Here is a 230,686-nt window from a genome sequence, read left to right as displayed (position 1 = left end):
TCCTTCACCATTCGGGTATACCTGGGCTCGAAAATACGAAGCGCCATTCTACCTTCTGGAAGCAGATGTGCTGTTAATGGGAATAATGGAAATCGCTGCATGTTCATAAAGTCTACCTGTTGTACACATTAGAATACGCCTGTTTTCTATTATTGGATCGAACTGTAAATAATTTAATAGTTCATGATCCTCATTCTTTTTATTGGTGTATGTTAGATAGGTAAGCGCCTAATATGAAAAGGTTATTTTATTAACAAGCGAGTATAATCGTGGACGCTATCCAAAATTTCAAAACACTCTACAGTGAACTGTGCGACATAACACCAGACGATCTACCCAAGGTATATTCTGACGATGTCACATTTATCGACCCAGTATGCTCCCATGAAGGCATAAAGGCGGTACAAAAATACTTTGATGGATTACTCACCAATGCGAGCTCCTGCAAGTTTGAAATTCATGAAGTCATAAATTGCAGTGACGCCTCCATCACGCACGTCGTAAACTGGACAATGCACCTAAAACTCAAGAAGTCATCAAAACTTATTTTGCTCAACGGTACGTCGCAACTCAAAGTTGCAGGCGACAAAATAAGCTACCACAAAGACTACTACGATCTTGGCGAGATGGTGTACGAACATATTCCGGTACTCGGCTTTATCGTCAAAAAAATTAAAGCGAAATTAGCCAAATGAAAACACTACTAGTTACTGGTGCTACGTCTGGCATTGGAAAAGCGCTGGCAATACATGCCGCGGCTGAAGGCTTTGACGTTATCGCCTGCGGAAGAAACCAAGTTGCTCTAGAAGAGCTCGCCTCTTATGAAGGTATTCGCACGCTACAGTTTGACGTCACCCAGTCTGCTTCGACGCAAGCAGCATTGAACAAAGTCAAAGCCGATGTGTTCGTACTCAACGCGGGAACCTGCGAATACGTGGATGTTGATAAATTTGAACCAGAAATGTTCCGCCGAGTTTTCGAACCTAACTTTTTTGGCGTTGTGAACTGTGTTGACGCAATTTTACCCAACTTAGTACGTGACAATAAGCTAGTAATTGTCGATAGTATGGCAAGGTTATTACCGTTTACTCGCGCTCAAGCTTACGGTGCTAGTAAAGCCGCGTTGTATTACTTTTCAAAAAGCTTGGAAGTTGACCTACACGACAAAGGAATCAAAGTGCAGACCGTTTCTCCAGGATTTGTTGAAACACCACTCACCGACAAGAATGACTTCGACATGCCAATGAAGATTTCTGTCGAGGAAGCTGCCAATACTATCCTAGCCAATATTCAAAAAGATAAGTCGACCGTATATTTCCCCCGCGTTTTCGGTTGGATTTTGCGCGTGATGAACCAATTCCCCGCAGGAATACAGAAGCGTCTGTCCCTGTTGATGAGAGAAACAGAGAAGGCATAATTCACTAATGACCCAACGTATTGCCATTGTTGGCACAGGAATTTCAGGTTTAACGAGCGCCTACCTGTTGAACAGAAAACACGACATTACTGTTTACGAGGCCAACGATTACATTGGTGGACACACTGCCACCAAAAAATTGATGATGACGGAGAATCTCACAATATCGATACAGGTTTTATTGTGTTCAATGACTGGACCTACCCCAACTTCATAAAATTGATGACTGAGTTAGGTGTGGATTATCAACCCACCGAAATGAGCTTCTCGGTGACCAGTAAGGCCGCAAACATTGAATACAATGGCAACTCACTCAATACACTCTTTGCACAGCGAAGAAATATTTTTCGTCCGAGGTTTTGGCGAATCATTTCAGACATACTCAAATTTAACAAGGCCTGCAAACAGTATGTTGCTGACGGTAGAGATACTGAAGGGCTTACCCTTCAGGACGTAATTACTGAACTCAATCTAAGCGAAGATTTTGCGCGCTATTACATTCTTCCCATGTGTGCTGCAATTTGGTCGTCCAGTTTAGAGCAAACTCGTCTGTTTCCATTGACGTTCTTCCTTCAGTTCTTCAACAACCACGGCCTGCTAAACATTAGCGATAGACCCCAGTGGTATACTATTAAAGGTGGGTCGTTCCAGTATATCCCACCACTAACTAGGTCATTTGAAGACAAAATCAAGTTATCGTGTGGTGTTGCCAAGGTGACCAAAGAAGGCGAACAGTGGTTGATAGAGGACGTACACGGCGGTCAATCAAGGTTCGACCACGTGGTATTTGCCTGTCATAGTGATCAGGCACTAGCTATGCTTGCCGAACCCAGTGACAAACATAAGCAAGTGCTGGGTGACATTCCGTATGCAGCCAATGATGTTGTCATGCACAAGGACAACAACCAACTACCCAAACGCAAACTCGCGTGGGCTAGCTGGAATTATCGTTTAAAAGACGATGCAACGGAAGAGAGTCGTCCTGCGTCCGTCACCTATAATATGAATATACTTCAACGCTTGGAGGCTAAAAATACCTACAGTGTGACGTTGAATAATACCGATGAAATTGAACCAGCCTCAATACTTCGTCAATATGAATATGCTCATCCGCAATACAGCGAAAAAATGGTACATGCACAACAGCGCAGAAAAGAGATCTGCGGCGTGGACAACCTCCATTTCTGTGGCGCATATTGGTACAACGGATTTCACGAAGATGGCGTAAAAAGTGCACTTGATGTGTGCGAGCGTTTTGGCGAAACACTCTAATGGAAAGCGCGCTATACAAAGGCCTTGTTTATCACGAGCGTTTTGCACCAACCAAGCATAAGTTTAGCTACGAGATACATTTGTTTTGGTTAAAACTGAATGAGGTTGAGGAGCTATCAACGTCGCTGAAGTGCTTCTCTTCCTCCGGTAGAGCCTGGTTTCGATTAAAACGTGCAGACTATTTAAGTGACTCAGACAAACCCTTAGAACAGGCTGTCATTGACAAAATGAGCGAGCTCAATGGTAAGCCGGTGTCAGGTGATGTTTTTATGCTAGGCCAATTAAGGGTTTGGGGCATTTATTTTAGCCCAGTTAATTTCTACTACTTGCGCCAAACCGATGGCAGCTTCAGTCACGTGCTTGCAGAAGTTAGTAATACGCCGTGGAATGAACGACATTATTACCTAGTAGACTTAGCGGTTCAAAGTGACACAGAAAAAGCGTTTCATGTATCGCCATTCAACCCCATCGACATGACCTATAAATGGCGTATTGCACAGCCGTCAGAACACTTGGCACTCGCTATGGATTGCTGTCGAGACGACAAAGAATTTACCGCTGGGCTAAATTTGCGAAGATATTCGCTATCAAATGAAAATCTTTCTCGGGCGATGCTTCGTATACCCAATATGACGATAAAAACAGTCGTGGGAATATATTGGCAAGCGCTCAAGCTATTCTTAAAGCGTACCCCACTATATACACATCCAGAAAAAAGTCAGGAACAATAAACAATGTCTAACGGCGAATCGGTACTTATTAACACCTCTGAGGTTTCATTTTTTGATAAAACCTGCCGAAGAATTTTTTTACGGTGTTTAGCATCTCTCCCATTAGGTAGTTTGAGCATATCAGAACAAGGGAGCCATGTAGCGACCTTCGGAGAGCAATCTTCAGACATTCACGCACACGTGAATATTCTTGATATGAAAGCTTACAAGCAATTGCTATTTGGCGGCAGCGTTGGCGCAGGCGAATCTTACATGGACGGTTTGTGGGAAAGCGATGATTTAACTCAGGTTATACGCGTGTTTGCTCGCAACTTACCTACGTTAGACGAGTGGGAAGGTAAGTTTAAATGGCTAACCCTTCCTCTGAACAAAATACAACATTTCGGTCGTCGCAATACTCAGTCGCAAGCAAAGAGAAATATCGAGGCGCATTACGACCTTGGGAATAAGCTTTATACCCAATTTCTTGACGGGACTATGATGTATTCGTCAGCGATATATCCAGACCCAAATGCCTCTTTATCTGAAGCTCAGCATCACAAGCTCCGCACTATCTGTGAAAAGCTGAAGTTATCACCTAAAGACCACTTACTTGAAATTGGCACTGGCTGGGGTGGTTTAGCGGTATTCGCAGCCAAGTATTACGGCTGTAAAGTCACCACTACAACGATTTCTGAAGAGCAGTACGCTTGGGCCGAGGATTGGATAAAACGAGAGAATCTCGAAAATAAGATTACTCTGTTGAAGAAAGACTACCGTCTACTTGAAGGTAAATATGACAAGTTAGTTTCGATTGAAATGATTGAAGCGGTAGGTAAACGCTTCTTGGGTAACTTTGTGACTAAGTGCTCATCATTACTCAAAGAAGACGGGGTCATGTTGCTACAATCTATTACGATTGACGACAGACGCTACGACAGCTACGCAAACAGCGTCGACTTTATACAAAAATATATTTTCCCCGGTGGATTCCTACCTTCTCAACATCAGTTGAACGCGCATTTGAAGCGCTACACCAACATGATGATTCGAGACCTTCATGATATTGGTTTAGATTATGCGAAAACATTGGATGATTGGTACATCGCCTTCAATGACGCAAAAGACAACCTATTAAAAGCGGGCTACGACGAACGCTTCATGCGTATGTGGAATTACTATCTAAAATATTGCGAAGGTGGCTTTTTAGAACGCACCATCAGCACAGTTCAGTTGGTGTTGACTAAACCTCACTATCGAGAAGAAATGGCGAGATAGCCAAACTTTTCTTACTTCTGAGGCATGGATGCTGGAGCAGAGCGCTCATAGATGAGTTTAGAGCGTGAAGGAGAATGTCTTACAGAGACTCTGATATGAGGTGTTGTGGGCATTTTACTTCCTTCTGAGGCATGGATGCCGAAGCAGAGCGCTCAGGGATGAGTTCACAGCGTGAAGGAAAATGCCCACAACACCTCATATAAAAACTCATTACTCTTCGTCGATGACCGAGATTGGATTGGACAACATGGGTTTGCCCTGATTGATATTAATCTCTACTCGGCGATTGCTTGCTCTATCTGCTGCAGACGTGGCATTTTCAACCACCGGATCAGTGTCTGCCCTGCCCACAACAGACATACGGCTTTCATCGAATCCTGGGGCTAAACGCATAGATTCAGCAACAGCAACCGCACGCTGGGCAGAAAGGTCCCAATTTGAACGGTAAAGTTCATTGGCTATGTGTTGACCATCACTATGGCCTGAAATTTCAATTTCACCGGGTACATCTGCCAACAATATACCTATCTCGCGGACTATGGGTTGGAACTGTGGCTGTAAAAACGCTGACCCCGCAGAGAAAGAACCATTTTCTCTAATCCGAATAGTAATTTGCTGACCGAGAGATTCGAGTTCTATCGACCCGTCTAAAATCTGTTTTTCTAATTGCTGAGCTATTTTCTTCATTAGCTCATTATCTTGAACTTGGTCTGAACTTTGGGATGACGAAGAAGACTGATCTGTTGCAGTTTGTTGAGACTGGCCACCTCGTTGCTCACCACGCTGTTTTTGGCGCCCACCCGCAGAGTCTTCATCACCCGCTTGAAACTCCAGCATTTGCTGGGTCATTTCTATGGTTTGCTGTTGAATGGTCTCGATTGGTGTGGGATCCGGACGGCCTGGCCTAAACTCCATAGCAATAACACTTGTACCTTTGGGAATGTCCTTCACTTCAATTTTGTTTTGGACACCAAAAGCAAATTTCATAGAGCCAGCTATTTGCTTGAACTTAAGTACATCCATTTCTGAGAATGCCAGTAGCAGTACAAAAAAGCACATTAACAATGACATTAAGTCAGCGAAGGTCCCCATCCATGCGGGGAGACCTTCGGGGGGGCATTTGGGACATTCTTCAGCCATTATTCGTCCTCGGCACCAGTGCCGCGCTTACTCTCGGCTAAGTAGTTTTTCAAAATTCCCTCGATAACACGGGGATTTTGGCCGTCGGCAATACCAACAATGCCGTCGAGTACTAAACTTTGATTCTGTTTTTCTTCTACCGCTCGGTTACCCAGCTTTACCGCAATAGGCAGACAAATAACGTTTGCCATGAACGCGCCATAAAGGGTTGTAAGGAGTGCTACCGCCATCGCAGGACCGATAGCCTTTGGGTCATCCATGTTTGACAGCATAGCAACCAGACCGATAAGCGTACCGATCATTCCCATAGCGGGGGCAACGTCACCCATCCCTTTAAATATAGTCGCTCCAAATTCGTGGCGCTCGGTGGTCATGGTAATATCTTTCGCTAGCGTTTCGCGAACCACTTCAATGTCATGGCCATCAACTAACATATCAACGCCTTTTTGCATAAAAGCATTATCGATTTCAGCTTCTTCGAGAGCAAGAAAACCACCTTTACGCGCTGCATCTGCCATTTCTACGATTTTCTCAATCAGATCTTCAGGTGTATCAATCTTGAACATGAAAGCCTTTCCGGCGATTTTACCGGCACCGAAAAACTGACCAAGTGTGTACTGAGAGAGAATAACGAATAGGGTTCCGCCGAATACGATTAAGATAGAGGGCACGTTGATGAACATGCTCATGCTGCCGCCCATAACCATGGCCATTACAACGAAGCCAATGGCGCCCAACATACCTATGACAGTTGCTAAATCCACTCAATCTTCCTCATTATTTCTGAAATTGTAAGCAAAAACGTTATGTTACTTACCTAGCCTAAAACTTCGATTACTTTATCACTATCGGCCAAGGTATTTATTTCTACACATAAATTATGGTCAATTTATCGTATGTTTTACAGAGATAATAGCGCTATACCCTGTATCAGGACAAACCATTTGACCCTGTTGCCCCCCTCAGTTAATGTGCGCGTAATTAATCGTTCACAAAAGACGAGGTTTATAGTGGCTGAAAATACATCGTCACCGTCCTTTGAAGAAACCCTAGCCGAGCTAGACGCTATCGTTAATGAAATGGAAGGTGGTGATCTTCCATTGCACAAAGCGCTAGAGAAGTTTGAACGCGGTGTTGCGTTGTCTCGTTTAGGTCAAAAAACACTCGAAGATGCTGAGCAAAAAGTCAAAATTCTGCTTGCGGACAAGAATGAACTTAGCGATTTTAACGATGGCGAATCAGCCTAAAGCACCGTTGATTTATTGAGAACTTCTATGAATTTTAGTGCTTTGCATGAGCAAATAAAAAAGCGCACCGATGAGGGTTTAGCAGCACAAGTCAGTGCGCTACCTGATGACGCCCCGCGATTGAAAGCGGCGATGAATCACGCGCTACTTGTTGGTGGCAAGCGTATGCGGCCCTTACTGTCTCAGCTTGTTGGAAATATGCTCGACGTACCTTCACAGGACCAACTCGCCATAAGTATGGCTATTGAGTGTATTCACGCTTACTCGCTGACCCATGACGATTTACCCGCTATGGATGATGATGAGTTACGCCGTGGCCACCCCACCTGCCACATTGCTTTTGATGAAGCGACCGCTATTCTCGCAGGCGACGCGCTACAAACGCTAGGTTTTAGTATTCTTGCAGACGCACCGTTGAGTGATTATGCCGATTCACAAAGAGGCCAATTATTATCTGTGCTTGCACGATGTGCTGGTTACCGAGGGATGTGTGGTGGTCAAGCGATTGATTTGGCCAGCACTGGCCAAGATATTTCACTCGAAACATTAAAAAAATTACACAACTTAAAAACCGGTGCCCTGCTTCGTGCCTGTGTTGAAATGATAATTGTCGCATCTCCAGAAATATCCGAGAACGCAGCAACAGATTTGCTGATCTTCGCTGATGAAATTGGTCTTGCATTTCAAGTACAAGACGACATTTTGGATATTGAAGGCAGTAGTGAACAACTGGGCAAACCCTCAGGTAGTGATATCGCTCTTGGGAAAAATACATTTCCAGCATTGCTAGGATTACAGGGAGCAAAGGAAGAACTGAACAAGTTGCATGACAATGCACTTCAAGCCTTAGCCCGTTTACCTTACAATACTGACACTTTAGTGTTGTTTAGCGACCTAATGGTAAAAAGAGACCACTAGCCAAGCTATCCATTTGATACACCCGCAGTACACCGCACTGGCACCGATTGCCCTGTAGGTTTGACATGCGCAGAACTTAGGTTGACCTAAAAAGATAACAAGTAATGAGTCTAGATCTTCAACATTACCCTACCCTTGCTTTGGCACAGGTACCGGAAAAACTTCGTCAGTTACCGCAAGAAAAATTGCGTGTACTCGCCGATGAGCTTCGTGAATACTTGTTAAACAGTGTGAGTCAAACCAGCGGTCATTTCGCTTCTGGATTGGGCACTGTAGAGCTCACTGTTGCGCTACATTATGTCTATAACACTCCCTTTGATCGGTTACTTTGGGATGTAGGCCACCAAGCTTACCCTCATAAAATACTCACCGAACGTGCTGAGCGTATGTCTACCATCCGTAAAAAAGATGGTCTTCATCCCTTCCCGTGGCCTCCTGAGAGCGAATTCGACACTTTCGCCGTGGGTCACTCATCTACGTCTATCAGTGCTGCATTGGGAATGGCAGTTGCCGCAGATAAAGAGAACCTCGGCCGTAAAGTGGTTGCCGTTATTGGCGACGGTGCTATGACAGCAGGTATGGCCTTTGAAGCCATGAACCATGCTGGAGATATCAAGAAAGACATGGTTGTCGTGCTCAATGACAATGAGATGTCTATTTCTGAAAACGTTGGCGCTCTAAATAGCCATTTGGCACGATTACTCACTGGTAATTTCTTTAACTCTATCCGCGACGGTAGTAAAAAACTACTGAGTAACGTACCGCCCATCAAAGAATTTGCCAGTCGCGCAGAGGAACATATCAAGGGTATGGTTGTTCCTGGGACTATTTTTGAAGAGCTGGGCTTTAATTACATAGGGCCAATCGATGGTCATGACGTGAACGGTGTGGTTGATACGTTGCGTAATATGCGTAACTTTGACGGCCCACAAATTCTTCATGTAGTCACTAAAAAAGGGAAAGGCTACGCCGTTGCAGAAGAAGATCCGATTAAGTTTCACGCCGTCCCTAAATTCAACCCTGCTGACAATGCACTTCCAGCCTCAAAGCCGTCTGCGCCAACCTATTCAGCAATATTTGGTCAATGGCTTTGTGATATGGCGCCGCAAGATCCCAAGTTAGTGGCTGTAACGCCAGCCATGCGTGAAGGCTCGGGAATGGTCGCTTTTTCACAGCAATTCCCCGATCAATATTTTGACGTAGCCATTGCTGAACAGCATGCAGTAACTTTTGCAGCAGGTCTTGCAAAGGAAGGAAATAATGCGGTCGTGGCGATTTATTCAACCTTTTTGCAGCGTGCTTACGACCAATTGATTCACGATGTGGCCTTGCAAGACTTGCCTATTTTGTTCGCAATAGATCGGGCCGGTGTTGTGGGTGCGGATGGCCCTACCCATCAAGGAGCGTTTGATATCGCTTACCTGCGCTGTATACCAAACATGATAGTGATGACGCCCTCAGACGAAAACGAATGCCGTCAGATGCTTTACACGGGCCATATTGCGGCAAAACCTGCTGCTGTTCGCTATCCTCGTGGCGCAGGTATGCATGTTGTCCCAGATTCTGAGATGACAGCCATTCCTTTAGGTCAATCAAGAACACTTAAAGAATCGACTGCGAAAAAAGTCGCCATTCTTAACTTCGGTACTTTACTTCCTTATGCTATTGAAGCTGCAGAAACTCTTGATGCTACCTTGATTGACATGCGCTTTGTTAAGCCGTTGGACAGCAACACCCTAGAGACTGTTGCTAAATCTCATGACCTATTAGTGACCCTTGAAGATGGTTGTATTATGGGCGGAGCTGGTAGTGCCGTTGCAGAACACTTACAACAGGCGAATATTCTAAAGCCCGTTAAAATGCTTGGATTACCAGACAGCTTTATATTACAAGGTACTCAGCAAGAAATGTATAAAGAGCATGGATTGGACACTGACGGCATTATCAAGGCTGTTACTCCTCACCTCTAATTTGCTCACCATCAGAAACAAGCGATGTCAATCTAGACTGGATAAACACCGAAAACAGTTTTGACATCGCTTAGCTAACGCGCCGCCACATCAGTTCAAAAAAGACCAAGCAAATTTCACTTGCGCACATCAATTACAAATGTAATATTTGACATTATAGATTACAACTGTAATTAGAATTTTATGGATATCACAAAAACTGAACTCCAAGTGCTACAAGTTATCTGGAAAAGTAAGGAGTGCTCTTCCAATCATATTGTTGAGACACTACAGAAATCCGGTGATTGGCACGAAAAAACTGTGAAAACCTTACTTGGTCGTCTGGTAAAAAAGGGGCCGTAGGATTTGTTAAGTCTGGTAGAAGTTATCAATACCATGCGCTAATTCCAGAAGGGGATTACCAGCAAAAGGAGAGTGACTCTTTTATTAAGCGGGTTTTCGGTGGAAGAATATCTCCCTTTGTAGCAGCCTTTGCCAAGCAAGATAAACTGTCTCAATCCGACATTGATGAGCTAAAAGCAATCATTAATCAGTGGGAGAGTGATCGTGATTAACTGGCTTATCGACCAATCAGTTTTGCTTTCACTTCTCATAGTATCGTTAATACTCTTTACCAGACTAAGTAACAAAGCACTAGGCGCGACAAACACCTATGCCTTTTGGTCTTTAATACCGCTATCATCGCTCATTGGTGGGATAGCTCATTTTGTCCAGCCCCAAGTTTCTGCAGATGTTTACGAAGTCATTCAAAAATTACCTCTTGTATCACTCCAAAACCAAACATCACCAGTTTATGACTACGCCAACATCCTTGTTTATGGGTGGCTAGTTGGTGTTTTTATGATTTCGTCAATACTTACCATCAACTACCGCCAGTTCATGAAAGGTATTGAAAAACTCGAGGGAAACACTCACAGAGGATACAAAAACGCCATCACGCATGAGGGGAAAACACCTTTCGTGATAGGTTTAATCTCGCCTATGCTTGTAGTACCCAAGCAATTCGAGAAGCTCTACTCACCCATTCAGCAACAACTACTTATTCGGCATGAGCAAATTCATATATTCCGCGGTGATTTGTGGTGGAATTTCACGGCCATTGTACTGTGTTCAGTGTTTTGGTTTAACCCCATCATGTGGATTGGATACCGTTATTTTCGACAACAACAAGAGATGGCATGTGACCAAAGCGTGTTGCATAACCACACTATGATGACGAGAAAGCAGTATGCCGATGCCATGATTACTGCTTCTGCATCCTGCAGGAGCAGTATATTTTCACCACTCCACTACAGTGAGGTAAACACAATGAAACAACGCATTCATGCGCTAAAGACGCACAGGAAAAATAAGCTATTCCCAGTCGCATTAATAATGATGCTTTCAACCACATCTCTTGCATTGGCACACACAGCCATTGCGGGTCAAAAAGTTGGATACACCCCTAGCATTATTGAACGTGTGGCACCTGTATATCCTACAGAAGCAGCGAAAAACAATTTAGAGGGCTATGTAACAGTGAGCTTTGATGTATCTGAGCAAGGGACAGTGAGCAACGTTCGCGTATTGGCATCTGAACCGGCAGATGTGTTTAACAGCAGTGCCATAGATGCAGTCAAACAGTGGCGCTATACACCTTCTGATCAGCCAATCTACGATGCACTGGTTCAACTCGACTATAAACTGAGTCCAGATTCAACAGTGGTGACTCCAGAGTATACCGGTACTGAAATCGTTTCTGTTGACAGTAAAAATAAAAAAGCGCTAAACGATGTTAGCGCTATAGGCGTTCGATAAAAAATTCCACCTTCCTATCCAACGCTTCCAATATAACAGAGATGGCTTCGGTCATCTCTTTTTATTTGACTACGCTAAGAACCATTGAGGAAAGTAATAGAGCACTATGTGGAGAACACCACACGCCATAAATCCTGCAATAATATCGTCGAGCATAATGCCCAATCCGCCATGCAGCTTTTTATCGATAGGCCCAATAGGCCAGGGTTTTAGAATATCGAACAAACGAAACAACGCAAAACCAAGGGCGAGTGTGGAGATATTAATCGGCACGAGTATAAACGTAATCAACATACCTGCGATCTCATCCCATACGATGCTTCCATGATCGTGTACTTGCATGTCGTTGGCCGTTTTATCACACAAGTAAACACCAAGAACACAAGCGAATACTGTTAGTGTAAGAAAGGCTATCAAAGGGATATCTGCCATCAACAATAGTAAAGGGATTGCCGCTAAAGATCCGAATGTACCTGGCATTTTAGGGGCTAAACCACTACCAAATCCCAATGCTAAAAAGTGGGTTGGGTTTGTTAGGCTAATTCGCTTTCTGATATCAGGATGCATCGAAACTATGCTCGTAGCCTGCCAATCCATCCTTAGAATATGGCTCATCGTTGCATCTGAGTACTAAGCTTCCCGATTGTCCATTCAATTGACCAATGCACGAAGCTCGAACATTTGTACTCGCTAAAGAGGTTTCCAGACTGCCACGTTGTTCTTCACTTACCGTAAAAATTAACTCATAGTCATCGCCAGCAGTAAGTGCATAGCGACGGGCTTGTTCAACTTCTACTGCACTGGTAAGTGCACGTGATAATGGAAGTTTATCCACGTGAACGGTTGCCCCACACCCTGACGCATCAAGAATATGCTGTAAGTCAGAGATGAGACCATCTGATACGTCGATGCAGGCCGTAGCTAAACGTCGCAGTGCGGTGCCAACAGCAACCCGCGGCGTGGGGAAATAATGGCGATTAATCAGAACGTCTCTCGCCTCCCCCTGTACGTTGAGCTTCTCTTGAAGAATATCTAATCCAGCGCCAGCATCACCAAGAGAACCTGTAACGTAAACAAAATCTCCTGGCTTAGCGCCATTCCTAGTGAGCTGAGACTCAGGAGGTATAAATCCCTGTGCCGTGATGGTGATGGCCATTGGCCCTTTCACCGTATCTCCACCGATGAGTTGAACTGAATAATATTGAGTCAGTTCGTACAGTCCACTTACAAAATCGTCTAGCCATTGGGTTTGTATATCAGGAAGAGACAACGATAAACTGATCCAAGCTGGCTCTGCACCCATTGCTGCAAGGTCGCTCAAGTTTACTGCTACGGTCTTGTGCGCCACTGATTTTGCAGGTGCGTCAGGAAGGAAGTGAACACCAGCAACTAAGGTATCGGTAGTAATCGCCAGTTGTTGATTTTCAGGCACGGTAGTGACAGCGCAATCGTCACCGATGCCAACTACTACGTCTTTGCGCTGATAGCCACTACCTTTAAAATAGTGGCCAATAAGGTCGAATTCTTTCACGTACTCATCAATCCGTTGGTGACTGTCCTTGAGGGTAATCGCTACCGCCTACTATGGCTCAGTCACGCTCGTCTTTACGTAGTGTGCGAACTGCTTTGTCCAACGCACCGTTAATGAATTTATGACTATCTTCGGCACCAAAAGACTTGGCGAGTTCAATAGCTTCATTAATGATAACGCGATAAGGCACGTCCATTCGCTCGGTAAGTTCCAGCGTTGCGATGCGCAAAATAGCCTTCTCGATGGCATCAAGCTCTTCTGGCAAGCGCCCAAGGTAAGGTTTAATTGTTGCGTCTAAATGACTTGCATTTTGAGCGACCCCTCTCAGCAGTAACTGAAAATAGGGCATATCAACTTTCTGCATGTCGTTGCTTGTCGCAAGCGCCAATTCAACTTGTGCAATATCATTTTGACTTAACTGCCAAGAATAAACCCCTTGAAGGGCAAGTTCACGAGCTTTGCGACGTGCTGAAACTTTCACTTAATAAGTACCTTAAAGCTTTTCTACGGCATCAATAACGTTAACCATTTCTAAAGCGCCTAGTGCAGCTTCCGCACCTTTATTGCCCGCTTTAGTTCCAGAACGCTCAATAGCCTGTTCGATAGAATCTGTTGTAATTACGCCAAATGACACTGGCACGCCGTACTCTAATGATACTTGCGCCAAGCCTTTGTTACATTCACCAGCAACAAAATCGAAGTGAGGCGTTCCACCGCGAATGACTGCGCCTAATGCAATGATAGCGTCGTACTGTTTTTTCTCTGCTAATTTTTTAGCTACAATCGGAAGTTCGTATGCGCCAGGTACGCGAACTAGGGTGATATCGTCATCGCTTACTTCACCGTGACGTTCCAATGTATCCAATGCACCTTCCAACAAGCTTTCAACCACAAAGCTGTTAAATCGAGCGACAACAACAGCGAATTTTTTACCTGTTGCTCTGATATTACCTTCAATTACCTGCATGGTTTCGTTCCTCGAGAAAAAACGGCGCGCAGTATATCACAACTACGCGCAAACAAAATCTATAGTTTTCACGCCTTGGATGAACTAATCGTGTACGTACTCTACAACTTCAAGCCCGTATCCAGAAAGCGCATGATACTTTATGGGTTTACTTAACAAGCGCATTTTATGAACGCCCATCGACGCTAAAATCTGGCTTCCTACCCCTACGGTGCGAGAAGAGCCCTGCCAATCGGCACCTGTTGGACGTTCACCACGGTCTTCAGCAGCAAATCGACGAACTTGTTCTTCGATTTGCTCGTCTTTACCGAGTAGGACTAATACCCCACCTTCATCAGCAATCTTTTGCATGCCTTGAGACAAAGTCACCGAGCGATGAATGCCTCGGGTAGACCCAAGTAAATCACTGAATGTGTTGTGTAAGTGAACCCTAACGAGGGTAGGTTCTTCGTCTGAGATCTCACCTTTCTTAAGTGCAAAGTGAAGCTGGTTATCAATACTGTCTTTAAACGTATGCAACTCGAACTCACCAAACTCAGTGGGTAACTTACACTGCGCGACTTTTTCAATAGTTGTCTCGTTCAGATTTCTATATTCGATAAGATCAGCAATGGTGCCGATTTTCATATCGTGCTTCTGGGCAAATTCCTCTAACTCTGGACGACGGGCCATCGTACCGTCTTCATTGAGAATTTCTACAATAACTGCCGCTGGCTCGCAATCCGCTAGACGTGCCAAATCCACGCCGGCTTCCGTATGACCAGCGCGGTTCAATACCCCACCCTCTTTAGCAATGAGTGGAAAGATATGACCCGGCTGAACAATATCTTTATAGGTCGCGTTTTTATCTACCGCAGCCAATATAGTCGTGGCCCGGTCGGCCGCTGAAATACCGGTTGTAACACCAGTTGCAGCTTCAATTGATACCGTAAAATTAGTAGAAAACTGCGCTTCGTTATTATGTACCATCAAGGGTAGGTTTAACCGTTCACAGCGCTCTCTCGTCATTGGTAAACACACGAGTCCGCGAGCGTGAGTCACCATGAAATTTATCGCTTCGGGCGTGACGTGCTCCGCCGCCATAATGAGATCACCCTCATTCTCGCGATCTTCATCGTCCATCAGGATGACCATTTTCCCCTGACGAATATCGTCGATAATTTCTTGTGAGGTGTTTAACGCCATAGTTTTACTTCTCGTAGGGTTATTTTTTAAGAAAGCCGTTCTCTGCTAAGAAGGCTAAATCAATATCTTTTTTTGTCGGTTCTGCTGCTTTATCGCCCAGCATTAAACGTTCTAAGTAACGCGCAATAACGTCAACTTCCAAGTTGACCTGGGTGCCTACTTTATAGGTACCAATAACCGTTTCTTTCAACGTGTGTGGAATAATCCACAACATAAACTCACTACCGTTGACTTCATTGACCGTCAAGCTAACACCGTCAACAGTTATACTGCCTTTGTGAGCAATGTACTTTGCTAACGATGTTGGTGCTTTTACCCAAATTTCAATGTAATCCGTGTGGTTTTTAATTTGGCTAACACTACCAACACCGTCCACATGACCAGAGACAATGTGTCCTCCCAAGCGATCTGAAGGACGCATTGCCTTTTCTAGGTTAACTTTAGAACCCGCTTTGTAATGAGCAAAACCTGTATATTTTATGGTCTCTTGCGATACATCGGCACAGTAATAATCATCACCCATCTCTGTTACCGTTAAGCACACGCCATTGGTGGCAATACTATCGCCCAATGCCACGTCTGACATATCGAGTGTAGGCGAAGAAACCGTTAAGCGAATGTCTTTTCCATTATTATCTAGTCGACTGATAGTCCCTAGTGCTTCAATAATTCCAGTAAACATAAGTGTTTTCCTCTACTGTGTTGTGCCAGTTTTAACACTGTAGGTTAGTTTTAGATCACTACCTATTTTGCTGTAGGCATCGAGTGAAAGATGAATAGCTTGTGATAACGACGTGAAATTTGGCAAATTAACCATACTCATCCCTTTGTCACCCAATATTACCGGCGCTTGATAGCAGACCAATTCGTCGACTTCTCCGGCTGAAAGCAACGCCCCCACCAATGCAGGGCCGGCTTCAACGAGTACTTCATTATATTGCATATCCCCCAATGCTTTTATCAATTCATTTAGATCAACATGGGAGCTCTCACTGGATACCCGAATTGTATTCTCACGTGCGGTGGTATTTATGGCGCTTTTAACCATTGCTACAAAGGTAGGGTAGCCATCATTAAACAAGGTAAAGTCATCGGGTAAGTTATTCGTGCCATTCACCACCACGCGTACAGGCTGCCGCAGGGCATCTAAAAGATAGTCAGAATCATCAAATTCAGAAGCTCTTACTAGTAAGCTTGGATTGTCCGCTTGAACCGTACCAGAACCCGTGAGTACAACGCAGCTTTGTGCGCGGTATTTTTGCACATCGCGTCTAGCTTCTGGGCCAGTTATCCATTGGCTGACCCCATTTTCAAGGGCAATTTTACCATCTAGGCTAATACCCAATTTAACTCGCACAAAGGGCTTTCCTGTCATCATCCGCTTGATGAATCCGGGGTTTAGCGACTTAGCCTCATCAGCCATAACGTCAGTTGTGACTTCAATGCCTGCTTCTTGCAAGATACGTATCCCCTTGCCACTCACTTGAGGGTTAGGGTCTGTCATACCAATGACCACTCTAGCGACCTTAGCTTCGATTAGGGCTAGCGCACATGGTGGAGTGCGACCAAAATGACTACAGGGCTCGAGGGTAACATAGGCAGTGGCGCCTTCCGCTTTCGCACCTGCTTGATTAAGTGCGTGGATTTCTGCATGGGGTGTACCCGCTTGAATATGAAACCCTTCGCCAATACATTGATTGTTATTGTCGACGATAACACAACCCACGCGTGGGTTTGGTGACGTGGTATAACGCCCTTTTCTGGCTAGCTGAACGGCTTTTGCCATCCAGTAATAATCTGTTTGATTTTGCAATGACACCACGCTGATCCTGTGGTTAGTCTCCCAGCTTGGCTATCTCTTCGCCAAACTCCTTGATATCCTCGAAAGACCGATAGACAGAGGCAAAGCGCACATAAGCCACTTTATCGAGCTCTTTTAAGGCGCTCATTATTAGGTTACCGAGCAATTCGCTTCCTACTTCTCGCTCACCGGTTGCGCGAAGTGTAGACTTCAACTGCAGAATACATTGTTCTATTTTTTCGGTACTGACGGGACGTTTTTCTAGGGCTCGTTGCAGACCAGCGCGTAGCTTATCTTCGTTGAACGGCTCTCTAGAACCGTCTCGCTTGATGACTCGCGGCATCACCAATTCAGCACTTTCAAATGTGGTAAAGCGTTCGTGACACACCATGCATTCACGACGACGCCTTACCTGATGCCCCTGGGAAACAAGACGCGAGTCTATGACTTTGGTTTCTTGTTCGCTACAAAAGGGGCAAAACATAATATTTCCTTAACTGGCGCTTCTCTGTAAAAAAGCGCCTTATCCTTGATCGTTACGGGTAAACAGGGAACTGTTCACAAAGAGCAACAACTTCTTGCTTCACGCGAGCAATAACTGATTCATCACCCATGTTATCAAGAATGTCGCAAATCCAAGTAGCCACTTGCCCTGCTTGCTCTTCTTTAAAGCCTCGACGGGTAATTGCTGGGCTACCAATGCGAAGACCACTAGTGACAAATGGTGAACGAGGGTCGTTTGGAACACTGTTTTTGTTCACAGTGATATTTGCACTGCCAAGTGCCGCATCTGCGTCTTTACCCGTGATATCCTTGTCGATAAGGTCTAACAAGAACAAGTGGTTTTCGGTGCCGTTAGACACAATGTTATAACCGCGTTCTTGCATTACAGCAACCATCGCTTTTGCGTTAGCAACAACTTGCTGTTGGTACGCTTTAAATTCTGGCTGTAGAGCCTCTTTGAACGCTACCGCTTTCGCTGCAATAACGTGGCAAAGTGGACCACCTTGCATACCTGGGAAAACCGCGCTGTTCAAGCGCTTATAAATAGTTTCATCACCACAGGCAGAAACAATCAAACCGCTACGAGGGCCGCCTAACGTTTTGTGCGTTGTAGTAGTTACTACGTGTGCGTGAGGCACTGGGTTTGGATAAACGCCAGCAGCAACAAGACCAGCAACGTGTGCCATATCAACCAGTAAGAAAGCACCAACGCTATCAGCAATCTCTCTAAAACGCTTCCAGTCAACAATACCAGAATACGCAGAGAATCCACCGATAATCATCTTAGGCTTGTGTTCGTTCGCCAACGCTTGTACCTGTTCGTAGTCGATTTCGCCAGTTTCTTGGTTAAGACCGTATTGAACAGCGTTGTAGGTTTTGCCTGAGAAGTTTACGTGTGAACCGTGAGTAAGGTGACCACCTTCTGATAGGCTCATACCTAAAACTGTATCACCAGCGTCTAGTAGCGCCATGAAAACCGCAGCATTAGCCTGAGAGCCTGCATGTGGTTGTACGTTCGCGTAATCTGCACCGAAAAGCTCTTTAGCGCGCTCAATTGCCAACTCTTCAACAACGTCTACGTGTTCACAACCACCGTAGTAACGCTTGCCTGGGTAACCTTCTGCGTATTTGTTAGTTAGTTGAGATCCCTGCGCTTCCATTACTCGTGGACTACAGTAGTTCTCAGAAGCAATAAGTTCGATATGTTGCTCTTGGCGAACAACTTCTTTTGCCATCGCATCGGCTAATTCTGGATCAAAATCAGCGATATTCATCTCGCGTGGTAACATGGAGGCTCCTTAACTGCGGTTAAAACTGAACTGGCTAGAAAGAACGCATATTCTAGTCATTTTCATGAGCTTGTATACCGCTTTATCACCAATTTAATCTAATTGATGTAGCAATGGGTTTACTGACCGTAAACTAAAGCTGGCTGAACAAAAACGTACCGTGAAGTTCAACGCTCTCTAACGGTTTTCGAGGCTCTTCACTCGCTTGTACAGATCGTCTATTTGACGCAAACGAACGGCATTTTTGCGCCATTCTCTGTTAGTCATCGCTGGCTGTCCTGAAGAGTATACGCCGGGTTCGACAATATCTTGAACCACCATGGTGTGGCCGGTGATTTGCACATTGTCGCAAATACTGATGTGACCATTAATGGCACATGTACCTGCAATTACAACGTGCTTTCCAATATGAGTACTCCCAGCAATACCTGTTGAACCGCAAATACAGCTGTGGTCACCAATGTGGATGTTGTGTGCAATTTGTACCTGATTGTCGATAATAACGTTCTTGCCGATAACAGTGTTTTCTAGCGCACCGCGATCAATAGACGTATTCGAACCGATTTGACTGTCATCACCGATCACTACTGAGCCGGTTTGTGGAATCGGTATCCACGTACCTTTGTCGTTAGCATAACCAAAACCATCTGAACCAATGGTAGTTTGACTATGAATAGTGACTCGTTTTCCAATGGTTACGTCGTGATAAACGGTAACGTTGGGGTGTATGACAGAACCTTCACCGATGCGTGTACCACGACGAATAACCGTGTTAGGCCCAATTTGGACGCGATCACCAATCACTACATTGTCTTCGATAATAACCTTGTGACCTATTGCCACGTCACTACCTATATTTGCAGAGCTTGCAACCACTGCTGAATCAGCTATCCCAGTTTGCGCTACCGCTGGCGTGGTGTCGAAAAGCTGCGCGATAAGCGCAAAGGCGACATGGGGATCGGAGACAATGAGTGCTGCACCTTGGACCAGGTCCACAAGTTTGCTGTTTACAATGACAGCACCCGCTTTTGTCGTCGATAACTGGCTCTTGTATTTCGCATTCGTCAAAAAGGATATTTGATGTGCTCCTGCACCAGAAAGGGTGGCTACAGAGGTAATCACGATATTACCGTCTCCCTTTACTTCGCCGCCTACGTGGTTGGCAAGCTCGGCCAAGCTGTATGCCCTTTTGCTCATACCAGTCATAAAAAACTCTACCTGTCGTGTGTTTCACTTTTGCCGTGAAGTTTACCTTAAATCTGTCGTTCTACCGACGATATATTTAAACAAAATACGTCAGTCGAACAAAAATAGAGCATCTATCATAGCAGATGGCGTTACACGCTGGCGCGAGCTATCCTCTTGAGAGTACAATATTCTTTTTTCTGGCAAGGACTACAAATGTCTCAATACGTTTACAGTATGCATCGCGTGGGCAAGATCGTTCCGCCGAATCGTCATATTTTGAAGAACATCTCGTTGAGTTTTTTCCCCGGCGCTAAAATTGGTGTTTTGGGCCTAAATGGTGCAGGTAAATCTACCCTTCTTAGAATCATGGCAGGTGTTGATACGGATATCGAGGGGGAGGCTCGTCCTCAACCTGGATTGAAGATAGGCTACCTTCCCCAAGAACCACAACTTGATGAAACAAAAGACGTGCGCGGAAATATCGAGCTAGCGGTTGCGGATGTAAAGCACGCACTGACTCGTCTTGACGAAGTATATGCCGAATATGCGGCGCCAGATGCAGATTTTGACGCGCTCGCCAAAGAGCAAGGCGAATTGGAAGCGATTATCCAATCGAAAGACGGGCATAACCTAGAAAATGCTCTTGAGCGCGCCGCCGATGCCCTGCGCCTTCCACCTTGGGACGCTGACGTGACCAAGCTGTCTGGTGGTGAGCGACGTCGCGTAGCATTGTGTCGCCTCCTACTAGAAAAGCCAGAAATGCTGTTATTGGACGAACCGACTAACCACTTAGATGCAGAATCTGTGGCTTGGTTAGAGCGCTTCTTACACGATTATGAAGGCACTGTTGTGGCGATTACCCACGATAGATACTTCCTTGATAACGTTGCTGGCTGGATATTAGAACTTGACCGTGGTGAAGGTATTCCATGGGAAGGCAACTATTCTTCGTGGCTTGAGCAAAAAGAGAAGCGACTTGAACAAGAAGAACGCATCGAGTCTGCTCGTCAAAAAAGCATCAAACAAGAGCTTGAATGGGTACGTTCAAATCCCAAAGGTCGACACGCCAAAAGTAAAGCACGTATGGCACGTTTTGAGGAGATGGCAACGGGCGATTATCAAAAACGCAACGAAACCAACGAACTATTCATTCCGCCAGGTGAACGTCTGGGCGATAAAGTCATTGAAGTGTCGAACCTTAAAAAGTCTTACGGTGAACGAGTATTGATTGATGACTTGTCATTCACGGTACCCAAGGGCGCTATCGTAGGTATCATCGGCCCTAACGGTGCAGGTAAATCAACACTATTCAGAATGCTTACTAATGCTGAAGACGCTGATTCGGGCACGGTAGACATTGGTGATACCGTACAAATCGCCAGCGTTGAACAGTTCCGTGATCACATGAACGAGAACAATACGGTGTGGAAAGAAGTGTCGGATGAATCTGACATTATTCGCATTGGCAATTTCGAAATTAACAGTCGTGCTTATTGCAGCCGATTCAATTTCAAGGGCACCGACCAACAAAAGTTCATCAAAGACCTATCAGGTGGTGAGCGCAACCGCGTGCATTTAGCCAAGCTATTAAAAGCGGGCGGTAACGTACTGCTACTCGATGAACCAACCAACGACCTCGATGTCGAAACCCTGCGAGCACTAGAAAACGCGCTTCTCGAGTTCCCTGGCTGCGCCATGGTTATTTCCCACGATAGATGGTTCTTAGACCGTGTGGCGACACACATTCTAGACTATCGAGACGAAGGAAAAATTAACTTCTTTGAAGGTAACTATTCTGACTACGAGACTTGGTTAAAAGCTGAATTCGGACAAGATATCGTTGAGCCGCACCGCTTGAAATACAAGCGTATGTCAAAATAACGCGCTAACTTTCTCATTGAGGCGGGTATCCTCATCCGCCTCTATTGCCAACACAGACAATCTGACTAATACTAGATGTAACTAAAATGTTACATGTAAAAGGTTTACGCTTAATGTCAGATAAACGCCAATTTCAGCGTATCTCATTGTCAGTTGTGGGCACACTAGCCCATCATGATGTAGAAATTCCTGTTAGTATCACAGATATATCATTACAGGGCGTTAGGCTCTCAGCCTGTGAAAATGATTTGGAAAAGCTGCCTTTTGATAGCCATGATCCCTATATCGCTCGGTTTCAAGTTAACGAAGACAGCCCGTCAATTTGCATGGAAATCGAACAACTCTACCGCCAAGATAACGATAGGTCTGACCGAGTAACCCTAGGATGTAAGGTTGCACAAATGGATGTTGCGAGTATTAGCGCCCTTCGACGATTGATTTTACTCAATGGGAAAAACGACGCTATAAACGACAGTGACCTCAACGCTTTAATAGATGCGGTTTACTCTAAGGCGTCTAGTGCGTCACTCAATTGAGACACGGGCACCACGGTCATGCCTTGAATCGGCTGCTTGGGCGCGTTAGCTTTAGGTACAATTGCCCGCTTGAACCCATGTTTAGCCGCTTCAATAATACGTTCGGTACCATTGGGGACAGGGCGAATTTCTCCCGCTAACCCAACTTCTCCAAACATAATAAGGTCTTTAGGTAACGGACGATTTCGAAAACTAGATACCATAGCGAGTAATAACGCCAAGTCAGCACCTGTTTCACTTACTTTCACCCCACCTACCACATTCACAAATACATCTTGGTCGTTCATTTGAACGTTGCCGTGCCTATGTAACACTGCCAGTAACATGGCAAGCCTATTTTGCTCAAGACCGACGGCGATACGACGAGGATTCGCCATTTGCGAATAATCTACTAGCGCTTGAATTTCAACAAGCAATGGACGGGTCCCCTCCCAAATTACCATCACACTTGAGCCTGGCGTTTCATTATCGCCCCGACTTAAAAATATAGCAGACGGGTTACTTACTTCTTTGAGCCCTTTTTCGGTCATGGCAAATACACCCAATTCATTCACCGCACCAAATCGGTTTTTTTGACTTCGAAGTGTGCGATAACGACTATCGCTCTCTCCCTCGAGCATCATAGAGCTATCAATGCAGTGTTCTAATACCTTTGGCCCAGCCAAGTTACCATCTTTAGTAACGTGTCCGACAATGAACATAGCAATGTGCTCTTGTTTGGCAAAACGAGTGAGGTACGCCGCACTTTCACGAACTTGAGATACACTGCCTGGTGCAGACTGAACCTCTGCAACATGCATCACCTGTATGGAGTCGATAACCATTATTTTGGGCTTTTGCGTAAGTGCCAGATTACAGATAGTTTCGACGTTGGTTTCTGCCAACATCATGAGCTTATCATCCGGTAAATTGAGACGCTTCGCGCGCATAGCCACTTGTTGTAGTGACTCCTCGCCCGTGACATAGAGAGTTGATGCTGACTTGGCAAGTTCACACATAACTTGAAGCAACAATGTGCTTTTGCCAGCTCCCGGTGAGCCACCGATAAGCATGGCAGCTCCCGGCACAATCCCGCCGCCGAGAACTCGGTCTAGCTCTTTAAATCCAGAGGAAAACCTTGGAAGCTCGTTTAAATCAATCGCATTTAAAGGCTCGATTTTGGCGTTAGTTTGACCTGCGTACCCTGAATGTCCTGTTTTAGCTACAGATTTAGCTGTTTGCACTACAAATTCGCTGATGGTATTCCAAGCTTTACATTCTGAGCATTGCCCTTGCCAACGCGGAAATTCTGCTCCGCAATCAGAGCACACATATGCAGTTTTTCGTTTTGCCATTATTTTTATGAAATTAGCTAAAAGTCGTAGTTTATCAGCTAATATTAGTAGTGTTGACCTTGTATCTAAGATTAGTTTTTTAATTAGCGTGCAGAGTACGCTGTGATTGTCTTTTTGCTGGGTAAAAGGTCAACAGTCAATGTTGTGAAACAGAAGCGCCGCGTACCTTCTCCCAATGTAGCATTGACACCACCATCGCTTAGGTGAAAAATACGTGCATAATTCATGGGTTTATCATCCATGCCGATAAGAGTTTATATGTTAACTACGCTGTTAGAAGTCGCAATTACATGAGCCAAGATTTACAGCAATACGCTGATATCATTGAACGGTTAAAACCGACGGTTAATACCCCAGATTTTAATAAAGTATTACTGCAAGTTGCCGGCGGTTTGCCAAAGGAAAAGCGCTTTCTGATTAAAATGGAAGTTAAGCGCTTGGCTAAGCCGTGCGTACGCTCTATTGATTTGCGTGGGCTAGTAGAGGGTGACTGTAAACTTTATGAGAGCGGTGGGATCAGCCACTACATGGATGATATAGCGGTTGAAACCTTTGAACAGCAAATGAAAATTTTTGGTGCGTATACTTTTGGTGTTTATGAGGCCGTTCAGAACACCGAAAACAACTTTCGCGTCATGCGCGATAAGGCCCTCGCAAGAGAGAAGTATGAAGAAGAGCATGCCGAAGAAATCAAAGCATCTCAAGTGTTAGAACAGTTCAAAGTTCCCATTGTTAACTTATTAGATTACCGAAGACGAAAAGCGGAGCGAATGAATTTTGCTGTCGCTGTTGAGCTGTTTAATGACAAAAACAAGTCCATGCGGGGACTCAGCGTCGATATTTCGATGGAAGGTCTTCAAGTAAAACTGTCCAAAGAATCGCCTTTCAACAATGGTGATATTCTCCATTGCTACTTTCGTGGTTTAGAAGAAGAATTTGCCATGGATAAAAGCAATGGTATTGCTTATCGCGTGGTAAAGATTACAGAAAAGAAAGATATTGTTTATCTTGCTTTAGAGCGAGCAGAAGAGTTTCCTAACCCTGCATTTGATAAGTTTTTAGAGAGCTTTATTCACGGTAACAAACGACGTTACAAAGTGAATATGACTAACACTATTGACGCCATTGTCAGTAAAATGTGCGAACAATTCTTCTCCCCGAGAAGCCCGACTTTACCTGTCTACATCGACGAAATCGACGGCCAGTTAATTCCCCGTTATGCGATGGTGAATGAAGTCAATCGCGAAACTATGAACTATTGGCAGGACGAGGAAGACGAATGTCGCTTGGGCTACTTACTCAATAGCAAAAGACTCACACAGTTATTGTCTAAGCCAGAGTCACGCCGCGAGACATTTTTGTTCAGCTTTACCCATTTTCAACAAGAGAGAGTCTATTTTTATTCAGCGTCGGTTGAAGACTTACAAAAGAAAGATGTTCTTAAACACATATTTCTTGGTTTTGGCTCTCGAAAGGCTAGCTGGCGCGCATACAAGTTAACCATTACTGATGCCAGTTCAGATCAAGCATACACGCCACTTTCGCTACCTGATTCAGCAGGCGAGAAAATAAAGCGGCAAAATAGTCCACCACCTGCGCGACTATTGGCGAAGCTTAAACATTTAAAGTATCTGGCCCATTTAACTGATGTTACTTCTATATTCGGTCAGCACACGTATAGCCAGATGCCATTTAGCAGAGACAAACTTTCGTACTTGCGAGTGTTTGGGCATCCTCGCAATCATCCGCCTCAAGAAATAAAGCAATTCAGATTTAAACATGAGGAACAACGCCTAGAATCGCGCTACCGACTTCGCTCAAAAATCGAACTTAAAGTCGCCGGAAACGATGCTGTGTTTCAGGGTATCAGCGAGGATATATCAGTGCATGGTCTAGGCTTGCGTGTCGAACTTGCTAAAGGGTTTGAAGGTGAGCTTAACGGACACGTAGAGATCGCGTTTCCGAAACTACAACAGATTACAAAGTCCTTCGACGTAATGCACATGCACTACACCGTCATCTATCACAACGTGGAAAAGAATATTCTCCACCTCAAAGCTGCTCAAGGAGATTTAGGGAAGAGTGCTAGACATTTCTTCGAAGAGTTGATCAAGAAAAACAAAATTCTTTAGAGGCGCAGCCCGAGGACGAAGAAATTCCGGGTATGGGACATGCCTTGCGTTGCATTAATGCTCGGAACGCCACCTCGCTATCTTTCCTCATGAGTAAGGAAGGTGTTCGCTATTCTCCTCAAGCCTGTATTACAGGCAAACAAGACCAACGAATTACTCGACTTGCCGAGCAAGATGTAGACGGTAGAAAAGTGAATCTAGAATTTATGTTCAGAGACAGAAAGCTCGACACGCCGTTTATGCAAAGTGGTCTTAAACAGATCAAAATTGAGAAAATGCCATTGAGACAAGAACTCTTTGTCTCATTCGATCCCAAGGTAAGAGATCCAAGACGTGCTATCTTACCTCGCTTTTCACACCGATTTGAAACTGATGAGCAACGCAAGCGATTTATAGATGAGGCAATCAATAGAGGCCAATTTGTTGCCATTCACGTCATGCTAGTTACCACAGGCAAACCGGATTTAGACATGATTCAAACCGAGTTTAACTACGTAAGCATGTACGCAATACATAAGGCAAAAGAGCTGGAAGAAAAATTGTGGAGTCTCGCAGCATGCTCTCACTTGATTGATGTAACCGATGAAGTGTTGCTACGTTACGGTTATGACAATGATGTAGTACTAGAAAACCACGATATTGACGCCAAAATAAAAGCGGTAAAATCCGGAATTCAAGCCTTGTTGCAGGCATAGAGAATAAAGAACAATGCAGTTCCCTTCTAAGCTAATGAGCTTATAGAGTTATCGAAATATCTGAGGGGAGGTAATGAACTTTTTACAGCCGTCTGAGGCATGGATGCCGAAGCCGAGCCCACACGGACGTGTTTACGGCGTGCAGTAAAAAGTTTGTTACCTCCCCTCCGCTAATTTTTTAATAATTACTTCATGAAATACAGCATGTTATGTAGTCCACCAAAACGTATGGCTACATCTGCTTTTTGATTGACGACGGGTTTACCATGGCAAGCCACACCTAGAGCTGCTTCTTCCATCATAACCAAATCGTTTGCACCATCACCTAAGGCGACAGTTTGAGTATTTGGAATACTCCACTGTTCGGAGAGTGCTCGAACTGTGTCTGCTTTTACTTGTGCATTAATAATGTCACCGATCACTTCGCCGGTTAACGTACCATCTTCCTCACCCAAGGTATTTGACACTGAAACATCTAGGCCTAGTCTATCTCTGAGGTAATCAGCAAAGTAGGTAAAACCCGCCAGATGCAATAGCCATTTTCCAACCATTTTGTGCCAAGGTTTGCGTAAGGTTTTTGCACGCCAGGCATGAGCGGGATGCCGTTTCTAATTTGAAGTAGTTTGTCTACGCTAACGCCCTTTAAGCATGCCACACGATGTATTAAGCTATCGTTAAACGCTATCTCGCCGCGCATGGCACGAGCAGTGACATTAGCAACCTCTTCACCTACACCAGCCAACTTGGCTATCTCGTCAATGCACTCTATTGAAATAAGGGTGCTATCCATATCCATAACCAGCAAACCGGGCTCGGATAGGCTTGGTTGGTCTATTTGAAGACCAACATTGATATGAAGTGAAAGTGCTACATCTTCCAGACGCAATGCCAACTCGTCGGGGGCTATAGTTACAGGGTCGCACTGAACCACGACCACACTATCTCCGAAACGTCCATCCAACGCGTGTAACCCTATTGAACGCACTGATACAATATCTTTCAGAGCGTTGAGCGCTAACTCAACACTGTGGAAAGTCATTGCTTGACCAACAAGGGTTAGAGTTGACAACCCCTCTTGATATTCAACTGGTGTTAGGGTGGTTTTTAAATAGGCAGCGCTGTGCTTGGCGCTTTCGGTGAGATCACTAAATAAAGAAGTAAGCATTAAGAAAAATCAAAGAGTTCGCATAAGCGTATGCTATCGAATGTCGAAGATAGATAAAATACGTACTTGGAAAATATCTAAAATTAACCTACTGTGAGGGCAAGAAAACTGCTATTTACCGACAACAGTGCATGCTATCAACTGAAAAAAACTCAAAACTCTCTGATGTATTTTGCAAACCCGCACTCGAGCTATACTGCTTTTAAGCGGATTGTACATATGCTTATGTTCAGTATTTGTATTGGTTTGATTATCACCTTGTTTCTTTTGTTTCATCATTATCAAGGGCAATGGCTAAGCGCACAAACATCACAGCCGGGTAAGGCACTAGCCAAACAGTATGCATCTCTCGTTGCCGTTCCTCTACAAAACAGTGACCAACAAACACTCGTTTCTATGGTGTCGACGTTCATCGACGACCCGTACGTTGAATCAGTAGATGTTTACAATGACAAAGGCGTACATTTAGCCCCCCTAGCCCAGCACGACAGTGTTATTACTTTACTTAAAGAAAATGAACTCGCCCCCACGATTTACTTAGAAAATGTAGCCTCTTCTGAAGGGGGCGTGGTGGGTTACTTGAGGGTGGTGCTAGATTCTGAAAAATTACTTGTTGAGCCCATGGCAATGCGTGCTCAACAAGAGCAGTTAGTCATAGTGCTAGCGCTGCTGTGTTTTATTCTTGGTGTTTACGCTACAAGAGTATTCTACAAAACAAGAACATTTCTTGTGGAACGAGATCAATCGTGAGGATGAAAAAGGGACTGATAGTTTTTTGTAGTAAGATTCACAACTTCTGAACTGTCTATTTCCAATAGGTTACTCAAACAACTCACCACTTCACCAAGATATGCAGGCTCGTTAACCATGCCTTGTCTACCACACATGGGCATATCTGGGGCATCAGTTTCTAACAACAAGCGATCAGAAAACTCAGGAAAAATAGCTTTCAACGTCTTACGTGTTTTACTTCCTCTGGGATAGGTTATCGTACCTCCCACGCCCAAATAGAAACCCCGTTCCAAATACTGCATGGCCACCTCAACACTACCTGAGAAAGCATGAATAACTCCGCCTCTTTTGAACTGATGTTGCTTTAATGCACCTAGCAACAAATGATGACTTTTTCTATGGTGCATTATCACGGGCAATTCAAACTGCTCCGACAAGGCTAGTTGAGAAGCGAAAGCTCTCTGCTGAGTATCTACAGGGCATTCGATAGCAGTGTCTAGCCCAATCTCCCCTATGGCAATGACGTGAGGACTTTTACTTAACGATGTATGTAGTTCACTGAGAGCGCGTTCTAAATCACATGTTTGCAGAAAATAAGGGTGAATACCTAAAGCAATATCTAGTGCTACCTCAGACGCATTTTGCTTTACCAGCGCTTGCTGACGGCACCACCCTTGTGGTGTCGTGCCCGGAATGAGGATGCGTTTAATGCCATTTTTACTCGCGCGATCCAAAACCGAATCTGCGCGAGTAAATAGTTTGGGAAGGTCGAGGTGGCAGTGGCTATCAATCACGTTTGACTGGCCTTTTTAGCACTTTAGGGCATCAATCTTTGTGTGGTCCATGAACCGTCGGTCTGTTTGTTGTATTCAAACCTGTCATGCAGTCTATCTTCTCCCCCTTGCCAAAATTCGATCTGGTGAGGGACAATTCGAAAGCCTCCCCAGAAATCTGGTACAGGTAAGTCTTTATTGGCGAACTTTTCTTTTAGCTGCGAAAACTGGGTCATAAGTAATTCGCGGCTGCTAATAGGCTTGCTTTGCTTTGAGACAAACGCCGCTAATTGGCTCTCTTTGGGGCGAGAGAAAAAGTAATTGGCATTTTCTTTTAGCGACAGCTTTTCAACCACGCCACAAACCCGAATTTGGCGCTCCATGAAAAACCACGGGAAATGACAAGATACTTTAGGATTGTTCGCCAATTCAGACGCCTTACGACTGCCTAAATTTGTAAAGAACACAAATCCTGCATCGGTAACATCTTTGAGTAGTACAATCCTTTGGGAAGGCTGACCATCATCAGACACGGTAGCGAGTGTCATGGCAGTGGGATCTGGAATTTTTGCGTCAATGGTGTCTTGCAACCATTGATTAAACAAGGTAATCGGATTAGGCGTTAATTCGCTCTCTGACAATGTCCCTTTTGAATACTGCCTACGCAGGTCACTTAACGCCATGGTTACCCCTTTTTACTAATTTCTGTCTTCACCGTAGCCTAGGGAACGAAGTGCTCGTTCATCATCAGCCCATCCCTGTTTGACTTTAACCCAAAGCTCTAGGAAAACTTTATTGTCGAACAGGTTTTCCATATCTATACGTGCTTGCTCGCCAATAGTTTTAAGATGTTTACCACCTTTTCCTATTACCATGCGTTTTTGAGTTTCTCGCTCTACGAGTATTAGCCCGTTGATACGATAAACACCGTTGTCTGCTAGTTTGAACTGTTCAATTTCAACCGTAGTAGAATAAGGAAGCTCATCCCCAGTGAAACGCATCAATTTTTCGCGAATGATCTCTGCCGCCATAAATCGACTGGAGCGATCAGTGATGTAGTCTTCGGGAAAGAAGAATTCGCTGGGCGGTAAACTGTCAGCGACTAATTGGCGAATATCATCCACCATTTTGCCCTGCTTCGCGCTAATAGGAATGATGTGCGCAAAGTTATGCTTCTCTGCGAGGCCCTGTAAATGCACCATAAAGGCTTCTTTGTCGTCAACTTTATCCATTTTATTGACGATGAGATAACAGGGTAAACCAGAATCTTTGACTTTCGACAACACTAAATCATCTTCAGGGTTCCAACGAGAACCCTCGACCACCATGAGCACTAAGCCGACCTCTGCGAGAGAACTTTGCGCAGCACGATTCATGTACCTGTTAATGGCGCGTTTCTCGTCATGATGGAGGCCTGGAGTATCCACGTAGATGGCTTGATAATCTCCTTCTGTATCGATACCCAATATACGGTGCCGAGTAGTTTGAGGCTTTCGGGACGTTATACTAACTTTTTGCCCAAGTAGTCTGTTCAATAGTGTTGATTTACCCACATTTGGCCGACCAACAATTGCCACTAAACCACAACGCGTTTCACCGCCATGCATGCCATTATTTGGCTGCGTCATCTAATTTCTCCAGAGTTAAGCGTGCGGCTTCCTGCTCAGCTTTTCTACGGCTGTTTCCAGTTGCAATGACTTCTCGAGATAGCTCGGTGATTTTGCAACTAACCGTAAAGGTTTGATCGTGATCTTTACCAGCAACACTGACTACAGTGTAGTCTGGCAATGGGCTTTTGCGAGATTGTAGGTATTCTTGCAGTCGGGTTTTACTGTCTTTGGGATGCGCATTGGGGTCAAGAGCGGCTATACGAGACTTCCACAACGTGAGGATGACTTTGCGCACTTCCTCGATACCCGAGTCTAGGTATATGGCGCCGAGTACTGCCTCTACAGCATCTGCCAGAATAGAGCTTCGGCGATGTCCACCGCTCTTAAGTTCACCAGGCCCTAATTTCAGCAACTCTCCCATGCTAGTCTCACGAGCGAGTTCTGCTAGGGTGTCTCCTTTAACTAACGTTGAGCGCATGCGTGTCAGTTTACCCTCGGGCACCAAAGGGAATTGGGCGTAAAGGGTGTCGGCAATGACCATCCCAAGGATGGCGTCACCCAAAAACTCTAGACGCTCATTGTGTTGCTTAGCTGCACTTCTATGTGTCAGCGCCTGTTCCAATAAAGTCTCGTTAGAGAAGGTATATCCAATGGCTTTATAAAGCCTACGATACTTATCAATACCCAGCATTAATGAATGCCACCCACTCGATCAAAGCGCACACCAGTGGGGATCCAAGTAGGTAAGAAGTCAGACTTTTTGCGCTCAAACTCAAAGGAAATCCAAATCGCCACCGCTTCACCCACTAGGTGTTCATCTGAAACAAAGCCCCAGAAGCGACTGTCTCGGCTGTTGTCTCGGTTATCACCAAGTACAAAATACTTACCTTCAGGTACTAGCCACTCATTCCTACGCGTCCCCGGTTGTGTATAGAAATGCGCAGGAGAAACTTCTCTTGATGGATGGCGAAGGATATCGTGCTCTCTGTCGCCCAGAGACTCGGTGTATCGCATCAGCTGAGACATCTCTTGAACGAACTCTCCACGAGATACAAATTCTAGTGGTACAGCCTCAAGTGGTGCACAAGAATCGGCAGCCCCCTCGCACTTGGGTTTGATAAACACTTGCTTATTGTCGTAAACCACAGTGTCTCCAGGAAGACCTACAACGCGCTTGATGTAGTCTACACGGGTATCTTCGGGATATTTAAATACGACAACATCTCCGCGCTCTGGTGCTCCAGTATCTAAAAACTTGTGACGAAATACCGGGTCTTTCACACCGTAAGCGTACTTTTCTACCAATATAAAGTCGCCTACCAATAGGGTTGGCATCATTGAGCCAGAAGGTATTTGGAACGGCTCATATAAAAAAGATCTCAATACCAGTACAAAAGCGATAATCGGGAAAATCTGTTGTGCTGTGTCTACGATGTATGGAAGTTGTGGATCCTCCCCATACTCAGCGCCCTCGGCATCCGCAGCCGCTTGCAATTGAGCCTTGCGCTTTGGAGCGAACACTAGACTGTCAACGAGCCATATCAATCCTGACGCTAGGGTTAGCGCTACGAGGATTAACGAAAAATAATTGGCCATTATTTACCTACCTTGAGCACCGCAAGGAACGCATCCTGCGGTAGCTCTACGTTGCCTACCTGCTTCATTCTTTTCTTCCCTTCTTTTTGCTTCTGCAACAGCTTTTTCTTACGACTTACGTCACCGCCATAACACTTGGCAATAACGTTTTTACGCATTTGTTTTACCGTACTTCTGGCAATCACGTGATTACCGATAGCGGCTTGAATCGCAATATCAAACATTTGACGAGGGATCAGCTCCCGAAGCTTCTCAACTAATTCACGACCGCGGCCTTGTGAGTTTTCTCGGTGCGTAATCACGGCAAGTGCGTCTACACGTTCGCCGTTAATTAAGATATCTACACGGACCATGTCTGAGGTTTGGAAGCGCTTGAAGTTATAGTCTAATGATGCAAATCCACGACTAGTTGATTTCAAACGGTCGAAGAAATCGAGAACAACCTCAGCCATTGGAAGTTCGTAGGTCACCGCGACTTGTTTACCGTGATACGCCATATTCGTTTGCGTCCCGCGCTTTTCAACACACAGCGTAATAACGTTGCCTAAGAACTCTTGCGGTACCAGAATATTCGCCTCTACGAGCGGCTCTCTGATTTCAGCAATATCATTAACTGGAGGCAACTTTGACGGGTTATCAACGGTGACTATTTCGCCTTTGGTGGTTTCTACTTCGTAAATTACCGTTGGCGCTGTGGTGATAAGCCCTAAGTCATATTCTCGCTCTAGACGCTCTTGAATAATTTCCATATGAAGCATTCCTAGGAAGCCAATACGGAATCCAAAACCAAGCGCCGCAGAGCTTTCTGGCTCATAGAAGAGCGATGCATCGTTAAGACTCAACTTGCCTAGTGCATCGCGAAAATCTTCATAATCGTCTGAGCTAATTGGGAAGATACCAGCGTACACCTGAGGTTTAACTTTCTTAAACCCGGGAAGCGCACCTTCTGCGGGGTCTTTCGCAAGGGTAATCGTGTCGCCCACTGGCGCACCTTGAATGTCTTTGATACCCGCGATAATGAAGCCTACTTCTCCAGCTTTTAATACGCCGGTGTCCAACGCTTTTGGGGTAAACACACCGATTTTGTCGACCTGATGGGTCTGACCATTCGACATAATCTGAATTTTGTCTTTCTTGGATAGTTCGCCTTCTACAATACGAACAAGTGACACTACGCCTTGATAGTTATCAAACCAAGAATCAATGATAAGCGCCTTAAGCGGTGCATCTCTATCACCTTCTGGCGGAGGAATATCATTAACGATAACTTCCAGCACATCCTCAATACCTACACCCGTTTTGGCGGAACAGCGGACGGCGTCAATAGCATCGATACCAACAATATCTTCAATTTCTTCTGCAACGCGCTCGGGCTCTGCCTGAGGCAAATCAATTTTGTTGAGTACGGGAACAACTTCCATATCCATTTCAATGGCGGTATAGCAGTTCGCAAGCGTCTGAGCTTCTACACCCTGCCCAGCGTCCACCACTAACAGCGCACCTTCACAAGCGGCAAGAGAACGAGAAACCTCATAGGTAAAGTCCACGTGCCCTGGAGTATCGATGAAGTTTAGCTGGTAAGTTTCACCGTCTTTGGCTTTATAGTTCAATGTTACACTTTGTGCTTTGATGGTAATACCACGCTCGCGCTCTAGATCCATTGAATCTAACACTTGCTCCGCCATTTCACGGTCAGAGAGTCCGCCGCAGTGTTGAATAAGTCTATCTGATAACGTGGACTTACCGTGGTCGATATGAGCGATGATACTGAAATTACGAATGTGCGATTGTTGCATAATGCTGGAGATTACCTGCAGAAAGTGTCATTAAACCAAATTCTCCGTCTCTCGATACGATGAATACACGGAGCGTGCGGATTTTACCCATTTATTTAATGAAAAGCGAATTAAACCCTAGACTAGCTTGCCAAGGGTTTCCATTGTTGTAACGCAGATACGTTACACTTTGAGTTTTGAGGGGATTATTACCGGTTGGAAGCGACCAGATTCAAGCCGCTTTAACCGAGAAGACACCCCAACATATGACAAGAAAGTAGCAAATACCGCTGGCGGAATAGACCAAAGTTCGTGAGTCAAGCCTACGGCATCAAAGAATACGCTGAACAGTCCAATACTCATCAAAAAAGTCACTAGAGGCACAACATAAAGCATCAGTGAAGCGCTAATGACCCCTGCTTCTGGTATCCCGATAGTCACCGACTGACCAACATTAACAGGCACGGGGGTTCGTAATGTTAGCAGTTGCTTTTTAGGGGCCAATGCCCTCGATATCGCACCAGTACCGCAATCAGACTGTGCTTGACAACTGTTGCAAGTAGACTTTATTGCTGCTTCAACGGTTACTTGGTCTCCTGACACTGCGACAACTACTGCGGTTTCTGTGATCATGGATTTACCGACGTAAGTGTTAGCGATGTTGCTATAGCATTCGCAGTTTGGAGTGGAACCTCACCGACTACGGTGACTTGTGCATTACCATCAGTCAGCGTTAGAAACGTATTGAGTTCGTGGCGAAGTGCTGCATCGCTGCCAACGGCTTCAGAAACGGGTTGTACGTATACAGATACATCAACCAACCCGTCACTAAACATTTTATATTCGACTACCTGGCCAGTTAATGCCAGACGTCTTATATCCCGGCGAACCTCTCTCATGCCTACTGGTAGGTACTCTACTTCCCAACCGTGTTCTCGCAGTGGCTGAGAAGCAATTTCCATAGGATGGGGCAATAATTCTTGATTTATACGAGAAAAGTATGGGTGAGGTACTTCGGCAATCACTAACGATGTTACCTGGATTTGCTGCAACAACGCACCTTGTAAATCCAACATGTTCAGTTTGAGCGGCATGCCGGACGCTTCATCAAGCCATAGTTGATAACTAAAGCGACTGTTGTCTCTGCTCACAATTCGAATTTGTTGTGCTGGCCGTCCAGCAACCCTTGCTCTGCCTACACTGACAAATTCATAACTTGGCTTCAGACGTTCAGGATAATACAGCAGTTCACTGGGTAGTGGGCCGTCAATAATATTCGAACGCAAACTATATGGCGTTACATCAGGTTCAAATACACTAACAATATCGTTAACTCTGATGTGTTCTTGACCTGGTCCATTTTGCAAATTCAACTGTTCCATGTGGGTGCCATCATCAAGAACAGCATGACGCCACAAATAAGGAACAGTCTCGTTTCCAGCTCGACTTTGCACTAGAGCGACTTGAAAATTACTGTTGGTGAGAACGTGGGTCATTCTCCTCAACCAATCCCAAGTGGTGAGTGGTTGTGGCACTGCTGCTGTTGTTGAGGGCTCAACTGGCTCTTCCGCACTCTCTTGTGCGTGAGAAAAATTGGGAATTGCTAGACACACCAGTATGGTTGAACATTTTAGCTGGTTCAAAAACACACGTACCAGCCGAGGTGGGGCTGGTACGTTAAAAGCACTAAATTTACTCATTAAATTCCGCTATTAATACATCGCCTATGGACGGTCGTCCTGTTCTTCTGCCTCATCAGCACTGTTGTTATCTTGCGCTTGCTGTAAACGAACCTGTTGTTCGTGGTCAGCAATTAGCGCATTGATTTTGCGATTTCTTTCCAACACTTCGCCCATATCATTACGAGGTACTTCACGCGTTTGCTCTAAGCTCACTGGCGAGAGACCACCTTGAATTGTGGGGGTTGGAGCCGTAGTGAAAGGCTCTGTTGGTGCCGGCTGGTTCATAAACTGAACGCCGAGAACCATTGCCAATGCCACTGAAGCTGCCACGGCAAATTGACCAGACTGTTTCGCAAATGGAACCACATTACTGAGTATCGGAATAGACTTCCAACGCGCTGTTTTAGGAGCAAGGATCGCTGGCTCACTTTCTAGCGCTGCTGCTACACTCGCTGTAATATCTAGCTGTGGAGCAACACTCGCTTCCTTACGCATTGCACTTCTTATTACATGGTAGCGCTGCCATTTAGCCTGCATTTCATCGTCGGTTTTTATTGCGTCGATGATCTCGTTGCCATCGATTTCACCGTCCATGAATGCAGACAATTTTTCTTGCTGTTGCGTCATTATGTTCACTTCCAGATCATTCTTGATCATTTACTACCCTATCACAGCTGTTAGTCAGCGTCATATTAAGAAAGTTCACTTTCTTTATTAATTTTCTAGTAATGGTTGAATTACTTTGTCTATCGCTTCACGTGCTCGGAATATTCGAGAACGTACAGTCCCTACTGGACAAGCCATAACGCTAGCAATTTCTTCGTAACTCAAACCCTCTATTTCTCTGAGGGTTATAGCCATACGAAGGTCTTCTGGTAACTTTTCGACGACTTTAAACAAGGTTTCTTGAATCTCGTCGGACAGTAAGCTTCTTTCAGGAGTAGATTGTTCACGTAGCGCATCACTTCCTTCGTAGTAATCTGCTTCGTCAGCGTCCACATCACTTGCTGGCGGCTTTCGACCTTGTGCTACTAAATAGTTCTTTGCACTGTTTACCGCAATTCGATAAAGCCAAGTGTAGAACGCACTGTCGCCGCGAAAGTTGGGTAACGCTCGATACGCTTTAATGAAAGCATCCTGCGTTACATCAGCCACATCCCCAGTGTTCCTCACGTATCTAGAAACCAAATGCATTACTTTGTGCTGGTAACGAGTTACCAGTAAGTTAAACGCATTTTTGTCACCTTTTTGCACTCTTTCGACCAACTGCTGGTCGGTAATCTGCTCGCTCATTCGAGCCATCACTCCTTACTTCATACCACTCAATAGCTCTAACAAGCTTTAAGTAGACGCATCACCCTGTCAAAAGTTCTAAAAAAAATTTTTTTAAAAAGCCTAACGAATCAACCAAGAATCGTTGTTTTTTAACCCCTATCCATTAGACTTGCCGAACCTAGCTTCTTCATATGCTTGTAAAATACATGAAATCAGTGTCCTCTTCATTAACTTCCAGTTCAAATGCCATAGAACATCGTTGCGACGTACTTATTATCGGTAGTGGCGCAGCTGGTTTAAGTCTTGCACTAAAGCTTGCAGACCATTGCCAAGTCATCGTTTTGAGTAAAAGCGATCGTAATGAGGGCTCTACTCGGTATGCACAAGGTGGTATTGCCGCAGTATTTGACGAGCAAGATTCGATAGAAGCGCACGTTAGAGATACATTGAAAGCTGGTGGTGATCTATGCGAGGAAAAAGCAGTGCGGTTTACCGCAGAAAAAGCCAAAGAAGCACTAAGCTGGCTAATTGAATACGGTGTCCCTTTTGACACTGAAACTACAGAATCAGGCGAAGAGCGGTTCCACCTTACCCGAGAGGGTGGCCACAGCCACAGACGTATACTCCATGCTGCGGATGCAACGGGTGAAGCACTTCAAATTACTCTGAATGATGCCGTTTCGGTGCATCCTAATATTCATATATTTGAACGCTACAATGCAATTGATCTGATTCCATCCAAAACACAAAAAGGGCACTGTACCGGTGCGTATGTATGGAACCGTCAACAAGAACACGTAGAAGTTATTCGTGCTCCATTTATTGCGCTGGCAACAGGCGGTGGTAGTAAAGTTTATCAATACACCTCTAATCCAGATGTGTCGAGCGGTGATGGTATTGCGATGGCTTGGCGCGCAGGATGCCGTGTTGCCAACATGGAGTTCAATCAGTTTCATCCGACCTGCCTATACCATCCACAAGCGAGAAACTTTTTAATTACCGAAGCGCTTCGAGGTGAAGGTGCTAACTTGTGTCACGCCGATGGTACACGGTTCATGAAAAAGTTTGATGAGCGCGGTGATTTAGCGCCCCGAGACGTTGTAGCCCGAGCCATTGACTACGAGATGAAACGGCTTGGTCAAGACTGTATGTACTTGGATATTAGTCATAAACCAGCAGACTTTATCGTTAAGCACTTCCCTAATATATACCGCAAGTGTCGCTCACTAGGTATCGACATTACCCGAGAGCCAATACCCGTGGTGCCTGCAGCGCATTACAGTTGTGGTGGAGTGATGACCGACTTTAATGCTAAAACCGACCTTGAAAATGTATATGCCATTGGCGAAGTCGCCTACACGGGCTTACACGGCGCGAATCGGATGGCATCAAACTCGCTGCTAGAGTGTATTGTATTTGCTCGCTCAGCCGCTGAGCACATTTTGCAACGACTCAATACGGTTACCTACGAAGAACCTATTCCACCTTGGGATGAAAGCCAAGTATCTGATTCTGACGAAGAAGTAATCATCCAACACAACTGGCATGAGCTTCGTTTATTTATGTGGGATTACGTAGGTATTGTTCGCACAGACAAGCGACTAGAGCGAGCTATGCGTCGTATCAAACTTCTTGAACAAGAAATCCACGAGTACTACGCCCACTTCAAAGTGAGTAACAACCTATTAGAACTGCGTAATTTGGTTACCGTGGCGGAACTAATTGTGCGTTGCGCCATGCAACGAAAAGAAAGCCGAGGGCTTCATTTTAATCTGGATCACCCCAACCAAATAGAGGACGCGAAACCTACTGTTCTCAAACCCAAAGGTTCCAAAAACGAATGCACCGTAGGCTCACTAACTACTTGAGCACGATGTAAAGCATTAGCTATCGACCACTTACTTCAAACAAAGCTTGGCAGAGAGATGGGTTTCTGTATGAGACGAGTCTGCAACGCTAATGTCGATAATATGGTCAGTCTTTGAGTGCTGGAGAACCTCTATACTGCTCGGTAAGGGAATAGGACGCTTGAAACTGCATTGAATTTCTGTAATTTCACCCGTTACCGCAGTAGCCGCAGAGGAGATACTTTGAGCGAGCGTCCACATACCATGAGCTATTGGTTGCTTAAAGCCAAAAAGCTTGGCAGTAGCACCGAATAAATGAATAGGATTATAGTCACCGGAAATCTTAGCGTAACTTCTTCCAATGTCGCCTGGTACAGACAAAGCAGTTAGCACGCTGGTAGGCGCAGTGGCTAGCGTTGGCTCGTTGTTCGCTGTCTTGGGTTTTGGCGAAACATGCACTGCTTTAACTTTCACAAGGTAACTACTTACCGCGTTATACACCATCATTCCGTTTTGAAGTGCATCGAGAGAGATATCAACCACCCACCCCTTGCTGTGCGGACTGACTTTTGTATATTTTACGCGACATTCAAAAGGGGCCGACATAGAGAGCGTGCCACATACGTTAACTTGATTTTCAACGTGGACTAGCCCCAATAAAGGAAATGGACTTTTTTTGTCGAGTAGACATTGCATCTGAAGCTCTAGTGACATCATTTGCAAATACAAAGGGTGCACATACATCGATGTTTGCCACCCCACCAGCTCACAAAATTTTTGATAGTGGGTTTGTGATAAATGTAGCGTCTCAGAATATATCCTCGCCGGTAAAACAGGCGGTTTAAATTGCATGAGCTGTCTTTTATCAACACGTTTAAACAGTGCTCGAGAATACTCACGAAACATGACTAGGTAGCTCCATTGTTAGTCTTACGTTGTGTAGCAAGCACAATTCGCGCAAGTCGACGATAATTTGCTTCACTGCACTCACTCTTCAATACCCATAAATCTCTATTTGACTGTCCATTTTCAGGTAACACTTTCACCTTCAAATACAGTCCCCAGTATGTCAGCTTGGAAGATGGTGACAATTCACCCTCGATTGGAGTACAGCTTCTTTGGTCGTTGTGATTTTCTGACTGACTCAGGGATATTCGTCCATTGTCCTGCAACAAGATGACAGTGTTTTGAATCATAGGTTGCAGACAACAGTGGCTGTATACAGCCAACGTCAGCATAAACAACACTACTAGGGTCAATGCTGGGTCAATCCATGTCCAAAACGTCCAAGGCATTGCCACAAAGGCAATCCAGGTATTAAGTACAGGTAACATAGGGGTCAAGCGTCTTAAAGATGCTTTACTTACGTCTATCCTATACTTTGACACGGTTCAAGATGCGACTGACCATATCGGCCAACTCAGGGTCATCACACTTTTGGTGCCCCATAAACCAGGCAAAAAGGTCTGGATCATCACAAGTTAGAAGTCGCTCAAAAATCTCTTGTTGTTCGAAGGTTAAACTATCAAACGCCGCCTCAACGAACGGGAGTAGCAAAACATCTAATTCCAACATTCCACGGCGGCACGCCCACTTCAATCTAGCCAATCGTTTCGGTTCAAACATACTTATCTTCATCAGATTACTTTCTCCTTATAATACCACGGGGCTAGTTATTCGATCACTGCCCTTTTGAGCGTTAGATGTGATAGTCCCCATTTTTTTACCGAATAGATGACAAAATTCGCTTTAACCCGTCCTTCCCCCTTGATAAACGAATGAATTCCCCTACTTTGTCATGTAGTCAATATATTTATTTTTAGAGTTAACAATGCAAAAGCTCAATCACCTAAGCGACTTACCTACCAGCTACGCCATATCACTTACAGAGCATTCAGTTATTACGCTAGTTGGAGAACAAGCGTCTCAGTATCTTCACAGTCAAGTCACCGTGAACATTGAGGCCCTGAGCGAAAATCAAGTGCGTTGGTCGGCCCATTGTGACAACAAAGGTAAAGCATGGTCGGTGTCGCAGATATGCCGATTTAATGACACGTTACTCATGTTAATCAATACGAGTGCTTGTAAAGCATCACTGACCGAACTTAAAAAATACGGCGTGTTTTCTAAGGTGGACATTACTGATAGCAGTACCAACTTCAAACAGTACTTTGTGAGTGCAGATATCGCAAAATTGCTGCTGTCTAATGAATTTGAAAGCTTGCCTCAAGAACCAATGCAAAGCGTGGTTGGTAGTAATGGATTGCTGTTTAAATCCGACATCAACGAAAATGGCTATTATGTTGTGTTAACCCAAGATGCAGGTATTAATTTTGAGGCGCAACTCAACGAGCAAGATATTCCCCAATTTGGGCCTGAAGTTTACGCTGCGATGTCAATAACTAGCGCTCGCGCCGATATAGAGGAAGTAAACGGCGCAGAGTTTGTCCCTCAAATGTTAAACGTACAAGCCATTAATGGTATCGACTTCGATAAAGGCTGTTACATGGGACAAGAGGTGGTGGCTCGAACACGATTCTTGGGTAAAAACAAACGCGCAGCATTTTCTTTCAAAGTTCCCCAATCGCTCTCAATAAACGTGGGAGACACTATCGAAAAACAACTCGGTGAAAACTGGCGCCGAGGTGGCACTGTGGTTAAAGTCGCGCGTTTAGGCGCTGAGACCCACTTTATGGCCGTATTGCCTAACGACACCACAACACAAGACAATTTCAGATTGCACGACACTAGCGACACAAGTTTTGGTGCACTTCCACTGCCCTATAGTATCGAGCAAGCTGCCAGTAATATTAAACGCAAGCGCTAAACCAAGTTGATCAAGTAAACCATTTAGATCAATAAACGTGTACAATTAACCTATACTAGAGCCACACGGCACAACCATCAGGAATAACTATGACTATAAAAGCCGACAGCGTCGTCACACTTCATTACACCGTTTCTACAGAAGACGGTACGACGCTAGACTCTTCGGTAGATAAAGCACCTTTGGTCGTTTTACTGGGTAATAACTTTCTCATTGAAGGGCTAGAAGACGCACTTGTTGGTAAAGCAAAGGGCGATGAATTTTCTGTCACTGCTCCGCCAGAGAAGGCTTATGGCGAGCGCATTGACACGCTAGTTCAACAAGTTCCTCGTTCAATGTTTGAAGGTATGGACGTTGAAGTAGGTATGTCGTTTAGAGCGACGACTGAAGAAGGCGAACAGTCAGTGATTATTATTGACGTTACCGACGAAGAAGTGGTAGTTGACGGAAACCATCCATTAGCCGGTATCCCATTAACCTTTGACGTTAACGTCATTGATGTTCGTGAGCCAACCATGGAAGAGCTTGAGAAAGGTCAGGCTATCACCGAAAAATCGTGCTGCGACGATGAAGGTTGCAGTAACAAAAAACACTAACAACAAAAAAGCCCGATAACCTCACTCAGTTATCGGGCTTTTCCTATATTCAGCACATTGGCACTAAATGGCTTCTTCGCCAGTCTCTCCTGTACGGATACGTAGCGCACTCTCTACCGAGTACACGAAAATCTTACCGTCACCAATTTTTCCTGTTTTCGCTGATGCCTCAATCGCTTCGATAGCTTTTTCAACGATATCGTCTGCTAGTACAAGTTCAAGCTTCATTTTCGGTAGAAAATCCACTTGGTATTCAGCACCGCGGTATAACTCAGTGTGGCCTTTTTGACGTCCAAAGCCTTTAACTTCGGTCACTGTCATACCTGTAATACCAGCCTCAGATAACGCCTCTCGAACATCGTCGAGTTTAAATGGTTTGATTATCGCTTCAATTTTTTTCATGTCGACTACTCATCATATACCGTAGGGATTGGAATGCGCTTGTGTTGCGTACGCTCGTAAATGTATAGCAATTTCTCTTCGACTTGAGCAGGCACATCACGACCTTCTAAAAAGTCATCGATTTGATCGTATGTCATACCTAACGCTTGCTCATCCGCTTTTTGTGGCGTTAAAGATTCTAAGTCTGCGGTGGGCGCTTTGGTAATAATAGTTTGAGGCGCACCCAAGTGCTCTGCAATTTGTCGAACCTGCCGCTTACTCAACCCAAACAGCGGTGCTAAATCACACGCGCCATCACCATATTTAGTATAGAAACCAGTGATATTTTCTGCAGAATGATCTGTGCCAAGAACCAAACCATCAACCATACCAGCAATTTCGTACTGAATGACCATACGAGTTCTTGCTTTCACATTACCCTTAACAAAGTCTCGCTTTGCTGCACTTTCAGGTAATAAACCTGCCGCACTGAGTGCGTCGCTGGTACTTTGATGAATAGCGTCTGCACCTGGTTGAACATTTACCGCGATAGACTGAGAAGGAGAGATAAACGCTACAGCTTGCTGCGCATCGTCTTCATCTGCTTGGGTTTGGTAAGGCAGTCGCACAGCAATGAACTGGTAAGACTCATGATTTTCTTGGTTTAACTCATCAACGGCTAGCTGAGCCAACTTACCTAAGGTACAAGAATCTATACCACCGCTGATTCCTAATACCAAAGCATTTAACCCTGAATGAAGGAGCTGTTTCTTAATGAAAGACACGCGACGAGTAACTTCATAGTTCACGTCGATCTCAGGCAGCACTCTCATCTCATCAATAACTGCTTGTTTTTGCATCATAATGTCCACGTAATTGTAAGGCGTCCTGATTATTGAGTTTACGACAAACAAAAAAGAATGTCAGTAGAAATAGCGCTTATGACGGCTTTTTTAGAAACCAAAGGCAAAGGAGCGCTGTAGAGCTTTGTATATTTCTTAATGCTAGGTTTTTACGTGCCATACCCAAAAATCGCTCAAGTAGTTTAGGCTATTAATGTGGGCACTGAAATACCGCAGCGTACCCGTTCATTTTTACAGTGTTAGATTAACCAATAGTTGAGCAACATCAAACCCATGTGCATCAAATGTAATTTCACGAATACACACCCAAAGCAACACGGCGCGACAGTGCTTGAGATGCTGGTATCTGTGACGATTATATCGATACTATTGTCGTTGGTAACGCCTACCACTCAGCACATACTAACCACTAATCGTATTGTGGCTGATATTAATAGTTTAAGCACCATCACCCAGCGAGGGCAGTTTTCAGCGGTGAACGAACAGATGACGGTAACCTTGTGTCCTACGCAGAATTACTCTACCTGCACGACATCTTGGTCAAATGCAAAGATGTTGTTTTCTGACGCCAATGAAAATGGACAAAGAGATTCTAATGAAGCCCTTATCGCTACTTCTGATCCACTAAACAGCAGCAATATTATTTCAGGTATATCCAGTCCCGTTATTTTTTCTGCTTCAGGAACTATTAATCAAAATACCATCATCGTAGTGTGCCCATCTGATAAAAACAGGTCATATGCCTCAGGGCTCATACTGTCATTTTTTGGTCGAATAGCCACTGCAATAGATAGCAATGGTGATGGATTCAAAGAAGATACGTCCGGCGAAGCACTGAGTTGTATCTAAATACAAGGGGAAACGCTACCAACACTGTGATGGGCCTCTATCGTGGGGAGTGACCCAAATCCGCTTGCATTCATGCCCAGGAGGTAAAAACACAAATTCACCCTGTATTGGTAGGTATGCTGTTCAGTCACTTGAATATGAATATCTGCAGCGTCGCTGCTGATAAAAGCGTTTCCATCATCATGGGAGTAGTGCCCATGATGCAAGTAATAACGTTGTTCTGACAACTGCAAACTCACGAGTGCTGCTTTAACTTCATAGAACAGCGTTTTTGTTGGTAGACATCATAGTATAACATCGATAGGCTGGCTAAAATCCCCCCCAATGTGCATGTCACCAGCAATTCAACTAAGCTAAAACCTTTGCTTTGCCCATATCTATTCTTTGAGAAATTCACCGCCATAGTACAGCTCCATTGTTAGCCCAAGCAATTTAATATGAGTTCAGACTATGTGGATTGAACAGTAAAGATAAGTGAACTAAGTATGGGGAATACGGGGAATGTTACACGACTCAATGGATACTCATTAATGGAGTGTTTGATCGCGACGTCGTTGGTGTTGATATCCTCGGCCCTTGCAGCTCCTTCGTTATCGAGCTGGTTTGAAAAGCAAGATCTCAAGAATGCTCTGATACATACTGCTCTTTTTATTAAACAGGCGAGAAATGAAGCGATAGCTCAAAGTATGAGTGTGAACATTGTAGTTGACCCCTCCCGTGAAGGGTGTATTGGAGCCACCTTGAACACCACGTGTGATTGCTTTGCTCCATCGTCCTGTGAAGTAAAATCTATACCTCGTTCTATCCAGTTTGAAAAATACAACACTTCGGTGCGCTTAAGCGTTCCGCAAAAGATTCATATGCAGTGGGATAAACTCCACGGATTCGTTGATGGGCCAGGATTTACTGTTGGACTGAATAATAATGAACATAGTGGAAAGGTGATTATCAGCACCTTGGGACGAGTTCGCTTTTGCAGTGAACAGGTGATGCTTGGCATCGCTCCATGCTAAGTATACCGAGAGGACTCTCATTGACAGAGAGCGTGATTGCACTGTTCATCGGTGTGAGTGTAGTAATTGCGAGTACCTCTGCTTCACTGCACCTGCATCACAAAATAACCACGCTAACGCACAGTATGCAAATACAAGAAGAGTGGCTGACTCTCACCCAATTTATCACCTCTCAACTTCAAAGGGCCGGGTATCGTGCAATGAATATCTCTGACGTAATTGCAGTTACTCACTCCCCTGCGCTACCGGTCGTCATATCCAAACATCCATTAAGTGCACAAAACTCATGTGTTCTGTTTTCTAATGATAAAGATCGCGATGGCCAATGGTCGACAAAGTCGCCGTCTGAACACTTGGGCTTCCGACTTTACAATCAAGCCCTTGAATACCGAGTTTCAAACAAGGCATGCCACGCAGCTGGTTGGTTTGATATGACAGATCCGAACACTACCTCGGTAAGTAAATTCGATATAAAAGTAGCACATCAAGAACGAGACTTTGTACTGCTGGGTATCACCTTGCACTTGAACCACAAAGACTGTGATGCCAAGGCACATCATCAGTTTTTTGTGAAGGTGCAACATGCTTGGTAAGCAAACTTTTGATCAGCCCTCTGTGGCCAAAGGCGCAGTTGCCACAACAACAGTATTACTACTCACCGCTCTGCTAACAGGTGCACTCATTTACGCCTTAACCACTATCACGTCGCTCACCTATCAAGTACATCATCACAGAAAGTACTTTGCTGCTATGAGTGAAATAGAATTCCAGATCAACAGGATTGCTGAACAATTAAGGCAAAACAGTCCAGAGGCACTTGAGTTGCCAACAACAACCATAGTGACCGAAACTCCGTTACTTGGTCGTAATGACGCACCATTGACCCACTTTACGATAGAGGTGGCGTCTCTCGAATTACCCCTGTCGGTGTCACAAGAATACCTGCGTTATCCAGCCCTGCTTTCACTGCCATCCGCCCACTCTACCAATTTATCTGATCAGTATTTGTCTTCTATGCTAAGCACCATGTTTAATAGAAAACTTGAGGACTTTTCGCCAAGTTACTTTCCGCAGGTAGTCATTTCCTCGCAGTGCGACTTAACGATAACAGAGGCCGTAATATGGCATCACGGTAACTGCGATGTAACCTTGAGTGGTGATATTGGAACTTTTAATGCCCCCTTATTGATTGTTATCGAGGGTGGCGATTTAAATATTGATGGCTTGGGGGTTCTGTGGGGTTTAATTCTACTACTCGACAGACGCGATTTACGCGAGCCAAGCGCAACATTTAGTCATGGAACAGCGCTTAGGGGCGCAGTGGTCAGTAACGTTAATTATCAGATAGCAGGACAAACAACCTTTAATCACAATGTGCTGAAGCAACTCCAACAGTCTTCTTATTTGGCTAAAATCATCCCCGTTCCCGGAAGTTGGCATGATGATATTCAATAAAAGAGGCGCTGCATTAGTTGATGTAATGGTCGCTAGTTCACTTTTTATTGCTTCGTTTCTTGGTGCAACAAAACTTTTCTATTCCACACTTCATGGGTGGCGAACCATGGACCACTTCGTAGTACTCACACTTCACGGGCAAAAAGTCGGAGCCACAGACTATGAAAGTCACACCGCTTCACTGAGCAGTATTGATTCAATAATAATATCTTCAACTAGTAAATCATCAGTAGAGAGTGCTAATACAGTGTACCTACAGCACGAAATCAATACCTCACCAATTAACGCTATGCTCAATATAGCGCCTATGACGACAAAAAGTTATTCATCACAAGCCTATGACGCATGCTGGGAAGATGTTGTGATGCTCTCGCCTTCAGAGGTGCAGAATGAGATTTCTACTACTTACTAACATACCCAGCAAAACTCTGCTGTATCTAAAACGCCATTATTGTTCTCGTCCCAGCCTTTTCGACCATCGCTAAAAAAATATAGTGCTCCATCGTCTGACTGCAATGAAGTGCTCACTGGCGTTGCTTTTATCTCAAACCCCGTGGCATCGGCAGACACAATAGTTAAATCATAACGCTTGTTTGCAACGTTTTCCGATGATGGTGAATAACTCGAAAATATGGACGGTGTACCTGTGTCTGCCCCGTTCTGTGCCGCTCCCTCGTAGCTGAATTCACCGGTGTAGTGACGCTCCATGGCAGCCGCTAGTGCGAGTAAATCTGCTTGTCCTCTACTGCGGTATCCGTCGGACAAAAAACCTTGGTAGGTGGGATAAGCGACACTAGTTACAATACCAATAATCACTACCACTATCATAAGTTCAATAAGTGAAAAACCACGTTGGAGGTGTATAAACTGCTTCATTGTGACGTTGCCCTTTCAGTTTCTGAAGTCCAGCTACCTCGCTGTACTCGTTCAAATTTACCGTATATGTTTTCTACTAAGCACGCGAAGGACGAAGTACAGGCCAACGCATTGCCGTCTTGATCAAATTTAGCCACAGCAGATGCACACTCGGTTCCCAAGCACACCACAGGATTTATCATTTCTTCTATCAGAATTTTGGTTTCTGGCGCTATACCGGTTTGCTTTAAGTCAGCCGCTCTATCCTGCTCATCGAGCACGCCATTGTTGTTTAGGTCGTCAACCGCATTTCCGTTAAACATGTTGACCAAGTAGGCTCTACTACTTCCTGTGGGCGGTGCACATGCACTTGTGCTGCTTACAGCAGGCACATAGGTAGTGAAGAACACCTTGTAATCGAGAATGAGTGGGGATGCCAACACCTTTTCGCCGCCGGTAGTTAAGCGAATAAACCAGCCTTGTTTGTTCGCGAATTCACTGGACGCTAAACCTTGTGCGGTACTATCTGTGCTAGTTAGCGCGTGATTTGTGGCATCATACAAACTGGTTGGCGTTATACTGGTTGGGTAGGTGTAGTAACCGTCGTTGTCGCGACGAAATACACCATCGTCTTTAATAAAGTAGAAAGCATCTTCAACGGTAACATCAAGAGGAGATGCCCTCCATCCACTACCAATCGCCACGCCGTAATAGAGCTCTTCTCCTAGGGCGACTTCGGTAACATCTGGTCCGTAGAAGAATCGACGGTTTTCGACAGCAGTCTCACCGCCAAAGTCTGCGAGTCGTTGCCCTTTGACAAAATTAGTCCCGGATTGACCATTGTATATGTCCATCCTGAAAACTTGTCCGCCCATATCCGCAGCGTACATATGGTCTGCGTATCCATCGTTATCTCGGTCTATCACCGAGATACGCCCCGGAATACTGTAGTTCATTTCACTGATGGTGAGGTCAGCGTTGGCATTACTCGCTTGCCAAATAAGATCCCCTGTATCTGCATCAAACATAAATACAGCGTTACCTACCGAATCTGGACTGCGAATAGCTTTATCATCTTGTGACTCGTCATAGCCACCACCAATAATCATCACATTTTTGTCTTGATTGCCGTAACGTACTTTGGTGATGGTGGGACGAGACCAGCTTTGTCCAAGTTTCTCAAGTCCCTCAGAGCCACCTTGAATTTGAAACACTAGACGAGGTGAGGTTTTATTGGTGACGTCAAAGACGAAGTAGTCTCGCCCGCCTCTCCTCATACCAAGGTAAAGGTAAGTATCAGAGCCAATGGTACGCAATACCATGTCGCCATCTAATCCGTAAATATGGTCGAAGGTAGATACATTCTCGTAGAAGTGCTGCAGATTAGGCAGTAGCGATTTGGGCATAATGGCAAAGTTTTCCTCACCCGAACTCGCATCAATGGAATGAAGCATGCCATGGTTTGTCGCAACAAATATCGCTGAATCCGTATTGCTATAATTTACGATAACGGGTTGAGAGTGGATAGGATCGCCCATTTGAAGACGTACATCTGATGTATCTCCGTCACCGTCGCTATCTCGCACATCGACACCTCTAGCCCATTTCAGCAACGTATTGCGCAGACTTTCCGGATCGTATTCTTCTTCTATGCCTAAATCCGCGCTGGTAATACTGTTATTGGATTCATGCAACGCATTCGACGATTGCACTATGTTGCCCTCACCGTCAAATACATAAAGGTTTCTTGAACTATTGAGTAAACTTGCGGCTCCACCTTCTCTCACATCATTTCCATCGGTGAGTACCGACCAAAAACTGTGTGAATTTTCGGAGAAGAATCCAGTAACACTGTCTACCGCATCTAAACCGTTTTTATCGAGTACGGTGTCGGCTCTCAGTTGATAACGTTTGAGGTTACCAGGCCAAATGGCGCCCTCAGCAGGTTTAAATAGAGCGAAGTAAAGCTCATCTCTGTGGGTCAATCGGTTAAGTTGGTTTACCGCCACCCCGGGAGAAACGAACGTAGCATTAATGTCTTTTACCGACCGTAAAATAGTATTAAACGCATCAAGCAGTTCAGTGCTGTTTTCGGCGCGATAGAAGCCACCGCCGCTTTGTATAGCAAGCTGATTAAGAAAATTGTTTGCTGTGTTGTTAGCAGCAAAGCCAATGGTGTGGGTAATGATTCTTCGGTCAATAACCGATGTATCTCTATCACTCACGTTCCTGACTAAGTCCAAACCACATTTTTCACCACCACTCCCCGTACAGCTCGTTCCTAGCAGGGTTTGAATTTCTCCCACGCTGTGGTTGTTGTTTGCCTCGCCATCGGACAATAGAACAATATGATTATTGGTTTGACACTGTAGGTCTGTGACCGGAGAGATATAGGTGGCACCACTCGGGATATACTCTCCCATACAATCACTGTCAGACAAGTCACTCTCAGAGCACCCTGAAGGCCTTACTGCATCAGCACCAATGTAACTGTTTCGATGACTCACTCGAGTGTTTCGTCGAACCGAAGAAGACACATAGCTATTACCTCGCGTAAGACCATAATCCACGTCTAGGCCACCGTAATAACTCACGGCTTCGTATAAGGTATCGACAATAGGCGTATAGCCACTGGCACTGAGTTCATCAACTTTACTAATCAGATGGTCTCTAACCGTTGAGGATGCGCCAGGGGTGGCATTACCGCGGTATTTGACGACTAAACGAGGTGCATAAGATGGACGGTCTCGCGCACTATAGGCCCCCCGATAACTCGTAAAGTCACTTAAAACAAAGCCAAGGGCATTGCCGGGCTGCCAACTTCCTCGACTGGTAATATGTGACACAATAGAAGAAACATCTGGAGATTGAATATCATTTCTTCGCCTAAAATTAGGCATTGTCCAAGTGACACCAGAGGTCTTTGGCGTGTCCCTCAAACGATAACGGCGAGATGATGAAAAGTCATCGACGTCATCTTCATCAATACCTCGAATCAACATGCTGGCATTACTATCTGAGTAGCTGTCGTAGGCGGTAAATTCTAGGTAGGCTTCGGTGATGGTTGCACCTTGAGGAATATTGACGTTTTCAAACCGAATACCAATGTAACTGTTGTAGTAAGAGTAAAACGTTAGCTCAGCCCCCGTACTGTCATACCCGCGTGTCGTCTCTTCAAGGTTGTCATCATTAGACGATATTTGATAGATGCCTTCACCAGCGACACAACCTGTAGCTGTGCTATCGTCATAAGTAAGTACTAACTGAGGAGAACTTCCCTGCCCTTGATCATACGAACGAGCTAGTCGACTGCTCGAAGGGTCAAGCCCTTCCCCCTCAATGAGTAGGGTTAGTGCGTCTCCACCACACCATCCCGACAAATCAACAACCTCTTGAACAACATCGGAAAAGTCAGGCGTTGTGGCAATATCATTAGATACGGGAAATTCATTGTCACTGTTCCATTCCAAATAGGCCGCCGTGGTAACACGATTCGAAAGATCGCTATTGTTTGACGAAAACTCTGCACTGTCTGCATTGGCCTCAGCGCGAATGGTAAGCTCTGCAGGAGATACGCTAAACTGTGCTGAGGTAAATCGCAGATATGCACTGGTAATGGTTGCGCCTTGGGGCACGTTGATGTCCTCAAATCTAAGCCCAGTAGTCACTGTACTTGTCCCAAGACTCAAAATAAGACTACTTGAACCAAGGTTAACACTACCATTTATCTCATAGGCATCATGAGCACTCTGATCTGTCGAATTCACCAATTCGGCGCTCAACACATCATCAACGCCACGAATAGGAAACAGTACGGGCCCACCATAATCAGAAAACCTCATTAACCCCGCATTAATGTTGGTAGACGATCCTAGCGCTGTTTTCAGGGCATTCTGCACTCTCAGCATTCTAGATTCACCAGTGCCATCGGTGTTTGTCATACTTCCTGAGGTATCCATAATGAACAACACGTTGGGGTTGTATGTTACCGCTGATGAAGAGGTGCCGAGATAAATATCTAAATCATCGCCCCATGCCGCAAAACCAATACAGAAAAACAGCGCCGAAAAACAACCTGTGCGAATAATATTAAACATGTGTCTACCTCACTGAGACGCCGGCGCGAAGACCGATGCTGCTAGGGTGTTTGCCACCACAGTATTTTTGCCATCAACATGTCCACAGCCGCGGATAATAAAAACATGGCATGTAATATTGCTGCCGCCAATGACATTGCTCGATCCTCGACACGCTTGTTCGGTGACAAACGCAGTTTTAGACCAACTCGTGGTGCGCGGACTGGACTGATAAACACCCACCGCAGTGTGCTGCTGTCCGGTAGTCAAACCATTCTCTGTCACTTGGCGATTCGTCCAACTTTCATTGTCATAGCAACTCAACGCATTATTGTCAGGGTCAAACACATTGCCTTGTCTCGCTTGAGAGAGGGGGTCGATAACGTCGTCATCAGAGAGGAGAATTTCATCTTCAGATTCGAAAAACACACCGGCAATGGCTGCCTCTGCCGCATCAAATGCCAGTCCCTGCTGCTGCATCGACACTGCCATTTTTGATTGAGAGAAACTGCTGGAAACCGCACCAACGCCTAAAATAGTAAGTGACAAGAGTACAAGTAATGCGAGTACCAACACTAAGCCTTGTTGTTTCATTGGGCGCTCCTCACAAAGTTCTTCATATTCCGCAAAGAGAGGGTTTTGGAAAATGCTTGATAATAATGGTCAGTCGAGAGTTCTAGGGCGCCTTCATTGAGCACAGAAATAATTGGAGAAGCGTCGAGCTGAACCTCGTTTTGATAGCTTTGAATCACAAAGCCCCAGCGTAAAGCTACGACCTGTTTGTTTTCAGCTCTCAACCCTTCAACCTGATCAGCGGTAACATACGAGACGGCTTGGCCTGAGGCGTTAGCTCCGTTGTCGCTTACGCCATATTGCATCTGAAATGAAATCAAGTTATCCAGTAGTGTAATGGTTACAGGTGTCACAGTTTGCTGTTTCAAGCCCCGTAAAACTCGACCGTCGTAGCCGGTACACATGAAGGTATCATTGGAGACAAAATAGTGATTTACCACGTGGAATTCACTGTTATACCCATGATTATTACCAGTGCAATCTTGGCGCGCGAGAAGATTGATCACCAGATTATCATTGCTACCGTTAGCCCCCTGACTACTACCGAGTTCATCATCTGACACATAGTCGCCAGGTATGACTATGGGTTTATTTTGTAGAAAAGCAGCCTCAGCAACTAGATCTACCGTTGCATCGATATCTGACACAATAAAATCATAACGACCAATTTCATTGAGCTCACTAGTGAGCCTATTAGAAAGAAACCTCCCAGCGCTTTGTACTTGTGCCACCGCTTCGTTGAGTTTGCTCGTGACACTGGCACTCACTAGCACTTGAATGACAGCACCAGAAATCACGAGTCCAAGCGCCAACGCGACCATTGTTTCTACTAGGGAAAATCCGCTTTGTCGCTTCATAATGTCACATCCTTGATAACACAGTTGTAGCTATCGCCGGAATTTGGATTACATCGAGCGTTTAAATTATAGGTATTGTTTCCACCAGAATTGACTGGCCAGCGCAATTGAATTGTGAGTCTAGAGCCAGCACTGCAGGTGTAAATATCCGTATTGTCGTTGTCCGTACAACTCAGCGACACTTGCGTTTGAGGATTAGTTTGAATAGCAGCACACGACACCGCCCAGCCATCATACTGAGCCATTTGTGCTTCATTGCACTCTCCCGACTCGCAATTTGGTACATTGGCTGGAGTGGCTTGGCAATAACACACCGAAGCTTTGGCCCCTGATGTACAACTCAGCCCGGCAAAGTTGTAATTTGACGATGAAAAGTATTGGTTGTTCACAACAACGCCATCACCAACCGTGGCTGGTCTTGCTGCAACTCTCAATCGTTCAACAATTTGAGAAGCCACAATATCGGCTTGCGTGCGGCTGATGGCATCCTTGTTAGCAAATGAGCCAGTGAATTGCAGAGCCGCCACACCTAACAAACCAACAGACAGAATAACCAAGGTAACCAGTACCTCAATTAAACCTACGCCGTATTGCAGGTGTTTTTGGTTGTTTTTAAAAGCTTGCCCACGCATAGAAAACCCACTTCGCTCACATACCTCGATTGATTAAGGCACTTTATTAGTCTAGAGCAAAAAAGTAGACCGCTGGGTATTACAAGAGATTAGTAGGTATGCAAAGGAATAGTTTGAGGGCGTTGCATTGGATAACAACGAAGGTAATAACGCCATAGCGTGCCTTATGCAAAGCACGCTATGTCTAAGGAATGACTAGCTAACTTGCTTAACTCTCAGCTCTTTTGGCACCGCGAATTCAACGTTTTCTTCACGACCAGAGCGCTCAGTAGCCTTTTCAGCTCCCCACTCCATAAGTCGATTCACAACACCTTGAACAAGTACTTCAGGCGCTGATGCACCTGCAGTAATGCCAATATGTTGTACGTTTTCAAGCCATTGCTTTTGAACACAATTGGCATCGGCAATAAGGTATGCGGTTGCGCCCACCTTCTCAGCTAGTTCGCGCAAGCGATTAGAGTTAGAACTGTTTTGTGCGCCAACCACAAGCAATACATCACAATCTTGTGCTAATTCACGTACTGAATCCTGACGGTTTTGCGTAGCATAGCAAATATCATCTTTACGAGGGCCCTGTATCTCAGGGAAGCGAGCGCGCAAGGCATCGATAACATCAGCAGTGTCATCCACAGAGAGAGTAGTCTGGCTACAATAGTAAAGGTTAGAGGGGTCTTTTACTTCAAGGGTAGCAACATCAGCCTCTGATTCTACGAGGTAAATACCACCGTCATCGTTACTGTATTGTCCCATGGTACCTTCCACCTCTGGGTGTCCAGCATGTCCAATCAAAATACATTCAGTACCCGTTTTGCTGGCACGAGTCACTTCCATATGTACTTTAGTGACAAGAGGACAAGTAGCGTCAAAAACTTTTAGTCCACGACGGGTTGCTTCCTTTCTTACTGCTTGAGATACACCGTGAGCTGAGAAAATAACAATATTATCATCGGGCACTTCGTGTAGTTCATCAACGAAAACAGCGCCGCGTTCCCTTAACCCCTCTACCACAAACTTGTTGTGTACCACTTCATGACGAACGTAAATAGGCGGTTGAAACATCTCCAGCGCACGTTCAACAATCGTGATTGCACGGTCAACACCGGCACAAAATCCTCTGGGGTTAGCAAGGTGTATTTGCATAACAGCTATCTACTCTACTGAAGGTTAGTGGGTTTAACGTCGATAATCTCAACATCGAAAATTACCGTTTGGCCAGCCAATGGGTGATTAAAATCTACAGTAACAGAATCACCAGCCACACTGCGAATGATACCTGGTATCTCTGAACCATCAGGCTGAGAGAATGCTAAAATCATTCCCTCTTCCACTTCCAAATCTGCGCCGAAGCGACTCTTTTCCATGTAGTGAATATTGTTGGGATTTGGCTCACCGAAGGCGTCGTTAGCCGATAACGTAAATGACTTTTTATCTCCAGCTTTAAGCCCCAACAAACAATCTTCAAAGTTGGCGGTAAGACTTCCGTCACCCATCACTAGTTTTGCGGGCTTGTTATTCACTCGTGTACTATCTGCGGCAGATCCATCTTCCAACTTTAAATCGAAGTGTAAGATCACTTCACTCGATGCATCAATTACCATTGAATCTGTCATTATCAATCTCGCTACTACTCGCTATGTTCTTCTGTTGCCGATTTTTTACTGGAATCACCATTGAGGAACATGTCTAAAATCAAAAGGGCTGCGCCAATAAAAATAGCGCTGTCAGCTATATTAAACGCTGGAAAATGCCAATTGTTCACATAGAAATCTAAAAAATCGATCACATAGCCATACACGAGGCGATCATATACATTGCCGAGTGCGCCTCCTAATATAAAGGCGAAGGCTATCGGCAACATTTTTTGCGACTTAGGCGACTGTTTTAGCCACCATAAAATGACCACACTCACCACAACGGCAATGCCGGTAAAAAACCAACGCTGCCACCCGCCGGCATCATTCAAGAAACTAAACGCTGCGCCATAGTTATGCACATGAGTAAAGTTAAAGAAAGGAAGAATTTGAATCGACTGAAACAAATTCATATTCTCAATAACTGTCTGTTTACTCCATTGGTCCAGCACAAAAGCTACGAGGCTTATCCACAGAAATCGAAGTCCAGTGTCGGTAAACAGTTTACGCATATTGACGGGTTTCCCCTTCGCCTTCTACGTTAGTCACACAGCGGCCACAAAGTTCTGGATGGTCAGAATTACTACCAACATCTTCTCTGTGGTGCCAACAGCGAACACACTTGTCGCCCGATGCCTTAGAAACGCTCAGCCACAAACCTTCAACGTCAGTTTCGCTCGCACTTTCAGGCGCAGCATCAGTCTTTTGCAAGTCAACGGCAGAAGTAATCAACACGAAACGAAGTTCGTCTTCCAGTTTAGCCAAGGTATTGAATAGGTCTTCTTTCGCGAACAAAGTAATTTTCGCTTCAAGTGAACCACCCAATTCGCCCTCTTTACGAGCCTGCTCCATCGCTTGGTTTGCAGCATCCTTAACGCTCAAAACAGTGTGCCAAAAGTCATCGTTAAAGCTTTCTGATTGTGTGAAGCTTTCAAGACCGTCGTACCATGCTTCGGTAAACACAAACTCGCTGCGTTCACCCGGTAACGCTTCCCAGATTTCCTGGGCAGTAAAGCTGGTGATAGGCGCCATCCAACGAACAAGGGCCTCAACAATATGATAAAGCGCAGTTTGGCAAGAGCGACGGGCAACACTGTCAGCTTTTGCGGTGTACTGTCTATCTTTAATAACATCCAGATAGAAAGCACCCAACTCAATTGAACAGAAGTGAGTCAGCTTTTGAGTAACAACCAGCAAATCGTATTTTTCATAAGCTTCTACAAGTTCGGACTGAAGCGCTTTAGCGCGAGATACAATCCAACGGTCAAGCGCAACCATTTCGCTTTCATCTAATGCGTCTTGCGGCTCAAAACCATTCAGATTAGCCAGTAAGAATCGTGCTGTATTACGCAATCGACGATATGAATCTGCTGCGCGTTTCAAAATTTCATCAGACACCGCAATTTCACCGCGGTAGTCAGTAGATGCTACCCATAAACGCAGAATGTCGGCACCTAGCTTGTTGGTCACCTCTTGCGGTGCAACCACATTACCCACCGACTTGGACATCTTTCTACCGTGCTGGTCAACAGTAAAGCCGTGTGTTAACACTTCTTTATATGGTGCATGGCCGTGCATAGCGGTTGAAGACATAAGAGAAGACATAAACCAACCGCGATGCTGGTCTGAACCTTCTAAATACAAATCAGCACTTGCTGGAATATCATCACGACGATCAACCACAAAGTAGTGGGTTACGCCAGAATCAAACCAAACGTCTAGCGTGTCTGTCACTTTGTCATAGTGTGCCGCTTCATCACCCAGCAACACACTGTCCTCGATATCCCACCATGCTTGAATACCTACTTTTTCAACTTCTAGAGCAACTTGCTCCATAAGCTCAGCAGACTTTGGATGAATCTCACCGGTGAGCTTATGTACGTATAGTGGAATAGGTACACCCCACGTACGTTGACGAGAGATACACCAATCAGGGCGCCCTTCAACCATTTTTTCAATGCGGTTCTGCCCCCAATCAGGGATCCATTTGGTTTGCTCAATTTGCTTTAATGACTCATCACGAAGGCCGTTTTTATCCATGCTGACAAACCACTGAGGAGTGGCGCGGAAGATGATCGGCGTTTTATGACGCCAGCAATGAGGATAGCTGTGTTCGTACTTTTCATTGAGTACAAGGTTACCGTGCTCTTTTACCGTGTCCACAATGGTGTCGTTGGCTTTAAATACAAATTGGCCTGCGAATAGCGGCGTATTTTCTAGATATACACCGTTATTGCCCACAGGGTTGTAGACTTCGATGTCGTACTCTTTACCTACATTAAAATCGTCAACACCATGAGCAGGTGCCGTATGTACACAACCAGTACCAGACTCAGTAGTAACGTGCTCGCCTAAGATGAGTGGCACTTGAAGGTCTAAAAACGGATGATTAACTTTTGTTAGCTCGAGAGATTTACCCACACACTCTGCGATCTCAGTGTATTCCTCAACGCCGTAACGAGACATACAACTCTCAAGTAAGTCTTTGGCAACAATCAACCATTCTGAACGTTCTGGTACGTCCACGATACTGTAAGTTAGTTCTGGGTGAAGACTAATTGCTCGGTTGGCCGGTAGGGTCCAAGGAGTAGTTGTCCAAATAACCACACCGGCCTTATTGGCTTCTAAATCTGTAGCTTCAACGCCGAACGCTTTTGCAATTGCTTCTAAATCTGCCACAGGAAACTTAACATCAATGGCAGGCGATACTTTGTCTTTGTATTCAACTTCAGCTTCAGCCAAGGCTGATCCACAGTCAGTACACCAGTGGACTGGTTTAAAGCCTTTCTCTAGGTGTCCAGAATCTACAATTTTGCCCAAGGCACGAATGATGTCTGCCTCAGATTGAAAATCCATGGTTTTGTAGGGGTTTTCCCAGTCACCGAATACGCCGATACGCTTGAAGTCAGCCATTTGGCCATCAACTTGCTTTTGGGCATAGTCGCGACATTTCTGGCGAAACTCAGCGGCGGTAACCTTTTTACCGGGCTTACCGACCTTCTTTTCCACCATCAATTCAATGGGAAGACCGTGACAATCCCAACCAGGAACGTATGGCGCATCGAAGTCTGATAGGGTTTTAGACTTTACTATAATGTCTTTAAGAATTTTATTTACGGCGTGACCAATGTGAATGTTTCCGTTGGCATACGGAGGGCCATCATGAAGAATAAAAGGCTTTTTACCTTTTTTCGCTTCACGAATTTTTGAATATACCTTTTTCTCCTGCCATGCCTTTAGCATTTGTGGCTCGCGTTTAGCGAGGTTACCGCGCATAGGAAACGCAGTTTCAGGAAGGTTCAGTGTGGCTTTGTAATCACTCATAAAATTGTATTATCCATTCACCTTGATTAATACCCAATGCGTGTTGCATTAATAAGGCATGTATTGGTCAAATCGTCGATATTGGGTGCAAACTCTATCATGTTGTTTATACAGTTACCTGTTAAAAACACGCTCTTGCTTGGTCTGCGTCCCGTTGAATTTGTATCTTTAGTGCCTCAAAAGAAGCAAATTTTTGCTCGTCGCGAATTTTCGCCACGGGCATCACTTTAATTGGCTTGCCGTACAGGTCGCTTTTCAAGTCGAAAATATGCACTTCTAACTGATTGCGAACACCGTTTAACGTGGGACGAGTACCGATATTCGCGACACCTTTATAAAAAGTACCATCGATGTCTACGCGAACTGCAAACACGCCATGTAGTGGCGCTCTGCAACGCTTAAGCATAACGTTGGCTGTGGGAAAACCTATGGTCCGCCCTTTTTTCTCTCCATGTACCACTCGCCCTTGAATGGCAAATGGCCGCCCGAGCATTTCTTCGGCTAACTTAAAGTCGCTGTCTTGCAATGCTTCACGCACCGCCGTTGAACTGATTCGATGCTCGTGCATACGAAAACTCTGAGTGCTTACCACCTCAAAGCCATACTGTTTGCCCGCCGCTTGAAGCATGGCAAAGTCGCCCGCGCGATTTTTTCCAAACCTAAAGTCATCGCCCACAACTAAAAATTTGACTCCGAGCTTTTGTACAAGCCAATGTTGAACAAACTCGTCTGCACTCTGAGAAGCAAAATCAGCATTGAAGCTTACCGCAAGTAAGCGATTAACACCCTGCTCTTTTAGTTGCTCGTATTTATCGCGAAGCGGGCTTAAACGCGCAGGTGCTTTAGTTGGCACAAAGAATTCTTCGGGCTGAGGCTCAAATACCATCACTGTGGCTGGCAACGAAAGCGCTGCGGCCTTATCGATTACATTCTTGAGAACGGCCTGATGTCCTTTGTGCACACCATCAAATTTACCAATAGTGAGCACACACCCATTATGCTGGGGTTTGACATTGTTTAGCCCACGGATAAATTCCACGAAATTAGACCGCCTGTAAGGTACACAAAAATTTAAAGCTCGCGATTATAAACGACACGCGTTGGAATACCAATATCAACACACGTTATTCCGCGCTACTTCGAAAATGTCTAGGGCGAGCGCCAAACAATGCCATGGTAAACACAAAAACACCGACCGCCATAACAATAGTGGTTGCCACTTGGGAAATTTGCTCGACTAAGGTGTAGTGGAAAAACTTATCACCAACATCAAAGTATACTATTACCGCTCCCATCGCTGTTGAAGCCATTAAAATACGCAGAATAAACAATAGTGACATTTTACTCAGTGCAAACACACCTTGCTTATGTAAAGCGAAATACAAAAGGCCTGCATTTAGTGTGGCAGACAAGCTCGTTGCGGTCGCTAAACCGATGTACCCAAAAGGAACCGCCAGCAACAAATTAAACACCATATTGGCGGCCATACACCATATTCCGAACTTGACAGGTGTTTTTGTATCTTGTCGTGAGTAAAAGCCTGGCGCTAACACCTTAACCAGCATAAAACTCAGCAATCCAAAAGCGTATGCGGTAAGTGAATACGACGCCATTACTGCGGTTTCTTGAGTGAATGCACCGCGCTGGAAAATGACAGTTAGAATAGGTTTTGCCATCAAACCTAGCCCCAACGCCGCAGGGATCCCAAGCAGGCATACCATACGAAATGCCCAATCAATGTTGGCCGAAAACGCCTTGGGGTTATTCGCCACATGGTTTCTAGAAAGGGTTGGTAGAATAACGGTTGCAATCGCGATACCAAACAACCCTAACGGAAATTCTAATAGGCGGTCAGAATAGTAAAGCCAGCTAATTGACCCGGTAACTAGAAAGCTCGCGATTAATGTGTCGAACAATAGATTAATTTGTCCCACCGACACACCAAATAATGCCGGTATCATCAAAGTCCGTACTTTAACCACATTAGGGTCATTCCAACCCCATTTGGGTTTAACGAGTAGACCAGCCCGATACAAAAAAGGGAGTTGGAAAATTAGCTGTACAAAACCGCCAATGAACACTCCCCACGCTAGGGCATAGGCAGGCTGCTCGAAGGTATCCGCCATCACAATGGCGCAAGAGATAATACAAACGTTGAGAAGCACAGGAGTGAATGCGGCAACCGCAAACTGATTGAGCGTGTTAAGTATGGCACCAGACAACCCAACCAATGAAATGAAAGCTAAGTAGGGAAAGGTTATCTTAAGCATGGTGGAAGCTAATAAGTATTTGTCGCCATCAGGGCTACCTTGTAGCCATTCGATAAACCAGCCAGCACCAAATAGTGCACTTAATACCGGAGAGGCGATAACACCAATGAATGAAGTTACAAACACGAGTGCGCCTAAAGTGCCCGAAATTTTGGCTATAAAGCTTTTAAGCTCTGTTTCATTCCCCTTCTGGTGAACCTCGGTAAGCACCGGGATAAATGCTTGAGCGAATGCTCCCTCAGCAAACAGACGTCTTAAAAAGTTGGGAATTTTATTAGCAAAGAAAAATACATCGGCAGCGGCACCATCGCCCATTAACCTTGCAACAACAACATCTCTCACCAAACCGAGAACGCGAGAAAGGAGTGTCATCACACTTACGATCATGCCTGATTTTATTAACTTCCGTGACACTCAAATATTCCTGAAAAACGTCTTAACACTTTATTTCTCTGCATGATATCTGATGGTCGGAATACTGGAAATGATAAATGCCAAATAAACGCAACTTATTCAGTTTATTTCATTGAAAAGAGCATGCACTTGCCTATATTCCTTGCTATAATCCCGCGCCAGTGTTGGGGCACAGCAAATTACACCTGTGACTGCTTATCATCATTCGCTTTTAGATAGTTAACGGTATTTGCGTTTAACGCATAAATCGTTTGACATTTGGACGCCAGATAGGCAAAATCCGCACCCTCTTTTTGACATGAATATATTTTGGGAGTTACACCTTGGCTAACATTAAGTCTGCTAAGAAACGTGCAATTCAAGCCGAAAAGCGTCGTCAGCATAACGCTAGCCGTCGCTCCATGACTCGTACAAGCATCAAAAAAGTTGTAGCAGCTATCGCTTCTGGCGACAAAGAAGGCGCGCAAGCAGCATTCGCAGCAGCTACTCCGATTCTTGACAGAATGGCAACCAAAGGTTTGATTCACAAGAACAAAGCTGCTCGCCACAAGAGCCGCCTAGCTGCTCAAATTAAAGCTCTTTAATTTGAATTGCAGTTAAAAAACGCGCCCAAGGGCGCTTTTTTTGTACCTGAAAATCACTGGTACTTTTCTTGTACTTCACGCTTAGCAACCCCATGTTCCTGTAAATCAATTCGCAGCTGTACTATGCTTTATCGCATACGAAAAGAAGTGCGAACGAATGTATAGCCGTAAATTTTTGATTAAACCACCGAGTAGTAGTTCAAATCAAATGAGCAGACTGTGTGCTTTTGGCCGTTTGCCAATATTCCTTGGGTTGGTTCTTTTAACGCAATTTGCGGCAGCTTCACAACGGTGTGAAGTACCAAAAGAGTCGGTCAATATTTTGATGTTTATGCCCGATGAGCGCAGAGGCAGCTTTTGGCTAGCGGCCAACCATTTTGCCAAAGCGGTTGCAAGTGACTTCGGAATTAGCTTGAGGGTGGTTGAAGTAGAAGAGCCTGAAAACAACCGAGTAGCCTTTGAAAGCTTGGTTAAGCGCGCACTTGGGAATACTTCTTACGAACAACCTGATTTCATTATTTCAATGCTGTACGGAGGCGGAGAACTTTCTCAACTCTCTCTGTTTAATCAACACAATATCCCCTTCATTACTATCAATAGCAGTTTAGATAAACGAACATTGCAATTGATGGAGCATCCGCGAGAGCAATTTGTGAACTGGATTGCGCATATGTCGCCCAATGAGAGATTAGCCGGAAAGCAGATAGTAGATGCGTTAACCGTAGATGCCAATTTCAAGCAATTGGCTATTATAGGCGGATATACTCACTCCAGCGTGAATAACCATCGTATAATGGGAGCCATAGAGCGAGCTCAACAAATTGGCTTATCGGTAGTACCGCCTGTGTATACAAACTGGACTAAGGCTGAGAGTATGAAAGCTGCCAATGCTTTGCTGCGAAGAGCACCCGATTTCGACTTGCTGTTAACCATAGGTCCCGATATAGCAGCTGGCTCAATTGAAGTTATGCAAAGCGCTGGGAAGAACGTCACCGTCGGAAGTTTCGATTGGGCTGCTAGTAATGTCAATTTAGTTGAACGAGGGTTGCTTGAAGCCAGTTTGGGCGGTCATTTTATGGAAGCTGGATGGGCAATGATTTTAGCCTATGATTATTTACACGGCCTAGACTTTATTGATGAAACCGGCCCCTTGATTGATACTGAATTGGGGCTTTTGAATGCACATAATGTTGCTAACATTTCCCCCCTAATTGCAGAACACAAATGGCAAAATATTGATTTTAAAGTCTATTCGAAATGTGTGAATTCGGTCTTAATTCATTATGATTTTTCACTGCTACAAGAGAACTGAATGAGTCAACGTATAATATGATGCGCCTATAATTATCCTGAGCTGTAACCAGCTACAAGTTTATCGTAGGAGTAAGTTTCCCCACTCCCACTACACCCATCAACTTATCGACGATCTAACTCATTCCTCTAAGCTGTCTGGCTGGTAGTATTCTCAAAATCCAATGAAGAACAACCCATGGATAAGAAGGGACATAGGCATTCGCTTTTTCTTTTTCAATCGCGTTGACTATGGCACGACAACCAACCTCGGTATCCACAATAAAGGGCACTTTTTCCACTTCTACATTAATCTCACTGCGTATAAACCCTGGGTGAATACAACTAACCTTTATAGGGGTATTCATAACGTCGATTCGAATACCTTCTGTCATTGACGTCAAACCGGCTTTAGTAGCAGCATATACGGTAAGCGCCCGTCGGAACCCTCGTACTGCACTGATAGATGATATAGTGACCAAGTGTCCTGAGTTTTGCGCTCTAAAAATCCCCATTGCAGCTTCACATTGGGCAAGCGCTGCCACAAAGTTTGTCTCAGCAGTTTGCTTGTTAGCAGCAAAATGCCCAGTACCAACTGACGCGCCTTTCCCCATACCCGCATTAACAATAACTCGATCTAAGCTACCCAGTTCATTTTTAAAGTAGTCAAAAACTTTGAAAACCTCATCGTGATCATTCACGTCTAGGCTATGAATACACACGTGAATCGATGGGTTTATCGCTAAAAGTTCCTCACGTAACGTCTCCAAGCGATCAATGCGTCTAGCACACAAGGCTAAGTTTCTTCCTTTCTTTGCGAACTGAATCGCCATTTCACGCCCCAAGCCTGAACTTGCGCCAGTAATAAGAATGTTCTTTCTTGCAACCATACTTTCTGCCTTTGTAGGAATATACTTTTTATAACGCTAAAACATATACATACAGTTTACATTAATGAAACATAAAAGCACCTTTGCAGTGTAAAGCCTCAGGAACTACTAATTCTGGAAAGAAAGCGCCATTGCATCGGTATTTTCAACAACTCTCTCGCCATTAAACACTTGATGCCCATTCACGAATGTTGAAAGTATCTTATGGTGAAAGGTAGTACCTTCAAATTCTATACACACAAAAAACGCCTCTACAAGAGGCGCTTTTTAAGCTGAAAAAAATAAATGAATAGATTATTGGACCGGTAATGTAAGGGTACCGACACCAGGCTCGCCATCTTTAGTTAGGTACTCATAAGTAAACGATATAGTGTTCACATCTGTAGCTGTATTGTCACCAATATATACCGACGTACTGAAAGGGTAGACTAGCTTGCCCGTCTCTAATACTGTACCGCGAATGTAGTTGATGTAGTACTCTCGGGAAATGTTTTCATTTAGAGCGGATTTCAATGCAATCCGCGATGATGTACGTACGTTTCCATCACTAACTACTTCAATCGTTCTAGAGAAGGTTCTTGTCGCGCCGTCTTCAAAATACTCAAACATTCGAATAGTTAAATATTCTAGAGATTCAATTGATGCTGGGAATATAAACAAAGCCGTATCATCCCGCTCAAATGCCGTATTTGGTTCTCCCGCAGTATTTTCGCTAACGATTATCCCACCGTTGGAGTAGAAGTTCTCATTATCGACAATCACATCATTAATATCAAAAACGACAGTTTCGTCTTCTGGGGTGGTAAAAGTAAGTTCGTCACTATTTAGGTCAACTTCAATACCATCTGACAGTGCTGAAACGCTACCTATTTCATAATTATATTGCGTATTTGCTAAGAGTTCTTCATCTGGTGAAACAGTGAACTTAATATCACCTAGCTCAGAAGTCACAGATACATCCACCGAAACTTCGACACGATCAATCTGAGTAGTTCCTGATGGGATAGCATCTGTGTTAGACGCATTACCGGGAGTTACCGTATAAGTGTTGTAAGTCAGCGCCACTTCCGCCTCGTCAAGCATTACAGGCTCCGAATAATAGACTTCATAACTGAAATCAGTCTTTAGAAAGTCAGTAACAAATTCAAGATCTGATGACGGTGGAACATCCCTTGCTTCCAGCACTATAGTGAATTCTTCAACATCTGGTAATTCAAAATATGAGTTAGAACTGAATCCCGACGCACTGACTTCTAAGCTTGTTTCACCAGTTCTACTATTCGTTCTTGAATATATTGATACGACTCCTGAAGAATACGTAACTTCATCTTGCACGAATGAGGCCATCTCAATTCTAATACCTCCATCAAATGGAACCACTAGGTTATGAGTACCATTTTCTGCATCGTATTCAAAATTAACTACCTCGTCACCGTCTTCAAAATTGAAGATTGCATCCTCTAATGGATCACCATTTCCGTCGAGTAATAATAAAGAAATAGATTTCTCAGGAAGTTCTGGTTCCTCTACTTCTGGGCGCTCTGACAGAACAAGTGTTGCATCTGCCTCTAATCTATTAGCGGAACGAATATGAAGAAGCGATCCGGATGTGTAGCTATAGAAACTGCTAGAATCGATTACCAAGTCTCCTATGCCATCGCTATCGAAATCAATGCTAGCGGTTAGTTCGACATTGAGGTGGCGAGGAAGTGTAATTTCATACATTCCAGTGTCATCGTTAAAGCTAGAGGTGTGAATATAATCATAGTATTCACTGATTGAGTAGCCAGAAAACGAAGAACCTGAAAACGACAAGCCTGAAATTGGCTCACCTGTCAGAGAGTCAGTTACACTAAATGCAATGTCAACTGGCTCTGAAACTTCTAACAAACCAATATCACGATATGCCGTTCCCTCTTCCAGCGACATAGTGCTCAAAAAGAATGCTCGGGTCATTAAGCTGTTATCGATAGAATAGACTTCAATGACCAAATCAGAACTTGGCGGAAGGGATTCAATTTCTAGCACACCATCGACAATTTCAACCTCGGCTAAAACATCATCGCCACGAAGTACTTTCGCCATTGCACTTGTCACAGGCATCTCGCTATTCGCATCAATGACCAGAGCTCTGACAGTAACACTTGCTTCTTGATTGTCGTTATCGATTTGCTCATTCAGCAAATCATTCTGTTGTTGAAGAAGCTCGTTCTGCGCTTGTAAGGCAGCTGCGACCTCTCTGTTAGAGTCGTCGTCAACCTCAATACAACCTGTGAGGGCAAACGAGATGGCGAGAGGTAGTACTGCGTACTTGTGGTTAAGTTTCATAACACTTCCTTAGTCAGTTACATACAAAAAACTAGTCAACAACAAGGAAGCAACACAATATTGAGGATAGGGAGTAGCGACTTTGATTCCCTGAAAGAAAATTGTGCATCCTTGCAATAAATCAGAATACACAAATATGTAGGTTTGTTCATTAATATTTCTTGAACAAATATGTCATACGAACGTCAAGGCTTCGTCACTCAACTGTCAATTTGCCAACTTATATTGGCGTTCCAAGGCAACGCTTTGGACACAGCTAATGAAAAAGACACACTATCGCACGCTATGGTTATCTGACATTCATCTTGGCAATAAAGATTGTAAAGCTGAATACCTTCTATCATTTCTCGAAAATGTAACAGTAGATACGCTTTACTTGGTTGGCGACATCGTTGATATGTGGCAAATGACCAAACAATTTCGTTGGCCTGAAACGCATAACAGAGTCATGCATAAAATCATGCAAATAAGTCAGAACGGTACCAAAGTTGTTTACCTACCGGGAAATCATGATGAGCCTTTGCAGTCGTATAGTGGCATGGCCTTTGGCGATGTTGATATTAAACGTGAGCTAATACACACCACCTTACAAGGTAAACGTTACTTGGTTCTTCACGGGGATCAATTTGACGGAGACGTTACATTGGGTAAGTTTGAAGCTTGGTTGGGCGACAAGGGCTACGACTTACTGTTATTTTTGAATCGCTGGTATAACCGTTTTCTTGCTTGGCGTAAAAAAGAGTACTGGTCACTCGCCGGCTACATAAAAAAACACATTAAAGGCGCAAACGACGCGATTGCTCGATACCGTATCGCCTGCTGCAAACGTGCGGCAGAAATGGAGTTAGACGGTGTGATCTGCGGCCATATTCACCATCCAGAAATGACCCTAGAAAACGGTATAGAGTATATTAACGATGGTGACTGGATGGAAAACTGCAGCGCTCTGGGTGAAGATGAACAGGGCAACCTTGCACTTATTCACTGGTTAGACATTTGCAATAATCACCAGAACGTCACTGTCATCCCCTCAACATCACCTACAACAAAAGCCGCTTAATAGATTAATTGCTGCGCTCGCTACGCGTGTAACGAGCGTGCAACAGATTTGTAAAAGAAGTGACATCAAAATAGGCCAATACCGTCACATTCACTTGCTATTATTCGCCAAAAACCGAGAGTCATTATGTTCACTGTTGATGAAGTACTACATAAACACTACCCACAGGTAGCGAATAATCCATGGCTTTTTAAGTCGTTATCCTTCGTTCTTCGCCACCTACTGCATGAACGTGAAATCACTGAGTTTGGCGAAACCTACCCCCACTACGAAGACATTGATTTTGTTGAGCAGGTTCTCGAATACTTTAACATCAGTTACTCAACCCGTGACGTAGAGAAAGAGCGCATTCCCACCGAAGGCCGCGTTGTTATCATTGCTAATCACCCTATTGGCTCTCTCGATGCATTAGCTCTCATTAAATTGGTAAGTGAAGTGAGACACGATCTAAAAGTCGTTGCCAACCAAATGTTGATGGCTATTGAGCCGCTACACGATATGCTGCTACCAGTGAATAACATGCAGGGCGGAACACCGAAACAACACTTGGCAGATATTCAATCTCATCTGACCAATGATGGTGCCATATTAATATTCCCCGCAGGTGAAGTGTCTAGATTAAGACCGCAGGGAGTGCGCGACACTCGCTGGCACTCAGGCTTTCTGCGCATTGCTCGCTTGGCGAAGGCGCCTATTTTACCGGTATATATTGACGCCAAAAACAGCCCTCTGTTTTACGGTGTATCAATGGTATATAAACCATTGGCTACAGCGCTATTGGTGAAAGAAATGTTCAAGCAGCGCAAAAAACACCTCCCTATGAGAATAGGTGAACTAATACCCCACGGGTCATACAACACGGCAGCTATATCACTTAAGGATCAGGTTAAACTGTTTAAACGCCACTTGTATCGCATAGGACACAACAAGAAAGGAATTTTTGAAACACAAGCAGCGATAGCTCCACCCGAAGACAAAAAAGAGCTATCACGGGCGATTAAACAATGCGAGCACCTAGGTCAGACATCTGATGGGAAGTCTATTTTCTTGTATCAGCACAGCGGTTGCTCGCCCATAATGCGAGAAATAGGTCGATTACGTGAAATCGCGTTTCGTGCAGTGGGAGAAGGTACAAATAAGCGCAGAGATATTGATCAGTATGACTCTCACTACTATCACCTTGTTTTATGGGACGACAGCGACTTAGAAATTGTTGGTGCGTATCGGTTTGGCGATGCACAAATATTGAGTGACAAAGCACATCCAACCGGCCTGTACTCAGCAACGCTATTTGATTACTCAGAGAACAACCAAACCATGTTCAACAGTGGTCTGGAACTAGGTAGAAGCTTTGTCCAGCCTCGCTATTGGGGCAAACGCAGCCTTGATTATTTGTGGTTTGGTATTGGGGCATTTTTGAATCGCTATCCAAAATATCAATTCTTGTTTGGGCCTGTATCACTCAGTAACGCTTACCCAGCACCGGCAAAAGACTTGATTGTACAGTTTTATTCCACGTACTTTCCCAAACAATTCGGTGAGGCAAAGTCAAAACGCCCCTACTCGGTCTCACAAGACGTATTACATACGTTTCAAGGTAGCGACTACAAAAAGGAATTTACTCTTTTAAAGCACCTACTCGCCAACATGGGGGTGAACGTTCCAACACTTTATAAGCAATACTCTGAAGTGTGTAAAAAAGGAGGCGTTGCGTTTCTTGATTTTAATGTCGATCCAGATTTTTGTGACTGTATCGACGGTCTGGTGGTGGTAGATTTGAATCTTCTTACAGACAAGAAGCGAAAGCGATATTTAGCTGAAACATCGCTAAAAGCAACAGCGTAGTCAATTACATTGAGTGATGAGTACAACCTCATCACTCTTCACCACGCTACTTTTTATTTCAAAAATAATCATACCACTATCTGGCTTCAGCTAGCCCAATCAAAATCTCTGTATAAATATCTTCTAGGGTAAGTAAGTCTGAGATGTGAATATGTTCATTAACTTGATGAATGGTCGTATTGGGCACACCAACTTCAACCACCTGAGTTGAATCGGAGGCATAAAATCGACCGTCTGATGTACCACCAGAGGTACTAATAACAGGATACCGCCCCGTAGTATTCACAATTGCAGATTCGACGAGTTGGATTAAACACAATGAGTTTTCAGCAGGTCGGCTTAGATACGATTCGCAAGGGCGGGACCAACTGAGCGTTACATCGGGTGATACCTTTCGGATTATTGTACTAAGCAGAGATATCAGCCCCGCTTGATCAAATTGCCATGAATACCGAACGTTAAACTCAATACGTGTTTGTCCTGGCACTAAATTATCGACAAACTTACCTGTATCAAGGTGTGTAATCTGTAGGCTAGTGCCGGGAAAGTCTACACTGCCCTGGTCCCATTGATAGTGAGTTAATGCGTTTATAATCTCGCTGGCAGTATGAATGGCGTTATTACACGTATGAGGATACGCAACATGCCCTTGTTTGCCTTTTACCAATATAGTTCCAGACAGTGACCCTCTGCGCCCTACTTTGATTGTGTCTCCGGTATGCGTTGAAGCCGTAGGCTCACCAACCAAACACATGGAAAGAGCAACCCCCAAACTATCTAAGTAAGACTTTATCCATTTTGACCCATACTCCGCTTCCCCCTCTTCATCACTAGTAATGAGCCACCAAAAGGTATAGCGTGAAGCGTCTAGTTCATTTATGGCTCTCTCGAATGCCGCTAGCATTGCAGCAAGTCCAGTTTTCATATCGGCGGCACCCCGACCATACAGCCTGTTATGACTCATCACTGGAGTAAAAGGATCCGAATGCCACTTCTCTATTGGACCAGGTGGTACCACATCGGTGTGACCAGAAAAAGCTACATGGGTATCACCTTCACCCCAATGTGCCACCAAGTTACTGACACCCTCAATATTATGAATTTTGCAGATGAATCCCATTTTTTCCAATCTGTATACCAAATAGGATTGACACCCCGCATCTGTGGGTGTGATTGAGGGACGTGCCATCAATACCTCTGAAAAATAGAGACTTTTAGCCTGAGGAATTTCCGTCTTTATCGAGCTTTTCATTCTAGTTCCAATGGAGTCAAAGCACTGTCATTACAACGATTGTTCATGACAGGGGCGTAACAGAATTACGACATAGAGATGACAGGTAAAACCCTATCGCGATTTTTCTCGTATGTTTGAAAGACGGAGACTGCTATATTGATATAGAGTTACGTTTTGTAATGGGTTTATGTAGAGGACGACACTTTGCTAAAAATTATCGTTTTAATTCCTGTGTTGCTATGTTTGTTGTGGTTCGCGTACTTAAAGGCAAACCAATATTCTCTAGCGCAAGGAAAACAGGGGTTTACGTATATTCTTGTATTATCTTCAGTTATCGCTCTCTTTTACAGTCTTATGCTTTTTTTAACACATTAGCGTTAAATTCGAACACAAAAAAAGCCCGCGCTAGGCGGGCTTTTTGTTAGCTCGTTTTTTTGCTTACAACGCAGTCAAGACTTTTACATCTGACTGAGCACGTAAAGCATCAATATACTGTTCGTAAACGCGCTGTCCTTGCAACTGTGACAATTGCAATGCGAGTGATACCTGTGTCGCCTCATCTATTTCAGCGGCCTCAGATACCGACGTCAACGCAACAAGCGCAACACCACCCGTTGAGGTACTTGTGACTTCGTAAGCTTTTTCACCTTCCAATGCAAGCGTAAAGAGTGTTTCTACGATACTGCGGTTAATTGTACTACCTGTTCGTCCGACGCCTTCTGCAACTTCCCATACTAGAGACTTTTCTTCAAGAAATGCATCTACACTCTCTCCCGCAACAAGCGCAGGGATTAAATCAGATACCCAGCTGCGAGCTAGTTCCTGTGACTTCTCAACAAGCAGAACTGCTGTTATTTCTTCGCTAACCTCATCCAAAGCTTTAGTACGCTGAGGTGTGTGTTCAACTACTCGGGCAACCAAAACGGTTTCGTCATCAAGCTCGATCAGGTCACTGTTAACACCTTCACTGACTAGCTCGCTAGAGAACGCCGCTTCCACTACCGCAGGGACATTAATCTCAAAGGGTACTGTTGTACGTGTGAACGACACAGTTTCGACAACAGGCAGCTCCACCGCATTTGCGACATCTTCAAGCGTATCAGGAACTTCAAACGCTAGCTCAGCCATAAGGGTTTGTTGAGCATAAAACTCTTCAAGAGCCGCGTCTCTCAAAAGTGTATCCGTGATTTCACGCTCAACATCGACGAACGGCGTTACGTCTTCCGGCTTGATCTCGGTCAGTTGAATAATGTGCAATCCGAAGTCAGTCTCAACGATATCTGTGTATTCACCTACGTTAGCAATACCAAAAGCGGCTTCTTCAAAGACTTCGTCTGTTTTTGTAATAAATGACAAATCACCGCCAGACTCGGCAGAAAACGTGTCATCTGAATCAGATTTTGCAACTTCAGCAAAATCTTCACCAGCATTAAGCTTGGCCAGAATACCTTCCGCACGCGCTCTAGCAGCGTCAGCGTCATCGCCCAGCTCAACAAGAATATGAGAAACACGTCTTTCTTCTTCTGTACTGTAGCTAGCAACATTGTTTTCGTAGTACGTCAGCGCGTCGCCATCTTCAACAACTGCACGACCAACAAGGTCATTCACTGACAACATAACGTAAGCAAGTTTGACTTCTTCTTCTGTATCAAAGGTCGCTATGTTTTCATCATAGTAAGCTGCGATTTCATCTTCGGTCACTTCAACATCACTATTAAACAAAGAGGCGTCGACTAAGAGGTACTTACCATCTCGTGTTTGCTGCTGTAGTGCATTAGCCAGTTCAGTTTCACTTGGCAAAGAGAATGAAGAACTATTCATTGCCGCTGCCAACTGATTTTGCGTCATCTGCGTACGAAGGTAATCTTTAAAATCAGTAACGGTGAAACCGTTTTGGCGTAATATTGCTTGGAAACGTTCGTTGTCAAACTGGCCCGCGTATTGAAATTCAGGCATTTCCAAAATAGTTTCGCGGATCTGATTCTCTGATACACGCAATCCCATTTCAATCGCTTGCTGCTGAATTAGCTTTTCAGCGATAAGACGATCTAAAACGTTTTTCTTGAAGTCACTGAGATATTGTTCGCTGCTGAATAGCTGGCCAACAGCTTGACCAAACTGTGCTTCCATTTGGGCACGTTGATTCTGATAAGCACGCTCTAGTTCTTGGGCACTAATCTCATCACCATTGACCGATGCAACTGCATTAGAACCTGACGACGTTAAGTAGCTCCCAACTCCAGCAAATACGAAACTCAGAACGATAAGCACAATGACTGCCATCGCCCATGGGCCTTGAGAACCTTCTCTGATTCTTTCTAACATGATTGATTTTCAACTCCGTTGCTTACTACAACTGCCCTACATTTTTATGCGTTTCATTCGAGTAATGAAGAACGCTGTTTAGTGGGCAAAAATAAGCGATGATTATAACGCAATAGCTTCGAATATAAACGTCTTTAACCCAAACTCATGAAGGTTTTTACCACCTATGCAATTGGCGTCAGCTACACCGCACGACAAGCTACAGGGAAACAAGAGTAGAGCAAAGTGGAGTAAATAAACGGGGTGTTATCGCAAAATAATCAGTACATATAAAAAAGGCGATGGAAATTCCATCGCCTTTTAAAAACTTATAAGATATTAGTTACAAGCGTCTTTCAGTGCTTTACCAGCTTTGAAAGAAGGAACTTTCGCTGCTGAAATCTGAATAGTCTCACCTGTTTGCGGGTTACGACCGCTGCGAGCAGAGCGCTCACGTACAGAGAAAGTACCAAAACCAACCAATGCTACTTGGTCGCCATCTTTAAGTGCTGAAGTCACTGCGTCAGTGAAAGAATCAAGAGCACGGCCTGCAGCCGCTTTAGAGATATCTGCACCTGCGGCGATTTGGTCGATAAGTTGAGACTTGTTCACAATAATGATCCCCTTCGATTGTTATTATACTGTTTTGTCCAATTAGTGTGGACTTTTATAGCAAGCTTGATGAGTAACATCAAGCGGTCTGTCACAATTAATTAACTTTTGTTGAATCGCTGCCATCCCTTTATTGACGAGGCTTCACGCGAATACTCAGCTAAGGTATCACAACTATTGCGACTTGAAAGCCCTAAATTGAAAAAAATTCGTGAAACTTTAACGAGGAGTACACTTTTTAATCAAAAGAGAGCTAAAATGCCCCTGAACGCCTTGTTTCACAAGGCATTCAGAGAATTTTGTCACGCAGATTGTACCGAAAAAGCACTGACTGGCTCTTGAAGTGCAATATCTAATACGTCATCAATCCACTTCACGGGGTGAATTGATAAGTCTTTTTTAACGTTATCAGGAATTTCCTCGAGATCTCTCTCATTGTCCTTTGGAATAACGACGGTTTTTATTCCGCCTCGGTGGGCTGCAAGTAACTTCTCTTTCAACCCGCCAATGGCAAGAACTTCACCTCTCAAGGTAATTTCTCCGGTCATCGCAACTTCACATTTAACAGGGTTCCCCGTTAACGATGACACCAATGCAGTACACATAGCAATACCAGCACTTGGACCGTCTTTTGGTGTAGCTCCCTCAGGAACATGCACATGAATATCGCGCTTTTCGTAAAAATCTTCGTTGATACGCAGCTTTTCAGCACGACTTCTCACTACGGTCATTGCGGCTTTAATTGACTCTTGCATTACGTCACCAAGTGAACCGGTAGAGGTCATTTTGCCTTTACCCGGTACCGAGGTAGTTTCAATAGTCAAAAGGTCACCACCTACTTGAGTCCAAGCTAAGCCGGTAACCTGACCAATCTGATTCTCTTTGTCGGCTTTGCCGTAGTCGAAACGTTGTACGCCCAAGTAATCTTTCAGATTGTCTTGATCAACGACTATCTTGTCTTTGCTCTTACTAAGTAAAACATCTTTCACTGCTTTACGGCATACTTTGGAAATTTCACGCTCTAGGCTACGAACCCCTGCCTCTCGCGTGTAATAACGAATCATACCAACGATAGCAGATTCAGTAATCTCAAGTTCCTTGGTCTTAAGGCCGTTGCGCTCCATTTGCTTACCGATAAGGTGACGGGTTGCGATATTTAGCTTCTCGTCTTCTGTGTAACCAGAGAGGCGTATAACTTCCATTCTGTCTAACAGTGGACCAGGAATATTCATGCTATTAGACGTTGCGACAAACATGACGTCTGACAAATCGTAATCAACTTCCAAATAATGGTCGCTGAAACTGCTATTTTGCTCTGGGTCAAGAACCTCCAGTAATGCAGAAGCCGGGTCACCACGCATATCCGACGACATTTTGTCAATTTCGTCGAGTTAAAAACAGTGGGTTTTTCACTTCCACTTTAGCCATTTTCTGAATTAACTTTCCAGGCAATGATCCGATATATGTTCTTCTGTGACCGCGAATTTCCGCCTCATCACGAACACCGCCCAATGCCATACGAACATATTTACGACCTGTTGCTTTTGCAATCGACTGGCCAAGTGACGTCTTACCCACACCAGGAGGGCCTACCAAACAAAGAATTGGCCCCTTAAGTTTCTTAACGCGCTGCTGTACTGCGAGATATTCAAGAATACGTTCTTTTACTTTTTCTAAGCCATAGTGGTCAGAGTCCAATACCTGCTCTGCACGAGAAAGGTCACGCTTAACCGGTGAACGCTTGTTCCAAGGTACGTTTGTTAACCATTCAATGTAACTGCGAAGCACTGTTGCCTCAGCAGACATAGGTGACATCATTTTCAGCTTTTGTAACTCAGATTTAGCTTTATCTTCAGCTTCAGAAGGCATCTTAGCATCAGCGATTTTTTTAGATAACGCTTCAAACTCGTCAGGGGCTTCATCCATTTCACCGAGTTCTTTTTGAATGGCTTTCATTTGCTCATTCAAATAATACTCTCGCTGACTTTTCTCCATTTGCTTCTTAACACGCGTGCGGATTTTCTTTTCCACTTGAAGCAAGTCTATCTCGCCTTCCATCAAAGCCATTAAGTACTCAAGGCGCTCATTAACACCTTTCATCTCGAGTACTTTCTGCTTTTCTACCAACTTAAGTGGCATGTGTGCAGCCATAGTATCGGCAAGTCGCGCCGCATCTTCGATGCCATTAAGTGACGTGAGTACCTCTGGGGGAATTTTTTTATTGAGTTTTACATAGCCCTCAAACTGAGACACTGCAGAGCGAATGAGTACTTCTTGCTCACTCTCAGCAATTGCCTCATCTTCAATACGGTTAACATTGGCGACAAAATGTGGCTCAGATTGGACGTAGCTCTCTACTTCACCACGCAAGCTTCCCTCAACCAGTACTTTAACTGTGCCGTCGGGTAGTTTAAGCAGCTGCAAAATAGTCGCGATAGTTCCCACACTATAAATGTCGTCAGACTCAGGTTCATCAACACTCGCGTCTTTTTGCGCTGCAAGGAATATTTGTTTGTCATTTTCCATCGCCGCTTCCAAACATTGGATCGACTTCTCACGCCCAACAAACAAGGGTATGACCATATGCGGGTAAACAACAACATCCCTCAACGCTAAAACGGGGATTTCAATACGATTTTCACGCTCAACTGTCATACGTGTTCTCTATAAGTTCCTATTGTGGGTTTATATGGGGATGCAAGGACAAAGTTCAAATAAAACTTATTAAACAATAATGAAATAAGCACAGATCGATTAAACAACTCAGACGTTAACTTGCACTGATTACAGACTAGAGGGAGTTATTCGGAAATACAACGAAAAAAGGCCCCTAAGGGCCTTTCTTGAACTAATTACTCAGACGCTGCTTTCTTTTCAGCGCTGTCGTAAATCAAAATGGGTTTAGATTCACCCTTGATAACAGTTTCATCGACAACCACCTTACTCACGTCTTCCATTGAAGGTAGTTCGTACATAGTGTCGAGTAACACTGCTTCAACAATAGAGCGTAACCCACGGGCCCCTGTTTTGCGCTGCATCGCCTTTTTTGCGATAGCGTGAAGCGCGTCATCACGGAACTCAAGTTCTACATCTTCCATTGAGAACAGAGCACCATATTGTTTGGTGATGGCGTTTTTAGGTTCTCTTAAGATTTGAATAAGCGCATCTTCGTTTAGCTCTTCCAGGCTAGTGACCACAGGTAGACGTCCGATGAACTCAGGAATAAGTCCATATTTGACTAAATCTTCCGGCTCGACCTGTTTGAACAGTTCGCTAATCGCTTTTGTGTTGTCTGAAGACTTCACGGTCGCACCAAAACCAATGCCTGTATCGGTATGCGCTCGTTGTTCAATCACTTTATCTAACCCGGCAAACGCGCCGCCGCAGATAAACAAAATTTTGGAGGTATCTACCTGTAAAAACTCTTGCTGAGGATGCTTTCGTCCGCCTTGAGGTGGAACGGAGGCTACCGTACCTTCAATCAGCTTGAGCAACGCTTGTTGTACACCCTCACCAGATACGTCTCTGGTGATAGACGGGTTATCTGACTTACGCGAAATTTTGTCAATCTCATCGATATAAACAATTCCGCGCTGTGCCTTCTCTACATCGTAGTCGCATTTTTGCAAAAGTTTTTGGATGATGTTCTCGACATCCTCACCAACATAACCAGCTTCGGTAAGTGTGGTGGCATCAGCCATAGTAAACGGCACGTCTAGCAGACGAGCTAAAGTCTCAGCCAGAAGAGTTTTACCACTACCAGTAGGACCAATCAGTAGAATATTACTTTTACCCAGTTCAACGCCATCGTGAACGTCACCGTTTCGCAAGCGCTTGTAGTGGTTGTAAACCGCCACAGACAATACTTTTTTAGCGTGCTCTTGCCCGATCACATAGTCATCGAGATGGGTATGGATTTCGCTAGGTTTAGGCAACGCGTCTTGCTTTTGCTTCGGCGCGATTTCCTTTATCTCTTCGCGAATAATATCGTTACATAACTCTACACACTCGTCACAAATAAACACCGACGGGCCTGCGATTAACTTTCTTACTTCGTGCTGGCTTTTGCCACAAAACGAGCAGTACAGCAGCTTATTATCACTGTCACCGCTTTGTTTATCACTCATACTTTTGCCTCTGCCATGCCCAAGTTGAAAACAAAAATGTGCTACGCACTGAACTCAGGCTTTCTATTACTATACTACTTACTTGTGGCTGCGTCAGATCGATTTGTTAACACTTGGTCAACAAGGCCATATTCTTTAGCTTCCATCGCGCTGAGGAAGTTATCGCGATCCGTATCGTGAGCTACTTTTTCGTAGTCCTGTCCAGTATGTTCCGCCATCAGGCGATTTAGCTTTTCTTTAATACTGAGAATTTCTTTCGCGTGAATTTCAAAATCAGACGCCTGACCTTGGAAACCGCCAAGAGGTTGGTGAATCATTACGCGCGAATTAGGTAAACAGTAACGCTTACCTTTGGTTCCACCTGAAAGAAGAAATGCACCCATACTGGCCGCTTGACCGATACAGACAGTGCTTACATCAGGTTTAATAAATTTCATAGTGTCGTAGATTGCCATACCCGCAGTCACCGACCCACCTGGTGAGTTGATGTAAAGAAAGATATCTTTCTCTGGATTCTCTGCCTCTAGGAATAACATCTGCGCGACAATGAGGTTTGCCATGTGATCTTCTACTTGTCCAACAAGAAAAATCACGTTTTCTTTAAGTAAACGAGAATAGATGTCAAAAGAACGTTCACCTTTGGCGGTTTGCTCAACAACCATAGGAACAAGTGCATTCATCGGGTCAAACGGAGTATTAGTCATAGCTACCTTGATAATCTAGCGTTAAAAACAAAAATGCTCGGAAGGCTCCGAGCATTTAAGCAGTTGCTGACAGGTTAAGTCAATCAGACGTTGAAAATTTACGCCTGTTTGTTCATTACCTCATCAAAAGCTTTAGTAACTTCGGTTACTTTAGCTTGCTCAAGAACCCACTCGATGGCTTGCTCTTCTAGAGCAACGTTTTGCATTTGCTGCATAAGCTCTTGGTTGTTGTTGTAGTATTCTACAACTTCACTTGGATCTTCATACGCTGAAGCAGCGGTTTCGATCATCTCAGTAACTTTTGCTTCGTCAGCTTTTAGCTCGTTAGTTTTGATAACTTCGCCTAGTAGCAAACCAATCGAAACACGACGTTTTGCGTTGTCAGTGAACAAATCAGCTGGAAGTTCTGGTAGGTTTTGACCACCGCCTTGCTGGCTGAAACGCTGCTTGGCTTGTTCGCGAAGCGCATTCACTTCTTGATCGATAAGCGCTTGAGGAATATCGATTTCATTCGCTTCAACAAGTTTAGCAATAACATCTTCTTTCACTTGTGACTTAAGCGTTTGGTCTAGCTCGCGCTGCATGTTCTTCTGAACTTCAGCTTTAAGTGCGTCAACACCACCTTCCTCTACACCGAACAGCTTAGCGAACTCTTCGTCTACTTTTGGAAGTGACTCGCCTTCAACCTTTTTCACAGTCGCTTGGAATACAGCGTCTTTACCTTTTAGGTTTTCTGCGTGGTAGTCTTCAGGGAAAGTTACTTCGATAGTGACTTCTTCACCGGCTTTCGCGCCAACTAGTGGCTTTTCGAAACCAGGAATCATACGGCCTTTACCAAGTTCTAGCGCGAAATCTTCCGCTTTGCCGCCTTCAAACTCTTCACCGTCTACTGTACCAACGAAGTCGATGATAACTTTGTCAGTTTTCTTAGCTTTACGCTTAACTTCTTTCCAAGTAGCGTGTTGCTTTTGTAGCGTTTCCATCATGTTGTCTAAGTCAGCGTCGCTGATTTCAACAACTGGCTTTTCGATTTCGATGTCTGCTACACCTTTAACTTCTACCTCTGGGTAGATTTCAAAAGAAGCAACAAATTCTAGGTCTTGACCGTCTTCGTCTTTGGTCAATTCAAACTTAGGCATGCCAGCAGGTTGAATTTTTTCTTGAATAACGGCTTGGTAGAAGTTCTGCTGCATAACATCGCCAGCTACTTCTTGACGAACAGCTCGACCAAAACGCTTCTTGATGACGCTTACTGGAACTTTGCCCGGACGGAAACCATTAATACGCTGAGTTTTTGCCAATTGCTGTAGGCGTGATTTAACTGCTGAATCAACAGTGTCAGCTGGTACTGTGATAGTAAGACGGCGTTCTAAACCCTGGGTCGTCTCGACTGAAACTTGCATTATGTTACCTCAACTCTACGCCTACTACGGCGTTTGTTTTTAGTCCCCTCTCCCGCTTTACCAACACTGGCGAATATCTTCGGGTTAGAGGTCGTTTTAGGCGCTTATACCAGCGCACTAGTTAAAAAAAGACGCGGTAGTATACAGCCGCTTTTTTATAGAGTCGAGAGGGAAACAGAAGTTTGTCGCGAACCACAGAGATTTAGTGGTAAAAAAGTAAAAATATGCTTAAAACGGGCAAAAAAATATGAATGGTCGGTGAGACAGGATTTGAACCTGCGACCCCTTGTACCCAAAACAAGTGCGCTACCAAGCTGCGCCACTCACCGACAGTGTGCTTAAAAAGCTAAGAGATAATGGTGCGGAAGGAGAGACTTGAACTCTCACGCCGTGAAGCACTGGAACCTAAATCCAGCGTGTCTACCAATTCCACCACTTCCGCAAAAAGTGGGGTGGACGATGGGACTTGAACCCACGACAACCGGAATCACAATCCGGGGCTCTACCAACTGAGCTACGCCCACCATAGAGGTGTTTGCTAAACTTAGTACATAGATTGTAAATGCACCAAGTTACTTAGATTTCGCACTATCCTAGTCAGGCATCCGCCTGACCCGCATGGCGCGTCCGGCAGGATTCGAACCTGCGACCCACGGCTTAGAAGGCCGTTGCTCTATCCAGCTGAGCTACGGACGCTTAACGAATCTTCGTTTAGCAAAGTGGTCGGTGAGACAGGATTTGAACCTGCGACCCCTTGTACCCAAAACAAGTGCGCTACCAAGCTGCGCCACTCACCGACAGTGTAACTACAAACTCAAGCTTATCTGCTTCAGCTCCGTTACGGGGTGCGAATATTACTGACTTGCCCTCACCTCGTCAAACACTTTTTTAAATAAAAAAATCAACCGCTCACAATACGCACAATGCGCTGCATTTTCAGGCCATTTGCGTACATATCCAACGGTAAAAAACAGACTTATTACTGTTTAAACCAGTAATAGTAGAATCGCCATGCTAAACGCTCGGTGTTCTTTTGAGAGTCTTTCTAATCAAAACTGACTTAACAACCACCCACTCAAGAAGTCATATCGCTAAATTGAGTGGTCAATATTAGCTATTTTGTGAAACAATATAGGGATAGTGTCCCCTTTTAAATAACTGAAACAGAATATGACTGCGCATTTAATTGATGGAAAACAAATTGCTAAACAGGTTCGAGCCCATGTTGCGACTTATGTAGAAGGCCTTAAAGCTTCAGGAAAGCGCCCCCCTGGTTTGGCTGTAGTGCTGGTGGGTAGTGATGCGGCTTCACAAGTTTATGTGTCAAACAAACGCAAAGCGTGTGAAGAGGTAGGGTTCGTATCCAAGTCTTACGACTTACCCGCTGATACGTCAGAAGAAGAGTTACTTGCACTCGTCGATGAATTAAATGAAAACAAGGAAATAGACGGCATTCTTGTTCAACTGCCGCTCCCAGCAGGATTAAACGCAGAAAAGGTGCTTGAGCGTATTCAACCCCACAAAGACGTTGACGGTTTCCACCCCTACAACATAGGAAGACTTGCTCAGCGTATTCCAGCACTCCGTCCATGTACGCCTAAAGGCATTATGACAATGATTGAAGCGACCAAACGTCCTATTAAAGGTTTGGATGCGGTTATTGTCGGGGCTTCAAATATCGTGGGTCGCCCAATGAGTTTAGAATTGTTGTTAGCAGGCTGCACTGTTACCACCTGCCACAAATTCACTCAAGACCTCAAGGCTCACGTTATGCGTGCAGACTTACTGGTTGTTGCGGTAGGTAAACCAAACTTTATTCCTGGAGACTGGATTAAACCTGGCGCTATCGTTATCGATGTGGGTATTAATCGAATTAACGATGGGTCATTGGTAGGCGATGTAGATTTCGATAACGCTAAAGAGCGTGCAGGTTGGATCACTCCAGTGCCAGGTGGTGTTGGACCAATGACAGTAGCAAGCCTCATTGAAAATACATTAGAAGCTTACGTAAAATATCATTCGTAACACTAATGAGCGACACACACTATTTACATGCCACTGAGCAATGGGTGGATGACGTTGTGATTCATCACAACTTCTGCCCGTTTGCGAAGTTCGTCCGCCACCCGAACAAAATAAAATACGTTGTTGAGACAGGTGACGCTGGCAACATTGTTAACGCGCTATACAACGAATGTAAACACCTCGATGAAACCCCAGAGGTCGCCACAACACTTGTGATAGTCGTTAGTGATGCAACACAAAGTTTCGATGATTATCTAGATGTACTTGCACTAGGTGAGCAACTGCTGGCCGATTGGGGATATAGTGGGACTTACCAGCTAGCGAGCTTTCACCCTGATTATGTATTTGCTGGCGAAGCCCCTGATTCTCCGTCTAACTACACCAATCGTTCACCCTATCCGCTTTTTCATTTGATTCGAGAGAGTGATATTGAAAAGTATATGAAGAACGAAGAGGATGCAGAAAAAATATATCAGCACAACATAGCACGCGCTGAATCGCTGGGGTGTCAGCACTTTGCTAATCAGCTGGAAAAGTTAAAGCAAAATTAGAGAAACCTAATTCAAAAAGTGGCCCGATAAACGGGCCATAAAAATAATGGGGTCCAGGGAAAATCAATACAGGTACCCGAAGCCAGTATTGAGCTCTTATAGATTAATTAGAGCCCCCGTAAGATAAGGCTCTAATATTAGATTAATATTACAAACGCTTATTTTTTCACATTTTATGTGTGCGATATAAAGGTGCTAGCAAACTATGTCAGCCAATCAGTTTTCAGTTTCCCCCATCGGACATATAAAAACCCCGTTCAAACAAAAATTTGCCATTCCCAGACAACCTAATCTCGCCAAAGCAAAAGGCACTATCTACCTACGAGAGGATTTAAACGACCCTGATATGTTTAAAGGTTTAGAGGGATTTACCCATCTTTGGCTCTTGTTCGTTTTTCACCAAACCAAAGACAAAGGTTGGAAGCCAGCTGTTAAGGCACCGCGCTTGGGCGGAAATCAAACAATGGGGGTGTTCGCTTCTCGCAGTACCCACAGGCCTAATGCCATTGGCATGTCGGTAGTTAAGAACCTCAGCTGGCAACAGGACGACAGCGGTTTGTTACTCAATGTTGAAGGCGTGGACCTCCTCGATGACACGCCCATTGTGGATATTAAACCTTACGTTCCCTACGCAGACAGAGTGGCAGACGCTGAGGATAATCTTGCAAGTTACGGCGCAATACCACAAAGAGAAGTGTTATTGGAATCTCACGTAAAAGAGTTACTCAATATAGCTCGGAAGAAACACCCAGATATAAAGCAGCTACTTATTGATGTGCTTGCTCAAGACCCGCGACCGGCCTATCGTCACAAGCATGAAAACGACGACAAAACCTATCGAGTTGCGCTTTACGATTATGATATCGGCTTTAAGGTTGAAAATGGGTCAATCAAAGTTATGGACTTTGGACCAGATAAACGGTCATCGGTATAGCACTCTTGCTCGCAGTTAATTAGAATACGCAAGTTTTATTAATATTCATTACAGGAAGAACGCTTCGAATGCGCACCAGTCAATATTTGCTTGCCACGCAAAAAGAAACGCCGGCCGATGCCGAAGTTATCAGCCACCAGTTAATGCTACGCGCTGGCATGATAAGAAAACTCGCATCAGGCCTATACACTTGGTTGCCTACCGGCCTAAGAGTGCTCAACAAAATCGCTGATATTGTGCGCGATGAAATGAACAAAGCAGGTGCCATTGAAGTGCTTATGCCCGTAGTTCAGCCGGCTGACCTTTGGGAAGAATCAGGTCGTTGGGATGAGTATGGTCCTGAGTTACTTCGCGTTAAAGACCGCCACCAGCGCGATTTTGTATTGGGCCCAACTCACGAAGAAGTGATCACAGCCCTTGTTCGTAATGATATTAGTAGTTACAAACAGTTGCCGTTAAATCTCTACCAAATTCAGACTAAATTCCGCGATGAGGTTCGCCCTCGTTTCGGAATTATGCGCGGCCGAGAATTTACCATGAAAGATGCATACAGCTTCCATATGGAACAAGAGTGCTTGGGTAAAACCTACGACGCTATGTATCAAGCTTACTGCAATATATTCAGCCGTATGGGTTTAGATTACCGCGCTGTTATTGCTGACTCTGGTTCAATTGGTGGCAGTGTATCGCACGAGTTCCATGTGTTAGCCGAGTCTGGTGAAGACGCGATTGCATTCTCAACGGAAAGCCAATACGCCGCCAATGTTGAAATGGCTGAAGCAGTTGCTGGTGAACAGCAAACACCTTCAGGTGCTGCAGTTGAAGAAATTGAAGCCAATGGCTTAACAGGCGACATCTCACTTTATGTAGTTAAAGGTGAAGCTGAAGATGGCGCAGAAAAGTGGGTGGTACTCGCACTCAAACAAGCGCATTCGCTTAACGACATCAAAGCTGAAAAACTTGATGGAGTTGCCTCTCCATTGGTAATCGCCAGCGAAGAAAAAGCAGCAAACCTGTTGGGTATAAACGCGTCAGTAGCGAATCCGCTCGATATCGCGCTACCGCTAGTAGTGGATAGCAGTGCAGCTGCACTTGCGGACTTTACGTGTGGTGCGGGTAAAGAAAACACCCTACTCAAGAATGCCAACTGGGCAGACGATATCACGACAGCCGATCTCAGAGACGTTGTTGCCGGTGATGCTTCTCCAGATGGACAAGGTTCACTTGAAATTAAGCGCGGCATCGAAGTGGGACATATTTTCCAACTTGGCGACAAATATTCCAAAGCAATGAACTGTGGTGTACTCAGTGAAACGGGAAAACATCAAACACTTACCATGGGCTGCTATGGTATTGGTGTATCGCGTATTGTTGCTGCCGCCATTGAACAGAACCACGACAAATATGGCATCATGTGGCCTGATCCAATTGCGCCTTTCAAGATTGCAGTCATTCCAATGAATATGCATAAATCCCATCGCATTAAAGAAGTAGCAGAGAAGCTTTACGACGACCTAAAAGCCGCTGGCGTAGATGTACTGTTTGACGACAGAAAAGAACGCCCTGGGGTTATGTTCAACGATATGGAATTGATCGGTGTACCTCATAGTATCGTTATTGGTGAGCGCAACCTCGACAATCAACAGATAGAATACAAAAACCGCCGCACTGGCGAAAAGCAACTCATCGATATTGCTGATGCTGCTAACTTCATAACGGCGTTGTAAAGCGAGCTTATGATGAAACTTACCTTCTATGGCGTAAGAGGTTCTATTCCCACACCGGGGAAAGACTTCATACGCTATGGAGGGAATACCGCATGCGCGCATTTGAGTTTGGCTGATGGTACGGACATTATCTTTGACGCTGGCACAGGTATTCGTTTATTGGGCCAAGAACTCATTAAAAAGGATACCCCGGTTTACATCCTATTGAGCCACAATCATTGGGACCATATTCAGGGATTTCCGTTCTTCGCACCCATTTATCAAGAAGGTCGCCCTATACTGATTTACCCAGGCCAAACAAACGCGCCTGAGTACGACCAAATACTCAAGCAAATGTCAGGTAGTGTCTTTCCTGTACCGGCCTCTGCGTTAACTTCGGACATTCAGCTCATTTCTCTCCCCCAGAGCCAAGAGAGTTTCACTATTAGTAGTGCGAAAGTTTGTCGAATTCCGATGAATCACCCTGGTAAAGGGAGCGCTTTTAGCGTTGAAGACGATGGCAAGAAAGTCGTTTATGTCACCGACAATGAACTCTATCCTCCTTACAAAAAAGAAACAGACTTTCTCACCTTTGTGGAATTTTGTAGAGACGCTGACTTATTGATACATGATGCACAATATATGCTTTCAGATATGCCAGCTAAATCCGGCTGGGGTCACTCGGTTGCGGAAGAAGCAGTAAAGCTGGCCATGGCGTGTAATGCGAAGCGACTGGCTTTGTATAGCCACGATCCAGAGCGAACCGATAATGATATCGACCATGTGGTCGCACATTGTAGAGAATACATTAAGCTCACACAGCTGCCAATTGATGTATTTGCTGCAAGTGAAGGACAAACCATCGCCTTGTAGCCAAGCTAATCGATGACACCAAATGCTCGATAGAGCTGCAAGTGGACGTTGACCAAAGCGTCGATGTCTCGTTGATAACCACCACCAATAACGCCTGCAACTGGTACATCAAGTGCTCGACAAAAATCGTAAACCATCTTATCCCTCTGATACACGCCTTCTGTAGATATACACAAATGCCCCAAATCGTCGTTTTCATGTATATCTACGCCAGCATCATAAATGATCGCATCGGGTTGAAATTGTCGCTCAGCTAATAACAAAGCCTGCTCTACCGTTTCAAGGTATTCGTCATCCCCGGTTCCCTTGGCTAATCCGATATCTAAATCGGAATGCTGCTTACGATGGGGAAAGTTTTTCTCACCGTGAATAGAAAGTGTGAAAATACTTTTGTCATCTTGCGCTAGTTTTGCGGTACCGTCGCCTTGGTGAACGTCTAAGTCGATAATAAGAACATTGTCGATATGCCCATACTTCTGCATCGTTTTTGCTGCTAAGAACAAGTCATTGAAAAGGCAGAAGCCAGAACCAAAATCTGCAAAAGCATGATGATAACCACCCGTTAAGTTAAGTGCCTGACCATGCTCTATCGCGAGTTCAGCGGTAAGAATAGTGCCAGCCACTGCGGTTAACGAGCGCTTAATCAGGTGTTCAGACCATGGAAAACCAATACGCCGCATGGCTTTGTCATCTAGCACGCCTGATACCAACGCATTAACGTAATTTGGTGCAAAGTAGTCAGTCAGAAATGCGCTTGAAACAGGGGATGGCGCACTAAAGCGATCACTAGTTATGCCCCTCGCGACCAGCGCATCGCGTATCCCTTGATATTTCTCTATGGGAAACCTGTGTCTTGGTGGAAGGGGTAGTTGACTATAAATGGGATGAAAAACTAACGGCGTCATCGCAACTCTAATAAAAGCGCTAAAGCTTTAGATACGTGACGCCCATTATATCAGGTCATTACTGGGAATAACTAATCAACACTCAGACTTTTCACCACACGCTCTACATTCAATTCCATTTTACGCATAGACTGAGACATTGTGTCTCGCTGCGCTAGTTCGTGATAGCGCTCTGACGACGCAACAACATCACTGATAATACCCTCGACATTGTGGAGTACTGCTTCTTGTTCGTCAGCAGCCTCGTTGAGCACCACAACAACACTGGAGGTTTCTTGTATGTCAGTTACCACCCTATTTAGGGTGTCGAGGGCTGTTGCGGCCTCTTGCGCATTGGCATCCGAGAGTTTCTTGCCCTCAGTCATTGCGACTACTGCGCCGCGAGCTTCAGCCTCGAAGCTACTGAGAATGTCATTTATCTCACGTGTAGACTGTTGAGTTTTTGCCGCTAGCGCGCGAACTTCATCTGCTACCACAGCAAACCCTCTTCCATGCTCACCGGCTCGAGCTGCCTCAATGGCCGCATTTAACGCCAGTAAATTGGTTTGATCGGCTATTTCGTTGATGACGTTGACGACTTTCAAGATATTTGCACTACGACTTTGCAGGTCGGTAACAATTTTACTCGACTCCGTTACCGTTTTTGCTAATTGCTTAAACCCAGAATTAGCATGCTCAAATGTTGAATAGCAACTCGCTACATTTTGCTCTGAGTTGTTCGTAGCTACGGCAACTTGGTCGGTGATTGTCACTAGGCTTTGAACAATTTCTTTCAGTTTATCAGTACTTGAGTCTAATGCTCTTGAAGCATCTCTTTGCTCAACTGCACCACTCATGATTGAGTCGCCCACTTGTTTAAGTGCTGCGCTGGCGTGTGTCATTTCAGACTCAACATCGTGAAGCTCATCAACGGAGGCTTTCAATTTAGTCTGAAGAGCACGAGCCGAATCCGCTAGTATACCCAGCTCATGATTACTTGTATAAGTTAGCGAATAGTCATATCGGCTATTAGCCAATGCCGATATGGTTTTAGCAATTTGTTTAGTGGGTACAATGACTTGTAAACGCAGACGCCACACTACATAAGCCATTGCTACACAAGACAATACAATAGCGAGCGCAAGTATTATCCATAAGGTGCGTCGCGTATTGCGTTTTAGATCATCCACAGCCTGTGCCGATTGAGTCGCGATTTTCTGTGCTACGCTTTTGAGCAAGTTGCCTGGTTCTCTATCAATTCCCCTTACGTAGCTATCACCGACTTTAGGGTCAAATTCCGAAGCAATAAAGGCATCATAGCCTTCGCGGTATTTGTCAGCCATGAGCTTATGTGCTTGCTGAAACCGGCGAATATCAGCTTTTGCACTCTCATCAATACTGCTATTCGCTAACATACTGTTGAACTGTTGAGTGATCTCAGCTTCTCTATCTTTAAAGCGCTGCCAGTATTTATCCCTATCCTCTTGACCATGCCCCCTGAGTAAAACGTTCTTCCACTCTTGAACTTGAGTTTTAAAAGTGCCCAATACACTGTGAACATCTCGTTCGGCTTGGATAAGGGTAGTTTCAAGGGCTTCGAAGTGACTCAATAGTGCAAAAGACTTGTAAAGAGAGGCAGCAATCAGCAAAACTAGTATAAATAAGCTTGCCAAAACAGGCGTCATAACCAGCCTGCTAATAGATGAATAATTGAACAAAGCGTTATCCTTAAAAGCAAATGCACAATGTAAGGCGTGCATTAGATGATACTTTTGTGACAGTGATGTTACGCTTTAAGTATTAACTTGAATACGAATATATATTTATTCATACCTAATAAAATTTGCGAAAAAAAGGGCAGATGTTCTGCCCTTACTAAGTGATTTATCTTACGGTGAATTTTTGTTCAACTGCACTTGGTTCGTAAGACCAGCGATATTGAGCAGGTTGATAATTTTCTACCGTTTGCCATATTTCAGCCACCAAATCGGTATCCATATGCGCCAGTACTACATCTTCTCGCACGCCATCATCACCAATTGGCCCCCTAAAAAGACAAGACTGTCTATTAACTCTGTCATACTGAGGGTCGTAACTACAAACAGTCAAATACGATCCTTGTTCAACAGCTGGGTTAATGTCCAAACTTACAGTAACGTCTACCGACAAAGTAAATTCGTTGTCGATAATCAATGCCCCAGCGCCGTCTTCTGTTGGCTCGGGTTGATTATTCGCTGGCGGCGTTGTAGTAGTCGTTGTTGTCGTCGTAGTTGTTGGAGACGAACTCGCGGGTGACGACACTGACGAACTTCCCTCGCTTCCACCACCACCGCAGGCGGTTAGAAGCATTGCACCGAGAGTAACTAAAGTAAAATTAAGCTTATTCATGTCATGCTCCTATTGCTTTGGAATAACTTTGTTTGACGTTGGGTTAGTAAACCACGACCGATTATTCGCACCACTCGATTCAGCAAAATCGGCAAAATGATTGTATGCTTCGGTGATATCTACGGCCTCTCGTGGTGCTTGCCATATTTCACTGACTTGAATCGCAAAGGGTAAACCATTGTCAGTCATATAATATTCTGACTGCGCTGGTACACTTGCATCATCTGCGGTACCAAATGCATTCATATCAAACGCTTCTGTAGGAGCTTGGTGCTTCAAGTGAACCTCCCAACCACGCTCATTACTTGATGACACATGAGCTCCATGACCATAACCGTCAACAGCAAAGATAAACGGATCTAACACACCTTTGGGCGCTTCATCTTCATCAACCCCAGAAACCAATGGAACATATAAGCTGAAAGGAATGACATCTTTATTAAAGCAGCCGTTCTCAGTTCTGAAGAAGCGACACCCCTCCTCACGTGTAAATAATGCTCGAGTATCGGGAAGTACAGTGAGGATCGCCTCTTGTCTGCCAAGCTCCAGTGGTGACTCTCCTGTAAGGTCATTACCAATTCGATGGCTAATTAACGCCGTATTTATATTACTCGCAGCTATATCTTCTAGTCTCACGGCAAATCCGTTGTGATACTCTGCTCCTACAGCAGTTAAGTTGCCTTTCACCCAATATCGCATTACCTGACCTTCAAACTTGTCCTGACACGCGCGATATTGAACGACCACATCGTTAAAGTCATAATCACCTTTGCTTGGCCAGATATCCTCATAGGCGAGCGTGACAAAACCCGTGGCGCTTGGGTAGCAAACAGTGGTGTACATAGCATCGCCAATTGAGATTTCATAGTCTTCAACTTCACCGTTAATGTCACCACCTGTCGGAGCAAGTGACTCGCTGGTAGATATACGGAATCGGCTCCACGTAGTTCCTGGAGTTGCTCCTGCTTTCACGTTTAGCAGTAAGGTATTGTCACCCTCAGTCACGTATTTACCATCAAATACCTGCTCCGAATCTTCAAACTCACCATTTTGATTCCAATCGACCCAGCCATGTAGGTAACCATCTTGTGATGCAGTTACACTCATCAAACTTTGCAAATCAGCGTCTCTTGCGGTTTGAATGTTAGATAGGAAAGCCACACCATCATCACCGGTATCTTCTAGTCGTGCGGCGTATTCCGAGGTAACGGTAGGTCCAAGAAATAAATCTCCCATCTCGTGGCGCGCACCGTTTTCACTGAGTGACGAACCATACGACGCAGGTGCATCGCCAAAATCGATGTCGATAGAGTCGTCAATTATGGGGGCGGTGGCACAACGAGCACCGTCGTTGTTCCCAGAAAGAGGGCCAACCGCAAACAACTGAACAGCTTCGTCTATAGTCATGCTGTCAAGCGCATCCACTTTAATTCTGTAAATGTACCCGTCAGAATTGCGACTGATGTAAAGGTTACCTTCAACATCAAAATAGGCAGCGCCGAAGGTTCCGCTCACACCTAAATTGGCAAGTCGTGTAGAGGCGCCAGTGACTACGTCAATTTTGTGTAGATTACCGTTTGCTTCCACTGCGTAGGCTTCACCTGAATCTGGATGGAAAGCCATATCGTAAATATTAAGGTTAAGGGAACTACCATTAACCACACGAGACGCTTGCAAATAATCGCTGTCATTTTCATCAAGAGAGACGCGATACAACCCGTACGAGCTGCCTTTACGGTAGAAGTAATACGCATTTTCGGTTACCGCGGCATCTCCCACATAAAAAGAAGTATTGGGAAGACCTGTTACACCCATTGGTACTGCTTGGAAATCATCGCCGATGCGAACCAAGTCTTTTGCTTCATAACCGTAACCATAAAGATAGTTGTCGTGAACACTGAACCCAGTACCATTGATTTTTCCCGATGTGCCTAAATTGCTGCTTAATACCGCCGAACTACCTGAAACGATATTAACGCCATAGGCAATGGCCGTTGTGCCCTGAACAAGGAATGCTTTTGTTGGACATGTGCTAAAAGGCTCACTAGCATTGGCCGAAGCCGACCACATGCTCATGCAACCAAGTGAGACTGCTACTGCGAGTTTTTTCATACTTTTCTCCAGACTTAAAATTGGATTACGTACAGAAGACTCACAACACTAGTACCACTAGAGCCTGCTGCATTTTGTATACTTGCAATACAAGTTGCAGCTCGCGTTCCAGTGTGTACCGGAATTCGTAAAAGTTTTTAATTGTTTGTTTTTTAGGGAGGAAATTTAAAAGATGTTAGCTCTGTTGCTCTGCACTAACATCCCAAGCCGAATTTTTTTTAAAATGCGTTGCAAAAAGCAATTATAGCTAAGTAACAATATGCCCTTTGCAGTTCTGCTACAGGTAATATTTTTACCCAACATTAAAGTGCAAATTGAGGGAAGCATCGACATTCAAATAGGTTTTCGAAGTAACTTATAAAAACAACTCCTGATGATAGTCATGATTCACAAGGCTTTCCTCCACCTTGATATTGTGAACATGCGGACGGCAAGGTTGACATAATTTCACATCAATGTCGTTATACATCTTTTTATGCTCTTGCTCTCCCCATTTTTCCCAAAAATCTCCATCTACCCAACTACCTAGAGAAAAATTTGGATTTCCGCGATTCTCACAACACATATATACGTTCCCGTCAGAACAAAACACTGGCAACATAAATAACGCGTGACACTTCTTGTAATTACGACTTATTAATCGAGTCTTGTTAACTTTTGCTTTAACGCCAAATTTTAAAGACAAATCTTCAATAATTTTATAAGTCGACTCTGGAGGAATGAAAATGCCGTCCTTTAAAACTGCAATACGAAAATAGAGCATTCTTGCGCCAACAACTTTTCCGTACTCAAATGTCTTTGACAAAGATTCATAGGAAACGGTTTCTGGATGCAGTAAAACTTTAACATCAACACGATTGTTAATACTCGTAAGCCATCGTACGTTGTCCTTTACTTTATCGTACAGGCCTTTCGTTTTACTGCGACGGACACTTTCGTAAACATTTGGATCACCACTGTCAATATCAATGCCGACCCATGACAATTGTTTGATAGTCTCATCAGGGAGATTCGATAATCGATCTAAATAACTTCCATTTGTCACAATCGAAGTTAAAAACCCAGAATCAATCGCTTGCTCTACGACATACTCATATCCTTTGCGAACAGTGGGTTCACCTCCTCCAACAAAAGTTATAGTTTTAACACTACCATTTCCACTGGTGTAGCCCCACTTAACCAGTTGTTCGATAAGTTTGTGATAGTGATGAATTTTAGTTTGGTCAGGTGTTTTGGCTCTAAAATCTGCTGTATTGCAATAACTACAATCTTGATTGCAACTATTTGTTAAATCAATTTCAACAGACTGAGGAATTGTGGGTGACTTTCCTTTAATAGCAATGTTAAAAGCGGTTTCGGAATATACTGAGCTAGTCATTTTTATTTCCTTTGTTGACTAAGGTACTATTTAGCCATGATGCTAGTTGGTTCTCTCCCAAATCTATGAGGTCCAGTACTAATTTATGCTTCTCTGCTCTGGATAATTTACCTTCATGAATTTTGTTGAACTCACGCTGAATGAGCTTTACCTTTGAGAGATTTTTGTGCTCTAGGTGTTTTCCAGTTGCTCTGAATGCACGTAAATCTTGAACGAGGTCACTAAATCCTCCTTTATCCCGAATAAAGTGCTCTGCATGAACCATGTACAGAAAATCCTCGTCCTGCGTGATACTAGAACGAACCTCAAACTCTAAAGAGGGAAATCTGCTTATCAAATTTTCTAATAAATCGCACACCATTGTCTTGTTCATTTCAAGCTTTTCATTTGTAAACAACCATTTTCCCCGCTCCTTATACTCTTGAAAAGCAAAACAGATAACGACTGTGCACTTTCGCGCTCCGGTATATTTCCTAATCTCATCGCAATATGGAGTTGTTAGAAACCAATCATTATCAATAACGTCACCGGCTCTAATATGCATAACGATTTCATCACTGCTAGGAAGGACTATGTGATTTTTTCTTAAATATTCCCTACAAGCATTATCCATCTCCTCGATGTTTGGGTTTAAGTAATTCGTTACAGACTCCAGATATTTGCGTAAAATACTCCCTGAAAACTCTACATCATTTAAAACATGAAGAGCACTGTCACTGTAACGCCAACCGCGTACGTAAAAAACGTCCGCCAATCTGTAGTGAGGGTTAGACTCTAATACTTTTATTTTTGAAACTAATTCTTGCGCCCGGTGCAGCGAATCCATCTATCCTTTTACCTCACAGAGTTACAGTTCAGAAAAACCTTAAAATATAAAAAACTATGAAAAGGTTTTCTATATTTGTTTTAGACAATAACTCTCAGAGTGCAGTGATGCTAGTGTTTTAGGTTAAAAAAATCACTGGTACCTATCTGGCGTAAATAAATTTTATAGGCTTCATATTACAGAGGCATGGAATGTGGTAATGGGCTTGCAAAAGCTAAAATGCAGGGTGCTCTCTCGATGAGTCGAAAGAGCACTGTTACAGAGAAATTGATAAATACTTGAGTTTACTCCCACTCAATCGTCGCGGGAGGCTTTCCTGAAATATCGTAAACCACACGGGAAATACCATCGATTTCATTGATAATGCGGTTTGACACTTTACCCAGGAAATCATACGGCAGATGTGCCCAGTGAGCGGTCATGAAGTCAATAGTTTCTACTGCTCGCAATGATACAACCCAATCGTACTTACGTGCATCGCCCATAACGCCAACCGAGCGAACGGGTAAGAATACCGTAAATGCTTGACTCACTTTTTGATACAAATCGGCGTTGTAGAGCTCTTCAATAAAGATAGCATCTGCTCGGCGAAGCAGGTCGCAGTATTCTTTTTTGATTTCTCCAAGCACGCGCACGCCTAAACCCGGACCTGGGAATGGATGACGGTAAAGCATGTCATACGGCAAGCCAAGTTCTAGACCAATTTTACGCACTTCATCTTTAAACAATTCGCGAAGGGGCTCTACTAGACCTAGCTTCATGTCTTCTGGCAACCCCCCCACATTATGGTGTGATTTGATAACGTGTGCTTTACCCGTTGCAGAACCTGCTGACTCAATGACATCAGGATAAATGGTGCCTTGCGCCAACCATCTCGCATTTTGGCGTTTGCCGGCTTCTTCATCGAAAACGTGGACAAATTCGTTGCCGATAACTTTGCGCTTCGCTTCAGGATCTTCAACACCCTTCAGCTTTTCTAAGAAACGGTCTTCAGCGTCTACACGGATAATATTTAATCCAAAGTGATCACCGAACATTTCCATCACTTGGTCTGCTTCGTTTAAGCGTAATAGACCGTTGTCTACGAATACACAGGTAAGCTTGCTACCAATGGCGCGATGAAGCAGCATGGCGGTTACTGATGAATCAACACCACCTGACAAGCCTAAAATAACTTCGTCGTCGCCCACTTGCACTTTGATACGTTCAACGGCGTCTTCGATAATTGCGCCTGCAGTCCAACGCTTTTCACACTGACAAATATCAAGCACGAAATGGCTTAGCAAACGCATGCCTTGACGAGTATGCGTCACTTCAGGGTGGAATTGTACGCCAAAGAATTGCTTCTCTGCATTATACATAGCGGCATGGGGACATGACGGCGTTTGTGCTACTGTCTCGAAACCCGCTGGAATTTCAGAAACCTTGTCGCCATGGCTCATCCAAACATCTAATAGTGCATTGCCTTCGCTGTTTAATGAATCTTCAACTTTATCTAGCAGTGGACTCGGCTTGATAACTTCAACTTGTGCATAGCCAAATTCTCTCTCGTCAGAACCTTGCACTGCACCGCCCAACTGCGCTGCCATGGTTTGCATACCATAGCAAATGCCCATCACAGGAACACCGGCATCAAACACATACTGAGGTGCTCTTGGCGAACCTTCTTCAGTCACAGATTCTGGGCCACCAGACAGGATGATACCATTGGGATTAAATTCGCGAATTTGTGCTTCGCTGACGTCCCAAGCCCAAAGTTCACAATACACGCCGATTTCACGCACGCGACGTGCAATAAGCTGAGTGTATTGAGAGCCGAAATCCAAAATTAGGATGCGTTGATCATGGATATTAGTGGTCATGATTTTACCTGTGCAAAAAAAAACAAAGGCTGATTGGCTCATGCCAGCCAGCCCCACTGAAGCCTGGTTGAGGAATTACCCCATACGGTAGTTTGGTGCTTCCTTAGTAATGCTCACGTCGTGCACGTGAGATTCGCCCATACCGGCCGACGTTACACGCACAAATTTAGCGTCTGTACGAAGCGCTTCGATGGTAGGACAACCCGTTAAGCCCATCGCAGAACGCAACCCACCCATTTGCTGATGGATGATATTAGCGATTGGACCTTTATAGGCAACGCGACCTTCAATCCCTTCGGGTACTAGTTTTTCCGCGTTGTCAGATTTTTGGAAGTAGCGGTCAGATGAACCATGGCTTTGATTCATTGCGCCTAAAGAGCCCATTCCACGGTACGATTTGTAATAACGACCTTGATAAAGTTCTACTTCGCCCGGCGCCTCTTCGGTACCTGCAAGCATACTTCCAACCATCACACAGCTTGCGCCTGCAACAAGTGCTTTAGCAATGTCACCAGAGAAACGAATACCGCCATCAGCGATAACCGGAATGCCAGTACCTTCTAGTGCTTCAACCGCATCGGCTACCGCTGTAATTTGAGGTACACCACAGCCAGTAACAATACGCGTCGTACAAATTGAGCCCGGGCCAATACCTACTTTAACCGCATCTACGCCAGCCTCCGCCAATGCCTTAGCACCTGCGCCAGTGGCAACGTTACCGGCAATAATTTGAAGTTCAGGATAAGTTTCACGTACCGTTTTAACGCGGTCGATGACACCTTGAGAATGACCGTGAGAGGTATCGATAAGTAGCACATCAACACCCGCCTCAACAAGCAGCTCGATACGCTCATCAGTACCAGGGCCAACACCAACGGCAGCGCCTACACGCAAACGACCCAACGAGTCTTTACATGCATTTGGCTTGTTTTCCGCTTTTTTGAAGTCTTTAACAGTGATCAAGCCAGTAAGTTTGAATGCATCGTCTACCACAAGAATTTTTTCAATGCGGTGCTCATGCATCAAGTCTAGTACTTCGTCTGAGCTCGCACCTTCTTTGACTGTCACTAGCTTATCTTTCGGTGTCATGACATCAGTAATAGATGCTTCAAGGCGCTTTTCAAAACGAAGGTCTCGACCAGTAACGATACCGATAAGATTGTTGTCGTCGTCTGTGACTGGGAAACCTGAATAACCGAGTTTTTGCGAAAGTGCAGTCACTTCACCAATGGTTGCATCTTTCTTTACAGTAACGGGGTCTGAAACTACACCTGTCTCATATTTTTTAACTTCGCGAACATGCTTAGCTTGCATCTCTGGTTTCATATTTTTATGAATAAAACCAATACCGCCTTCCTGGGCTAATGCAATTGCTAAACGGGCTTCTGATACAGTGTCCATAGCAGCAGAAACCATAGGAATATTCAGCGTAACCCCGCGGGTCAGCTTAGTCTGCAAATTTGCAGTATGAGGAAGGACCGTAGAGTGGCCAGGAACGAGCAAAACATCGTCGAAAGTCAGGGCTTCTTGGATGATTCTAAGCATGCAACAACACCTATTCAGTTGAGGGTTAATTGCGGTGCGATTGTAGTGTGTTTTAGATTTCAGGTAAACTCTATTTGTACTAAACCTGACGATTTTTTTATATGTTTTCCTCTTCTGTATCTACATCACGCCAAATTTTAACCGTTACTAAGCTAAACCGGCTCGCTCGCACCGTTTTGGAAGGCGAAATTGGTTTAATTTGGCTATCTGCCGAAATCTCTAATTTTGTAAGGGCGGCATCAGGCCATTGGTATTTCACCCTAAAAGATCAAAAGGCGCAGGTGCGCGCAGCCATGTTTAAAAATGCTAACCGCAGTATTCGAGTCTTACCAAAAGAAGGAGACAAAGTTTTAGTTCGCGCTTCGGTAGGACTGTATGAAGCTAGGGGTGACTATCAGCTTGTGGTTGAGCACTTGGAATCAGACGGCGAAGGTGCGTTAAAGCAAGCGTATGAAGCACTCAAGGCTAAACTCAACGCACAAGGTCTTTTTGATACTTCTCGTAAACGCCCTATTCCTCAAGTCATTAACAAGGTTGGCGTTATTACATCATCCAGTGGTGCAGCACTGCATGACATACTCAGCGTGCTAAAGCGTCGCAGTCCGCAGATAGAGGTGATTGTCTACCCTTCGATGGTCCAAGGTGAGCAAGCGTCACAACAGTTACTCGATGCTTTGCGTACCGCACAGACGCGGAGTGAAGTAGACGTGCTTTTACTCACTAGAGGGGGAGGTTCGCTCGAAGACTTATGGTGTTTTAATGATGAAACACTCGCCCGAGCTATCGCCACTTGTGCACTACCAATTGTCAGTGCAGTAGGTCACGAAGTGGACTTTACCATTGCCGATTTCGTCGCGGACGTTCGTGCACCTACACCGTCAGCCGCAGCAGAACTCATTAGTCAAGACGTTGCACAGTTGTTTGAAAGTTTGGGTTTATATCAACGTCGCCTCAATCGCTCCATCGCATCGATTATCTCAACAAGCAAACACCAACACGAGCAATTGAAGCAGCGTATTACCGCCGTGCACCCTCAGTCAAAGATCCAAAGTCAACAACAGTCTCTCGACTATCGTTTCAGCCAATTGAGGCATCTAGCTATCCAACTGCTGTCTAAGAAGCAACGTAGCTTAACGATAAGGGAAGAAGCTTTGCGCAAGCAGTCTCCAGAGATCATGTTGAACAAAGCACAAAGCCAGATAAGTCGGAGCAACGATAAGTTAATCCAGTTGATGACTGCTTTGTTGGAACAACATAAAAGTACCCTTGCCTCTAACGCCGCACTGCTGAATAGTGTGAGTCCTCTATCAACACTAGCCCGTGGCTACAGTATTACTTTGCAAGAGGATTCAGCGGTAACTCAATTATCTGACGTTAAAAATGGGGATGTTATCCGAACAAGAGTGACGGATGGCGAAATAACCAGTAAAGTAATGGGCACTTCTGCTAAGTAGCAAGGTTGACCATTATTTCTTTTCTTCGCTTTTCAACGTTAACTTGTGCGTTGCTTGCTCTTGCGAGTAGCGTCTATGCGCAACAACTGGGCCTAGGGTTGTCTTTTTATTCAACCTACCCAAGCGAATCTCTATCTACACAATGCAATACTATTGATAGAACGTCCGAACTCACAACTCAGTGTGTGGAAGACGTAGTTTCTCCTGAGCATTATGTTCAGGCATTAGTAGACTTGAACACATTCACAACCATCGCTCCTTTTTCAGGCGGAAATGATTACGAATTATTGGTGGCCAACTTAAGCTATCAAGACGAAGACGCAAAACACTACAGTGAATTTACACTACAGTGGCGAGGAATAGAGATCGACTCTTTCACGGCAGTCAGCACAGTTGACTCTAGCCAAAAGGTCGCGGTTTCGGCAGTAGCGGAGTGGTTGACTCATGCATTATCAGCGTCAATCTTTTCTGCACCTCACTTGTACGGCTCCATTGGTGCGAGTGACTACATTAGCGCTCTCAAACTCCCTCAAACTATTCATCAATTTGAACGCGCTGGTACCCAACTATATCCCGACCCGTTTCAGGGTATTGTTACCCGTTATGTGCACAATGAGTTCGAAGATGCCATTGTTGATGTTTCTATATTCCCATTCATGGCGCAAACTCAACACCCATCAAACACGTTATTAATAGGTGAACTGGAAAACGATCACCAACTCGCTCAATCAGTGGCCGACCAACGGGATTTGCAACTTATTGCCCAAAATCCCATATCTCCATTTGCGGCGCATAATGGTAACAATGGATTCAAACTTCATTTAGTAGCAAATGGACTTGACGAAGAACCCGTGTTCGCAACAAGTTATGCGTTTTTTGCGAAAGACAAAGTAGTGAAGGTGTCTACGACATTTCCAGAAGGTTTGTCTGATGAATTTACCAATGTGCTTATTGCAAACATTGAAGTGCCAGACGAGTCGAAGTTGATGTCGGAAGTAAGGCTTCTATTGCTAGAAGCCGGTGAGCATCAATAGGAAAAGTATTACTTCTTCTTGTGGTAAGACATCATGCGTCTACGCTTGCGTTGTTGAGCCAGCGTTAGCTGGTTTTTCTTGCCTTCAAAGGGGTTACTTCCCTCTCTAAACTCTATTTTGATTGGCGTACCCATAACTTGAAGTGCCTTCCTAAAATAGTTCATCAGATATCGCTTATACGAATGAGGCAAGTCATCTACTTGGTTACCGTGTATTACGATAACTGGTGGATTGTATCCCCCAGCATGAGCATATTTCATCTTAACCCTACGACCACGCACTAACGGTGGCTGATGGTCATCCTGTGCCATCTCCATAATTTGTGTAAGAATAGACGTATTGATGCGTTTTGTTGCACTTGCATAGGCTTCTTGCACAGACTCAAACAAGTTACCCACGCCCGTACCGTGCAACGCAGAAATAAAGTGAAGACGAGCAAAGTCGATAAAACCTAAGCGACGATCGAGTTCGCGCTTAATATCTTCTTTAATATCCGTATCTAGTCCATCCCACTTATTTACCGCGATGACGAGTGACCGACCAGAATTTAAAATAAAGCCAAGAAGACTTAAATCCTGATCAGTGATTCCCTCGCGAGCATCTATAACAAGTAGAACGACGTTAGCTTCTTCTATCGCTTGAAGCGTCTTAACAATTGAGAATTTTTCTACCGCTTCGCTAATTTTTTTGCGTTTACGAACACCCGCAGTGTCAATAAGGATGTACTCACGTTCATCACGTTCCATAGGTATATAAACGCTATCTCGTGTGGTACCAGGCAAATCATAAACGACAACACGTTCTTCACCCAAAATACGATTAGTCAGTGTGGACTTACCTACGTTTGGTTTACCAACGATAGCAAGTTTGATTGGCAAGGCTTGAAGTCGCTCAAGTTGTGCTTCAGCATCTAGTTCTTCTTGTACCTCCTGCTCCACTACTCGCATCTCTGGAAATGCGTCCTCTAAAGGTGCAAGTGACTCTTGAAGCAGCTGACTTACACCGCGACCATGGGCTGCAGCAATTTGATGGATTTGACCTAAACCCAACGAGTAAAACTCAGCACTCTCACTGTCACCGTCTATACCATCGACTTTATTGGCAACTAAGTAAACATCTTTGTCTACTTTGCGTAGATGTTCAGCAATAGCTTGGTCCGCTGGTAATAATCCAGCTCTTGCGTCGACTAGAAACATAACAACATCAGCTTCTTCGATAGCAAGTAGAGACTGCTGCGCCATTTCCGCATCGATTCCCTCTTCGTCCCCGGTAATCCCTCCAGTATCTACAACGATAAACTGACGCTGTTCAAACTTGGCTTGGCCATACTTGCGGTCTCGGGTTAAACCGGGGTAATCGGCAACCAAAGCATCACGAGTATTCGTAAAGCGATTGAACAAAGTAGACTTTCCCACATTGGGGCGTCCGACAAGAGCAACTACGGGTAACATTTTCAGATCCTAAAGGTCACGAAAGCAAATAAACACAAACCGCAAGGAAGCAGAACTTTCTTGCGGTTTGAATGTAGCAGGCGATTATACCTGCTTAATATAATTTAGTCAGCTCAAAGGCGCGACTAAACTACGGTGTAGAAATTGACGCTATGACGCCATCGCGGGTAACGGCAATAATGTTACCGTTGACGCTGAGGGGAGCAACATAGACGGATTCATCTTCGTCGTCACCTCCAAGAGAAAGGCGGGACACAATTGCACCGTTTTCTTTGCTAATCCAATGCAAAAACCCCCAATTATCACCAACAACAATATTGTCACCGTCAGGCTCTGCTGCAGTTAATGAACGGCCTTTTAGACCATTTTGCGACCATAACTCGACGCCGTTTCTACGATCTAAAGCATAGACGTGAGAGTTGTTGTCCACCACATAAATTCGATTGCCTTCAACACTCAAGTTTCTATAGGCACCGTATTCACGTTTCCAAACTATTCGACCACTGCGAAGCTCTATTGCTGCTAACGTGCCATTGTACGCAACAGTGTAAATGGTGCCACCAAACAAAACAGGTGTAGTGTCTATGTCAACAATTCGCTCCAACTCTGTCGCACCAGACGGAGTAGCCACTTGGGTTTCCCACGCCAGTATCCCACTATCAATGATGTTTACTTGTAGCTTACCCGTAGGTGTTCCCAGCAAGGCGCCACCATTTGATGCTATCGGTGTAGAAATTCCTCGGAGTGTTAATGGAGGTGTATCACTTTCATGGCGCCATACTTGCTCACCTGATCTAGTATCAAATCCATAAAGCACACCAGCACCAGTGTTAACTACAAGAATACCTGAATCAGATGCTGGCGCAGCTAACACTTCGCCTGGTACATTCTTTTGCCATACCAGTTCGCCTGTAGCTTCATCTAGCGCAATGACTTCACCATTTTCGGTTCCGATGAAAACCATACGGTCAGACGCAGAAATACCACCGATTCTCGCACTAACACCACTTTCCCACAGCCGAGCGATACCACTCCACATGCCATCGTCGTTGAAAGTCGCGAAGTTTTTCTCCCAAATGACCTTACCAGTGTCTGGCTCTAGGGCCACTACAACACCATGTCTATCAGCAGCAAACAATTTGTTGTATGCGTAGACTGGGCGAAGTCGAGAATAATAACCGTCAACGCCTTTACCTAGGTCTCGGTCCCAGTTTATGTTCGGAGAAAACTCAGCATTTATTGGATCTAAGCGACGAATCTCTATTTCTTCATCATCGGAAAACCAATCAGTAACCGTAGAGCAACCAGATAAGGTAACTGACAAGGCCAGCGCTATCCCTATGGCGCGAGTAAAGCGGCCTTTTTGGCCTTGAGTATGGTGAAACAAATTACCTACCTCTATTTTATTAGCTTGCTTACTGACCTGCGGCTACCGCAAGGTTGTCTAGTTTCATTTGAAGCAAACGATTATTGGCATTGTTTTCAAGCGCACTTGCATATGCTAAACGCGCATCGTCAAACTTACTTTGACGCACGTATATGTCACCTTTGAGCTCTGACACTTCTGCATCAAATGAAGTATCTGCAATGGTGCTAAGCGTAGACAACGCATTTTCAAGCTGGTTCATTTCTATTTGCACACGGGCTAAACGCAACGACGCCACACCTTTAAGCGGTGCATTATCAGCGGTAGCAATAACGTTTTGTAATTGCACAGCAGCAGCCTCGAAATTGCTTTCATCGACAGCCTGTTTAGCAGCCAACAAGCCAGCAATAGTTGCGTAACCAGAATCAGTATTTTCAGCCACAAAGGTGTCCAGCGCAGCCAAAGTGCCGTCTTCACCAAACGATTCAACGACTTCTTGATAGCCCACGGATGCCGCTTCCTTAGCTTCATTTTGACTATCTGAATAGGCGCGCCATCCGTACAAACCACCTAAACCCAATAAAGCACCGACAATAATTGCGGTACCATGCTCTTTCCAAAAACGTTTAATCGCTTCTACTTGTTGTTCTTCTGTTGCGAATTGTTCCATGATGTCCTCGTAATATTATACGTTTAGCAAGTCAGCAACTGTCTCTGCAAGCGCATCGAAAGATACGGTAGACTGTTCCTGACCGTCACGTAATGGTTTGATGACCACTTCTCGTGACTGCATTTCTTGAGAGCCTAACAGCAAGGCAATACCAGCACCCGTCTTGTCAGCTCTTTTTAATTGTTTCTTCAAATTACCGCCACCACAGTGCATGAGTATGCGAGCGTTTGGCAGCAACTGACGCAATGATTCGCTTACTTCGACCGCATAAGCCTGAGTGTCGTCGCCTAAGGCAGTAACATAAATGTCTGCAAAGCTACTATCCACTGCATCTTCGTGCAAGGTGGTCAACAGTAGTACTAAGCGTTCCATTCCCATAGCAAAGCCCACTGCGGGAGTTGCTTTACCCCCCAGTTGCTCTACAAGACCGTCATAACGACCACCAGCACAAACAGTACCTTGTGCACCTAAGCTGTCCGTAACCCACTCAAATACGGTGCGATTGTAATAGTCTAAACCGCGAACCAGATTAGGGTTTACTTCAAACTCGATCCCTGCAGCTGACAACCGGCTACAAAGGGCATCAAAGTGCGCCTTTGATTCTTCATCAAGATGGTCGATTAACGCTGGCGCATCAACGATAGCCGCTTGCACTTGTGGGTTCTTGCTGTCCAATACGCGCAAAGGGTTAGATTCCAATCGACGAAGGCTATCTTCATCGAGTTGATCCGCTCTTGCTTTGAGATAGCTAACCAAGGTTTCACGGTAAGCCTGACGCGCTTCGTTAGAACCCAACGAGTTAATTTGCAGTTTAACGTGTTTCTCAATACCAAATAGCTTCCAAATACGAGCACTCAGAAGGATAACTTCTAAGTCAATATCTGGACCATCCAAACCGAATGTCTCCACGCCGAACTGATGAAACTGACGATAACGACCTTTTTGAGGACGTTCATGTCTAAACATTGGCCCCATGTACCAAAGACGCTGCTGTTGGTTGTATAAAAGACCGTGTTCATTACCTGCGCGAACACAGCTCGCCGTGCCTTCTGGACGTAGTGTTAAGCTGTCACCATTTCGGTCTTCGAAGGTATACATCTCTTTTTCGACGATATCGGTAACTTCACCAATAGAGCGCTTAAAAAGGTCTGTACTTTCAACAATCGGGGTACGAATCTCTTGATATCCATAACTCGCCACAACTTGACGAAGTACTGATTCTACTTGTTGCCATGTACCGGAAATCTCCGGCAGGCAATCATTCATGCCGCGAATTGCCTGAATAGTTTTAGCCACGTGAAATTCTCAAACTGCTATATAGTGAAAAGCCCCGCATTATAGGGGCTTTAGTGATAAACAACAATGCTCGCTTAAGCGTCTTTCAACGCTACGTCGATTTTATTCGCTGAATCCATACGTGCAGCCTTTGCACGTATTTTGGCTTCTAAGCGGTCAACAAGGTCATCATTCGCCAGGCGCTCTCTTTGCCTTTGACCATCCTCGTAAAAGCCACTCATATTGCGGGCACCAGTGAGGCCTAAATCAGAGACTTCTGCTTCTCCCGGCCCGTTCACAACACAGCCGATAATTGATACATCCATGGGCGTAAGAATGTCTTCTACTCGTTGCTCTAATGCATTCACCGTACCAATCACATCGAATTCTTGGCGTGAACAACTGGGACATGCGATGAAGTTAATCCCTCGTGACCGAATTCGCAGCGACTTGAGAATATCAAAGCCAACTTTGATTTCTTCAACTGGGTCAGCGGCCAAAGACACACGAAGTGTATCGCCTATCCCTTCAGAGAGTAACATGCCCAGACCAACTGCACTTTTCACAGCTCCAGCTCGTTGACCACCAGCTTCGGTGATCCCTAAATGCAGTGGCTGATCAATTTTATCCGCCAACAATCGATAGGCCCCGACTGCCAAAAATACATCAGAGGCTTTCACACTTACTTTGAATTGGTCGAAGTTTAGTTTGTCTAGAATGTCTACATGTCGCATTGCAGACTCTACTAGCGCTTCTGGAGTGGGTTCACCGTATTTCTCTTGTAAGTCTTTTTCTAAAGAGCCACCGTTTACGCCAATACGAATGGGAATATTTTTGCTTTTGCGCAGTCAACAACTGACCTAACTCGATCCATGTTACCTATGTTTCCGGGGTTGATGCGCAAACAATCCACACCATACTCGGCAACTTTTAACGCGATGCGATAATCAAAATGAATATCGGCTACCAGAGGCACAGAAACCTGCTGTTTAATTAACTTGAAAGCTTCGGCCGCTTCCATCGTTGGAACAGAAACACGAACAATTTCACCACCTACACCCACGATTCGATTGATTTGATCTACCGTGGCTTCAACATCTGTGGTTTGGGTGTTAGTCATAGACTGAACCGCGATGGGGGCGCCATCGCCAATAGGTACATTTCCTACATTAATACGCGTAGACTTTCTACGCTTAATAGGGCTTTCTGAAAACATTAATTTACCTGTCTAGGGAGCGTAAAGCGCGCTGTGCGACCATTGTTATAGCCCGACATATCAACAGCGTCGCCGTTTACCGTAATAGCTACATTATCCGGTGCACCAAGGGTAACTTCAACAGGTGGGACTCCTGCTATCGACATTACGCGACCAGATTGTTTTACACCGTAAGCGATATCTTCGCCAGTGGCGTCCTTAACGTTAACCCAGCAATCTTCACCAAAAGTGAACACCATCAGAATGGGCTCGGGTAAATCAGATTGTGAATCAGTAAGTTGTACTGCTTCTTCTGCCCCTTCAAGGAGGGGGTCAACAACGTCGCTAATATCTGCTGACGTTGGCTCGTTGATGTCAGGGGGCGTATCACTGTTAATTTGAGTAGTTAACTCAGGTTGTTCTATGCTTGCACCTTGCTCCACGTCAGCGTCTTGTGACGAAGACCCTGTCGGTACTGACTCTTCTGCGGGTGTCGGCTGAATCAATATTGGCGCGTCTGTTGAGGTCGCCTCCGCGGTGAACTCTTCGGTATCATTGGCTTGCTCAGTTGCTGGCTCGGCCACAGGAGTAGCTTCAACGTCTGACGCTGCGGGCGTGGCGTCATTGGGTTGCTGGTACCACCATACTACTACCCCTGCTATCAACAAGGCCAATATGCCGTAGGTCACCATCATCCACCGGTCATCGTGATTTTGTTTGGCAACTCTGCGCGAAAAGCTTTGTAACTTTGCCTCCGGCTCTTGAGCCTTGTGAATTTGCTCGAATGCACTAATAACAACGCTGGTATCAACGCCGAGCAGTCGAGAGTAATTTTTAACATAACCTTTTACGAACGTAATAGAGGAGGCGTTTTCTAGCTTATCCGACTCAATAGAATCAACTTGACTGACATTGAGAAACAACTTAGATGCAACTTGCTCCTTACTTAGCCCCTGCTTTTCGCGGGCGTCTTTGAGCATTTTCCCTGGGCTTGGTAGCTGAGACTCAACTGGCGATTCTTGCTTTTCTGTCGCTTGTTGTTCTGACACTGTCAAATTCCTATTACTGCTGGCGCTCAGGCGGGACTAACCAAAGCTTCATTCCAGCAACGATTGCGCTCGCATTATCTAACTGATTCCACGACTGTAACGTTGCTAGTTTAATATTATGCATAAGTGAAATACGATAAAGGTTTTCACCTGCTTTTACTATATGAAATTCATCACTTGATGAGGATAATGCACTGTTTTGACTCATAGAAACAGTAGGAGTTTCAGGTTGAGTATCACTTAACTGGTTATAGGTGCTAAGGTTGCTTTGGTAGCGCTCTGCAAAAGGGCTCTTTGGGTAGTCTCTGACGAGTGCTTCCCCGTATTCTTTTGCAGCTTCCCAATCACCCTGCCCTTTAGCGATATCAAAGCTCATCCACAAAATATCAGGGGACACTGGTGCTACGCGTCTGTATTTTGCAAGCATGGTCTCAGCTAGCGCCCATTGTTCCGTCAATATATAAAGTTCTGTAATCAAAAAGAGGGATTTTGCGCGTGTTGGCTGATGATTCAACGCATTGTTTAAATAACTAATAGCGTCTTCAATTTCGCCTTGGCCCTGTGCGCACAATCCAAGATTTTCATAGGTTTGCGCCGAATTCGCATACTGTCTTATGTTCACTGCACGTAAGAAATACGATTTTGCTTTTTCGTAATCTCCTACTTGGCACATGAACGCACCGTAACTGTTAGCGATGTCACCGTTATCGGGAGCGAGCTCTAAAGCTTTACTATAATAGCTATTCGCACGTTCTCGCTCACCAACTATCTGATAATAATAGGCTAACGCATAGTTTACGTCTGCAGAGTTAGGCGCATACTCATAGGCTTGGTCGAGATTCTTCTTTGCTTGTGTGTAATTACCATTTTTCAGATAAGTAAGACCGAGAGACACTCGAGTTTTAGCCGCTTGAGCTTCGTCAAAACTCCCGTTGTACCCCTGTGTATCTGTGTTGCTAGCACAACCCGCTAACGTTATAACGATGAATGCCACACACACTCTCAATCCATTTAGCATAATCTGCAACCTGATAATTAAATGATTATTGAGCCATTTTTACCGAAATTTCCTCGCCCTTCATCTGTTTTTTCAACATTCTTTTCGTTCTGTCAACCACGTCTCCGACCAATTGACCACATGCAGCATCGATATCATCACCACGGGTTTTACGCACAACCGTAGTAAACCCGTACTCCATAAGTACTTTAGAAAAACGATCGATACGAGAATTACTTGAACACGTGTATGGCGAACCTGGGTAAGGATTAAATGGAATTAAGTTAATTTTGCTCGGTGTGTCTTTGAGTACTTTGGCTAATTGATGCGCTTGCTCTGTACTGTCATTAATGTGAGAGAGCATGACATATTCTACAGTCACTCTGCCTTGGTTAGCGCGAGATTTTTCAAGATAGCGTCTCACTCCTGCGAGGAAAGTCTCGATATTGTATTTCTTATTGATAGGAACGATTTCGTTGCGCAGTTCGTCCGTAGGAGCATGCAACGATATTGCAAGGGCAACATCAATTTGGTCTCCCAACATATCTAATGCAGGGACAACACCCGACGTACTTAACGTTACACGACGTTTAGACAACCCAAAGCCAAAATCATCGAGCATGATGTCCATTGCAGGAACGACGTTTTTCAAATTCAACAGCGGCTCGCCCATTCCCATCATTACCACATTAGTAATAGGGCGCTTTGATGAGTCTTTAGACAATCCAAGGAAAGTAGCCACGCGCCATACCTGCCCGATAATTTCACTTACGCTCAAGTTACGGTTAAAACCTTGTTGCGCTGTAGAGCAGAACGTACATTCAAGGGCACAGCCTACTTGCGAAGATACACACAAGGTTGCGCGATCGGTTTCCGGGATCCACACCGACTCTACTTCTTGCCCACCTTCTAATGATAGGGCGAATTTGATGGTGCCATCACTGGCTTCTTGATAATAGGCAATTTCTGGGGCTTTGATTTCACAGTTTTCGATAAGCTTAGCGCGCAGATTCTTGTTCAGATTGCTCATCTGTTCAAAATCACTTTCGCCGTGCTGATAGATCCATTTCATTAACTGATCAGCACGAAACGGCTTCTCGCCCATTTCCTTAAAGAAATTGCGCAAGCCCTCGCGATTTAAATTTAACAAGTTTGTCTTTGCCATAAAGCTAACGACCCTATTACCAATCCAACGTGTCATTACACACTGGTAAAACTATTCTGGACAATGCTCAACATCCAACTCTGCCTGAGTGCAATTAATATGCTCGGATGTAGAAGCGGATAAACGACGGCAAATAAATCTTATGACACTGATTTACACAGACCGTTCAAAAATTGCGCGGATTTTAACACATTCCCCTACGTTGAAGAAACGTGTTGTAGCGCTGAATGTATGGGATTTAATACGACACATACAAAAAACGAGGCCGAAGCCTCGTTTTTAGCGATTCGGTCTCTAGCGATTAACGCGTACGAGGACAAATCTCTTCGTCAGAGAAGAAGTACGCGATTTCACGAGCCGCTGACTCAGGAGCGTCAGAACCGTGAACAGCATTTTCGTCGATAGACTCAGCGTAGTCAGAACGTAGTGTGCCCGCAGCAGCTTCTGCTGGGTTAGTCGCACCCATGATTTCACGGTTTTTAACTACAGCGTTCTCGCCTTCTAGTACCTGAACCATTACTGGGCCAGATGTCATGAAGTCTACCAATGCGCCAAAGAAAGGACGCTCTTTGTGTTCTGCGTAGAAACCTTCAGCTTGCTCTTTGCTCATGTGAAGCATTTTAGAAGCAACGATGCGAAGACCTGCACTTTCAAAACGGTTGTAAACAGCACCGATTACGTTTTTAGCAACCGCATCAGGCTTGATAATCGAAAACGTACGCTCAAGAGCCATAGTTTCTCTCCAATAAAAAGTCTTAGTAATTTTTGGCCGCGAATTATAGGCAATAATTCACGGGTTTGCTAGCGATGATTTCAATCATGCAAAGCGCACTACTACACGCGATAAATATTACAGTTTAATGACAGTGTTGATGTAATGGCAAAAATCACTATTCAAGGCTGAAATACACGAGGAGTGGATGTAGGACATATACCTTCCACAGCACGGATTCGGCAAGAGTGAATCTTTGAGTATTGAGGGTTGCTCCTCAAACCTTCCACCGCATGGATGCGGTGGCAGAGCGCACATGGAAGTGTTCACAGCGTGTTTGAGGAGCCACCCTCAATACACACCAACCGCATCAAGCGTGCTGGCGCGCAAGTTCTTGAATTTTGCCTACGATGGCGCGAAGGCCGTTGCCTCGTGTGGGTGTGATGTGATTTTCTAAGTCGAGCGTTTGAAAATAACCATCGATATCAAAGTCTAGAATAGCTTTTGGTGTTTTCTTATTAAAAGCAGCAAGCACAAGTGCCAACAGGCCTTGAACAATAACTGCGTCGCTATCAACATCAAAAGAAATGATGTTGTTGTCGTATGACTCAATGAGCCACACATTGCTCTGGCAACCTTTGACGATGCGGTCATCGGTACGCTGCGCTTCAGAAAGGCCAGGAATAGATTTACCGAGGTCAATGATATATTGATAGCGCTGTTCCCAGTCATCAAAGAAAGCTAGATCATCAATAATATCTTCAGTGCTTGGTAAATCCATGGGTTGTCCTATGTATTGCGGTGTTTTACACCTAAAAAATTGCTAGTGAGTTCTACTAGAAAAATAAGCCAGCTTCAAGCTGAGCTTCTTCACTCATCATTTCGCGAGACCAAGGCGGATCAAAGACAAGGTCGACCGTTACCTTTTCAACATTCGGGACCATCCCCAATCGGTATTCAACATCCCCCACGAGGACAGGTCCCATTCCGCAGCCTGGTGCTGTTAGCGTCATCTGTACCGTGACAATTTGAGTCTCTTGGTTAATATCAACCTTGTAGATAAGCCCCAATGATACCAAGTTGATCGGAATCTCAGGGTCAAATACGGTTTCTAACGCATCCCAAACTTGCTGTTCGCTAATTTGTCCGTCTTCTGGGCTGGGAAAATCCAACACCAATGACTTACGACCAATGGCATCAGCATCAGTACCGTCAATACGGTACATGTTACCTCGCCACGTAATGGTAAAATTACCCCCTAAGTCTTGGGTGATAGTGACAAATTCGCCTTCAGGGATAGTTGCAGGATTGCCTGCGGGAACGAGACGCGCGTTACATGCGCGCTCAGTTACGACCATTTTTTGCTTCATGCGTGTCTATTCGTTATCTCGTAAAAAGTTAGCCAACATTGAAGCTTTCGCCACAACCACATTCGTCAACAACGTTTGGGTTGTGATACTTAATCACACCATTAATGCCTTCTTTGACATAATCGATTTCAGTGTTTCGGATAATATCCGCTGCATCTGCCGCTACAGCCACGGATAAAGCATCAGAGACCGCAATGATCTCATCGCCCTCCTGCGCGCTATCAGCGAAATCAAGTACGTAAGCATAGCCAGTACAACCACTAACTTTGGTTGATAAACGGATAAGCTGCTCAGGCTTGTCTTTCAATTTGCTCTCGAAGTGCGCTATGGCGCTGTCGGTAAGCGAGATGAGCTGTGTATTTGGAACAAAGGTTTCTACACTCATGATGCCTCCTTATGCCAACATCATTTTTGCTTTTTTAAGGGCAGCAAATAAGCTGTCCACTTCTTCAAAGGTATTGTATATGGAAAACGACGCACGGGCAGTACCCGGGATCCCTAATCGCTTCATTAACGGTTGTGCGCAGCTATCTCCTGTACGAATAGCAACCCCTTGCTTATCGAGGATAAACCCTACATCAGCGGGATGAGCACCATCTAACAAAAAACTCAATACACCCACTTTATCAGGTGCCGTGCCGATAATAGTGAGTCCGTCAAAGGCATTCGCTTTTTCCGTAGCATAATCTAAAAGCGCTTTTTCATGAGCTTGCAGTGCTGGTATGTCTTGCGCCATAAACCATTCTACCGCTGCGCCCATACCAATAGCACCGGCAATATTCGGCGTACCGGCTTCAAGGCGATTAGGAAGCTGTCCCCAGGTTGCTTCTTGATAAGAAACATCCTTAATCATTTCTCCGCCTACTTGCCACACCGGCCATGTTTCAAGTACTGACTTTCGTCCCCACAGAGCTCCAATCCCGGTTGGCCCAAATAGCTTGTGACCTGAAAATACGTAAAAGTCACAACCAATGGCTTGAACGTCTACACCACCGTGGGCGATACCTTGCGCACCATCAACTAAAACCAAAGCGCCTACCGCTTTGGCTTTTTCAGTCAGAAGCTTAATGGGATTTACTGTACCTAAGGCGTTTGACACATGGGGAAATGCGACTAGCTTTGTGTTTGCACTGAGCGCTTTGTCGAAAGCGTCGATATCAAGTTCACCACTGTCGAATACAGGAACAATCTTAAGGGTAGCCCCAGCTTTAAGACAAGCTTGTTGCCAAGTTACTAAGTTAGCGTGGTGCTCAAGTTCAGTAGCAACCACTTCGTCACCCGGATTTAGCTGTTGTGCTAGTCCGTTTGCAACAATGTTTATAGACTCAGTGGTACCACTGGTCCATATCACTTCATCTTTGCTACTTGCGTTAATGAACTTGGTTACCGTGTCACGAGCATTCTCGTAGCGGCGAGTCGCTTCGTCGGAAAGATGGTGAGCACCTCTGTGCACGTTGGCATTAGTACCCGTGTAGAAATCCATCAAAGCGTCAATAACCGCCTGTGGTTTTTGCGTAGTTGCCGCATTATCTAAATATACCAATGGCTTATCACCAAGGGTTTTCGACAAAATCGGGAACTGGGCGCGAAGAGCCGCTACATCAAAACTCATTTCACCTCCATCTGACGGAAGCGCTCACTGAGCACAGGAAGCAACCACGTTTTAATGGCTTCGTTAGGTACGTCGTTGATCAGCTCCTGAATGAAACCAAAGTTCAGCATGACTAGTGCTTTACTGCGTGATACACCACGAGTGAGTAAGTAGTACAGCGCTTCTTCTTCGATCTCCGCTACCGTAGCACCGTGAGCACACTTAACATCATCAGCATAAATTTCTAATTCAGGCTTGGTGTTTATAACGCCACGACGTGAAAGCAATAAATTGCGGTTATTGAGCTCAGCCAGCGTTTTCTGTGCGTCACGATGAATATGTATACGGCCGTTAAATACAGCGCGAGCTTTATCACCAACAATACCACGCGCGTTTTCTTCAGTAGTACCGTTAGGCATGGCGTGTTCAATAGTTGAGTGCAAGTCGAACAACTCGCCTTCTGCCAACAGATAAATCGCATTCATTTTTGCATCGGCAAACTCACCAGCGTGATGAATATCAACATCTAATCGAGATAGTTCACTACCATAACCCACCACTGTGCTATTCAGCGTAGAGCGATTGTGCAGTTTAAAGTGGCTGCCACCCAACTGCTTGGCATTACCAGTCACCATAGCAAAACGATAGTGTTCTAAATGCGCATCATCAGCAATGTGGTATTCCGCAAAAGCAGTAGTTAGGCTATCCACACTACCCACACCCTGTTCAATAATTACCGCACTTGCGTTTGGTTGAACATTGACGAGTACGCGGGTGTGCGCGTCTACGTTTTGCGTAGCGATATTGATAATGCGAACCGGCTTTTCGACCTTTGTGTCGGTGCTAACATCGATATAGACACCTTGAGTCGAAAGTGCATCGTTAACTCGTCCGAACAAATGACGCACGGGTTTTACACTGCCGAACATACCAGTGATAGACGCTTGTGCCGCGGTATCAGAGGTACTTAACGAAGTAATTGTCATACCCTCAGGCACGTCAATAGTTGAAAGTTCTGTAGCGAGCACGCCATCGACAAACACTAAATCAATAGCATCTAAGTTGTCGATTGCAGGTATTTCGGCATTCGTTGCGGTAGTTGCCGCTACTGCTGCTCTCTTTTCAATAGGAGTAAGCGGTGTGAAGCGCCAGCTTTCGTTTCTGCGTGCCGGCCAACCTTCATTTTTTAAATCTGCGAGTGCAGCCTGACGAGCAGGCGCGAGGAAGTCGTTAACGTCCGATGCAGAGTCAATGACTTCATTTAGCCATTGGCTCATGCTTCTTCCCCTTCATATTCTTTGCCAAGAAATGCATAACCGTTCTTTTCAACTTCCAGTGCAAGTGAAGCGTCGCCACTTTTCACGATTTTACCGTCAGCAAGAATGTGAACAAAATCAGGTTTGATGTAATCAAGAAGACGCTGATAGTGAGTCACCACGATAAAGCTACGTTCGCTGCTACGCTGGCTGTTTACACCATCAGCAACCACTTGAAGTGCGTCTACGTCTAGGCCCGAGTCTGATTCGTCGAGAATACAAAGCTTTGGCTCTAGCAAAATCATTTGCATAATTTCGTTGCGCTTTTTCTCACCACCAGAAAAGCCTTCGTTAACACCGCGCTTTAGGAAATCTAGCGGCAACTGCACTTGCTTACATGCTGCTTTGGCCTTCTTTAGGAACTCAGCGGCAGTCAAAGGTTCTTCGCCACGCTCTTCGCGCATTGCGTTGACTGACTCTTTCATGAATTCCATGTTACTTACACCAGGGATTTCTACTGGGTATTGGAATGCTAAGAACAAACCTTCGCGAGCACGTTCTTCAACTTCTAAATCAAGCAGGTCTTTGCCATTAAGCGTAGCTTCGCCTTCGCTGACTTCGTAACCATCACGACCAGATAGCACGTAGCCTAAGGTACTTTTACCAGCACCGTTTGGCCCCATAATCGCGTGTACTTCTCCGGGTTTGATGTCTAGGTTCAGCCCTTTGATGATATTCTTTTCTTCTACACTGGCATGTAAATTCTTGATACTAAGCATTGATTACCCCACTGAACCTTCAAGACTAATTTCGAGCAGTTTGCCGGCTTCTACGGCAAATTCCATTGGTAGCTCTTTGAATACTTCTTTACAGAAACCGTTCACGATCATAGAGACCGACTTTTCTGTATCTAAACCCCGTTGCTGACACAAGAACAACTGTTCGTCGCTCACTTTTGATGTAGTGGCTTCGTGTTCAACAATGGCGGTTGGATTACGACTTTCAATGTACGGGAATGTGTGTGCACCGCACTTGTCGCCAATCAATAATGAATCACATTCGGTAAAGTTACGTGCGCCGTCTGCACGAGGTCCCATTTGAACCAAGCCGCGATAAGCGTTGTTACTTTTACCCGCAGATATACCTTTAGAGATGATGGTTGAGCGGGTATTTTTACCCACGTGGATCATCTTTGTGCCCGTGTCAGCTTGTTGCATTCCACGAGTTAGCGCCACTGAGTAGAACTCACCTACACTATTGTCGCCTTTCAATACGCAGCTTGGGTATTTCCAAGTTACTGCTGAACCTGTCTCGACTTGGGTCCATGAAATCTTCGCATTGGTATGACATACACCGCGCTTGGTCACAAAGTTGTAGATACCACCTTTGCCGTTTTCATCACCCGGATACCAGTTTTGTACCGTTGAATACTTGATAGTGGCATCGTCCATAGCAACGAGCTCAACCACCGCAGCGTGAAGTTGGTTCTCGTCGCGCTGTGGCGCGGTACAACCTTCAAGGTAACTCACATAACTGCCTTCATCGGCAACAATCAAAGTACGCTCAAACTGCCCTGTGTTCATTTCGTTAATACGGAAATAAGTCGAAAGCTCCATTGGGCAACGCGTACCTTTTGGAATGTAGACGAACGAACCATCGGTGAATACGGCACTGTTGAGCGCTGCAAAATAGTTGTCAGTGCGCGGAACCACAGAGCCAATGTATTTTTTAACTAAGTCAGGGAATCTTTTCAGTGCTTCAGAAATCGGGCAAAAGATAACCCCTGCTTCTTCAAGTTTTTCGCGGAAAGTCGTAACCACTGAAACTGAGTCAAATACGGCATCGACGGCAACGCCCGCTAGCATCTCCTGTTCGTGCAAAGGAATACCAAGTTTTTCATACGTACGCAGGAGTTCAGGATCAACTTCGTCAAGTGACTTTGGTTTGTCCTTCATACTCTTTGGCGCAGAATAATAAGAGATTGCTTGATAATCGATTTTGGGATAATCAACATGTGCCCAATCCGGCTCTTCCATTTCTAGCCACGAATGATAGGCCTTTAGACGCCATTCAAGCATCCACTCCGGTTCGTCCTTCATTGCAGAAATACGACGAATAACTGATTCGTCCAAGCCGTTTTCAAACGTTTCCGATTCGATTTCAGAATAGAAACCCGCGTCGTATTTTCGTTCTAGCGCCTGTTCGATCTGTTCACTCATGTTGTGATCTCACTATTTTGCCTGCCTACATTACACCCTACTAACTTTCGGTCTTGTTAGTGAAAAATACGCCAACAACGAGCTAATACGGTCGCTAGGCGAGGATGTAACCTCATTTTCGGGTGGCGTATTATATAATACCTGAGTAAATCACTCAAATATTGAACCACCCTATTAAATAATTTTTTAGCTTAACAACGCGCTAATCTAGATAACGCGATTACGCAGCCACACTCCGCAGCCCCGAAACGACGTCAACAACCTTGTTAACCACATACTTCACTTCGTCGAGTGTCGTATAGCGCCCTATGCTAAATCGAATCCCTGCATGGGCTAACGCATCTGAGCGACCTAGCGCTTTGAGTACGTATGAAGGCTCCAAGCTTGCTGATGTGCAGGCCGAGCCTGATGACACCGCAATGTCGTTTAATCCCATTAGCAAGCTCTCGCCGTCAACACCACCGAAGCTAACGTTGAGAATCCCCTCAATTCGTTGCTCTTCATGGCCATTCAAATAGATATCATCGAGCACTGATAAGCCCGACCACAGTGCAACTCTCAACGCCTTAATTCGGGAGACGTCTGATTGCATCACTTCGTTAGCTTTTGCCATGGCCTCACCTAGCCCAACAATTTGATGAGTTGGTAGTGTACCCGAACGCATACCTCTTTCATGCCCGCCGCCGTGAACCTGTGCTACTAGGTTAATCTTCGGTCTACGTCTGACATAAAGCGCACCAATACCCTTGGGACCATAAAACTTATGGGCTGACATAGAGAGCAGATCTACCGGCAGTTCCTGTGTATCAATGGGCAATTTGCCAGCACTTTGTGCAGCATCCACATGAAATAATACGTTCTTCGCCCGGCAAAGTTCGCCAATAGCGTTGATATCTTGCTTTACACCTGTCTCGTTATTGACATGCATCACAGAGACTAAAATGGTGTCATCGCAAATTGCTTGCTCTAAGCTGGCAAGATCTACAAGACCTGAACTATCTACAGATAAATAGGTAACTTTAGCGCCTTTTGAGGCGAGGTAAGCGCAGGTGTCTAGCGTTGCTTTGTGCTCTGTCACCACGGTAATTATGTGGCTACCTTTAGCCTTGTAACCTTCAAACACGCCCTTTAACGCAAGATTGATGGACTCGGTGGCGCCTGAGGTAAATACTATTTCTCTGGGGTCTGCGTTAATACCATCGGCCACTTGACTACGAGCGATATCAACGGCTTCCTCTGCCATCCAGCCAAAGCGAGAGCTGCGAGAAGCTGGATTACCAAAATTGCCGTCTAATGTAAGGCATTCGGCCATTTTTGTGGCTACTGATTCATCCACAGGTGTGCCCGCGGCGTAATCCAGAAAAATTGGAGTTTTAATCGACATGTGGAAGCTTACAATTGAACGCTAACTTTGATGTCGTCAACTGCGTGACGAAGTGAGACTAATTTATCTTGTCGACCCGCGACCTCTTTGACGTCATTCTTCGCCATCAGCTCACCCAGTGTGATTGATTCCAAGAATAAACTAATGCGGTCGCTTAGGTCTTGCCACAGGCTGTGCGTAAGGCATCTATCACCGCCTTGACAGTCCGCCTGCCCCTGGCATCTGGTTGCGTCTACGGTCTCATCAACCGCCTTAATGACTGCGCCAATCGATATTTCTGCAGCGTCTTTTCCCAATAGATAACCACCACCAGGTCCACGTACGCTATCTACCAATTGTTCTTTGCGTAACTTAGAAAACAACTGCTCTAGATACGATAGGGAAATCTCTTGTCTCTCGGAAATTTCAGCAAGTGGAACAGGACCACGAGCCGAGTGGAGTGCGACATCTAGCATTGCAGTGACGGCGTAGCGACCTTTTGAGGTGAGTTTCATATTTGTAACCACAGAGCAGCGAAAACTGGGGAAATTTTCACATACCTGACTAAATTGGTCAAGTAAAAGACCATATACTTTACTCAAGTATTATGAAACGTAGTATCTCCCGCTGATATTCGAAACCACGGCCCTCCTGACATTGATATTCATCAATACTGTACAATTATCACGCAATTAAAAATTGAATAGATGTTATTCAAAGGTTATCCTGTTCAAATAATAGACTAATTATGTAGCGACTAAATAAAACACATATGCTATGAGCGCTCTTCTCCACGTTACAATAAGCTCGGCGAGGCTTTATCTCATCGGAATTGGTATGTCCATTTTTTGTATGGCGCTCATTACCGGTGTTGCGTTATGGGGTAATCATTCTCAAGCTCAACTTGTGGAAAAGCTCTACAAACACCCCTTTACTGTTTCAAGTCATGTATTAGAAGCTCAGACTCATTTAGAGTCCATGCATAGGTTTATGCGTGAAGTTACGCTAGCCACTGACGATACAGCGTTAGGAGATGCTGCGGCTAAAGTCGGTCTGCACGAGCGCGCGGTTTTGCACCATCTCGAAATGGCAAAGTCTGAATTTTTAGGCGACAAGAAAGAATTCCAAGACCTCATTGATCGAATAGTCGCATGGCGAGATTTGTGGTCTGAAGTCGTAAGATTAACCCGAGAAGCTAAACGACAAGAGGCTTCAGAGTTGATACGCAACGAAGGTGAACAATACGATTTGCTTCTCAATAACCAAATGGAAGATTTAGTTTCATTTGCTCGTCTTAAAGCCGTTGAATTTCTCAATCAAAGCCGAAATCAAACATCACGATATCAAACACTACAGGCCACTATTCTGGCGGTTGTGCTATTAACAATTATTGTGGCTCTCACGTTCACCTACAAACTCATCCACCATTCAGAAAAGAACCTAAAGGAAAGTGAGTACAGGTATCGGTCCATTTATCAAAATGTACCTCTTTCCATTTGGGATGAGGATTACTCCGTCGTATTTTCGAAACTTCAACAATTAAGAGAAAATGGTATAAAAGACCTTCAGGCTTATTTTGACGACTATCCAGACGTTCCTCTGCAATTAGCCAACGAAGTTGTCATTAACAAGGTCAATGAAACTGCCCTCACTACTTTTGCCGCTAATTCAGAGGCGGAGTTAATTTCGTCAATTTCGAAAACCTTCGGTGACGGCGCGTTGGAAGTGTTTATAGATTCCATGAAGGCAATTTGGAACAACAAACCGCTATTTATCTCCAAAGCTAACTTTGTCGCACTGGATGGTCGAAAGATAAAAGGGCAAATTTCTATCCCACTACCGAGAACACTGGGAGAATCCTATTTTGTACCGGTAGTTATCGAGGATGTGACAAAGGTCGAAGCTTATGAAAATGAATTAAAACATTTGGCGCAATTTGACCCACTCACTCAATTACCTAACCGCGTGCTGTTTGCTGATCGATTGAGACAAGCCATCGCCATGGTTAACCGGTCAGGTTCTCCGCTAGCCCTGGCATATATAGACTTAGACGGATTTAAAGCGGTAAACGATACTTACGGACATAACGTTGGAGACGTTTTACTTCTATCAGTAGCAAATAGAATGAAAGCTACATTGCGAGAAGTAGATGCGGTAGCAAGAATAGGCGGTGATGAATTTGTCGCCATTATTAATGACATAAAATCCAAAGCGTCATTGGATATCATGCTCAGTCGTTTACTTCACGAAATTGCTAACCCTTTTGAGATTGGTGGAGTCAGTATTACCATATCAGTCAGTATTGGCGTCACTATGTACCGACAAAATGAACAAACTGATTGCGATCAGCTCGAACGCCAAGCAGACCAAGCAATGTACGAGGCAAAACTCGCAGGAAGAAACACCTACCGATTTTTCGATCCAAAACACGACAATATCATTTCACGGAAATTCAAGCTCATTTCCGAAGTAGAAATCGGATTGCAGCGAAACCAGTTCATGCTGTTTTTTCAGCCCAAGCTTCACTTAAAAACAGGCAAAATTGTTGGCGCAGAAGCATTGATACGCTGGCAACATCCCACCGATGGTTTACTGTCGCCGGGCTATTTTATACCTCAAATAGAAAACGACAGTATCAGTATAAAATTGGGGGAATGGGTTATCGAATCGGCATTACAACAACTGGAGTTATGGTGTGATGAGGGAGTGAGAATTCCGATCAGCGTGAACATAGGCGCACTTCAGCTCCAAGACAAACACTTTGTTCCTCGATTATCAGAGACTATTGCAAAGCACCCGACGGTACCTCCTGAACTGCTTGAGCTGGAGATTCTAGAGGCAAAATCTATTGCCAACTTTGAGCAAACCGCAGACACGGTTAAGCAGGGCCTTGCGTTAGGTATAACCTTCTCCTTGGATGATTTTGGGTCTGGCTATTCCTCACTGGTATATCTGAAAAAACCTCCCAGTGACTACATTGAAAATAGACCAAGAGTTTATACGAACCATTCTTACCAACAATGATGACGAGATGGTTTTAAAAGGCGTTTTGGGACTCGCAAAAAACTTCCAGAAAGGCACACTAGCAGAGGGTGTAGAAACACTTGAGCACGTCGAATTACTACTGAAGTTGGGCTGTGAATACGGGCAAGGCTACGCTATTTCAAAACCGTTAGAGAGCAAAGCATTTATGGAGTGGATGGCGAACTGGCAACCCTCGCCATCTTGGTATTTAGACAATTCACAAAAACACGTCAGTTAAATCGCAGGGTCAAAAGAATCGTGAGCTTCTTTGCGTTGCTGAGCAGGTGTTAACTCCAAGCCAGTATCGGCAAAATCCTCTACCGTTATGTTGTGCATATTGTCTGTGCAAACATCACCACCCAGTGATTTGATTACACGACACATCTCTTCTACTTTTGCATCCATTTGATGCATGTGTTCAAGCATTATTCCCATCGCGCTCGCGACCGGGTCAGGATTATCAGGTGCCACAGCATAGGCATCGAAGCCGTATTTTTGTGCAATTTTCTTATGGGTCGGGTCGGTATCATTTAACTGTTCTGTTTTTGTAATAATGATTCGACCAGGAATACCTACAGCGGTGGCACCCGCTGGAATATCTTTAACCACTACAGAATTTGACCCAACTTTGGCTCCCTCACCAATGGTAATAGGACCAAGCACTTTTGCGCCAGCGCCTACCACTGCACCTTTTTCTAACGTTGGATGACGCTTACCCGCTTTCCAGCTCGTTCCCCCTAATGTTACACCGTGATAAAGCGTAACATCATCACCGATTTCAGCGGTCTCACCAATAACCACGCCCATACCATGATCGATAAAAACACGATGACCGAGGGTCGCACCTGGATGGATCTCGATACCGGTAAGCCAGCGACTAAAAGTAGACAGTGTGCGGGCTAACCATTTCCAATTAGCATTCCACAGCCTGTGGCTAACGCGATGTAGCCACACCGCGTGCAAGCCTGGGTAGTTTGTTAACACTTCAAAAGTGTTACGCGCCGCAGGGTCACGGTGAAATACACCTTGGATATCGTCTTTTAATCGCGCCAGCACAGCCATTTTCGCCTAGTCTTCCTTGTCGGTTCTTACCGACTTATCAATTGACGACAAAATACCGCGCAAAAATATTTAACTCGCGTGATTCTGGGCGGGCACGGTTGAACAAGCGACGTAATTTAGTCATCACCATCCCAGGATGATTCTTCACTATAAAGTTTGTCTTTTGTAATGTAGATTCAAGATGATTATAGAAGCGTTCCAAATCGTCATTCAATGGGTACTCATTTTCCAGCTCTGGGTAGGCATCTTTACTCAAATATGCCATGCGAATTTCGTAACACAGCGTTTGCACAGCAGCAGCCAAGTTTAGGGAGCTGTACTCTGGATTCGCAGGAATGCACATATGAAAATGGCACTGCTGAAGTTCCTCGTTAGTCAGTCCGCTGTTCTCTCGTCCAAAGACTAGCGCAACTGGATACTTTTCAACTTCTTGAACTAACTTTTCACCGCACTCACGAGGCCCAAGCATTGGCCAGGAGTGAGTCCTAGACCGTGCCGATGTACCGACGACTAACCCGCAATCTGAAACCGCTTCTTCCAGCGTTTTTACTATTTTAGCGTTAGCAAGTACATCACCAGCGCCCGCAGCAAGTGCACTCGCTTGACCATCAGGCTCATGAACAGGATCAACTAAATATAAACTACTCAGCCCCATAGTCTTCATCGCACGAGCGGCAGAGCCTATGTTTCCAGTATGTGACGTGTTCACTAATATAATGCGGATATTTTCTAGCATGCGCTTACCCAATTGCTTCGGTACAACCTAAAATCAGGGCGCGAGTTTATCACAATAGCTGTCTAGATGGCTAATTCTGAGGTTCGAACATTTCTTGCACAATTACCCTCAGGTTTTCATTTGCATCCTTATAGACTTCTGTTAGAATCCGCGCCGTTTTTGAACTACCTCTGCACGGCTTGCGATTGAAGTGAGTTGAACTAGTATGTTGTCAGGGTAGATTCTTTGGTCTTTTACAATTGGTGGAATATCTATGCATCCTATGCTGAATATTGCTGTGCGTGCTGCGCGCGTGGCTGGAACAATTATTGTTCGTGGATTTGAAAAGCGCGATGATTTTAAGAAAGAATCTAAAGGCGCAAATGACTACGTTACGCAAATCGACAAAGAAGCCGAACAAGCTATTATTCATAAAATTCAGCAATCTTATCCAGACCATTGCTTTTTGGGCGAAGAGTCAGGCGAAACTGCAGGTAAAGATACCGATTTTCAGTGGATTATCGATCCGCTTGACGGAACCACCAATTTTGTAAAAGGCATTCCTCACTTTGCCGTCTCCATTGCACTGCTGCACAAAGGTAGATTAGACCAAGCTGTCGTTTTCGACCCCATCCGAGGTGAACTATTTACAGCGAGCCGTGGACAAGGTGCGCAGCTTAACGGCTACCGTATCAGAGCAACTAAGCCACGCGACCTGTCAGAAACCATTCTTGCAACCGCACTTCCTTTTAAGAACAAAGGTCAGTTTGGCGAGTATGCTCTTAGCCTAAACAAGATATTCCACGAGTGTGGTGACATTCGTCGCGGTGGTAGTGCAGCACTTGATCTTGCCTATGTTGCAGCAGGTCGTCACGATGGTTACTGGGAACGTGGTATCAAAGCATGGGATATCGCTGCTGGTGAACTACTTGTTCGTGAATCTGGTGGCCTAGTCACTGACTTTAAAGGCGGCAACGACCCCCTCTACAAAGGCGAAATTGTTGCAGGTAGCGTAAAAGTCATACAGGGACTAGTTAAGCACCTCAAGTAACAGACTTATTTCCACTGTATCGCAAAAGCGCTAACGAATTTATTCGATATACCGCCCCCTATGTGGGGGCGGGCTTCAACATCATGCTCGCTTGGGCTTGTCGGAATTAAATATCCCAAAGCACCACCTAACATAAGGCACATGTTTAGCTATTTGGTATGCCAATGAGCAACCAAGTAAGGTCAATGCCACTAAAAGTACAAACTCTACAACAATAGGCAACGCTAGCTGACTAAGCATATAAGCGAAAACAACGATAAGTGTTTGATGTATGATGTAATAACAGTAAATACCTTTATTAAGCTTTTGAATAAGCTCATTGGGTTGGTTCAAATACCGTTTTCCATATCCCAAGATGGCACCTAGCCAAGCCCAATGGTTAGCCACAACGATAATCCCAACAAATACTCGAAACGCGTAAGACTGCGTCATCCAGTCTCCCACTGGCCCTAAATAATCGTGCCTGTCCAATATAATCAATCCATAACAAAATATGGCCACACACAAATACCACTGGCGATATTGGGTCACTTTAGCCCAGAGATCACTACTAAGCATGATCACTGCTCCAACCAACATGACGACTCCGTATTTTGCATGGCTGTACCAATCATTAAGTAAATCGTGAGTGGTGGGAAATAGCTGCCTTAAATTCAACCAGACGACTAGCGTAATCACAATAACAGTGAGATTAAATAGCCAAAATTTACTCAACGCTGGAGGCATTGCATTTGCTGCTGTGTTGAGCAAAGGAAGCATCAATAAAAGAACAACGGAATACACTAATAGATAAGGTAAAAACCACAAGTGGTTCCACGTGAGTAATCCAATGACAGACTGCTTTTCTGCCAACCAATGACTATTCGGGTTAATGTAGTTGCGATAAAACTCGCCAAATGAAGCGTCAATAGTGCCGTTCGCAGTCCATTCGATATACACTTGGGGCGACACGATCACATACATACCAAAGACAAGAGGTAGAAACAGTCGAAAGACTCGACTTCCGATAAGACGGTATTGTGCGTTGAATACAGAGCCGTGTTTCAACATCTTGGTATAAGTCGCCACAAGAACCATAGATGAGATAAGAAACAACAATGACATTCGCCATTGATTGGACAAAATCATAATATCTTGAAGCCACGCAAACTGAGTGGGACTTTTAATATGCCACCCCCACTCCAACACGTAATACATGCCAATGTGGTAAAAAATGAGTACGCCAAACGCGATAACGCGCAGGGCATCTAGCGCGTAATATCTCGACCATTCCTGAGATTCATTTTTTTCTTGAGTCATCATTCCATCTCCTTAACAATGCTTGTTAGCATTAGGCGATAAGACAATGCATTTTTTTAGCTATCAGTGATGTAACTAGTCGAAAAAGGGGTATGCGGTGGGTGAAAGGGACGAGCGGTTTAGCCAATTAATCAGAGATTCAGAGCGCTATCATCGCTTTATTGTACTCGGCGTAGTCACGCTTTACTTATTCATCAATAATACGATTAATGCCGCGTCAACGTGGACAGAGCACTCCCGTCACTCAGACAATACCACCCAGCTTTGGGAACCCTACTTGTGGGAATATTCCAGTGCAGTAGGTACCTTAATTCTGATTTTCCCAGTGATATTTTTTGTCAAAAAGCTGAGTGGTACTGCGCCCAAAATTTGGCTTTTGGGACACTTTGTTATCGCAACCCTGTTTTCGCTTGCTCATGTGGGGATTATGGTGGCAATAAGAGAGGTTACCTATTTTGGGGTATCCCGAGACTATAATTTCGGGCCTATCATCAGCGAGCTGTTTTATGAATACAGAAAAGACGTATGGGGTTACGTTACGCTTATCTCACTTTACTATCTTTTATCTTTTGCCTACCGGAGACTCACGGGGGAGGCATCACCGGTAGTTTATGACCAAGTACCGAATGACCCAAACCAATCACCCACACTCCCCGAAAATCTACTGGTAAAAAAACTCAATCGGGAGTTTCTGGTAAAAATGAGCGATGTCCACTGGGTTGAATCGTCGGGAAATTATATCAACCTGCATACACAGAGTGCCGTATACCCGCTCCGCTATACTATGAAAGCATTTGAGTCTTCAGCGTCAGAGTACGGATTTGTGAGAGTTCACCGCTCTTATGCGGTAAAGAGCGGTGAAATAGACAACATTCAATACCAAGACAGCGGCGACGGTGAAGTTACGCTAAAAAGTGGCACTAGGTTAGCAGTGTCTCGCCGCTATAAAGAGCAGTTTAAAGCTAAACTATCCACGGTTGCCCAGTAACGTACCTTCATCCAATGACCACTCGCCTCTATTCAATGATGTGATACTTATGGGAACGAATACCTCAAGATCCGTTTAACCACTGAACCATATTGGGCAAGAAAACTTCCAGTATTGTAGTGTATACCGTGTTCTTTGAAGATCCGCTGCACATGTGGAGCGATTTCTCTGTACCTTCTGGCGGGCAAATCAGGAAACAAATGGTGTTCAATTTGATAGCTCAAATGCCCCGAAAGCACATGAAACCAATTGCGCCCCTTAATATTTGATGAGCCCAGTGCTTGACGATAATACCACTGGCCTCTGGATTCATTGATGCATTCTTCTTGGGTAAAAGTTTGTGCATCACCGGTAAAGTGGCCACAAAAGATAATCGTTGATGTCCACAAATTTCGAATCAAGTTAGCTAGAAGATTACCAACTAAGACCCACAAGAACATTGGGCCGGCGAGTAATGGAAATAGAACATAGTCTTTGAGTATCTGACGAGCACCTTTGCTAAAAAAACGCGTCTTTAACTCAGCGTGAGTCACTTGAGAGTTACGATTGTCCTTCTTTTTTCCGAAAAACACTCGTTCAGCGGCCAACTCATGATAGGCAATGCCCCATTGAAAAAGCACTGATAGAACGATATAGGTACCAAACTGCCATAGGTTCTTTACTCGCCATCCAAAATCCCGCGATAACCTCAGAAGGCCATAGCCATAATCTCGGTCTTTCCCAACAATGTTAGTGTAGGTGTGGTGCTCGTAATTGTGTACGCGGTTCCAACTTTTACCATCACATGCGATATCCCACTCGTATGAGCGCGAGTTAATAAATTTGTCATTCATCCAATCATATTGGCCGTGCATCACATTGTGACCGATTTCCATATTGTCGATTATCTTACCGAGTGCGAGAAACAACACCCCAACAGCCCACAATATTGGTGTAACGAAGCCAAGCAGTAATAGCACGCGCCCACCCCACTCAAACGCTCTTTGCATAACAATCACTTTACGGATGTACCGCGCATCTTCTTGGCCAATCTTGGCATTGACGTGTTCTCGCACACCATCCAGCTGCTCAGCAAGCTTGTCATAATCTACCTTTGATGGTGCCTTCATACTTCTAACTCCAAATCCGAGACGACTTGAGATACGCACAATTGAATAAGCTGTTGAGTATTTGACGACAAGTTGCCGCTGCGAATATCTCTTACCACGCCACTTTTCTTAACACACTGACATTGATGGCAGATCCCCATACCACACCCATAAGTCACTGACTCACCTTTTGCAGTCAACTGAGATAACAGCGTTTCTTGACTATTCAAAACAAACTGTTTGTTATTCCAGCTCACACTGTGGTTGGTACTTTCACCCTTGAACGATGCAGTTAACACAGAGAAGTGTTCGGCAGATATATGACGCTTGTGCTTTTGACACCATGCTTGAGCTTCGATATACATTGAAGATGGGCCACACACCATAACCACTTCTGCATCATGCTTACTGAGCTGTTCAGATAAATTTGTCTGTGGTCCACGGGTGACAATATCCACTGAAAAATTCGGCCGTTGCTGCATTAACGTGGCGAGTTGGTTGACTCCTAAGTGTTCACCCGATTTCGCGTAGTAAATCAGATGTACTTGTTGAGAAAAATCAGTATCGAGGATTGATAAAAAAGGGGTAATACCTGATCCACCAGCAACCATCACAATGGGCTTAGTTGTTTCGGGAAGCGTAAACTCTCCAAACGCCTGAGAAAGGTTGAGCCAGTCATCAGCCTTTAAATCACTTAGCAGCGGCGTAAAAGCGCCTTGTTCATACTGCTTAATGATAAGCGTAATAATGCCTTGCTTTTCCCATTGCTGAATGCCTGAGGCGATGGTGAACGTCCTACTCAATAAACGGCCATTATGCTCTATCGTCAGCACAACATGTTGCCCCGGTACAAACCCCTTCCATCGATTGTCAGGTTTGATGACCAGACGAATGACGCCAGGCAATATTGCGCTATTAGAAATCACTTTCCCCCGATGGAATCCATGACGCCAAGCGGTCGAAAAGACTTGAACCAACGGTTCCCAATACCCCTGCCAAGAAGCATGATGAAAGATCCGTTCAAAAAAATACGTAAAAACACTCTTCAAAATAGTCACCCAAAATTCAGCTTACAAATGTACGCCCAATCAGCGCACAAGTGTAAGCTGAAGTTTTTAAAATGCAAGAAAAACTATCTTAATGAAGGGAAAGCGTCGCTATTTTTATACTGGAACGCAAAACAAAAAAATTGAGAACAGTAGTCTTTGGTGGGAATTAAGTATTTATCAATCGCAATAAATTCGTTTTTTTAGATTAATAGCATCGATATTTGCAAATTTAAGTCTTGGGGATCGGACCTATTTCCTTATCCACACTTGATGAGGAAAAAAACATGATAAACACAATTGCAAAAATACTGCTTGGTACTGCGCTGCTAGTGAACGTAGCGTATTCATCTCCCGCGATTGGAGAAGAGCTTGATAATGGACTGAGTCAAGGCGTGGCCGTCGACCTTTTGATGGGTAGTGATGACATAGACGGCGTGAGGCTCGCTTACCGTCCCGTTAAACAACGGTGGTCAAATATTCCTTACTTTGACACCTTGGATGTATATTGGGAAATGAGTATTAATTTTTGGGAATACGGTTCTCAAAATAACCATGAGGTGAACTACGCGATAGCTCTTAGCCCGGTGTTTAGTAAAACATTTCACTACGTTAAAGGAATTTATCCTTTGAAATGGGAGTTTGGTATTGGAGTGTCGTTGCTTGAGGATACGCGATTCGCTGGCAAAGACGTAGGTTCACACTATCAATTTGAGGATCGCATTGGAGTCACTATGAGCTTTGGTAAAAACCAAGAGCAATCTGTATCGCTGCGCTACATGCACTACAGCAATGGTGGACTTAACTCGAAAAATCCTGGGCTGGATTTTTTAAACTTTGCTTACGCCTACAGCTTTTAGTGAATAGCCTCAATGGCAAACGTTTTAGCGGCAATAAAAAATCCCCGCAGACGACTCTGTGGGGATTCCATAATACAAGAGCACAGTTGGGTGCCCTTTCTACAGTGAAGACTAAGCCTATGGCATAGGGTCTAAGTCAGCACCTTCCTTTTCAACTTGTGGAGGCATTAAGTCTTCTTTGCTGATACCCAAGGCTAGTGCCACAGAGCTCGCAATATAAACAGAAGAGTAAGTACCTACTACCACACCAAATAGAAGAGCAGTAGCAAAACCGTGTATGAGTGCACCGCCCTTGAAGAACAAGGCAAGTAATACCAATACAGTAGTCAATGAAGTGATAATCGTACGGTTTAACGTTTGAGTCAGGGAGATATTAATAATCTCTACTGGTTCACCTTTACGGATTTTTCGGAAGTTCTCGCGAATACGGTCGGATACAACAATAGTATCATTCAATGAATAACCTATTACCGCAAGCACCGCCGCCAGTACGGTCAAATCAAATTCAATCTGAAGTACCGAAAACAACCCAAGGGTCAGAATAACATCGTGCGCTAAGGCAGCGACGGAGCCCAACGCAAAACGCCACTCAAAACGCATAGCCACGTAAACCAAGATACAGATAAGTGCCACTAGCATCGCCAAGCCACCTTGCTCTGTTAGCTCTTCACCTACATTTGGCCCTACAAACTCGATTCGGCGCATATCTACAGCAGTACCATCGGCTCGAAGAGCTTCAAGCACTTGCTCCCCAATGGTTGCGGCTTTAACACCGTCACGAGGCGCAATGCGAATGAGCACATCTTGACTACTGCCAAAGTTTTGTACGACGGCATCATCAAATTCTGCTGCATTCAACTGGGTACGAATGGCTTGGAGATTAGCGGCGTCTGCATAACCTACTTCGATCAGCGTTCCACCGGTGAAGTCTAGCCCCCAATTTAGGCTATTAACGCCTAATGAAACGAATGAACCTAAGATCAACACAGCCGAGAGCAACATCGCTGAAATGCGCAAACGCATAAAGTTGACGGTAGAGGATAATTTTAATAACTGCATAATAACGCTCCTAAATCGCCAACTTCTCTACACGTTTACCGCCCCACACTGCGTTAACAATAACACGCGTGACTAAAATCGCAGTAAACATGGAGGTTGCAATACCAATCATCAGGGTAATTGAGAAGCCTTTAATTGGCCCTGTACCCACAGCAAACAAAATAAGCCCTGCAATAAAGGTCGTAATGTTTGCATCTAGAATGGTTGAAAACGCACTGTCATAACCATGATGAATCGCCTGTTGTGGACTTCTTCCGTCTCTGAGCTCTTCTCGAATACGCTCATAAATGAGTACATTCGCATCAACAGCCATACCAACAGTCAATACAATACCGGCCATACCAGGTAGGGTGAGTGTTGCACCTGGGATCAAAGACATGATGCCAACAATCATCACCAAGTTAGTCACTAGAGCAATATTCGCTACAACGCCAAAGGCTTTGTAGTAGATAAGCATAAACACAAGCACAAGCCCTAAACCGTATGTAATAGCTTGCATGCCAAGTTCAATATTCTCTTGACCTAGACTTGGACCGACGGTGCGTTCTTCAACAATTTGAATGGGCGCAATAAGTGCACCTGCACGAAGAAGCAAAGCTAAGTCTCGAGCTTCTTTGGGCGAATCCAAACCTGTGATTTCAAAACGACTGCCCAATTGTGCTCGAATAGTTGCCACAGAGATGACTTGTTCGTATTTTTCGAAAATAAGTTTGCCTTCAGCATTTCGCTCTCCAGTAGACTTGTACTCAATGAACACTGTCGCCATAGGGTTGCCGATATTATCTCGCGTGGCACGAGACATTTTGTTGCCGCCCTCGGAATCAAGGCTGATGTTTACTTTTGGTAACCCATATTCGTCAACACCACTGTTAGCATCAATAATATGGCTTCCAGTAAGCATTACGCGCTTTTCGAGTAACTGAGGAACACCTTGTTGATCTTCAATAACTTGCGACCCAGGTGGTACGCGTCCATTCAATGCGTCTCGTACATCGTTACGCAAATCAAGCATACGAAACTCTAGTGTTGCTGTTGCATTCAAGATCTCTTTTGCTTGTGCAGTATCTTGAATACCAGGAAGTTGCACAACAATACGGTCAGCACCTTGCTTTTGCACCAGTGGTTCTGCGACCCCAAGCTGATTCACACGATTACGTATAATGGTAATGTTTTGATTCACCGCATTTGTGCGAATTTCTTGCAGTTTCGCTTCGGTAAATACAGCGCGTAACACTAGGTCATCTAAACGATTAAACGAAAGGTCACGGTTCTGATTACGCAAAAAGAATAGCGCTTTGTCTGCGGCCTCTTCGTCGCGGAATGTGAGCTCGACATAATTGTCTTTTTGGGTAACGCCGCGGTAACGAATACCCTCTTCGCGAAGTGCCGTTCTAAAACCGTTTTTTGCGTCTTCTAATGACTTGACCACCACTTCGCTCATGTCCACTTCCATCAAAAAGTGCACACCACCGCGCAAATCAAGGCCTAGCTTCATTGGCGTTCCGCCAAGCGCTTCTAACCACTCAGGTGTATCCGGCGCTAAGTTCATCGCAACGAAGTAATCTTCGCCGTACGCTTTTTCAAGCGTTTCTCGCGCAATGAGTTGAGTGTCAGAATCAGATACACGAACAAGAATTCGATCGTTTTCAAATTCGATGCGCTTAGGCGTAATATTATTTTGGGCTAGCGTTTGGCCAACTTGCTCGACCATAACATCAGTAATAACGGCGTCACGACCCGGAGAAATTTGAATAGCGTGATCTTCGCCATAAATATTGGGAAGTGCGTACAAGGCACAGCCGAACACGATAATAATCGCGCTAAGCACTTTCCAAATTGAGTTTTTATTTAACACAAGACATTCCTTTTACGCTCATGCAAGGCTGACTCACATGAGCGAAATCGTATTAGAGCGACTTCATTGTGCCCTTTGGTAGCACAGCAGTTACGGAAGACTTTTGAACAACAATGTTATTGCTGTCGTTAAGTGACACTTCGATAAAATCTTTTTCTTCACTTACCTTAGTAATGCGCCCTACGAGGCCACCTTGAGTAAGTACCTCATCGCCTTTACTCAATGACGATACAAGGTTTTTGTGCTCTTTAACGCGCTTTGCTTGCGGGCGATATAGCAAGAAGTAAAAAATCAAACCAAAAACAGCCAACATGATAAGCATTTCCATGCCACCACCTGATTGTGCTCCACCAGCTGATTGTGCGTAAGCGTTCGAGATAAATAAGCTCATAATATTTCCCAATAATTATCGTTGTTATAGTGCCGGTACAGGCAACCCTTTTTTAGCGTAAAAGTCTTCGACAAAAGCGTCTAGCTCATCAGCCGCTATTGCATCGCGCAAACCCTGCATCACTCGTTGGTAGTAACGAAGGTTGTGAATGGTGTTTAACCGCGCGCCAAGTATCTCATTACACTTGTCTAAATGATGTAAATAAGACCGAGAATAATTTTTACAAGTGTAACAGTCACAACTTTCGTCAAGGGGCGATGTGTCGTTGCGATGTTTAGCGTTGCGGATTTTTACCACACCTTCAGTGACAAACAGATGACCGTTGCGGGCATTACGGGTTGGCATAACACAGTCAAACATGTCTATACCGCGACGAACCGCCTCAACAATATCCTCTGGTTTACCAACACCCATCAAATAACGCGGCTTGTCTTCCGGAATTTTAGGAGCTGTGTGATTGATAATGCGGATCATGTCTTCTTTCGGCTCACCCACTGACAAGCCGCCAATGGCGTATCCGTCAAAGCCAATATCTTCGAGGCCTTCTAGAGAGATATCCCGCAAATCTTCGTACATACCACCTTGGATAATACCGAATAATGCTGATGGGTTATCTCCGTGAGCTTCTTTGCTGCGTTTAGCCCAACGAAGCGACATTTCCATGGAAAGGCGCGCTTCCTGTTCAGTGGCAGGATACGGCGTACATTCGTCAAAAATCATGACAATGTCAGAACCCAAATCACGTTGAACTTCCATCGACTTTTCAGGTGTGAGAAGAATCTTTTCACCATTAATTGGCGATCTGAACGTCACGCCTTTTTCAGAGATTTTACGCAGGTCACCCAAACTAAACACTTGGAATCCACCTGAATCGGTAAGAATTGGCTTATCCCAGTGCATAAAATCATGCAGGTCGCCGTGTTCCTTGATAATGCTAGTGCCAGGACGAAGCATTAAGTGAAAAGTATTTCCTAAACAAATATGCGCACCGCTATCGGCAAGCTCTTCGGGTGTCATCCCTTTGACGGTACCGTAAGTTCCAACAGGCATGAATGCAGGTGTTTCGACCACTCCTCGATCGAACACTAAACGGCCACGTCTGGCCTTTCCGTCGGTGTTTAACAACTCAAATTGCATGTAAAACGTTCCCAAATGTTGTGCGCTACGCGCAATGGGTAATATAAAAATTGGCGGCGATTATACCAGTTATCCTGCTGAGATCATGCTCAATTACAGGTTTTAGAACACGTAATAAGGGCATAAAATTTAGCCAATAAACATACTGTCGCCATAACTGAAAAATCTATATTCATTTTCAATGGCTTGCTGATAAGCATTCATGATGTTCTCTCTGCCGGCAAAAGCACTGATTAGCATCATCAAGGTAGATTCTGGCAAGTGAAAGTTAGTGAACATGGCATCTATCACTCTAAATTCAAACCCTGGGTAAATGAAGATGGAGGTATCATCCTGAAACGGTTGTAAATCGCCTTCCGGCGATACCGCTGCAGCGGACTCAAGGGAACGCACTGAGGTAGTACCTACAGCTATCACACGTTTACCTTGCGCCTTGGTTGCTTTTATTGCATCAACAACGTCTTGAGGTACTTCTGCATACTCCGCGTGCATTTTGTGCTCTTGAATGTTATCAACTCGCACCGGTTGAAAGGTTCCTGCCCCTACATGTAGGGTGACAAATGCGAGATTAACGCCTTTGTCTTTTAGCTTAGCCAGGATTTCATCGTCGAAATGCAATCCCGCGGTTGGTGCAGCAACGGCGCCGGGTTTGTCATTGTACACCGTTTGATAGCGCTCTTTGTCGGCGCTTTCATCGGGGCGGTCAATGTAAGGAGGTAAAGGCATATGACCATACTCTTCAAGTAATTGAAGAGTATGCTCTTGATGCTCAAACTTTAAAATAAACAAGGCATCATCACGGCCCGTCACCGTTACATTCACCTTTTCTTCAAGGATAAGTGAAGTCCCTGGCTTGGGAGCTTTACTCGCCCTTACATGGGCCAAAGCAGTGTGCTCATCAAGTAGACGCTCAATGAGTACTTCTACTTGCCCACCGGTTTCTTTTTTACCAAGCAAACGAGCAGGAATTACACGGGTATTGTTAAACACCAGTAAGTCCCCGGGGTTCACTAGATCTAACATATTTTTAAACATGCTGTGAGAAACATCGCCCGTTTCACGGTTTAGTTGAAGTAAACGGCTAGCTGAGCGATTTTCCGTTGGGTACTTGGCAATGAGATGCTCGGGTAAGTCAAACCCGTAATCTGACAATTTCATCATATCTAAAGTTTCTGTATGTACTTCTGGTTATACCTTGCGGTGCGTATTCTACTCGTTTATGCGATTGAGATCAGTCTGGATTTCATCAATTAAACCCACGCTAACGTCCCGCGCTTTAAGCACATATAAGATTTGTAGCAAGAGGTCTGCGCCCATGATGCCTTTGTTGACCTTATTCCTGAGATTATCAGCACTTTGTTCAACACCTATGTCGGCTAAGCGCTGGCTAAGTGTTTGATATTTTACGCCACGAATGGACATTTCCGATTTAACCAATCGTTGAACGGTGAGTCGCCATGTATTTTTAGAACTCAAAGAACACCCCATTTGTGAATTATAATTTACGTAAAAACATTTTTTTACACAAATAAAGAATATTTGTTATTGACGATTATGGCAGATTGAGTCTACACTGCAAGTCAAGATTAGTGGCGTGTCCCAAATTAGTGGTTTACAGTGGACATGACATTATCGCTTCAAAATCTAAAGGAGAGCATTATGCATTGGGATCTAGACAGCATCGAATCCCTGTTTAAAGACCACGATGACGTGGTTGTTACCCGTGAAGATAACTGCTTGTTAATTGCCAACCAGGACGGTATTGATGCTTGGCTAGCGATCAGTGGTGAACAAATCTTAGTGGAAAGCTTGTTGTTTTCGGCGACCGAAGTAAAAGACAAAGCAGCCCTTGATCACGAGATTCTTTCAACACATATGGTGTTTCCATTAACTACTGTGGGTATTACCCACGTAGGCGATAGCGAATACTACACCGCGTTTGGTGCCCTTAGCGCCCAATCAAAAGCAGAGAGTATTGTGATTGAAGTAGAAACCTTGTTCCAAAACGTAGCATCGTTCTTAGATGCTTACGAAACTCATCTTAAATCAGCTTGATTTCTTAGGAGAAGCGAATGTCAGTGTGGAAAAAGTTAGTAACAGCAGTAAAAGGTGGTGCTACAGAAGCAGCACAATCTGTAGTAGACAGCCAGGCTATCCGTATTCTTGAACAAGAAATTCGTGAAGCCAAAGAAGAATTACGTAAGTCAGATCATGCCCGTACGCAAATTCTGGCGAAGTGTAAATTATCTCAGCAAAAAGTAGACAGCTTTGACACTTCAATTGCAGAGTATGAAGCACATGCGCGTAAAGCTATCGACACCGATCGCCAGCTTGCTCTAGACTGCGCGCAGAAAGTGTCTGACCTTAAAGCAGAGCGCGAGACTGAACAGACTTATTTAGAGCAGTTCACGCAGTCAGAGAAGCAGCTTGCACAAAATATCCAGCAAGCTAAGGCAAACCTGCGTCGCCTTGAGCAACAGGTCGATATGGTTAAAGCCACAGAAAGTGTACAAAAAGCGCAAGTAGCTGTGTCTTCTCGTCATATGGGAGCCAACAGCAAAATGAAAACGGCAACTGAGTCATTGAGCCGAATTCAAGAAAAGCAGAAATTGCGTGGTGCCGAATTACAAGCTGCCGAAGAACTGGCTGGCGATAGCGAAGGTAGTGATCTTGAGAAGCGTCTCGCCGATGCAGGTATCAAAGGCGGTCAATCATCAGCAGATGATGAGTTGGCGCGAATCTTAGGAAAGTAATAACTTTAGCTTAAAATACGCGTTATCACCCCCGAGGGGAAGTAACAAACTTTTTACTGCACGCCGTGAATACATCCATGTAGGCTCGGCTTCGGCATCCATGCCTCAGACTGCTGTAAAAAGTTCATAACTTCCCCTCGTGCAAATCGAGAACTGCACATCTAACTGTATTGAGCCAAGACTCCAGTTTTATTTTGAAACAAAGAAATTTTCGCTGCGTTCAACAATTACTGATAAATTGTTAAAACATACAGAAGAAGGAACCCACTACCGTATGTTGCCTTGGCTTAAAATCCGAAAAGTAATGCTTCAATACTTTGCCAACTCCGGATGGCAGACTATCTTGGGCATAAGCGCGTTTTACGCCGTTTCCAGCTACATTGCTTTATCCCTTGCTGGAGAATCTGACCTTACCACGGGAGTTGACTTTTTCTACTGGCTTGCTGTCACCGCAAGTACCGTTGGCTATGGTGATATGTCTCCCGTTACCGACGGGGGTAAGCTGATTGTAGCGATTTATGTTATTCCCATGGGGTTGAGCATTTTTGCAATGATTTTAGGAAAGGCGGCAGCATGGGTATCAGGGCAATGGAGAAAAGGGTTACTAGGCATGAATAATCTTCACCTAAGCGATCACATTTTAGTCATCGGTTGGAATGAGCAGCGCACAATGCATTTGCTAGACTTACTCATCCGCGAACGCGATGCAACACAAGAAAAACCGCCGATTGCGCTTTGTGTAAAAGCAGATATTGAAAACCCGATGCCGGGTATCGTGGAATTTGTCAAAGTCGATTCGTTCAATAAAGATGCTGACATGAAACGGGCATGTGTGGAGACCGCAAGTACTATTCTCATCGACAACCCCCAAGATGATGTGACTATGACCACCGCCCTGTATTGTAATAAGCGTAACCCTAATGCTCATAAAGTGGCTTATTTCCAAGATGAAAGCTTAGTTTCATTACTACAAGAGCACTGCCCAAAAGTGGAATGTACACCAAGTGTAGCTGTTGAGATGTTGGCAAAGGCGGCGTTTGATCCAGGCTCCAGTGCGCTACATCACGACTTACTGAGTATTGATGAAGGCCAAGCCCAGTTTTCTGTCAAGATTCCAGGGAGTGATTACTCTTGTTCCATCGAACAGTTGTTTATGCGATTTAAAAAAGAATATGATGCTGTTGTGATTGGCTATGCTCCAGCGGGGAATGTAAAAGCAATGGTAGTCAATCCGAAACTTACCGATACGGTGAGTTCTGGAGATACGCTTTTCTATATTGCTCCAAACCGCGTTACTCATTTCGATTGGTCTACACTCACCACCAGTGGAGTATCCTAATATGTTTAGCAAACTCTTTGGTAAAAAAGACACCCCTAAAAAACCTAAAGCACCAGAGATCATGGGGTTATATCTCGGAGGTTCATTCGAGCTCGACGCCCTTAAAATGTCGCTTATTGAACCCAGCTTAACTATAGAAGGCGCAGCCCGTTCTCAGTTAATACAAGCGGTAGGTGAAGCCCCACTGGATACCGGCGGTACGCTCCTTCGTTATTACACTGATGACGAGGGTTTTCTGCAAGTCGTCACTGATGGCGGGCTTACAGAGAATCATATTACCGACGTAAAACTTTGGTATTTCTTCGATACTAAAACCATAGGTAGCGATGCACAGTGGAAAACTTGTTTAGACAAGATCATATCCCAACCTACCTATACCCTCGATGGCAACGAGTTTACCCGAGTATGGGAAGCGGTTGGCGAGCAGTCTCCTCCTGTTGCAGTAACAGAAACAACCTATGAAGAAGACGGCGATGTGAGTAAAACAGACCAATTCATGATGCTTTATGAGCGTCCTATCGACAATGGGCGCACTGAATCACTGCTTGTGATAGGCGAAGAAAAGCAAGTGGGCAACAATTTAGATCGCTGTTTAGTGCATGTCACCGGCTTTGACCTACAGCCTACTGACATCACAATTAACGGATAATTAAAGGAAATAACCATGGAAACTATTTTTGATTCACTCGCAGGCTTAGGCAGCTTTGCAATGTATTTCGGCTTGTCTATTGTCTTTCTTTTTGTATTTAAAGTGGTGTACTCCTTCGTCACCCCGCATGACGAATGGAAACTGGTAAAAGAGGAACAAAATACTGCAGCTGCCATTGGTTTCGGTGGAGCTATTATCGGATTCGCCATTGCACTGGGCAGTGCGGCGTCTAACTCAGTCGCCGTAGTCGACTTTGCTATTTGGAGTGTTGTTGCAATTATTGCGCAATCTATCGCATTCGCGCTTTTGCGTTTTACCTTCATGCCAAAAATCGCAGAGCGCATTAGCAACAATGAAGTATCAGCTGGCACTATGCTAGCGTGTATCTCTGTGGCAGTAGGTTTACTGAATGCCGCTTGCATGACCTACTAAGGAGGTACATATGGCTACGCAAAAACGCAGTAAGCATATTAATTTACGTCGAATGCGCAAAGCGTTCGCATTAAAACCTTTAGCTGTAGGTGTGGCTGGCGTAATGTTGTCTGCCTGTTCGGACGATAGGCAAGACGCTAGAATCTATACCTCGTTAGACGAATGTAAAATTGATAACCCTGACGCTATTGCTCAGTGTGATGCCGCTTATCAAACCGCTTTAGATGAGGCTGTACGCACTAGCCCACGATATAACTCTGAATACGATTGTGAACACGAATTTGGCGCCAACCAGTGCCAGTATGTGAACAATAATCAAGGTAGTTTCTTTATGCCGTTTATGGCCGGTTTTATGGTGAGTCAGCTACTTTCACCTAGCCGCTATTATTCACAGCCTTTGTACACGTCATACTCACCCTACTCTTCCTATCGCTCTCGATGGGTTACGGCGGATGGCTACGTATTTAATGGTGATATTCGAAAACGTAATTATCGCGTTCGCCCCGATGCATTTAAGCCAAAGCCAACAGTAACCAGAACCATGAGTCGAGGTGGCTTTGGCAGTAGCGTACGAGCGAAGTCGTCTTGGGGAAGCAGCAGTCGCTCTGGTAGCTGGGGTAGCTAAGCACTATGTTTAGGGTTCCGTCTAAACCTAGGCCAAGTTGGCAGATGCTGGCTGCTGAATACGGTTTTCATTTTCATACCATGTATGGAGAGCCTTATTGGGATGAGTCTGCTTACTATCAATTTTCACTAGCGCAGATTGAAAACCATATTGAAGACCCCACGGCTGAAATTCATCAGATGTGTCTCTCAATTGTTGACGAGGTTGTTAATAGCGAAAAGCTGATGAAGCGCTTCGCCATACCGCAAGCGCATTGGGACTTTGTGAGACAAAGCTGGTTAAACAAAGAGCCGAGCTTGTACTCTCGCTTGGACTTGGTGTACGACGGTGTCAACCCAGCGAAATTACTGGAAAATAATGCTGATACACCAACAAGCTTATACGAAAGTGGTTTTTGGCAATGGCTTTGGCTTGAGCACCAGGTTCAAGAAGGCCACATTGCAAGAAATGCTGACCAATTTAACAGCTTGCAAGAAAAGCTAGTGCATCGCCTTGGTGAAATCGCACAGTTTTACCAAGTTCACGAAATGCACTTCGCCTGTTGTAAAGACACGGAAGAAGACAGGGGTACCGTTCAATACCTTCAGGATTGTGCCTCAGAAGCAGGTATTGAAGACAAGTTTGTTTACGTAGAAGACATCGGCCTGTCTGAAAATGGGCTTTTTACCGATATGTCAAACAACCCACTCCTGAGTTGTTTTAAATTGTATCCGTGGGAGTTTATGCTCAGTGAATCCTACGGTGACCATTTGGAAACCGCTGATACTAATTGGATCGAGCCTCCATGGAAGGCAATACTATCCAACAAAGCGCTTCTCCCGTTGTTATGGCAAAGATTCCCCAATCATCCTAACCTTCTACCGTCCTATTTTAGTGACGGCGCTCACAAAGCAAGTAGTAACGAAAAATGGATCAAAAAGCCTCTGTTTTCCAGAGAAGGGGCGAATATTTCTTTACTCGATAACGGCGAAGAAAAAGTACTCAGTGAGGGGCCTTACGGGGAAGAAGGCTTTATTTTACAAGCTTACTCACCCCTTCCAGTATTTGACGGCAACCATACTTTGATTGGTAGCTGGTTGGTTGATGATATGCCTGCTGGGATATCAATTCGCGAAGATAAGTCCCCTATCACACAGGATTTATCACGTTATCTACCTCACATCATCTTGTAACCCTATGATAGGCTTCTCCTCTCAAATAAAGACGCTGTGCTTCATTGCTGCCCTGCTGATACTGATAGAACTAATTAATGTATTTACTGGGCGCCTTTTGAGCCAGTTTGGTGTAATACCTCGCCACCTGACGCACTTGCCGGGCATTTTTGCGGCGCCTTTCCTTCACGGAACCCCAGCACACTTAATGGCTAATCTCTTTCCGCTTTTACTGTTTATGTGGCTGAGTATGCAGTGGGGTAAAAGAACGTTTATTATCACCACTTTTGCGATCATTATACTGAGCGGTTTGGCTGTATGGCTATTTGCACGCGGTGCCATTCATATTGGAGCGAGTGGTTTAGTATACGGTTACTTCGGATTTTTAGTACTTGCTGGGTTTCGATCCAAGAAAATCAGGTACCTAGTGATATCTGTAATTGTCGCCATAGTATACGGTGGTATGCTTGTCGGTATATTGCCGCTATCACCCTATATATCTTTCGAATATCACCTTTTTGGATTTATCAGTGGTTTAGTCGCAGCTTGGTATTGGGCGAAATAACCTTTGCCGCTATACTTCCCCTCAAGAAATTGGATAAAACAACAACTATGACATCGACCCAATCTCAGCAAAACCAAGGCTTCTTTGGCAATCTCGTTTTCAATATCATTATTCCTGTACTTTTGATGAGCTATGCTAGCTCTGAAGACTATTTAGGTCCAGCATGGAGCATTGTTGCTGCACTGAGTTTTCCTCTTGGCTACGGTCTCTGGGATTTAAAACAGTCAGGTAAAGTAAATGGCTTTTCGGTGTTAGGGATTATTAGCGTACTGCTTACAGGTGGTATTAGCTTACTTAAACTGCCAGCGGAGTACATTGCGATCAAAGAAGCGGCAATACCAGCAATCATTGGAATCGCTGTATTGGTCACTCAGTTTACTGATCGCCCTTTAGTAAAAGCGCTAATTCTTAACGACCAAATGATCAATTGGCCAAAACTCAACGAGGCACTAGCAGCTCACAATGCTGAAATCCTATTTAAGAAAAAGGTTGCGGTGAGTTCCTACATAGTCGCTGGTTCTTTTTTCCTCTCATCCACCCTCAACTACATATTGGCAAAAGTGATACTTGTTAGTGAGCCAGGTACTACAGAATATACCGAAGAATTAGGACGTATGACTGCGCTAAGTTACCCAGTTATAGTTATTCCAAGTATGATTTTGCTGATTGGCGCTCTTTGGTACCTCTTCGTACAAATCAAACGATTAACTGGTCAAGACCTCGACCACTTTATCAATCAATAAAAGCTAGTCTGCTCATATAACCATAACGCCTCATAGTTTATAGTGCAGCGAACCGTCGTTATTCACCGATATCACGTTGCCAGCTTGATCGCGATTAAATACCATAAACTCGTCGGTCAACACTCCGTCTTCTAGTCGCTGAAATGTATCATTATCTACTTTTCTATAGTGATACATTGCATATTTAACGGAATCGACAGGCAGATATAACAAGACTAAATCACGCCCCCAACTTCCAACATAAACCTCACTGTTCCATGGATTTAAATCGTAGAACCCTTCGTACTCTTTGAAAAGTTGACCGTTTTCTTTGTCTACTTGTAGTTGAGCCGCCTTGGTTAAAATTTGCTTTAAGTCCTTAATGAAAGACGACGGCCTGACTCCATTCGCCGACATGACCACTGCATAGCCCTCTTTACCAGTCGTATTCATTTGCAAATATGAAGTGTATCCGGGACACATACCGCCATGCATGACCCAAACGTCACCAGACTCACTTGTTTGTACTTCGTACGCTAGGCCTCTATTAGTTGCTGCCTGAGTATGATAAGTTTCATACATCTGAAGAAGACTTTGCGGACTCATTAATTCTGTGTTCGATTGTTGTGCTAATCTAAATTGCCATGATATGAACTTTGCCATATCGCTTGCGTTGCTGGATATACCGAATGCAGATTGCATAGCTCGTGTTTTGTAGAAACTAGCTTTTGTCCTAAGGCCATTTCGATTGAGTGCCGTATACCCAACCGCATGATTTTTACCATAACTCGTTTCAGACATTTCTACGACGGAATCACTCATACGGAGGGGCATGAATATCTCTTGCTCAATAAATGCCGAATAACTATCTCCTGTAACAACTTCTATTATCTGCCCGAGCAGCGCGTAGCCAAGGTTACTATAACTCGAAGCTTTATCAGCTCTAGTCTCTCTTTTTTGATTACTGAGGCTCTCATAGAGCTCTTTTTTAGTGGGAAAATTATGGTTTGGTCCACTCCAATATAAGTGTGAAGTGTCTCTTGGTAGGCCAGACGTATGATTGAGTAAATGGACTACTTGTATATCGTTCAAATCGCTGCTTTCGCCTTCGCTATTTAGGACATTCAACGCTGGTAGGATATCCGCAACAGAATCGTTTAGATTCAATTTACCTTGTTCAGCTAACATCACTATTGCAGTTGCTGTGAAGACTTTTGTCACAGAGCAAATACTCGATATAGTACTACTAGTTGCATCTACAGCACCATTCAGCTCGACTTGGCCGTAACTACCACTGAAAAGCACATCTTGATCTTTTACATAGCTGATAGACAGATAAGGAATTTGTAAATAATCGAGCTGAGATTTGACCCACACGTTTATAAGTTTACTGGCATCGGCGTGCAATGGGTCGAATATACGCTCACTCGCTAAAGCGTGAAGAGGTAAGAATGCCAACGTAAAAATCGACGAGAAACATACTGCGTAACGCTTATAAGGAAATCTCATAACAAGCCTCTTGCACCACCATAGAAATAAAATGTACACGCAAAAGTTTATATATGGATCACAATAATCCTTTGTATCGAGCGTTGAAGCTTCAGAGAGGTGATAAAGGTGTACTCTAGAGGAAAGAGAACCACAAACAAAAAAGCCGCTAATCATAGCGGCTTTTTTACGCGGAGCGAATGCTAGATGCTTATGCCTCTATTCTTCGCTTTGTCCTTTATGTAAGGCTCCCATGCTGACGCATTACGACGTAAAGAGCGGTCTTTCTTAGCTTCCAATACATGATTGTAAGCTTGGCGGAAATTACCCGCATAGAAATTAGCTTCCATAAGCGTAAAGTGTACTTTCGCAGGGTTTTCAATACCGCGCTCAAGTGCGTTGTTAAGCGCTGTTATCGCACCACGGTAATCTTCAGCTACGAGCAGAAGTGTACCTTGTTTACGATAGTGTTCTGGATCAGAGCTTAACTGAGCTGCCTGAGCGTAAAGACTAGCCGCTTGCGTGAAGTTCTTCGCTTGGTGATGCGCGTTTGCAATAGTTGCTAACAAATCTGCATCCTTTTCAAACAACCCTTCTTTCAAGTGCTTTTCTAGTAGCTCAGCCGCCTTGTGAGGCATGCCGCTAGTTTGGTAAAGCTGTGCCAATGTCTTGATGTGGTTTTCTTTAGTGAGGAAACCTTGGCTGTAAGCAACTTCAAATGTTGAAAGCGCTTTGTCAAAGTCTTCTACCAAAAGATAGAACAAACCAAGCTGTGTCCACCAACGATCTTCACCTGGGAACATACGTACTAGTTCTTCAGCAACCGCAACGGTTTGCGGAAACATCTTACGTTCGTAGAACGAAGTAAGCTTTAGTACGTAAGGGTTTTTGTTTGGCTCTTCATACAATGCAATAGCTTTGTCAGCAGGCTCAATCATCATGTCTAGTTGCTTAGACTCATAATAAGCTTGCGTTAGACGCGTATAAACATCGGCGTCTTCTTTACACGTGAAGTCCATCCAGGCATTGTAATATTTGATAGCATCGTTGTACTTGGTTTCTTGCATACTCAAGTCGCCAAGTAGCTTAAGCGTTTGCGCGTGCTCCAAATCATTGAGTACCTTGGGTTCAACAGCATTGACCAAATAGCCAAGCGCTCTTGTACCTTGCCCCTCTTGAGACGCCATAAGGTTACCAATGAATCGGTCCACGTACGCTTTGTCAAACGCTTCTGACGCTTCAATATCGATAAGAATCGTCAGTGCTTCGTCCATTAAATCTTGGTTATAGGCTTCAAAGGCCTTCTGTACTTTCTTACCAACGCGTTCACCGACAAGTGTAGTTTTACCTTTTTCATAACCAGGACAAACTACCGGTGAATTTACTTGGGCTAGTACAGTTGGCGCGCTAAGCATTGCTCCCGCGCCAAAAACCAAAGCAGCAGCTGACATTTTGAATGTGCGTTTCATCATGATCATTGCTCCAATTTAAAGTCTAATTGAACGAACATGTTTTCTTGCTTAACAGCAACACCATCTACGATCTTAGGCTTGTATTTCCACTTACGTAATGCACGACGAGCTTCGCGGTCGAACAAGCGCTTTGGCTCAGCTTCAAGCACTTTGATATCTTCTACACCACCAATTTCATTGATAGTGAATGAAAGACGAACCCAACCTTCACGGCCATCGCGAGCAGCTTCTGGTGGATACTTAGGATCGATACGAACGATCGGTGTAGCATCACCATCACGTTGCATAGCACCCACACCACCAATGTTTACACCCACACCACCAGTATCAACCGCAGGGATATTCAGGCTAAAGCCATCTGTATCCGGTTCCGCAGCTTCAGGCTCTACAGGTTCCATTTTTGGAGGCTGTTGAGGCGGCGGCGGAGGCGGTGGTGGAACGCGCGTACGGGTCTGAGTTTCATCATCCGGCTCTTGCATTACAATATCGATTACTGGCGCAGGCGGTACTTCGTCAGCTGGACGAGAAGAGTTCTCGATCAACTTTGCCATAAGTACGAAAAGGGCAAACGCAACACCAGCACCTAGTAAAATAGATACAATTATACGTAACATCTTAACCCCTCGCCGCTACCGAAACTCGGTTAACGCCAGCGGCTTTAACCTGATCCATAATTTCAACTATCAAACCATGCTTAGCTTTTACGTCAGCTTGGATGATTACATAGTCAGTAGGCTGCTCGGTAAGCAGTCGCTCGATATTAGCTCTAACGCTGTCTGGAGATACTTCACGCTTGTCTAACCAAACATTACCATCTTCCGTAACGGCGATGAATATGTTGGCATTTTTGTGAAGTATCGCCTGGCTCGCGTCAGGCTTGTTAACTTCTATACCTGCTTCTTTTACGAAAACAGTAGTAACGATAAAGAAGATAAGCATGATAAACACGATATCCAACATGGGCGTCATGTCGATCTGTGCATCTTCTTCCTCGGTTCTGACTTTACGAGACATAATCTCTCTCTCTAATGATGTGGCAGGCTATCAACCAAGCCTTCCCTTGCCAGCTTCACCTTCGCTTCAAGACGAGAACTAATAAATAGCCCTGATAGCGCTGCAACCATCCCAGCCATTGTTGGGATTGTTGCCATAGAGATACCAGCTGCCATTAGACGGGCGTTACTGGTGCCCTGCGTTGCCATCGTCTCGAATACTGTAATCATACCAGTCACTGTTCCCAGTAGACCGATTAACGGACACATTGCAATAATGGTACGAATGATCAGCATTCTAGCGTTTAGGTCATCTGACGCCTGAGAAATCCACGCGTCACGGATTCTATGCGCATACCATGATGTGGTATCAGCTCGGTCATTCCAGTTTTGGATGATAGTTTTCTTCACCTTTGGGAAAACCGAGGTCAAATACCAATAACGCTCAATCATTAATACCCACATGAGAAAGAGCGCGGCAGCAACGAAGTAAAGTACGTCACCGCCGGTAGCGATAAAGTCCCTGACCGATTCAAATAATCCAATCAGGTACATCATATTACGCGTTCTCCGACTCAGAGTGAGCAGCAACGATACCCGCTGTTTGCTCGTCTAGAATGTGGATGATTGACTTGCTACGTGAAGCAACGATGCTGTGAGTAAGAATCAACGGTAGTGCCGCGATAATACCTTGAGCTGTTGTTACAAGAGCCATTGAGATACTTCCCGCCATCATACGTGGGTCACCAGTACCGAATAATGTGATGGTTTGGAACGTCTCGATCATACCAAGTACAGTACCAAGTAGACCTAGTAGCGGAGCAATTGCCGCAAAAATCTTGATTACGTTGATGCCGCTTTCAATCTTAGGAAGCTCGCGAAGAATTGCTTCGTCTAGCTTAAGTTCTAGATTTTCAGCGTCAGCACCTTTGTTCTCTTGGTAAACTTTAAGAATACGGCCAAGAGGATTGCTTTCAGATGGGTTAGCTACGTTCTTAAGCTGTGAACGCATTTTGCCACCAACTAGCGTAAGCGTAATCATCTTGTATAGACCGATAAGTAGACCAATACCAAGCATAAGCGTGATTGTGTAACCTACTGGACCACCTGCGTGATAACGCTCAGACATAGTCGCTTTTTGCTTAAGTAATCCAAGGATTGCACCTTGAGATGGGTCAGCATAGAAAGGAACTAGACCAGAAGTCGCGTCGATAAGCGCTTCAGCAGACGCTACAAAGTGACCGTCTGGTTGACGACCTAGCGGCTGAACAACTTTGTTTTCTGAATCATATGCAAGGTAGCCATCTTCACCGATAAGGTTAAATGTACCTACACGAACGATGCTTTGCGTAGCAGAACCACCATCAAGGTTGATAACCTCTGCATCAAAGCGAACCACTTCACCACCTTCAGTCATTTCTTTCTGAAGTGCAAACCAAAGATCTTCAAGTTCCGCGATGTTTGGAAGACCACGTGATTCTTCTGACATCTTAGCTAGGAACTCACCACGACCTGGGAATTGAGCACTAACAATTGACGTAGAGATACGACCATAAGCTTCTGAAGACGCTTGACGTACAACACCAAACATTTCACCAAGTGTACCAGTTGCCTGGTCAAGCTCAGCAGCTTTGTCGTTTAGTGTTACTTCGTTATCAGAGAACTGCTGTTGAAGGCGATCACCGCGATCTTGCTCTGCTTTAAGCTCAGCCTGTGCACGGCGAAGAAGCGCTTGCTTATCGGCACGTGCAGATTGGAATTCCGCTTCGCGCTGTTGATTGATACGCGCTTCAGAAACACGGTTCTGTTGAACCTGCTCTAATAGTTCTTGTAGGCTCTTTGCTTCCTGAGCCTGAGCTCCGGCGGCTACCACAGCTAATGAAGCAGCGGCTAAAAGAGATTTAATTACTGGTTTCATTAATAATTACTCCGCTGCACTGATAGGTAGTTTGATAATTTCTGCAGGAATAGTACCGTTAGCGATTTTCACTGCATCAACAACTGAAGACAAGTACTCATCTCCAAGTTTAACCCAAGAGCGCGCATCGTTATCCCACGCCCAAGCGTTTGCTTGGTCAAGAGATAGAGCGACAAGAGCAGTACGACCAAGGTTGAAGAAATCAACCGTTACTTCAGTACCAGCGTCATCAATAGTACCCTGATAAGAATTGATCTTAGTACCGTACTCTACTTCTACCAAGTACGCTTCGATAACTTGGCGGAACTGCTCTGAAACTGTTACGTCAGAGTTAGCCATAAGGTCACGTAGACGCTCTACGCGCTCTAGACGCTCTTCGAAGTGAATAGGACGATCTAGCTTGATGAATTGCTCTAAGCTATCGATCATACGGAACATAAGAGGAACGATACCTTGCTTAGTTTCTTCGATACTATCGATCTGACGCTGTAGAGAATCGATTCCGCGCTGTTGGTCTGCAACCAAGCTAGCAATGTAATCGTTATAGATCTTAAGGTTTTCAGTCTCGTCAACAGTCTGACGATATTCAACGAGTAATTCTTGAGACTGTTCGAATAGCGTGTTGATTTTTTCCTGAGATTTCGCTGCTGCCGCGTGGATCTTTGCTTCTTCTTGGTGAAGTGCTTCAAGCGTATCTGCAGAGACTGCACTACTTGTTAGCGCGAATGCACCCATAACAGTAGAAGCAATAAGAGTTCTCTTGCTCATTTTGGACATAGTTCCCAACCAAATTTCTTATTTGAATCCTCACCGAAAAGAATAATTATCGGGCAAGGGGCTTATAAAACTTTCACAATTTTGTTTAAGGAATGTAACAACGACTAGCAAAAGTCGTTACTACGAACGTAGTATAGTCACACGGATTAACCTTACTAGTCAAGTGACTGAACTCTAACCTACACTATGCGAGTAGCCCGTGTCTAATCCTTAATCAAGTTATGCTCATTTAACAACCAGCCGATGATAGTTAATTCGTAAAAACCACTATTACTCGGAATAACAGGTAATAATAATTTCACATATTAGACTTAAAAATCACGGTCACTTGTCGGGTGAATATGTCTATTGGTGAGCACTGGGTAGTAAATCAAATGCTACACTCAATCGACTGTCTTGGGATGTATAAGGCTCGGTTCCATGCCAGAAGAATGAAGGGAATAAAGCAAGTTTACCCGCTTCCGGTTTAACCCAATATTCTGCTTTAAGTGGTGTGTACAAACGTATTCCGGGCTCACCAAATTTTAACCACCCTTGTTTGTCCTCATCGCTCGAAACTACCTCTGGTACGGAAACATAGAAAGCACTGCTGTACCATCCTTTCGGATGTACATGAGACCTATGATAGCCCTGATTTTTTAACATGACAGACCAGCTTGCTGAAAAAATCGGGGTAGTGAGTCTTCTTGATAAGGTCGGATGAGTTTCATCTTTGGATAGCAATGAGAGTTCGCTTTCTACGGTACGAGATAACCTCTCGTTGAGTATCTTAAACGTATTGTCGTTGCGTAGTAGCAAGTTACCCGGTGTTTGCGTTCCTCCGCGTAATGACTGCTCAAGCGGATGTTTTTTCGCTTGGTGCAGTTTAGTTAGCTCTTCCTTCAGAGCATGTATATAAGTAACTAGAGGTTCTTCGCACTCTTTCGTAGATAACTCACTTGTTTTTACCAGCGTTTCATAATCACACAACCATTTGTATCGCTCATCCTGCTCCAAGCGCCATTGCACAGATTGCAATGCCCAGAAGAATTGTTGATCAGTTCTACTTGCCAACAACGACTTAATGTCTTTGCCACTTTGCGAAAGATCACCCAGCGCTAAACTCGCTAGAGCCCGACGTTCCAGCAGTGCTATTGCATCAGGTGTTTTAACCAACAAGTCCGATACAAGCTCAATACATCTCTCATCTTGCTGTTGTTCGTAAGCAAGGTTGGCTAAACGATTTTTAATCACATCTTGGTTGCCAAAACGCTTTTCTAGTTGGCTTAAGATTTCCTCAGCTCGTTCTAGTTCTTTGGCATTTATGCTCTTGTCCGCATAATCTAAACCAAGTTCTAGCGGCAACTTACTTAGTGACTTTTCATAATCACTTAAAAATGACGATTCACCATTCTCATATCTAATAGATGAAAGAACTCTGTAGAGAGCCCGATTATTAGGAAATTGTAAAATACCGGTTTCTAACGTCCTTATTGCTTGAGGCAACTGAGAAAGCTCAAAGTGAATTAATGCCAGCCTCTCTAAATCATCAGCCGTAGCCGTACTTTTATCACTCAGCAGTGTGTTATAACTTTGGATAGCTTTTGTACTATTGCCCGTTTGCTTATATGCCCAAGCAATTGCTCGTAATACCAATGAGTTTTTCGGATACCGTTCACGAAGCTCTGTGAGCAAGTGCAACTGTGTGTTCCATTCTGAGCGTTCACCTAAAAGCTGAGCTTTAAGTAATCCTAAAGACTCAGTGCATCCATACTCGTCAATACCCTTTGTCAAAAGCTGATCTAACTTTTCTAGATCTCGGAAATCTTGTCGCAGAAACATACGCGCATATCGATAACAAGCAGACGCACTCGGATAGAGCCTATATTCTCTTTCTAACCAAGATTGCGCTTCTGTTACCTTGTCCTGTTTTAGAAAGAGTTTACCTAAGCTCTCCATCAAGTCAGCTTGACCTGCGTTTAGTTCAAGTGAGCGCTTAAAATAGTTACAAGCGGCACTCAAATCATCAATACGCTCGTAAGCAACACCTATTGTTCGAAATAGTCGGAAGTCCTTCATTCCTGCTTTTTCTAGTGCAAGGAAGATTTTTAAGGCACCTGAATAGTTCCCTTGCTGCATGAGTTGCATAGCGCTATTGACATATTGTTGTACTGATGAATTCATAGTATTGCGAGTAGTAAAGTAGGTTTGAGTTTGAGGACAAAGGGATAAGTTAACATTAACCTCCTTTTGTACCCTCTATATTTACACCGAGAATCTCACCATTTTCAGTCACGAAGCTACTCTTGGCAGGAATCCCGCTTGCTTCCAGTAAATCGCATAAACTCGAGACTTCTTCGTCAGTTTTAGATGCTTGCAGGAGGTCATCTAAACGCTCAAATTGATTGTTCATCTCTGACTCGTACATACCAAACATCATTAACTTTTTGTCGTGGGTTAATGACGGATTGAGAATGGCACGTAAAAACGCTGGAAAGTTTGTTCCAACCAGTCCGTTTTTGTTAGATATGTTACTAAGCCGTTCGTTGAGAGTGGCCCGGACCCGTTCAGCTAATGCCGATTGTTTACCTTGAGTGTTGATAGCCTCTACGAGATCTTTAAGTAACCCTAAAAGCCCCTTATCACCTTTGACTAATTGAAGGGCTAAAAAAATATCTCTATTGGGTTTCACAATACTACTATTCGAATAATGGATAACAAAATTCACTCGCCCCTTGGGCTTGAGCACGCGAGCAATCTCAGGAATAGATTTATTGAAATTAGTGTATTCGATGCCGAATTGAGAAATAACTGCAGCGATGCTCGAATCTTCTAATGGTAGCGATTCAGCATTCGTTTTCTCTAAAAATTGAACATTGTTTTTATGCAACTCTGGACGGATATTGAGCGCAGCATAGTCGACGCCGATAAACTGGCAGGAGCTACCGGTTGCCCCATTTACCGCGATGTCTATCAGCGCACCATTGCCCGTACCAATATCGACAATAGTGTCTTTTTCATTTGAGTAGTCAGCAAAAAACTGTGTCCACGACGTCTCTATGACTCCTCGATAGTTATCATTTGCAGAATCACCAAATGAATTGAGGTGACCTTGCTTCCAGTAATTACTCCAAAAATCGCTCATTAAATATCTCTGTTAGTCTTAAAGCTCATAAGTCGATGACAGCAGCTACCAAATCAACATCTACATAGCGTATGCCTGAAAAACAAAAAAGGCCGATAAAATCGGCCTTTTGTCTTAAGACATTAGATGTCTAGCTATTAGAAGCTAACTTGATAGTTAACGCGGATATCACGACCGAAGTTGTTATATAGGTCTGCGTTATCCCAAGTGTTGCTTGAAGACAATACTGGATCTTCGTCAAGTAGGTTGTTTACAGTGAACGTAACGTTACCGTAGTCAGCCATATCGTAAGTATAAGTTACGTTGTGGATCAACCAGCTGTCTAACTTACCAGTTTGTACATAGTAACCAGTACCGTTAGCGTCTGTCTCGAACTCAGAAGTGCTATCTGTGTATGTAATGTTCCAAGATAGTGAGTGCTCTTCATAAGACCAAACAGCTGTTGCAACTGATTTGAAGTCTGGGCTACCAGACCAACCAGCAACGTCTTGTACTACACCACCAACTTCTGAATCGTATGAAAGTACGAAGCTGCTAACACTTTGGAAACGGAAATCACCGAAACCAGTCTCTAGGCTACCCGCGATAGTGAAGTCAATACCTTCAATTTCGAAACCAGCACCGTTGAAGTAAGACGTACCCGCTTCAACAAGTGTGCCTGAAGCTGAACGCTTCAAGTAGAAAACTTCGTCAGAAGTATCAGTATCAATAGACACTGCGCTGATTAGACCAGCTGCTTCGTCAGAAAGTAGGTTTTGAAGCGACTTAGCCTGGATTACGTTATCAATTGATAGTGAGAAGTAATCTAGCTTCAAGTTTAGGTTGTCGTTAACATCCCAAGCGATACCCAAGTTAGTGTAATCTGAAGTTTCAGCTTCAAGGTCTGGGTTAGCTGTGTAGTACGTGTCGTACTGACGAGATGTAGTCGCGCCGTTGTTGAAGTCGATTGCGCCTTCAGCAGAGAAAGTACGCGCAGCATTTAGAAGGTCAAGACCTGGAGCACGGAAAGACTCTGAGTATGAACCACGGATTACAACACCATCCATTACATCCCAACGTGCTGAGAATGCTGGAGAAAGCTTGCTACCGAAGTCAGAGTAATCATCGTAACGTGCTTTAACGTTAAGCTCTACGTCTTCAGTTACTGGAAGAGCAGATTCGAAGAATACCGCTAGAACATCACGCTCACCAGATGAAGAGTTACCTGCTGAACCACCGATACGACCTGCTTCAGACTGGCCATCATAGATGTCAGCATAAGTCTGTTCGAAGAATTCAACACCGAAGTAATGCGCTGCATAACCGCCAGAAAGTTCGAACATATCGAAGCCCATACCAGCGAAGTACTGGTGGAACTTAGAGCTAGACTCTTGCAGAGTTGTCGCTTTCATGTTCGCAATACCTTCCTCAGAACCTAGGTCGATACCGTTTGCTTCGTTATAAGCAAGACCTGAGTATGATAGGTAGTATTGACCAACTGACTTGTTATCAGCCATGTTGAAGTGGTAGTAAACTTCCCACTCTGCATCGTTCCAGTCCATGATACCACGAAGACCAGTGGTGTAATCTTGGTTGTAATCGTCTACGTTACCGTCACGAGTACCGATACCAACCCAACGGAACAAACCGTATGCACCGTCAACACCGTATGGGTTATGAGGGTTATCAGCAGCCATGTTAGTCCATGCAGCAGCAGGTGGAGCATAACGACCAAATGAAGAGTTCTGCGTTACCATTGCTTGACCAAACCATTCTACGTCTTCAGCAACTTCATAATCAGCGCTTACATATAGAGTGTTACGGTCGATAGACGCAGTATTATAAGATACGTTCGCGTAAGCAAACATACAGTATTCTGAACCTGGACCCCAGTCTTCGTTAGCGTCTACGCGGCGGAAAGTGTTTTCGCCGTATTCGCTGATCAAGTCATCACAAAGTAGTGAAGCTTGTGCAGTTGCAAAATCAGGAGAAAGAACAGTTGCACCGAAGTAAGACCAACCAACAGTATCAGCTGTGTATGCTTCGATATCGCCGTCGCCATCTAGGTCACCGATTTGCGCTTTAGTGTAGTCACGGTCTGCATCAGAGATACCTTCACGCTTCTGGTGATCGAATGCGAATGTGATGTTACCTTTGTCGTTAGATAGACCACCAACAACAGAGAATTCAGAAGAAGTAGTACCTTCGTCTTGTGTACGCTGACCAGCACCGATGTTGAAAGTCAGACCTTCGTAATCTTCACGCAATACGATGTTAACAACACCAGCCATTGCGTCTGAACCGTAGATAGAAGATGCACCTTCGGTCATGATGTCGATACGCTCAACAGCAGCCATTGGGATAGCATTAAGGTTAGCTGCAGCACCACCTAGCGTTGGTGAACCAGGGAAACGACGACCGTTTAGTAGAACTAACGTACGACGTGAACCTGCACCACGAAGGTTAATTGTTGCTTGAGACTGAGCAGAGCTACCAGAACGCTCAGAGAATGAACCGAAAGAGTTCAAAGAGCTTGAACGCAACGCATCAGCAACTGTGAAGTCACCTTCAAGTTTAATGTCTGCTGCTGTGATTGAAACAACCGGAGAAGCACCTTCAAGGTCAGTACGCTTGATGCGTGAACCAGTAACTTCGATTTTCTCCACTGCATCCATTTCTGCTTCTTGTGCGAATGCTGCGTTAGGAGCGATCATTGCTGCAGAGGCAGCACCGAACGCACAGGCCAGCTTAACTGACTTGGCCAGTTTAGAATTTGTAAACATGTATTGTCTCCCTGGACCACTAAATTTTTTAGTGTGTGTTTAAATCGCTTTTTAGCGACTTATATTATTAGTAAGGTCTAAGCCTCACGAAGATAATAAACACATCACGTCCGATGGGTCAACCGCGATCAGGCGAGGGACTTTCAAAAGTTCATTTTTTTTTCGAGTTTTTTTGAAAGCTGTAAATCTTAACTTACAGTTTACAGGAAGATCACAGAAATCAAGCAACACAGCTCAATTTATAGCCAATTAAATAGTTATATAGAACCGTTGAACTTTTGACTAAATAGACCATTAACCGCTTAAATACTTCAAAAGTAACAATGCCAACATATTGTGTAATATTTAAACAAACGCACAGCAGCTTAGCGTGCTGAAAAATACAAATTCTCTAGCACGCTAGACCTTGTTAGTCAGTTAAAGCTCACTACCGCTTACCTGCAAATGGAACCCAAGTAAGTTTTTCACCGAGACAGGTAATTGGGGCAAGCTGTCTTTAGGCAAAAGAAATGTCGCCATGTTAAAGAAGTCTAAAAATATTCTGTTGGAATCTGTCGTCTTCTTCAAATAATGATGCCCGGACGAACCACCTGTGCCTATCTTAGTTCCCAGCATACGTTGAACCATCATTGCATGTCGGTAACGCCAAATAGTGAGTTGTTCGTCGACCTCTGTGAGTGCAGTAATAAGCTGAAAGGGAAGGTTAAAAATAGGTTCTTCAGAATATTGTTTGATAAACAACGCTGAAAGCATAGCATCGTGGCTCAACCTAAACTTTCCTTCTTTTCTCAGCGATTCATACTTGTCATGAGAAAACAGCGCATCAAAGCTTTCCTTAGTACGTTCCAAATCAATGAGTTCTTGCTGTCTTTCCTTGTTGCTCAATGTTGTATTTGTCGAAATGGTCTCCTGGTCATCAGACAACATGCTCTCGGTCGCATTTTTGTAGTAATCCCAAAATGCGAAGCCGTCCATCTGTAACAGTGGCATTCGTGCTAACCAAGCATCGACTAAATCAAATAAACTAGGCTTCTCTTCTAACGCTTCAAGTAATTGACGGTCTTTTGCCGCTAATCGGTTGTAGAAACTCTGTTTATCAAAATCTATTCTGAATTCTCGTTTCAAACCGAGTGAAATTTCTAACCGTTTAAACTGAATACTTTGAAATCCAGACGCTGGCACCAAGTAGTCACGAAACGATAAAAACTGCTGAGGTGTCATAGTTTCCATGACGGCTATTTGGTCATTCATTAACTTCTGGATTTGAATGACTCGGTGGAGTCGATGAACCACTTGTGTAAGTTGCTGGTCTTTTACCGACGGTTGATTAAAGGTATCGATCACTGAATTCAATTCATGCAAGACCTGCTTAAACCAGAGCTCGTAAACTTGATGCACAATAATAAACAATGTTTCTTCATGCGCTTCGTCACCGTACTTAGCACTCTGCGGTTCTTGGGCACCAAGTAACTTGTCTAAATGCAAGTAGTCACCGTAGTAACATGGCTCGATATTTTTTTTCATTTTCTGTCGTTCTTGTTGTTTGTATCACTCTGAATTCTAACACTGGACACTCGACATCGACAAAATAACGGCTATACCTTTTATTAACATCAATTTGCACTGGCCACAGCGCTTCAACAGAAATATCCAATAGAAGGGAAACATTAATGAAGTTAGATGATGATATTCACAACTATTATGAGCATTTGGTTTTAGACCGGATTACCGAGCTAGGACTCGATAAATCTCATTCTGCTGACTACCTCGCTGATATCTGCTGCCTTACGCTGAATCAAGTACCACCGCGATACATACGCTACGAGGTTGATATGGCATTTTACTTACCACAGAGCGAACGCAATCAAATGGAAATGAACGTGGCTCATGCCGTTGAGAAGGCAATAAAGTTTTTAGATGAAACTAAGGATTCATCGGAAAAGCAAAGCGATGAGGAAGCTAAAGAATAAGTATTGTGGAGTTTGGGTGGCGAACTCCCAGCCACATCCCGGCACATGAGTCGTCTGCTGCGGCTGCTCCCTTCCGGGCCTGACCGGGTTCACAAAGTATCATTGCGGGAGGACCAAGAGTCCACCATTGAAATCGGGCGTTGGTGACGCGCCACCCTGAGCGCGCCGCGCATTATGACGATTTGACTGCTAAGTTTCAAGCCTTATTGGAAAATCGTTCTTCCGCCATGACATTTGCTACACGATTGGTGGCTTGTTTAGTCTGCGTAGAGCGCGTGTAGATGTCTTTTAGCGTGCTACCAATCTCTTCGATGTGTGCGCGCATTGCATCATTTGAACTCGTTTCCATGCGTTGGTGGAAAATGTCGATAACCCCACCGGCATTTATTACATAGTCTGGTGCGTACAAAATACCTCGTTCAAGCAATTTCTCGCCAATAGACTCTGTAGAGAGCTGGTTATTTGCCGCGCCAGCAATGACTTTTGCTTTAATCGCATCGATGGACTGCTCATTAACGGTGGCACCCAAAGCACAAGGCGCCAATACGTCCACATCTAGGCTCATTATTTCCTCAGGCGAGACCGCAGTAGCGCCAAGATTTGAAACGGCCTTGTCTACGCCTTCAGGAAAGATATCAGCAACAAATAACTCAGCACCTTCGCGATGTAGATGTTCAGCGAGACGATAACCAACATGTCCCATCCCTTGGATACCTACTCGAACGCCTTTGAGACTCTGATTTAATCCAAATTCAACAGATGATTTCAAACCAACAAACACACCATAGGCTGTTGACGGCGCGGGGTTTCCATCAGCTTGTTCACCAGCGTAATGGTACTTTGCGTGAATTCCCGCAATATAATCAGAGTGCTGTGACATGATTTTTAAATCGCTGACAGCAATACCAGAATCCTCTGCAGTGAAATATTTCCCGCCTAAAGACGCAACAAACTCGCCCATAGCAGACATCATTTCTGGTGTTTTTTGCGTTCTTGGATTCCCGATAATGACAGACTTACCACCGCCTAGCGCAAGATTTGCCATAGCGGCTTTGTAAGTCATTCCTTTTGAAAGACGAAGTACATCATTGAGTGCTTCATTGCTGTCGGCATAAGTCCACATTCGACAACCACCTAACGCAGGACCCAGGTTGGTGTTGTGTACGGCAATAATAGCTTGCAAACCTGCTTTATCATCGTTGTAGAAGGCTACGTGTTCATGACTATCAAATTCAGGATGTTGAAATACCGACATTGGACTCTTTCTTATAAAAAATTTTTCTCAAGTGTAGCGAATTTATGTGAGGACAAACCTTGCTAACTTAGTTGAACTGAAATGTATAGATGAAACTACACACTGCCTAAGATAAATCTTCTAGGATATCTATCCTATGATTTATTTTTATATATAATAAATATCATAAAGGTGTTGGAAATAAACTCATGAAATTAGACAAGTTCGATAGGGAAATACTTCGTGTTCTTCAACAAGATGCAACCGTCTCAATGGCGGATTTGAGTCAGCAGGTAGGGTTATCTCATACACCTTGCTGGCGAAGAGTAAAGCGCATGGAAGCCGACGGTATTATTCTCAGAAAAGTGACCTTGTTAGACAGTAAGAAACTCAATCTTGGGGTATCTGTTTTTATTTATGTCACTTTAAAGAATCACGATGGAGATTCACTCACTGATTTTGAAAATGCGGTACAAGGGATAGACGAGATTGTCGAGTGCCATACCACCAGTGGTGAAAAAGACTATTTGTTAAAAGTCGTGGTAGAGAGCATTGAAGAGTACGAGTACATTCTTAAAACCAAACTCACTCACCTCCCCCTGGTCGATCATTTGAGTTCAACATTCGCCTTAAAGCAAGTGAAAGACACTACTGAACTCCCTATAAAACGCCAATAGCATTAGCTATCGGCGTCAGGTTGATTATCTGGATGAGCCGCAATAAACGCTTCTAACTCGTTGCAGTTTTTTGCAATTTTACTAATGAGTGGATAGCGACTCATATCAACACCGAATCGCATTGCATTGTATACCTGTGGTATCAGGCACACATCCGCCAACGTCACATCAAAGTCAAAACAGTACTTTCCAGCTTGTGTTGCTAAGCGCTTTTCAATGCCATCAAACCCTTTTTGAATCCAATTAGCGGCCCATGCAAATGCTTCAGGCTGTGTGAGTTTGTAATTCTCTTTTAACGCATTTAGTACCCTGAGATTGCCTAGAGGCTGGATATCACAAGCAATATCCTGCGCTAGAGCTCTCACTCTCGCTCGCTCAGTGGCATGCGCAGGCAGTAGACGCCCCTTTCCGTCGAATCGTTCATCCAAGTATTCGATAATTGCCATGGATTGATTAAGAATAACATCCTCTTGATCATCAACAAACGTGGGCACTAGTCCATTAGGGTTGAGTTGCTTGTAAGCATCCTGATGCTGCTCTCCACCATTGTTTACCAAATGAACGGGTATGTATTCATAGGCCACGCCCTTTAAATTTAATGCAATACGCACTCGGTAAGACGCAGTGGAGCGCCAGTATCCATATAATTTTAGACTCATCATACGCTCCTTAGCCGTCGTGTTACGCTAGTGGTTTTACTTGTTGCTCGATAGCGCCAAAAATTGAATCACCCGAATTATCAAGCATCTCTATTTTGATCTTGTCACCAAACTGCATAAACGGTGTAGATGGTTTTCCGTCTCTGATAGTTTCGATCATTCGCACTTCAGCAATACACGAATAACCCACACCGCCCTCACCGATTGCCGAACCGTGTTCTGTACCCTGCTTATTTGATACAGTCCCTGAACCAATAATAGCACCTGCTCCGAGATTCCTACTCTTTGCTGCATGAGCGACGAGTTGACCGAAGTCGAAAGTCATATCTTCACCGGCTTCAGGTTTACCAAACAACTTACCATTGTAGGTTGAGCGCAGCGGCAGGTGTACCTTACTGCCCTGCCATGCATCACCCAGCTCATCAGGCGTTACAGCCACAGGTGAGAAGCTAGACGCGGGTTTTGATTGGAAAAATCCAAACCCTTTTGCCAGCTCACCTGGAATTAGTCCGCGCAGTGACACGTCATTGACTAACATGAGAAGCCGAATACTCTGAGCTCCCCGCTCAGCAGAACATCCCATTGGCACGTCATCGGTAACCACGGCAACTTCACCCTCAAAATCAATGCCCCATTCATCGCTGGGCAAAATCACATCGTCACGTGGGCCAATAAAATCGTCAGAGCCGCCTTGGTACATTAATGGATCTGTCCAAAAACTCTCTGGCATTTCGGCACCGCGAGCTTTCCTTACTAGCTCAACGTGATTCACATAAGCGCTTCCGTCTGCCCATTGATATGCGCGAGGTAACGGAGACTCACATCGGGTTTGGTCGAAATCAATAGAATCAATCTCATCGTTGTTCAACTGGCGATACCGCGCATCCAGCAAATTGACCAAGTTACTCCAATTATCCAGTGCATATTGCATGGTGGGAGCAATTCCTTCAGCGCTACAGGTTTTCGTAAGGTCACGTGACACGATCATAAGTTGACCGTCGCGAGAATCATTTTTATAGGTAGCTAATTTCATCGGGATTCCTGTAGCCAGCTTCTACGCCAATAACGGCGTACTGGACTCAATTAATAAATAACACTTACGTTATGCCATTGAATGCGTGAATTTGAGAAGTCGTGGAGGGAAGATTACAAGTGCGCCATGTAAGGGAGTCTATACACCGCGCACGTTAGGTTCGGTATTTACGCCTCGTATACTGGTACTTGAGGCGTTGTGTAAACAATTTTAAACATCACACATCGGTAAGGTTTAGAGCTTAACTGTCGCTTTGTTAATACCGTACTCTCTGAGCTTGTTAGCAATAGCAGTGTGACTTAGCCCGAGTTTTTTAGCCAATTGACGAGTACTCGGATAGTAAGGATAAAGTCGCTTCAGCATATTTTTCTCAAACTTTTTCACTTCTTCATCCAGCGTGCCTTCGAAATTCTCATCAATATAGGTCACGCTAGGCGCACAACTGGGAAGTTGTATGTCCTCTTTAGTGATTTCATGACCGTCTAATAACGATAAGGCCCTAAACAACGCATTTTGCAGTTGTCTGACATTTCCGGGCCATGGATATTGCTGCAAAAACTCAACACAAGACTTACTTAGCTTTGCCGGAATTCGCCCGAGCTTGGTGCTGTGTTGAAGAATAAAGGTTTCGGCTAGTGGGATAATATCTTGGCGGCGTTCTTTCAGCGACGGCATCACTAAACTTAAAACGTTCAGTCGGTAGTAGAGTTCTTTCCTGAAATGACCATCTTCTACCAACTGACCTAGGTCGCGACAAGTGGTACAGATGACTCGAACATCAACCTTAACGGGCTCATTATCACCCACACGTCTAAATTCGCCGTCTTCAAGTACGCGTAATAACTTTGCCTGAAGCTGTTGTGACATGTCTGCAATTTCGTCGAGCAGTAAGGTGCCCCCCTTTGCTTGCTCCAACAGTCCCACGCGAGAACTGGGTTGATTGAACGCTCCCTCGGCATATCCAAACAGCTCGGTTTCAGCAACACTATCTGGTAATGACGCACAATTGAGCGCCAAAAACGCTCCAGAGTTTCTGCGACTCGACTGGTGGCATGCTCTGGCAATCATTTCTTTGCCCGTACCCGTTTCACCAAAAATGAGAACAGGTGCATCCAAATCAGCAATACGTTTTGCTTCGCTAACCACCTTTTTCATACCACTTGAATGCACAGAAAACTGGTCAAAACTGTCTGTTGAATGTTGGTGGAAAGCACTAAATTGCTGCCCTAAACGCAACTCCGATTTCAAGATAATGACCGCACCAGCGATAATAGAACCGTTATCACCGTCCGGTACCATAACGGGTAACATATCTGCCACATAGTCTTGTTGTACAAACTTTACCTTGGCTGATTTTGGCAAGACTTCTTTCGCCTCTAGCCAGCGCAGGATGTTGACGCCTTTCACACACTCAGCAATATCATATCCAGAGATCTCACGTGGTGACATTTCTAAACCCGCAGTCACTGCATCGTTGCACAGTAATATTCGGCCTTTTGAATCTACTGAAAATACCGGATCAGGTAGGGTACGTAGAATGGCGAACAATTGGGTCTTTTCTCGTTCTCCTGGCATAAATGGCGTGGTTTTAACATCATCAATGCCATCTATTCGACGTATTTGGGGCATTAGATGCTGAAAATCTGAGAACTCAATATTAGGGAAGTTAAGAAAGATCTTTCCGGCTTCGTCGATTTCGATACCACGAAGATCAATCTCATGAGTGACTAGAATGTCTAGCACATCTTGCGTAATACCAAGGCGATCTTGACAACTAATTTCTAAGCGCATGTAGGGAAGCACACCTATTTGTAAACATTATTTTACGGATTATCCCATGTTTACAAATAGGTAACAACTGAATTTATGCAGACGGTCTTACTGTGTTGTATGAACTACACTGCCTGCTTTATTTTAGGTGGGAATAGCGGGTCAAAAAGACCCAATGATTTGGCCTCTTTAACCAAGGCCATAATGTCCATCTCTGCTAGTTCATACAGGTAATTAAACTCTGGCAGTATGTAGTAGAGCGGTTGCATGATATCAATTCGATACGGTGTTCTTAACGCATTTAAAGGCTCGAGTGGCTCGCGCTGCGCCTCTTTACTGTCTAGTGCGTACTTAGTCTCACCAGGAGACGACAAAATGCCACCACCGTAGATTTTGGTTTCTCCAGCAACTTTTACGAGTCCAAACTCAACAGTAAACCAATACAAGCGTGCCAAGTAAACGCGATCTTCAGGGCTAGCATTGAGGCCAAGCTTTCCGTAAACGTGGGTAAAATGCGCAAATGCTGGATTGGTGAGCAACGGGCAATGACCAAATACTTCATGAAAAATATCCGGCTCTTGTAAATAATCGAAGTCTTGTTGTCGACGAATAAAAGTAGCTACAGGAAACTCTTTGTTTGCCAAAAGCTGAAAGAACTCTCCAAAACTAATTAACGCGGGAACCTCGGCTGTTTTCCATCCTGTTTGCGCGAGCAACACCTTGTCGATATCTGGCAGTTGAGGCACTTTGTCTTTTGAAAGATCAAGAAGTGCGAGTCCGTCCATATACTCTTTACAAGCACGCGCTTCCACCAGAGGAAGCTGTCTTTCATAGAGTGCAGACCATATGGCGTTTTCTTCATTGGTCCAATGAATTACACCATTTTGGTCGGAAGATTTCGATTGATACTGAGACGACTTTGCCATCAACTTAAACCCAAAATATCGTGATTACTTTTTCAATAAAGCATACGGATATTAGGGAAAGGATGAAGGTTTGAATGCCATTGAGTCGTCATCGCTGGCGTAACAATAATTTTACAATACAATGTAAATCACTGTTATATATAAAAATACCGCAAACATCGTAATGATTGCGGTATGTTAGTATGGTCTAAATTTTGAGCGCTATAGTCGGCTAATTTCTCGGTTAAGTTGAAACTCTCTCGAAGTCACGTAAGTTTCCATTTTTCGCAAGCGACGCTCAGCGTTGTCAAATCGAGTGCGAATATCATGGAACGCTTGCTTCGGCGGTTCACCGGCTTGCCATACTTTCGTTTTCACTTCGACTTTCTGACTTGTGTTGCTTCCACCTTGAGATGGATTTCTCCAACCTTTACCCGCTTGGGATTGGAATGATGTAGTTTCCGAGACGACGCCGTCGCCAGACTTCTTATCCAAGATAAACCAAGCAGCGATGTAAGCAACAAAAACAAAAGGCCCAGCGAGTAAGAAAAATCCAGTAACGGTTAGAATTCTCACCAACCATGTTTCAATACCGAAGTATTGGGCGATTCCCGAACAAACACCTGCTATACGTGCGTTTTCTGGATCGCGGAACAGCTGTCTACCCTGATTCATGCGCGGTTCCTCCACTCAGGTGCCTCGCTGTCTAAAATAGCTTCAAGAGTTTGAATACGATCGCTCATCTTCTCAGCTTTTTCCGCTAGGACTTGCAGAGATGCTTGCTCTTCTTCACTCAACCCTTGATTGACTTGCTTCTTACTGCGGTAGTGAAGAATCAGCCATATGGGCGCCACAAAAATCATAAAAATAACCAGTGGCATTACTAAAAGTGCAATTACGCTTTCATCCATTTTGAAACCTCCTACAAACCTGGATTTAGCCTACGGAGCACCGTAGGCTCGCCAAAAATCTTATTTCTCTGAAGCTGAACTCTCAGACCCTTTTACCTTCGCTTTCAGCGCTTCAAGTTCTTCGTCAATCTTGTCGCCGGCTTCTAGCTCAGCAAACTCATCGTGAAGGGTTTTCTTACCCAAGTCATATGCTTCTACTTGTGATTCTAGATCGTCGATCTTACGCTCATATTGCTCAAAGCGCCCCATCGCGTTGTCTACTTTACTACTATCGAGAGTACGCTTCACTTCTAAACGAGAGCTCGCAGTTTTTTGGCGCATAATAATTGCTTTTTGACGACTCTTAGCATCTGCTAGCTTTTCTTGTAGCTGACCAATCTCGTCTTGCAACTTACCGATTTGCTCTTCAACAAGTGTTAGCTCGTTACTCAAAGCTTCTGCTGCCTCGGCAGCTTTTTTCTTTTCCTGAAGCGCAGCACGGGCCAAGTCTTCGCGGTCTTTACTGAGGGCTAATTCAGCCTTGGCTTGCCAGTCAGCAGCATCTGACTGATGTTTATTAATTTGACTAACAATATCCTTTTTGTTCGCTAGTGTCTTTGCTGAAGCAGAACGAACTTCTACCAACGTGTCTTCCATTTCTTGAATAATTAGTCGAACCATTTTTTCTGGATCTTCGGCTTTATCCAGCAACGCATTAATGTTTGAATTCACAATATCGGTGAAACGCGAGAAGATACCCATAATAATTACCTCTTACTCGAAAAAATCAGTTAATTGGTGATAATACTTGGTTTGAGTACATTCAATATGCTTGCCACTTTCACAAAACAACCTAACGCATTGAAAAGTATAACTTTTAACACGATTAAAATAATGCTCGAATCTCACTATTTTTTCATCTACACTATTAATTGGTCGAAATGACTAATAATTGAGGGATTTAATGAGTCGATATCGCCAACAAGACAATTTGTTGGGCCAAGCCAATAGTTTTCTTGAAGTTTTAGAGCAAATTTCACAAATAGCACCGTTGGATAAGCCCGTCCTTGTTATTGGTGAACGAGGAACAGGTAAAGAACTGATTGCCGCTCGTTTACACTACCTTTCTAAGCGATGGGATCAGAACTATGTCAAGCTCAATTGTGCAGCGCTCAATGAAAGCCTTTTAGAAAGTGAATTGTTCGGTTATGAGGCTGGCGCATTTACCGGAGCTTCAAAACGCCGAGAGGGTCGTTTTGAGATTGCGCACAACGGTACCCTTTTTCTCGACGAACTTGCCAATACATCTGGGTTAATACAAGAAAAGCTATTGCGCGTCGTAGAATATGGTGAATTTGAGCGTGTTGGTGGCAGTAAAACTGTAAAGACTGACGTACGTCTTGTTGCTGCCACTAACGAAGACCTTCCCTCATTGGCAGATCAAGGCGAATTTCGAGCAGACCTTCTTGACCGGCTCGCTTTCGACGTAATTACTATTCCTCCATTAAGAGAGCGACGTGAAGACATTATGATGCTGGCAGAAAACTTCGCTATCAACATGGCTCGCGAAATGGAAATGGAGCTATTTAGCGGTTTTACCGAGAAAGCAAAGCGGACCCTACTCGATTATGATTGGCCTGGTAACATACGAGAATTAAAAAACGTAGTAGAAAGAGCGGTTTACAGAACAAACAACCCGCATCTCCCTGTTCACGAAATAGTGCTCGACCCATTTGAATCGATTTACAGGCCTACAGGTCGAGTAAAAACCAAAGATAGAGTCGCTAGCGAGACTGCCGTGTCGGCTACCACTGCACCTGCGCCAGAACAAACATCATCTGACATTGCTGAAAAAGTAAGCGAACCACCAACAAGTGCTTTCGCGCAACCGACGATTGCTGAGTACCCCGTTAATCTAAAAGAACGATCACAGCAGTATGAAATAGACATGATCCGTCAGGCTCTCTCTGATAGCCAATTTAATCAAAAGAAAACTGCCGAAAAGCTCAGTTTAACGTATCATCAACTTCGCGGTTATTTGAAGAAATACAACCTACTGGACTCAGCACAAGACGAAGGAGAAATGTAATCCATGCGGGGGAAACTCTCAGCCATTTGCTTGGGTTTACTACTGATAAGCGGGTGTGGGCGCAATGTAGAGCATACTTTTTATACAAGTGGTGTGATCTATTGTTCTGAAAGTAATCCGATAACGTTCAACCCCCAACTAGATACTTCAACCACTACGGCCGATGCAACATCACACCAGATCTACGACAAGCTGCTAGTTTTCGACCCGGATACGGGACAAATTACACCAAGTTTAGCCAGTAGTTGGTTAATCTCGGAAGACGGATTGACCTACACGTTTCAATTGCGCAAGAACGTGAAGTTTCATACCACACCTTACTTCTCACCCAGCAGAAACTTCAATGCTGATGACGTAATATTCAGTATCAACCGCTGGCGACTGGCGAGCCACCCTTATCACGAGGTTTCTGGAGGTCAATACCCGTATTTTGACAGTATAGGACTTGCAGACAATATCGAAACGGTTGAGCGCATCAATGGCTATCGTATAGAAATCACCTTGAAACGCCGAGATAGCTCTTTTCTTGCCAACTTGGCAACGGATTTCTCTGTGATCCTATCAGCTGAGTACGGCGACAACTTGCTAGTGAAAGGTGTACCCCACCAGATAGATATTAAGCCCATTGGCACAGGTCCATATATCTTTCAGGACTATCGCAAAGACCGATTTATACGTTACGAGCGAAATGAAGAACATTGGAAACAGCTAAATTCTGCTCAAGCCCTAGTGTTCGATATTACGCCAAGAAGTTCTTTAAGACTTGCAAAGCTCATTACGCAAGAGTGCGATGCCACCGCTTTTCCAGCGCAAACCGAACTTGATGTAATTAGGACAAATGACGAACTGACATTAGCTGAGAAGCCCGGGCTAAATATTGGCTTTTGGGCCTTCAATACTGAAAAAGCACCATTTAACAACCCTGATGTTAGACGCGCATTAGCCGCGGCTATAGACAAGAACACTCTTCTTGAAGCCGTATATTTTGACAGTGCCACGCGGGCTAAGACACTTCTACCTACCGCCAGTTGGGCGTATCAGAATGATGCTGACGATACAGCGTACAACCCGGTACTCGCCCGTCGTTTATTGAGTGACGCAGGTGTTCCACCTGACTTCTCAATGACTATTTGGGCCATGCCAGTGAAGCGCGCTTATAATCCCAACGCCACTAAAATGGCAGAGCTTATTCAGCGCTATTTACAAGATGTAGGAATCGATGCAGAAATCGTTACCTATGACTGGTTGACCTTTAGAAAGCGCCTTCAAGATGGTGAGCATGACTCGGTACTTATTGGCTGGTCTGCGGACAACGGAGATCCAGATAACTTTTATCGCCCATTGCTCAGTTGTGGTGCCATTCCTTCGGGTACCAATCGAGCCATGTGGTGCAACCAAGATTATGACCGATTGCTCGATGAAGCCATAGAGACCAATGATATAGACGAACGACGGGCAATCTATCAGCAAGTCAATCGATTGCTCTTTGAGCAACAACCTCTTGTACCTATTGCTCATGCATATCGTTATCAAGCTTATCGCAATGAACTCAATGGTATGTCAATAAACCCGTTTGGCGGAGTTAAATTTGGCGGGGTTAGCAAAACAGAATGATACAAGTCCTTCTTCGATATGTGGTGCTGTTCACTATTACTTTAGTAGTGCTGTGTGCTATGTCGTTTTCGCTGGCATACTTGTTTCCTGGGGATGTACTTGAAAACCTAACAGGCATATCACCACAAAACGAATTTCAACGGGCGGCTATTGCTCGACAACTCGGTTTAGAACAGAATTATTTTGTTCAGTTCTACTACTACTTAGAGAGACTCCTTGCGGGTGACTGGGGATATAGCTCAGCGTCTGGCTTACCGTTACTCGAAGAAGTGAGTGTGGCACTTCCTGCAACCATAGAGCTAAGCACCTATGCTATGTTTATGGCTATTGTCGTGGGGATACCTTTAGGTTACTACGCTGGCGTTAAATGTTACTCAACCACAGACTACACTCTCAATTCACTGAGTATCACTACCTATTCCTTCCCTGTGTTTTGGTTTGCTTTGGTACTCATACTCGTCTTCAGCCTTCAATTGGATGTGGCACCAATTTCGGGACGTTTGAGCCTGCTCTTCGACGTAGAGTCTGTGACTGGGTTCATCATGATAGATATTCTACTGGCGGACAATATCGACCACGGCTTAGCAATCAGGGATGCACTTTCACACTTATTTCTCCCCACGGTGGCGATAGGTGCGATAACCACAGCAGCCATGGTAAGGATAACGCGTCGTTCTGTAATAGATGTGATGCAAAGGCCCTACATAGCAGCGGCTCGCTCTAGAGGGCTATCAAGTTGGCAAATATTTTTTCGACATGTGATAAGAAATGCCCTGTTGCCTATTCTTCCGCTAATGGCTATTCAGATAACGACGCTCATCACAAATGCCATGATAGTAGAGACACTATTTTCGTGGCCAGGTATAGGAAACTGGTTGCTTCAAGCGATATACCAACAAGACTACCCTGCGCTTAGGGTGGGTATGTTGGCAGTTTCAGCGCTTGTCGTTACATTAACCATTATCGTAGATTTGTTTAACCGTCTAATCGACCCCAGCCGAGACAGGTTCGAACGTGGCACAATTTAGTTTATACGAAGAAGAGTTTCATCCCTCACCCTGGCAGCGAACTTGGGCGGCTTTTCGTTCCAGTCATATCGCCTTTATCGGACTGGTAATCCTGGCCTTTTTCGTAATGTTCTCGCTATTTGCCCCTCTCCTTGCCCCCTACAGTCCCCTTGAGCAAAACATTGATGGGCTGCTGATTGCCCCAAGTTGGCAGAGTAGTGGTTCTATTGTTCACTTGTTCGGTACAGATGCGTTGGGGAGAGATGTTTTTTCCAGAATCATTTACGGTTGTAGAATTACACTAGGTTCAGGACTTATCACTGTTGTGCTGGCGCTGTTTATTGGCGTAAGCATCGGTACTATTGCCGGTATGCTAAGTGGTGTTCGCTCAAGTATTGTGAATCACCTACTCGACGCATTGATGGCCATACCTACACTTCTTATTGCCATTATCATCGTAGCCATACTAGGAGCCGGTTTAGTCAATAGTATGTGGGCTATCACTCTAGCGCTTATTCCACAGTTTGTGCATCACACCCGTAGTTTTGTGCGAAACGAAATGAAAAAGCAGTACATATTGGCGTCTAGATTGGACGGTGCGAGTCCGTGGCAGATTTTCACTCACTCCATATTACCCAACATGTCTGAAATGCTTGTGGTACAAGGATCACTCGCGCTCTCTATTGCAGTTATAGATATCTCTGCTCTTGGCTTCCTCAACCTCGGCGCTCAGGCCCCGCTTCCGGAACTAGGCGCCATTTTGGCTGACGGGTTAGACGTCGCTTATATGGCACCATGGAACGTTGCTCTACCCGGCATCACTATATTTTTAATGGTGTTGAGCATTAACATTGTGGGCGATGGATTGCGCTCAGCACTAAGAAAACGGGTAACTCACTAACATGGCAATGCTAGACATAAAAAATCTCACGCTAGAGATTAGTGAAGGTGACACAACAATCAAGGCCCTTGATAAAGTGAGCCTAAGTGTTAATAGCGGAGAAATACGCGCACTGGTTGGAGAATCCGGGTCGGGAAAAAGCCTGATCGTTTCTGCTATTTGTGGCGCCTTACCAGCCAAATGGAAACTCACTGCAGACAGAATGAGCTGGAATGGTGAGAATCTACTTTCGATGTCAACGCAGCAACGTCGAGAAGTGATGCGGCGAGATATAGCCGTTGTCTTCCAGAATCCGCAAACAAGCTTAGATCCATCGGTCACACTCGGTGAACAGTTAGAGGAGAGTATTCCCGAAGAGTTTGTGAAAGGGCAATGGTTTTGGCAACGGGCGAAGCACAGAAAGAAAATTGCTATTAGCACTATGCACAAGGTAGGTATTAAGGATCACAACACTTACTTGAAGTCATATCCTCATCAAGTCCCTAGTGACATTGGCCAGAAGTTTATGATGGCTATCGCATTAGTTGCGCAGCCAAAGCTGTTAATTGCTGATGACCCTACACGTGGTATGGAACCTACAACCAAAACCCAGATTCTAAAGCTGCTGACTAGGCTAAACCAAACGCGTGCGTTAAGTGTGTTGTTTGTGAGTCACGATCTACTCGCAATTGCCAGTATGTCCCATACCATGACTGTTCTCTACGCAGGTCAAACGGTTGAATCTGGCAAAATGAAGCACATTAAAAAGCGGCCACTACATCCTTATACCAAGGCGCTGCTCGACAGTGCTCCAAGTTTCAGAAAAGACTTGCCGCCAAAATCATCCTTGCCAACACTGAAAGGCTCAATACCCACCTTGCAACATTTACCGATTGGCTGTCGATTGGGTCCTCGCTGCCCAAGAGCACAAAGAGAGTGCGTGGTTACTCCCTCTTCCAGGCGTATCCACGATCATATTTACAGCTGTCACTATCCGCTCCATAGAGAAGTCAAATGACCCATATTATGCAAGTCAAGGAGCTCACTTATTGCTCTGAAAACAATGGCAATGGCAAACGAGGCTTTTTCCGTCTTGGTCCAATCAACCTCAATGTGGACAAAGGAGAAACGATTGCAGTCATAGGTGAAAACCGCTCGGGTAAATCCCTACTCGCTAAACTACTTGTCGGCGCGATTCCAGCAGATGGTGGCGATATTGAGCTCAATGAACATAAATACGCCGCCAGATTCGCCAAGCGTAACGAGCAAAAGAAACGTACACGCGATATTAGAATGATTCTTCAGCACTCTAGTGACTCTATGAATCCTGCGATCCCAGTGGGCAAAATTCTCGACGAACCACTAAGACTCAATACTGACTTTACTAAAGAAGAAAGAAAGCGCTTTATCGAGGAAAGCCTACTCAAGGTTGGATTGCTACGAGAACATTACTATTTTTATCGTCATATGCTGTCAGACGGACAACAACAACGCGTAGCACTGGCAAGAGCCATCATGCTTGAACCTAAAGTGCTTGTTGCTGATGAGCCTTTTGCCGCACTAGACCCCTCTATTCGCTCTCAAACTGTAAACTTGATTTTGAAGTTACAAAAAGAGATGGGGATGGCATTTATTTTCATCAGTCATAATTTGGGTATTGTCAGACATATTGCCGACCGTATTATCGTCATGGAAAACGGGAATATTGTGGAAGAAGGGAAAACTGAAACCCTGTTTCGTTGGCCTCAACACCCCAGAACAAAAAAGTTGGTCATGGCTTACAGTGACTTGGTACCCAAGCAATCACTCAATGAGTAGCCTGGGGTACGCACTTCACTTTTTTCGGCAGAATAGCTTTAATGTTACAAGGGAACCCATTGTATTTTTTACGTCCGTCTAAGGCATAAATGCCCAAGCCGAGCCCCCATGGAGGGGTTCACGGCGTGAAGTAAAAAGTATAATGCGTTCCCAGAACCATAACTATCCCACCAACGCCAATAAGATCCCTGCAGCAACGGCAGAACCTAGAACACCAGCAACGTTGGGTCCCATTGCGTGCATTAACAAGAAGTTATGGGGGTTGGCTTCTAATCCCACTTTGTTAACTACGCGAGCCGCCATAGGAACGGCTGAGACACCAGCGGCACCAAGCAAGGGATTAATAGGCTCTTTGCTGAACTTACCCATTAATTTAGCCATGAGCACGCCCGCAGCAGTACCAATGCCAAATGCAACGGCTCCTAGTCCCAGTATGCCAAGGGTTTCAACGGTTAGAAACTTATCAGCGGATAACTTAGAACCTACCGCGAGCCCAAGGAATATAGTCACTGTATTTATCAGCTCATTTTGCGCAGTTTTGCTGAGTCTATCGACCACGCCGCACTCTTTCATCAAGTTACCAAAGCAGAACATCCCCACTAGCGGGGTTGCTGCAGGTAAGAAAAGAATAGTCATCAGTAGAACTGCGAGAGGGAACACAATTTTCTCACGCGAAGACACATGACGAAGTTGAGCCATCTCTATTTTGCGTTCTTCTGGCGACGTGAGCGCCTTCATAATGGGTGGCTGAATAATAGGTACCAATGCCATATAGGAATATGCTGCAACTGCAATCGCGCCCAATAACTCAGGTGCTAAGCGTGACGCTAGAAAAATAGCTGTTGGACCGTCTGCGCCTCCTATGATGGCGATAGCACTTGCATCTTTGAGCGTGAACTCAAAACCTGGCACCCAATTCAGAGCGATGGCACCAAACAGTGTCGCGAAAATACCAAACTGCGCTGCGGCACCGAGTAACAACATTCTAGGATTTGCTATTAATGCGCCAAAGTCAGTCATGGCGCCCACCCCCATAAAAATGAGCAACGGGAAAACGCCAGTGTCGATACCGATATGGTAAATGTAATACAACAATCCACCGGCTTCAGAAAAACCAGCCAACGGAATATTGGTAAGAAGTGCGCCAAAACCAATGGGAACTAGCAGTAAAGGCTCAAATTTTTTAACGATAGCGAGGTAAAGTAACACTAATCCCACCACCATCATGATCACTTGACCAGACTGAAAGTGTGGGAGCGATGTGCTATTCCACAATATTTCAAACTTTTCCATGTATTAGCCCAACCCGATTAACGGTTGACCCGTTGTTACCGCATCACCTTCTCCAACGAAGATATCAGAGACTGTTCCACTATGCGCAGATCGTATCTCAGTTTCCATCTTCATGGCCTCAAGGATCATCACCACATCGCCGTCTTGAACAACGTCACCAGAGCGAACAAGCACTTTAAATACATTACCGGCTAGTGGAGCATCAATTTGAGTATGAGACTGCGCTACTGTAGCTTGCGTGGCGGCTTGTGAGGCAGTTGGCGTTGCAACCGGTGTTACATTGGTCAGTGTACCAGAAGCAGCAACCTCAACGTGATAGAGCTTGCCATCAACGTTAACATCATAAGCACTAGGCGCACCTTGTGCAGGTGCAGGTGCAGTTGCTGCTGTTTTTTCAGGTTGAGAAGGTTCGTTTCCTGGAGCAGGCTCAAACGCCGATGCATCACCGCGATTTTCCAAAAACTTAAGACCTATTTGTGGAAATAAGGCATACGTTAACACGTCATCAATTTGTTGTTCGGCAAGACTAATGCCTTTGCTTTGCGCCAATTCACCAAGCTCTGCTTCGAGTTTCTCAAGCTCTGGATCTATCAAATCTGCAGGACGACAAGTAACCACTTCACCACCGTCGAGTACCCGTGCTTGAAGTGCTTCATTTACCGGTGCTGCTGTCGCGCCATATTCGCCTTTAAGCACGCCAGCAGTTTCTTTGGTAATGGTTTTATAACGTTCGCCCGTAAGCACATTCAATACTGACTGCGTACCAACGATCTGTGAAGTAGGAGTTACCAGAGGAATAAAGCCCAAGTCTTCTCTTACTTTGGGGATTTCTTTGAGTACCTCTTCAAATTTATCTTGTGCCCCCTGCTCTTTGAGTTGATTTTCCATATTAGTCAACATACCACCTGGTACTTGAGCAGTAAGAATTCGAGCATCTATGCCTTTAAGGCTACCTTCGAATTTGGCATATTTCGTGCGCACGTCCCTGAAATAAGACGCGATATCTTCTAGCCCATCAAGTGAGATCCCAGTATCCCGTTGGGTGCCCTCAACAATCGACACTAAGGTTTCTGTTGCAGAATGTCCGTAGGTCATGCTCATCGGTGAAATAGCGGTATCAAGGATATCAATGCCAGCATCTATTGCTTTCTGATAGGTTGCTGTACTTAGGCCTGTCGTAGCGTGGCATTGCATAGCAATAGGTACATCTACTGTCTCTTTCAATCCACTGATTAACGCTTCACATTCATAAGGCTTAAGTAGTCCAGCCATGTCTTTGACACAGATTGAATGTACTCCTAGGTCCTCTAGCTGTTTTGCCATATCTAGCCAAAGCGCCAAATTATGCACAGGGCTAACGGTATAGCTAATAGTACCTTGCGCATGCGCTCCACAATCCACAGTAGCTTTAATGGCAGTTTGTAAATTACGAATATCATTCATTGCGTCGAATATGCGGAATACATCAACACCATTTTCATGGGCACGTTCAACAAATTTCGTGACCACATCATCAGCATAATGACGGTAACCGAGTAAGTTCTGCCCACGTAACAACATTTGCTGTTTCGTTTTTGGCATCGCAGCCTTTAACAACCGAATTCTTTCCCAAGGATCTTCACCCAAATAACGAATACAAGCGTCAAAGGTTGCACCTCCCCAAGATTCAATTGACCAGAATCCTGCGTTGTCTAGCTTTTCAGCAATGGGCAACATATCTTCAATACGCATTCTTGTTGCTAATAGTGATTGGTGTGCGTCACGCAAGACCAGCTCTGTTAGGGCCAATGGCTTTGACATGGTAACTCCTGAATTAATTTCTAGTTATTCTTATTATTTTGGCGATGTGTGTGAATGGCTGCTGTTATCGCAGCGACAACTTTGTTATCCACGTTAGGCGAGGCAGATGCTCTAGGGGCCGGTATTGTGCTTTCGACTTCAGCACTGGGGAACGCATTACAGCAAATTGTGATTAAGCGAACGCCCACAATTAACAACCCCAGAAAAGTGAAAACAAACAGCATACCGATGAGCATGAGTGAGCCTGCCTCCATTAGCAGACTTGATACCGTTTGTGTATTCATGATTTTCTCTTGAAAAAAAAGTTAGGAATAAGTATCACGCTGGTTGTAAAAAAACAACAACTATAACCCACCAATGAATACAAACCCACTAAAGTAGTATAAAAAATTACTATTCATGCAGTTTTGAGTAATTTATTACATAAATTTTCAAACTAACGTTTGAATTTTTAGCAACCTAGAGTGTCTCTAAAGTCAGTATCCAATTGTTTAGCAAAATCTTTAGCATTCATTGCTACCAACTCTAACTGAAGCTGCAAATCATCCTCAGGAATATAACTTGGTACGGCTACCGGTTTTCCAGCGCCATCAGTTGCCATAAAGGTAATAAAACAGCGATTTGTTACCTTCATTTCATTGGTGGTAGGAGAACAAGACTGCACAACCACATATATGTGCATACTCGACGTTCCCGTGTGTACTAGCTGCGCCTGTAAATTAACAATCTGTCCAACTTTTATCGGCTTAATGAATCGAATAGCGTTGGCTGAAACAGTGACACAATACTTTCCCGACCATTGAGCAGCGCAAGCATATGCTGCTTGGTCGATCCACTTCATTACCATTCCTCCGTGAACGTTTCCTCCGAAGTTAACGTCTGTTGGTTCAGCTAAAAACTGGAAAGTTATTGAAGACTTCATGGGCAGCGCTCTACCAATAGAAACTTATTAAAAGAATAGTTCAATTTGGTGAAAACGACGCGGAACCGTAATTTAGGCTAATAGAAGTTAGTCACTATCGATGCTGGCGCTCGCGTGCTTTCTCTTCTAACTGCCTTAAAGAGGGGACTCTATGACTGTCAAAAACGCGCTCTCTACATTCCTTATACGCTCTCTCTGACTTGTTCCAACATTCAGCTGGCTGAGCTGTATTCTCAGATAAGCAGGCTGAAAGCAAGGCTACAGCAATTTTGTTGCATCTTTCCAACTCGTTTACAGTGACTGACGCAAAACTATATTGATTGAGCAAAAAACAAAGCGCTATGGAGCGAATCATAAATCTATTCAAGGTTATTACTCTGTTCATGACAGTGAATGGCTGAAATATGCAGAGAGATCGCATACTCACGAGTAAACAGTATATGAGAATGTATGAGCAAATTGCAGGCATAAAAAAACCCACCGATAAGGTGGGTTTTCTTGTATGGCGCGTGTGGAAGGATTCGAACCTCCGACCGCCTGGTTCGTAGCCAGGTACTCTATCCAGCTGAGCTACACACGCAAATCCTTTTTTAACTCTAACTTTTTACCGCTAGAAACGGTGACGCATTAAATCGAATGGCGCGTGTGGAAGGATTCGAACCTCCGACCGCCTGGTTCGTAGCCAGGTACTCTATCCAGCTGAGCTACACACGCGCAAAACTTTTGTTGACCGCCACTATCAACGAATAAATGGCGGAGAGGGAGGGATTCGAACCCTCGATACGCGTATATGCGTATGGTTCCTTAGCAGGGAACTGGTTTCAGCCACTCACCCACCTCTCCGTAAGTGCGCTGCATTTTACGGATTCATCGGAAGGTGTCAAACCTTTTTTTATATAAAAATGAACGCCCGCTGCCATTTTGAACAAATCGTATAAAAAAAACCATTTTTCGATTATTTAATCAGCAGAAAACCGACTTTATTAAGCATAGACGCTAGTAAGAATTTTCGAAACTTCTGACAGTTAGCTTCGAAAACATCTATAGAAAAATAAAAATTTGAGGATAATAGGGGTGAAAAAGTGATAGAAACAAAAAAGGCCAGCTTTCGCTGACCTTTGTTTTAGGATTATCCGTTATCCGATGCGCTTGGCTGGCCACCTTTCTCAGCTTGAATACGCATATAAATCTCTTCTCGGTGTACAGACACCTCTTTTGGTGCATTAACACCAATGCGAACTTGATTTCCCTTAACGCCTAATACAGTCACGGTAACATCGTCACCTACCATTAGCGTTTCACCTACACGACGAGTCAAAATAAGCATTCTATTGCTCCTGTTCCTTAAAACTGAACATATCCCTACTTCTTAGCCAACCTACCGGCACGACCCGGCAGTGGCATCAGCGATTCCTTGTTTTTGTGTCACTTCCAAAAACTCACTGAAAGATTCAGGTTGTATTATAGCCTATCTTGTAACCATGCGTTAACAGAATCTAAAGCATTAGAAAGATTCTCTGGATTATCACCACCAGCTTGTGCCATATCAGGTCGACCACCACCTTTACCGCCTACCTGTGCTGCCACAAAATTCACTAACTCACCTGCTTTGACTTTGCCAGTGAGCTGTTTAGTTACACCTGCTATCAAGTTAACCTTCGCCTCGTTGGCCACACCTAGTATTACGATCCCTTCGCCAATTCGGTTCTTAATGTCATCCATCATGCCGCGAAGCGACTTAGCTTCGACACCTTCCAATTTGGCAACAAGTACTTTCGTACCATTTATATCGACCGCATTACTAAGCATATCAGCCCCTTGCTGACTCGCCAGTTTTTGTTTCGCCGTATTGAGTGCTTTTTCTAGTTCTTTAGTTTGAGATTGCAGCGCAGTGACTCGTTCAACTAAATTTTGTGTGTCGGTTTTCAATAAACCAGAAAGCGAGCTGAGTGCTGCTTGTTGTGCTTGCACAACATCTAGTGCGCCAACACCAGATACCGCCTCAATACGACGCACACCTGATGCAATACCTGCCTCACTGGTGATTTTAAACAAACCAATGTCACCAGTACGCTTGACGTGGGTTCCGCCACAAAGTTCCACTGAGAATGGGCCCATGGTAACCACACGTACTTTCTCATCATACTTTTCACCGAACAATGCCATAGCACCTGATGCTTTCGCTTCATCTAAGTCCATCAACTCGGTTTCCAAGGAATGATTAGCGCGAATCTCTTCATTCACTCTGCGCTCTATTTCACTGAGCTGCTCAGCAGTCACCGCTTCAAAATGGGAGAAGTCAAAACGTAAGCGTTGGGCATCTACCAAAGATCCTTTCTGAGTCACATGCTCACCCAAAATTTCACGAAGTGCGGCATGTAACAGGTGAGTCGCGCTATGGTTTTTCTTTATTGCTTCACGATTGTTGGTATCAATTGCTGCTGTAGCCGTATCGCCTTTATTTACTACACCTTTGGCAACGCCGCGGTGCGCAAAAGCGTTACCCATTTTTTGAGTGTCAGTCACAACAAACTCACCATTGGCTACGCGCAGGATACCTTTGTCGCCAACCTGACCACCACTTTCTGCATAGAAAGGCGTTTGATTCAAAACAATAACACCTTCCTGACCATCATTTAGCGTGTCGGCAAAAGCATTGTCAGCGATTAGCTCAACAACGGTAGCCTCACCTTCAACTTCCGTGTAACCCGTAAAGTCAGTCTCCTGCTCTACATTGAGAATTTCATTGTAATCTGTTCCAAACTGGCTCGCTTGCTGTGCACGTGCGCGCTGCGCTTGCATGGCAGCTTCGAAACCTTCTTCATCGATTTTAAGTTCGTGCTCTCTGGCAACGTCGTTAGTAAGATCTGTTGGGAAACCATAGGTATCGTACAACTTAAACACAACGTCACCCGGAATGGTGTCACCTTCAAGGCCAGACAGGGTGTCATTTAGCATTGCCATACCACGGGCTAGCGTTTTGCTAAATTGCTCTTCTTCTACCTTCAATACTTTCTCAACCACAGGAAGTTGGTCTTTTAACTCTGGGTAAGCATCGCCCATTTCATTAGCTAACGCTTTTACCAGTTTATAGAAAAAGACATCATTTGCGCCCAGCTTATTACCATGACGTACTGCACGGCGAATGATTCGGCGTAATACATAACCTCGCCCTTCATTTGACGGCATGACGCCGTCGCAAATCAGAAAGCTACACGAGCGAATATGATCGGCAATCACTCGTAAAGACTTATTGTTTAAGTCTTGAGTACCTACTACCTCTGCAGCGGCTTTGATGAGGTTCTGGAAAACATCGATTTCGTAGTTGCTATGCACGTTCTGCAGAATCGCAGCAATACGCTCTAGTCCCATTCCCGTATCAATAGATGGTTTAGGGAGCGGCTCCATAGTACCGTCGGCTTGGCGGTTGAACTGCATGAATACCAAGTTCCAAATTTCGATGAAGCGATCACCGTCTTCTTCGGGTGATCCAGGAGGACCTCCCCAAATGTGTTCGCCGTGGTCGTAGAAAATTTCTGAGCACGGACCACAAGGCCCAGTATCGCCCATTGACCAGAAGTTATCCGAAGTACTGATTCGAATAATTTTTTCTTCCGGAAGCCCCATATGGTCCTTCCAAATGCCAAACGCTTCATCGTCTTCTGAGTAAACAGTAACCAGTAGCTTCTCTTCTGGAAGGTTTATTTCCTTCGTCAGGAAATTCCAAGCGAATTCAATGGCTTCTTTTTTGAAATAGTCGCCGAAACTGAAATTACCCAGCATCTCGAAAAACGTATGGTGACGAGCGGTATAACCAACATTCTCTAAATCGTTGTGCTTACCACCTGCACGCACACAACGTTGTGAGGAGACAGCACGGGTATAACTGCGTTTTTCCGTGCCTAGAAAGGTGTCCTTAAACTGGTTCATACCAGCATTGGTGAAAAGAAGTGTAGGATCATCCGCTGGCACAAGAGATGAACTTGCCACGGCTTGGTGACCGTGACGTTTAAAATATTCGATAAATGCTTGGCGCAAGTCAGCAGTAGATAATGTCATTGAAAACCTAACTTCCTAAAAATTCATGAACTACTGGTATAAAGAACAACTTTAGACCAGTCACAATAAAGTGTTTAAGGTGCACGCACATCGCGCACGCACCTGTGATTGTGCGCAACTTTACCACGGAACCCATATTTTTGTTAAGTGTATAGAAAGTGACTATTTGACGTTACTGATAATATTCTGTTTATGCTTCTAAAAAGCCTCAAAATACCCCATTGCTATTGCGAATTGCTCCACCTGTGAGTAACGAATATATTCGCATGGGAAAACTCAGCGCTTGCACCGCATCCCAATGTTCAACCAATTTCCCGTCTTCAACTTTCCACGTATCAACAATATTAAATCCCTGTTTATCATTGCCCCTGTGTTTGACTTTCATCGTGGCATGGGAATGTAACGTCACATAATCACCGTCAACATAAACATGTTTCACGTCATAGCTGAATTCTGGAAATTTTTTGGTGAGTCCCTCAAGCGCACCTACCACACCGGTAATTCCATCTTTCATCGAACGATTGTGTTGTTTGTAAGGCTGATCTCCAAACGTATTCAATACTCGTTCATAGTCGTGGTCATTCATCGAGGCTTGCACAAACTCCACCACCATCTTGGCGTTTTCTGTTTGTCCTAATGTCCAGTGTGCTTTTTTTAAATGTTCAAAACTAATATGTGGCGAAAGCATAACTATTCTCCGATTCTTTCCATTAAATTCACTTGCAAAACGCAAGTTAAAATAATTGATTGCAAAACGCAAGTGATTTAAATTGGAAAAATGAAGTTTCAAACGAGAAATTTAATGACTAGACGATCTGACTGCCCTATTTCGAATGTACTCGATTTTGTGGGTGACAAATGGAGCTTGCTAATACTTAGAGATATGCTGTTTTTCAATAAATGTTCTTTTTCAGAGCTGCAAGCTTCTGACGAAAAAATGGCAACAAATATTTTATCAAGCCGCTTGTTACAAATGGAAAAAGACGGGCTGATTAGTAAACGAATAGATCCAAAGGACAAAAGAAGAAAATTTACCGGCTAGCGCAGCCAGGTAAAGATATGCTGCCTATAATACTTGAGATGATGATTTGGAGTGATAAGTATGATCCCAATACCAACGCTCCCAAAGATTTTATGGACAAGATAAAAACTAATAAGCAAGAAGTTATCGAATCAATTCTAGCTAGCGTATGTTGAGCTAGTTAACTAACAAGGAAATCTTATGCTATTTGTGACCAATCGAGTGCCGCAAGAGGGATACAGGTCATCGATCGGAAGGAGAGTTTCATTTGACCTTCAGAATACCACCCCTTCGAAACATCTGTTTTTCTGCCGGCGCACTGGCGAAGGCATTTATCACGAGGAAGGTAGCCAAGCCTTTTTCTCAGAGCTGAAAAATCTTAACGATGAGAAAACTCAGGTATTGCTCTATATTCATGGCTTCAACAATACGGATGAAGCGCAGGTCTTTCCCAATGCCATGGCACTAGAATCTCAGATAAATGAGCACGCAGGCGATGCACTCGTGAAAGTAGTACCTGTAATATGGCCGTGTGATGATGATTCCCCGCTCGCATTCGCTGATGACTATTGGGACGACCAAAGAGCAGCTGACGAAAGTGGACGCTTATTTTATCGCTTGTTCGGTAAGTTTGAAGCATGGCAAAAATCCTTAGTGCAGCAAGGAGAGGCCTGTCACCGAAGAATAAATGTTTTAGCGCACTCCATGGGAGCAAGAGTGTTAGTGAATACCTTACACGAGTGGGCGAAGGCTCACGGTAGCGTGCCACAGCTTTTTCGAAACGCATTTCTTGTTGCACCAGACATAGAGAACGAGGCATTAGAAAAAGGCGAAAAAGGCCAACATGTTGTTGATTCAGCCCGGAATGTGGTTGTTTACTATGCCAATGACGATTTAGCTATGCCTGCGAGTAAAGCCGCCAATTTAAAAAACAAGACCTTATCTAGAAGGCTGGGCATGACCGGGCCTGAAAAATTGGAGAAACTTCCTGATAAGGTTTACCAAGTAGACTGTGACAACTTTAACAACACCGTTGACTGGCCCAAAGGTCACACCTATTTTTTACATAAAAATGGTAAAAAAAGCCCTGTTATTGGCCATTTGGCGGACGCGATTAAAACGGCAAGAGTATCCCCACCACAGCGCAAACATGAACTGCCATATCCTTGAGCGTATTAGTTGAATTGGGGAGTCTCACTCCCCTGTGACTGCATATCCAATCTGATCGCTAGAAAAACCGCGATAAAGTAAAAACTGCTTTTGTTTTAGCAATTTCTTGTAATCGTGCTCTTTTTCTTCGCCAAATTTCTTTTGTTTCACTTGAAGTGCCAACTCAAACCAATCCACATCAATATCTGCCATAGCACGCTCTATGTAGATTTCATCAACGCCTTTTTGCAGTAGGTCGGCACGCACTTTCTGAGGGCCACTTCCCTTCGATGCAAGCGCCCGAGATCTACTCTCCGCGAACCTGTAATCACTCTGGATATCAGCAGCTTTAAATTCTTCCAATATTGGGTAAAAAGCCTCGCTTTCGATTCCTTTTTGCGACAACTTTTGTACTATTTCGTTGAAACTGTGCTCTCGTCGCGCGAGCATGCGAGTAATCGTTTCGGTGATGATTTTTCTGTCGAACTCTGACATTTTCTTAAGATACAGCTTGTTAACATTATCAATCGCTAGGTTATACTGCACAGTGTAACGTTATCGCTCCTCGAGAAAAAGAACAGAAAAGGACAGCCAGAGCATACTCATGCCCAACACGCACCGGTTTATCTCCTCGATCAAAGAAATCTGTAAAGAGACTTGGATAGCGCTTTCTGAAAATTCGGGCCCGTTTCTAAAATACGAGTTCCTCGTTGCCTTAGAGGAGAGTGGCTGTGTTACCAGTCAGTCAGGTTGGCAACCTCACCATCTCGTTATTGAAAACGAGGCAGGAATCATTGCCGCAGTACCAGGCTATATAAAGAGCCATAGCTATGGTGAATATGTATTCGACCACAGTTGGGCTAATGCTTATCATCAGCACGGACTTGATTACTATCCTAAATGGGTAGCGGCAGTACCTTTTACCCCAGTAACAGGTCCAAGATTACTAACGCAAAGCAACATATCCTCAGTACTCGTCGACGAAATAGTGCGAGCCACTCAAACACTCAAGGAGAGGGTATCTTCTTATCATTGGCTTTTTACAGACCAGTCTAGTGCTTCTGAGTTCAGGATGTCGGGGCAGTATTTAACGCGATTTGGCGTTCAGTTTCAGTGGCACAACTATGGTTATGATAATTTTGAAGATTTTCTTGCGGGCATGACGTCTCGCAAACGAAAAGACATACGAAAATCTCGAAAACAACTGGCTGACGCAGGCATTAATATTGTTCAAAAAAAGGGAAATGAAATTTCTGCTGGCGACATAGCCCACTTTTTACTGTGTTATCAACAGACTTACCTAAAACGAAGTGGGCACGAAGGTTACTTGAACGAAGACTTTTTCCAACGCATTCACCTTACAATGAAAGAAAACTTATTGCTGGTAATTGCGTATCAAGATGAGGCGCCCATCGCCAGTGCGTTGTTCTTTTATGACGCCACAGGATTGTATGGGCGTTACTGGGGCGCACTGAAAGAAGTGAACGGGTTACATTTTGCGTGTTGCTACTTCGAGGGAATAGACTTTGCCATTCGACATCAGCTTCCGCTGTTTAACCCGGGAACGCAAGGCGAACATAAGATATTGAGAGGATTCGAACCAATATTCTGCTACTCACTTCACAAACTTAACGAACCCGCATTTCACGATGCAGTGGCGCGTTTTTTGACGCAGGAGCAGGAGCATATTGTTTCGTATTTTAACCAAGCGAAAGAAGTTTTACCTTTTAATTCTGATTTTGCACCTAAACTGAAAACGACAAGTACGTCTGAGCCGTTCTCAGACACTAATAATCACAACGAGAAAAACCTATGAAACATTCCTTACTTGCTGCTTGTATTGCAGCGTCTCTTGGCTTGGCTGGCTGTAGCAAACCTACAGAAACACAACAAGTATCAGAAGAGTCGGTACAACAAACGGTTGCCAGTGCAGAGCTTGGTAGCTTTGGTGTTGAGCTTTCAGCCAGAAATGAATCCGTAAAGCCTGGAGATGACTTCTTCATGTATGCCAGCGGAACCTGGTACGACAATTATGAACTACCTGCAGACAAAACGCGTTACGGTGCATTTAACGCCCTAGCAGATAGAAGTGAAGAGCAAGTAAAAAGTATCATTGATGGCTTGTTGGAAAAAACAGATCTTACTCCTGAAGAGCAACTCGTACACGACTTTTATGTGTCATTCATGGATATAGAGAGCATCAACGAGAAAGGTATTACTCCGCTTAATGATGTGCTAAGCAGCATCAGAGTCATAGACTCAACAGATGCACTAACGAAAGTGTTCGGTAACGGTTGGCTTACTGGTGTAAGTACGCCTATCGGCGGTGGTATGTGGTACAACCGATTAGATCCTAACGAATACCAGTTAAGCATTGGTGTAGGCGGCTTAGGTTTACCAGACCGTGACTATTACCTTAGTGAAGATGAGCGTTTCGTTAACATTCGAGAAGCATACACTGCTCACATTGCTCAAATGCTTGAACTAGCAGGTGAGACTAACGCATCTGAAAAAGCTGCGGGTATTGTTGCGCTAGAAACACAAATCGCTGAAATTCAATGGCCTCGTGAAAAGCGCCGTAATCGCGACCTTACACTTAACCAAATCGAACGTAGTAAGTTGAACGACGACTACCCTGGCTTCAACTGGGATTTATTTTTCGAACAAACTGGCTACACAATTCCTGCGTTAAATGTAACACAACCAGAGCCCGTTAAAGCTGTTATCGAAATCATCAATGACACTGACTTAGCGGTATGGCGTGATTACCTTACCTACCATGCAATTAGTAACAATGCAGGTCTGCTTTCGGACGAAATCTACCTAGCTAACTTTGATTTTTATGGCAAAACTTTGAGCGGTCAACAAGAACCTCGCCCTCGTTGGAAACGTGCGGTTAGTCAAATGTCAGGCACCGAGTCTCTTGGGTTTGCTATTGGTAAGATTTACGTGACTGAGTTCTTCCCCGAAAGCTCAAAAACCCAAATGGCTGAGTTGGTTGAAAACCTTCGCACTGCACTAGGGCAACGCATTGATGGCCTAGATTGGATGGGTGAAGAGACCAAAGTGAATGCTCGTGCGAAACTTGCGGCGTTCAACCCCAAAATTGGCTATCCAGATGAGTGGCAGTCTTTTGATGGTTTAGCAATTAGCAGTACCGACTTACTAGGCAACGTACACAATCTTCGCAACTTCTTCCAGGCGCAGAGTGTTGAGCGTGAATTGAAGCCAACGGATCGCCAACGTTGGGGAATGACTCCACAACGTGTAAACGCGTATTACAACTCTTCATTCAACGAAATCGTATTCCCAGCGGCGATTCTGCAACCGCCATTCTTCGATCCTAACGCCGACCCTGCGGTAAACTATGGTGCCATTGGCGCGGTGATCGGCCATGAAATGGGACACGGATTTGACGACCAAGGTTCTAAATCAGACGCTAATGGTATTCAGCAAAACTGGTGGACAGATGAAGACCGAGCGGCATTTGAAGCTAAAGCCGATTCGCTAGCAGCACAATACAGTGCTTACGAGCCGATTGAAGGTAACTTTGTAAACGGCCGCAATAGCTTGGGTGAGAACATCGGTGATGTGGGTGGATTGGCAATGGCTTACCATGCTTACAAACTTAGTTTGAATGGTAAAGAAGCTCCGGTGATTGACGGTGTAACCGGCGATCAGCGTTTCTTCTTAGCATGGGCACAAGTGTGGAGAGAAAAGCGCACGGAGCAAAGCATGCTTAATCAGCTTCGCGGCGGAACTCACGCTCCGGGCAGATACCGTGCGCTTGCACCGCGTAATCACGATGCGTGGTATGAGGCCTTTAATGTTCAACCAGGCGATGCACTTTACTTAGCACCGGAAGAGCGCGTTAGAATTTGGTAATCGTCTGACTTACCAGTGAATATTAAAAAGCCGGGCCCCTGCCCGGCTTTTTTTAATTATCTGATGTTAAATCAAATACCTTTATGTATTCCGATTGTTCAAAGTTGCGATCAAATTCAAAGGCACTCGTTTGAGCAAGGCGTTGTTTAATTACGCCTTGCTCTTCCATTATCTTCAACCCAAACTCTATTCGCTTCGCCAAGGCTTCATTATGCCGCCCAACTAAAAAAATATACAGGTGCGTGATAACGGAGCATTACGTTATCGACCATGTGTAATTCTCCATACCGACCATTGAACTTTTGGTAGTCATAAAGAATCTCGTTAATACCTCGAGGAAAATAATCACACCGTCCCCGTTCTAGCATATGAAATAAAGATTCAAAATGTTCAGCTCGATACAAAGCATAACCATTAGATTCGAGAATATCGGAGTCGGGCCAGTTATCTCCCTGGCAGCCAACCATCAGCTTTAGCTCTTCTTCTGTGACGTCCTCAAATGCCTCTGCATTAGACTTTTTTACCAAGAGTTGACGTTTACCAAGCAGACCATCCAACAACGGAACCTTTATGGGTATGTAAGCAACTTCGCGCTCAGGTGATGTCATACTGTAGGTGACATCTAACTCGCCTGGCACATTGAGTAACCGGAAGGTTCGATTTTGGCCATGTTCAAAATTAACGTTTTCTAAAACAACAGGGCCCATTGCTTCGTCAGAATAAGACAAGGCCTCTTCTAGGAGAGAGTGAAAGTAATAGACCATGTCAACTTGGTCATCATTACCCTTGATTACCTTTATCCGCTTAACCGAGCTCTCGTTACTAGCATTTGCAGGTACTAGTAATACAGCAACAAGAACAACAACCGGAAAAAGTATTTTTAGCATGATAACTGGCTTACCAACAGCGCTTACAATTTTAATGTTCTGACAATAGGCCGATAGTTACCAGCCAGTCAAGCGATGAGAATAGTACCAACAGCCAAGTTTGGCAACCTGGCTAACTATCTATGCGAAATAATTAATGTAAGCTATCACTCAGTAAAACGTCCACATGATGCAATACCCTAGCACATGCCTCGTTAAAGTCTTTGCTTTCACCACGGCAAAGTGCGCAGCGCAACCAATAACCATCAATCATAGCAGCGGTCGATGACGCAGCTAACCTTGCTTTATCTTTTGGCAGCAATTGGCGAAAACTGTAAGCTAAGTTGCTTTCTAATCGTTTGTGATTAACTCGTTGCAAACGATATAACCCATCGCTATGCAATGACATCGCCCAAAAGTTTAGCCAGGTGTTGGTGGCTGAATCCGCTCTTTGCACCGTTGAAAAATTATTATTAACAATGAAACGAATACGTTCTTTGTGGCAAGGGAAAGCATCCTTGATTTTAAGCGCATCGAGTAAGTAGCGCATGGTTGCTTCGATCAAGCCCTGTTTGTCACCAAAGTAGTGACTAATAATCCCTGAAGATAATCCTGCTTGCCTACTTATTAGACTAATTGTAGTGCCGTGAAGTCCAACTTTCGCAATCACGTCTAGTGTTGCTTCAATGAGTTGTTTCTTTCTTACTGGCTCCATCCCCACCTTGGGCATTTAAAAACTCCACCTATCAAGGTCGCAACAGGCAATCACCTGTTGCGACTATCAGTTGTTTAGAACGTCAAACGAGCATTTACTGCAACTGCTCGTGGAGCGCCGATCCAAAACGCATCTGGTGCAATGGTCGATGCATAGTCTTCATCAAACAAGTTGTTCACGGTTAAACGTACTTCCAAAGACTCAATGCCTTGGCCGATGTTGTCAATAAAACCACCCACATAAAAACTCGCTCACGAGGTAGTCTTCAACTTCCGATGCATTATAAATATCCAGATATCGGCTATCAACGTACTTAGTAGATAAGCCTGCAAAGTAGTTGTCTTTGCTCCAATCCAAACTGATAACACCCATAGTATCTGGCGTGCCTATCACCGTATTACCTTTAACTGCCACTAAAGACGACTCTGGATTAGTATCGTCAGCAATTGCCGCTAGTGCACTCTCTAGAGAAGCATACTGAGTACCTGTTCCACCAATAGTCTCAACGTATTCAGATGAGCTGAAGGTAAGTGAAGTAAACACGCTTAAGTTATCGGTAAGTGTAATATCTGCCGAAATTTCAACACCTGAAGATTCGATTCCACCCACGTTACGATAACCACCAGCAGCAGCCTCTAAGAAATCGATACCGCTTGAAGTCTCATTACTGGTAAATTGAATTCGATCGTTAAATTCAATAGTGTAATAGGTCAAGCTCGCGTTAAAGCCTGGTGATGAGTAACGCAAACCAAGATCGATGTTTTCTGCAGTTTCCGGCTCAATAAAACGAAGGTCGGCGTCATCGCGCTCAAGCTGAGCATCTTTAATTGCCGCAAAGTTTTCACCGTAACCCGCAAATACTTCAAGCCCATCTACAAACAATGGGGCAACCACACCAGCAGACAGTAGAACATCTGAATCAGAGTTTACGTTTAAATCGTTGTCAGCGTCGAAGTTATCGTCTTTGGCGATGTCTACGTTGAACTGTTTAGCGCCAAGGCGAACTCGTGCAACACCCAAATCAAGTTCATCTTCAACATAGTACATGAGTGTATCTACAGGGAATGTTCTGTCATACTGAACCCAGTAAGGCGTGTTGTTAAATGCAAAACCGATTTTCGAATCTGTGATTTTATGCCAATCACGTGATTCATCACGAGTATAGTCTTCCCACCACAAGCCAAATCTCAACGTGTTATCGTAGTCACCAATTTTGGTGTACCAAATGGCATCAGCATTAAAACCTATACGGCTTTTTTCATAATGAGTGTGACGATATGAACCCACTGGGATAGCGCCTTGTTCGTGACATGCTGGATCGTACTGGGCACCTGCACCACCATAAGGGAAGGTAATCGAGCTTTGGCAACCGTCGATAGGTGAAAGGGCTTGGCCATCGGCATTAACAAAATAAAGTTGACCTAACGCTGAACCACCAAATACTGTGTTTCCGTTAACAAGTTCAGAGTGACCTACATTATCACCGTCAGCTTTAACATCAACGAGGTATGGAGGAACCCAATCTCCTCGACCTTCGTTATTGTGATAGTAAACGTTGGTAGAAACATCAACGTCACCAACGGAAAAATCCGCTTGTAGATAAGCAAAAAGGTTTTCGCGAAGCGTAGACCAACCGCGGCGATACGCTTGATCTTGATAAGGTACGCCAGTCCATTCACTGGTCAGCTGGTCCCAATCAGGGTTTTGTTCATACTGCGCTAGGCCATAGATACGTTGATAGTTATCTTCATGGGTATCGTCATAAGAAACATACCCTGTAAAATCAATATTACTTAGCGTAGAAATAAATTTCAGAGCCACATGATCACGCGTATTTTCAGCAGACTGATCGATAAAATCTGTACTCTCTTGGCTCGACATACTCACCCATGCGTACGTATCTTTAAAAATCTCACCTGTTTCGTAACGTACATAATATTTTGAAGCGTCAAACTCACCAGCGGTAAAGCTAGTAACAAGCTTTTGCTCCATACCTGGATTAAGCGTGGTGAAGTTAATGGTTCCACCGAGGGCCTCATGGCTTCGTGAAGCAATATCTGCTGTACCTTGCGACACTTCAACCCCCTGCATGTTTTCAGTATCAATGTAGCGGTTTGCCTTGGCACCACCGCCATAGTTTGAGTTACCGTTGGCGATGCCATCAACAGTCATACCGATTTGCTGTTCGTTCAGGTTTACCTGAAAGCCGCGAATAACAATCGACGTTGACCAATCATCAGCGCCAAAAGTGTCGCCTTCATTAATTAAAACGCCCGGAAGGTTATCGACAACAGCCAATACGCTGCTCAAATTAGCTTGTTGCTTTTGCATTTCGTCTGAAGACGCATTGTTCGCATAGGAAACACTGCGCCCAACAACAGTAATCTCCTCAATCTCTTCTGCACTAGGTGCCGTTTGAGAAGGTTCTTGAGCATAGGTTGGTGATGCGAGTGCAGCAAGTACACTCAATGAGAGTAAATTATAACGTGTGGTGTTTTTCATTGGATTTCCCAGAATGTAGTTATTTATCTGGGATGCATAGTAAAAATGGTTTGTGGCAATTAGATTAAACTTAATTGAACGTTCAATTAAAAATAAATTACACTTTATATCAGCGGGTTATAGACTCTAATCTATATCCTTGAATTTTTACTCTGCAATAAAAAAGCCTGCATAGTGCAGGCTTTTTATACAAATTAGTTTAGACCGCTAAGGCTACGATTGTGTGACGGCTTCAAAACTACCGCTAGCGGACTTTTTTTCGAGTTTACTCACGTGGTTTTGCGCATAAATCAGTGCATCATGTAGGTTTCCGATATTCGGAATACCTGGGTGATGGGCGTTAATACCTTCGAGTACTTTGTTAACTTCATCGTTTGCACCACAAATCACCAATTGTCTACCTGCGGCAATCGCATCTGATGCTACTGTTTCGACAGCCATAGCCGCTGACACGTCCATTACCGGAACACGACTAAAATCTAAGATCATGACCTTTGAACCGGGCTTCACTTTCTCGCGAACGTGATGACCCACGTCAGCAGCAGCACCGAAGCTCAATGGACCACCAAAACTAAAGATAGATACGCTACCACGCAAAGATTCAAGGAGCGCGTTCTCTTTAGGGTCATTAAGTGTATCAGGAATCTTCTTCAACTCTTCTAGCTGAATAGTCGCAATCTGCTTCACATAGGCAAGCGCAGCGAATACAACGCCGACACCAACCGCAGTGATTAGGTCAACGAATACAGTTAAAAGCAGTACAGTAAGCATGAGTAGTAGGTCCCAACGAGGGCCTTTGTGCGCACGCTTGATGTAGCTCCAATCAATAATATCCAAACCGACCTTAACCAAAATACCAGCCAACACTGCATGTGGAATTTGCGCCGCAAGCGGGCTTAGACCAAGCACAATGGCTAATAGTACCAAGGCGTGGACCATACCTGAGATTCTGTCTTTACCACCGCTGCGAATATTAACTACGGTACGCATGGTTGCACCTGCACCAGCAATACCACCGATGAAACCAGCCACTGTGTTACCAATGCCCTGTCCGATGAGCTCTTTGTTGCTGTCGTGACGGCTACGGGTCATGTTGTCAGCCACCAATGAGGTAAGAAGGCTATCGATAGCACCCAATACGGCTAGGATGAATGCAGCTTCAAGCACTAGGAGTAAAGTACTGGTTTCAAACACAGGTAGATGCAATGAAGGCAAACCGCTTGGGATATCACCCAAAATAGGCACTGGTAAAAAGAGACTCACTAACGTGCCAATGATAAGTGCAGCTAGTGCACCAGGTACGTATTTTCCTAATGCCGGTGGCCATTTAAGCGCAACGATGAGTGTTCCCACACCTAGTAACAAGGTTGAGAAATTGATGTCAGCGAGCGCAGTAGGCAGGTAGCTAAGTGCGCCGAGTGTGCCTCCAGGTGGTTCGTGGCCAAGTAGCCTCCCCAGCTGAAGTATAATGATAATTGCACCAATCCCTGTCATAAAACCGGAAATTACAGGATACGGAACGAGACGAATGTACTGACCTACGCCCAGTACACCAAATACAATTTGAAACACACCAGCCAAAATAACTGCAGTGAAGATTAAGCTAGCGTCACCAGACAATGTTGCAAACAAACCCGCCAAAACAACGACCATAGGACCCGTTGGACCAGAGATTTGAGCTGGCGTACCACCAAACAATGCAGCAAAGAAACCCACGGCAATCGCACCGTATAGTCCCGCCATTGGACCTAGGCCAGAGGCCACGCCCAGTGCCAGCGCCAGTGGCAATGCAACAATACCTGCGGTTAAACCACCGGTAATATCACCACGTAAATTGGAAAAATTTAGTTTTATCATGAAAGTTGCCTTTCTTTTATTCTTGGTAAAGATGCTGGTGTGCACCCTACGAATGTCCGCAGTAACGCTTATGCGCTACCAGCGATGCTGATTACATCGAAGTGACAGGTGACTCATACACTGAGCGATGTATGGAGATGACAGGTATTACTCGCTTTGCAACACTCCAAAAACGCCAGGTATTTTGTCCTTGTTTTCTACGATGAAAAAAAGTTAATACGTGAGTGTCGCTTGATAGTTTAATAGTTTAATATACCATCTCGTGATAGCAATTAACTATTACGTGTGGCGGAGTATAATAGCGAAAAAGGTGAATATCCATGCAATTGAACGGCAAATTTCCATCTCTCAACCAGATTAGATATTTTGTTGCCGTTGCTAAGTCACTAAGCTTTCGCCAAGCGGCAACCTCCCTCGGAATTAGCCAACCCACACTGACCAGTCAAATTAATGCGTTAGAGTCAAATTTGGGGCTCACACTCTTTGAGCGTTCTCGAAGTGGTACGTTGCTATCACCTCAGGGTAAAGCGCTCCTGGAAACCGCTGAAGATGTCATTCAAGCCGGCGTAAAATTTGGTGAGGTTGCAACCAACCTCTCAGAGGGCGAAGTGATCACATACCGGTTGGGTGTTCCTCCCACCCTTGGACCATATCTACTTCCACACGTGCTTCCCCCATTACATGAAGTTCAACCGGGGCTGCGATTTTACGTTCGAGAGGCTGCACCTCTTCAGTTGCAGCACGGTTTATTGCACGGTGAGTACGACCTCATACTTTCTCCACTAGGTGGAGAGCACGCCCAACTGATCACGCACCCATTGTTTAAAGAACCACTGAAATTTGTCGTTCCCTCCGATCACAAGCTCGCGGGTAAAAAACTACGTTGCACCTGAAGAGCTTGCACATGAAAAAGTGCTAACGTTAGAAGACAAACATCACTTTCATCGCCAAGTCCAAGAAATATGTAACAAGCTAGGCGCTGACTTACAAAGAGATTACGAGGGTACAAGCCTTGATACGCTTCGCCAAATGGTGGTCATGGGCATGGGCGTGGCTTTTTTACCCGGTTTATATATTCATTCTGAATTGCATCGCCCAGAAGAGCTTCATGTGAGCGAAATTGAAAACATGCCTATTGTTCGCCAACACGGTCTTTCGTGGCGTAACACTGCGCCAGGCAGAAGCAGTTTCAGGGAGCTTGCAGAAACTATGCGCGAGATTATAGACAATCGGCTCTCAAGTGCAGTGGATGCCTCTCGATAAGACGCATCCACTCCTTCGGTATCAAGCACTTATATTCAAAAGAAAGGTGTAAACCTTAGCGATATCGACAATGGCGTTAACGAAAAAAGCGCGAGTAATCGCGCTTTATGTTTATGTTTTTAATACAAATTAGTCTGACAGATTCGGGCCAAGCCACCTCTCTGCTTCCTCTAATGTCCACCCTTTGCGTTGCGCATAACTCTCAACTTGGTCAGATTGTATTTTGGCAACGGCAAAATAACGAGATTGTGGATGAGAGAAATACCAACCAGAAACCGACGCACCCGGCCACATAGCATAGCTCTCTGTTAACTTCATGCCTGTATGCGCTTCAGCGTCAAGTAAGTCCCAAATAAGCTGTTTCTCTGTGTGCTCTGGGCAAGCAGCATAACCAGGTGCTGGGCGAATACCTTGATACTTCTCTCGGATCAGGTCATCATTTGAAAAAGCTTCATTTTGGGCATAACCCCAGTGAATTTTTCTTACCTGCTCGTGAAGGTACTCAGCAAATGCTTCTGCTAATCTGTCAGCTACGGCCTTCACCATAATGCCATTATAGTCGTCACCCGCATTGGTAAAGCTGTCTGCTAAGTCATCTTCACCAATACCACCAGTCACCGCAAAAGCGCCAACATAATCACTGATACCAGAAGATTTCTCTGCCACGAAATCAGCCAAACAATAGTTTGCAAACCCTTGTTTTAAGGTTTGTTGACGTAAGTGATGAGCAATACCTACTACTTTTTCTCGTGCTTCGGACTCATATATTTCAAGGTCATCATCAACGCGGTTAGCCGGAAACAAACCAAACACACCTTTTGCTTGGAGTGACGCGTCTTCAATCACTTTATCAAGCATAGCATTCGCGTCTTCAAATAAGCTCTGTGCTTGTTCACCGACCACTTCATCGTTAAGGATCCTTGGATACTTACCCGCCAAAGACCACGTAAGGAAGAATGGCGTCCAGTCAATATAATCACGCAATACTGACAAAGGCACACTTACCGCTTGCACACCGAGTGTATTTGGGACAGTTGGTAATGTTGAGAAATCAGGTTTGAAACTATTTGCACGCGCTTCTTCAAGTGTTATCGGTTTTGAGCGAGGCTTTTTACGTGCGTGTTGTTCACGAACCTTATCGTACTCGGCCGATAGTTCTTTGGCGTATACATCACGAGAGGCTTTGTTCAACAATCGTTGGCATACGCCCACAGCCCGACTCGCATTCGGCACATATACCACAGGGGCATGATAGTTTTGTTCAATCTTTACTGCGGTGTGTGCTTTCGAAGTTGTTGCTCCACCAATGAGCAAGGGCAGGTCAAACCCTTGACGTTCCATCTCTTTGGCAACGTGAACCATTTCGTCCAATGAGGGCGTGATAAGACCAGACAAACCAATCATATCGACATTCTCGTCTTTAGCCACTTGCAAAATAGTGGCAGCAGGAACCATAACGCCCAAATCGATAACTTCAAAGTTATTACATTGAAGCACCACACCCACAATATTTTTGCCGATATCGTGCACATCGCCCTTTACAGTGGCGAGTAATATTTTTCCATTACTTTTGGTATCACCAGACTTTTCAGCTTCGATAAAAGGCTGCAAGTGAGCTACCGCTTTTTTCATTACGCGAGCAGATTTTACCACCTGAGGCAGAAACATTTTTCCTTCACCGAAAAGGTCACCTACCACGTTCATACCATCCATCAATGGACCTTCAATAACGTGGAGCGGTTTTTCCGCTTGAAGTCTTGCTTCTTCGGTATCTTCAACGATGTAGTCAGTAATACCTTTTACTAAGCCATGCTCAAGACGCTTATTGACCGGTTGCTCACGCCAACTAAGATCTTCTTTTGCCGCGGCTTTACCACCACCTTGGTAGTTAGGCGCAATCTCCAATAGGTTTTCAGTCGCGTCGGAATGACGGTTAAGAATAACGTCTTCTACGGCGTCTCTGAGCTCCTTAGGAATTTCATCATAAACTTCTAACTGACCCGCATTGACAATGGCCATGTCCATGCCAGCGCGAATAGCATGAAACAAGAACACCGAGTGCATGGCTTCACGCACTGGATTGTTCCCTCGGAACGAGAAAGAGATGTTAGACAAACCACCGGAGATATGTGAATACGGGCAAGTTTTGCGAATTTCTCGCGTTGCCTCGATAAAATCTACTGCGTAGTTGTCATGCTCTTCGATACCTGTGGCCACAGCGAAGATGTTGGGGTCAAAAATGATGTCTTCTGGTGGAAAACCTACTTCTTCAGTAAGCAGCTTATAGCTGCGCTGACAGATTTCAACTTTACGGGCTTGAGTGTCAGCTTGACCTGTTTCATCAAAAGCCATTACAACAGTAGCGGCGCCAAAGCGCTTAATCAGCCGTGCTTGATTAAGGAAAATCTCCTTGCCTTCTTTTAAGCTAATGGAGTTAACAATAGCCTTACCTTGCACGCATTTAAGGCCCGCCTCAATAACCTCCCATTTCGATGAATCGATCATAATGGGGACGCGGCTAATGTCAGGCTCTGACGCAATCAGATTCAAAAAGGTGATCATCGCCTGCTTAGAATCAAGCATGGCCTCGTCCATGTTGATGTCGATGATCTGGGCACCGTTCTCAACTTGCTGGCGAGCCACGTCGAGTGCCGTTTCGTAATCACCCTCTAGAATCAATCGCTTGAAGCGTGCTGACCCCGTGACGTTTGTACGTTCGCCAATATTGATAAAATTAGAAAATTCAGCGCTCACGTTAACTCCTAGTGTACGAACGGCTCAAGACCAGATAGACGCATCTTCGGTTCAAACGAAGGCACTTTACGTGGGGCAATACTGGCAACGGCATTTGATATATCTCGAATATGGTCTGGAGTACTTCCACAACACCCACCTACGATGTTTACCAAGCCCGATTCTGCCCATTCTTTAATGTGTGCAGCCATTTCAGGACCCTCAAGATCGTATTCTCCAAACTCGTTAGGTAACCCGGCATTGGGGTGTGCCGATACCAGACATTCACTAACGACTGACACTTCTTCAACATATTGACGCAGTAAATCAGGACCCAACGCGCAGTTTAAGCCAAAAGAAAATGGCGCCACATGTCGCATAGAGTAGTAGAAAGCTTCTGACGTTTGCCCAGACAGGGTACGTCCAGACGCATCAGTAATTGTGCCCGACACCATTACGGGTAACTTAAAGCCCAACTTTTCAAATACAAGGTCAACGGCATAAGCAGCCGCCTTGGCATTGAGAGTATCGAATATGGTCTCGAGCATAATGAGGTCAGCACCACCTTCGATAAGTGCTTCTGTCGATTCTGCATAAGCCTCTACGAGTTCATCAAAAGTCACATTTCGCTTGCCCGGATCATTTACATCAGGAGAAATAGATGCTGTGCGGTTTGTTGGCCCTAACACACCGGCTACAAACCTCGGTTTGTCTGGTGTTTTTGCAGTAAATTCGTCCGCTGCTTGTCTGGCAAGTTTGGCCGCCGCTAAATTGATGTCACGGGACTGAGCTTCCATATCATAGTCAGCCATGGCGATGGTAGTCGCATTAAAGGTATTGGTCTCTAAAATATCAGCGCCAGCTTCCAGGTACCCACAATGGATATCATAAATAATCTTCGGCTGGGTAATCGCTAGCAAGTCATTATTGCCTTTGAGGTCACAGTGCCACTCGGCAAACGCTTCGCCGCGATAATCAGACTCTTCAAGTTTGTACTGCTGGATCATGGTACCCATAGCGCCATCGAGCACCAAAATACGTGCTTTTGCTGCCGCTGTTAATTTATCAAGGGTATGGTTTACTGAGAGTTTCGTCACTTGCTACCTCTTCAACGCCGGGCTACCAGCTAATTGATTTAAATCGTAAGGTGTTGTCTGGTACACGTAATAATTGAGCCAATTGGTAAAAAACAGGCTGCCATGCGAGCGCCATCGTACCATGGGAGGAAGCGATGGATCATTACATGGAAAATAGTTAACCGGCACGTCTGGCGTTTGGCCTGCCGCAATATCGCGACTAAATTCATCTTTAAGCGTGTCAGGGTCATACTCAGGGTGCCCAGTGACAAACACCATACGTTTATCTTCCGACGCCACAATATACGCACCTACCTCTTTTGACGCGGCAATTACATTTAGCCCTTCTACACCATCATAGATTGCTTCGTCTATGTGACCATATCTAGAATGCGGTGCCCAGAACACAGGATCAAAGCCCCGCATCAATTCGTTTCTTGGCGCTTTCACCGAGTGTTCGTAAACTCCAGAAAATTTGGTCTCTCTGAGTTGCCTCGTCACACCATAAAAGTGGTACATCGCGGCATGAGCACCCCAACACAGATACAAGGTCGACTGTACGTGTCGCTTTGCCCATTCCATGATGGTGGTCATGGTATCCCAATATTTCACATCTTCGTATTGGAGCATCGCTAGCGGAGCCCCAGTAACAATGAGGCCATCATATCGCTTCTGTGCAATATCAGAGAACGAGTGATAAAAAGCGTCCATGTGCGACTGAGGGGTATTTTTGGGAGCTTGATTGTCAATACGAATCAAATCAACGTTTATCTGAAGCGGCGTATTAGAAAGCAAACGCAACAACTGAATTTCCGTTTCTATTTTATTAGGCATGAGATTGAGAATACCGACCTCTAACGGACGAATATCTTGATTCGCCGCACGGTCACTATCCATTGTAAAAATGTTTTCTCCCAGTAACACATCCTGGGCAGGAAGTTGTTCAGGAATTCGGATAGGCATTACTCGCTCCAATAAACAGAAAGACTATGCCCCTATTTTGGCTATTCGCGAGAATATGTCAACATCTTTACGTCTAGACGTCTAAACATCTTTTAATCTGATTTTTGATGTACCATCATTAGCATCTCAGCTTCGGCTTGAGGGATATCACAAGCCTCCATCACTTCTGACAAGGTAGCGCCTTGTTTTACTAATTCAGCGGCTCTTTGATAGGGTCTCACAGAAGGGTCTTGTAGCTTGAGCTCTCGTACTTGGCTCTCTAGCGATTCCAGCTCGGACTGTAATGTCTGTAGGTGACGAGTGACAACCAGACTTCGAGCCTGCGATTCAGCCTGCTGATGACCAAAATCAGTCACTTTTGCCACTGTTGCAGAGGTATGTTCGGCAGATGCAGTGACGAGGTCAGCTACTTGCTGGTTGAGCAGCTTAACTTGGTTAGACAATTTCAATACCCATAATCCCATCGCTGTAATAAGTACAACGGGGACAAGTACTGATACCCAAGGCAGAAGTAACTCAATATCCATATATAACTACTTTTTTGTTGAGTAGATTCGAAAAGCAACACATTTGGGTAAGCATCTATGATGCTTACCCAACAAGTAATAACTAGATGTTGCTTAGTTCATCCCACTCTTCATCACTGAGTAGTTTATTGAGATCAACCAATATAAGTAGCTCACCATCACGATTGCTAACACCTTGGATGAACTTAGCGCTTTCTTCAGTACCAACATTTGGCGCACTGTCAATTTCAGAAGAGCGTAAGTAAACCACTTCAGCAACGCTGTCGACTAAAATGCCTACAACCTGCTCGTCAGACTCGATAATAACAATACGAGTGTTGTCAGTGATTTCCGTAGGAGGAAGACCAAAGCGAGCGCGAGTGTCTATTACAGTAACCACGTTTCCACGCAGATTAATGATACCCAAGACGTATTCCGGCGCACCGGGCACTGGAGCAATTTCAGTGTAGCGCAGGACTTCCTGCACTTGCATCACGTTGATACCGTAAGTTTCCTCACCTAAGCGGTAAGTTACCCACTGGAGTACTTCATCATTGTTGTCGCTAGCGTTGCTATTTGTTCTTTCGTCGCTCATAAAACTGGCTCCCAATACTATGGCGTCTGGTCATTACTGCCTAAACCTTTGTTAAGCATAGATATTAATTCATTAACGTCAATTAACGCACACATTTTTTCTTTTACCATCCCGGCTAACCAAGGACGCTTACCTGAAGACTCTCGCCATTTAACGTCATCTTTAGTTAAATTCACGGTATTTACCAGCTTTTCGCTAGCTAATCCCCAAAAACTATCACCTAACATTATAAGATATCGGTAGTTTAACGATTCTGCGAGATTTTCATCATATTTTTCTGGCATTACCCAACATGCCGTATCAACAACATTTAGTTTAGCCTCTCTGTGGAGCATTACACCCATAAACCAGGGTGGTTTTCCAAATAAAGGCCCAACTTTGTCAATTTGGTGGATCCCTCCCAAGGTAGTGAGGGGAACCGCTAGTGTCAACCCAGCTACCTCAAAGAATAGCGCTTGAAATTCAAACTCTAAGCTGTCTTGCAATGCTGTATGCGTCGGCGGTGGCGGAGTTGTGATTTCTTCTTCCACAACCTCATCGGGTGTAACTTCCGTATCGCTGACTTTCGTACTTTCGTTTTTCGGCAGCGCTGGCTCTTCAACTTTTGTGCTCTCTGGAGCAACGGTTAAAGTATCAAGATTTACTTGCCGTTTGACAGGAGGAGCATCAGCAAGCGCTGTTGGTACTGTTGGTATACTTTTCTGTTTTGGTGCTGTCGCAAGGACTGACGGCTTTGATTCCGGTGTTTTTGGCTCTGAAAGTACAGGTTTAGACGAAACCGCCTTAGGTGAAAAACCTTCGGGTACCGGTGAAGCCATTGCTTCCTTTGCAATCTGATTTGCAGCTTGTTCTAACAACCTCGCCGTACGTGCAGAAGGATCGTCAACCTCCGCAACGGCCTGAGGTTTTGGTTTAACCTCGGCTTTTACTTCATCAGGATCGGTAAGCAGGCTATCTAAATAAGCCTCAACCACATCCTCACGAGCAAAGGGCGCCTGTTTATTCATTACTTCTCTAGCTCCTGAAGTAACTTGGCGTAGGCGGTAACACCACGGGTTCTTGGATACGCCGCTGAGATGGGTAACTGCACCTGACTGGCATCCCTAAAATGAGTATCAACAGGAATAACACCGTGCCACACTCGGTCACCGTAATCTGACATTAATCGCTTACGAGACTCCAAGGCCGCATTTGTGCGCTTATCAAACATGGTAGGAATGATCACGGTATCGAACGCTTTCTTCAATGAACGTCCCATGATTTCCATCGTTCTTATCATTCTGTCCAAGCCCTTTAACGCCAGATATTCAGTTTGAGTGGGTACAATAACTTTATTACATGCAGCCAATGCGTTGACCATTAGCACACCAAGTACCGGTGGGCAGTCAATAATCACTACATCAAACTCTCGTTCTACTTTGGCCAGCGCTTTTTTTAATACTAATCCCATACCTTGCTCGCTTCCCATCGTGCGGTCGAGGGTTGCTAACGCCATTGTCGCGGGAAGTACGTATAGATTATCTAGCTTTGTGGGGCACAGACAATCCATCACTGTATCGGCAGACATTTCTGATGAATGAACAAAAATATCGTATACGGAGTGACTCAAAGCTTCTGCATCGATACCAAAATAATAACTCAACGAGGCATGAGGATCAGTATCAACCATGAGTACTCGCTTGCCTCGCTGTGCAAGCAAGCCGCCCAAACTTACGGTCGTTGTAGTTTTACCTACACCGCCTTTTTGGTTTGCTACTGTCCAGACTTTCATTGACGTCTCTCGTTCTTTTACGTTATTCGCTGACTAAAGGTAAATCACATTTCAGCAAGTATAGAGCTGCTAATCTCGTCCAATGAAATACTGCGCGTAGATATATTTGCCGAAGCCACGGCCTGTGGCATACCGTAAACCACACAGGATGCCTGATCCTGTGCCCAAATTGTAGCTCCCAAGCCTTTGAGCACCCGGCATCCCTCTCTACCGTCAGCGCCCATACCCGTCAAGATAATCCCCAGTACATCCCCACCAAACGCTTTTGCGAGGGTTCCAAAGGTTAAATCAACACTAGGTTTATAGTTGATTTTGTCAGATGGACTGGTCTCTAGAATCTTGATCCGCTTTTGTGACCCAGACGACTCTACTAACATTTGTTTTCCGCCTGGCGCCAAATAGGCGCATCCTGCCTTGAGCACATCCCCCTGCTCAGCTTCTTTAACGGATATTTGACAGTTATTGTCGAGTCGTTGAGCAAAGGCATGAGTAAATGTACCTGGCATATGCTGTACTAGAATAATGGGGTACGGAAAACTCGATGGCAACGCCATCAATACTTTTTGCAGTGCGACTGGCCCGCCCGTAGAGGCCCCAATGGCTAAACACTTATAATGCTTATTACTTGAACCCACTGACGGTCGTACTGGCTGGCTCGGCGCAACCCTTGTATTTCGAACTGGAGTAGGCGAAGAACTTATTGGCTGAGAGAGTTCACTGGGTGAGAGCCTTTTAGCAGTTGATAGTGACGGTCTAGGCGCCACCCTGCGCATTGAAATACCACGACGGGCAATCAATCTCACTTTTGTGCAAAGAAGCCTCGCCGCATCTTTGCGGTTCTCCGCAATATCTTCAAACTTTTTCGGTAGAAAATCTAGGGCACCCGCCTCTAGCGCATCCAACGTAGCTTGTGCGCCATGGTGTGTCAGCGAAGAGAACATTACCACGGGAAGTGGTGATTGCTTCATGATCTCACGGACCGCAGAAATACCATCCATAATAGGCATTTCCACGTCCATTGTTACTACATCAGGTCTCAACGACGCTATTTTTTCAATAGCGTCTCGCCCATTTCTAGCTTCACCAACAACTTCAAGTTCTCTATCTTCGTTGATTATTTCCGTAACTCTACGACGATAGAATGTTGAATCGTCCACGACCAGGACTTTATAGACCATGGATGTAATGTTCCTTTATTAATTCATCACTTACTTAAGTGACTTTCGCGCATACCTTTTCAGTAAACTTGGAATATCGAGAATAAGTGCAATGCCACCATCAGAAGTAATTGTTGCTCCCGCCATACCAGGCGTGCCCTGTAGCAACGCATCAAGCGGCTTAATAACGACTTCTTCTTGGCCAATAAGTGCATCTACTACAAAACCAACTTGTTGCGTTCCAATCTGGACAACGACCACATGGCCCTTCTCTTTATCAATATTTTTCTCGCCGCGAATTAACCACTCTCCCAAGAAGAATAATGGGATAGCTTTTTGACGAACGATCATTGTCAGCTGACCATCAACTGTGTTGGTCTTCTTGATATCCATATTGATGATTTCATTAACCGCGCCAAGGGGTAACGCAAAGGTCTGCTTACCAACAACAATCATTAGCGTCGGTAAGATGGCCAGTGTGAGTGGGACCTTGATGTCTAATCGAGTACCTTTACCCAATTTAGAATCGATACTTACAGAACCGTTGAGCTGATTGATCTTAGTTTTTACAACGTCCATTCCCACACCACGACCAGAGATATCACTAATCTCAGTTTTGGTAGAGAAGCCCGGTGCAAAGATCAAGTTAAATGCTTCGACATCTGACATTCTAGCTGCTGCATCTGCATCTAAAACACCACGACTAATGGCTATATCTTTTAGTTTTTCTGGGTCCATCCCTTTACCATCATCTTCGATGGTAAGTAGGATGTGGTCCCCTTCCTGCGAGGCTGAAAGTTTAACCGTACCCATACGCGGCTTACCCGCTGCGGCTCGGTCATCTGGCATTTCAACACCGTGGTCCACTGAATTTCGAACTAAGTGAACTAACGGATCTGCCAATGCTTCAACAAGGTTTTTATCTAGATCCGTCTCTTCCCCTTCAAGCTCAAGGGTAATTTCTTTCTTCAGACTTCTAGCAAGATCTCGAACAACCCGAGGAAAACGACCGAACACTTTTTTGATCGGTTGCATACGGGTTTTCATTACCGCACCTTGCAAGTCACCGGTAACCACGTCTAGGTTAGCAATGGCTTTGGACATACTCTCGTCATTGCTGTTAATACCAAGGCTCAACAAGCGGTTTCTCACCAATACCAACTCACCCACCATATTCATGATTTGATCGAGACGTTTGGTATCTACACGAACCGTGGTTTCCGCTTGAGGAGCAGCAGGCGCCGGCTTTTTATCGTCTTTCTTGGCTGCAGGAGACTCTTTTTTGGCCGGTACTGCAGGTTTTTTCGCTGCAGGAGCTGCCGGTTTAGCGGGTGCTGACTGAGCTTGTTTAGCTTTGTTCACAGCAGCCGTTGCTTCTTTGTCAACGCTAACTTCTTTAGCTTGCGTTGGCGTTTGAATTTCAGCAGCCTTAGAAGGTCCTTGCCCAGAACCATGCAATTGGTCTAGCAGAGCTTCGAACTCGTCGTCAGTGATTTCGTCATCGTTGCCTGCGGCTGGCGCAGGCGCTGGTGCTGGCGTTTGTGCAGGCGTGTCTTCGCCTTCACCGAACTTACCTTTACCATGAAGATCGTCCAACAATGCTTCAAATTCTTCATCAGTAATGTCATCTGAACCAGAGTCTGCTGGTGAGGCTGGTGCTGGTGCAGCCGCTGGCGCAGACGCGCCAGGCGCTCCCGAGCCGTGAAGTTCGTCAAGCAGTGCTTCGAACTCATCTTCGGTAATTTCGTCAATACCGCCGTTCTCTTGCGCGGCTTCTGGTTCCTCGAGCGAAAACTCTTCATCTGCAGGTGTTTCTTCCACCGGAGCTTCTACTGCAGCAGGTGCGGATTCCGCATCACCGAAAATATTTTCACCAGGAGTTTCTGGATGGCTAAGCTTGTGTAGAATGTCAACGAGGTTGGCATCTGCAGGTTCTAATGGCTCTCTAGCTTTGACATTTTCAAACATTTCAACAACTACATCAGTAGCCTGCAAAATGGTGTCCATTAGCTCAGGTGTTAGTGTCCTTTGCCCGTTGCGCATAACGTCAAAAACGTTTTCTGCACCGTGACAAATTTCAACTAATTCCGTAAGAGATAGAAAACCCGCTCCACCTTTTACCGTGTGGTATCCACGGAAGATAGCATTAAGTAAATCTGCATCTTCAGGGTTATTTTCCAGATCAACGAGTTGTTCTTGTAATTGCTCTAGAATCTCCCCCGCTTCAACTAGGAAATCCTGTAATATATCCTCGTCAACATCAAAAGACATGCGCCTGCTCCCCTAAAAACCTAAGCTGGACAAAAGGTCGTCAACATCGTCTTGACCCGATACAACATCATCGCGATTCTCAGCGTCGATAATGGGGCCTTCCGCTTCTACTGCACTAACCGATTTGTTATCGACAGATTTTGCCGCGGGTTTAGTTTGTCCCATTAACTCCTGCTCTCCAAATACGGTGAGCATGTTAACAAGACTGTCTTCGACTTCTTTGACCAAGTCGATAACTTTGCGTATCACCTGACCTGTTAAATCTTGATAGCCCTGGGCCATAAGAACTTCAGTGAGCAAAGACGTTAACTTAGACGACTGTTCAACACCATCTTCGAGAAGCTTGTCCAAGTCTTGGCACAGGGCCTTAAATTCGCCGAGCTCTAATTGCCTAGTCATCAACTTTTTCCACTCAGGCATAATTTTATCAATGCTTGAATTCAAGTTTTCAGATATCGGCATGCTTGCTTCTACAGCGTCCATCGTAGTGTTCGCTGCTTTCTCAGTTTCCTCGATTACATACATCAATCGAGACTGAGCATCAGGAATATCGTCGTTTGCTAAATTTACGATACGTTCATCTAGCTGAAAATTGTTCAGTGCGTCATGCAACTGACGAGTCAACTTACCGACTTCGGCGAATAACTCGACAGATTCTTTCATTGACGCCGCTTCAAGAATAGCGTTCGCAGAAGCGTTATCACCCGCTTCCATGTACGCGACTAATTGCTTAGCCTCTTCAAGCGAAATCGGGACATTCACATTTGTTGACATCCAGTAAACCTCTTATTTCTAGGGAGCGCCTGGATCAACCTAAACGTTCAAAGATCTTATCTAGTTTTTCTTTAAGCGTAGCTGCCGTGAATGGTTTAACAACATATCCGTTAACACCAGCTTGCGCCGCTGCTACGATTTGTTCTTTCTTAGCTTCTGCCGTAACCATTAGTACAGGAAGGTGTTTGAGTTTGTCATCTGCACGAATGTGACGAAGCAAATCTATACCTTGCATACCCGGCATGTTCCAGTCGGTTACAACAAAATCAAAGTCGCCTTGTTGTAGCATAGGTAGCGCGGTATTGCCGTCATCCGCTTCCTGGATATTGGCGAAACCCAAATCTTTGAGCAGGTTTTTGATGATACGTCTCATGGTAGAAAAATCATCAACCACAAGAATTTTCATGCTTTTATCCAAAATAGCCTCCAGTGAGGGTTAATCGTTCTAAGTTTCTATTCGTCTTCATCAGTCTGCCAAGACTTCATTCGTGATTTGAGTTTTAGCATGGCCTGACTGTGAATTTGGCTGACTCTAGACTCACTTACATCAAGTACTTCACCTATTTCACGTAGGTTCAGTTCTTCATCATAGTATAAAGACAGCACAATCGCTTCCCGCTCGGGTAACGTAGTAATAGCATGGGCTAACGCTTTTTGAAACGCGCCCTGCATCAAATCTTCTAATGGTGCATCGCTGCCGCGATTTTTTTCGGTGGAAATTACGTCTTCCGATACACCTAAATCTTCGATTCCTACCAGCTTTCCAGCATTTACTTCATTAAGCATCTGGTGGTATTCGGGCAAGCTAACGTTGAGTTTTGCCGCAATGTCGGCGTCTCTGGCATCGCCCCCGGTTTCGCTCTCGACGAGAGATATAGCCTCGGTGATTGCTCTACCATTTTTGTGTACTGACCGTGGCGTCCAATCACCTTTTCGAATTTCATCAAGCATCGCACCACGAATACGGATACCTGCGAAGGTTTCAAAGCTCGCGCCTTTGGAACCGTCAAAGTTTCTCGCAGCTTCTAGCAGTCCAATCATGCCTGATTGAATTAAATCATCAACGATAACACTCGCTGGAAGCCTAGCCATTAAGTGATGAGCAATGCGCTTCACCAGCGGAGCATGACGCTCTACTAGCTGTGCTTTATCAGTTTGTTGTTGATAAGCGGCTGCCTTGCTATTCAACGTTAATTTCCTACTGCTTTTTCAGACACAAGTTGTTCTAAGAAAAATTCCAAATGCCCCCCAGGTTGTGCTGGGATTGGCCAAGTGAGTGCATTATTTGCCAGTTGCGATATCGCCAATGCTGCTGGGGAACCAGGAAATGCATCAACAATTGCAGTTTGCTTGCGTACTGCTCTGCGAATGTTTTCATCGAAAGGAATCGTTGCAACAAGTTCCAAGGCCACGTCGAGAAATCTACCAGTAACTTTAGACAACTTATTGAATAATTCCTGTCCTTCCCGCACATCACGCACCATATTTGCGACTACTTTGAACCTAAACACGCCGTGCTCTCGATTCAGTAGTTTAATTAATGCATAAGCATCGGTGAGTGATGTTGGTTCATCACACACAACAACCATGATGTCTTGAGACGCTCTTGAAAAACTCAAGACCATATCAGAGATACCTGCTGCGGTATCGACAATTAATACGTCAATTTCTGAACGGAGCTCGCTAAACGCCCGAATCAGACCGGCATGCTCAGTAGGCGTGAGTTCCGCCATGGATTGCGTACCTGAGGTTGCAGGCGCAATTTTGATACCGTGAGGACCAGTGACAAGAATTTCGTCCAGTGTACATTCACCAGACAATACGTGAGAAAGATTACGCTCGACTCTGAGCCCTAACATAACATCTACGTTAGCTAGCCCTAAGTCTGCGTCTAATACCATTACGCGTTTACCACGTTTTGCCATAGCAATGGCCGTGTTTAACGTAATGTTGGTTTTACCTACGCCACCCTTTCCTCCGGTGACGGCGATAACTTTGATTAACCGTGATTGCTTCATTTTTCGTAAGCTACTCGCTTGGTCGTCAATCATACTGCTCGTGCTGAATTTACCACATCATTACTACTAGTATGATTCAATCCATACTTTTTATAAAGCTTTGCTGCAGCAGATACTATAGATTTTGCTTCAGCTACCTTAATGTCCTCTGGAACTTTTTGTCCATCAGTCACATAACTTACAGGCAACTGATAAGTCACTGCGGCGCTAATGATCTCTCCTAGAGAGTAGCATTCATCTAGCTTTGTAAAAATACAGCCATCTAAATTAATCTCTTCATAAGCGGCAATAATTCGCTCTAAAGTCGCATATTGCGTGTTCGCTTGTGCCACAAGATATTTTTTCACAGGCTGCATTTGGCCATTATCAAACTGCTTGATTTGTTTAATTAATCGGCTATCTCGCTGACTAAAACCTGCAGTATCTATTAATATTAGACGCTTATGTCTGAGCTGGAACAATAAATCTGCTAATTCCTCACTACTTTGCGCTTTTCTCACAGTACAACCAATAATTTTTCCGTAGGTCGCTAGCTGTTCAAAGGCAGCAATTCTGTAGGTATCTATAGTGATCATTGCCACCGACTCAGCACCGTACTTTTGAGCATATCTTGCTGCAAGTTTAGCAACGGTCGTGGTTTTTCCAGTTCCCGTCGGTCCAACTAATGCAACAGCCCCTTTTTGCGTAAGTATATCGTTACCCGTGACATTAATGCGATTAGCCAATAGGTTTAGAAGATAAATCCATGCTTCGCGCTCATTATAGTGTGAAGGCGTATAATTAATAAGCTGAGAGGCGAGGCTTTCTGAGAGCCCCATGGCGACCAATCGCTTGGTCAAAAAGTGATGTACAGGCTTTTTACGACGTTGTTTTGCTTCCATCAAGTCGGCTACTTGATGCTGCAACACGCTTCTTAATGACGCCAGTTCTTCTTTGATATTTGTCAATTCGTCACTGGAGGTAGTTTCGGTGCTAGCCATACCTGATGCCTGATGCTGATGTTGCACAGCAGAAACAGGTTCATGTTGCTGACTTGATTCTTCGATGAACGCATCAGAAAAATCGAGATGTTGTGCAATGTCATTGGCATGTTGAACGTTTTTGTTTTTTACCGCCGCATTCGGTTCTTGTCGATTTTGCTCTCCGTGCTGTTTTTCAAGCAGGGCTTTTAAACTGTCGGGTCCATCATCACCTATGATTTCGCTTAGTGACGGAACTGCAGGGTCTTTCTTCGCAGCGGCAGGTTTCTTCACCGAAAGCTTTGCTTCAGGCTCTTTGTCGTAGGCGGCAACTAGTTCGATACCGTCGGCAACTTTGCGATTAGACATAATAACTGCATCACTGCCTAATTCAGCTTTAACCTGACTTAGTGCTTCACGCATGTCTTTACCGAAGAATCGTCTGATTTTCATAGTAACCCCTTAGGTAGCTTCAGTGTCAGTTTATTGACCCACTGAGCTTACAATCTTTATCTGTTTGTCATCTGGCACTTCTTGATAAGACAAGACATGCAATCCAGCGACAGAATATTTCAAGAAGCGTGATAGCACAGGCCTTAACATACCTGAGGTCAGCAATACTGCCGGCTCACCTTCGAGCTCTTGCTGTTGACTTGCTTGCTGCAATGATTGCTGAAGCTTGTCTGCTAAACCAGGTTCAATACCCGCGCCGTCTTCTCCACCTGCTTGGAGTGACTGGTGCAACATCTGTTCCAACTCTGGTGCCAAGGTTATGACAGGGATCTCTTTTGCACCGACGGTTATTTCTTGAACAATCAGGCGTTTAAGCGCTATACGAACAGCAGATACTAGAACATCAGGGTCTTGAGAACGGGGGCCGTATTCACTTAGCGTCTGTACAATCGTACGCATGTCTCTTATTGGCACCCCTTCAAATAGGAGGGTTTGTAATACTTTTACCACTGTGCTCAGTTGAAGTATGTCTGGTACCAAGCCTTCAACCAACTTGGGGTTGTGTTTAGCCAACATATCAAGAAGCTGCTGAGTTTCTTCATGACCTAGTAGTTGATAGGCATTGTTGGTGAGTAATTGACTCAGATGGGTAGCAACAACTGTTGCGGCGTCTACTACAGTATACCCAAGAGTTTGGGCGTGCTCGCGCTTGGCGGGTTTGATCCAAATAGCATCTAAACCAAACGCTGGATCTTTAGTTGCTCGCCCTTCTAGCTTACCGAATACCTGACCGGGGTTGATTGCCAATTCTTCATCATGGCTGATTTGTGCATCGCCAATATTGACGCCCAACATGGCTATTGTGTAGGTATTAGGTTCTAAATCTAAATTGTCGCGAATGTGCACCGGCGGAATAAGAAATCCAAGTTCTTGAGACAGTTTTTTACGTACGCCTTTTATGCGAGTAAGAAGTTCACCGCCTTGGGATTTATCCACCAGTGGGATAAGACGGTAACCCACTTCAAGACCGATGGTATCAACTTGCTGAACGTCGTCCCAACCAAGCTCTTTAGCCTCGGGTGGTGTAGTTTCTTGCGCTTCAACATTGGCGGGAACAGGTGGTTGCTGTGCCAGCTTCTTCGCTTTGTAATCTTGCCAGTAGGCATATCCAGCAATAAGCGCTGAAAATCCTAAGAACGCAATGTGAGGCATTCCGGGAATGATACCCATAACAAACAACACACCAGCAGCAATATATAAAGCCTGACTGTTACCTAGTTGTGTTTGAATTTCTTTACCCATTTCTTGGGTTTCGTTTTCACGGGTAACAATAATCGCCGTTGCCACAGACAGTAGTAGTGATGGAATTTGAGCCACCAAGCCATCACCAATCGTAAGAATGGTATAAACCTCTATCGCATTACCAAAGGTTAAACCATGTTGAATCATACCGATGAACAAGCCACCGACAATGTTGATTAACATGATGAACAAGCCTGCTACGGCATCGCCTTTAACAAATTTTGACGCACCATCCATTGAGCCATAAAAGTCAGCTTCTGCAGTGATTTCTTCCCTGCGCTTACGAGCTTCATCTTGGTCTATATACCCTGCATTCAAGTCAGCATCTATTGCCATCTGCTTACCTGGCATAGCATCCAACGTAAAGCGAGCGCTCACTTCAGAAATTCTTCCAGCACCTGCGGTAACTACTTTAAAGTTAATGATGAGCAAGATAGCGAACACAACTACACCCACCGCGTAGTTGCCGCCGATAACCACTTCACCGAAGGCTTCAATGACTTTACCTGCGGCGTCACCACCCTCATGGCCATAAAGTAAAACTACACGAGTGGATGCTACATTTAGCGCGAGTCGTAAAACCGTCGCAATCAATAGAACGAGTGGGAAAATACCAAAGTCTACGGGTTTCTGAGTAAAAACGGCGACCAAGATAATGACCAGAGACAAAGCAATATTGAAACTAAACAGCACGTCTAGTAAGAACGGAGGCATGGGTAGGATGACCATACCCATAATAGCTAAAAGAACAACGGGAGCACCCAATCCGTTAGTAAATTGCTGTATTTGATTCTTATCGAAGCGTTGAAAATAACCGGCTAACTGCATCGTAAGTGTGTCTCTCTATCGAAAAATTGACGCTTTTAAAGCGCTGCTATCGATATGTATCAACTAGCGTGCCAGCTTTGTTTTGACGCTGGCTCAAGTCACCTCTGTTTATGGCTTATCGACGAAGTTCTTCTGGTATGGGAAGGTTGCGCTCTAGCGGCTTGGGTCGCTTACCCTTACCAGCGCGGTAGGCTTTCAACTGATAAACGTGAGCCAATACCTGTGCTACTGCCATAAATAGGCCATTTGGCACTTCGTCATCAACTTCAGTTGAGTAGTAAATCGCACGGGCCAGCATGGGGGATGGTATGAGTGGAACATCATTCGCCGTCGCAATTTTTCGAATATGCATAGCAAGTTCATCGGTTCCTTTCGCCACAACGACAGGTGCTCTGTTACCACTGTCTTCATATTTTATGGCAACGGAGTAATGCGTAGGGTTGGTTACAACAACATCAGCTTTGGGTACTTCTTGCATCATACGTTTAGCGGCGGCTTGATATTGAAGTTTACGGATACGACCTTTTACCATAGGGTCGCCTTCGGCATTCTTGCGTTCGTCTTTGACCTCTTGTTTGGTCATTTTCATTTCTTTGTTGTGTTTGTATATCTGATACGGGATATCGATAATGGTGATTGGGATCATTCCGCATACAAGCAACAAAAACGCCCATTCAATCATGTCAAAGGCATGAAAAAGGTTACGAGGGTAAAGCTCTAGATCTAAGTGAAGGGCCTCGTCTTTGAAGTAAAGTAAAGCGATGACTCCCATACCAGCAATGACGAAAAACTTTGCTATGGACTTAATCAACTCCACCAAACCGTTAATGCCAAAAATCCGTTTCATCCCACTGAGGGGGTTCATTTTACTCCCTTTGGGCTTGACCGATTCCCAAGTAAAATTATAACCACCGATGGCAATAGACCCGTAAATGCCCGCAATCATAGTCACGAGCATAAAAGCGACGACGGGGCCACTCATTGCACTAATTGCCTCTCCCCAAGCTGCAAACATATGTGTTATGTCATAAGTTTCATCACGGGACAGAATAAACATTCGCTGTGTTACTCTATAAACGGACTCAGCAATCCAGCCCCCCATCATTAAAAACATTATTGCGCTGGCAATCAGAACAAGAGCAGTCGACAGTTCACGGGATCGCGCTATCTGCCCTTTTTTTCGGGCATCCTCAATCTTTTTCCCCGTGGGTTCTTCCGTTTTTTCGTGGGTATCTTCTGCCATCTTTCTACTCGCTGATCGTGACGTTAGTCATTGCGCTAAGGCGTAGGACAAATTCGAAGTAATTCGCACATAAATTGCTCGGCACGTGTCCATTGAGACTCGTAGTGCGCAATAAAGTTGTCTAGGGTGATCCAAATAATAAGAAGCCCCATAACCTGCGCAATAGAAAAGCCGATACTGAAAATATTTAGCTGAGGTGACGCTTTTGTCATTACACCAAACGCAAGATTCACAATCAGTAGTGAAACAATTGGCGCAAGCGAGAGCGTAACCGCAGAAACAAACATCCAACCCGCCCAATGAGCGATTGATTTGAATTGCTCCCCTGTCCACCAAGCTTCAGCAATAGGGAATGCCTCGAAACTCATCACAATCATTTGAATCATTGACAGGTGGCCGTCAAACGCCCAAAACAACAATGTAGCGAGTATAAGATAAAACTGCCCCACGGCTGGCACGTTAATCCCATTCACCGGATCAACAATCGACGCAAACCCCAAACCAGTTTGCATTGCAATAACTTGCCCTGCTAACACAAAGGTGTTCAGTACCATCATGGAAATAAACCCAATCCCTACACCAATCACAATCTGCTGAATAACAATGACAAAGGTACCCACATCGACAAGACTATTAACGGGTACTGGAGGCACTAGAGGAATGATAACGAGTGTCAACATGACTGCCAGCAGACTACGAATAGGCGTGGGAATGGAGCGGGCACTCAACCCAATCATAGCTGCAAATAACCCACTGATGCGCATGAAAGGCAGCATCATGTCAGCTAAAAATTGATTGATGACAGCGAGTTCGAAAACCATTTATCCAACAACTTGCGGAATCAAGTCGACCATGTTGAAAGTAAAATCCATAATCTTTTGTACTAGCCAGTTCCCGCCCCAACTCAAGGCTAACAAGGTCACGATAAGACGAGGAAGAAAACTCATAGTTTGTTCGTTAATAGAAGTGGCAGCCTGAAACACAGCCACTACTAGCCCCACTATTAAGCTAGGGACGATCACGGCAGAAACTAAGATGATGACCATAAACATGGCTTCTCTAAGAATCTCGACAAAAACTTCTGGTGACATAGTTGCCTCCTACACACCCATTCCAAAACTCGTAGCGAGTGTGCCAAAAATTAAGTTCCAACCATCGACTAGAACGAAAAGCATCAGTTTAAAAGGTAGCGAGACGATCATTGGGGAAAGCATCATCATACCCATTGCCATCAGAATAGACGCTACGACTAAATCAATGATCAGAAACGGAATAAATAACATAAAGCCTATCTGGAAAGCGGTTTTTAATTCACTGGTGACAAAAGCCGGTATCAAAATAGTCAGTGGCACTTCATTGGTGTCTTGATACTTGCCCTCATCACCTGCGATACGCACAAAAGTTTCGAGATCTTTAACTCGGGTTTGTGAGAGCATAAAGGCTCGCATAGGCCCTTTGGCTTGCTCTACCGCTTCCAAACTAGTCATTTCCTCAGCAAGGTAAGGTTGCAAAGCTCGCTGATTTACTTCTTCGAAAACTGGCGCCATGATAAACATCGACAAAAATAAACTAACACCAATAAGAATTTGGTTTGACGGCGACTGTTGAAGACCGATGGCCTGACGCAAAATAGACAACACAACAATAATGCGGGTAAAAGAGGTCATCATCATGATAAACGCAGGTATCAAACTCAGTGCTGTCATAATAAACAGCGCTTGTAGCGTCATTGAATACTCTTGCCCACCACTGGGGTTAGTGGTTACCGTTACCGCAGAAATACCTTGCTGTGCACTAGCCACATCTGCAAACAAAAGAGTGATGAATATCACAAGGCCTTTTGACAAGAGCTTAGTCATGATCTGGTCCTTTTTTAATGGCAGGATTGAGCTTGCCAGCCATTGCAGCAGCTAACTTGTTCTTGAACTGGGCAGCACTGGGGGTTTCACCCACAGGCGCGGTAGAAAGATTATTCTCAAGTTTACTGAGGTGGGAGATGTTATTGCCGGTCACGCCAATCAGGTGTTGTTCTTCACCAACTTGAATAACCATAACTTTTTCTTTGGTTCCCGCCATCATGCTAGCCACTACCTGAAGATGGCCATTACTACCACCAGTGACATTAAATCGACGCATTACATAAGCCAGCGCGAAAATAATTCCGACAACGAGTAACAAAGAAAGAAAAATTGACACTACCGACATTGGATTAGTGATCGATTGTGTACTTTGTGCGTTTGCGATTGGAGAGATGAAAAGGGGCAGCAGAGCGCAACCCCTTAATAGATAAGGCAATTTATCTGAGTTTTTTGATTCTTTCGATTTGACTAATAACATCCGTTAACCGAATTCCGAACTTGTCGTTGACCACTACTACTTCTCCATGAGCAATCAACGTGCCATTTACAAGTACATCAAGTGGTTCACCGGCAACTCGGTCTAATTCAACAACGGAACCCTGGTTCAATTGCAGCAAGTTACGAATGCTTATTTGGCTACGGCCAACTTCCATCGAAATCGTCACTGGAATATCCAATATGGTATCCAGCTTCTTCTTTTCTTCCTGGGTTATGGGAGCGTCATCTGACAGCTCTTCTAAAGGCGCAACCTGAACGTCTTCACCGCCCGCCTCGTCCTCAGCTTCAGATTCTGCCTGCTCCGCCATTGCGGCAGCCCAATCGTCCATACCGTCTTCTTCGCTCATGGGCAACTCCTCTTACAAATCTTCTTCAAGTATTTGTAGCTCGGCATCGTTATCTATGATGCGTCCGCCACGGGTTAATAGCTGCAATTCTGATTTCACTGACGTAGGTCGAGAGATCTTCTCTACAATTTGCAGCGCTAAATTATCTCTTGAACGGCCTAGCTTAGCGCGGAAGGTCGGCAGTTCTTCAATTAACACGGTGATTGTTTCTGGCATTTCTACCGGAATAATGTCCCCTGCATTAAATTCCATCACGTCTTTAAGTGGCACATCAACATCGAGCATATGGGTGGTCAATGCCACTTTAACGTCCATAATTTCATCGCGAAGCGCCTTACTCCAACGTAAATCTGTATCTTCTTTGTCGCTCTGTACACCAGCATCGAGTAGTTCGCGTATGGGCTCCAACATGGAGTATGGTAGAGATACGTGGAAGTCACCACCACCACCATCCAATTCAATATGAAACGAACTTATAACCACTACTTCAGTCGGGCTTACAATATTCGCCATGGCAGGGTTTACTTCTGAGTCAAGATACTCAAAAGATACATCCATCACTGGCGCCCATGCTTCTTTGTAATCTTCAAAGATTATTTTAAGCAGCATTTGAATAATACGACGCTCTGTTGGCGTAAATTCCCTACCTTCAATTTTGGCGTGGTAACGACCGTCCCCACCAAAAAAGTTATCTACGAGAATAAAGACTAATCGCGCTTCCATGGTAATTAGGCCTGTCCCTTTTAGTGGTCTGAAACGCACCATGTTCAGACTCGTCGGGACAAAAAGCGTATGTATGTACTCACCGAACTTGATCATCTGAATGCCGTTAATCGACACCTCTGCAGAGCGGCGCATCATGTTGAACAAGCTAACACGCATATGTCGTGCAAAACGTTCGTTCACGATCTCAAGTGTAGGCATACGCCCACGAACAATTCGGTCCTGAGAAGAGAAATCGTACTCTAGTGCCGAAGCGTCAACTTCGTCACTACTTACGTCTTCTTCTTCTACATCGTCTACCCCGTGTAAGAGGGCATCGATTTCGTCTTGAGATAATAAATCGCTCACAACATCTACCTGTTATTGCATAACGAAGCCGGTGAACAACACTCGCTCAACCACTTCACTGCCTACGATATCTTGTAAAACACGTTGTACTTCTGACACAGATTGCTCTCGTAGCTCAATTTTTCCAGCTTCGGTCACTAAGTCATCTGCGTTCGCGGTACTAAACACCTGTAACAGCGTTCCCTCAATGAGTGGGATATGTGTTTTCGCTAACTCTTCGTTATCGGAACCACGCACTAAAAGCTGTACTTTAATTTGTACTAGGCGATCTCTGCCCGACCCAGGAACATTGAACACAAAAGGTCTAGGCATAGCCACATAGAGGGCCGTTCCAACATCAGCGTTCGCAGCTGGCGCTTCAGCGGCAGCAGCTTCTTCCGTTTGTTCTAACTGCTCGGCCGCAGGCTCATCACCGCCTGCAAACAAGAAGAAGTACGCAGCGGCACCGCCTACAATCACCACCACAGCAATTATGATGATCAGCATCATATTGCCTTTCTTACCACCTTCTTCTATCTGTAATTCTTCTTCAGCCATGTCTAATCCATGCGTTCACTGTATTGGCTTGTATTATCGGTTAACGGCACTAAATGGCAATGCCATGAGGCCTAAAATTTACGATGACCGATACTATCTGTTTACAAAGCCATCAACATTAAGCATAAAAATCGATTCCGCCTTCTGTATTTAAATTAATCGATTGCTCGATAACTCGCGTGTCTTCGTCTTGCTCAATGTCACCATTACCTGTTGAGCCACCAGCGAATTGTTGCCCTTCATCACCATTTGATTGAGACCGAGAGTCTTGTTGTACGGTAGACTCACCCAGAGAAATCCCCTGCTCTTGCAACATTTCTCTTAATTTAGGCATAGTGTCAGCTAGGGCATCTTTAGCGTGCTGAGACTGAACAACAAAGTTTACGGTAGCCGCCTCTCCAGATACATTAACTCTTACCTGCATGCTTCCCAATTCAGGTGGATCTAAGCGAATCTCAGCCATGGCATTTCTGGCATTCACCATCCAACGTATTTTTTCGCTGAGTTGGGTTTGACCTTCTGGTTTGAGTACATTGACGGGTTTATCCATTCCATCAAATTGTTGTTGTGCCCGCGATGATTCAGAACGCACTTGGTTGTTTTCCGAAATTAAGGACTCCGCTTGAGACATGCCATGTTGCGCAGTCTGATACGCCGCAGATTGGCTTTGATTCACCAACTGCATAAAGGCGCCCACTTGTGTATCTAGCTGTGCTAACACTGATTGGGTTGTGGATGGGGGCATATTGGCCTCACTCATCGCGTCGGCAATCATGCTACTCACATCAATCCCCGGCTCTCGACCTTGCGCTACCTGTTGCTGAAATTCATTCAGCGCATTTACTACGTTGGCCTTTACGGCTTGTTGCTGCTGAGCGTTAGCATTTGGCATTAATGCAACAATTCGGTCGGCAAATGCTGTCGTTGCTTTTTGTGCAGTTTCAGGGGACATATCAGCAAGTACTGAAAACATATCCTCGGCTGTATTTAACAAGGTTGATTCAGTCGCTCCATTTCCATTTTCTACAATCGAGACTGAAGGAGTACTTGGTTGTGCGACGGCCGCCTCTTTACTGGTATTCGCTTGAGTCGTTTTTAATGTATCTTGAATGAGGCCAAGCAACATGGACTCTTCGCTAGTTAGTGACGATTCAAGGGCCGCCAACTCTTCAGATGATATCGAATCCGAAGCGCCACTTATGACATCATTGATTTTAGTTTCTAAAGAGCTGAGTAGCTCAATAGTGTTTACGCCAGAGGACTCTGGCATTTTTGCTTCATTGAGGCCTTCTTGCTTAACCGCTTGTACAAGTTCGAGCAATGATTGAGGGTTTTCACTCACTTCAAGGGCAACTTGATCTTCTGATATCTCTGTTGAAGCCTTACCAAGGTCGCTGCTGATTTCATTTTCGGCGCTCAGTAAAGCACTCTCGGCAGACTCTGGCGTTACAGAAAACGCATGTTCTGGAGGTGCTATTGGCTGAATCGTCATTCGCTCGGGCAAAGGTTTGCCGTCAACGGGTAATAGCTCTTCAGCTGGGTTAGTGTCTACTGGCGATGCGATGATAGTTTTTTCCGCAGCAGGGTCGCTTACCAGTTCTGCCCCCAATGCTAATTCCAGTGCTTGATTGCTCTCTTCAACGGCATCACTCAATTGCTCAGGAATGATGGGTAAGATGCTCTGCGGTTCCTCAGGCATTTTACCCACAGTCACATTCGTAGCCTTGTCATTGTCTTTGTGACTGACCAGTGCCGTAAGGTTGTCATCTAGCTGCATAACAGACTCAACCAAAGACACTATCGCACTACTGCCGTCTTCCTCACTCACTACAGGTGTTTGCTGCGTAATCACACCGTCATCAGTAAGCGGCGCAGGCTCTATTGGTTGGATTGAATACTCGGGTGGCAGCTCTATTCTGCCGTCACGTGGTGGTTTTGGCTCATTGCTCTCTTTTGCAACGCCTTGGGTAACACTCCCGCTTTCAGCGATTACATCGTCATTGTCGTCTCTGGCTAAATCAGGGCTCGCCACGATATCAGCTTCATCACCAGCTGTTGGGGCTGGCTCATTCTCACTATTGCCGTCACTGGTGTATTTTGGGGCCGGATTTACAGCCAACTGTTTAGAGTTTTTAGGCTCTGCATTTGCTGACGGCGCATTTTCATCAGCTTTTGGGGCTGAAGTTTGCACACTTGTGTCTTCAGACACCTGTGCGTATATTGCTTTGAAATCACCCGCCGGCTCAGATTGCCCACCAGGTAATGGTTGGTGTTGCTGCCCGTTTTCAATAGTTTGCGTAAATGAGCCCGAAGCAGCATCGGCTACTGATATAGGTAGTGCGGCAATGTCAGTATTCTTGGCGGCAAGTTGTTGCATAATTCTAGGTATCCTGCGTCTTATACTGTTACTCTGCCCCTCCTCAATCGAGGTATCCCTAGAAGATTAACTTGCTAAAAATCAGGCAATTAGCAGTTTTATTAAGATATTCTTCTGAGTAGCTTATTACACAATAACAGTATCAATACGTGTATTTCAGTAGGACAAATGCAAAGGGTGTTCCAACACGGGTTAGTTAAACAAACCTTTTTGTGCACGGAAGAATTTTTGGGTGGCAAACTCATCAAACAGCGCCTGCTCTTGCTTATTTGCTTTTAGTTGCGCTGCTTGGGCTATCTTGTCGAGCAACATTTCAACCGCTTTTACGCGTTGTTGTTGCTTTAACCACAATGACTTTCGTTGGTCGGCGGCCAGCTTTGCTTGGGCTATAGCATTCATTTGCTGCTCGCAGGCTTTGTCGAGTTTTCCTACAAAGGAAAGGTGTTGCTGATAGTGAGACGCTTTAACGCCCTCTTTGCCTGATTGACTAATACCCCGCAAGTAATCAACACGGTATTGCTCTAGACTCTGTAGTTTTTGCCGTTGCTGGTTAACGTGCTGCTGTGCTTGCTGAAAGACCAACAACATGTTTTGTTCTTTTTCTTTCTCAAAGTCGAGCAAACGAGTAAGTTGTTGCGTCATTATCCGTTACCCAATCCTTTAGCGAGAGCTGCCATACCCTCAAGAGATTCATCGTAAGGAATAACCTGTTTCATACCCTGCTGTAAAAGCGCATTGATGGCTGGCTCGGCCCTAATGGCTAAATCAATGCGAGGGTCGGAACCTTTGGCATATGCACCAATAGAAATGAGATCTTGGTTCTGTTTGTACTGGGAATATACTTGGCGAATTCGACGGGCGCTATTCATATGCTCATCGCTGACAACCATTGGCATTACGCGGCTTATAGATGCTTCGATATCAATGGCTGGGTAGTGACCGCTGTCAGCCAGTGCCCTCGATAATACCACGTGTCCATCTAAAATTGCTCGAGCCGCATCAGCAATGGGATCTTGTAAGTCATCACCTTCAGTGAGCACGGTGTAAAACGCTGTGATAGAACCTTGCTTATCACTGCCGTTGCCCGCTCGTTCAACAAGTGCAGGTAATCGGGCAAACACTGAAGGCGGATAGCCTTTGGTTGCCGGCGGCTCGCCGACGGCAAGGGCTATTTCACGCTGTGCCATGGCATAACGTGTTAACGAATCAATGAGCAAGAGTACATTCATACCTTGATCGCGAAAATACTCGGCTATAGTCACGGCCGTTTCGCAGCCTTTTAGTCGCATAAGCGGCGACGTGTCTGCTGGCGCAGCTACAACCACAGCGCGTTTGCGTTCCTCTTCCGTGAGAATATCATGAATAAATTCTTTAACTTCTCGACCCCGTTCACCCACCAGCCCCACAACAACCACATCAGCTTGTGCGCCTCGAGTCATCATTCCAAGCAGAACACTTTTACCCACACCACTACCAGCGAATAGCCCCATACGTTGGCCAACGCCCACGGTATTGAGTGCATTGATGGCTCGTACGCCTACATCCATAGGTTGAGATATTTGTCGACGAGCCAGGGGGTTAATTGGAGGACGAGAAGTCGGCACACGGGCGTCGGTTGCAATCTCGCCCAAGCCATCGAGGGGTTGGCCATTGCCATCGACCACTCGACCCAGCAACCCCATACCCACAGATAGTCCGCTGTGCCGGTTTAATGGCACCACTCGACTTCCAGGCACTATGCCACGCACTGCCTCGGTGGGCATAAGGTAAGTAATATCACCGCCAAAACCGACCACTTCGGCTTCGATTTCACCTTCAATGGTTTGCACAACACACTGACTTCCCACAGGCAATTGACAACCAATAGCTTCAAGCGTTAAGCCAATACCCCTCACGAGTTTGCCCGCGGCCACAATCGGGCCCGCCGTTACTTGATCCGGTAAACTAGCAAGATGATCATGCCAAGGGCTAGTCATCCGCTAGCCCTTGGTTTAATAAGAATCGGTCGATAACGTCTTTTGTTCGACGTTCAATGGACACATCCACCGCATTTTGGTCGGTAGTAATATCGCAACCTCCTCGCGCCATTGATGGTGCGTCCACCAGTTGCCACTGTTTTTCTTTCAATGTGGCTTCGCCAAAGTGTTCAGTGACAAGCGCAACATCGTCGGGATTCATATGAATTTGATACTGAGCTTGGTTGATTGGGAGTGCTTTTAGCCCTTCAGACAGCGCTTGATAAATTACTTGTTCGTTAGTGGCGACTTCAGTGCGAATAACACCTCGGGCCAAACTCACCGCAAGTTTTACTAACTGATCTTGAGTAACGCTGTTTGCTTGAGACAGGGGCTGATGTAGCTTTTCTGCGAGCTGCTGCCACAAGGTGGCTTGTGCGTCTACTAACGCTTTGCCTTCATCCAATCCTTGTTGCAAGCCTTCGGTATGGCCCTGCTCTCGGCCTTCGGCCAAGCCAATCTCAATACCCTCAGCTTTACCTTCTTCCAACCCCTGTTGTTTACCCTCAGCATAACCTTCATCTCTAGCAGCCTGGCGGATAGCTTCGATTTCTTCAGCCGTGGGAGGAAGTATTTCTATTTCTTCTTCTGGTGGTTCGTATTTCCACTCAGAGCGCATTTTAAACGCATTGGTTTTGCCATCATCGACAGATAGCTTGGGATCTTCCACCATTGGAATGTCCCATGACTCAGCATCTTGTAGCTCTTGGTCGTTAAACCCTGAATTTGAAGACATAATGGCTACCTCAACTCAGCCTATACCTATGAGCGATCTAGAGGAATTCCTCTCCACCGCCACCACCAAGCATGATTTCACCAGAGTCTGACAAGCGACGTGCCACAGACAGGATTTCTTTCTGTGCGGTCTCCACCTCAGAAATACGCACTGGTCCCAAGGCTTCAAGGTCGTCATTGAGCATTTCAGCCGCACGTTTAGACATGTTCTTCATGATCTTATTCTTCAGTTCTTCATCTGCACCCTTAATGGATTTGAGTAATGCATCTTGCTGAACTTCACGAAGAATCGCTTGAATACCCTTGTCATCTACATCTACAAGGTTATCGAAAACAAACATCAAGTCTTGGATTTGCTGACTCATTTCTTCGTCTTGCTCACGGATAGCATCCATCAACTGACCTTCGATAGCGGTATCGAGGTAGTTCATGATATCTGCGGCAGACTTCAAGCCGCCCATCTTGGCTGCTTGTGTACCGGCTTGACCCGCGAACTGTTTCTCCATGATTTCGTTCAATTCTTGCAGTGCTGCTGGCTGAACTTCTTCAAGGTTAGCGATACGCATCAATAGGTCTAAGCGCACTTTCTCTGGGAACTGTGCCAAAATCTCGGCGCTTTGTTCAGGCTCGAGATATGACATAACAATAGTTTGGATCTGCGGGTGCTCGTTGCGAATAATACTGGCCACTTGCTTAGAATCCATCCACTTCAGTGAATCAAGGCCCTTAGCCCCACTGCCCATCAGGATTTGGTCGATCAAGTTAGCCGCTTTGTCTTCACCCAACGCAGCAGTTAGCGCACGTTTCACAAAGTCTTGGCTCTGGAAGCCAATGGTACTGTAGTTCTGGATCTCTTCGATGAAGTGTTTGTGTACAGCGGTAATTTTCGACTGTGTCATATCATCGACTTTTGCCATCTCAGAACCCAGCTTTTGCACTTGCTTGGGCTCTAAGTGTTTCAAGATTTGTGCGGCGTCTTCTTCCGACAAACTCAATAGCAAGATAGCGGCTTTTTCTACCCCTTCTAACTTACTGACGTCATAGGAGGATTCTTCAACTGTAGCTAGTTCTTCGGCCATGGGCTTATCTCACTTACTCGTCTTGCATCAACCAGCCCTTAACAACTTGGGCGGATAGTTCAGGCTCATTAGCCACCAATGCACGAACGGCTTTCAATACATCTTCATCTTTGTGGAGGTCTGGTAACATCAGTGAACCATCAGCGGCAAAGCCAACCTGACCTTCATCAAACTCTTGCGACAGCATACTAATAGTTTCGTCACCCAAATCCAAACCTTCATCAGCATCAAAGTCTTCAGCTTCCTTAGTATCGTCTGGATTAATCAAGCGACGTAGCATTGGTCTGATAACAAAGATAATCAGAACAATAATAACCAACGCGCCCATCACAAGTTTAAGTATAGGTAAGAAGGTAGGGTTCTCCCAAATAGGAACCTCTTCTGCAAGGCCAGAGTCCATGCGTGTAAAGGGTACACTGACGACTTCTAAAGAATCACCCCGGGTTACGTCAAAACCAATACCGCCCTGCAATAAGCGCCGGATGTTGAGTAACGCTTCCATACTGCGAGGCTCGGCTGATGTAGTACCGTCTTCACCGGTAACCTGCATGTAGTCCACCGCAACTGAAACGCTTAGACGACGAATAACACCCGTTTGCTTAACGCTGTGGCTAATAGTGGTATCTAATTCGTAGTTTCTGGTTTCTTCTTTTGAAGAGCGACCTGGCATAGCCTGCTGATTACCATTAATCGCGTTTTCAGGAATATTTGATTCAAGAGGAGGTTGATTACTGAGTGCACCTGGAATACCCGTATTTCCCCCTCCAACACTGTTTTCTTCCATGATCATTTCGCTTCTTACGGCGGGTAGATCAGGATTATAGCTGCGCTGTGTTTGCTCTAGCGAGCTGAAATCCATCGCAACGTCTGCTTGCGCAGTGTAGTTGCCAATACCTAACACAGGGATCAGGATGGCATCTATCTTTTCCATATACTCTTGTTCGCGTTGGCGCTCAATTTCGTACTCTTTTCGCGCTCTAGAACTCATTGAGTCTTGAGAACCAGAGTTTAGCAGTCGGCCGTTACTGTCGGTAACAGTTACCTTTGAAGGCTCCATGCCTTGCACTGCCGACGCTACGATATCGACAACAGCGTCAACTTCTTCACTAGAAATAACAGAACCACGTTTAGCGGTAAGAACAACAGTGGCAGACGCTTTACGCTCTCGACGAGCAAAAACGTTTTCTTTAGGCATCGCTAATAATACACGGGCTTTTTGGATACTAGAGATATCTTCGATAGTGGCAGCTATTTGTTGTTCGCGGGCATGCTTTAGTCGTTCCATTTCAACACGCTGACTTACCCCAAACCCCATATCGGTCATGATAATATCAGTGCCGGCTTCACTGGCTTGCGTTAACCCCTGACGAGTCATCCCTAAGCGAATGCTTTGAAATTCATCAGCGCGAACGTATACCGTGTTGCCTTCAAGCCGATATTCAATCAGATTAGCGTCCAAGTAATCTAGCGTTTCGATGAGTTCTTGCGTTTCCATCTTTGCTAGCGGACGGTAGTCTGGCTCTTGTGCCCAAATTAAAATAAATACGGCGATGGCCACACAGATGACAAGCACAACAACTAATGCCATTTGACGCATCATATCAGCGCTGCCAATGGCATCCATAAATCCAGATTTGTTTTCGGTTTCTAAGCCCGCCATACCGCCAGAGTCGGCTACGGTAAGATCGGTTCCAGTTGCATCAGCCATAATTCACTTCACCTACACTGGCATGTTCATAATTTGCTTGTATGCTTCAAGCACTTTGTTTCGCACTTGTAATGTTGCTTCAAATGCAATGCCAGATTTTTCTTTCGCCACCATCACGTCGGCCAAACTTAGCGACTTGTCACCCATTTCAAATCGTTGTTGCTGAGAGCGAGATTCAAGCTGAAGGCTATTTACCCCATCAACAGCATTCTTCAACATGGTTGAAAACTCGCTGGCAGAAGTATTCACTTCAGAAAGTTGTTGAGGTTCCATGGGTTGCAGGCGAGTTTGCCCAATCATGCTTTGCATTTCTTGGTACAGACTATCGGCTTTAACGTCCATAATATCTCCTGCGAATCGCTTTGTGTGTGCCGGATAATTGGCTTTGTGTCATCTTTGGGTATGAGTAAAGCAAACAGTGAGCCAATTATGAAAAGCTATAAAATTCAATAGATTGAGGGTTGTGAGACAAAAAAATGACGGGTAATCGCTGCTAGGGTAGAGCTAGCAAATTAATAACACACTATGAACTAATACAGCGGTCGCACTCGACCGCTGGAAATCTCACACACTTAATCGTTGATTTTTAGCGTGAGGCCTTTTGCCTGACCTTCGATATCACAACCACTCAAGTAGACCCATATTTTCTTGTCCGCAATCATTGCTGTAGCGGCCAAAGAAGCTATTTGAGGAAAAGCAGCATGGCTACATGAAAAGTTAATAGTTGTCTGATCTGAACAAGAGTCCGGGTTATCGTGGGGAGAATACAATTTAATTTCAAGGCCTCTGTCACCTGAGCATTCTCGTTGGTGTATTTCCTTAATCTCGACACTTCCACTCCAACCTCCGCCATAACATGAGATTGACGACAATATTGACAGTAAAAATACGGCTGTTTTTTTCACAGTTATTCCTTAAATTCGTATGACAATAAAAGAGCGACGCCAATAATAGAATCGTATCCTATTTTTACAACGTTGCAGGTAGTTGAAGTTAGCTTAAACATTTTTTGATAGTGTTGATACGTTACGCATAAATCCTTCCACAATTTACTAGAGATCTTGGTTTGCGCTGACCAAGTTACAGAGACAATTGTCTTAATGATAACTTTTTAAGTATATAGTGCAGTCAGTTCGGACCGCCACAGTAATTGTAATGACGGTCAGTTGAGGTCGGTATACAGTTAATTTAGTTGGCGCTATAGACAAATTAAGCTGGCTAATGACTGATTCGAATATGCGTAGCTTTGTTCCAATTATTCCAGAGACATTCAGGTGTATCTGTATTGTGCACAAACCCTACCTTTTTCCCTGACATGAAGGCCGCAAGAGCAATAGATAACATGTCATCTGCATCGGGATCATCCGCTGGCCACCAGAAATGACCTGAAGTTGAGCAGGTAGAAGCAGGTATATTGGTTTTAACTAGATGAAAACCATTGTGTGAAAAAACTTGAAGGACTTCACCGTCTGTGGACGTCCAGCCCGCAAACAACTGTGATGAAAACAACAACATCATTGTTCCTGAAACAATCTTTAAACTACGCATTCAATACTCCTTATTTATCGTAGATAGTCATTACTATAGCTTTCCGCAAAAGAAGCATAACCAGTTGAAAAAATTGATAAAGCCTGCAACCGCGCGGTAATTTAAGTAATTGCCTTAACCTAGCCCAATTTAAAAAGGATGTCCATGTAACTCCTCTCAATTCTTCTAAAAATTATTGTGTTTATTTAACCGTTCTTATAAAAGATATATATTGCGCTGAAAAAAAACTTAGTGCAATGTACTGCTCTAATCACTTGTATAGAAAGGAATCTACTATGGGCAGCTTGCTTAAAGTTTGTTTACTAACTGCGATACTTGCGTCTAACGTCGCGTTCGCAGAAAACGTATGGCATACATCAACACTTGCGAAGGTTTATCCTTTTGGCGATGGTCGACTAGTCATTACATTCAATAAAGATTCTGAGAGTTGTTTAAGTACAGCAACACCTCAAAAATACCACTACGCAAAAGTTGGGGAAAATGGTGTAACGCAAGAGGGATTAGATATGATGCTAGCAACTGCACTGGCGGCAGGAATGAGCGGTAAGTCTGTGAGTATTAATTTCGACAACTCCACTGAGAAGTGTTATATAAACCGTCTTCAGATTAAGTTTTAATGTGCCTGTAGTTTATCCACACGGCAAACATATATTTTCAAGTTGCATAATAGTGTTTGTAAATTTGATGACGGTTAAATAAAGGCTCAGCATTTAATTGAGCGACTTTTTTGCAGTTGCTCTGCTTCTAATTCGGTATATTTCTTTATTTCGACAATATCTTTCTAGATATTCAAGCTTTCCCGCAGCGTTTGAAAAACAAGCTTCAAATTTGGTAGTTAGTTCTTTCCAATGCTCAGCGCTTATTCCCAAGCGAGTCAAAATAGGCGACTGGGTATCGTCTACTGAACCTCGTTTATCATCGCGTATTTGTCTACTTGTTGTGTCCACCAAAGTTATGTAATCAATCAATGAGTACGGTATACCTTTTGGCATGTTGTTTCTGGGATTTCCTACAAAGGGCAACAAGTATTTTGGCTGTACTTTTCGCTTTGCTGCATTAATTCGGTATTGAATACTGGTATGGTTTGACGCTTCTGGTGTCTTTGCCATGTTGGCTCGAACAGGGTTCAAATCAACATAAGCCATACATGCCAGCAGTGCTGCTTCATCCAATAGTGCTTGCGATTTAAATCGACCTTCCCAAAACCGACCCGTGCACTTGTCTTCCTTATTCGCCTGCCTCGCAATGTATTCATTCAAACAACGCATAAACCAACTGATATCACTCAAGCGTTTTCGCCATACTTCCACCGTTGCATAAACAGTTAAAAGCTGTGCTTCTCTCATAGCACTTCGTTTTTCGTCTACCAAGTAATCTCGCGTTAACAAAGTCCCATTGAATACTTTGTGCCAACGGGAAATTACCTCTTCGGTAGACATTGCCTTTGCTTTTTCTGAATCAACATGCAGAACAATGTGGGTATGATTACTCATTACTGCATAAGCGCATACATCAATACAAAATACTTGGCTTAGGTAGTGAATTCTGTCTTCTACCCACTGGCGACGATGTTCATAACTTTTATTGGTAAATCGATCTTCACCACACAAAAATGCACGACGCACACAGCGCGATACACAGTGATAATAAGGCGTATCTGACAAACTGATTTGACTGCTTCTGGCTTTGGGCATTGTGGTCACGCCTGAAAGAGTAATGACCACTAGTGTCGAGAATTTTGACCGCCAATGTAATTGTACTGACGGTCAGTTGAGGTGGGTGTCCATGTTTTCACTCCCTAAACTTCCCATGTTATTCCATTGTGACAGTGATTACTCTGGGTCTGCCATTTTCACATTGACTATCACTTACATACAATCGAACCGAAGCTTTTGAGAAATAACTGGCAAGCAAGGTGCTATATATCCTTTCTTGTACTTCTGGTGCTAAAGATGTCGCTATCATATAGCTATCAGCGTTAGAGCAATTACCCGGATTGTAATATGTATCCCTTGCAACTATTCTAATTGTCGAATCATTGTAAGTATTTGACCAAAGCCTGTAGTTAGAAATTGTAACCCATCCATTTTGACCATCATGTGACCAAGCGATAGAGCTTAACAAGCAGAAAATTAAACATATTCCCTTTCTATACATCCATTTACCAACCTTCAAAGTATTATTAACTGTGTGTGTATCTCAATATTCATTGAACTTCTGCTATATTCTCTTCAGTAGTGCTTTTGCATGCTACTCTTTCCAAGTAAATCCATCAACCCACTAATTTAATTAAAGATTTAAATTGGATGTCTAATTAGCCTGATACAAAATACTTGCCTTAGGTAGTGAATTCTGTCTTCTACCCACTGGCGACGATGTTCATAACTTTTATTGGTAAATCGATCTTCACCACACAAAAATGCACGACGCACACAGCGCGATACACAGTTATAATAAGGCGTATCTGACAAACTGATTTGACTGCTTCTGGCTTTGGGCATTGTGGTCATGCCTGAAAGAGTAATGACCACTAGTGTCGAGAATTTTGACCGCCAATGTAATTGTACTGACGGTCAGTTAAGGTGGGTGTCCATGTTAACTTCCTTTAACTGACTATCGTCATTGAAGCATATATTGTTTTCGCTTACGATTTCCAACGGTACTGTGATTCCATACACTCCGTCTCTGTTTTTGATTAATTTCCCACTAACTTCCACCTTCTTTTTTAAGCAAGGCAGCAAAAACATATCGATATCAGTCCTCACGTACATTACTAGCAATGACTTAGATACTACAAATCCCTTCATATCAGCTTCAGTCTGATACAGTCGCAAAGACGGTACCATCGACAATACACCTTCAACTCTAACCAATTTCCCGTCCAGTTCTGACGTATTCTCAGTTAACGATCTAACATCGAGAGGATAGTCTAATACTTCAGTCTCAGAGCAAGAGCTTAATAAAAGAAGTGTCGCAAGAAAAACAAGTAAATTATTCACACTCAATTGCCCTCGGGCGCATAAGAACACTCATAGCCTGCAGTGCGCCCCCGACCAAATACGACTACGCTAGCAGAATTCCGATTAGCCATCTTTTGATAATAAGAACTATCGGTCAGTTAAGGTGGGTGTCTACCTAGTTCTATTAGTTGCTTAAATGTAACCAACTAACTATCTAAATCTAAGCAAGCTAAAACTCTCTTAACGTTAATAACATACCAGAAAGACGACAACGCTAGACATATCAAAATAAGTAACGATTCATTAAAAATAGCTGCTGTGATGCCAGCAATTAAACTCAAGCTAAAGCATATGATTGTGTTGTTTCGAATATCAACTACCCTGATACAGATTTTCGCTATATCTGTATCTATCAATAAAAACGAAAATAATGTGAGTACTATTAAAAAATATCGCCACTATTTATTACATAAGGCAATGCTCCAAATGTAAATACTACTGCTGCGAAAAAACCCACAGCTCTGCCGTCTGAAACATTCTTTAAATTTTGGTCATTCATTACTAATACTAGCTTGCGTTAAGTACGGTTAACGTTCTATCGGTTATTATTATGACTGTCCACTTAACTAACTGATGTCCAATTAACCTTCCTGACTAGGTCGGATATATTGCATATCTTTTTACTACCTGCTTCAGTACAAAAGTTTTATTCACAGTCCCAAAGCCAAGATCATAGACTATCGTTAGTGACAACGCTTCTCCAGAATCTACAACCAACTTCAGAGTATCACTATCCGCCTCAAAAAGTTTAAATCCGTTGTCAAATCTGAATAGCGTATATTCGCTCAGATAATTATCCAAATGTAACTGCTGAAAATAACTCCCACTTATACTCCAGTCCCCTCCCTTTAGGACTGCACTCTCGATCTGAATATGCTTTTCAGCTTTTTTAGAATACAAACTAAGCCAAAAAATATAGCTTGTGTGTGAATTTTTCTTTATGTCAACTACGAATAAAATGTCGTTATCCCTAAAGTCATCAAACACAAAAGATTCGATATCACGGTTATTGTAAAACTCAGCGGATTGTTCATGTTCATAATTTACTCGACGTTCCGTCTCACAACCAGAGATTCCTAAAACAATTACTACAAAACAAACATAAACGGATCTTAACTTTCTAATTGCGCACACTAATGTTTCCTTCTCACATTGCTACCAATCAAGTTCGGAACAACGTCTACAGCAATGTGGCCAATCCCTTTTGCTGCATAAACATACCAACCTAAAAAGTCCAACATATGAGGCTTGGTCGCTGGATTAATATTGTTGTAAGTTCCCATGTACCTCGGGTCATTCATAATTGAGTTTAGGTGGGTGTCCATATAACTCCCTGGTCTCAAATTATGATGGGTGTCCGGTTAGTTAAAGGTGGGTGTCCATGTAACTCTTCCAATCCCGCCGGAGCGGGTTTGGTTTCAAATTACGATGGGTGTCCACGAAACTCAATCTCAGTCCTCGGAATCATTAACTCCCACTTAACTCACTAACCTACTCAATAGATTAAGGTGGATGTCCAATTAGTTCCGGAGCGCGTTTGGTTTCAAATTACGGTGGATGTCCAGTTAGTTCGGTAACTTATTTTCGGAATAAGCAAACTTGCAACAGAGTTACTGTGGATGTCTTAGTAATTTCCTAGCATTTTGGTAGCAGTGAAAATTTCGAGTTAAGAATCGCATATTCGCTATCTCCATTCATATATTCTACTTTAAACCCAACCCCACCGATTTTGAACATATAATCAAGGCTGTCATTTAACTCATAAAACTTCTCTAATCCTTTGTATGACCAGTGTTTTTTTCAAAAGGTTTTATAAAAAACTCTTTAGGTTCGATATCCACTGAACTCCTAAAATCACCTACTAGCAGTACCCCTGAAGCTTTACCTTCGTTCACAATATAGTCAGTCAACCTCTTAGCATCGTAGATTGAAAATATATCGGGGTATAGATAGCGATCATTTATCTGATGGTTTGCTAAAATTTTAAGCTCATAAGGAGTATTATTCGTCAAAACTAGAACGATATCGACAGTTTCCGAGTTACACTTTGCATGGACAAAAGTATCTAAAACACTTGACAACTCATTAGATGAAGAAAAATTGCTCCAAACAATCACCAATAAAAAGACTGAGATTCTCATCAAAACTGTCCCGTTACAGCATACTGAAACGCATATGCGTTGTTCTGCAAAGATATATGTAGGTCATTCCTCCGACCATAATTAGTGTACAATGCATTAGTCGATAGTTCTCTAATGTCACTAATAGACTGTTTAGTTCCCTTGGGATGAACCATACCTACACTGTGTCCGATCTCATGAATCGTAGTACCAACTCTTGAATAACCAATTCGGCCAAAGTTTAAACCAACTTTAGCCTCATTAGCAATGAACACCCCATTAGCCCCAGTAATATTAACAAGCAAATGGGTGTTTTCCATATAAAAGTCTATTGAGTCCATAGCTGCGGTAGCCCTATCTATTAAGAACTCCCTTGTTTCAGAAAACTGAATATCGCTAGTAAAACCATAATGCCGTCTTATTTCATCATAATTACCAGACTGAGTTGATAAATCTTCTCTAAATTGAGCAATCATTTCCTTCCCTTCTTGTAACAAAGATGTGAATTCGTCTAGTTGTCTTGCTGTTAATTGCACATCTTCAGTGCTACTTCTACGCTCATCATATTGGACTCTTGTTTCACTACCCCAATACTGCGCCATTACAGAACTAAATGCCCAAGTCTGCGCACCATGTGCAAATTTGCCTCCAGTCAATTTTGAAACAGTACCTCCAATAATCGCCGATATCGCGACATTCAAATACGCGTTTCCGGTTTTAATTTTTCCACCAACTAAATTGCCAATACCCGCACTCCAGAATCCATGACCAAAGTTGCCGCCCGTAGCCTTTGATGCTAACCCTCCGACTAAAGCCGCCTGGAAGAACCCTCCTCCTCCGGCTCCAGCAGTTATTCCAGAAACAACTGCGGCTTTGAGACTCCCCGTTACAGCATAACTACTTAGTGCGGCGTAAAGCGCACAACCAGGAAGCCCTGTTGAGCAAGCTGCAAACTGTAATACAGCATTCAAAATTGGAATTCTAGCGACTGCTTGAAGTATGGACTTGATACCACTCCACAACTTCTTAAAGAAAAACCACTAGGATCGGTATAACTCATCGGATTATTCAACACATAACTATAACGATTATAGTTTTGTGAATTCTTAGGCGCTTGAATATGTGGATCAGCCTGAAGGAATCGGCCAAGGGTTGGATCGTAGATCCTACCGTTCATATGAATAATACCCAACTCATTGAGCATCTTATGACCAGTATATCCGTAACTATCACCAGGTGAGGTATACGCCAAAAGACTATAGGTATCGTTGAATACCGTTTGTTTACCCCAAGGGTCATACATGAAATGTTGCTGAACTTTACCAGCGCTGTTGGTAATAGATACCGTAGAGCCAAGATGGTCTTTATGGGTATACAGGGTTTCGTTATCGTTATTGCTACGGTCA

Annotated in this window: 215 protein-coding genes, 8 tRNA genes, 1 other RNA gene and 8 pseudogenes (2 of these 232 only partly in view); 62 read left to right on the top strand and 170 right to left on the bottom strand. The window is 44.5% G+C overall.

All coding sequences use genetic code 11. From position 1 onward, the window contains the following. Positions 1-107, bottom strand: partial view of an LON peptidase substrate-binding domain-containing protein gene (locus tag EYS00_RS11380; RefSeq protein WP_130636652.1) — the beginning only. The gene continues 469 nt to the left of window position 1, outside the view; only the first 107 of its 576 coding nucleotides appear in the window; the start codon lies at positions 105-107; the stop codon falls past the left edge of the window. Positions 108-269: 162 nt separating this feature from the next. Between EYS00_RS11380 and EYS00_RS11375 the strand changes: the two genes are divergently transcribed. The 5 genes and pseudogenes from EYS00_RS11375 to EYS00_RS11355 all read left to right on the top strand — a co-directional run bounded on the left by EYS00_RS11375 (position 270) and on the right by EYS00_RS11355 (position 4,677). Then, the gene (locus EYS00_RS11375; protein WP_130636651.1) at positions 270-695 is read left to right on the top strand and encodes a nuclear transport factor 2 family protein; all 426 of its coding nucleotides are present in this window, start codon (positions 270-272) and stop codon (positions 693-695) included. Beyond that, positions 692-1,417, top strand: coding sequence for an SDR family NAD(P)-dependent oxidoreductase (locus EYS00_RS11370; protein WP_130636650.1), 726 nt, complete (start codon positions 692-694; stop codon positions 1,415-1,417). Before EYS00_RS11375 ends, EYS00_RS11370 begins: the two co-directional genes overlap by 4 nt. 7 nt (positions 1,418-1,424) lie before the next feature. Beyond that, positions 1,425-2,689 (top strand): annotated as a pseudogene (locus EYS00_RS11365) (NAD(P)/FAD-dependent oxidoreductase). Further along, positions 2,689-3,420 (top strand): DUF1365 domain-containing protein, encoded by a 732-nt coding sequence (locus EYS00_RS11360; RefSeq protein ID WP_130636649.1) that lies wholly within the window; start codon positions 2,689-2,691, stop codon positions 3,418-3,420. The pseudogene EYS00_RS11365 and the gene EYS00_RS11360 overlap by 1 nt, the downstream one beginning before the upstream one ends. A 3-nt stretch (positions 3,421-3,423) precedes the next feature. Continuing rightward, entirely contained in the window at positions 3,424-4,677 is a 1,254-nt protein-coding gene (locus tag EYS00_RS11355) for a cyclopropane-fatty-acyl-phospholipid synthase family protein (RefSeq protein ID WP_130636648.1), read from the top strand. A 210-nt stretch (positions 4,678-4,887) separates the two neighbouring features. On the opposite strand, the gene EYS00_RS11350 is transcribed toward EYS00_RS11355, so the two are convergent. Both EYS00_RS11350 and pomA read right to left on the bottom strand, forming a co-directional pair. Then, the gene (locus tag EYS00_RS11350) at positions 4,888-5,817 is read right to left on the bottom strand and encodes a flagellar motor protein MotB (protein ID WP_165399364.1); all 930 of its coding nucleotides are present in this window, start codon (positions 5,815-5,817) and stop codon (positions 4,888-4,890) included. Continuing rightward, positions 5,817-6,581 (bottom strand): flagellar motor protein PomA, encoded by a 765-nt coding sequence (pomA, locus tag EYS00_RS11345; protein ID WP_130636646.1) that lies wholly within the window; start codon positions 6,579-6,581, stop codon positions 5,817-5,819. The genes EYS00_RS11350 and pomA overlap by 1 nt, the downstream gene beginning before the upstream one ends. A gap of 246 nt (positions 6,582-6,827) precedes the next feature. Here pomA and xseB point away from each other — a divergent pair, with 246 nt between their 5' ends. The 5 genes and pseudogenes from xseB to EYS00_RS11320 all read left to right on the top strand — a co-directional run bounded on the left by xseB (position 6,828) and on the right by EYS00_RS11320 (position 11,749). Then, on the top strand, positions 6,828-7,064 hold the full coding sequence (xseB, locus tag EYS00_RS11340; RefSeq protein WP_347400280.1) for an exodeoxyribonuclease VII small subunit: 237 nt from the start codon (positions 6,828-6,830) through the stop codon (positions 7,062-7,064). 27 nt (positions 7,065-7,091) lie between these two features. Further along, complete coding sequence (locus tag EYS00_RS11335; RefSeq protein WP_130636644.1) at positions 7,092-7,982, top strand: farnesyl diphosphate synthase; 891 nt, start codon at positions 7,092-7,094, stop codon at positions 7,980-7,982. A gap of 104 nt (positions 7,983-8,086) precedes the next feature. Continuing rightward, a complete protein-coding gene (dxs, locus tag EYS00_RS11330) occupies positions 8,087-9,952 on the top strand; it encodes a 1-deoxy-D-xylulose-5-phosphate synthase (RefSeq protein WP_130636643.1) in 1,866 nt (621 codons plus the stop codon). A gap of 183 nt (positions 9,953-10,135) precedes the next feature. After that, positions 10,136-10,506 (top strand): annotated as a pseudogene (locus tag EYS00_RS11325) (BlaI/MecI/CopY family transcriptional regulator). Continuing rightward, positions 10,499-11,749 carry a TonB family protein gene (locus EYS00_RS11320; RefSeq protein WP_130636642.1) on the top strand — a complete coding sequence of 417 codons (1,251 nt, stop codon included), beginning with the start codon at positions 10,499-10,501 and terminating at the stop codon, positions 11,747-11,749. The pseudogene EYS00_RS11325 and the gene EYS00_RS11320 overlap by 8 nt, the downstream one beginning before the upstream one ends. Positions 11,750-11,818: 69 nt before the next feature. Here the strand turns inward: EYS00_RS11320 and EYS00_RS11315 are convergent, their stop codons facing one another. The 10 genes from EYS00_RS11315 to lpxD all read right to left on the bottom strand — a co-directional run bounded on the left by EYS00_RS11315 (position 11,819) and on the right by lpxD (position 20,232). After that, the gene (locus EYS00_RS11315) at positions 11,819-12,316 is read right to left on the bottom strand and encodes a phosphatidylglycerophosphatase A (protein WP_130636641.1); all 498 of its coding nucleotides are present in this window, start codon (positions 12,314-12,316) and stop codon (positions 11,819-11,821) included. Continuing rightward, positions 12,306-13,280, bottom strand: a complete 975-nt coding sequence (thiL, locus tag EYS00_RS11310; RefSeq protein WP_130636640.1) for a thiamine-phosphate kinase — start codon at positions 13,278-13,280, stop codon at positions 12,306-12,308. Before thiL ends, EYS00_RS11315 begins: the two co-directional genes overlap by 11 nt. 58 nt (positions 13,281-13,338) lie before the next feature. Continuing rightward, a complete protein-coding gene (gene nusB, locus EYS00_RS11305; RefSeq protein WP_130636639.1) occupies positions 13,339-13,761 on the bottom strand; it encodes a transcription antitermination factor NusB in 423 nt (140 codons plus the stop codon). Positions 13,762-13,773: 12 nt separating this feature from the next. After that, positions 13,774-14,247 carry a 6,7-dimethyl-8-ribityllumazine synthase gene (gene ribE, locus EYS00_RS11300; protein WP_130636638.1) on the bottom strand — a complete coding sequence of 158 codons (474 nt, stop codon included), beginning with the start codon at positions 14,245-14,247 and terminating at the stop codon, positions 13,774-13,776. An 84-nt stretch (positions 14,248-14,331) separates the two neighbouring features. Beyond that, positions 14,332-15,432, bottom strand: coding sequence for a bifunctional 3,4-dihydroxy-2-butanone-4-phosphate synthase/GTP cyclohydrolase II (ribBA, locus tag EYS00_RS11295; protein WP_130636637.1), 1,101 nt, complete (start codon positions 15,430-15,432; stop codon positions 14,332-14,334). A gap of 19 nt (positions 15,433-15,451) precedes the next feature. Beyond that, entirely contained in the window at positions 15,452-16,114 is a 663-nt protein-coding gene (locus EYS00_RS11290) for a riboflavin synthase (protein WP_130636636.1), read from the bottom strand. 12 nt (positions 16,115-16,126) lie between these two features. Next, entirely contained in the window at positions 16,127-17,218 is a 1,092-nt protein-coding gene (gene ribD / locus EYS00_RS11285) for a bifunctional diaminohydroxyphosphoribosylaminopyrimidine deaminase/5-amino-6-(5-phosphoribosylamino)uracil reductase RibD (RefSeq protein ID WP_130636685.1), read from the bottom strand. A gap of 49 nt (positions 17,219-17,267) precedes the next feature. Continuing rightward, on the bottom strand, positions 17,268-17,717 hold the full coding sequence (gene nrdR / locus EYS00_RS11280) for a transcriptional regulator NrdR (RefSeq protein WP_130636635.1): 450 nt from the start codon (positions 17,715-17,717) through the stop codon (positions 17,268-17,270). A gap of 52 nt (positions 17,718-17,769) precedes the next feature. Beyond that, the gene (glyA, locus tag EYS00_RS11275) at positions 17,770-19,026 is read right to left on the bottom strand and encodes a serine hydroxymethyltransferase (RefSeq protein WP_130636634.1); all 1,257 of its coding nucleotides are present in this window, start codon (positions 19,024-19,026) and stop codon (positions 17,770-17,772) included. 177 nt (positions 19,027-19,203) lie between these two features. Next, positions 19,204-20,232 carry a UDP-3-O-(3-hydroxymyristoyl)glucosamine N-acyltransferase gene (gene lpxD, locus EYS00_RS11270; protein WP_130636633.1) on the bottom strand — a complete coding sequence of 343 codons (1,029 nt, stop codon included), beginning with the start codon at positions 20,230-20,232 and terminating at the stop codon, positions 19,204-19,206. Positions 20,233-20,427: 195 nt separating this feature from the next. Between lpxD and ettA the strand changes: the two genes are divergently transcribed. Then, the gene (gene ettA / locus EYS00_RS11265; protein WP_130636632.1) at positions 20,428-22,095 is read left to right on the top strand and encodes an energy-dependent translational throttle protein EttA; all 1,668 of its coding nucleotides are present in this window, start codon (positions 20,428-20,430) and stop codon (positions 22,093-22,095) included. Between the two features lie 113 nt (positions 22,096-22,208). Then, positions 22,209-22,631 (top strand): PilZ domain-containing protein, encoded by a 423-nt coding sequence (locus tag EYS00_RS11260; RefSeq protein ID WP_130636631.1) that lies wholly within the window; start codon positions 22,209-22,211, stop codon positions 22,629-22,631. Here EYS00_RS11260 and radA read toward each other — a convergent pair. Next, complete coding sequence (gene radA / locus EYS00_RS11255; protein ID WP_130636630.1) at positions 22,598-23,965, bottom strand: DNA repair protein RadA; 1,368 nt, start codon at positions 23,963-23,965, stop codon at positions 22,598-22,600. The genes EYS00_RS11260 and radA overlap by 34 nt on opposite strands. Before the next feature lie 290 nt (positions 23,966-24,255). Between radA and EYS00_RS11250 the strand changes: the two genes are divergently transcribed. Then, a complete protein-coding gene (locus EYS00_RS11250; protein ID WP_242618739.1) occupies positions 24,256-26,097 on the top strand; it encodes a PilZ domain-containing protein in 1,842 nt (613 codons plus the stop codon). An 89-nt stretch (positions 26,098-26,186) separates the two neighbouring features. Continuing rightward, a complete protein-coding gene (locus tag EYS00_RS20960) occupies positions 26,187-26,792 on the top strand; it encodes a hypothetical protein (protein WP_242618738.1) in 606 nt (201 codons plus the stop codon). Between the two features lie 185 nt (positions 26,793-26,977). On the opposite strand, the gene EYS00_RS21190 is transcribed toward EYS00_RS20960, so the two are convergent. Beyond that, complete coding sequence (locus tag EYS00_RS21190) at positions 26,978-27,259, bottom strand: HAD hydrolase family protein (RefSeq protein ID WP_307723744.1); 282 nt, start codon at positions 27,257-27,259, stop codon at positions 26,978-26,980. A 14-nt stretch (positions 27,260-27,273) separates the two neighbouring features. Beyond that, positions 27,274-27,957, bottom strand: coding sequence for a hypothetical protein (locus EYS00_RS11245; protein WP_307723743.1), 684 nt, complete (start codon positions 27,955-27,957; stop codon positions 27,274-27,276). A gap of 219 nt (positions 27,958-28,176) precedes the next feature. Between EYS00_RS11245 and EYS00_RS11240 the strand changes: the two genes are divergently transcribed. Next, positions 28,177-28,707, top strand: coding sequence for an AhpA/YtjB family protein (locus tag EYS00_RS11240; RefSeq protein WP_165399363.1), 531 nt, complete (start codon positions 28,177-28,179; stop codon positions 28,705-28,707). Here the strand turns inward: EYS00_RS11240 and EYS00_RS11235 are convergent. From EYS00_RS11235 to rpoE, 10 genes are all read right to left on the bottom strand, one after another. Continuing rightward, on the bottom strand, positions 28,698-29,483 hold the full coding sequence (locus EYS00_RS11235) for a TatD family hydrolase (RefSeq protein ID WP_130636628.1): 786 nt from the start codon (positions 29,481-29,483) through the stop codon (positions 28,698-28,700). The two genes, EYS00_RS11240 and EYS00_RS11235, sit on opposite strands and share 10 nt — an antisense overlap. 23 nt (positions 29,484-29,506) lie before the next feature. Continuing rightward, positions 29,507-30,145, bottom strand: coding sequence for a pyridoxamine 5'-phosphate oxidase (gene pdxH, locus EYS00_RS11230; RefSeq protein ID WP_130636627.1), 639 nt, complete (start codon positions 30,143-30,145; stop codon positions 29,507-29,509). A gap of 15 nt (positions 30,146-30,160) precedes the next feature. Beyond that, on the bottom strand, positions 30,161-31,090 hold the full coding sequence (gene era / locus EYS00_RS11225; RefSeq protein ID WP_373995566.1) for a GTPase Era: 930 nt from the start codon (positions 31,088-31,090) through the stop codon (positions 30,161-30,163). Continuing rightward, entirely contained in the window at positions 31,074-31,763 is a 690-nt protein-coding gene (gene rnc / locus EYS00_RS11220) for a ribonuclease III (protein ID WP_130636626.1), read from the bottom strand. Before rnc ends, era begins: the two co-directional genes overlap by 17 nt. Beyond that, positions 31,763-32,668: a signal peptidase I gene (gene lepB, locus EYS00_RS11215; protein ID WP_130636625.1), complete on the bottom strand. Its 906-nt coding sequence runs from the start codon at positions 32,666-32,668 to the stop codon at positions 31,763-31,765. Before lepB ends, rnc begins: the two co-directional genes overlap by 1 nt. Then, positions 32,668-34,464, bottom strand: a complete 1,797-nt coding sequence (gene lepA / locus EYS00_RS11210) for a translation elongation factor 4 (RefSeq protein ID WP_130636624.1) — start codon at positions 34,462-34,464, stop codon at positions 32,668-32,670. Before lepA ends, lepB begins: the two co-directional genes overlap by 1 nt. Before the next feature lie 162 nt (positions 34,465-34,626). Beyond that, a complete protein-coding gene (locus EYS00_RS11205) occupies positions 34,627-35,076 on the bottom strand; it encodes a SoxR reducing system RseC family protein (RefSeq protein ID WP_130636623.1) in 450 nt (149 codons plus the stop codon). Continuing rightward, positions 35,073-36,143: a MucB/RseB C-terminal domain-containing protein gene (locus EYS00_RS11200; protein ID WP_130636622.1), complete on the bottom strand. Its 1,071-nt coding sequence runs from the start codon at positions 36,141-36,143 to the stop codon at positions 35,073-35,075. The genes EYS00_RS11205 and EYS00_RS11200 overlap by 4 nt, the downstream gene beginning before the upstream one ends. A 24-nt stretch (positions 36,144-36,167) precedes the next feature. Then, complete coding sequence (locus EYS00_RS11195; RefSeq protein WP_130636683.1) at positions 36,168-36,752, bottom strand: sigma-E factor negative regulatory protein; 585 nt, start codon at positions 36,750-36,752, stop codon at positions 36,168-36,170. Between the two features lie 87 nt (positions 36,753-36,839). Continuing rightward, positions 36,840-37,418: an RNA polymerase sigma factor RpoE gene (gene rpoE / locus EYS00_RS11190; protein WP_130636621.1), complete on the bottom strand. Its 579-nt coding sequence runs from the start codon at positions 37,416-37,418 to the stop codon at positions 36,840-36,842. Between the two features lie 188 nt (positions 37,419-37,606). On the opposite strand from rpoE, the gene nadB reads away from it, so the two are divergent. After that, complete coding sequence (nadB, locus tag EYS00_RS11185; protein WP_130636620.1) at positions 37,607-39,268, top strand: L-aspartate oxidase; 1,662 nt, start codon at positions 37,607-37,609, stop codon at positions 39,266-39,268. A 30-nt stretch (positions 39,269-39,298) separates the two neighbouring features. Here nadB and EYS00_RS11180 read toward each other — a convergent pair whose 3' ends face one another. Genes EYS00_RS11180 through EYS00_RS11170 form a run of 3 tightly spaced genes read right to left on the bottom strand, consistent with a single transcriptional unit; the run spans position 39,299 to position 40,873 of the window. Then, positions 39,299-40,099, bottom strand: coding sequence for a MaoC/PaaZ C-terminal domain-containing protein (locus EYS00_RS11180; protein ID WP_242618736.1), 801 nt, complete (start codon positions 40,097-40,099; stop codon positions 39,299-39,301). A gap of 56 nt (positions 40,100-40,155) precedes the next feature. After that, on the bottom strand, positions 40,156-40,635 hold the full coding sequence (locus tag EYS00_RS11175) for a protein YgfX (RefSeq protein ID WP_307723741.1): 480 nt from the start codon (positions 40,633-40,635) through the stop codon (positions 40,156-40,158). Beyond that, the gene (locus tag EYS00_RS11170; RefSeq protein ID WP_130636682.1) at positions 40,622-40,873 is read right to left on the bottom strand and encodes a succinate dehydrogenase assembly factor 2; all 252 of its coding nucleotides are present in this window, start codon (positions 40,871-40,873) and stop codon (positions 40,622-40,624) included. Before EYS00_RS11170 ends, EYS00_RS11175 begins: the two co-directional genes overlap by 14 nt. Positions 40,874-41,078: 205 nt before the next feature. Between EYS00_RS11170 and EYS00_RS11165 the strand changes: the two genes are divergently transcribed. Together EYS00_RS11165 and EYS00_RS11160 are read left to right on the top strand one after the other, a co-directional pair. After that, positions 41,079-42,074, top strand: a complete 996-nt coding sequence (locus EYS00_RS11165; RefSeq protein WP_130636617.1) for a folate-binding protein YgfZ — start codon at positions 41,079-41,081, stop codon at positions 42,072-42,074. An 89-nt stretch (positions 42,075-42,163) separates the two neighbouring features. Continuing rightward, positions 42,164-42,670, top strand: coding sequence for a peptidylprolyl isomerase (locus EYS00_RS11160; RefSeq protein WP_130636616.1), 507 nt, complete (start codon positions 42,164-42,166; stop codon positions 42,668-42,670). 63 nt (positions 42,671-42,733) lie between these two features. On the opposite strand, the gene EYS00_RS11155 is transcribed toward EYS00_RS11160, so the two are convergent. Next, the gene (locus EYS00_RS11155; protein WP_130636615.1) at positions 42,734-43,072 is read right to left on the bottom strand and encodes a P-II family nitrogen regulator; all 339 of its coding nucleotides are present in this window, start codon (positions 43,070-43,072) and stop codon (positions 42,734-42,736) included. A 5-nt stretch (positions 43,073-43,077) separates the two neighbouring features. Next, on the bottom strand, positions 43,078-43,911 hold the full coding sequence (gene nadE / locus EYS00_RS11150) for an ammonia-dependent NAD(+) synthetase (protein ID WP_130636681.1): 834 nt from the start codon (positions 43,909-43,911) through the stop codon (positions 43,078-43,080). 276 nt (positions 43,912-44,187) lie between these two features. On the opposite strand from nadE, the gene EYS00_RS11145 reads away from it, so the two are divergent. Next, positions 44,188-44,763 (top strand): GspH/FimT family protein, encoded by a 576-nt coding sequence (locus tag EYS00_RS11145; RefSeq protein WP_130636614.1) that lies wholly within the window; start codon positions 44,188-44,190, stop codon positions 44,761-44,763. On the opposite strand, the gene EYS00_RS11140 is transcribed toward EYS00_RS11145, so the two are convergent. Next, positions 44,760-45,002 (bottom strand): hypothetical protein, encoded by a 243-nt coding sequence (locus EYS00_RS11140; protein WP_130636613.1) that lies wholly within the window; start codon positions 45,000-45,002, stop codon positions 44,760-44,762. The two genes, EYS00_RS11145 and EYS00_RS11140, sit on opposite strands and share 4 nt — an antisense overlap. Beyond that, positions 44,999-45,166, bottom strand: coding sequence for a prepilin-type N-terminal cleavage/methylation domain-containing protein (locus tag EYS00_RS21275; protein ID WP_130636612.1), 168 nt, complete (start codon positions 45,164-45,166; stop codon positions 44,999-45,001). The genes EYS00_RS11140 and EYS00_RS21275 overlap by 4 nt, the downstream gene beginning before the upstream one ends. A 127-nt stretch (positions 45,167-45,293) precedes the next feature. On the opposite strand from EYS00_RS21275, the gene EYS00_RS11130 reads away from it, so the two are divergent. The 4 genes from EYS00_RS11130 to EYS00_RS11115 are packed head-to-tail and all read left to right on the top strand — an operon-like array spanning position 45,294 to position 47,643. Further along, positions 45,294-45,776, top strand: a complete 483-nt coding sequence (locus EYS00_RS11130) for a Tfp pilus assembly protein FimT/FimU (protein WP_130636611.1) — start codon at positions 45,294-45,296, stop codon at positions 45,774-45,776. Positions 45,777-45,796: 20 nt separating this feature from the next. Then, complete coding sequence (locus EYS00_RS11125) at positions 45,797-46,369, top strand: hypothetical protein (RefSeq protein ID WP_130636610.1); 573 nt, start codon at positions 45,797-45,799, stop codon at positions 46,367-46,369. Next, positions 46,359-47,231 (top strand): hypothetical protein, encoded by an 873-nt coding sequence (locus tag EYS00_RS11120; RefSeq protein ID WP_130636609.1) that lies wholly within the window; start codon positions 46,359-46,361, stop codon positions 47,229-47,231. Before EYS00_RS11125 ends, EYS00_RS11120 begins: the two co-directional genes overlap by 11 nt. Beyond that, positions 47,215-47,643 (top strand): hypothetical protein, encoded by a 429-nt coding sequence (locus EYS00_RS11115; protein WP_130636608.1) that lies wholly within the window; start codon positions 47,215-47,217, stop codon positions 47,641-47,643. Before EYS00_RS11120 ends, EYS00_RS11115 begins: the two co-directional genes overlap by 17 nt. Here the strand turns inward: EYS00_RS11115 and EYS00_RS11110 are convergent. The 11 genes from EYS00_RS11110 to murJ form a co-directional block, all read right to left on the bottom strand. Then, positions 47,640-48,107 (bottom strand): type IV pilin protein, encoded by a 468-nt coding sequence (locus EYS00_RS11110; protein WP_130636607.1) that lies wholly within the window; start codon positions 48,105-48,107, stop codon positions 47,640-47,642. The two genes, EYS00_RS11115 and EYS00_RS11110, sit on opposite strands and share 4 nt — an antisense overlap. Beyond that, on the bottom strand, positions 48,104-52,183 hold the full coding sequence (locus EYS00_RS11105) for a PilC/PilY family type IV pilus protein (RefSeq protein WP_130636606.1): 4,080 nt from the start codon (positions 52,181-52,183) through the stop codon (positions 48,104-48,106). Before EYS00_RS11105 ends, EYS00_RS11110 begins: the two co-directional genes overlap by 4 nt. Positions 52,184-52,192: 9 nt before the next feature. Beyond that, on the bottom strand, positions 52,193-52,756 hold the full coding sequence (locus tag EYS00_RS11100) for a PilX N-terminal domain-containing pilus assembly protein (protein WP_130636605.1): 564 nt from the start codon (positions 52,754-52,756) through the stop codon (positions 52,193-52,195). Continuing rightward, complete coding sequence (locus EYS00_RS11095) at positions 52,753-53,592, bottom strand: PilW family protein (protein ID WP_130636604.1); 840 nt, start codon at positions 53,590-53,592, stop codon at positions 52,753-52,755. Before EYS00_RS11095 ends, EYS00_RS11100 begins: the two co-directional genes overlap by 4 nt. Next, positions 53,589-54,224, bottom strand: a complete 636-nt coding sequence (gene pilV / locus EYS00_RS11090; protein ID WP_130636603.1) for a type IV pilus modification protein PilV — start codon at positions 54,222-54,224, stop codon at positions 53,589-53,591. Before pilV ends, EYS00_RS11095 begins: the two co-directional genes overlap by 4 nt. A 195-nt stretch (positions 54,225-54,419) precedes the next feature. Further along, complete coding sequence (ispH, locus tag EYS00_RS11085) at positions 54,420-55,364, bottom strand: 4-hydroxy-3-methylbut-2-enyl diphosphate reductase (protein WP_130636602.1); 945 nt, start codon at positions 55,362-55,364, stop codon at positions 54,420-54,422. A gap of 14 nt (positions 55,365-55,378) precedes the next feature. Further along, a complete protein-coding gene (fkpB, locus tag EYS00_RS11080; protein ID WP_130636601.1) occupies positions 55,379-55,834 on the bottom strand; it encodes an FKBP-type peptidyl-prolyl cis-trans isomerase in 456 nt (151 codons plus the stop codon). 14 nt (positions 55,835-55,848) lie between these two features. Next, positions 55,849-56,367: a signal peptidase II gene (gene lspA, locus EYS00_RS11075; RefSeq protein ID WP_130636600.1), complete on the bottom strand. Its 519-nt coding sequence runs from the start codon at positions 56,365-56,367 to the stop codon at positions 55,849-55,851. Next, positions 56,360-59,179, bottom strand: coding sequence for an isoleucine--tRNA ligase (gene ileS, locus EYS00_RS11070; protein WP_130636599.1), 2,820 nt, complete (start codon positions 59,177-59,179; stop codon positions 56,360-56,362). Before ileS ends, lspA begins: the two co-directional genes overlap by 8 nt. A 121-nt stretch (positions 59,180-59,300) precedes the next feature. Continuing rightward, positions 59,301-60,218 (bottom strand): bifunctional riboflavin kinase/FAD synthetase, encoded by a 918-nt coding sequence (ribF, locus tag EYS00_RS11065; RefSeq protein WP_130636598.1) that lies wholly within the window; start codon positions 60,216-60,218, stop codon positions 59,301-59,303. A gap of 85 nt (positions 60,219-60,303) precedes the next feature. Next, positions 60,304-61,863 carry a murein biosynthesis integral membrane protein MurJ gene (gene murJ / locus EYS00_RS11060; protein WP_130636597.1) on the bottom strand — a complete coding sequence of 520 codons (1,560 nt, stop codon included), beginning with the start codon at positions 61,861-61,863 and terminating at the stop codon, positions 60,304-60,306. A 323-nt stretch (positions 61,864-62,186) separates the two neighbouring features. Between murJ and rpsT the strand changes: the two genes are divergently transcribed. Together rpsT and EYS00_RS11050 are read left to right on the top strand one after the other, a co-directional pair. Further along, complete coding sequence (gene rpsT / locus EYS00_RS11055; RefSeq protein WP_130636596.1) at positions 62,187-62,447, top strand: 30S ribosomal protein S20; 261 nt, start codon at positions 62,187-62,189, stop codon at positions 62,445-62,447. Between the two features lie 157 nt (positions 62,448-62,604). Next, positions 62,605-63,759: a substrate-binding domain-containing protein gene (locus EYS00_RS11050; protein WP_130636595.1), complete on the top strand. Its 1,155-nt coding sequence runs from the start codon at positions 62,605-62,607 to the stop codon at positions 63,757-63,759. 115 nt (positions 63,760-63,874) lie between these two features. Here EYS00_RS11050 and EYS00_RS11045 read toward each other — a convergent pair whose 3' ends face one another. The 3 genes from EYS00_RS11045 to EYS00_RS11040 all read right to left on the bottom strand — a co-directional run bounded on the left by EYS00_RS11045 (position 63,875) and on the right by EYS00_RS11040 (position 66,955). Then, a complete protein-coding gene (locus EYS00_RS11045) occupies positions 63,875-64,627 on the bottom strand; it encodes an SDR family oxidoreductase (protein ID WP_130636594.1) in 753 nt (250 codons plus the stop codon). 108 nt (positions 64,628-64,735) lie between these two features. Beyond that, positions 64,736-64,867, bottom strand: coding sequence for a hypothetical protein (locus EYS00_RS20955; protein ID WP_258313027.1), 132 nt, complete (start codon positions 64,865-64,867; stop codon positions 64,736-64,738). Positions 64,868-64,921: 54 nt separating this feature from the next. Further along, positions 64,922-66,955: a hypothetical protein gene (locus EYS00_RS11040; protein ID WP_130636593.1), complete on the bottom strand. Its 2,034-nt coding sequence runs from the start codon at positions 66,953-66,955 to the stop codon at positions 64,922-64,924. 259 nt (positions 66,956-67,214) lie between these two features. Here EYS00_RS11040 and EYS00_RS11035 point away from each other — a divergent pair, with 259 nt between their 5' ends. Both EYS00_RS11035 and EYS00_RS11030 read left to right on the top strand, forming a co-directional pair. Further along, on the top strand, positions 67,215-68,015 hold the full coding sequence (locus tag EYS00_RS11035; protein ID WP_130636592.1) for a UDP-2,3-diacylglucosamine diphosphatase: 801 nt from the start codon (positions 67,215-67,217) through the stop codon (positions 68,013-68,015). A 126-nt stretch (positions 68,016-68,141) separates the two neighbouring features. After that, positions 68,142-69,860 carry a lysophospholipid acyltransferase family protein gene (locus tag EYS00_RS11030; protein ID WP_130636591.1) on the top strand — a complete coding sequence of 573 codons (1,719 nt, stop codon included), beginning with the start codon at positions 68,142-68,144 and terminating at the stop codon, positions 69,858-69,860. 76 nt (positions 69,861-69,936) lie between these two features. On the opposite strand, the gene dapE is transcribed toward EYS00_RS11030, so the two are convergent. The 12 genes and pseudogenes from dapE to EYS00_RS10970 all read right to left on the bottom strand — a co-directional run bounded on the left by dapE (position 69,937) and on the right by EYS00_RS10970 (position 81,041). Then, positions 69,937-71,112, bottom strand: coding sequence for a succinyl-diaminopimelate desuccinylase (gene dapE / locus EYS00_RS11025; RefSeq protein WP_130636590.1), 1,176 nt, complete (start codon positions 71,110-71,112; stop codon positions 69,937-69,939). 420 nt (positions 71,113-71,532) lie between these two features. Beyond that, positions 71,533-73,419, bottom strand: a complete 1,887-nt coding sequence (locus tag EYS00_RS11020; RefSeq protein ID WP_130636589.1) for a SurA N-terminal domain-containing protein — start codon at positions 73,417-73,419, stop codon at positions 71,533-71,535. Between the two features lie 318 nt (positions 73,420-73,737). Continuing rightward, the gene (gene hupB / locus EYS00_RS11015; protein ID WP_130636588.1) at positions 73,738-74,010 is read right to left on the bottom strand and encodes a nucleoid-associated protein HU-beta; all 273 of its coding nucleotides are present in this window, start codon (positions 74,008-74,010) and stop codon (positions 73,738-73,740) included. 302 nt (positions 74,011-74,312) lie between these two features. After that, positions 74,313-76,665 (bottom strand): annotated as a pseudogene (gene lon, locus EYS00_RS11010) (endopeptidase La). Positions 76,666-76,862: 197 nt separating this feature from the next. Next, on the bottom strand, positions 76,863-78,137 hold the full coding sequence (clpX, locus tag EYS00_RS11005) for an ATP-dependent protease ATP-binding subunit ClpX (RefSeq protein ID WP_130636587.1): 1,275 nt from the start codon (positions 78,135-78,137) through the stop codon (positions 76,863-76,865). 74 nt (positions 78,138-78,211) lie between these two features. Next, positions 78,212-78,841: an ATP-dependent Clp endopeptidase proteolytic subunit ClpP gene (clpP, locus tag EYS00_RS11000; RefSeq protein WP_130636586.1), complete on the bottom strand. Its 630-nt coding sequence runs from the start codon at positions 78,839-78,841 to the stop codon at positions 78,212-78,214. A gap of 98 nt (positions 78,842-78,939) precedes the next feature. Next, positions 78,940-80,244 carry a trigger factor gene (tig, locus tag EYS00_RS10995; RefSeq protein WP_130636585.1) on the bottom strand — a complete coding sequence of 435 codons (1,305 nt, stop codon included), beginning with the start codon at positions 80,242-80,244 and terminating at the stop codon, positions 78,940-78,942. A 252-nt stretch (positions 80,245-80,496) separates the two neighbouring features. Next, positions 80,497-80,573 (bottom strand) — tRNA-Pro (locus EYS00_RS10990). A 28-nt stretch (positions 80,574-80,601) separates the two neighbouring features. Next, positions 80,602-80,686, bottom strand: a tRNA-Leu gene (locus EYS00_RS10985). A 6-nt stretch (positions 80,687-80,692) separates the two neighbouring features. Then, positions 80,693-80,768 (bottom strand) — tRNA-His (locus tag EYS00_RS10980). 95 nt (positions 80,769-80,863) lie between these two features. Next, positions 80,864-80,940, bottom strand: a tRNA-Arg gene (locus EYS00_RS10975). 24 nt (positions 80,941-80,964) lie between these two features. After that, positions 80,965-81,041 (bottom strand) — tRNA-Pro (locus tag EYS00_RS10970). Positions 81,042-81,414: 373 nt separating this feature from the next. On the opposite strand from EYS00_RS10970, the gene folD reads away from it, so the two are divergent. The 5 genes from folD (at position 81,415) to EYS00_RS10945 (ending at position 86,333) form a co-directional block, all read left to right on the top strand. Continuing rightward, positions 81,415-82,269 (top strand): bifunctional methylenetetrahydrofolate dehydrogenase/methenyltetrahydrofolate cyclohydrolase FolD, encoded by an 855-nt coding sequence (gene folD / locus EYS00_RS10965; RefSeq protein ID WP_130636584.1) that lies wholly within the window; start codon positions 81,415-81,417, stop codon positions 82,267-82,269. A gap of 5 nt (positions 82,270-82,274) precedes the next feature. Further along, positions 82,275-82,820, top strand: a complete 546-nt coding sequence (locus EYS00_RS10960; RefSeq protein ID WP_130636583.1) for a DUF1415 domain-containing protein — start codon at positions 82,275-82,277, stop codon at positions 82,818-82,820. A gap of 205 nt (positions 82,821-83,025) precedes the next feature. Then, a complete protein-coding gene (tsaA, locus tag EYS00_RS10955) occupies positions 83,026-83,754 on the top strand; it encodes a tRNA (N6-threonylcarbamoyladenosine(37)-N6)-methyltransferase TrmO (RefSeq protein ID WP_130636582.1) in 729 nt (242 codons plus the stop codon). Positions 83,755-83,822: 68 nt separating this feature from the next. Continuing rightward, complete coding sequence (locus EYS00_RS10950) at positions 83,823-85,481, top strand: proline--tRNA ligase (RefSeq protein WP_130636581.1); 1,659 nt, start codon at positions 83,823-83,825, stop codon at positions 85,479-85,481. Positions 85,482-85,493: 12 nt separating this feature from the next. After that, positions 85,494-86,333 carry an MBL fold metallo-hydrolase gene (locus EYS00_RS10945; protein ID WP_130636680.1) on the top strand — a complete coding sequence of 280 codons (840 nt, stop codon included), beginning with the start codon at positions 85,494-85,496 and terminating at the stop codon, positions 86,331-86,333. Positions 86,334-86,338: 5 nt separating this feature from the next. Here the strand turns inward: EYS00_RS10945 and EYS00_RS10940 are convergent, their stop codons facing one another. From EYS00_RS10940 to guaB, 8 genes are all read right to left on the bottom strand, one after another. Further along, positions 86,339-87,238 (bottom strand): histone deacetylase, encoded by a 900-nt coding sequence (locus tag EYS00_RS10940; RefSeq protein WP_130636580.1) that lies wholly within the window; start codon positions 87,236-87,238, stop codon positions 86,339-86,341. Between the two features lie 71 nt (positions 87,239-87,309). Further along, positions 87,310-88,902, bottom strand: coding sequence for a methyl-accepting chemotaxis protein (locus EYS00_RS10935; RefSeq protein ID WP_242618734.1), 1,593 nt, complete (start codon positions 88,900-88,902; stop codon positions 87,310-87,312). Positions 88,903-89,101: 199 nt separating this feature from the next. Continuing rightward, positions 89,102-89,605: a hypothetical protein gene (locus EYS00_RS10930; protein WP_130636578.1), complete on the bottom strand. Its 504-nt coding sequence runs from the start codon at positions 89,603-89,605 to the stop codon at positions 89,102-89,104. A 9-nt stretch (positions 89,606-89,614) separates the two neighbouring features. Continuing rightward, positions 89,615-91,717 (bottom strand): LruC domain-containing protein, encoded by a 2,103-nt coding sequence (locus tag EYS00_RS10925; RefSeq protein WP_242618733.1) that lies wholly within the window; start codon positions 91,715-91,717, stop codon positions 89,615-89,617. Positions 91,718-92,072: 355 nt separating this feature from the next. Continuing rightward, complete coding sequence (locus tag EYS00_RS10920; protein WP_130636577.1) at positions 92,073-93,095, bottom strand: radical SAM protein; 1,023 nt, start codon at positions 93,093-93,095, stop codon at positions 92,073-92,075. Next, complete coding sequence (locus EYS00_RS10915; RefSeq protein WP_130636576.1) at positions 93,088-93,921, bottom strand: hypothetical protein; 834 nt, start codon at positions 93,919-93,921, stop codon at positions 93,088-93,090. Before EYS00_RS10915 ends, EYS00_RS10920 begins: the two co-directional genes overlap by 8 nt. Positions 93,922-94,205: 284 nt before the next feature. Beyond that, complete coding sequence (gene guaA, locus EYS00_RS10910; protein ID WP_130636575.1) at positions 94,206-95,783, bottom strand: glutamine-hydrolyzing GMP synthase; 1,578 nt, start codon at positions 95,781-95,783, stop codon at positions 94,206-94,208. Positions 95,784-95,858: 75 nt separating this feature from the next. Then, positions 95,859-97,328 carry an IMP dehydrogenase gene (gene guaB, locus EYS00_RS10905; RefSeq protein ID WP_130636574.1) on the bottom strand — a complete coding sequence of 490 codons (1,470 nt, stop codon included), beginning with the start codon at positions 97,326-97,328 and terminating at the stop codon, positions 95,859-95,861. A gap of 101 nt (positions 97,329-97,429) precedes the next feature. On the opposite strand from guaB, the gene xseA reads away from it, so the two are divergent. Beyond that, positions 97,430-98,782 carry an exodeoxyribonuclease VII large subunit gene (xseA, locus tag EYS00_RS10900; protein ID WP_130636573.1) on the top strand — a complete coding sequence of 451 codons (1,353 nt, stop codon included), beginning with the start codon at positions 97,430-97,432 and terminating at the stop codon, positions 98,780-98,782. 5 nt (positions 98,783-98,787) lie between these two features. Further along, positions 98,788-99,816: a hypothetical protein gene (locus EYS00_RS10895; protein WP_130636572.1), complete on the top strand. Its 1,029-nt coding sequence runs from the start codon at positions 98,788-98,790 to the stop codon at positions 99,814-99,816. 8 nt (positions 99,817-99,824) lie between these two features. On the opposite strand, the gene der is transcribed toward EYS00_RS10895, so the two are convergent. The 18 genes and pseudogenes from der to iscR all read right to left on the bottom strand — a co-directional run bounded on the left by der (position 99,825) and on the right by iscR (position 118,010). Then, positions 99,825-101,267 (bottom strand): ribosome biogenesis GTPase Der, encoded by a 1,443-nt coding sequence (gene der, locus EYS00_RS10890; RefSeq protein ID WP_130636571.1) that lies wholly within the window; start codon positions 101,265-101,267, stop codon positions 99,825-99,827. Between the two features lie 130 nt (positions 101,268-101,397). Beyond that, positions 101,398-102,654, bottom strand: coding sequence for an outer membrane protein assembly factor BamB (gene bamB / locus EYS00_RS10885; protein WP_130636570.1), 1,257 nt, complete (start codon positions 102,652-102,654; stop codon positions 101,398-101,400). A 28-nt stretch (positions 102,655-102,682) separates the two neighbouring features. Beyond that, complete coding sequence (locus EYS00_RS10880) at positions 102,683-103,303, bottom strand: tetratricopeptide repeat protein (protein WP_130636569.1); 621 nt, start codon at positions 103,301-103,303, stop codon at positions 102,683-102,685. 15 nt (positions 103,304-103,318) lie between these two features. Next, positions 103,319-104,599, bottom strand: coding sequence for a histidine--tRNA ligase (gene hisS, locus EYS00_RS10875; protein ID WP_130636568.1), 1,281 nt, complete (start codon positions 104,597-104,599; stop codon positions 103,319-103,321). Between the two features lie 74 nt (positions 104,600-104,673). Then, a pseudogene (ispG, locus tag EYS00_RS10870) lies at positions 104,674-105,794 on the bottom strand (flavodoxin-dependent (E)-4-hydroxy-3-methylbut-2-enyl-diphosphate synthase). Further along, complete coding sequence (locus tag EYS00_RS10865; protein ID WP_242618732.1) at positions 105,794-106,822, bottom strand: RodZ domain-containing protein; 1,029 nt, start codon at positions 106,820-106,822, stop codon at positions 105,794-105,796. Before EYS00_RS10865 ends, ispG begins: the two are co-directional and overlap by 1 nt. 13 nt (positions 106,823-106,835) lie before the next feature. After that, positions 106,836-107,840 carry a type IV pilus biogenesis/stability protein PilW gene (gene pilW, locus EYS00_RS10860; protein ID WP_130636567.1) on the bottom strand — a complete coding sequence of 335 codons (1,005 nt, stop codon included), beginning with the start codon at positions 107,838-107,840 and terminating at the stop codon, positions 106,836-106,838. A gap of 25 nt (positions 107,841-107,865) precedes the next feature. Further along, positions 107,866-108,984 carry a bifunctional tRNA (adenosine(37)-C2)-methyltransferase TrmG/ribosomal RNA large subunit methyltransferase RlmN gene (locus tag EYS00_RS10855; RefSeq protein WP_130636566.1) on the bottom strand — a complete coding sequence of 373 codons (1,119 nt, stop codon included), beginning with the start codon at positions 108,982-108,984 and terminating at the stop codon, positions 107,866-107,868. 301 nt (positions 108,985-109,285) lie between these two features. Further along, positions 109,286-109,717 (bottom strand): nucleoside-diphosphate kinase, encoded by a 432-nt coding sequence (ndk, locus tag EYS00_RS10850; RefSeq protein WP_130636565.1) that lies wholly within the window; start codon positions 109,715-109,717, stop codon positions 109,286-109,288. Positions 109,718-110,066: 349 nt separating this feature from the next. Continuing rightward, positions 110,067-110,477, bottom strand: coding sequence for a SufE family protein (locus tag EYS00_RS10845; RefSeq protein WP_130636564.1), 411 nt, complete (start codon positions 110,475-110,477; stop codon positions 110,067-110,069). 55 nt (positions 110,478-110,532) lie between these two features. Next, entirely contained in the window at positions 110,533-111,066 is a 534-nt protein-coding gene (sufT, locus tag EYS00_RS10840; RefSeq protein WP_130636563.1) for a putative Fe-S cluster assembly protein SufT, read from the bottom strand. A 28-nt stretch (positions 111,067-111,094) separates the two neighbouring features. Continuing rightward, positions 111,095-111,451 (bottom strand): iron-sulfur cluster assembly accessory protein, encoded by a 357-nt coding sequence (locus tag EYS00_RS10835; RefSeq protein ID WP_130636562.1) that lies wholly within the window; start codon positions 111,449-111,451, stop codon positions 111,095-111,097. Between the two features lie 9 nt (positions 111,452-111,460). Next, the gene (locus EYS00_RS10830) at positions 111,461-112,678 is read right to left on the bottom strand and encodes an aminotransferase class V-fold PLP-dependent enzyme (RefSeq protein ID WP_130636561.1); all 1,218 of its coding nucleotides are present in this window, start codon (positions 112,676-112,678) and stop codon (positions 111,461-111,463) included. Continuing rightward, positions 112,675-113,934 (bottom strand): Fe-S cluster assembly protein SufD, encoded by a 1,260-nt coding sequence (gene sufD, locus EYS00_RS10825; RefSeq protein WP_130636560.1) that lies wholly within the window; start codon positions 113,932-113,934, stop codon positions 112,675-112,677. Before sufD ends, EYS00_RS10830 begins: the two co-directional genes overlap by 4 nt. Then, positions 113,931-114,692 (bottom strand): Fe-S cluster assembly ATPase SufC, encoded by a 762-nt coding sequence (sufC, locus tag EYS00_RS10820; protein ID WP_130636559.1) that lies wholly within the window; start codon positions 114,690-114,692, stop codon positions 113,931-113,933. Before sufC ends, sufD begins: the two co-directional genes overlap by 4 nt. Before the next feature lie 3 nt (positions 114,693-114,695). After that, on the bottom strand, positions 114,696-116,132 hold the full coding sequence (gene sufB / locus EYS00_RS10815; protein ID WP_130636558.1) for a Fe-S cluster assembly protein SufB: 1,437 nt from the start codon (positions 116,130-116,132) through the stop codon (positions 114,696-114,698). 220 nt (positions 116,133-116,352) lie between these two features. Continuing rightward, positions 116,353-117,510: an IscS subfamily cysteine desulfurase gene (locus tag EYS00_RS10810; RefSeq protein WP_130636677.1), complete on the bottom strand. Its 1,158-nt coding sequence runs from the start codon at positions 117,508-117,510 to the stop codon at positions 116,353-116,355. 14 nt (positions 117,511-117,524) lie between these two features. Further along, on the bottom strand, positions 117,525-118,010 hold the full coding sequence (gene iscR / locus EYS00_RS10805; protein WP_130636557.1) for a Fe-S cluster assembly transcriptional regulator IscR: 486 nt from the start codon (positions 118,008-118,010) through the stop codon (positions 117,525-117,527). A gap of 322 nt (positions 118,011-118,332) precedes the next feature. On the opposite strand from iscR, the gene EYS00_RS10800 reads away from it, so the two are divergent. Together EYS00_RS10800 and EYS00_RS10795 are read left to right on the top strand one after the other, a co-directional pair. Further along, positions 118,333-120,519: a bifunctional diguanylate cyclase/phosphodiesterase gene (locus EYS00_RS10800; RefSeq protein WP_165399362.1), complete on the top strand. Its 2,187-nt coding sequence runs from the start codon at positions 118,333-118,335 to the stop codon at positions 120,517-120,519. Positions 120,520-120,526: 7 nt separating this feature from the next. Beyond that, a complete protein-coding gene (locus EYS00_RS10795; RefSeq protein WP_373995565.1) occupies positions 120,527-120,757 on the top strand; it encodes an EAL domain-containing protein in 231 nt (76 codons plus the stop codon). Here EYS00_RS10795 and cysE read toward each other — a convergent pair. After that, on the bottom strand, positions 120,754-121,581 hold the full coding sequence (cysE, locus tag EYS00_RS10790; protein WP_165399360.1) for a serine O-acetyltransferase: 828 nt from the start codon (positions 121,579-121,581) through the stop codon (positions 120,754-120,756). The two genes, EYS00_RS10795 and cysE, sit on opposite strands and share 4 nt — an antisense overlap. A gap of 6 nt (positions 121,582-121,587) precedes the next feature. Beyond that, positions 121,588-122,317, bottom strand: a pseudogene (gene trmJ / locus EYS00_RS10785) (tRNA (cytosine(32)/uridine(32)-2'-O)-methyltransferase TrmJ). A 253-nt stretch (positions 122,318-122,570) separates the two neighbouring features. Here trmJ and suhB point away from each other — a divergent pair. Next, positions 122,571-123,347 carry an inositol-1-monophosphatase gene (gene suhB, locus EYS00_RS10780; RefSeq protein WP_130636554.1) on the top strand — a complete coding sequence of 259 codons (777 nt, stop codon included), beginning with the start codon at positions 122,571-122,573 and terminating at the stop codon, positions 123,345-123,347. 81 nt (positions 123,348-123,428) lie between these two features. Here the strand turns inward: suhB and EYS00_RS10775 are convergent, their stop codons facing one another. Continuing rightward, positions 123,429-124,649 carry an acyltransferase family protein gene (locus EYS00_RS10775; protein WP_130636553.1) on the bottom strand — a complete coding sequence of 407 codons (1,221 nt, stop codon included), beginning with the start codon at positions 124,647-124,649 and terminating at the stop codon, positions 123,429-123,431. A 94-nt stretch (positions 124,650-124,743) separates the two neighbouring features. On the opposite strand from EYS00_RS10775, the gene EYS00_RS10770 reads away from it, so the two are divergent. Further along, entirely contained in the window at positions 124,744-125,634 is an 891-nt protein-coding gene (locus EYS00_RS10770; RefSeq protein ID WP_130636552.1) for a LytTR family DNA-binding domain-containing protein, read from the top strand. Between the two features lie 47 nt (positions 125,635-125,681). On the opposite strand, the gene EYS00_RS10765 is transcribed toward EYS00_RS10770, so the two are convergent. Beyond that, complete coding sequence (locus EYS00_RS10765) at positions 125,682-126,743, bottom strand: acyl-CoA desaturase (protein ID WP_130636551.1); 1,062 nt, start codon at positions 126,741-126,743, stop codon at positions 125,682-125,684. After that, positions 126,740-127,771, bottom strand: coding sequence for a flavin reductase family protein (locus EYS00_RS10760; protein ID WP_165399359.1), 1,032 nt, complete (start codon positions 127,769-127,771; stop codon positions 126,740-126,742). Before EYS00_RS10760 ends, EYS00_RS10765 begins: the two co-directional genes overlap by 4 nt. Positions 127,772-128,055: 284 nt before the next feature. Between EYS00_RS10760 and EYS00_RS10755 the strand changes: the two genes are divergently transcribed. Beyond that, positions 128,056-128,628 carry an acyloxyacyl hydrolase gene (locus EYS00_RS10755; protein WP_130636549.1) on the top strand — a complete coding sequence of 191 codons (573 nt, stop codon included), beginning with the start codon at positions 128,056-128,058 and terminating at the stop codon, positions 128,626-128,628. Positions 128,629-128,745: 117 nt separating this feature from the next. On the opposite strand, the gene secF is transcribed toward EYS00_RS10755, so the two are convergent. The 6 genes from secF to EYS00_RS10725 all read right to left on the bottom strand — a co-directional run bounded on the left by secF (position 128,746) and on the right by EYS00_RS10725 (position 134,546). Then, on the bottom strand, positions 128,746-129,687 hold the full coding sequence (gene secF / locus EYS00_RS10750; protein WP_130636548.1) for a protein translocase subunit SecF: 942 nt from the start codon (positions 129,685-129,687) through the stop codon (positions 128,746-128,748). 10 nt (positions 129,688-129,697) lie between these two features. Further along, a complete protein-coding gene (gene secD, locus EYS00_RS10745) occupies positions 129,698-131,542 on the bottom strand; it encodes a protein translocase subunit SecD (protein ID WP_130636547.1) in 1,845 nt (614 codons plus the stop codon). 52 nt (positions 131,543-131,594) lie between these two features. Further along, a complete protein-coding gene (gene yajC / locus EYS00_RS10740) occupies positions 131,595-131,933 on the bottom strand; it encodes a preprotein translocase subunit YajC (protein ID WP_130636546.1) in 339 nt (112 codons plus the stop codon). 24 nt (positions 131,934-131,957) lie between these two features. Further along, on the bottom strand, positions 131,958-133,070 hold the full coding sequence (gene tgt, locus EYS00_RS10735; protein ID WP_130636545.1) for a tRNA guanosine(34) transglycosylase Tgt: 1,113 nt from the start codon (positions 133,068-133,070) through the stop codon (positions 131,958-131,960). A 129-nt stretch (positions 133,071-133,199) separates the two neighbouring features. After that, on the bottom strand, positions 133,200-134,228 hold the full coding sequence (queA, locus tag EYS00_RS10730) for a tRNA preQ1(34) S-adenosylmethionine ribosyltransferase-isomerase QueA (RefSeq protein WP_130636675.1): 1,029 nt from the start codon (positions 134,226-134,228) through the stop codon (positions 133,200-133,202). Positions 134,229-134,279: 51 nt separating this feature from the next. Next, complete coding sequence (locus EYS00_RS10725) at positions 134,280-134,546, bottom strand: DUF6471 domain-containing protein (RefSeq protein WP_258313026.1); 267 nt, start codon at positions 134,544-134,546, stop codon at positions 134,280-134,282. 183 nt (positions 134,547-134,729) lie between these two features. Here EYS00_RS10725 and EYS00_RS10720 point away from each other — a divergent pair, with 183 nt between their 5' ends. From EYS00_RS10720 to EYS00_RS10680, 9 genes are all read left to right on the top strand, one after another. Beyond that, positions 134,730-135,125, top strand: coding sequence for a DUF2170 family protein (locus EYS00_RS10720; protein WP_130636543.1), 396 nt, complete (start codon positions 134,730-134,732; stop codon positions 135,123-135,125). Positions 135,126-135,142: 17 nt separating this feature from the next. Beyond that, entirely contained in the window at positions 135,143-135,823 is a 681-nt protein-coding gene (locus EYS00_RS10715) for a PspA/IM30 family protein (protein WP_130636542.1), read from the top strand. Positions 135,824-136,097: 274 nt separating this feature from the next. Beyond that, positions 136,098-137,162, top strand: coding sequence for a potassium channel family protein (locus tag EYS00_RS10710; protein WP_181412797.1), 1,065 nt, complete (start codon positions 136,098-136,100; stop codon positions 137,160-137,162). Position 137,163: 1 nt separating this feature from the next. After that, positions 137,164-137,811, top strand: coding sequence for a YjfK family protein (locus EYS00_RS10705; RefSeq protein WP_130636541.1), 648 nt, complete (start codon positions 137,164-137,166; stop codon positions 137,809-137,811). A 15-nt stretch (positions 137,812-137,826) separates the two neighbouring features. Continuing rightward, a complete protein-coding gene (locus tag EYS00_RS10700) occupies positions 137,827-138,243 on the top strand; it encodes a DUF350 domain-containing protein (protein ID WP_130636540.1) in 417 nt (138 codons plus the stop codon). 10 nt (positions 138,244-138,253) lie between these two features. Continuing rightward, positions 138,254-138,868 carry a DUF1190 family protein gene (locus EYS00_RS10695; RefSeq protein WP_130636539.1) on the top strand — a complete coding sequence of 205 codons (615 nt, stop codon included), beginning with the start codon at positions 138,254-138,256 and terminating at the stop codon, positions 138,866-138,868. Positions 138,869-138,873: 5 nt separating this feature from the next. Continuing rightward, positions 138,874-140,040 (top strand): glutathionylspermidine synthase family protein, encoded by a 1,167-nt coding sequence (locus EYS00_RS10690; protein WP_130636538.1) that lies wholly within the window; start codon positions 138,874-138,876, stop codon positions 140,038-140,040. 4 nt (positions 140,041-140,044) lie between these two features. Beyond that, the gene (locus tag EYS00_RS10685) at positions 140,045-140,584 is read left to right on the top strand and encodes a rhomboid family intramembrane serine protease (protein WP_130636537.1); all 540 of its coding nucleotides are present in this window, start codon (positions 140,045-140,047) and stop codon (positions 140,582-140,584) included. Between the two features lie 47 nt (positions 140,585-140,631). Next, positions 140,632-141,327 (top strand): VC0807 family protein, encoded by a 696-nt coding sequence (locus EYS00_RS10680; protein ID WP_130636536.1) that lies wholly within the window; start codon positions 140,632-140,634, stop codon positions 141,325-141,327. A gap of 30 nt (positions 141,328-141,357) precedes the next feature. Here EYS00_RS10680 and EYS00_RS10675 read toward each other — a convergent pair whose 3' ends face one another. From EYS00_RS10675 to EYS00_RS10625, 11 genes are all read right to left on the bottom strand, one after another. Beyond that, positions 141,358-142,815: a serine hydrolase gene (locus EYS00_RS10675; protein ID WP_165399358.1), complete on the bottom strand. Its 1,458-nt coding sequence runs from the start codon at positions 142,813-142,815 to the stop codon at positions 141,358-141,360. A gap of 182 nt (positions 142,816-142,997) precedes the next feature. Then, positions 142,998-144,266, bottom strand: a complete 1,269-nt coding sequence (locus EYS00_RS10670) for a lipopolysaccharide assembly protein LapB (protein ID WP_130636534.1) — start codon at positions 144,264-144,266, stop codon at positions 142,998-143,000. 2 nt (positions 144,267-144,268) lie between these two features. Beyond that, on the bottom strand, positions 144,269-144,880 hold the full coding sequence (locus EYS00_RS10665; RefSeq protein ID WP_130636533.1) for an energy transducer TonB: 612 nt from the start codon (positions 144,878-144,880) through the stop codon (positions 144,269-144,271). Position 144,881: 1 nt separating this feature from the next. Next, positions 144,882-145,280 (bottom strand): biopolymer transporter ExbD, encoded by a 399-nt coding sequence (locus EYS00_RS10660; protein WP_130636532.1) that lies wholly within the window; start codon positions 145,278-145,280, stop codon positions 144,882-144,884. Positions 145,281-145,291: 11 nt separating this feature from the next. Beyond that, a complete protein-coding gene (locus EYS00_RS10655) occupies positions 145,292-145,816 on the bottom strand; it encodes a MotA/TolQ/ExbB proton channel family protein (protein WP_130636531.1) in 525 nt (174 codons plus the stop codon). A 1-nt stretch (position 145,817) separates the two neighbouring features. Further along, positions 145,818-147,176, bottom strand: coding sequence for a MotA/TolQ/ExbB proton channel family protein (locus tag EYS00_RS10650; RefSeq protein ID WP_130636530.1), 1,359 nt, complete (start codon positions 147,174-147,176; stop codon positions 145,818-145,820). Positions 147,177-147,182: 6 nt separating this feature from the next. Continuing rightward, complete coding sequence (locus EYS00_RS10645; protein ID WP_130636529.1) at positions 147,183-147,944, bottom strand: DUF3450 domain-containing protein; 762 nt, start codon at positions 147,942-147,944, stop codon at positions 147,183-147,185. Positions 147,945-148,298: 354 nt separating this feature from the next. After that, on the bottom strand, positions 148,299-150,116 hold the full coding sequence (locus tag EYS00_RS10640) for a putative 2OG-Fe(II) oxygenase (protein WP_130636528.1): 1,818 nt from the start codon (positions 150,114-150,116) through the stop codon (positions 148,299-148,301). 55 nt (positions 150,117-150,171) lie between these two features. After that, complete coding sequence (locus EYS00_RS10635; RefSeq protein ID WP_130636527.1) at positions 150,172-151,077, bottom strand: class I SAM-dependent methyltransferase; 906 nt, start codon at positions 151,075-151,077, stop codon at positions 150,172-150,174. A 137-nt stretch (positions 151,078-151,214) separates the two neighbouring features. Then, the gene (locus tag EYS00_RS10630; protein WP_130636526.1) at positions 151,215-153,839 is read right to left on the bottom strand and encodes a TonB-dependent receptor domain-containing protein; all 2,625 of its coding nucleotides are present in this window, start codon (positions 153,837-153,839) and stop codon (positions 151,215-151,217) included. A gap of 417 nt (positions 153,840-154,256) precedes the next feature. Continuing rightward, positions 154,257-155,363 carry a tryptophan 2,3-dioxygenase family protein gene (locus EYS00_RS10625; RefSeq protein ID WP_130636525.1) on the bottom strand — a complete coding sequence of 369 codons (1,107 nt, stop codon included), beginning with the start codon at positions 155,361-155,363 and terminating at the stop codon, positions 154,257-154,259. 146 nt (positions 155,364-155,509) lie between these two features. On the opposite strand from EYS00_RS10625, the gene EYS00_RS10620 reads away from it, so the two are divergent. Then, positions 155,510-155,809 carry a late competence development ComFB family protein gene (locus tag EYS00_RS10620; RefSeq protein WP_130636524.1) on the top strand — a complete coding sequence of 100 codons (300 nt, stop codon included), beginning with the start codon at positions 155,510-155,512 and terminating at the stop codon, positions 155,807-155,809. A gap of 22 nt (positions 155,810-155,831) precedes the next feature. Here the strand turns inward: EYS00_RS10620 and ffs are convergent. Both ffs and EYS00_RS10610 read right to left on the bottom strand, forming a co-directional pair. Then, positions 155,832-155,928, bottom strand: an RNA gene (ffs, locus tag EYS00_RS10615) — signal recognition particle sRNA small type. Positions 155,929-156,005: 77 nt separating this feature from the next. Beyond that, positions 156,006-157,064, bottom strand: coding sequence for a Glu/Leu/Phe/Val dehydrogenase dimerization domain-containing protein (locus EYS00_RS10610; RefSeq protein WP_130636523.1), 1,059 nt, complete (start codon positions 157,062-157,064; stop codon positions 156,006-156,008). Positions 157,065-157,252: 188 nt separating this feature from the next. Between EYS00_RS10610 and EYS00_RS10605 the strand changes: the two genes are divergently transcribed. Then, a complete protein-coding gene (locus EYS00_RS10605; protein ID WP_130636522.1) occupies positions 157,253-157,720 on the top strand; it encodes an Lrp/AsnC family transcriptional regulator in 468 nt (155 codons plus the stop codon). A 2-nt stretch (positions 157,721-157,722) separates the two neighbouring features. On the opposite strand, the gene maiA is transcribed toward EYS00_RS10605, so the two are convergent. The 7 genes from maiA to pspA all read right to left on the bottom strand — a co-directional run bounded on the left by maiA (position 157,723) and on the right by pspA (position 163,739). Next, the gene (gene maiA / locus EYS00_RS10600) at positions 157,723-158,379 is read right to left on the bottom strand and encodes a maleylacetoacetate isomerase (protein WP_130636521.1); all 657 of its coding nucleotides are present in this window, start codon (positions 158,377-158,379) and stop codon (positions 157,723-157,725) included. Positions 158,380-158,401: 22 nt separating this feature from the next. Continuing rightward, a complete protein-coding gene (locus EYS00_RS10595; protein WP_130636520.1) occupies positions 158,402-159,412 on the bottom strand; it encodes a fumarylacetoacetate hydrolase family protein in 1,011 nt (336 codons plus the stop codon). 234 nt (positions 159,413-159,646) lie between these two features. Continuing rightward, positions 159,647-161,203 (bottom strand): transcriptional regulator TyrR, encoded by a 1,557-nt coding sequence (tyrR, locus tag EYS00_RS10590; protein ID WP_130636519.1) that lies wholly within the window; start codon positions 161,201-161,203, stop codon positions 159,647-159,649. Positions 161,204-161,307: 104 nt separating this feature from the next. Further along, positions 161,308-162,108: a phenylalanine 4-monooxygenase gene (gene phhA / locus EYS00_RS10585; protein ID WP_130636518.1), complete on the bottom strand. Its 801-nt coding sequence runs from the start codon at positions 162,106-162,108 to the stop codon at positions 161,308-161,310. A gap of 201 nt (positions 162,109-162,309) precedes the next feature. Continuing rightward, a complete protein-coding gene (gene pspC, locus EYS00_RS10580) occupies positions 162,310-162,762 on the bottom strand; it encodes an envelope stress response membrane protein PspC (protein ID WP_130636517.1) in 453 nt (150 codons plus the stop codon). Beyond that, positions 162,759-162,998 (bottom strand): envelope stress response membrane protein PspB, encoded by a 240-nt coding sequence (pspB, locus tag EYS00_RS10575; RefSeq protein WP_130636516.1) that lies wholly within the window; start codon positions 162,996-162,998, stop codon positions 162,759-162,761. The genes pspC and pspB overlap by 4 nt, the downstream gene beginning before the upstream one ends. A 60-nt stretch (positions 162,999-163,058) precedes the next feature. Further along, the gene (gene pspA / locus EYS00_RS10570) at positions 163,059-163,739 is read right to left on the bottom strand and encodes a phage shock protein PspA (protein WP_130636515.1); all 681 of its coding nucleotides are present in this window, start codon (positions 163,737-163,739) and stop codon (positions 163,059-163,061) included. 202 nt (positions 163,740-163,941) lie between these two features. Between pspA and pspF the strand changes: the two genes are divergently transcribed. From pspF to EYS00_RS10540, 6 genes are read left to right on the top strand one after another with little or no spacing between them, the layout of a single operon-like run. Continuing rightward, positions 163,942-165,066: a phage shock protein operon transcriptional activator gene (pspF, locus tag EYS00_RS10565; protein WP_130636514.1), complete on the top strand. Its 1,125-nt coding sequence runs from the start codon at positions 163,942-163,944 to the stop codon at positions 165,064-165,066. 3 nt (positions 165,067-165,069) lie between these two features. Beyond that, positions 165,070-166,680, top strand: coding sequence for an ABC transporter substrate-binding protein (locus EYS00_RS10560; RefSeq protein ID WP_130636513.1), 1,611 nt, complete (start codon positions 165,070-165,072; stop codon positions 166,678-166,680). Next, complete coding sequence (locus EYS00_RS10555) at positions 166,677-167,708, top strand: ABC transporter permease (protein WP_165399357.1); 1,032 nt, start codon at positions 166,677-166,679, stop codon at positions 167,706-167,708. The genes EYS00_RS10560 and EYS00_RS10555 overlap by 4 nt, the downstream gene beginning before the upstream one ends. Beyond that, positions 167,695-168,588: an ABC transporter permease subunit gene (locus EYS00_RS10550; RefSeq protein WP_130636512.1), complete on the top strand. Its 894-nt coding sequence runs from the start codon at positions 167,695-167,697 to the stop codon at positions 168,586-168,588. The genes EYS00_RS10555 and EYS00_RS10550 overlap by 14 nt, the downstream gene beginning before the upstream one ends. A 1-nt stretch (position 168,589) precedes the next feature. Then, positions 168,590-169,585 carry an oligopeptide/dipeptide ABC transporter ATP-binding protein gene (locus tag EYS00_RS10545; RefSeq protein ID WP_130636511.1) on the top strand — a complete coding sequence of 332 codons (996 nt, stop codon included), beginning with the start codon at positions 168,590-168,592 and terminating at the stop codon, positions 169,583-169,585. Further along, on the top strand, positions 169,582-170,385 hold the full coding sequence (locus EYS00_RS10540) for an ATP-binding cassette domain-containing protein (protein ID WP_130636510.1): 804 nt from the start codon (positions 169,582-169,584) through the stop codon (positions 170,383-170,385). Before EYS00_RS10545 ends, EYS00_RS10540 begins: the two co-directional genes overlap by 4 nt. Before the next feature lie 162 nt (positions 170,386-170,547). On the opposite strand, the gene EYS00_RS10535 is transcribed toward EYS00_RS10540, so the two are convergent. From EYS00_RS10535 to EYS00_RS10490, 10 genes are all read right to left on the bottom strand, one after another. Next, positions 170,548-171,678 carry a sodium ion-translocating decarboxylase subunit beta gene (locus EYS00_RS10535; RefSeq protein ID WP_130636509.1) on the bottom strand — a complete coding sequence of 377 codons (1,131 nt, stop codon included), beginning with the start codon at positions 171,676-171,678 and terminating at the stop codon, positions 170,548-170,550. 3 nt (positions 171,679-171,681) lie between these two features. Continuing rightward, positions 171,682-173,478 (bottom strand): sodium-extruding oxaloacetate decarboxylase subunit alpha, encoded by a 1,797-nt coding sequence (gene oadA, locus EYS00_RS10530; protein WP_130636508.1) that lies wholly within the window; start codon positions 173,476-173,478, stop codon positions 171,682-171,684. A 20-nt stretch (positions 173,479-173,498) separates the two neighbouring features. Then, positions 173,499-173,762: an OadG family protein gene (locus tag EYS00_RS10525; protein ID WP_130636507.1), complete on the bottom strand. Its 264-nt coding sequence runs from the start codon at positions 173,760-173,762 to the stop codon at positions 173,499-173,501. A 167-nt stretch (positions 173,763-173,929) separates the two neighbouring features. Then, positions 173,930-174,400 carry an acyl-CoA thioesterase gene (locus tag EYS00_RS10520; protein WP_130636506.1) on the bottom strand — a complete coding sequence of 157 codons (471 nt, stop codon included), beginning with the start codon at positions 174,398-174,400 and terminating at the stop codon, positions 173,930-173,932. A gap of 503 nt (positions 174,401-174,903) precedes the next feature. Next, a tRNA-Arg gene (locus EYS00_RS10515) sits at positions 174,904-174,980 on the bottom strand. A gap of 57 nt (positions 174,981-175,037) precedes the next feature. Further along, positions 175,038-175,114, bottom strand: a tRNA-Arg gene (locus EYS00_RS10510). Between the two features lie 37 nt (positions 175,115-175,151). Next, positions 175,152-175,243, bottom strand: a tRNA-Ser gene (locus tag EYS00_RS10505). A gap of 286 nt (positions 175,244-175,529) precedes the next feature. After that, positions 175,530-175,727, bottom strand: a complete 198-nt coding sequence (csrA, locus tag EYS00_RS10500) for a carbon storage regulator CsrA (RefSeq protein ID WP_130636505.1) — start codon at positions 175,725-175,727, stop codon at positions 175,530-175,532. 134 nt (positions 175,728-175,861) lie between these two features. Then, the gene (gene alaS, locus EYS00_RS10495) at positions 175,862-178,459 is read right to left on the bottom strand and encodes an alanine--tRNA ligase (RefSeq protein ID WP_130636504.1); all 2,598 of its coding nucleotides are present in this window, start codon (positions 178,457-178,459) and stop codon (positions 175,862-175,864) included. Positions 178,460-178,667: 208 nt separating this feature from the next. Beyond that, entirely contained in the window at positions 178,668-179,147 is a 480-nt protein-coding gene (locus EYS00_RS10490; protein WP_130636503.1) for an ester cyclase, read from the bottom strand. Between the two features lie 114 nt (positions 179,148-179,261). Between EYS00_RS10490 and EYS00_RS20950 the strand changes: the two genes are divergently transcribed. Both EYS00_RS20950 and EYS00_RS10480 read left to right on the top strand, forming a co-directional pair. Beyond that, positions 179,262-179,501 carry a helix-turn-helix domain-containing protein gene (locus tag EYS00_RS20950; RefSeq protein ID WP_242618731.1) on the top strand — a complete coding sequence of 80 codons (240 nt, stop codon included), beginning with the start codon at positions 179,262-179,264 and terminating at the stop codon, positions 179,499-179,501. A gap of 180 nt (positions 179,502-179,681) precedes the next feature. Continuing rightward, positions 179,682-180,650, top strand: coding sequence for an alpha/beta hydrolase (locus EYS00_RS10480; protein WP_130636502.1), 969 nt, complete (start codon positions 179,682-179,684; stop codon positions 180,648-180,650). A gap of 24 nt (positions 180,651-180,674) precedes the next feature. On the opposite strand, the gene EYS00_RS10475 is transcribed toward EYS00_RS10480, so the two are convergent. After that, positions 180,675-181,175 (bottom strand): regulatory protein RecX, encoded by a 501-nt coding sequence (locus tag EYS00_RS10475; RefSeq protein WP_242618730.1) that lies wholly within the window; start codon positions 181,173-181,175, stop codon positions 180,675-180,677. 58 nt (positions 181,176-181,233) lie between these two features. On the opposite strand from EYS00_RS10475, the gene EYS00_RS10470 reads away from it, so the two are divergent. Further along, a complete protein-coding gene (locus tag EYS00_RS10470; RefSeq protein WP_130636501.1) occupies positions 181,234-182,445 on the top strand; it encodes a GNAT family N-acetyltransferase in 1,212 nt (403 codons plus the stop codon). Then, the gene (locus tag EYS00_RS10465) at positions 182,442-184,514 is read left to right on the top strand and encodes a M13 family metallopeptidase (RefSeq protein WP_130636500.1); all 2,073 of its coding nucleotides are present in this window, start codon (positions 182,442-182,444) and stop codon (positions 184,512-184,514) included. Before EYS00_RS10470 ends, EYS00_RS10465 begins: the two co-directional genes overlap by 4 nt. Before the next feature lie 209 nt (positions 184,515-184,723). Here the strand turns inward: EYS00_RS10465 and EYS00_RS10460 are convergent, their stop codons facing one another. The 4 genes and pseudogenes from EYS00_RS10460 to EYS00_RS10445 form a co-directional block, all read right to left on the bottom strand. Beyond that, positions 184,724-185,401 carry a hypothetical protein gene (locus tag EYS00_RS10460; RefSeq protein WP_130636499.1) on the bottom strand — a complete coding sequence of 226 codons (678 nt, stop codon included), beginning with the start codon at positions 185,399-185,401 and terminating at the stop codon, positions 184,724-184,726. A 133-nt stretch (positions 185,402-185,534) separates the two neighbouring features. Continuing rightward, entirely contained in the window at positions 185,535-186,110 is a 576-nt protein-coding gene (gene betI / locus EYS00_RS10455; RefSeq protein WP_130636498.1) for a transcriptional regulator BetI, read from the bottom strand. A gap of 59 nt (positions 186,111-186,169) precedes the next feature. Beyond that, positions 186,170-188,597, bottom strand: a pseudogene (locus tag EYS00_RS10450) (TonB-dependent receptor domain-containing protein). 213 nt (positions 188,598-188,810) lie between these two features. After that, the gene (locus tag EYS00_RS10445) at positions 188,811-190,454 is read right to left on the bottom strand and encodes a SulP family inorganic anion transporter (RefSeq protein WP_130636497.1); all 1,644 of its coding nucleotides are present in this window, start codon (positions 190,452-190,454) and stop codon (positions 188,811-188,813) included. A 320-nt stretch (positions 190,455-190,774) separates the two neighbouring features. Between EYS00_RS10445 and EYS00_RS10440 the strand changes: the two are divergent. Next, positions 190,775-191,717: pseudogene (locus EYS00_RS10440) on the top strand (hydrogen peroxide-inducible genes activator). Between the two features lie 129 nt (positions 191,718-191,846). Here EYS00_RS10440 and metH read toward each other — a convergent pair. The 32 genes from metH to EYS00_RS10280 all read right to left on the bottom strand — a co-directional run bounded on the left by metH (position 191,847) and on the right by EYS00_RS10280 (position 224,140). Continuing rightward, the gene (gene metH, locus EYS00_RS10435; protein WP_130636496.1) at positions 191,847-194,471 is read right to left on the bottom strand and encodes a methionine synthase; all 2,625 of its coding nucleotides are present in this window, start codon (positions 194,469-194,471) and stop codon (positions 191,847-191,849) included. A gap of 8 nt (positions 194,472-194,479) precedes the next feature. Beyond that, positions 194,480-195,547: a homocysteine S-methyltransferase family protein gene (locus tag EYS00_RS10430; RefSeq protein WP_130636495.1), complete on the bottom strand. Its 1,068-nt coding sequence runs from the start codon at positions 195,545-195,547 to the stop codon at positions 194,480-194,482. A gap of 3 nt (positions 195,548-195,550) precedes the next feature. Then, positions 195,551-196,489, bottom strand: a complete 939-nt coding sequence (gene metA / locus EYS00_RS10425) for a homoserine O-succinyltransferase (RefSeq protein ID WP_130636494.1) — start codon at positions 196,487-196,489, stop codon at positions 195,551-195,553. 92 nt (positions 196,490-196,581) lie between these two features. After that, positions 196,582-197,016, bottom strand: coding sequence for a DUF2802 domain-containing protein (locus tag EYS00_RS10420; RefSeq protein ID WP_130636493.1), 435 nt, complete (start codon positions 197,014-197,016; stop codon positions 196,582-196,584). Positions 197,017-197,098: 82 nt separating this feature from the next. Further along, positions 197,099-197,590 carry a chemotaxis protein CheW gene (locus tag EYS00_RS10415; RefSeq protein WP_130636492.1) on the bottom strand — a complete coding sequence of 164 codons (492 nt, stop codon included), beginning with the start codon at positions 197,588-197,590 and terminating at the stop codon, positions 197,099-197,101. Positions 197,591-197,607: 17 nt separating this feature from the next. Then, positions 197,608-198,597, bottom strand: a complete 990-nt coding sequence (locus EYS00_RS20945) for a chemotaxis protein CheW (RefSeq protein WP_242618729.1) — start codon at positions 198,595-198,597, stop codon at positions 197,608-197,610. Then, positions 198,597-199,361 (bottom strand): ParA family protein, encoded by a 765-nt coding sequence (locus EYS00_RS10405; RefSeq protein ID WP_130636491.1) that lies wholly within the window; start codon positions 199,359-199,361, stop codon positions 198,597-198,599. Before EYS00_RS10405 ends, EYS00_RS20945 begins: the two co-directional genes overlap by 1 nt. A 44-nt stretch (positions 199,362-199,405) precedes the next feature. Then, complete coding sequence (locus tag EYS00_RS10400) at positions 199,406-200,539, bottom strand: chemotaxis response regulator protein-glutamate methylesterase (protein ID WP_130636490.1); 1,134 nt, start codon at positions 200,537-200,539, stop codon at positions 199,406-199,408. A gap of 30 nt (positions 200,540-200,569) precedes the next feature. Beyond that, complete coding sequence (locus tag EYS00_RS10395; protein WP_130636489.1) at positions 200,570-202,789, bottom strand: chemotaxis protein CheA; 2,220 nt, start codon at positions 202,787-202,789, stop codon at positions 200,570-200,572. A gap of 12 nt (positions 202,790-202,801) precedes the next feature. Beyond that, positions 202,802-203,563 (bottom strand): protein phosphatase CheZ, encoded by a 762-nt coding sequence (locus EYS00_RS10390; protein WP_130636488.1) that lies wholly within the window; start codon positions 203,561-203,563, stop codon positions 202,802-202,804. Positions 203,564-203,597: 34 nt separating this feature from the next. Next, a complete protein-coding gene (cheY, locus tag EYS00_RS10385) occupies positions 203,598-203,981 on the bottom strand; it encodes a chemotaxis response regulator CheY (protein ID WP_130636487.1) in 384 nt (127 codons plus the stop codon). Positions 203,982-204,016: 35 nt separating this feature from the next. Beyond that, the gene (locus EYS00_RS10380) at positions 204,017-204,751 is read right to left on the bottom strand and encodes an RNA polymerase sigma factor FliA (RefSeq protein ID WP_130636486.1); all 735 of its coding nucleotides are present in this window, start codon (positions 204,749-204,751) and stop codon (positions 204,017-204,019) included. 2 nt (positions 204,752-204,753) lie between these two features. Beyond that, positions 204,754-205,614 (bottom strand): MinD/ParA family protein, encoded by an 861-nt coding sequence (locus tag EYS00_RS10375; RefSeq protein WP_130636485.1) that lies wholly within the window; start codon positions 205,612-205,614, stop codon positions 204,754-204,756. Further along, positions 205,611-206,993, bottom strand: coding sequence for a flagellar biosynthesis protein FlhF (flhF, locus tag EYS00_RS10370; protein WP_130636484.1), 1,383 nt, complete (start codon positions 206,991-206,993; stop codon positions 205,611-205,613). The genes EYS00_RS10375 and flhF overlap by 4 nt, the downstream gene beginning before the upstream one ends. A gap of 30 nt (positions 206,994-207,023) precedes the next feature. Then, positions 207,024-209,123 carry a flagellar biosynthesis protein FlhA gene (gene flhA / locus EYS00_RS10365; RefSeq protein ID WP_130636483.1) on the bottom strand — a complete coding sequence of 700 codons (2,100 nt, stop codon included), beginning with the start codon at positions 209,121-209,123 and terminating at the stop codon, positions 207,024-207,026. 115 nt (positions 209,124-209,238) lie between these two features. Beyond that, complete coding sequence (gene flhB, locus EYS00_RS10360; protein ID WP_130636482.1) at positions 209,239-210,366, bottom strand: flagellar biosynthesis protein FlhB; 1,128 nt, start codon at positions 210,364-210,366, stop codon at positions 209,239-209,241. A gap of 35 nt (positions 210,367-210,401) precedes the next feature. Next, positions 210,402-211,187 (bottom strand): flagellar biosynthetic protein FliR, encoded by a 786-nt coding sequence (gene fliR, locus EYS00_RS10355; protein ID WP_130636481.1) that lies wholly within the window; start codon positions 211,185-211,187, stop codon positions 210,402-210,404. Continuing rightward, positions 211,188-211,457, bottom strand: a complete 270-nt coding sequence (gene fliQ / locus EYS00_RS10350; RefSeq protein WP_130636480.1) for a flagellar biosynthesis protein FliQ — start codon at positions 211,455-211,457, stop codon at positions 211,188-211,190. A gap of 9 nt (positions 211,458-211,466) precedes the next feature. Then, positions 211,467-212,225, bottom strand: coding sequence for a flagellar type III secretion system pore protein FliP (gene fliP / locus EYS00_RS10345; RefSeq protein ID WP_130636479.1), 759 nt, complete (start codon positions 212,223-212,225; stop codon positions 211,467-211,469). Beyond that, positions 212,218-212,634 (bottom strand): flagellar biosynthetic protein FliO, encoded by a 417-nt coding sequence (gene fliO, locus EYS00_RS10340; RefSeq protein ID WP_130636671.1) that lies wholly within the window; start codon positions 212,632-212,634, stop codon positions 212,218-212,220. The genes fliP and fliO overlap by 8 nt, the downstream gene beginning before the upstream one ends. Positions 212,635-212,662: 28 nt before the next feature. Continuing rightward, positions 212,663-213,070, bottom strand: a complete 408-nt coding sequence (fliN, locus tag EYS00_RS10335) for a flagellar motor switch protein FliN (protein ID WP_130636478.1) — start codon at positions 213,068-213,070, stop codon at positions 212,663-212,665. 12 nt (positions 213,071-213,082) lie between these two features. Then, entirely contained in the window at positions 213,083-214,141 is a 1,059-nt protein-coding gene (gene fliM / locus EYS00_RS10330; protein ID WP_130636477.1) for a flagellar motor switch protein FliM, read from the bottom strand. Positions 214,142-214,153: 12 nt separating this feature from the next. Continuing rightward, positions 214,154-214,678: a flagellar basal body-associated protein FliL gene (fliL, locus tag EYS00_RS10325; RefSeq protein ID WP_130636476.1), complete on the bottom strand. Its 525-nt coding sequence runs from the start codon at positions 214,676-214,678 to the stop codon at positions 214,154-214,156. A gap of 118 nt (positions 214,679-214,796) precedes the next feature. Continuing rightward, positions 214,797-217,055: a flagellar hook-length control protein FliK gene (locus EYS00_RS10320; RefSeq protein ID WP_130636475.1), complete on the bottom strand. Its 2,259-nt coding sequence runs from the start codon at positions 217,053-217,055 to the stop codon at positions 214,797-214,799. Positions 217,056-217,247: 192 nt separating this feature from the next. Then, a complete protein-coding gene (gene fliJ / locus EYS00_RS10315) occupies positions 217,248-217,697 on the bottom strand; it encodes a flagellar export protein FliJ (protein WP_130636474.1) in 450 nt (149 codons plus the stop codon). Next, positions 217,697-219,031: a flagellar protein export ATPase FliI gene (fliI, locus tag EYS00_RS10310; RefSeq protein WP_130636473.1), complete on the bottom strand. Its 1,335-nt coding sequence runs from the start codon at positions 219,029-219,031 to the stop codon at positions 217,697-217,699. Before fliI ends, fliJ begins: the two co-directional genes overlap by 1 nt. Then, positions 219,024-219,806 carry a flagellar assembly protein FliH gene (fliH, locus tag EYS00_RS10305; protein ID WP_130636472.1) on the bottom strand — a complete coding sequence of 261 codons (783 nt, stop codon included), beginning with the start codon at positions 219,804-219,806 and terminating at the stop codon, positions 219,024-219,026. The genes fliI and fliH overlap by 8 nt, the downstream gene beginning before the upstream one ends. A gap of 37 nt (positions 219,807-219,843) precedes the next feature. Beyond that, the gene (gene fliG / locus EYS00_RS10300) at positions 219,844-220,884 is read right to left on the bottom strand and encodes a flagellar motor switch protein FliG (RefSeq protein ID WP_130636471.1); all 1,041 of its coding nucleotides are present in this window, start codon (positions 220,882-220,884) and stop codon (positions 219,844-219,846) included. A gap of 13 nt (positions 220,885-220,897) precedes the next feature. After that, on the bottom strand, positions 220,898-222,592 hold the full coding sequence (gene fliF, locus EYS00_RS10295; RefSeq protein ID WP_130636470.1) for a flagellar basal-body MS-ring/collar protein FliF: 1,695 nt from the start codon (positions 222,590-222,592) through the stop codon (positions 220,898-220,900). A gap of 12 nt (positions 222,593-222,604) precedes the next feature. Next, positions 222,605-222,934 carry a flagellar hook-basal body complex protein FliE gene (fliE, locus tag EYS00_RS10290; RefSeq protein WP_130636469.1) on the bottom strand — a complete coding sequence of 110 codons (330 nt, stop codon included), beginning with the start codon at positions 222,932-222,934 and terminating at the stop codon, positions 222,605-222,607. Positions 222,935-223,164: 230 nt separating this feature from the next. Beyond that, positions 223,165-223,497, bottom strand: coding sequence for a hypothetical protein (locus EYS00_RS10285; protein ID WP_130636468.1), 333 nt, complete (start codon positions 223,495-223,497; stop codon positions 223,165-223,167). A gap of 313 nt (positions 223,498-223,810) precedes the next feature. Further along, positions 223,811-224,140, bottom strand: a complete 330-nt coding sequence (locus EYS00_RS10280; protein WP_130636467.1) for a hypothetical protein — start codon at positions 224,138-224,140, stop codon at positions 223,811-223,813. Positions 224,141-224,415: 275 nt separating this feature from the next. On the opposite strand from EYS00_RS10280, the gene EYS00_RS10275 reads away from it, so the two are divergent. Then, the gene (locus EYS00_RS10275) at positions 224,416-224,757 is read left to right on the top strand and encodes a response regulator receiver protein (protein WP_130636466.1); all 342 of its coding nucleotides are present in this window, start codon (positions 224,416-224,418) and stop codon (positions 224,755-224,757) included. 93 nt (positions 224,758-224,850) lie between these two features. Here the strand turns inward: EYS00_RS10275 and EYS00_RS10270 are convergent, their stop codons facing one another. The 7 genes and pseudogenes from EYS00_RS10270 to EYS00_RS10235 form a co-directional block, all read right to left on the bottom strand. After that, entirely contained in the window at positions 224,851-225,834 is a 984-nt protein-coding gene (locus EYS00_RS10270; RefSeq protein ID WP_130636465.1) for a transposase, read from the bottom strand. A 606-nt stretch (positions 225,835-226,440) separates the two neighbouring features. Beyond that, a pseudogene (locus tag EYS00_RS20940) lies at positions 226,441-226,641 on the bottom strand (transposase); the annotation flags it as partial. 1,113 nt (positions 226,642-227,754) lie between these two features. Further along, entirely contained in the window at positions 227,755-228,294 is a 540-nt protein-coding gene (locus EYS00_RS10255; RefSeq protein ID WP_130636463.1) for a hypothetical protein, read from the bottom strand. Continuing rightward, on the bottom strand, positions 228,294-228,485 hold the full coding sequence (locus EYS00_RS10250) for a hypothetical protein (RefSeq protein WP_130636462.1): 192 nt from the start codon (positions 228,483-228,485) through the stop codon (positions 228,294-228,296). The genes EYS00_RS10255 and EYS00_RS10250 overlap by 1 nt, the downstream gene beginning before the upstream one ends. A 447-nt stretch (positions 228,486-228,932) precedes the next feature. Beyond that, entirely contained in the window at positions 228,933-229,301 is a 369-nt protein-coding gene (locus tag EYS00_RS10245) for a hypothetical protein (protein WP_130636461.1), read from the bottom strand. Next, entirely contained in the window at positions 229,301-230,251 is a 951-nt protein-coding gene (locus tag EYS00_RS10240) for a hypothetical protein (protein ID WP_130636460.1), read from the bottom strand. Before EYS00_RS10240 ends, EYS00_RS10245 begins: the two co-directional genes overlap by 1 nt. Further along, positions 230,248-230,686, bottom strand: partial view of an RHS repeat-associated core domain-containing protein gene (locus EYS00_RS10235; protein ID WP_130636459.1) — the 3' end only. Its footprint extends 5,888 nt past the window's final position; 439 of the gene's 6,327 nt are visible here — the last part of the coding sequence; its start codon lies beyond the right edge, outside the window; its stop codon occupies positions 230,248-230,250. The genes EYS00_RS10240 and EYS00_RS10235 overlap by 4 nt, the downstream gene beginning before the upstream one ends.

It is taken from the genome of Alteromonas sp. KUL49 (assembly GCF_006538345.1).
GTDB lineage: Bacteria > Pseudomonadota > Gammaproteobacteria > Enterobacterales > Alteromonadaceae > Alteromonas.
Note: the sequence above shows the minus strand (reverse complement) of the source record. Positions and strands in the feature narration are given on the sequence as shown.

Bases quoted from the DNA above. Each gene is read 5' to 3' on its own strand.
- EYS00_RS11370 (WP_130636650.1), top strand. From the start codon at position 692: ATGAAAACACTACTAGTTACTGGTGCTACGTCTGGCATTGGAAAAGCG.
- EYS00_RS11360 (WP_130636649.1), top strand. From the start codon at position 2,689: ATGGAAAGCGCGCTATACAAAGGCCTTGTTTATCACGAGCGTTTTGCA.
- EYS00_RS11355 (WP_130636648.1), top strand. From the start codon at position 3,424: ATGTCTAACGGCGAATCGGTACTTATTAACACCTCTGAGGTTTCATTT.
- EYS00_RS11350 (WP_165399364.1), bottom strand. From the start codon at position 5,817: ATGGCTGAAGAATGTCCCAAATGCCCCCCCGAAGGTCTCCCCGCATGG.
- EYS00_RS11335 (WP_130636644.1), top strand. From the start codon at position 7,092: ATGAATTTTAGTGCTTTGCATGAGCAAATAAAAAAGCGCACCGATGAG.
- dxs (WP_130636643.1), top strand. From the start codon at position 8,087: ATGAGTCTAGATCTTCAACATTACCCTACCCTTGCTTTGGCACAGGTA.
- EYS00_RS11315 (WP_130636641.1), bottom strand. From the start codon at position 12,316: ATGCATCCTGATATCAGAAAGCGAATTAGCCTAACAAACCCAACCCAC.
- ribE (WP_130636638.1), bottom strand. From the start codon at position 14,247: ATGCAGGTAATTGAAGGTAATATCAGAGCAACAGGTAAAAAATTCGCT.
- ribBA (WP_130636637.1), bottom strand. From the start codon at position 15,432: ATGGCGTTAAACACCTCACAAGAAATTATCGACGATATTCGTCAGGGG.
- EYS00_RS11290 (WP_130636636.1), bottom strand. From the start codon at position 16,114: ATGTTTACTGGAATTATTGAAGCACTAGGGACTATCAGTCGACTAGAT.
- ribD (WP_130636685.1), bottom strand. From the start codon at position 17,218: ATGGCAAAAGCCGTTCAGCTAGCCAGAAAAGGGCGTTATACCACGTCA.
- nrdR (WP_130636635.1), bottom strand. From the start codon at position 17,717: ATGTTTTGCCCCTTTTGTAGCGAACAAGAAACCAAAGTCATAGACTCG.
- glyA (WP_130636634.1), bottom strand. From the start codon at position 19,026: ATGTTACCACGCGAGATGAATATCGCTGATTTTGATCCAGAATTAGCC.
- lpxD (WP_130636633.1), bottom strand. From the start codon at position 20,232: ATGACTGGTATGAGCAAAAGGGCATACAGCTTGGCCGAGCTTGCCAAC.
- ettA (WP_130636632.1), top strand. From the start codon at position 20,428: ATGTCTCAATACGTTTACAGTATGCATCGCGTGGGCAAGATCGTTCCG.
- EYS00_RS11260 (WP_130636631.1), top strand. From the start codon at position 22,209: ATGTCAGATAAACGCCAATTTCAGCGTATCTCATTGTCAGTTGTGGGC.
- radA (WP_130636630.1), bottom strand. From the start codon at position 23,965: ATGGCAAAACGAAAAACTGCATATGTGTGCTCTGATTGCGGAGCAGAA.
- EYS00_RS11250 (WP_242618739.1), top strand. From the start codon at position 24,256: ATGAGCCAAGATTTACAGCAATACGCTGATATCATTGAACGGTTAAAA.
- EYS00_RS20960 (WP_242618738.1), top strand. From the start codon at position 26,187: ATGAGTAAGGAAGGTGTTCGCTATTCTCCTCAAGCCTGTATTACAGGC.
- EYS00_RS11245 (WP_307723743.1), bottom strand. From the start codon at position 27,957: ATGCTTACTTCTTTATTTAGTGATCTCACCGAAAGCGCCAAGCACAGC.
- EYS00_RS11240 (WP_165399363.1), top strand. From the start codon at position 28,177: ATGCTTATGTTCAGTATTTGTATTGGTTTGATTATCACCTTGTTTCTT.
- pdxH (WP_130636627.1), bottom strand. From the start codon at position 30,145: ATGGCGTTAAGTGACCTGCGTAGGCAGTATTCAAAAGGGACATTGTCA.
- era (WP_373995566.1), bottom strand. From the start codon at position 31,090: ATGACGCAGCCAAATAATGGCATGCATGGCGGTGAAACGCGTTGTGGT.
- rnc (WP_130636626.1), bottom strand. From the start codon at position 31,763: ATGCTGGGTATTGATAAGTATCGTAGGCTTTATAAAGCCATTGGATAT.
- lepB (WP_130636625.1), bottom strand. From the start codon at position 32,668: ATGGCCAATTATTTTTCGTTAATCCTCGTAGCGCTAACCCTAGCGTCA.
- lepA (WP_130636624.1), bottom strand. From the start codon at position 34,464: ATGCAACAATCGCACATTCGTAATTTCAGTATCATCGCTCATATCGAC.
- EYS00_RS11205 (WP_130636623.1), bottom strand. From the start codon at position 35,076: ATGATCACAGAAACCGCAGTAGTTGTCGCAGTGTCAGGAGACCAAGTA.
- EYS00_RS11200 (WP_130636622.1), bottom strand. From the start codon at position 36,143: ATGAGTAAATTTAGTGCTTTTAACGTACCAGCCCCACCTCGGCTGGTA.
- EYS00_RS11195 (WP_130636683.1), bottom strand. From the start codon at position 36,752: ATGACGCAACAGCAAGAAAAATTGTCTGCATTCATGGACGGTGAAATC.
- rpoE (WP_130636621.1), bottom strand. From the start codon at position 37,418: ATGAGCGAGCAGATTACCGACCAGCAGTTGGTCGAAAGAGTGCAAAAA.
- nadB (WP_130636620.1), top strand. From the start codon at position 37,607: ATGAAATCAGTGTCCTCTTCATTAACTTCCAGTTCAAATGCCATAGAA.
- EYS00_RS11180 (WP_242618736.1), bottom strand. From the start codon at position 40,099: ATGCAATTTAAACCGCCTGTTTTACCGGCGAGGATATATTCTGAGACG.
- EYS00_RS11170 (WP_130636682.1), bottom strand. From the start codon at position 40,873: ATGTTTGAACCGAAACGATTGGCTAGATTGAAGTGGGCGTGCCGCCGT.
- EYS00_RS11165 (WP_130636617.1), top strand. From the start codon at position 41,079: ATGCAAAAGCTCAATCACCTAAGCGACTTACCTACCAGCTACGCCATA.
- EYS00_RS11160 (WP_130636616.1), top strand. From the start codon at position 42,164: ATGACTATAAAAGCCGACAGCGTCGTCACACTTCATTACACCGTTTCT.
- EYS00_RS11155 (WP_130636615.1), bottom strand. From the start codon at position 43,072: ATGAAAAAAATTGAAGCGATAATCAAACCATTTAAACTCGACGATGTT.
- nadE (WP_130636681.1), bottom strand. From the start codon at position 43,911: ATGCAAAAACAAGCAGTTATTGATGAGATGAGAGTGCTGCCTGAGATC.
- EYS00_RS11145 (WP_130636614.1), top strand. From the start codon at position 44,188: ATGTGCATCAAATGTAATTTCACGAATACACACCCAAAGCAACACGGC.
- EYS00_RS21275 (WP_130636612.1), bottom strand. From the start codon at position 45,166: ATGGCGGTGAATTTCTCAAAGAATAGATATGGGCAAAGCAAAGGTTTT.
- EYS00_RS11130 (WP_130636611.1), top strand. From the start codon at position 45,294: ATGGAGTGTTTGATCGCGACGTCGTTGGTGTTGATATCCTCGGCCCTT.
- EYS00_RS11120 (WP_130636609.1), top strand. From the start codon at position 46,359: ATGCTTGGTAAGCAAACTTTTGATCAGCCCTCTGTGGCCAAAGGCGCA.
- EYS00_RS11115 (WP_130636608.1), top strand. From the start codon at position 47,215: ATGATGATATTCAATAAAAGAGGCGCTGCATTAGTTGATGTAATGGTC.
- EYS00_RS11110 (WP_130636607.1), bottom strand. From the start codon at position 48,107: ATGAAGCAGTTTATACACCTCCAACGTGGTTTTTCACTTATTGAACTT.
- EYS00_RS11105 (WP_130636606.1), bottom strand. From the start codon at position 52,183: ATGTTTAATATTATTCGCACAGGTTGTTTTTCGGCGCTGTTTTTCTGT.
- EYS00_RS11100 (WP_130636605.1), bottom strand. From the start codon at position 52,756: ATGAAACAACAAGGCTTAGTGTTGGTACTCGCATTACTTGTACTCTTG.
- EYS00_RS11095 (WP_130636604.1), bottom strand. From the start codon at position 53,592: ATGAAGCGACAAAGCGGATTTTCCCTAGTAGAAACAATGGTCGCGTTG.
- pilV (WP_130636603.1), bottom strand. From the start codon at position 54,224: ATGCGTGGGCAAGCTTTTAAAAACAACCAAAAACACCTGCAATACGGC.
- ispH (WP_130636602.1), bottom strand. From the start codon at position 55,364: ATGCAAATACACCTTGCTAACCCCAGAGGATTTTGTGCCGGTGTTGAC.
- fkpB (WP_130636601.1), bottom strand. From the start codon at position 55,834: ATGACAGATTCAATGGTAATTGATGCATCGAGTGAAGTGATCTTACAC.
- lspA (WP_130636600.1), bottom strand. From the start codon at position 56,367: ATGCGTAAACTGTTTACCGACACTGGACTTCGATTTCTGTGGATAAGC.
- ileS (WP_130636599.1), bottom strand. From the start codon at position 59,179: ATGAGTGATTACAAAGCCACACTGAACCTTCCTGAAACTGCGTTTCCT.
- EYS00_RS11050 (WP_130636595.1), top strand. From the start codon at position 62,605: ATGTATAGCCGTAAATTTTTGATTAAACCACCGAGTAGTAGTTCAAAT.
- EYS00_RS11045 (WP_130636594.1), bottom strand. From the start codon at position 64,627: ATGGTTGCAAGAAAGAACATTCTTATTACTGGCGCAAGTTCAGGCTTG.
- EYS00_RS11040 (WP_130636593.1), bottom strand. From the start codon at position 66,955: ATGAAACTTAACCACAAGTACGCAGTACTACCTCTCGCCATCTCGTTT.
- EYS00_RS11035 (WP_130636592.1), top strand. From the start codon at position 67,215: ATGAAAAAGACACACTATCGCACGCTATGGTTATCTGACATTCATCTT.
- EYS00_RS11030 (WP_130636591.1), top strand. From the start codon at position 68,142: ATGTTCACTGTTGATGAAGTACTACATAAACACTACCCACAGGTAGCG.
- dapE (WP_130636590.1), bottom strand. From the start codon at position 71,112: ATGAAAAGCTCGATAAAGACGGAAATTCCTCAGGCTAAAAGTCTCTAT.
- EYS00_RS11020 (WP_130636589.1), bottom strand. From the start codon at position 73,419: ATGTTAGAAAGAATCAGAGAAGGTTCTCAAGGCCCATGGGCGATGGCA.
- clpX (WP_130636587.1), bottom strand. From the start codon at position 78,137: ATGAGTGATAAACAAAGCGGTGACAGTGATAATAAGCTGCTGTACTGC.
- clpP (WP_130636586.1), bottom strand. From the start codon at position 78,841: ATGACTAATACTCCGTTTGACCCGATGAATGCACTTGTTCCTATGGTT.
- tig (WP_130636585.1), bottom strand. From the start codon at position 80,244: ATGCAAGTTTCAGTCGAGACGACCCAGGGTTTAGAACGCCGTCTTACT.
- folD (WP_130636584.1), top strand. From the start codon at position 81,415: ATGACTGCGCATTTAATTGATGGAAAACAAATTGCTAAACAGGTTCGA.
- EYS00_RS10960 (WP_130636583.1), top strand. From the start codon at position 82,275: ATGAGCGACACACACTATTTACATGCCACTGAGCAATGGGTGGATGAC.
- tsaA (WP_130636582.1), top strand. From the start codon at position 83,026: ATGTCAGCCAATCAGTTTTCAGTTTCCCCCATCGGACATATAAAAACC.
- EYS00_RS10950 (WP_130636581.1), top strand. From the start codon at position 83,823: ATGCGCACCAGTCAATATTTGCTTGCCACGCAAAAAGAAACGCCGGCC.
- EYS00_RS10945 (WP_130636680.1), top strand. From the start codon at position 85,494: ATGAAACTTACCTTCTATGGCGTAAGAGGTTCTATTCCCACACCGGGG.
- EYS00_RS10940 (WP_130636580.1), bottom strand. From the start codon at position 87,238: ATGACGCCGTTAGTTTTTCATCCCATTTATAGTCAACTACCCCTTCCA.
- EYS00_RS10935 (WP_242618734.1), bottom strand. From the start codon at position 88,902: ATGACGCCTGTTTTGGCAAGCTTATTTATACTAGTTTTGCTGATTGCT.
- EYS00_RS10930 (WP_130636578.1), bottom strand. From the start codon at position 89,605: ATGAATAAGCTTAATTTTACTTTAGTTACTCTCGGTGCAATGCTTCTA.
- EYS00_RS10925 (WP_242618733.1), bottom strand. From the start codon at position 91,717: ATGAAAAAACTCGCAGTAGCAGTCTCACTTGGTTGCATGAGCATGTGG.
- EYS00_RS10920 (WP_130636577.1), bottom strand. From the start codon at position 93,095: ATGACTAGCTCAGTATATTCCGAAACCGCTTTTAACATTGCTATTAAA.
- EYS00_RS10915 (WP_130636576.1), bottom strand. From the start codon at position 93,921: ATGGATTCGCTGCACCGGGCGCAAGAATTAGTTTCAAAAATAAAAGTA.
- guaA (WP_130636575.1), bottom strand. From the start codon at position 95,783: ATGACCACTAATATCCATGATCAACGCATCCTAATTTTGGATTTCGGC.
- guaB (WP_130636574.1), bottom strand. From the start codon at position 97,328: ATGCTTAGAATCATCCAAGAAGCCCTGACTTTCGACGATGTTTTGCTC.
- xseA (WP_130636573.1), top strand. From the start codon at position 97,430: ATGTTTTCCTCTTCTGTATCTACATCACGCCAAATTTTAACCGTTACT.
- der (WP_130636571.1), bottom strand. From the start codon at position 101,267: ATGTTACCCGTAGTTGCTCTTGTCGGACGCCCCAATGTGGGAAAGTCT.
- EYS00_RS10880 (WP_130636569.1), bottom strand. From the start codon at position 103,303: ATGGAACAATTCGCAACAGAAGAACAACAAGTAGAAGCGATTAAACGT.
- pilW (WP_130636567.1), bottom strand. From the start codon at position 107,840: ATGCTAAATGGATTGAGAGTGTGTGTGGCATTCATCGTTATAACGTTA.
- EYS00_RS10855 (WP_130636566.1), bottom strand. From the start codon at position 108,984: ATGGCAAAGACAAACTTGTTAAATTTAAATCGCGAGGGCTTGCGCAAT.
- ndk (WP_130636565.1), bottom strand. From the start codon at position 109,717: ATGGCTCTTGAGCGTACGTTTTCGATTATCAAGCCTGATGCGGTTGCT.
- EYS00_RS10845 (WP_130636564.1), bottom strand. From the start codon at position 110,477: ATGGATTTACCAAGCACTGAAGATATTATTGATGATCTAGCTTTCTTT.
- sufT (WP_130636563.1), bottom strand. From the start codon at position 111,066: ATGAAGCAAAAAATGGTCGTAACTGAGCGCGCATGTAACGCGCGTCTC.
- EYS00_RS10835 (WP_130636562.1), bottom strand. From the start codon at position 111,451: ATGAGTGTAGAAACCTTTGTTCCAAATACACAGCTCATCTCGCTTACC.
- EYS00_RS10830 (WP_130636561.1), bottom strand. From the start codon at position 112,678: ATGAGTTTTGATGTAGCGGCTCTTCGCGCCCAGTTCCCGATTTTGTCG.
- sufD (WP_130636560.1), bottom strand. From the start codon at position 113,934: ATGAGCCAATGGCTAAATGAAGTCATTGACTCTGCATCGGACGTTAAC.
- sufC (WP_130636559.1), bottom strand. From the start codon at position 114,692: ATGCTTAGTATCAAGAATTTACATGCCAGTGTAGAAGAAAAGAATATC.
- sufB (WP_130636558.1), bottom strand. From the start codon at position 116,132: ATGAGTGAACAGATCGAACAGGCGCTAGAACGAAAATACGACGCGGGT.
- iscR (WP_130636557.1), bottom strand. From the start codon at position 118,010: ATGAAACTCACCTCAAAAGGTCGCTACGCCGTCACTGCAATGCTAGAT.
- EYS00_RS10800 (WP_165399362.1), top strand. From the start codon at position 118,333: ATGTCCATTTTTTGTATGGCGCTCATTACCGGTGTTGCGTTATGGGGT.
- EYS00_RS10795 (WP_373995565.1), top strand. From the start codon at position 120,527: ATGGTTTTAAAAGGCGTTTTGGGACTCGCAAAAAACTTCCAGAAAGGC.
- cysE (WP_165399360.1), bottom strand. From the start codon at position 121,581: ATGGCTGTGCTGGCGCGATTAAAAGACGATATCCAAGGTGTATTTCAC.
- suhB (WP_130636554.1), top strand. From the start codon at position 122,571: ATGCATCCTATGCTGAATATTGCTGTGCGTGCTGCGCGCGTGGCTGGA.
- EYS00_RS10775 (WP_130636553.1), bottom strand. From the start codon at position 124,649: ATGATGACTCAAGAAAAAAATGAATCTCAGGAATGGTCGAGATATTAC.
- EYS00_RS10765 (WP_130636551.1), bottom strand. From the start codon at position 126,743: ATGAAGGCACCATCAAAGGTAGATTATGACAAGCTTGCTGAGCAGCTG.
- EYS00_RS10755 (WP_130636549.1), top strand. From the start codon at position 128,056: ATGATAAACACAATTGCAAAAATACTGCTTGGTACTGCGCTGCTAGTG.
- secF (WP_130636548.1), bottom strand. From the start codon at position 129,687: ATGCAGTTATTAAAATTATCCTCTACCGTCAACTTTATGCGTTTGCGC.
- yajC (WP_130636546.1), bottom strand. From the start codon at position 131,933: ATGAGCTTATTTATCTCGAACGCTTACGCACAATCAGCTGGTGGAGCA.
- tgt (WP_130636545.1), bottom strand. From the start codon at position 133,070: ATGCAATTTGAGTTGTTAAACACCGACGGAAAGGCCAGACGTGGCCGT.
- queA (WP_130636675.1), bottom strand. From the start codon at position 134,228: ATGAAATTGTCAGATTACGGGTTTGACTTACCCGAGCATCTCATTGCC.
- EYS00_RS10720 (WP_130636543.1), top strand. From the start codon at position 134,730: ATGCATTGGGATCTAGACAGCATCGAATCCCTGTTTAAAGACCACGAT.
- EYS00_RS10715 (WP_130636542.1), top strand. From the start codon at position 135,143: ATGTCAGTGTGGAAAAAGTTAGTAACAGCAGTAAAAGGTGGTGCTACA.
- EYS00_RS10710 (WP_181412797.1), top strand. From the start codon at position 136,098: ATGTTGCCTTGGCTTAAAATCCGAAAAGTAATGCTTCAATACTTTGCC.
- EYS00_RS10705 (WP_130636541.1), top strand. From the start codon at position 137,164: ATGTTTAGCAAACTCTTTGGTAAAAAAGACACCCCTAAAAAACCTAAA.
- EYS00_RS10700 (WP_130636540.1), top strand. From the start codon at position 137,827: ATGGAAACTATTTTTGATTCACTCGCAGGCTTAGGCAGCTTTGCAATG.
- EYS00_RS10695 (WP_130636539.1), top strand. From the start codon at position 138,254: ATGGCTACGCAAAAACGCAGTAAGCATATTAATTTACGTCGAATGCGC.
- EYS00_RS10690 (WP_130636538.1), top strand. From the start codon at position 138,874: ATGTTTAGGGTTCCGTCTAAACCTAGGCCAAGTTGGCAGATGCTGGCT.
- EYS00_RS10685 (WP_130636537.1), top strand. From the start codon at position 140,045: ATGATAGGCTTCTCCTCTCAAATAAAGACGCTGTGCTTCATTGCTGCC.
- EYS00_RS10680 (WP_130636536.1), top strand. From the start codon at position 140,632: ATGACATCGACCCAATCTCAGCAAAACCAAGGCTTCTTTGGCAATCTC.
- EYS00_RS10675 (WP_165399358.1), bottom strand. From the start codon at position 142,815: ATGAGATTTCCTTATAAGCGTTACGCAGTATGTTTCTCGTCGATTTTT.
- EYS00_RS10670 (WP_130636534.1), bottom strand. From the start codon at position 144,266: ATGATGAAACGCACATTCAAAATGTCAGCTGCTGCTTTGGTTTTTGGC.
- EYS00_RS10665 (WP_130636533.1), bottom strand. From the start codon at position 144,880: ATGTTACGTATAATTGTATCTATTTTACTAGGTGCTGGTGTTGCGTTT.
- EYS00_RS10660 (WP_130636532.1), bottom strand. From the start codon at position 145,280: ATGTCTCGTAAAGTCAGAACCGAGGAAGAAGATGCACAGATCGACATG.
- EYS00_RS10655 (WP_130636531.1), bottom strand. From the start codon at position 145,816: ATGATGTACCTGATTGGATTATTTGAATCGGTCAGGGACTTTATCGCT.
- EYS00_RS10650 (WP_130636530.1), bottom strand. From the start codon at position 147,176: ATGAAACCAGTAATTAAATCTCTTTTAGCCGCTGCTTCATTAGCTGTG.
- EYS00_RS10645 (WP_130636529.1), bottom strand. From the start codon at position 147,944: ATGAGCAAGAGAACTCTTATTGCTTCTACTGTTATGGGTGCATTCGCG.
- EYS00_RS10640 (WP_130636528.1), bottom strand. From the start codon at position 150,116: ATGAATTCATCAGTACAACAATATGTCAATAGCGCTATGCAACTCATG.
- EYS00_RS10635 (WP_130636527.1), bottom strand. From the start codon at position 151,077: ATGAGCGATTTTTGGAGTAATTACTGGAAGCAAGGTCACCTCAATTCA.
- EYS00_RS10630 (WP_130636526.1), bottom strand. From the start codon at position 153,839: ATGTTTACAAATTCTAAACTGGCCAAGTCAGTTAAGCTGGCCTGTGCG.
- EYS00_RS10625 (WP_130636525.1), bottom strand. From the start codon at position 155,363: ATGAAAAAAAATATCGAGCCATGTTACTACGGTGACTACTTGCATTTA.
- EYS00_RS10620 (WP_130636524.1), top strand. From the start codon at position 155,510: ATGAAGTTAGATGATGATATTCACAACTATTATGAGCATTTGGTTTTA.
- EYS00_RS10610 (WP_130636523.1), bottom strand. From the start codon at position 157,064: ATGTCGGTATTTCAACATCCTGAATTTGATAGTCATGAACACGTAGCC.
- EYS00_RS10605 (WP_130636522.1), top strand. From the start codon at position 157,253: ATGAAATTAGACAAGTTCGATAGGGAAATACTTCGTGTTCTTCAACAA.
- maiA (WP_130636521.1), bottom strand. From the start codon at position 158,379: ATGAGTCTAAAATTATATGGATACTGGCGCTCCACTGCGTCTTACCGA.
- EYS00_RS10595 (WP_130636520.1), bottom strand. From the start codon at position 159,412: ATGAAATTAGCTACCTATAAAAATGATTCTCGCGACGGTCAACTTATG.
- tyrR (WP_130636519.1), bottom strand. From the start codon at position 161,203: ATGCGCTTAGAAATTAGTTGTCAAGATCGCCTTGGTATTACGCAAGAT.
- phhA (WP_130636518.1), bottom strand. From the start codon at position 162,108: ATGGCAAAGTCGTCTCAGTATCAATCGAAATCTTCCGACCAAAATGGT.
- pspC (WP_130636517.1), bottom strand. From the start codon at position 162,762: ATGAATCAGGGTAGACAGCTGTTCCGCGATCCAGAAAACGCACGTATA.
- pspB (WP_130636516.1), bottom strand. From the start codon at position 162,998: ATGGATGAAAGCGTAATTGCACTTTTAGTAATGCCACTGGTTATTTTT.
- pspA (WP_130636515.1), bottom strand. From the start codon at position 163,739: ATGGGTATCTTCTCGCGTTTCACCGATATTGTGAATTCAAACATTAAT.
- pspF (WP_130636514.1), top strand. From the start codon at position 163,942: ATGAGTCGATATCGCCAACAAGACAATTTGTTGGGCCAAGCCAATAGT.
- EYS00_RS10560 (WP_130636513.1), top strand. From the start codon at position 165,070: ATGCGGGGGAAACTCTCAGCCATTTGCTTGGGTTTACTACTGATAAGC.
- EYS00_RS10555 (WP_165399357.1), top strand. From the start codon at position 166,677: ATGATACAAGTCCTTCTTCGATATGTGGTGCTGTTCACTATTACTTTA.
- EYS00_RS10545 (WP_130636511.1), top strand. From the start codon at position 168,590: ATGGCAATGCTAGACATAAAAAATCTCACGCTAGAGATTAGTGAAGGT.
- EYS00_RS10540 (WP_130636510.1), top strand. From the start codon at position 169,582: ATGACCCATATTATGCAAGTCAAGGAGCTCACTTATTGCTCTGAAAAC.
- EYS00_RS10535 (WP_130636509.1), bottom strand. From the start codon at position 171,678: ATGGAAAAGTTTGAAATATTGTGGAATAGCACATCGCTCCCACACTTT.
- oadA (WP_130636508.1), bottom strand. From the start codon at position 173,478: ATGTCAAAGCCATTGGCCCTAACAGAGCTGGTCTTGCGTGACGCACAC.
- EYS00_RS10525 (WP_130636507.1), bottom strand. From the start codon at position 173,762: ATGAATACACAAACGGTATCAAGTCTGCTAATGGAGGCAGGCTCACTC.
- EYS00_RS10520 (WP_130636506.1), bottom strand. From the start codon at position 174,400: ATGAAGTCTTCAATAACTTTCCAGTTTTTAGCTGAACCAACAGACGTT.
- csrA (WP_130636505.1), bottom strand. From the start codon at position 175,727: ATGCTTATTTTGACTCGTCGTGTAGGTGAAACGCTAATGGTAGGTGAC.
- alaS (WP_130636504.1), bottom strand. From the start codon at position 178,459: ATGACATTATCTACTGCTGACTTGCGCCAAGCATTTATCGAATATTTT.
- EYS00_RS10490 (WP_130636503.1), bottom strand. From the start codon at position 179,147: ATGCTTTCGCCACATATTAGTTTTGAACATTTAAAAAAAGCACACTGG.
- EYS00_RS20950 (WP_242618731.1), top strand. From the start codon at position 179,262: ATGACTAGACGATCTGACTGCCCTATTTCGAATGTACTCGATTTTGTG.
- EYS00_RS10480 (WP_130636502.1), top strand. From the start codon at position 179,682: ATGCTATTTGTGACCAATCGAGTGCCGCAAGAGGGATACAGGTCATCG.
- EYS00_RS10470 (WP_130636501.1), top strand. From the start codon at position 181,234: ATGCCCAACACGCACCGGTTTATCTCCTCGATCAAAGAAATCTGTAAA.
- EYS00_RS10465 (WP_130636500.1), top strand. From the start codon at position 182,442: ATGAAACATTCCTTACTTGCTGCTTGTATTGCAGCGTCTCTTGGCTTG.
- EYS00_RS10460 (WP_130636499.1), bottom strand. From the start codon at position 185,401: ATGCTAAAAATACTTTTTCCGGTTGTTGTTCTTGTTGCTGTATTACTA.
- betI (WP_130636498.1), bottom strand. From the start codon at position 186,110: ATGCCCAAGGTGGGGATGGAGCCAGTAAGAAAGAAACAACTCATTGAA.
- EYS00_RS10445 (WP_130636497.1), bottom strand. From the start codon at position 190,454: ATGATAAAACTAAATTTTTCCAATTTACGTGGTGATATTACCGGTGGT.
- metA (WP_130636494.1), bottom strand. From the start codon at position 196,489: ATGCCTATCCGAATTCCTGAACAACTTCCTGCCCAGGATGTGTTACTG.
- EYS00_RS10420 (WP_130636493.1), bottom strand. From the start codon at position 197,016: ATGGATATTGAGTTACTTCTGCCTTGGGTATCAGTACTTGTCCCCGTT.
- EYS00_RS10415 (WP_130636492.1), bottom strand. From the start codon at position 197,590: ATGAGCGACGAAAGAACAAATAGCAACGCTAGCGACAACAATGATGAA.
- EYS00_RS20945 (WP_242618729.1), bottom strand. From the start codon at position 198,597: ATGAATAAACAGGCGCCCTTTGCTCGTGAGGATGTGGTTGAGGCTTAT.
- EYS00_RS10405 (WP_130636491.1), bottom strand. From the start codon at position 199,361: ATGAAAGTCTGGACAGTAGCAAACCAAAAAGGCGGTGTAGGTAAAACT.
- EYS00_RS10400 (WP_130636490.1), bottom strand. From the start codon at position 200,539: ATGGTCTATAAAGTCCTGGTCGTGGACGATTCAACATTCTATCGTCGT.
- EYS00_RS10395 (WP_130636489.1), bottom strand. From the start codon at position 202,789: ATGTCTTTTGATGTTGACGAGGATATATTACAGGATTTCCTAGTTGAA.
- EYS00_RS10390 (WP_130636488.1), bottom strand. From the start codon at position 203,563: ATGTCAACAAATGTGAATGTCCCGATTTCGCTTGAAGAGGCTAAGCAA.
- EYS00_RS10375 (WP_130636485.1), bottom strand. From the start codon at position 205,614: ATGATTGACGACCAAGCGAGTAGCTTACGAAAAATGAAGCAATCACGG.
- flhF (WP_130636484.1), bottom strand. From the start codon at position 206,993: ATGAAAATCAGACGATTCTTCGGTAAAGACATGCGTGAAGCACTAAGT.
- flhA (WP_130636483.1), bottom strand. From the start codon at position 209,123: ATGCAGTTAGCCGGTTATTTTCAACGCTTCGATAAGAATCAAATACAG.
- flhB (WP_130636482.1), bottom strand. From the start codon at position 210,366: ATGGCAGAAGATACCCACGAAAAAACGGAAGAACCCACGGGGAAAAAG.
- fliR (WP_130636481.1), bottom strand. From the start codon at position 211,187: ATGGTTTTCGAACTCGCTGTCATCAATCAATTTTTAGCTGACATGATG.
- fliQ (WP_130636480.1), bottom strand. From the start codon at position 211,457: ATGTCACCAGAAGTTTTTGTCGAGATTCTTAGAGAAGCCATGTTTATG.
- fliP (WP_130636479.1), bottom strand. From the start codon at position 212,225: ATGACTAAGCTCTTGTCAAAAGGCCTTGTGATATTCATCACTCTTTTG.
- fliN (WP_130636478.1), bottom strand. From the start codon at position 213,070: ATGAGCGAAGAAGACGGTATGGACGATTGGGCTGCCGCAATGGCGGAG.
- fliL (WP_130636476.1), bottom strand. From the start codon at position 214,678: ATGGCTGAAGAAGAATTACAGATAGAAGAAGGTGGTAAGAAAGGCAAT.
- EYS00_RS10320 (WP_130636475.1), bottom strand. From the start codon at position 217,055: ATGCAACAACTTGCCGCCAAGAATACTGACATTGCCGCACTACCTATA.
- fliJ (WP_130636474.1), bottom strand. From the start codon at position 217,697: ATGACGCAACAACTTACTCGTTTGCTCGACTTTGAGAAAGAAAAAGAA.
- fliI (WP_130636473.1), bottom strand. From the start codon at position 219,031: ATGACTAGCCCTTGGCATGATCATCTTGCTAGTTTACCGGATCAAGTA.
- fliH (WP_130636472.1), bottom strand. From the start codon at position 219,806: ATGTCTTCAAATTCAGGGTTTAACGACCAAGAGCTACAAGATGCTGAG.
- fliG (WP_130636471.1), bottom strand. From the start codon at position 220,884: ATGGCCGAAGAACTAGCTACAGTTGAAGAATCCTCCTATGACGTCAGT.
- fliF (WP_130636470.1), bottom strand. From the start codon at position 222,592: ATGGCTGATGCAACTGGAACCGATCTTACCGTAGCCGACTCTGGCGGT.
- fliE (WP_130636469.1), bottom strand. From the start codon at position 222,934: ATGGACGTTAAAGCCGATAGTCTGTACCAAGAAATGCAAAGCATGATT.
- EYS00_RS10280 (WP_130636467.1), bottom strand. From the start codon at position 224,140: ATGCGTAGTTTAAAGATTGTTTCAGGAACAATGATGTTGTTGTTTTCA.
- EYS00_RS10275 (WP_130636466.1), top strand. From the start codon at position 224,416: ATGGGCAGCTTGCTTAAAGTTTGTTTACTAACTGCGATACTTGCGTCT.
- EYS00_RS10270 (WP_130636465.1), bottom strand. From the start codon at position 225,834: ATGCCCAAAGCCAGAAGCAGTCAAATCAGTTTGTCAGATACGCCTTAT.
- EYS00_RS10250 (WP_130636462.1), bottom strand. From the start codon at position 228,485: ATGGACACCCACCTAAACTCAATTATGAATGACCCGAGGTACATGGGA.
- EYS00_RS10245 (WP_130636461.1), bottom strand. From the start codon at position 229,301: ATGAGAATCTCAGTCTTTTTATTGGTGATTGTTTGGAGCAATTTTTCT.